This window comes from Paenibacillus tundrae (assembly GCF_030812775.1).
Taxonomy (GTDB): Bacteria; Bacillota; Bacilli; order Paenibacillales; family Paenibacillaceae; genus Paenibacillus; species Paenibacillus tundrae_A.
The window spans coordinates 115,344-346,029 of record NZ_JAUSTI010000007.1; the positions used below are offsets into that span (position 1 = coordinate 115,344).

A 230,686-nucleotide genomic window follows, 5' to 3' on the forward strand; every position below is an offset into this window, starting at 1 on the left:
CCAATCGTGTGTCCAGCAGGCCACCAAGCTTCGGCATATTTGTGTGCTGGATCGGTTGCGAGTACACGGCGGAATCCTTGCACATCTTCTTCATCTTTGGTGAAATAGACTTCCAGTTCATTCATTCGTTCGAAGTCGAACCGTACACTGCCGAGACTGCCGTTAATTTCAAAGGAATTAGTGCTGCGGTGACCAGCTGCAAAACGTGTGGCCTCGAAACTTCCCAGTGCTCCATCTGCGAACTTCGCCAAGAATAGTGTTGCGTCATCGACAGTGACTTCGCCTTTCGGTGCATCACTGGTTGTGTTACCTTTGGCACTTAATCCCGTCATTTCCGAAGCAAGTGGACGTTCTTTGATGAATGTCTCGCTCATACCGATAACTTCCTTGAACTCCCCTACCAGGAAGCGAGCTAAGTCAATCAGATGTGCGCCGAGATCGCCATGCGAGCCGGAGCCAGCGACTTCTTTTTGCAGTCGCCATACGAGCGGAAAGGACGGATCCATGATCCAGTCTTGCAGGAAAAATGCACGGAAGTGATAGATTTTACCCAAGCGTCCGCTCTGCACCAGATCTTTGGCTAACTGCACTGCTGGGGAGAAACGATAATTGAACCCTACCATGTGAGCGATGCCCGCATCCTCGGCAGCTTGGAGCATCTCACGGGAATCCGCGAGTGATAGTGCCAAGGGTTTCTCACAGAATAGGTGCTTACCCTGACGTGCAGCTTCAATTGCGATCTCTTTGTGTGCATCACTTGGCGCGTTAATGTCTATAAGATCGATATCATCTCGCTTTACCAGCTCACGCCAATCTGTTACACTCTCAGACCACCCGAACTGGTTAGCAGCCTCCTGAACACCTTGCTCGTTACGCCCGCAGATGACGGACATTTCAGGCTGCAAAGGTGCTGACGGGAAAAACATGGGTAGGCTTCGGTAAGCGTTACTGTGTGCTTTCCCCATAAATTTGTATCCGACCATTCCTACACGAAGATGTTTTGACATGATCATTTCCTCCTTGGGAATTCAAGTGATTATCTACCATTAACGGATCGATGAAGCACGAACAACTAGTTCGGTAGGTAATAGATGTCTGGTTGAGTCTGAAGATAAACGTGAAAGATTCGTAGGCGCCATTCCTACCTTCTCATCAATGAGTTTCCTAGCAGCAAGCTCCCCCATCTCGTAAAATGGAACCCGCACACTGGTCAACGGTGGAACTGCCATTTCGGCGGCATCGGAGTCATCATACCCTACAAAAGCAGGGAAATCCTGAACCGATATACCACGCTCGCGCAACCCATGCATTACCCCGATGGCCATCCGATCGTTTGCTGCAAATACAGCATCAATCTCATCTAGGCGATCAGCTATGCGCCCCGCAGCTTCCAGTCCACTTCGTCTACTGTAGTTACCTTCTAGTAAAAGGCTGGGATCTAGCTCCATTTGAGCTTCCTGCATCCCCATCTGAACACCCCGCAACCGTTCTTTACTGTTTGAATAGCTGTCTGGTCCGTTGAGAAAAGCAATCTTGCGGTAGCCCTGATCGGTGAGATGGCGAATCGCTTGCCGGCTACCCTCAATATGATCCGCATCCACTTCGACGAAGGATTGACCTGCAAAATGCTGGTTCATGACGCAAAACGGATGCCCTTCCTGATGAAGCTGCTGTAGTGCCGACAGTTCTCCCGGATCATCTCTTGCACCGAGAATGATACAAGCATCTATCTTCTGCCTACGAAACAGATCTGTGTAATTCATGACCTCATCCGGTGTTCGAAACATAACGAGCAGATCCATTCCACTTTCCCGCGCTTTGTTCCCAATACCACTTAACATTTCAGAGAAGAAATAGGCAGAAAACAAATGAGCTTTAGGAACATAAGGCATCACTACACCGAGGTTACCACTTTTGCTCCTGGCAAAACTGCGAGCGAGTGCACTCGGAACGTATCCAAGTTGCTCAGAAGCTTGAAGTACTTTGCGCTTGGTTTCCTCTTTGATCGGCCCAACTCCATTTAACACACGGGACACGGTAGCCTCAGAGACACCCGCAAGCTCTGCCACTTCTTTACGTGATGCCACGACATTCACCCCCTTTGACTGAACTGAATGAATAAAACATGATCGTTAATCATGTCAGGATTCACATATAAGTTTAAAATTTCATCATTTTATGTACGCGCGTACATTTTCTCATGGGTTGTAAACGTTGTCAATGCTTTTGACACAAAAAGATGAGGATCTGCGCAAGGCAGTATCCTCATCTTTTTTAGCTTCTAAATAGTACATTTAATAAAAGTTCATATTATTCTATAATCCTCTTAGTCTGGCGAGCGTTTCCTTCATCCGTGTTCTGCTGAAGTCATTAAACTATGGTCTACAGAGGATTGGCTAAACTCCGCCTGTTCCATTGTCTTCATATGACTCGGGATACGATCAGACGGTTCTGGAATGGACTGTAGCTGTCTTACTTTGTGCAACACTTCCTTGTTCGGCAAGAAATGCTGTGAACGAATGAAACGGATCGTTTTCGTTTTGGCGCGCATAACAATGGAGTCCGTCTCAGCCCGATCATCCGCTAAATAACGTACACCTCCCAGAATTTCACCTGGTGTTACACCTGTTGCAGCAAAAATAACATCCTCTGTCCCGATCATATCTTGCATCGTTAATACTTTATAGGGGTTATCAATTCCCATCTGCAAGCAGCGCTGGAACTCGTCGGCATTAGCCGGCATCAAGCGACCTTGAATTTCGCCACCTAAGCATGATAATGCAGCAGCAGCCAAGACACCTTCAGGTGCACCTCCCGATCCAACATACAGATCAATACCCGCTTCCGGGAAAGCTGGAGCCATCGCACCTGCAACGTCACCATCACTGAGGAATTTGATCCGTACCCCAACCTTACGTAGCGTTTTAATAGTACTTTCGTGACGGACACGATCCAGAATCATGACAGTCAAATCCGAAATGTTTTTGTTCAGCGCGGCCGCTGCCTTTTCCAAAGTGACTTCAACTGGATCCTCAATGCTGACCTTGCCTACCAGAGCAGGGCCAACAGCTAGCTTCTCCATATACATATCCGGTGCATGGAGCAGGTTTCCTTTCCCAGCCACCGCAATAACCGATAAAGCATTATTTAGACCTTTAGCTACGATTTCTGTACCTTCCAGAGGGTCTACAGCTACGTCTACCTCAGGTCCTTCCGCGTTGCCCACTTCCTCACCGATATACAGCATGGGCGCTTCGTCCATTTCACCTTCACCGATTACTACCGTGCCGCGAATAGACACGGAATCGAACATGGCGCGCATGGCCAAAGTAGCCGCTTCATCTGCGCTGTTCTTATCTCCTCTTCCCATCCATGGTGCTGAGGCTAAAGCAGCCAATTCTGTTACTCTGACAATTTCCAACGCCAGTTCGCGTTCCATTTTCCCACTTCCTTTCCAGTTTTCAAAAGCATACATTGAAAGCGCTGCTAAATCCATCGCAAATCCATATGGAAATGATCTAAAAACCGCGTAATAGCCCCATTTCTCATCTTTTCGCTTCATCATGCCATAAGCGGATCAGGACTGTATATCCTGCTTTTTAACGTCAGTTTCAAGTCAAATTTAACGGTGAGTCTCTCATGATTCCGTTATTTTAATTCCCTTTTTAACCATATAATTACATTATTAATTAAACTAACTTGTATATGGATTGATTTCTAAGCAGTTAGTTCGTTAAACATGGATTAAGTAAGACTTTTCTGCAGAATATAAGCTACCAATCCATTTCTATAGATCAACATCGAAAACGATTATAGAACTCGATCGATTGATTAATATAATCATTAATTCTAGAAAATTTAAGGTAATAAATGTCGTGCCCTGTTTTCGATTATTTAAGACTAAAAAACATCTCATTGAGCACCAAAAACCACCTATGGATTTCTAAAAGACTATAGATACAGCTTATGGCTGATATCGAAAATAATAAGTTTACATAATATTTATTACGTTATATATTTCGAGTTCGTTTACAATTTTCATGAACGGTTCAATTTCAGAGTGAGTAAATGAACATCATTAATTGTGTCATGAATGTCTTTTTTAGGAGCTAGGCGCTCTGATCTGAGTCCCGTTCATTCCTTTATAGTTATCTATAGTTTCACAACTTTTAAAAAAAGTTAGTCTACACTTGTACTTGGAGGGCAGTAATGAGTTATCTGGGTGGTTTTTTTGATAATCTCTATGAGAGAACTTTGATGAGATATGCCGCAGAATTGCTCATGGAGAGTTATTCACGATTGGTCATGCTCGTGCCCAAAAGGCTTGTTAACGTGCCGACGATTCGTTAGAATTTCCATCATGTAATTTTGCTGCAAATAAGGCCTACGGAGTTCGTTAGAGTTGGAGCATGATCGAGGGTCATGACTTAGTCACTTAAAATCTCACATTTATGTACGGCTGCTACCAGCTTGCTTGCTCTACGATGACAATGATGGTCAGGTCAGAGCACCATCCACTTGCTCCTCTCCCTTTGCTCTTGCTGCTATACTTATTGATCACCATGTCCCAACCTGTATGCAACGTTTACCGAATGGATGTAAGAAAAGACCGGATGCATTATGGAAAGATTCACTCCAGCACCGGTCTTCTTACCCCTTAGTTATGCCTACTCTTCTATGAATCCATTACACCATAATCCATTTGTTCCTTCCCCTTATTCTTAGTTAACGTATCCAGCGAGCACAGGCTCTCTCCTGCCCTCTTTACGGCACGAAGGATACCGCCATAACCAGTACAACGACACAAGTTGCCACAGAGACCAATTTCAATCTGTTCTTGCGTTGGCTGCGGATGCTGATCCAATAATGCTTTGGTAGATATCACCATTCCGGGCGTACAGTAACCACATTGAAATCCCCCTTCTTCAACAAAAGCTTGTTGAATGGGGTGCAAATTCCTTTCTTGATCTCCGCTCAGTCCTTCGATCGTTGTGATCTCGCGACCTTGGCATTGATAAGCCATCAATAAGCAGGAATTTACCGGGTTACCATCCATCAGGACCATGCATGCCCCGCAGCGACCTACCTCGCAAGATACTTTTGTACCTGTTAGATTCAAATGCGTCCTCAGAATATCAACAAGCCTAGTCGTTGGAGTGACCTGTAATTGCTGCTCTTCCCCATTAACAACGGCTGTCCAGTAGTTCCCTAGCGGTTTACTCATGAGGGTTGCACTCCTTCCTGTAACGGTACATCGACAGGCTTCATCAGTTGTTCACGCGGTACAGGCAAGCGGTTCACCCATACACCTGTCGCTTGCTGAATAGCAGCAGTTATTGCTGGAGCGAGTGCTACAGATCCAATTTCGCCAATCCCCCTTGGGCCAAACGGATCGCCATCAGGTAGATCTTCAATCGCTTCTACTTTCAAGTCAGTATGAATATCTCGAATAGTCGGGATTAAGTAGGTATCCAGGTTGGTTGTTACATAACGGCTATCCTGCATGAGTGCATCCTCAGTTAATGTAAACCCGAGTGCCATCACACTGCCGCCTTCAATCTGTCCAATGAAACCCATGGGATTGATAACAGGACCTGCGGCAACGACATGATGCGTATCCAGTAACTTGGCCTCACCAGTCAATGTGTTGACTTCAACCTCTGCGGCAACGGCTGCGTACGTGTATAGATAGTGTCCACCTACGACCTGATCTGGCGTTGTTGGGTAGGCGAATTGTGTATCGAAAATCCATTCTTCCTCTTCACCCTGCTGCATTAGATCCACATAGGATACCAGCATTCCCTTTGACTGTAGCTGACCTTTCTGCCATATCCCTCCAGGTCCGGTTACTAGTTCTTCTTCTGCAATCCCAACACTCGCCGCAGCGACTGATAACAGTTTCGAACGAAACGGTGTATGCAAACGTTGCAGCGCCATCCACGCCATCGTGGTTGAACGTGATGCCGTGCTAGAACCGCTGTGTGGTACCCGATCTGTATCCCCAATGATGATGCTAAGATCTGACGTGCTGCATTGAAACAAGTCACAGAGCATAATCTCCAATGTAGCAATAAGACCCTGACCAAACTCCTCGTAACTGAAAGCCACCTCTATCTTGCCATCCTTATTCAAGGATAAGCGCCCTCCAGCTGGATCAGGAATTCCATAGCCTAACCCCGCGCCATGCATAGCCAGAGCTGCACCTACCCCACGTTTGATCCATGGAGGCAATGACGAATTGGACGGTGGCTGTTGATATTTTTGCCACAGATCAGAGCGTTCCATCGCCTCCCACACCTGAGACAAGCCATCTGTAACGAGAATGCGCTGATTGAGTGGTCCGGGGTCTGATTTCCCCCTCATATTTCGTCTTCTGAACTCCCATGGATCCATTCTCATTATTTCTGCCAGACGATCCATCTGCCCTTCCATTGCAAAGATCGCCTGATTCCCACCAAACCCACGAAATTCACCAGATAAACCGTTATTGGTATACACAGAGACCCCTTCTACATCAACATGCGGAATAGAATAAGGACCAAGACAATGCTCTGTTGCAAAATTAAGCACGGGCGCTCCTAACGTGGCATATGCACCGGTATCTGCCGTAATTCGAACTCGATGAGCCTGAATAATACCTTCGCGACTAATGCCTGTTTGCATCTCAATTTTCATCGGATGCCGTTTCAGGCCAGCACGAACAGATTCTTTCCGCGAATTATGCATCTTCACAGGCCGTAAACAGCGAAGAGCTAAGAGTGCACCATAAGGCTGCACGTTCAATTCATCTTTTCCACCAAAAGAACCACCGATCGGCGAGGAGACGACCCGGATATCTTCCTCGGGGCAACCAATAATTCGTGCGAGCTGCATCCGGTCTTTATACCCGTGCTGTGTAGCTGCATACACATGAAGCCTACCTGACTCATCAGGGACAAAAAGCCCCCCCTCTGTTTCCATATATGCATGCATCTGGCGAGGGGTATAATACGTTTCACTCACTACATGCTCACAGGTTGCAAAAGCTTCCTCTATCTTGCCACGTTTAATTTCGGTGCGATGTAATACATTGCCCGGTCCATGCTCATGCAGTTCAGGTGCACCTGGAGCAAGTGCTTCATCCGTGCTGTCCAATGGAGGTAATTCTTCGTATTCAACACGAATGGCATCCAGAGCAAGTGCTGCGCGCTCAGGAGTGATGGCAGCCACCGCTGCTATCGCATCTCCTACATAACGAACAACATCCTCACAGAATACGGGTTGATCTGGCGTTGCAATCCCAAACCGATTCAGGCCAGGCACGTCCTTCGACGTAAGAACAGCTAGAACACCTTCTATCGCTTCAGCTTCAGACGTATCAATTGAAATAATCCGTGCATAAGGATAGACGCTTCGAAGCACTCTTCCATAAACCATATCCGGGTGTGTCATATCCGACAGATATTGGAGTTGTCCTGTCACTTTACCGATTCCATCTGGGCGCAAATGCCAGCGTTTTCCACTAACCTCTCGATTCAGCAACATCCTCTCTCCCCCTTCCCGATGTGTTACATTCTAATTAATTCATTGCTTCCCACAGACCAGCAGCAAGCAAATTCCCAGCAGTCTGTTTTCGATATCGTTCTGATGCGAATGCATCGCCATATGTTACGAATTCAGTCATAACCATCGATGCAAGAACCGCTGCTTGCCCTACCGATGCTACTTCATCAAGAAGCAGCTTTTCGCAGAGAGGCAATCGCATCGCCATACCCGATCCTCCACCTGCAGCGATCGCAATCCGTTTCCAACGACCATCCACGCCAATTTCACCATGCATTGCCACTGTCACCAGAGAGGCGCTAAAAGTTTCACGCCGTCCTAGTTTGCGATAGTAGCTTATCTCCTTCATGTATGGACTATGGTGATCCATATCAACTGCCAGCGAGTCCTTGTCTTGCATCGGTAGATGAATAGAGACCAGGACATCTTCCGGATTCCGACGTCCATCCTGTCCTCCGCTTAGCCATGAGGCCAAGCTACATATTTCTAGACCTCGATCTGTCATCCAACATAACTGCGCATCGTAAACTAATAAGGCTGGAATCGTGTCACCCACACCCGATACAATATTGCCACCTAACGTTGCTACATTTCGGATGGAAGGGGCAGCGATCACGCGAATAGCCTCTTGCAAGAGCGGAAAATATGCCATCAACGTATCTGCCTCACAACTGTTCAGATGAGTCAATGCACCAATCACCAGCTGCTGCTCTTCAGCATATATGTCACTTACACCCGGAAGCTTAGAAAGGCATATCAAATGTTCAGGAGAAGCAACTAAACCACCCTCCCACTGCGTTCGAAGTAACGTTCCACCAGCAGTATAACAATACCTACCCTGAAGCCTATTCCTCAGCTCGCTCAGTTCATGTAAATCCTGGGGCTGCCATACTGTTGGCATCGCGCCTGATCCGTACGCTGGCATGACCATCATCCCACTCCTTTCTCTCTCTTCCATTAACAGGAGGTTGGCTATGACCCATATGTCGTTGATACGTTTAATTCGTCCGATTATGCGTCATGTTTGGCATATGAATTGCCTATACGATCCGAATAATTGTTCAAATCATATTGGAGTACGGTTATAACGTCAATTATGTTTACATGCTTTTGGATAAATGTATAAAACAAAAGTCAGAATTGTGCTCAATGCATGATAGAACGATCTAACTATGACAGAGTAAAACACAAATAGACCAGCCCATTGGACTGGTAGCTCTATTAAAGGTAGGGTGAAGTCCGATAAGATGATGTTAGTTCCCCTCCCTATGCTTCGATTATATTAAGTGTGTATCTCATGATGGATGAAAATGCTCCATATAGTGCACGATCCGTGCTAACTCATCTTCCGTATCCGCATCCCAGAAGCTAGTAGCGGATAATGGGACGTAAGTGGCGGTGAATTGGAAGTTGCGCATGATTCTTCTTGCTCCCTCATCACCACGAAGAGCTAAGAGTTGAGTAAGCAGATGTGAGCGAAAAGCAACAGGAGGTTTAGCAGCTGAGCAATCTGTGGCTGCAACATAATCGGAATGTTTATTCGTTTCGAAGGTCGTTATGATCTCGTTAATCTGCTGAGTTTCTATAAGTGGCTGATCTGCCAGTATCACCATATACCCATCTGGCTCATATTGCTTTGCATATCGTATGCCACAATGTAACGAGTGAGCCATGCCCATGGCATAATCATCACAGACGGAGATCAGCAGCTTCACCTCAGGTTGATAAGCATAAGATGCTGAACACAGCCACCGTCTTGGTATCCACGATAAAGTATCCTCTGGTTTGACAACACATATAACCCGCTCTAACTTAGAGCTCAGTGCGGCCTCTAGAGACCACGCAGCCAAAGACCTTCCGTCCGGCATCACCACTGACAATTTATCCCGACCCAAGCGAGAGCTTTTACCTGCTGCGAGCAGAATACCCGTCAGTCCCATGTTTAACCTCCTTCTGAGCCTTTCGACGCGAGGCAGCCACGCTCCGTTTACTGGCAATAAGCTCTGCGGCAATACTTATAGCAATCTCATCAGGCCCTTCTGCTCCGATGCTTAATCCAACAGGAGAATGAACATGGGATAATGGTGGTAATCCGTTTAATAGACGCTCTGTTCTTGTCTTCGAGCCCATAATACCTAGATATGCATAGTCCACGCCTACCAGAAGCTCCAGCACTTCTCGTTCCCTTGGGAATTGATGACTCATCAAGAGAATGTGATCGTCTCTCTGGAACTGAAGAACTGACAGAATCTCGCGCGGAAATCCTAGACACAACGCCACGTCAGGAAAACGTTCAGCAGTACACAGCGACTCTCTCCAGTCAGCAACCACGATGCGAAAGCCTCCCAGTTGGGCAAGCTTCACTACAGGGAGCACATCATTACCTGCGCCAATAACAATTAAGCGAGGTTTAGCATAATAAGTGGAAGTAAATTGAGAGGGTAAATCCCACGGATTGGCTTCCACTGAGCCTGATTCAAGCTTACGCTCATTGCGCACAACTTCTATTTCATTCAGCATTGATATAGGCTGAGATTTAGCATGGTTAGATTCGTTCATTCGAATGTGCTCCATTAATGCAATCTGTTCCGATTCATCAATATGAACCTTGTCACCCTCTATGCGTATGAGACTCAGTCGATAATCCATCTTGGAGAACCCCTGTTGAAATATACGCGTAAATTCAACAGGAGTGCCCGTGTGCAAATATTCGTTCATCGCCACTAACATGGCGTGCAGCTTGCCTTGAACTGGCTCAAGCAGTACAATCACCATTCCGCCACAGCCAACCGTCTCTCCCCAAGACAGATCATCTTCGGGACGCATATCATATTCCACGATCTCCAGCTGTCCAGTATCTAGAATGCGCTCCACACGTGCCTGTAGATCACTTTCCAGGCATCCTGGGCTGATGCTACCATACATGCTGCCATCTTCGGTCAAAAGCATAGAGACACCTTGTTTACGATAAGCATGACCCTCTACCTTGATCGCTGTGGCAAGTACGTAGCGGTTGGTACATTTCGCTACAATTGCACTCAGATCATGCATCTCCATATTCGTCTCCACCTCTCTTGTAACCCGTTTATGCTCCAAGATGAATGTATGTTCACTACACTTTGAATTCGTTAGATCGATTAGATCCGCTTCATCAATCTGGCAATGCTCTTATTCGACTCACGCAGGACAATGCCTCGATCAATGGTTTGGATCTTACGATGGTTCAGCACAATAGCTCCATCTATAATGACGGTGTCTACACAGCTACGAGTCGCTGAGTAAACTACACGCGAATACACATCTGTCTCATATGAGGGATAGGTATGGAAATCATCCAAATCCAGCAGAACCATATCTGCCTTTTTGCCAACTTCAAGGCTTCCAATCTCCTTGGACATGCCAAGTACTTCTGCACCTCCCATGGTTGCCATGCGCAGCACAGTACGTGCATCCATAACGGTTGGTCCATGTGGTACCTTTTGAATTAGCGCAGTTAGGCGCATTTCCTGAAACATATCCAGGTTATTGTTACACGGAGCCCCATCCGCACCAATCCCTACTGCGATTTGTCGATTCAGCAGATCAGGAATATCCGCAATACCGGAAGATAGCTTCATATTTGAACCCGGACAATGGGTGACTTTGACACCACGTTTACGGATGATCTCCTTCTCTTCTTCACTGAGCCATACACAATGAGCCAGCACCAGCCTAGGATTAGCCAATCCGATATGGTCAAGGTAGACGATGTTACGCATTCCGCGCTCGTGTTCAACCAGCTCAATCTCTCCGCGATTCTCAGAAGCATGCGTATGCACCTTCACATGATATTGGTTCGATAGATCACGAACTTCGATTAGCAGTTCTTCAGTGCATGACACTACAAACCGTGGACAAAATGCATATTGAATCCGTCCACCGCCGAACCCGTTCCATTTCTCCAACAGATCCACACTTTGCTGTAAGGAAGTAGCGGTATTTTCACGCAAAGGTTCAGGAACTTCATCACCATGATCCATCATAACCTTACCTGAGATTACACGTATTCCACTCTCAGCCATGGCCTGAAACGCTGATTCGGTATGATGCACAGTCTCCATATCCAGAATGGTTGTGGTTCCACTTGAGATTAACTCGCCTAAGCCAAGCATAGCCGAATAATACACGGATTCCTCATCATGTGCTGCTTCAAGCGGCCAGATCCGTTGACGTAGCCAATCCATTAATTCTAGATCGTCCGCTCGTCCTCGAAATAAGGTTTGACACAGATGAATATGGGTCTGAATAAAACCAGGCAGGAGCACTTTGCCATGCGCATCTATGACTTGATCTGCTTCAACATTAATATTCACGGCGATTTTTTTGATTTTGTTATCTTCTATTAGTAGATCTCCAGTGAATACGTCCTCCGCTGCATTCATCGTGACTAACTGTGCGCCTTTTAGTAGAATTGTTCCCATCGTAATCTCCCCCATCATTTCGCAATCCGTCTCTATTTACGGCGTTGTTACTATTCATCATTTGATTGTTATTAGTATCATTAGGCACTATAAATGACATGTTACCAGCCGATAGCCATACCATCTCCTCTTGGGTCTGCGGCGCCACTGATCATTCCATCTGCACTGATCAAAATACCCTGCGACTGCCCCATAACGTCATCCCACGGTGCTCTAACTTCTACTTTATGCCCCCAGCTTGTAAGGGTCTCGCATATGTCATTGTGATATCGGTTCTCCACGCGCAGCTGATCACTTTTCTCTCCCCACGTCCGGCCGTACAACCAGCGAGGCAGATTAATCGCCTCTTGAATCGTCAATCCATAGTCAATCACACCGGAAATAATAGATATCTGGGTCTGAGGCTGCCCCTCTCCTCCTTGTGTGCCTAGAAGCATATACGGTTTCCCATGATGTGTGACGAGCCCAGGCATAAGTGTATGGAAGGTTCTTTTGCCAGGCTCTAGGACGTTCGCATCCAGCGAATTTAGTGAAAAAAAAGATCCACGATTCTGCATAATAACACCTGTATCTCCAGGCACATACGCTGAACCAAAATCGAAATATAGACTCTGGATAAACGACACTGCGTTCCCTTCCTGATCCACCACTGCAGCATAAGCAGTATCCTGACCAATCATTTTAGATAAAAAGGGTTGAGCCACAGGTGGGAATGTGTGAATCTCACTCCATAGCTCATCCCCATATTCTTTGGATAACAGACGATCTAACGGGATGTCTCTAAAGTCCGGATCTGTAAGATATCGATCCCTGTCTCGAAAAACCTTCTTCACCACTTCTGTCACAAGATGATAGAACTCTGGTGATGTCCGCGGAACTGAAGACAGATCAACATGTTCAAGCATATTTAGCATCATTAACAGGGAGAAGCCTTGGGAGTTGGGAGGCATCTGATGTACTTCATATCCACGATAATCTGTGCTGACTGGCTCCACCCACTCGCCTTTGTGACTAGCAAAATCAATAGGTGCGAGCATGCCACCATCTTCACGAATAGCTGATGTTAGACGATTCGCCAGTTCTCCGTTATAAAAGCTCTCTCGGCCATCCGCTTGAATCATACGCAGAGAAGAGGCTAGCTCCGGCTGAACCAGTAGCTCTCCTTCTTGCAAAAGTGTGCCCAATGGAGCGAATGACGCTCGAAGCGACGTCTGCTCCATGATCAACGCTTCATTACGTTCCAGCCATATACGGAGATCACGTGATACGGGACACCCTATCTCTGCATAACGAATGGCGGGTTCGAGCAACTGCGCCCAGGGCAGCCTTCCATAGCGTGACCAGACTTCCCACCAAGCATCGACCATGCCAGGCACCGTAATTGCACTCAGCACACCCCGCACGGGAATTGAGGTCATGCCCATCGATTTGAAAGTAGCTGCATTGATCCCTGCGGCAGCGCGACCACTTCCGTTATAACCCGTAATCTCTCCCGTAGCTCCATCATGCATAAGGAAGAAGGCATCTCCTCCTGGGCCTGTCATATGTGGATACACCACCCCGAGTGCCGCACTTACCGCGATTGCTGCATCATAAGCATTTCCACCCTGTCCAAGGATTGTGCTTCCCACTGCACTTGCCAGGTAATGAGGAGAAGTCACCATATTCCCTCTTGATATCGGCATTTGATTCTGCATACAGCTCCTCCTTTCCCGTTCTAAAAATGTAGCTCGGTCTCTCCGTCTATATGGATTTACCTAATGGTAAATGGTAAACGATAAAAAAATATGTCCTTCAATCCTCATAGCCATATTTATAGAGCAAGCGAACCAGTACCCGAAGCCCATTCATTAGATCCGTTTCAGTTGTAAATTCACGAGGGTTATGACTGATGCCCTGTTGACTTGGTACAAAAATCATCGCTGTTGGACAAGCCGACTGGAAAATCTGCGAATCATGTCCTGCCCCGCTGGGCATATGCAGATAAGAAATTTGCTCACGTTCACAGATTTCTTGGATATCTTGCTGGATCTTCTCATTCATAGGGGTTGGTGTAACCGAGAGGTGTTCTTCCCATTTGAAACGAAGCTGGTCTTCAGCAGCAATACGTCGGAAAGCCTGTAACATATCCTGCCAACAACGATCTAAGATCTCTTGTCTGACATGTCGAATATCAAGAGAGAATGTAGCTTTGGCCGCTACGACATTACCCACACCCGGCTCTGCCACAATGCGACCCACCGTAGCTACGAACGGCTCGCCTGTCTGCAGGGCAATCCTTCGAATCGCAACAATCATGTCTGCCGCACCCGCAAGTGCGTCTTTACGCCATAACATGGGTGTAGTACCTGCATGGTTCGCCTCACCTATAACGGTAATGTTATATCTTCTCTGGCCTACGATATCGGATACAATACCAATCGACCGGGAGTGCCGTTCCAATACTTGACCCTGCTCAATATGGAGCTCAATAAATGCACCATAGGTTTGAGCAGCTGGTTCCAAGCCACGATCTGGTCCAAAACCAGCCTCCAAGATCGCTTGAGAAAAGGATACTCCCTGTTGATCAAGCAGGTGCTGAACTTCCTCCAATGTTGTCACACCGGTTATGCTCCTTGATCCCCAATATGCAAAGGGAAATCGGCTGCCTTCTTCTTCGCAAAGTGACACGACCTTTAGTGTCCGCTTCGGTCTACCGAAGTGTTTGTGTAAGTATTCCAACGCTAGGATGCCGGCTACAATACCGTATGCTCCATCATATTTTCCGCCATGAACTACTGAATCGATATGAGAACCAGTAACAATGGGATAAGGAGCTTTTCTATCCTCATCGAAGGATGCTGATCCCTCACTGTTCAATGTTCCATATAAGTTGCCTGACTGATCGAACGTTGGAACCAAACCTTTGTCTGCCATCTGTTTGGCTAGAGCATGCTGTGCTTCAGACCAAGCGTTGTCATACAATAAACGAGTGACGCCGCCCTGTGCATCTGCTCCGTAGGTGGATAGCCAATCCAGCATTGCTTGTAATTCTACAAGCTCCAGTTCAGGTAAAGGAACATAGTCTTCAGGCGACCCCGGTTGTGGTTGAACGTCAAATTCTGTCATCATTCAACCTCCTCTGTAACACGTTTGAGAACCATTTATGGTTGAACAGCTGCCAGAAGCGGTTCAGTTAGCTTCCTCGGTATGTACTGTAGCCACCTGGAGCAATTAACAATGGAATATGATAATGACTTGTCGCATCCGATACCGTGAATCGAATCGGTACCACTCCCCATAACGTCTGCGCCATTTCACCCAAAGGTCGCTGCGCATAATAACTTTCGACATTAAACTGAATTTCATAAATGCCTATACTCAGTTCTCCGTTACCGATCAATGGAGTGTCTAATCTTCCGTCAAGGTTGGTCATGGATTCTGCAATCTTGGTTCTAATTTCCCCGTCTACATCCCTGGTTAGGGCATATAGCGCAATTGAAACCCCATCAGCAGGAATGCCACGGGATGTATCTAACACATGTGTTGTAATTCGTCCCGTAAATGCTGTAGTCATCATGCACCTTCTTCCTTGGAGTTGAGCGGATGACTCTCCAGATCGTCTCGTGTCATGGAGAAGCCCTGAAATCCATATGAAGGGTTAGGCTCTGTATATACAGCTCCCCTTGGAGAACTCTCGCTTTCCTGAATTACACTCACAATGTTCTCCCACGTTCGGCTATTGGATTCAAAGGACACCTCACACAATTGATCAAATCGACTTAGCAACCGGTGTCCAATCTGATACAGCAGATGTTCAATTGATGGCGATGTACTATCATGGAATACAGTAGCAGCTACATCTCTCACTTGCTCCGCAGGAACGTAACGACCCCGTTCATCATGTATCCCGTCTCTTGGATCTGCGTAACGCCAGTTCACACTTAGATAGAGAGCAAGCGGACGATTCATTGCTTTTGACGATGCTGTAAATGTTGCACGCCTGTGATCTGCTAGTTCATTACCTTCAACCTTGATAAGCCTAAGATCGGCAATCCCACTAAAGTGATTGTTCAGCTCTACGCGATCACCAACATGTTGTGCTTCAATCGCTGCCGTGGCTCGATCATTCTGCGAATAACGAAATACCAGGTCGCTTACTTGATAACCACCTTCTGTTTGAATCGGAGTATCCTCAAAGAGAATCTGATCTCCTGTCATCTGAATTTTAGTTATCTGCGGGTAGGTTACAAGAAATCGCTCACTTACATAGGCGAGAAACCCCTCCATGGTAGCGCCGGTGTATGCGGAAGCATGCTTTAAAATGAACTGATTCATAGCTTCGGTCGGAAGGAAATCGGAAAGATTCGATCCTGCAAAAAAAGGCAATAAATGCTCCCCCTGTATCGCGACTTTAACGTTCATACCGAACAAAATATTACTCCTTCCGCCAAAAGGAGATTCAGGGATTACCTGTATTCCAGTTAACGGCTTCGCATAGGAACGATAGACCCAGATGTCCCCTTTTCCGTAATACATCGTTCGTTGCTGCTTCTTTGCAGCTCGAACTACTAATTCCTGTTCATCTCCCATTTGATCTATCCATTGCTCCAGACGGATGGAAGCAATTTTGAAAACCTCTTGGAGTGCGGTTTGGAACTCTTCTTCAGGACTGCGGTGATTACGTTGCCGGATCGCTTCCAGAATTGAATCTGTTGTATGACCCTTCACTGCCAATATAAAAGGAAAACCGAATCGGCTTGTATATTCTTGATTTAATTCTCGGAGTTCGTTGTACTGTGCCTCGGTTAGATGATCAAGACCAGCACCGGACTGTTCGTTCACCGAATGATTACTCATGTGAATTCTAGCTCCAAGATCAGGGTGTTTACGCAACAGTTCTAGCTGTGCGTCCTCGTTCGAAACCATAACCATACTCGTCATGACTTTCATCATCTGTTCGAATGAATTGAATGGTCTTGTTGGCCAAGTAAGCTCTGCCACCCAAGGTGATTCCTCAAACAAACCGCCAAACGTATGCATAAACTGTGTGATAGACCAGTTGTTAACGAGTTTAATGAATTCGCTCATGTGATAACCTCCGGTCTACTGTGAATTGTTGTTCTTCATTTTACGTATCGCCTTATCACACAGCAATGACAATGACGTAATTTTGTCATATAACATAACATGAAGTTTGTAATTTGGTTATAATGCACGGAACACACCTCCTTCATAGTCGGAAAACACAAAAGAAACCGTAATCTCTCATGAGATTACGGTTGATAATGTGAAGAAATGTCCTTTTGGAACATTGCACAACCTTAATTCCAGTTCACTTCAAGGTCTAATCGTGGTCTTATCACGAATAAACTTACGGAAAGTGAATACCAGCTTTAATTTGAGCAGATCATTCGTCTTCTTAAAGTCCATCTGCAATAAGCTGCCAACCTTCTCCATCCGGTAGGTAACCGTATTACGATGTACATATAATTGCTTCGCTGCTTCATTAATTAACCCATCATTTTCAATGAAAGATTCCAATGTATTCATCAAGACCTGATTAGGATCCCCTTCTCGTACTAATAACGGTTCTAATACTTTGTTGCAGTAATTCTCCATAATGTTATCCGGTACATATTGAAACACATAGGCGAATTCCAACATTTCAAACTGAAGGGCTCGATCCTTCATCCCGAATCGACGCGCCAGTTGACGCGTATCCAGACACTCCTGGTAAGCTTCACGGAGCGACTTCGGCTCATGCTTCATTTTGGATATCCAGAAGCGTGGGGAGGGCTCCCCTTTGGCGTCTTGTGCTTTCAGCACGTCGGCGAATCGACTAAGCAGAAAACTAGATAGTTCCTCACCATAGTCCCGACCTGTTGGACAGGTATAAATGGACAGGATGGCATCTTCAATCTGGAAGTGCTGTGAAGCCGTAAATTGCATTAATGGGTTATATTGCAGCTCACGATGAATCTGCTTCAACAATTTTCCCTCTGCAAAAACGGAAGGCTCTAGCGTAATCAGCACACACTGATATGTGCCTTGAAAGAGATGAACACCCTTGTTCTCACTCATCTTTGTTAATTCCTCAACACTCAATTTATGCTCCAAGTACTGTGTAAGCAACGTACGCATCTCATCTTGTACTGTCGGATTAATATGTTCGCGATACGTCATATCCATATAAAAAGCAAGTACATCTGCTGCTTGTTGGAACAACTCTTCCTCCGCTCGCAGTGATAGGGCAGAATCTGTGAATACAAGCAAAAATCCGTATTGCTCATCGCTTTGCTTGATCGGTACACGATGACAGCTACCTTGGTTCCACTTTACACGATGCATAATAGATTTCCACGGCCAGCCTTGAGCGGTGGCATCGCCTGATATTCCATCACTGCCGTACAATACATGTCCTCGTGACCCAATGACAGTAATGGGGTAGTTTAATATGGTGGCAAGCTCTGCAAATACGTTCCGGTGCTGTTGCTGTTGCAGAGCAAAATGCATGAGCTTCTTCTGCTTCTGTACCACTTCATGCAGCAAACGATGCGTGCGCTCGTGCTCTACTTTGAATAAAGCATTCATCTGATCTGAGAATGTGAATTGAAACGGGAGTTCGAGAAGCGGCAGACGCAAGCGATCAGCTTCATCAATAATGCCCTGCGGAATACAATCCCAAAAACGACCAAGCTTAATACCAAGGCCTGCACAGCCACGATCATTCAACCTACGCATCAGATGCAACGCATCCGTCTCATTGTCTTTCATAATAAAAGCTGTCGTAAATAACAGCTCTCCCGATTTAATCCAATCCGCGATATCTGGAGCGTCCATGACATTGACGGATTTCATCATCCGTGAAGTTCCCTCTCCACCTGCGACCAATTTCGCCTCGGATAAAGGATATACCTGCAAAGCTTCTTTTACCGTAAGTTGCATGGACACGACCTCCCATATATGTGACAATTAAGGTTAAATAAATTGAGTGTGAAGTCCTGTTTTATACATCATAATGAAGTTTTCAACTTTCTGCAGATCATTTTCTCATTAATAAGCGTGCTTATTGTTAGGTATTATAACATCATTATATTGGAAATAGCTTACATCTCAAAAAAATAAAACCCATGACTCGATGGCAAGCATACGCTACACCATGTTCATGGGTTTAGAGATGTTGATATGAATTACGATACCTTGTAGGGTAATCTAAATCCCGAGCGTCTCATGGCTTAGCCATAATTTCATTCGAGAAATGACCTCTTTCATATTTAACGGTTTACTGATATAATCCGATGCTCCTGCAGCAAGACATTTATCACGATCCTCTTTCATTGCCTTCGCCGTTAACGCGATGATCGGTAGACTGGTTAGATTTAATCTATTCCGAATCTGGCGTGTCGTTTCGTAGCCGTCCAATTCTGGCATCATAATATCCATCATAATGATATCAGGCTTGGCCTCACCACTTTCCAGCATTTCGAGGCATTCGTATCCGTTCTGAGCAGTGATCACACGCATATCATACTGTTCAAGCGCGTTAGCTAGCGCATATACATTGCGAATATCATCGTCTACAACAAGCACCTGACGTCCGCGCAGCAGTGACTCTTCTAGAGGTGTCAACAACATCTCATTGGGTGATATGTCAGACGAGGTGTGTGGCACTCTTGAAAATGTATTGTCCGGAAGCTGAGGTATCGTTGAAGCCACCTCGTTCGTGAAGAGTCTGGAGTCATACACATCTTCTTGTTCATCGTGATGCAGCGGTAGGAACAAAGTAAATACACTGCCCTCCCCTTCCCGGCTCGTTGCCGAGATGGAACCTCCCAGCAAACTCGCTAGGGATTGGGAAATGGATAGTCCTAGACCTGTTCCGCCATACTTACGTGCCGTATCTCCATCCGCCTGCTTGAACGCATCAAAGATCTGTACCAGCTTAACTTCTGCAATACCGATTCCTGTATCACTAACCGAGAATGCAATAACTTCGTTCTCTTGCCCGTTCTTCGTTGCACTAGGTAGATTCACTCTGGAAATGGTAAGTGCAACTTCACCCTGCTTCGTAAACTTAAATGCGTTCGAGAGTAAGTTTCTAAGAATTTGATGCAAACGCATCTCATCAGAGATAATCGTTTCCGGGAGATTGCTGTGCAACTGGATGCGGAAATCAATTCCCTTTTGCTCAGCTATTTTTAAGAAATATTGATTCATCATCTCCGGCAAACTGTCCAGATAGACGTCACTGAAATCGACTTCCATCTCGCCAGCTTCGACTTTGGATAGATCGAGAATGTCATTGATCAGATTAAGTAAGTCTTTGCCAGATGCATGGATCACTGATGCGTATTTCTGCTCTTCTTTATTTAAGTGCTGGTTTTTGTTCTCTGCCAGAATTTCAGACAGAATTAACATACTGTTGAGCGGAGTGCGTAGTTCATGAGACATATTGGCCAGAAACTCGGATTTGTACCCTGAGCTTGAGCGTAATTGATCGGCGACTTCAGCTAGTTCGCTAGCTGAGGACTCAGCCACATTCTTTTGTTCCTCTAGACGTTCATTGAGCATGTGCAGCTCTTCGGTCTGCATCTGAAGCTCCTCCGTCTGTGATAACATTTCTTCCGTTTGCACCTGAAGCTTCTCAGACTGTGCCTGTAACTCTTCATTAAGCACCTGTGACTCATCATACAGCTGCTGCAGTTCCATACGCGTTACAGTCGAATGAAGCGATACACCAAATATATCAATCAGTTCATTGAGTAGCGCAATCTCGCTATCCTGTAATGGCTTCATCGAAGCAAGTTCAATTACAGCAATCGTTTTTCCTTCGAAGATGACAGGAATAACCGTAAGAGATGTTGCAGGTGCATGTCCGAGCCCAGACGAGATACGAATGTAATTTTGCGGCAGATCGTTTAAACGCAGCATTCGTTGCTCATTCGCACTTTGCCCTACAAGCCCCTCGCCAGGTGCCAGTGAAACTTTACCTAGTGACCGTTCTTTGTCACCATCAGCCGCATGTGCAGCAACACGTAACAGTCGATTATCTCTCCAGTAGTATAAGACGCTATACGGAATATCTAACAGCATGGCAATCTCATTCAGAAACCGCCGTGATAATCCCTCTAATGTCGTTGGATTCTGCATCAGCGTAGCAATTTCAGTAATACGATCTTTTGTACGATTCTGCTCTTGTACGGTGTCCAGCAGTTTGTTCGTCTCATCGCCCAGGTCGCCAACCTCGTCGTTGGTGCGTACATGGATACGTTGTGTGAGGTTTCCGCCTTTGTAAATCTCACTAATCGTTTGTTTGACATCGCGTAACGTTTGGATAATATTGCCTGAGATTACGATTGCCGCTAGAACGGACAGTATTGCAATTACTCCCCACAAGCTGTACATGACCGTCAGTAGTGTTGAGCTGCGGGCTGCCAGATCGGTAACCCTCGCTTCGGTCAGAGCAATTTCTGTGTTTCGGAAGTTCGTGAGCTGTGATCTTAATAGATCTATTTCGGTTTTACCAGGATCGGATTGAAAAAATGCAAGTACCTGCTCCTGATCTCCCAGTCTCTTCAGTTCAATAGAAGGTTCGCCAGCTACTTCAATCCAGCGGGTAATATGTGTCTTGATATTTTCAAGACTGAGCTGTTGCGACCGATTGTCATTCACTAATTCATAGAGTGCTTCATAATGAGAATTCCATTGGGCGAGACCTTGTATGTAAGGTTCTAAGTACGTCTCGTTTCCAGTAAGCATGAATCCCCGCTGTCCTGTCTCCATATTAAGAACAGCTTTTTCAATAGAATTGGTCAGATTGTGTACATCCAGGTCATGATGGCTGATAAAGTCATTTTCTTTCTGTAATGTGTTAATCAGAGCTGTCAGAACTAGCAAAACGGCTCCAAACAACATTACAACCACAAGATAACCTATTAATATTTTGGAGCGTATTGTGAATCTTCTCCTTTTTAGCACCACTTAACCTCCAATGATATAAACCAATCAATTCCTATAGGCTACTTTTTGAACACGTACTATATATACTTGCATATGTATTTTATATGCATGCGTATATTAATGACAAGCATTATCCTATATTATTCTTCACAAGAAAAAAACGACCTGTTCTCACAGGCCGCTTCTCATCGTTCTATTCATAAATATATGAATTCCTTAAGCTTTTGGCGCGATCATCTTCGCTGGGTCTACATACTGATTGAATTGCTCTTCGGTAAGTAACCCCGTTTGCAGTGCTGCTTCTTTCAGAGACAGCCCTTCCTTATGCGCAAGCTTCGCAATTTTGGCTGCATTCTCGTAACCGATATGCGGGTTGAGTGCAGTCACCAACATTAGCGAGTTGTTCAGGTTATGTTCAATCTGACCTAGATTAGGTTCAATGCCTACTGCACACTTATCATTAAAAGCGATGATGGAGTCTGCAAGCAATTGGACCGATTGAAGGAAATTATAGATAATCACAGGCTTGAATACGTTGAGTTCAAAATTACCTTGGCTCGCAGCGAATCCGATCGCTGCATCATTACCCATGACTTGTGTAACAACCATCGTTAACGCTTCACTTTGCGTAGGATTAACCTTGCCTGGCATGATGGAGCTACCTGGTTCGTTCTCTGGAATGCTAATTTCACCCAGACCACTACGTGGGCCACTAGCGAGCCAGCGTACATCGTTGGCAATTTTCATGAGATCAGCTGCAAGCGCTTTTACTGCACCGTGTGCGTAAACAACTTCATCATGGCTTGTGAGCGCATGGAATTTGTTCGGCGCCGATACAAAATCCTTACCTGTATGTTTGCCGATCTCTTTGGCAGTGAGATCACCAAAATCCGGATGTGCATTAATGCCCGTTCCTACCGCTGTACCACCAATCGCAAGTTCCTTCATGTATTGCACACTTTCGCGGATCATGCGTTCACTCTTCGCGAGCATCGCTTCCCATCCGCTAATTTCCTGACCCAATGTAATCGGAGTGGCATCTTGAAGGTGAGTACGTCCAATTTTAATGATATCTTTGAACGCTTCAGATTTATCCGCCAACGTTTTCTTCAATACAGCAATCGCTGGCAAAAGTTGATCTTCAACAGCAAGTACACCTGCGACATGCAGCGCTGTTGGGAACGTATCATTCGAGCTCTGGGACATGTTGACATCATCATTCGGATGAAGACGTTCTTCCTTCCCCTTTTGCTCTAACAATTGGTTACCGAGATTGGCGATAACTTCGTTCACGTTCATATTAGATTGTGTACCACTACCCGTCTGCCATACCACAAGCGGAAAATGATCGTCAATACGCCCTGCGATGATCTCATCGGCAGCGTATGCGATCGCATCGGATTTGGCAGCAGACAACTTACCTAATTTATGGTTACTCGCTGCAGCGCTTTTCTTCAAAATAGCGAGAGAGCGGATGATTTCCATTGGCATATGTTCGCGCCCGATCGGAAAATTCTCTTTACTACGTTGGGTTTGAGCTCCCCATAATCTGTCAGCAGGTACTTTCATTTCTCCAAGTGTATCTCTTTCAATGCGGTATTCCACTTGCTTTTCCTCCTCCAAAAAAATGGTCTGGGTTTTCTCAAAAGTGGGTGTATCTTGTCATAGTATACATGATTTGCGAGTAGATTTTCACCTTTTCGACAAAATTGTAAGCGTACCGCAAAAGGAGTGTGACATTATTTTTGAGCTGCGATTGGATATAAGCGACTTGTCTGCTCGAAGATTTCTCCGGTTTCAAGACCAATGAGTCCGATCTCTTCTGCAGAAGCCCCTTTCACATTCGGTGCATTCACAAGGTTCATCTGTGGTTCAGGACAGAAGAAGTTATCCTCCATATTGTTGTTCCAGATCATCCAGTGTTTGTAGGACGTGCCTACATCATAAACCAGCTTATGACCCGTACGATGATCCGTCAGTTCCATATAGTTACGTCCATTTTGTGGTACAGCCGTGTAATGGTTGTCCATCGCAGCAAAAAACGGACTCACACCTTCTGCCTTCAATTTCTCTTCATCCGGTGTAAGCGGTTGAAATTCACCTGTAGGCAAGGAGCGTTCATTCAACTCACGTCGCTGTCCAATCGTAATTTTAGCTGTATAATCCGAGCGTTGACTCGCTGCATCAAAAGGTACACTAATCGCTGTATGGAAAGCAAACAAATTAGGCATCCGCTTCGTTCCGTTATTTCTTACTTTTAATTGTTGTTGCAGTCCATCTTGACTCAATGAGTAGCGAAGTGTCACCGTAAACGTAAACGGCAGATACTTATGGAAAGGATGTCCCTCTTTCACTTCCTGACTCAACAGAACATAGCTCTCTAGCTCGTTAACGCCATATCCCTCTACGTTCCATTCCACATCATGTAGAAAACCATGTAGATGATTGCCTGTTGCTGGTTCATTTACCGGAAGTTGATAGATTTCGCCATCCCAAGGAAAACGTCCATCCTCATACCGATTGGGCGGAGATAGAATCGGAATACCGTACACCGCAGGTGCTGCTCGGAATTCATCCATATTGTTCAGGTCGGGCTCCCGCAAATAGCGATGCCCCTGCTCTGTATCCCGATAAGCTACAAGGTTCCCACCTACGCTTGGGATAACGGCCGCTTCAAATTGATTAAAGCGAAGCCATACAGCGGGGATACCGCCAAATTGTTCTTCAACCGCTTGATTCTGATGTGTCATTGTTATATGTACCTCCTGTGCATACTAAGGTTTATACTATACGGCTCGAATATATCATGACTGGGCACAAAATACCAATCTATGATATAGAACACATCCATCAATCAACGAACCGTAACATAGAAAAAGACAGCAAGCATCGCGTGCCGCTGTCTTACTCGGTTATATTTTTATTATCCTTATTGTCTGTATAGTTTAATCTACATATTTCCCATGATCCGGTACGGTCGTTTCTTCAAAATCAAGATCCAGCTTACGCAGTGATTCACTTAGCATCTCGCCAGTAAGACAATGCCCATGACCTGTAACGACAACGTTCGGTTCGAGCTGTCGAAGCTGTTGGACGGATCGATGAGCTGCCTGCCAATCGGTCGTAAAGTATGCCGGTGGTCCATGCAACTGTTTGTCCTGAAGCAGAACACTCCAGAGCGATTCTTGTTTTACAGAGATAATGGCATCTCCAGCAATAAGGATACGATCCTGATCCCGGAACAGTGAGATGTGCCCTGGTGTGTGTCCTGGCGTATGCACCCATTTCCATCCGGGAGCTCCTGGAACGGAATGATCATCCGGCAAACTGAAAATCCGATCATCCAGATTAATTGCTTCATATGGGTAAGCAAAGGACAATCGGGCCATAATCCCACCACCAACAGTAGGATCAGCAGGCGGATAGTCTTTCAGACCCGTCAAATAGGGAATTTCCTGCGGATGTGCATACACGGGTACGCCCCAAAACTGCTCAAGCTCAATGACGGTACCTACATGATCGAAATGCCCGTGGGTCAAAATGATGGCAGATGGCGGTCCGGTGAATCGCTCTGCTGCTACTTCAACAATATGATCAGTGAACTTCGCCATTCCCGTGTCCACAAGCACCCATTTTCTGCTTCCTGGTTCACCGATGAATATCACATTCACAAAGAGTGTTCGCATGCTGAGGATATCGTGTGCGACTTCTTCAAGCCCCGTCATTCCTGATGTAATCAGATTGTCAGATGCCATTCACGGTTACCTCCCATTCAGGCGGATTGTCCCTCTATACTCGATTCTTCTGTCGTAGACTTCCCTTTTCTGGCATTTCTATTCCATTATCCATAAAATAAAACGGTGTACACCCTTAAACAGGCATACACCGTCTAGTATAGTCAGTGCGATTCCATAATAGAACCATAACATGTAATCACATAAGTTATTGCATTTAGGCAGGATAAGCATCCAGTGCAGCATCAAGCAACTGACTGTAGAGATCATCATCATTCTCTAACAGCTCGTCCATCCGAAGCAATTCCTCTTCGTCCCCGGATAGCTCGGTGAAATGAAGACTGTAATCCCAATCCTTTCCGTTTTTGCTCATAAAGGTAATCTCATACTGTGACTGGGTTCCTTCTGCCTTAAAAACCGTATTTCCCACATACAATTTCTCATCTTCACGGCGCATTTCAGCGCGAATTACTTCAATATTCACTCTCGTTCTCTCCTTTAATCTCTCATCTAGAACGGTTCTCCACATTTTATGGTAAACCTGGTTTGGTAATTATTATTGGTTAATTGTACAATATATATCGTAGCAACGTATACCTTATTCAATGAAGGAGCTTTTATTATCCTTACATACACATGATGAGGGCTGTATAAGCCAACGAGGGCTACGACAATTTATGATTATTGGAGGAGAATATAGCATGAATAATTTTGAAACCAATCTACAGCAGTATGCGGAACTGGCCGTAAAAGTTGGGGTTAACGTACACCCTGGACAAACACTGGTTGTGAATGCACCCATCTCTGCAGCACATTTTGTTCGTCTCATCGTAAAAGCAGCATATAACACAGGTGCCAAACTGGTCAAAGTGAATTGGAGCGATGAGGTTGTCACTCGTCTTCACTATGATCTGGCTCCAGAAGAGTCTTTCTCAATCGAGCCTAAGTGGTTCGCAGGCGAAATGACTGAGCTTGTAGAAGAAGGTGCAGCAGTACTTCATGTTATCGCCGAGAATCCTGATCTCTTAAACGGTGTCGCACAGGAGCGAATCGTGACTAGCCAGAAAGTACGTGCTAAAGCGCTTGAAAAATACCGTGCATTGCAAATGGCTGATAAGTTTAGCTGGTCGATCGTTGCTGTTCCATCACCAGAATGGGCTGCTAAAGTATTCCCGGATGTTCCAGAAGCACAACAAATGGATAAATTATGGGATGTGATCTTCAAAACGGTTCGCATTGGTGAGCAAGACGCCGTCGCTGAATGGAAAACGCATCTGTCCAACCTTGATTCCCGTGCAGATCTGCTTAATCAGAAGAAATATAAAAAGCTTCACTACACAGCTCCAGGCACTGACTTGACGATCGAACTTCCAGAAGGACATCTGTGGGTATCTGGCGGCAGTGTCAACGAACAAGGCCATGTGTTCGTTGCTAATATGCCTACGGAAGAGGTATTTACCGCACCTCTGAAATCAGGGGTTAATGGTACTGTTCGTAGCACTAAACCACTCAGCTATGGTGGTAACCTGATCGATGGCTTCTCCCTTACATTTGAAAATGGCCGAGTGGTAGATTATACCGCTGAACAGGGATATGACGCTCTCAAAAACCTGGTCGAAATGGATGAAGGTGCACACTATCTGGGCGAGGTTGCTCTCGTTCCTCATCAATCACCGATCTCTGATACGAATATTTTGTTCTACAACACGCTGTTTGATGAGAATGCGTCTAACCACTTGGCAATCGGTAATGCCTATGCATTCTGTCTGGAAGGCGGAAAATCGATGTCCAAGCAAGAACTTATTGACGCTGGCTTGAACTCTAGCCTTACGCATGTGGACTTTATGATTGGATCAGGAGAAATGAATATTCACGGTGTAACTTCTGAAGGTACAGAAGAAGCTATCTTCCTGAACGGAAACTGGGCATTCTAAATCTCTGCGAATTTCATGAGAGAGGATAACATTCCTCTCTCTTCCTTTGTTTATATCGATAAAGTTAAGTTAGGAGACAATTAGATGTTAACATTTGAACAAAAGCTGGATCGTTACGCGGAGCTCGCCGTCAAAGTAGGAGCAAACGTACAACCAGGACAAATTTTTGTGATCAGTGCCATGATCGATACCGTTGAATTTGTACGTTTGTTGGTACGTAAGGGGTATGAAGCGGGTGCCAAGAAAGTCATCGTAAAATTCAGTGACGAAACGGTGAATCGACTACGTTTCGAGATGGCTCCGGAACAATCATTCCAAGACCCTCCGAAATGGCATGCTGCAGAGCTTGAAGAACTCGCGGCAAACAACGCGGCATTTTTAACTGTTCTGTCATCAAGCCCTGACTTGTTGAAGGGAATTGATCCGGAGCGTATTTCGACCCATCAACGAACGTATGGTCAGGCACTTGCTAAATACCGTCAGTATCAGCAGGCAGATAAAATGAGCTGGACAGGTGTAGCATGCCCTTCCCCTGACTGGGCTGCTAAAGTATTCCCAGACCTTCCTGCCTCTAAGCAGATGGAACAGCTATGGGAAGCCATCTTCGCTGCCGTACGGGCAGATTTAGAAGATCCTATCCAAGCTTGGGATCAGCATATCGAGCGCTTAGAACACAAGGCTGTTGCGCTTAATAACAAAAAGTATCGTGCACTGCACTTTATCTCACCTGGTACTGATCTAACCGTTGAGCTTCCAGAAGGACATATTTGGGCTCAGGCAGGAAGTGTGAATGAACAAGGTACTCCTTTTGTAGCTAATATCCCAACAGAAGAAGTGTTCACAGCTCCAGCAAAACACGGCGTTAATGGTACAGTATCCAGCACGAAACCATTAAGTTATGGCGGAAGCATTATTGATCGTTTCACGCTGACATTCGAACATGGGCGGATTGTTGATTTTCATGCGGAGGAAGGACATGATACGCTTGAACGTCTGATTAATATGGACGAAGGCTCACATTACTTGGGTGAAGTTGCTCTGGTACCCTACCACTCACCGATCTCTGAAAGCGGCATTTTATATTACACAACACTCTATGATGAGAATGCATCCTGTCATCTTGCAATCGGTAGTTCATACGCCTTTAATATCGATGGTGGCAAAAAGATGTCCCCAGAAGAGCTCGCCGCACGTGGTATGAACACGAGTATCACTCATGTAGATTTCATGATGGGTTCGCCCGAGACAGATATCTACGGCATTACAACAAGTGGTGAACGTGAAGCGATCTTCCTGAAAGGTGACTGGGCGTTCTAGTAGGACGCATGAATTCTAGCAACCACATTTATATTTGAAACTACAATAGAGACTGCCTAATTGACCATATTTATGGTTAGACTGGGCGGTCTTCTTTTTATTCTTTTTTCGCTCAGTATGTAAAACGATGATATTGTGAGACTTCCATATAATGCTGTAAAATGTAATGATACCAATGTTTGTGGATTATTCACCAGAAAGGAGAACATCATGGCTAATCGGCTCCAATTACTCTTAGCCTCAGATTTCCATAATTTGAGCCCTACACTTCAGGAAGAAGTGTATTATGAATATTATAATATGGTACATGGCCTCATCGTTTATATCATCAAAGAGCGAGCTGCTGCTGAAGACATCATTCAAGAAGCTTTTATCAAAATCATTAAAAATAAACCTCTTTTCGAGAGTGAAGTCAAACTGAGAGCATGGCTTAAAGTCGTAACACGAAATACAGCTATTAATTATTTGAGAAAAAATAAAAATAACCGTAACCAACTGGACACGGATAGTGTTTTTATAGATATGGAGACGATTAATCAGACTTCAGCTTCTGTCGAGACTACAGTTGAAACACAAATGATGCAAGAATCTATAGAGTTTTACCTTAGCGAGCTCAAACCGGAATATCGTGTTCTGATCGAGATGCGATGGAAAGACGGACTCTCTTATCGGGAGATGGCTGAGATTTTGGATACATCGGAAGAGATTGTTAAACAGCGGTTATTCCGTGCTCGGGGAAGCATTAAGAAGCAACTACATAAGGAATGGGGTGGAAGCATTGAGCAAAGGCAAATTAGATAAGCATGATCATGAGTCATATGCAGAGTTCGAAGATGACTTTTTTGATGATGCCTTCGAATTAGCTTTTGATGAAGCATTCCATCGGGCAGCTTCTGCCTCCCCTCCCCCGAGTCACGAACAAACCAAAAACATGCAGGAATCTTGGCTCAAGGTGCAAACCGAGATTAATAGAATAGGCAAACGTAGAAAACGTAAACAGGCCTTCTGGTTATCGGGTGTTGTGGCAGCATCCGTTGCCCTAGGTGCATTGCTGTTCAGTGTCCCTGCCGGCACTCAGGCCGTATCTCCTTTTGTGCAAACGATAAGAGAATGGGGTAATGGAATGAAATCCATCGTCATCCAAGATAGTACGGAACAGATCGTTGGGAAAGATCCTTCAACGGCCAGAACTCCTCCACCACCTGAACCGGGTATTGAGGATGCTAAATTAATTACCGGTGCTGACCTGCCTGTTGAATTCAACCGTTCATTTGGCCCTGTTGAAGTAACTGAAGAGCAGGCTCGTTCAGGTTTTCTTGGCGATTTTCTGTTATCCAACGCCATTCCTGAACAATTCACACATGTGAAGTTCGAGCTGCTCCTTGAAGATCTTGAGGAAGGTAGTGAGCAGTCGAACTCCGCTGACAGAGACTATGAAACAGATCACATGCGTGTACGTTATTCCACTTGGGTGAATGGTAAAGAAGAAGAAGTCATTCAATTTGATTATATGTGGATCCGACCTGGTCAAGTTGATACAGCACCTGTATTACGTGAGACAGATATGGTTCAATTAGATGATGGAACTGAAGCGCTAATGGCAATTGGCCCGCCCTATAACACGTTCCAATGGATGATGGGGTCAACCAATGTAAGCATGTTTGGTACGATTAATGAAGCGGAAATGCTAGCTATCGCCAATGATCTGCAGAAACAAAGGTTTCCTTCAACCAGTCGTTGATTACAAATACTCGTCTAGAACAATACGGAACCAGATATATGCGTTGTTTTCTCGGAGTTTGCTCCGTCCATTGCGGTATGCATACTGACTACACGATAATAATAACCGGACATCACTGTCCAATCAGAATTCGCCTTTAACACGTTGGTATTGCTTTTGGATAGAGTGTCTGAACGATACAAGAGCCAAGTCGATCCGTCCCAACGTTCGAGACGGTAATCCACTTTTAATGATTTCATCTGATTATATGTTGCCGTGTTGGTGTACACATGAACAGAAAGTCCACCTGCTGGAACGACCGCGCCATTTGCTTTATAAATATGTGTTAATTGCTCCAAGCTCTGAATGCTTTGCGTCTCTGGTGGCGGTGGGGTCAAAGCTCTTGGTTTGACAACAGACCTTTCTGAAGCAGCTTGAAGTTCTCCGTCAGTTATGGTTAAGAATACAGGTAAAGTCAATGATACTGCTAGTGCTACTTTAAGGATTGCATTCAAACGTTTATTTAACATCTGGCTCATCCTCCAATTCATCATATGAATAAATATGGATATCCATATTTGATGTTACGAAGTATACCGATCATTCGTTTCAAACTGAATATTGTGAATTTTACTTTCCTTCTCCGGCAAGGGGATATGTACTACCTGTTATACTAACTAAAGAAAAACCGTACAGTGAGTGAAAACACTGTACGGTTGTTACTTTTATATGGATAGACGATAAATGAGTAAGAATTCTACTTCTAGAGCTTATATCAAGCCCCTTCTTCTTCCACTAACATCTCTAACTTAATCACATTTACACGGGAAATTCGTTTGTGCTCTGTCTCCTGGATGACGAAGAGATGTCCACCATACTCTACCGATTGTCCCACCTCAGGCGGAATTGTTTCGACTCTGGAGTATAGCCATCCACCAATCGTATCATAATCCGATCGATCCATCTCTAATCCGAAACGCTCACTTACTTCTTCAATCAGCATAAGCCCGTCAATCGAGTATTCCATTTCATCCACTTGCTCAATCGCAGGACGTTCCTGATCGAATTCGTCCTGAATCTCACCAACGATCTCTTCCATAATATCCTCTAGCGTTACAAGTCCTGAGGTTCCTCCATACTCATCAATCAGAATCGCAATTTGTGTCTTACCGCGCTGCATGCGTTTGAGCAAGTCACTGATTGGTGTTGAATCGGGAACGGCAAGAATTGGACGAATGACGGAGATCGTATCGGTTAATTGAGATTTCATCAGATCTTTAATGTGAATAAAACCGATGATATGATCCTTGTCACCGTTATATACCGGATAACGGGTTCTCATGCTTTCACTGGCGATCTCCAGATTCTCCAGCATGGACTGATTGGCGTTCAGACAGATCATTTCCGTCCGCGGAATCATAATTTCACGGGCGGTCGTTGCCGTAAAATCAAATATATTATCAACAAGCGCCAATTCAGTATTATCAATTAAACCGCTCTTATTGCTTTCTTTCATCAGAATGCGTATTTCATCTTCGCTATGCGCTTCATCCAGTTCGGAGGCCGGTGCCATCCGGAACATACGCAAAAGGCTGTTCGCCATTCCATTTAAAGCCCATATAAAGGGATACATTAATTTGTAGAAAAACGTAAGCAGTGCCGCAGACCATAACGTAACCGTCTCCGATTTACGGATTGCTATCGTTTTGGGAGCAAGTTCCCCGAGTACAATATGCAAAATTGTAATAATAACAAAAGCAATGGCAATCGAAACGCCATGCACATAAACAGGACCTAACCCAAATGCCGTAAACATTGGCTCAAGCAAGTGAGCGATTGCCGGTTCTCCCAGCCACCCAAGTCCCAGTGAAGCTAGCGTTATCCCTAACTGACACGCAGATAGATAAGCATCTAGATTACGTACAATGTTGGAAGCATAAATTGCATTTTTGTTGCCTGATTCCACCAAAGCTTCGATGCGGCTACCGCGAACTTTGACCATCGCGAATTCTGCCGATACGAAGAAACCATTCATCAATACAAGTAAACCGATTAATACTAAGTTTAAAATACTCGGTAAGGGGTCACTCAAATGTTCATCCTATTCGCCGTTATTCTTCGGCAAATAGGTCCACCTCCTTCGAAAATGTAGGATATTAGCCATTCTGCCGCTCATATGCAATTTCAACTTCCCAATACTTCCACCTCCGTCTTTTTGTGTCGAATAACAAGGATATGCTTCTTTTATTATATAACTCTAAACTACACAGTCAATCCGTGTCCTATGACACTGAAATGACGTAAACTAGCTTTTTCTTTTACAAATAACATGAAAACGCCATTTCTTTAACATATTTGATTAGTGCGAACAGGCAGCCTCGTTTAATACACAAAGTTGTGAGATGGGTTGATGTTCGCATTCAACTTCAATTATTCTAATACGATTACACGCTTGGATGTATCATCCCAGCGCCAGCGCGGCTCTTTGCCTGCCTCGTTCCTTAACCCGCCGAACCAAGCTTCCTCTCTTCGAAGACTTGCCCAATCGACTTCGTCATTTAATACCTGAATTCCAAGAGGGGTTATAGAGAGAACGGCATTCCGAAACTCATCACTATGCTGCTTGAAATCAGGAAATCTCGTTGCAGCAGGTACCGAAAGTAAAGCATTTGGCTCAGATGACATTCTGCGTAGATGAGCCCAATACTCCAAATCACCCATCCCAAGCCAATGAAGCTGGTCACCAACATGCTTAAATAGTGGATAAGGACGGTCGATTCCCTCTCTGATCGCCTCTAGGGTAGTCTGTTCGATGATTCCCAATCCATTCTTGATCGAAGGCAGTCGGGACAGATGAGCCTGAAATGCAGTATGTGCAAAGGGATAAGCAGATGTGTCTTTGGTTAAGAACTCGATATGATCCTGGATGTTCGGTGAGGTGTATGCTTCCCAGAACAAACGACCTGCTTCCATTTCCTCCGCTCCTATAACATGCCATGTTCCCGATAAGCGACCAATTTGTTTGGGTGTGAGCTGTCCAAGCCCTCTGAAATGTTCAATCTCGGGATGAGAATCAATGCATAACAGATGCAAGGTCGTGTCAGCAAGCGTTTGTCCTTGAAAAAAGTGTAGCAGGTACGATAACATCGTTTGATCATACAAGTCATACTCAAACCACAATACAATCTCCTTTTCCTTATGCAAAGATTGAAGCTTCCGCTCCAGCTCGGCAATCTGTAAATATACGGACTGAGGGATACCTAGTTCACATTCTAGATAGGCTGCACGTCTACTTCTCTCCTTCTGCTCCGCCATGTCTCTAGAGACAGGCCCAAATGGGTATAGCTCTCTCCAGACAAGAACATCCCCCTGAATTCTACTCTGTCTGATACGATCTGCTGCATGGTCGCCATTCGTAATATGAAGCATGCCTTCTCCTCCTTCATAGAGATTGGTAAATACGGAAGTTATGTCTGCCACAGGGATGTGTCGTCTAAGTTTTTTACGGGCATCAAACAATCTTTTTTTCAACGCCGAGATCGATACATTCAAAAAATCTGAAATTTCGTTCAATGAGTACCCTTTGAAATAAAACATATCTACAACAAGCTGCATCGATGAGGGTAAACTCCCAATCAGATCATGCAACATGCGATTTTGTTCCTTCAGCAACATTAGCTGTTCGGGATCATTCGACTGATCTTCCTTGTGTATATGCGAGAGTTCTTCTACAGGAATGGTGGCATGCCGTTTCCGTCGCAACCAGCGGTAACATTGTCTTTCTACAATCACTTTGAACCAACCAGGAAACGCCTCAGGCTTGTCCAAACGATTCAGATTCGAGAACGCCTCGGTGAAAGCCTCCTGTACGACATCTTCAGCCCAAAATTCGTCCTTAAGTATATGGAATGCCACCGTATGAGCCATCCCTCGGAATTGCTTAACCAGATGCTCGTATGCATCAGGCTCACCGCGCACAGCGCCTTCAATCCATGATTTCACTGCTAATCAGTTCCTTCCTTATGTCGAACGTATTAAATCTTCTGTTTGTCATTCTCAAACATGATGCATCTTTTGTTCTAATGCTCATGTCTTATCTATAAGTGCCACAACTTGATCGTAAGGTTACTTCATTGAATTAAATTTTTCAAACTTGTAGTGAATTAGAAATTCGAGTTTGAAAATAACGCTGCACCCTCTTATCCGATTCTAAGTATAGAACAATACAACCGATGTGGAGATATGTCTGATTCCTAGGACGTTTCTTAGAACACGGAACAAGATTTAAGACATGTAGTCAATAAAAGGCTGCTTCTGAATGTAGAATTCACGCTACACTCAGAAGCAGCCTATGGAGAACTATGTTCTAGGTATGTTACTTATCGTCCTACACGTTAAGGACTAACGTCTGCTCGGTGCTTGCGGATAGTTACCAATAACACCTGGATATTGGTACAACAGCGGCTCATCAAATGTTGCGTAGTCGAAGTTAACCATCAGCAACATAATACGTCTGCCTGTTTTCGGATCACTAATGATAATATGGTCACGACCTGCTGCTTCAATAATACCTTGGAAGATCCGTGCATTCCATTCTTTGTTTCCTTCATACGTCATATAGAATGTACCGAATTTACCCAGATTCAGACGGAGGATATTTTCGATGTAGGATTGTTCAAACTGAGGAGCAGTTGTTGTTACAACAGTTCCTGTAGGTGTCATTGGGCTGCCACTGGATACGAGCGGCGGAACAGATGTAGAGCTTGGTGACACCATTCCAGGTGTTGGGGACATAGAAGGTGCTCCGTTACCGATTTTGTAAGCTGTTCCTTGTACTTGCGCATTCGCTTGTTGACCCATTACCTGTGTTGGTTGATATGGCTGATTAATCATTGATGATTCCTCCCAAAAATTAATTTCTTAACAGCAATAGCTTAAACAAATACGTACTAATAGACCTCTGGACAGTCATCCCCTGTAGGACTAAAGAAACAATGTGCTTTGAAACGGCCGGTATTTTGCTGGTTATACCACGTTGGCGGACAATCGCCTACAGGACGGAAAAACCATAGAGAATTGCTGGCTGGCCATATGCGCTCCCCGTTAATTACGCGCTGGGCTAGTCGAATCTCGGATTGTCTGGCACGCTGGTAAAAATATCCCTTCTGCGTAGACTCAAATCCACCGGGGTTCTGGAACACCATGCGATTGATATCCCGGATATCCCGAAAATCCAAGCAATCCACCAGAACTCGATTCACGCCAACGTTGCCGACTAACAACATGCCTTGTTCGCCGTCACCCTCAGCCTCTGCTCTCATCAGCCTCGCAAGCAGCCTAACATCTTCTGTGTTGGCTTTGATAACAGCCATGTTCTGCTTCCTCCTCTGCTTCAGCTCTTCATCACCGTATATCGTATTGTGCAGGAGCCTATTCGGTGACACGATGATATCGGATTTTCAAAAAAAAAGCCCGGAACCTCAGTTCGTGTGAGATTCCGGGAGATCGAATTTCCTATATAACTCGCCTATTTAAGGCTTGGCTTCCACCCAATAATCATAAGCATGTACAATATTACCTTGATAAGCTTGGAAGTTAGACAGAAGGTTAGGTAATAAAGCTAATTGACGTTCCATCTCTGACGCGCCTGCTTCATAAAAGGAGATATGCCTGCCTTCAAAATTCTCCTTTAGTTCGACAGAAATCATTAGCGGTTTACCTAATCGATCAGCGATCTCCATCTCCTGGCTAACAACTGCCGCAATGCCATTGGAGCCCTCAGCTGTATTACGGAATGCCATCAAAGAGACATGATCTAGTGTGTCAATCATAAACTCACTGACCGAGATATTCTTACCTGGCAATGGAAATGTATCAAGCCAGATGGCCAGATCTGCACTCGTTTCCAAATCGCCATGTCTTTTCGTTTCTTCATGGAAATATGCAATGTTGGCTGCCCACTCGCTTAACAGCGTATCTCGATCGGATTGCCATTCAGACAAGGTGTAAGGCTCAATGTCGAGATGAATCCCCTTAAACTGTTCATCAGCTTCTGCTTCAGCGTTATAATTCGTTACATACTCAATTAATCGTTGAATACGTGGGCGATTCTCGGCTTTCCCCCAGATCGGATGACCGCCCATAGCATGGATCTCGATCCCTTGTACCGCAGCACGCTTCACAAATGATCTGTAGCTAGAGTATGGCTGCTCCAGGTCAAGGCGGACATACAAGAAGTTAATATTTTTTTCTCTAGCAAATTCGAGAATATGATCCCCGCCATCGTTTGTTACCTGAGAAGCCTCCCAGATGTAAGTTCCACGAATGTCGGGTGGGCTATGTGGATTCTCTGGAGCAGGTTCCGGTGTGGGTTCATCTTCTGGAGATAACTGACTCCAATACACAATGTCATGTACTGCTGCTCCAGCATAAGACGTGTGGTCACGGAACGAAGCTGCTACTTCACTCAATACGTCTTCAAGCTCGGCTGTTCCTTTATCTGCAAATGTGGTGAACTCTTCACCAGGCATTGGTTTGGTGTTCACCCCAACTGTTACAGATACGCCTTGGACATCTGCTTCGTTCATATCCTTTTCAATCAAGCGAATAATACCGTTATTTCCCTGTGCAGTATCACGGTATACAAGCAACGTAATATGATCAAACCGCTCAATGAACCAGTGCGATAACGTTTCGTTATCCGCATCTTCGGTTGTCCTTTTCCCTGCTACCGTATAAGAATTGAGCCAAAAAGGCAAATCCACATTCACTTGAATGTTTCCATTCTGTTCTACCTGTTTCTGTAACACAGTCATATTATTCATCCAAGATTGCACTAATGCTGACGCATTCGTATTCCACGCTGGTAGAACATAAGGCTTAACATCCAGATGTAGCGCGTCAAACCTTGCTGCTGCTTCCACCGCAAGATTATACTCACTCACCCATGAAGCCAATTGAAGCATAGGACCTTCACGACCTTCAATCGCCCAAGACGGGTCACCTCCGAGTGCTTCCACGGTAATGCCTGCCTCAGTTGCCTTGGCAATGAATTCACGATATATCTCAGTTGAAAAGTTCATATTCACATTTACATAGAGTCTGTTAATCTTATGTTTAGCTGCATTCGCAAGCAGCTCATCTCCTCCGTCACGGATCGAATTCGCCTGCCACACCCAGGCAGCTCTAACGTCAGGGCTAGCCTCAGCAGTCGATTCAAAGCCATTCATTATGATCCCTCCAATCAGCAGTAAGAGCCAAATTACCTTCCGGGATGATTTCCCGAACATAAACTCCCTCCATTCATAGACTGTTGTAAAATCACATTCATTATAGCAACCGAGTTATCAAAATCAAATAAGCCCAAGTACTTAACTTGGGCTTAAATGCGCTATTTGTGTGAAGGGGACGTACCCGATTGAATAAATCCCGGTTTTAGTCCTCATATATCATTTTTCGAGTCATACCTCCGTCAATAATCAAGTTGGTCCCTGTGACAAAGGTATTGCTTGGATCCGACAAATATAAACATGCACGGGAGATATCTGAAGGGATACCCACACGTCCGGCTGGATGCTGCTCATGATCCTCTTTTTTCAATTCATCGACGTTTCCTGTTTCAATCCATCCCGGACTGATACAATTGACCCGAATATGATCTTTACCAAGTGAGACCGCCATAGCGTGGGTAAGTGCAACGATGGCTCCTTTGGATGCTGCATAAGCTTCCGTCTCAGGTTCAGACATGGATGCTCTTGTCGATGCCATATTGATGATGGCACCTCCGTGCTCATTTTTCTTCATATGTTTCGCTGCCTCACGGCTAGCAAGAAAGGTGCTTCTTACATTGGTATTAAGTACATCGTCCCATTCATCTACTGTAAGCTCGTATGGAGACTTCCATCTAGCAACGCCTGCATTGTTAATCAATATATTAATTTGGTCGTATTCCTCGAGCGTTGTGTTAATCAGGTTCGTAATTTCCTCCTCTTTCCGGACATCACACTGAACAAAGATGGCTTCACCGCCTTCATTTCGTATGGAAGCCGCTGCTGCTGCACCCTCTGCTTCCTGGTAGTCCGCTAATACTACTTTTGCGCCTGCAACGGCGTAAGCCTCAGCCACACTCCGACCAATCCCCTGAGCAGCTCCTGTCACAACGACGACTTGATCTGTGAATGACATAACTATTCCTCCTCTGAAATCTATGAATTAGGATGATCCTTATCTGACAAACATATGTCGAATGAAGGCATCAGCGATTTGGAAAAGAATCTCTCTTGTATCAATTTCACAACTCATTAAACCGAGTTTTATGTAACCAGATATAGACAAATTAAACCGTTTTGACTATATCTCGCCTTAATTGAAGCAGCTAAAGGTATTATGAAATTGATTCCTCTTATATATAAAAACACGTTTACCCTGTTAAGAAACGCTTGTCCACCAAAAAGTCATTAAAAAAGCTTACGCCGTGATGGCGCAAGCCAGTCGAATTATCCGTGCACACGCTCTGTATACCGTCGATTGTTGCGCTCAAAGCCTACATAGCGTGTGCCCTTGAAGGAAAGACGCCCTTCATCTCCCTCCGAGCATAGACCGTACTCTTCTCCCCTCACTTTGAACTCGAGACGATCCCCACTCTCGACTTCAAAGGTGACGTAGTATAATGTACGGGCTGAACTGCCAGATTCAGCGTGCGACTGACTAACCTGCATTCTCCTGCCTGTAATTCGTGAAGGGACTGTAAGTAAGGGTTCGGTATTATTACGTCCCCATCTCCACACTTCTTTGCCCACGGATAACAATACGATACCTATAATCAGTACAAACACAATTGGAAAGACCGTTCCAAACAAATCAAACATCCATGATGATTCAATGCCCATGTCTCTCCCTCCGTTCATATACATTGACCTAGGAAAGCCGAAGTCTTGACCTGTTTCAGTAATGTATATGCGGCCAGGCATAAAACTTGTTCATTGGATTAAATATTTGATCAACAAAACCGAAAGAACCGAAAAATGAACATAAGCGTTCATCTTTCGGTGGATCTAACCTATAACTGGAATATCAACCCTTGAAATACACATTTTCTTGTCACTTGACTGACCAAGTCTTGATATTCTACAATCGCTTGTGATTTCTGATTTAAAGGTCGAATTTGATACGTCACTTTCGCGATGAATGTATTGGTTTTCTTCGAGATATGTGTCATTTCAACTTCGCTGCCGAAATGCTTTAACAGATCGTAAGTATTGCTAAGCATTTCTTTCTGATCATCATTTCTTTACGGGGCCACCGAGATAGTCACTTTTGCCTTCCCAAAAATAAATTAAGTGCGTCCACCATTCGAGTGACACTGTTCCTAGATACGTCTCAAATGCTGCCAGGGTCAACTTCTCATCGCGTAGAATATGATTCTGAATATCCTCCAAAAGACCTACGGATGCTAACACTCTTACCTCATGGTTTCCTTCAGTATGTAGAAGTTCAATCGTTTCGAATAACTTATCAAATTCATCAGTTTGTTCTTTTTTATACAAAGCAACAATGTGTTCAGCCAGATCAGACATTTCTAGATAGAGCAGTCGTTCTTCACCTTCTTCGTAATTTTCTTTCATATATTTCTCTGATCGTTCTTTATATGAAGGGCAACTTTCAATTAACAGGTTCATAACCATATCTAGTACAATCATTTACTTCTCCTTCTCTGCTATTTCTGATCTACTCTTATCCATGCTCCTACCCAACGACCTAACGGACTCTACTTGGGCTTAACGACGATATACGAATTTTGGCAAAAAGGAAGCCAAGTTCTCCATAAGCCATCCAGCTCACGAATTGCAATTTTCCTATTATAATACACTTCGTTACAGTTAATCGTATGACTTAATGAATCTACTAAATAAAAATGCGTTTCATCATAACCTACAACTGGAACAAAATGCAGATATCGTTGCTTCGGGTTTACTCGGATGAACATAATTACAGGGTTACCTTGGAAACTTATAATAATACCAAATCACGACAAGTATAATGATGAGTCCAAGTGACATAGGTGAAGCTCCTTATAAGTACGATTTTATGCCCATCAAAATCTCCGGATATAGCGTACAAATGATGTTCTTTTTAATAGGATTCTCCGGTGTGTTCGTTCATCTCGCTACGAAACTCATCTTGTCATCTTCTTAAAGTCTTTTTTAATCAAAGCATAGATGACGTTATCTACAAATCGGTTCTTCCAGTAGTAATTATCCTTCAGTAAACCCTCTGCTTGGAAGCCTACATTCTCAGGTTCAACAAAGGCCTCAATTCGGTTTAATTCAAGCGTATCGAATCCATACTCCATGATCTTCCCTAAGACCTCTGTCATAACCCCTTGGCGCCAGAATTGTGGCGTGAGCTAATACCCGATTGCAGCCTTATGATGATTCTTCACCCAACCGTGAAACCCACATGTCCCCACGACTCGGTTGTCAGACTTCAGAGCGATCCCCCAGCGAATAGCCTGTTTGTTCTCGAACCTCTGATGCCAGGTTTGAATGAGTTGCTCTGCTTGTTCAATATTCGTAAAGCTCTTTTAACAGCTCTACTCGCGCTTCAATTAGCCATGGATGTATCAATTTTAGCTTCAAACGATTCTCCCATACCTGATTCAGATAGATCAGAATACCTTCATTTAATTTCATTTCATCCACTTTGTGTCTAGCATCAAGTAAGTATTGATGATCTCCTGGAAGTTGCCAAGAAATTTTATCTGAAATGAAGAGAACCTTGTCCATAAGAGATGCCTGCGCTTTCAACGTGGTATGACATTCAATTGCGTCTAATATCTCTGGATCGGTGATGTTGAAGATTTCCCTTGCCATTGCTTTGGACAGTTTCTGATGCACGATGCGACCATAGGTGTACTCTTCATCCATAATTTCGATAGATAGTTTCTTCGCTAAATCCAACATTTCAGTAACAGGAACAACATTGCTAATATCGTGAAGTAAAGCAGCCTGTTCCGCTTTTGCAGAATCAGCTCCGTATAGTGTAGCAACACGTTTGGCTTCCAAGGCCACCGAGAGTGTATGTGCCAGAGTTTTACCATCTTTATGCGCTACAAAAAAGGCTTCGATGTCTTTCTTGAGATCACCTGAAAATTGTATATCCTTTAGGTATGTTTGGAGAGCTTCATTCATATAGAGAACCCCTTTACTATAATCTTGGCTATTTCTCTTATCCTTTTATCATGTTCTTAAAAGGCTAGTAGTATCATCTTCTTTCAGATCAATAAAAATAGGTCTTTGTACAATATTAATGTCGTCTAGGACAATGTCTTCAATGCTCTTAAACATAAGCTGTAAGGATTCATTCTGTGTATCTCTATATGTGAGATTAATGCCATCCCCAATCCCCATAATCTGATCGTCTCTGTAAATATCCTTCCACGATCGTCTTGAATAATGGCTCCGCCTGTAACAATAATATTTCTACTCTTTGTTTCAGTCCTATTCATGGTTAGGATATGTGCAATACGTACTTCACTTGTGTTTTATTTTGTCCCTGGATCGTTTCAGTCTTTTCTGTAACTGGTATAAAGCCTCTCTTCTCATAAAAGGCTCTGCCTACCTGATTATCTTTGCCTACCCATGCAAATAATTGATGAATAGGCTTTAAGATTTGCTTGTATTCCTGTATAAAATCATTGCCGATACCCATTTTGTGAAAATCAGGTCTTACATAAATTCGTAACAACTCAAACTCCTCTTCATGCATTTGTCTGGTCTGAGCATATCCGACAGGTTTCTCATTGTATTCAGCGATTAAGAAACTTCGCTTCGTACTCTGACTGTCTCTCTCAATAGATAGTCGTAAATTTTCACTAGAATACGCTCTACTAATAAAATCACGAATGTACTCCTCAGTGTAGATCTCACCATAAGTATACGTCCATGTCTCATGCGCTATGGATTGAATGTAAGGGATGTCCTCATTTGCAGCAAACCTGATTTTAATCATAGGCTATCCTTCTCCCTAGATTATAGTTTTAGGAACACTCAAACACATGAAAAGAAGTGCCTTTGCCATAGCCATCCTTTACCTCATGCAGCTGAACATGTTGAAAACCGTTAGCCTTAACGAGCTGCTCAAACTCTTCAATGTCATAAAGTCGTACAGGAAAATCCATAATCTCTGTTTTCAGGGTGGTATGATCTTTAAGCAATTGGTATTTTAATCTCGTGACAAGCGTTGACTGCTTCTGGTCATAATGCACTTTTTTATATAAAACAATCGTTTCATCGTTCAATTGCTTTTGACTCTCTTCTCTCCAGTCTGCAATCTCCTCAATCTCGTTACCTTTTAACATAATTGTTAATAGGAGATGTCCATCTTCCTTTAGTGCGCCTCTCAAATTCGCTAAACTTGGTTGAATCAGTTCCGTTGGCAATAACGAGAAAGAACCAAATGGAATCATAATTAGATCGTACTGATCAGTTGCAACAAACTCTTCGATCTTATGAAAGTAAATCTGCGGTGCTAAGTTTAATGCTTTCCCCTTCTCCCTACAAACCATAAGCATATCCTCTGAAATATCAAATCCCTCAATGTTAATGCCTCGTTGCATAAAAGGAATCAGCATTCTCCCGTTTCCACACATGGGTTCAAGTACACGAATATCTTCTCGATCAGCAAAAGAAAGGTAGAAATCAAGCTCTTTTCCTTCTGCGATTGATTTATCCACTTCATACATTCTAGTGCACAATTCTCCGTAATAACTCATTCTCTAACTTGCTCCTTTGCATGAGGTATACATCTAGCATACCTATCTTTCATCGTTTTCTCGCTTTGATTACGAAGGTTACTGGAAACATCGTTGCTCTTTTTGTAAGATTATTCTCATCACCGTGCAGTTGAAGGATTTCTTGATCCGTTTCTTCGATCATTTGCTCAATGACAAACCCTGCTGTAGCCAGCGCATTGATGTATGTGGATAACATGCGATCAGATAAGGTTAACTCGCCCTGAACATCATCGGGATTGACCAAATACCAGGATTCATCATGATAGGGCTTGTTTAATACGAATCTATCATTTTCTTGAACTATACATCTATGTATAGGGTGAGACCAACTAAAAATGAAAACTCCGTCTTTTCTTAAATACGAAGCGATTCTCTTGAAGGTACCTTCAAGGTCGGTTGTCCAGCCTATTGCATAGATCGAATAAACGATGTCAAAATAGTTGATAGGTACGCCACATTCTTCTTCCATCGGAGAACAGATTAATGTTGCTGAAAGACCACATGCTGTTAGATGCTGCTCTGCCTTCTCAATTTGATACTTAGAAATATCCATTCCCCATAGCTCAGCCGCTTGGCGCTCTCCGTGGTACTGCAAAGATTGGCCATTGCCACAGCCTATTTCTAACAGCTTTTTGCCAGAGACATCTCCGAATAACTGATGTTTTTCTTCCGATACAAATGCTCCATATAACGGAAGTACGATTGCTTTTAAAAAGTCATTTGCTTGGGTATCCCAATATAAGGTGTTCGTTTGATGTATACTCTGCTTATTCAACCTATTTCCTCCCCGTTCTTCTAAAAAATGCTCTAATGGACAACTCTTCATAGTCCCAGTTCATAGGCTCTAATGCAGTTGCACCCGTATAACCTGTAGCTGCAATTCGATTCATAGTTGTAGATCAATCAATGGGTCCATCGAACGGCAGCCCATGTCATACTCTTTGCAGTCCACGATACACTGTAAGTAACTATTGGTAACGCTTTCGCCGTTCAGGTTATCAGTCCAAAGATCATGTTCATTATGGAATGGCGTTAACCAAACCAATCATAGATCGTTCCATACATCTCTTCCTCTTTTCAATTAAATTTGTTGCTGTCAGTTTTAATTAAAGTATAGGATCGTATATGCTACTAAAACTGTAAAGATATTCATTGTCGATTCGGATATAACCTAAAATACAATGATTAGCTCCTTCTTCCCTGTTTGACTTAGGATAGACCTTTTGCTGTCCTTACCCGTTAGCTGAGTAATTTTTTCATATCTATCCTGGTATAGGTCTTCTCGTAGCTAGTACCATCTTCGTTGAAATAAATAGCGTCTTTGGAGTACGGTGCTGAAATTGCATGATATCCGTGATGAGTAATAAGTTTAATCATTTTGGGATTTTCAATGGGATCAACACTCACGTACATTTCTGAACAACCTCGCTGCTTCGCAAGACATTCTCTATACGTTATCAACGCTGATCCTATGCCGTTCCCGCGATATGTCTCTTTAACATATAGATCACTTAATTTCGGAACCGATTCTCCGCTTAATTTTAGAACGCCGAATCCTAATATGAACTGATCTGTTGCAGCAACGACTAGTATTGCCTCTTGTTTCTCTTGCTGTGTAAAATATCTCGTGAAAAGCTCTCTATTATTCCGAATAGAGCAAAGTCCATCCATATCGTTCACAGTAGCATTCCTTACGATGTATTGCATGTAGGCACTCCTTACATTTCCATTCCTGCTCATTTATATTGACATCCTATGCGCAAAATGGGGTTATTTACAATTCCGAAACAACACCTATCCTAAGTTATTTAGCATGAATTCTTCCCATAGAAAAAAATTTAGAAGAAGTTATATAGACCGTCTTCAAAGTAGTCATACTCTTCATCCGTTAATCTCAGCTTGCCATATGCGTTATAAAATACTTCCTTATCTCTATCATCTTCGAAAGCATTATGCTTCGGTCTAATTGCTAATGCAACATCATATCTAGGATCGCCGTATGCAGCGCCTGACCAGTCAATTACACCGACAATATTACCATTATGAACTAACACATTGTCTATCGTAAAATCACCATGAATTAACGTATTTGTTATTGGTGTTGGCCTTATTTCTTGAATCCGTTTAAGAAGCGCTTCTGTACCGTCTACTGTAAAGTTAGTCAGATTATAATCGGCTTTCATTAACATGTTATCTAACCAATCTGTATCATTTTTCATCAAGGCCTCCGGACAGGAACTCTCATGAATCTTTTTGAGACAACGTGCAAAGCTAACTATTGCTTTTTCTTTATCATGAGGAACAGGTTCTTTAGATAGAAACTCTCTTAGCGTTATGCCCTCTATGTGATCCATCAAAAGCCATCTCGTTTGATTCTGTATATGTATTGAATACGCTTTCGGAATAGGCAAACCTAATAGACAGAGTTGTTGTAGCGCTTCATATTCTTCAGACAACCATTCATTGTAGAGTGGGCTCTCCGTTTTTTTGACGATGTATTTCTTATCTGGAGTATGCAAAATAGCTACGATCGAAGTATGACCTTGCTTGGTGGGAAAGGTCATGTCCCGAATCTCACCAACCTGCTGAATGATCTCTGTTGGAATATCTTGAATATTCATCCTTCCACCCTCTCGATAAGCTTTCTCTTGTTTGAACCCATTTAATATGTCATATTTCAGTACTCCCCGTTGTACTCAGCAAAGCTAGTTTGTTTGAAAAGCCTAATATGATACGGAGTGCATATTTCCTTGAATGTTGGACTTAAATCCTCAATGATGCAAAGTGCTTCATCTACATAATCCCCCGAAACGAACACTTCTTCATCTAGAAACCCACTTAATAGCGCTGAGTCCTTCCCTTTATGTTTCAAGCAAAGAAAACCGTACCCCGGATCAACGATGACCAAATTCATCATTTGATGCTCATTCTGTTCTTTATTTTTATCGTAGAATCGTACAGTAAAGTCATCACCTTTATGATAAATCTCTACATCACAGGAAAAATTCTTGTAGCTGAACCTCATGATTTCATCCACTCTCTTTCTTCAATCCTAGACTTCCTTAAATCTTCAATTAGTTCATAGAGTCATCTTGTACACTCCTGCTTCTCCCAGAAAATCTGATCTTGTCAGTCCGGCTTCTCCAAAAAGCATTCGATAATTAGTTATGGTTCCATCATGAGATATGATGATTACACCATATATGACAATTTAAACGTTCAGTATCTACATAATAACGCATACCGGTTTATTTGCGAAGTAAGCAGAAGGATAAAATAACCTTTTTCACCAAAAAAAAGAAACGCCCTCATAAGGAGCGTTTCCGGTTGAAATTTGTGATCTAGACTGAATGTTTGATTGTTATTTCAAGTTTACAGTTGATTAGGCGTACATCAGATCCATAAATCCTCGCGTTACATCTGTACCCTCAGCGGGTTCTGGCTGCTCTGCCTGTGCGTTATTTGCCATACAAGCTTTCACGGCTTCTTCGGTTGTGCAACGATTGGCATCATCACAAGTGTAGCATAAGTGAAGCATGTATCTGGTTAATTCGTCCGCCTGCGTGAATTGAGTTTGTTCGTTTGTTCTCATCTTCATCACTCCCATCTCTTCTTGAATTCAATATATCATCCTTTGAACATTTATTTTGTGATTTATTTCACAAAGTATCTAAAAAGAAAAGAAACCCGTAGGTTTCCTTCTCGCATTGTGCATTGTACCTGAAGATTATAGTACCTTCCAGTGGACGCCACCATCTTCCGTTTGCAACAATAAGGATCGTTTGGTATCTGTATTTTCCACCAGCACCCACCCCAGCTTCGTTGACACCATCTGGATCTTCACGATCTCCGGATAGTCTTCCTGAATCTGATCGAACACTTTACTTCTTGGAAGTGCGTCCCAGGTCTTCCCACCATCTTCTGTATGGTAGGTTATACCTTCATGTATCGTCCATCCATCGTTAGCGTTAAGAAACGTGGGTGCAAGGTTACGATTCAGACCTGTCTGCTTATTGAGCGAGAACGTAGACAAGCTCCAGCTCTTTCCACCGTCGTCTGTGAAAAATCCATTGAACTTGGTACGATCTCCCGTCGAACAGGACAATGGCATCCAAGCTCCTTTGGCTTCTCGTCCGAAAAATTGGGGTGAGTTGATGCCGAAGTTGCCACACCCACTGAATTTATCACGATCGAAGAATGAAGCACCCACCTTCCAATCCTCTCCACCATTCGTCGTAACGTATAACTTCGGTGTTCCAAAATCAAGGGCAGTCAAGAATCCATGATTCGCATCCGAAAACGTTAAACCTGTTGTATATCCACGTGTAGGAATCTCTCCTAATCCAGTCTGTTCGTCATTATCACTCTCAGACATCGGTTTCCAGGTAGTTCCGCCATCCTCGGTAACATACAGCTTTTTATCCTGTTTACCAATCGAGGTATCTACCGTAGTGAGAATCCATCCTTTTTCCGGAGAAACAAAAGAAATTGCCGTTACCTTATCAGTCTTAGATAACGAGGATAAGCTCCAGCTTGCCCCACCGTTGTTGGTACGAAGCACAATAGTATCCGTTCCACCCATACCTTCACGAACGATCCATCCGTGTGTACGGTCTACAAAATATATACTTTGGCCGTACTGTGGATTGGCTGGAAATTGCACATTCTCTGAAGGAGAAATATTCGTCCAGGTGACTCCTTCATCCTGCGTATAATACAATCGTAGTGCATTTCTTGTTACTCCCCATGCCAAACCACCGTTCGAATTCAGGAGCTGAAAATCGGTCAAGCGAGTCTGAATTTGATACTTGGCCATATCAGCCGCTTCTGTACTGTTAACTGGGGGAACAACGGTTAAGGTTTGTCCGGTATTTCCCGTCTCATCCATTTCCTGAGGTGGCTGTGCCACCGGTGCTACTTCTGAATCCGTGCAGGCGGCCAATATGGCAGCTATACCTACACACAGCAGAGCTGTCTGCGCGATTTTGATCCAATGCCAACGCAAGTGGTTCCACCTCTTTCCTCCCATAAGAAGGCGCGCATGCCTAGCTTATCGGGTTACTTTTACGAACATAACAATATACACTTCAATCATTCTACCACAAAACATGTCGAAAAGGCTCGTTGGCACGTACAGCTAGTACTATCAAGTCACTTCTGACGCCATTAGAGTTTGAAGGATCAAGATATAATTCGACGTAAATTTACCATAAGAGACATTCTATTGTGAAAAAGTTTATAGACATCCCTCGCTTTTCCGGAAGATATCCCTTAATATGGATGGAAGTACACCCAAAAAGGAGAGGATATAAACATGGCAAATAGTATGAACCTTAAACCGAGTCGTGTCGTTATTGTAGGCATGGGTGCGGTAGGAACAACAACGGGATACACGCTGATGTTAAGACAGCGCTCATCCGAGTTGGTATTTGTGGATGTGAATCATGACAAAGCTACAGGCGAAATGCTCGATATGAACCACGGTCTTCCTTTTACCGGGGGCGTAAAAGTATGGGCAGGCGATTATTCGGATTGCAAAGATGCTGACATTATTATCATAACAGCCGGCGCATCCCAGAAGCCTGGCGAGACACGTATCGATCTTCTGAAGAAAAATGCAAGCATTTTCAAAGAGATTATTGAGAAGATTACAGCCGTTAATTCCCATGGTATTTTGTTGATTGCTACTAATCCTGTAGATATCCTCTCCTACACTTCCTGGAAACAAAGTGGCTGGCCTGCCTCTCGTGTTATTGGATCAGGAACATTGCTGGATAGTGCACGGTTCCGTTACCTCATTGGTAAGAATAAAGGTATTGATCCGCGCAGCATCCACGCCCATATCATCGGCGAGCATGGAGATTCCGAAGTACCTGTATGGAGTCTTGCCAACGTTGCGGGAACGAATCTTGAGCTGGATGAAGAAACACAAGAGGATATCTTTGATCGCACCAAGAATGCAGCATATGAGATTATTAATGCCAAAGGTGCCACTTCTTATGCAATCGCGCTAGCGCTCGACCGTATCGTTGCAGCAATCCTCGGGAATGAAGGCTCTGTCCTGAATGTATCTACCTTGCTTGAAGATTACAATGGCGTATCTGATGTCTATCTTGGTGTTCCGTGTGTCGTAGATCGTCACGGCGTGCGCGAGATCCTCCCACTGCCATTGAATGAAAAAGAAAAAATCGCTTTCCAGGCTTCCGCAAACAAATTAAAAGAACAAATTGCAGGTTTGGAATAGTAGCCCAAGGCTTCATATCCCTTTTTTTATTAAGCTGTTAAATCATCATCATCATTATTTAATACAACCATCTGGATCTACTTTTCAGTAAGATCTGGATGGTTTTTTTACTGCTTTTATGAAGAGATAGAAATAGAAATAGAAATGTATAAATTAGATATTCTAATCTGATATTTATATATTTAACAGTTTAATGTATCTGTGGTATATTGAGTAATCCTCCGAAAGTTAGTTTACATAATATAAATTACGTAAATAAATTACTTTCTCTTATAATATTATAATTTCTAACTATACATATTCTAACCTTTCGACTAGAAAGTGATCTTCATTATAATTTTCATTTAACTACACAACTACCTACTCCCTTCCCCTCAAACAAGAAAAAAACCGCATCTCCTTCGATTTGCGGCTTCTTCGTTATTCATGAATCGGTTGAACATTAAAGGTAGGTATTTTTACATCAAGCAGCGCCATCGCTTCCTCTTTCTCCCGACTGGTGACATGCGTGTAAACGGTTGTCGTTTGGATAGATGAGTGACCAAGCAGCTCTTGAACGGTTCGTAAATCCGCCCCTCGGCGTAACATCATCGTAGCAAATGAGTGCCGCAGCTTGTGACTAGAATAGTTCTGTCGCTGCGTGGACGGCGATTGTTCCTGGAATCGTTCAAAGGTTTCGGTGGAGATGAGCTGAATACTGCGAATAGACAGTCGTTTACCCTTTTGCGAAACAAACAGCGCTTCTTCCTTCGATCGCCATGGAGCTAAACGTTCCTCTAAAGCTTGGGACAATAGATCCGCAACCATCTCAGGAACAGGCAATGTGCGCCACTTCCGGCCTTTCCCGAAGACATCTAACGTGCGCCTGTCAGCATTATAATCCTTGCAGTTAAGGGCGTGCACCTCTCCAACCCGTAGTCCCATATATCCCATCAGCAGGAAAATAGCCAAATTCCGTGTTCGATACTTCCCCTCAACCGATTGCAAAAAACGTTCCAACCCACTTTCATCCAAGAAAACGGGCGCACGATTCTTCTCGGTTTTGGACTTCTTGATTCCGAAGGCAGGATTCGCTGTTACTAACTCTAATTCAATGAGTGATTTGTAAAAACAATGAATTGCTGCATGTTTTCGATTTCTTGTAGCATCACTTACTCCTCGTTCCCGGGCTTGGGACAAGTAAGATAATACATGCAGTTTTTTGACCTGATCTACCGGTTTGCCTTTAATCGAAACGAGAAATTCAGCCACATCACCCGTATAGGATTTCACGGTATAACCTGTGTAGCCGGCATCCTTCATCCATATATGAAACGCCTCAAGCTCCTCTGCATATTGCTCTCTGATCTCTTCAGATATCATCTATGTTTGTCACCACAATTCTATTGGTAATGTCCGTCAGTCAACAATAACGATATTGATCAACGGTTCGACGTTCTCTGGCAGACCCTCGCTACGCGTAATTACAAATGACGGTAGTGGGTTCTCATGTAGCCCGTTTACAGACTCACAATTTTGCACAACCAATGCCATATGCAGTGTTTCTCCCGAACCAGCAACTTGAATTTGCGGCCACTCTTTCTTCGTGCAAGCCGGCCAGTTCGCAAGCTCATTGGCAGGAATAATGCTTAACTGTGTTGTTTCAGCAGCAATACGGTAAATTCCCGTGCATACAGGTTCTTCTCCCAGCTTGTCCACCGGTAACTTAGCCTGCGCAGTCGCATCGGGAGCTGCATAGATGGAATAACACCATGGCGAAACGCCCCATGCAGTAGCCATCAGACCTTCATTTAATAGCTGAGCGGACAGATCACCTTCATTAAAACGTTCAACTAAATTGTGATCCCCGGCTCCAAGCAACTCGTCTACACGCGCAACCATGCGTGGTAGATCTGCAAGTATAAAGCCCGCACTGCCATAGGAGTCAAATACATGATGGTCTCTCGTCCATACTGGTGCTGATGCAAGTTGCTCTTGCGTAGGTTGCGCTGGGAATAGTGCGATAACGACCGTCACCACCTGAGCATATCTGACCATGGCCATCTGTTCTGGCTCCAATGGAACTTCTGCAATCCGAGGTGTTTTCCTATGAATCGATATACGAAGCTCATACTCTCCTTCAGCAAAATCCGACCATCCGAAGTCTACACTATAGTCTATACCTTCAATAGCACCTATGGAAAGCTTCGTGTCGGGATTTAAGTTTACTGTATATTGTACGAAGCTCAGTTCTTGACCATATATAATAGAAGCGTCTTGTCTTACGATAGGAGCATCAAGTTGCTGAGCAATAAACGAGACTTTGCGCCCGTCCTTCAAGCAACGTTGTGGATCAATATCAAGTTCTATATGCTCAACTTCAGTTTTCTGTGCGATGATCAACTTCGCCTCTGCAAGTACAGCAGAATCTGTTAAAGCAAACCCGAAATTCGGATTCATATCCTGGTTCGTATGTAAATGTGTATTCATGATACATCCCCTCTCCTCTGTCTGATGGCATGTCACAACCCCAAATATATGTCATATTGGATGAACCCGCAACCCCAGTTCAACGATATGAGTCTACATGCGCCTTAATACATACCCGTTATACGGGTCTTAGGAACCGTTAATTTTACTAGATATATTAAAAACAAATGCAGATGATTGATTTAGAATTCCTCAACTCCAAAATCGAAATAAAAAACCCCCTGACTTTTTTCACACAAGCGAAAACTCAGGAGGTATGAACTATTTTGCTGCCATTTGATCTAAAGATGGCGTTTACTTTTCGAATGACTTCGAGTTCAAATGACTGTGATGGCGTCCGTATAAGAAATAAATCCCCAGACCAATTAGTAACCAGATGAAGAACGTAATCCAAGTGAGCATCGCAAGTCGAGTCATGAGATACACACAGCCGATTGCGCTGAGGATTGGAATCCACGGGACGAATGGGACACGGAAGCCACGTTTGAGATCAGGATTGTTTTTACGGAGCACAATAATACCCAGACTGACCACCGCAAAGGCAAACAACGTCCCGATATTGGTCAACTCTGCAAGATGTCCAAGCGAGATGAAGCCAGAAAATAACGCTACTACGATTCCCGCAACCCAACTACCCAGGGCAGGAGTCTGGCTTTTGCCACTAACTTTCGAGAATACCGGAGATAACAGCCCGTCCCTTGACATGGAGTACAATAATCGCGTCTGACCATACATCATTACCAGTAGTACGGTAGTAATCCCTGTAATGGCACCTAGTGCTACAATCCAAGACAAGCCATGCAAGTTAACAAATTCAAAGGCATAAGCTACTGGATCACTAACATTCAGCATATGGTACGGCACAATACCCGTAAGGATTAGCGAAACAACAATATATAATACGGTACAGATCGCGAGTGAACCGATAATACCAATCGGCAAATTGCGCTGAGGCATCTTCACTTCTTCCGCAGCGGTAGATACAGCATCGAATCCAATATACGCAAAGAATACCGTCGCCGCTCCAGCGGTAACACCCGAAATGCCAAAAGGCAGAAACGGCTGCCAGTGTTCAGGCTGAACATAGAACACACCTACACCGATAAAGATCAAGACAACGATTATTTTGAGCGCGACCATAATCCCATTAGCACGAGCCGCTTCTTTCACTCCTCGGGTTAACAAGAAGGTAATAATCAACGTAATGACCGCTGCCGTAATATCAAAATACGTGCCCTTCTCTGGACTAAAGGCACTCGTTAGCTCATGAGGTAAGTGCAATCCGAATCCAGATAATAGACTTTGAAAATAACCAGACCACCCACTAGCAACTGCTGCACTTGCAAAACCATACTCCAGGATCAGATCCCATCCAAGAATCCAAGCAATCACTTCCCCAAAGGCAGTATAGCTATAAGTATAGGCACTTCCCGAAGCGGGTACACTTGAAGCAAATTCCGAATAACACAGTGCAGCAAAAGCACAGATTAGCCCTGCTAGCAAAAAGGAAAGGACTAGACCAGGCCCAGCGTATTTAGCCGCAGCCACACCTGTAAGAACAAATATCCCTGTTCCGATAATCGCACCTACACCAAGGGTCATCAGATCCAGCGGCCCTAACACTCTTTTCAATGCACTACGTTCTTCCCCACTTACAGCAATGGGTTTCTTGCGAAACAATGAAGATTGTGACTCATTTTTGCTCATACATAATTTCCTCTCGTCCTGAAAGTATCACCTGTTCATCTGTTCTATAAAAAAAGTGGTTTGTTCTATCTTAACGACTACCTATAAAAAACTAGTCAATTCTACACGTTATCGCGTTGCTTGATTAAATTTTTATTTATAGAGATGTCGTATGTTGTGCTTTTTAACCGAAAATTATCACGATATCTTGCCCGTGAAAGATAATAAAAATCGATTTAAACGAAAACTGCGTATAATTTATATTATGCGCAGTTTTTATTTCACTTTTTCACACCGCAAAACTGTATAAATTCGTTGTTATGTGAATTATTACGAATAACAGCTTATTTCGTTTATTTACGCTGTCCATCTCTCACGAATCTTGTCTGATTAATGCTCGTTACGGGACAAAAAAAGACCGCATGATCCCATGCGGCTCTTGGTTTAAGCTTTATTTTTCTAATATCTCAAAATTATGAAAATACAATCCGATCTGCATCAGACATCTGATATTGCGTTAGAAGATAGCTGGTACTCTCCATTGCCTGACGACGAACCGCATCTAAATCCACATGCAACAGCTTACCTTCTCTCTTTACCGGTTGACCTGCCACAAATACAGTATCCACGTTTGATGGATTAGCGAATTGTACAATGGCTCCAATCGGATCATGAACAGGGAACAAATTCAGATCCGTTGTACGAATCATAATCAAGTCGGCCTCTTTGCCTGGTGCCAGTGTGCCAATCTTATGCCCTAGTCCCAGTGCTTGTGCGCCAGCAGATGTGGCGAATCTTAACACCTGACTCGACTGCAGGTTCAGTTCTCCAGGCATTTCTCCCTGCTGCAACAATTGTTCATTCACTCTCGACCGCTCTGCCTGCAAGGCAAACTTCATCTGAGAAAACATATCACCACCCGTGGATGTCACCACATCCACACCGAGTGTTGGCGTGCCTCCATTCTCCAGAAAATGTCCGGTCGCTGGATATCCATGCCCCATCATCATCTCTACCTCTGGGGTAACCGAAAGTGATGCACCTTGATCGGCAAGCATTTTGTACTCATCGATACCCATCGTATTACCATGAACTACATTTATTCGCGGACTCAGTAGACCTGCCTCATGTAACTTTGTCACTGACCGATCTACACTCCCCCAAGTCCCGAATCCTACATGCATGGAACAAATGGCATCTAGTTCCTCTGCAAGACGAATCTCCTTAACCGTTGTATCCCAATGACTGAACTCCGATCCTCGAATAGCAAGTCCGAACGTCAGCAATTGATCCCTTGATGAGAAGTATTGTTGCTTCACTCTGCATACATCGTTGGAGTATGTAAGAAGACTATCTCTATTCCAGTAATTCGTTTCACCAGGCACACCGTGAGCAAATACCGCTCGGATTCCCGCATCCTGAAGCCCATGAATCAATTGATCTGTGTGCTCTGGCGAATACGGCATACTCCAATCCAATACAGTTGTCACCCCTGCATTAAGCGCTTCCAAAGCTCCTAATAAATTCGCGATGTAGCTGTCTTGAGGACGAAGCTTGCTCCCCATGGCTCCATAATAGAGATTCTGCAAATACACAGGTAGTGACCAATTCGTACCTGTCGTTTTAACCAATGACTCCCACACATGACGATGGGTATCTACAAGTCCTGGGAGCACAATCATATCAGATGCATCGATAACTTCGGCTTCTACACACTCCAGATCAGGCTTAATAGCTATAATGATAGAATCCTCAATTAAGACATCGGCTCTTTTGTACTGACCAACCGAGGCATCCATGGAAACAACACAACCATTTTTCAGCAAATAACTTTTCCCCATTAGACACATCTCCAATCATAATGTTTTGGATATGGCTTGCATGATGGTATGATTCAGTGCTGATCGACAATGATTTATGACTTATTTTTATAAAGTATATATGTATTATATAGTTACATCTCTAGATTTGCAAATTTTGGAATTAAAAAAACCTTGTGTAGCAAGTTGCTATGCAAGGTTTGAATATTTTAGTCACTTTGCGTTTAGCACCGGGACATCCTTACTCGACTTCTCATCAACCCCATCCCAGAACACTTGTAAACTTCTACAATCACAACACTTCATAAACAGTTTTATTTCTTATAAAACCTATACTTTATAGTCTGTTTTATTGAATACTTTCAAACTACTCTTCCCACCAGATTAATCGAAGTATTGAATGGTCTCCTTCATGATATTTCACTTCGCGCTCTTCAGGAATCGCTGGATGTTCCTCAACAACAACGGGATAAGGTGAACCGATGAGGTTAATCCCTATTAATAATGCAAAGCTAATTATAATAATCCCAATCAAAGTAAAAATAACTCTTTTCAATTGACTCTCTCCTCATTCATGTATCTTACTTCCCCGCCAAAAATCTTGTCTGCAACGATATTTCCATCTTGATCAAAAGCTCTTATTGTCCAGTTCTCCTCGGTATATTCATCTAATACAAACAGTGCATACTGATCATCAACCTCTTCAAGTTGGTAGTCATCCGGGTTAGCTTTCACTTCTTCAAGGGAGAGCTCGTAAGATTGCGAAGACGAAACATCCTTCAGGTGGTTGCCCACCGCTATGTATTTGATGTTGGACTCTCTAGTTGTGACTACCCCAACTACAAAGCGATTAGGATCACCTAGACCAGTAGCCTCAAACGGCTTGCCTTCCTCGACCGTACGACCATATGAGCTTCCATCATAACGATGCAAGAAACCGAACTTCTTTTCAAGTTTGGCTATGCCAAAGCTATGGTCTTGATGATCTACAAACAATACCACTTGGCCGTAACCGTTAATTTCTTTGGATTTTACAATCTGACCATCATGAGGCAATGCGTTGATTTCATTCACATGTAACCCTTGCATCGCGCCAAATCCTAATATAACAAGCAAGCATAGACCAACTATAATTAAACCTTTTCGCAAAATATCCCTCCATACAATTAGATAATAATTAATGCATTTCAGATGAACGCTACATATTTAATGTTTCCCGAACGATAAATATTGCTCCCTTGATCCAATTCATTAGAAGTTACCTACGTATCATTGTAATATTAACATAATTATACATAAGATGTTTGAAGCCTTTTTTATGAGAAATCCTACGACATCCATAGAATCAGATAAGCAACCGTCTATGAAGACATATCATCACAACATCGTGTTGTTGTGATATATTTATCCTATTGTTTCCTATAATGAATGAAAGTGTAATTACGTAAAAGGCAATGTATGATGCTGCTGGCTTTCAACCAGGTTGATTAACGAGACCACGATAACTAGGAGGAACGAAATATGAGTGTATCTGCAATCGACATCCTATTAACACAAAAGGATAACACATGGGATCAATGTAATTGGATCGTACCTGTAGCCAAAGCACTGGAGGGACTTACTGCTGAACAGGCTGCCTGGGTTCCACCTTCAGGTGGACTAAGCATCTGGCAACTGGTAAACCATATGCATTATTACAACCATCGTATCTTGCAACGCATGCAGGGCATAACCTCCGGTTCAGCCGCAGAGAGCAATGTCGCGACATTTGGTGATCCGGGAGATGCATCAGACGAGCAAGGATGGAATGACTTAGTGAGGAGCACTACAGAACTTGCTGATCAGTTACGAACTCAGCTTGCAACCTTGCAACAATCTAATCTTGATGCACCATATATGGATACTGAGGATACTTGGGGGCATACCCTTAGCCAATGGATACTACATGATGCATATCATGCCGGTCAGATTGTTCTTCTTCGCAGACTGCAAGGAAGCTGGAATATCGTCTTCTGAAAAAAACACTTGAACTGCTAGCGCTTACAACATTAAGATGAAATCATTAATGTTACAACTTGTTCACACACTAACAATTGAATAGGATCTTCGGGGTAGGGTGCAATTCCCAACCGGCGGTGATGTTCCTCGGAACCAGCCCGCGACTCGCTGACTGATATTGTTATCAGCGACTGACTTGGTGAGACTCCAAGGCCGACGGTAAAGTCCGGATGAGAGAAGATCAACACATGTCATGCCGTTTTACGGGAGTCCTCTTCCCTGACGACATATGCATGGATGAGCCCCTGTTTATTTGGTGATTCACCAAAACGGGGGCTTTTGTCGATTTTGCCAACTGAAGATTCCGTGTTCTGACGAAGGAGTCCTGAATATGGAAAAGAATCAAACTGCCTCAACGGTCTATCGGAAAGAACGAAGTAACACAGGATTCTGGCTTGTTGTAATCGGCGCTGCGTTATGGGGCGTAGATCCGTTGTTCCGTATTATTTTGCTTCAGACGATGACCTCGACTCAAATTGTACTTATTGAGCACATTATTGTAAGTTTAGTCGCCATTCCTGTCTTATGGAAATTCCGTGCAGACTTGAAAAATCTACGTGCTAGACACTGGGTTGCTGTAATCTTCATTTCCTGGGGTGGATCAGCACTAGCAACGGTGTTATTCACCATGGCGCTAACCAATAACGATCCCAATACCGTTCTCTTGTTGCAAAAAATGCAACCCTTGTTCGCTATTGTACTCGCGAAGCTGCTTTTGAAAGAAACGTTACCACGTCGCTTCGGCGGACTTTTCTTCATTGCACTTGCAGGAACCTATCTGCTCACGTTTGGATTCACACTTCCTCTCGGAAACTGGAACACCTGGATTCATGCAGGTAGCCTGTTATCCTTGGGAGCAGCCGCTCTCTGGGGCGGATCTACGGTGATGGGACGATTGATGCTAGGTCAAGCAAGATATGAGACAGTCACTTCTCTGCGGTTTGTAGTTGCTCTGCCCCTGCTCTTCTTGATGACATGGCATGAAGGAGCAGCGTGGACATTCCCCTCCGGAACAGGTGAACAAGCGGCAGTAGTGCTTAATGTATTGGGTCAAGCTTTGTTGCCTGGACTATTGAGCTTGCTGTTATATTATAAAGGCTTATCCTCTACAAAAGCCTCTGTCGCTACGCTAGCGGAACTTAGTTTCCCGATGGCAGGTGTTCTGGTGAACTGGATCGCTTTCCGTACGTTGATTACATGGGAACAGCTCATTGGTTTTATCCTAATATGGATTGCACTCTTTGCGATTTCCAGACAGCAAGAGCGGTCGGCAAGTGTTGCTGATGCTGCCCCTAAGCTTCGTACAGAATAATTACCTACGCAGGATGCATCCCGAACATATATGTCCATTTCTCAAACGTTATATAAAGACGTTATATAAAGAACAAAGCACTGTTTATCCCACTGGATGAACAGTGCTTTTGTTTTTTCAGCAATCCGATGGTACGATGACATATGAAACACTAGATATCCATCATAGAAAGGGATGATGCTTAATGCCTTCATTTTCATATACATCTTACGATGCTATTGGTTTAGCAGAGCTTGTACGCTCCCGAGAAGTATCTCCAATTGAATTGCTCGAAGCAGCATATGCAAGACTCGAGGAAGTGAATCCACAGCTTAATGCGGTAATTCGTACATATGAAGTACAAGCTCGTCAGGAAGCAAGCATGATTCGCCCAGGAGAGCAATCCTTTGCTGGTGTCCCCCTGCTACTCAAGGACATCTCTCAATCCCTAGAGGGTCAGATCCTAACTTCAGGCTCTCGTCTTCTTCAAGATCATCGAGCGTTACGTAGTTCTAACTTTGTCTCTCGATTACGTGAAGCTGGTTTTATTATGATCGGACATACGAATACCCCAGAGTTCGGGCTAAAGAATATTACCGAGCCCCGTTTACACGGACCAACACGCAATCCATGGAATACGAATCACTCTCCTGGTGGCTCAAGCGGAGGTGCCGCTGCGGCAGTAGCATCCGGAATTGTACCTCTAGCCGGTGCCAGTGACGGAGGTGGTTCTATCCGCATCCCTGCTTCCTTCAGCGGGTTGTTTGGTCTGAAGCCAACACGTGGACGCACTCCAGTAGGACCAGGCGTTGGTCGTCAATGGCAAGGCGCTTCGATTGATTTTGCATTATCTCGAACTGTCCGGGACAGCGCTGCGCTGCTAGATACGTTGCAAGTTATTCAACCAGAAGCTGCATTTCATGCTCCCCTCTTTCCTGGAAGTTACTTGGCAGATCTGAATTATCCTCATCAACGCAAATTAAAAATCGCTTATACTACCGATTCTCCAGTAGGCACTCCTGTAAGTGAGGAAGCGAAACAAGCCGTGTATAAGGTCGTTCGTTGGTTGGAAGAGCAAGGCCATGAGGTTGAAGAAAAATTAAGCCCAGTCAATGGTGTACGGTTAATGGAAAACTACTATATGATGAACAGCGGTGAAATGGCTGCGATGATCGCTTCTATGGAGCACGCTATGGGTAGAGAGCTCACGGCAGACGATATGGAGATTGAGTCATGGGTTCTCGCTGAAGCGGGCAAAAAAGTATCTGCAGCTGAGTTTGTGCATAGTTTAGCGGAATGGGATGTTGCAGCGGCGCAAATGTCTAACCTATTCACCCGTTATGACTTCTATGTTACGCCAGTTAATGCTTATGCAGCACCTCAGATTGGAGAGCTCACGCCTCATGCGGAGCAGATTCAGCATCTGATGCGAGTAAGCGATCTGGACAAGCTAGAACAGCAGCAATTGATCTATGAAATGTTCGAACCAAGTCTTACGTACACTCCCTATACTCAGCTTGCGAATCTAACAGGTCAGCCTGCGATGAGTGTGCCTGTTCATATGACACCTGAAGGTTTACCGATGGGTGTTCAGGTAATGGCCACCAAAGGCCGCGAAGACTGGCTGTTGCATCTTGCTGGACAACTCGAAGCATCCGATCTCTGGACTGGCATGAAAGGTAACCCGCTGTTCCCTTCATAATCTCTGATTAGTGTTGACTTAATTGAAGTTATTAAGGTTATTGAAGTTACTGACTCACTATTAAATAAGCTGCTGCAATCGTGTTAAAGCGATTGTAGTAGCTTATTTAATATCTACAAATTATTCTTAGTTTGTCTGTAAGCTCATAGAGAAATGGAATGAGAATTCAAATGGGATTCGGTCAGTGACCTATCAATCGGATTATGAGTATGTTGGAACATTGAAATAGGCACGATGGAAAATTAAACTACTTTATTCTACCTATTTTACATTTTCACATAAAATCACATTATAGTATTTTTATGATACATAATAAAAATATTAATATTAGTTTACATAATAATTATGTTGTTAACAAATGGTGTTCTAAGTTTATTACTCTATCTTTATGCTTTTGACAGGTTAGATTTGTCCACGCGTTTATCCTCTCTCTTACATAGGATGTCTCATGGCATCTCCTATATCCAGGATGCGTGCCTACTATGTGAAGGAGGTATTCAATATGACTAGCAAAAATACTTCAATCTCTCAGATCATCTATCCCCGCTTAACCGTGTATAGTGAAGAGAATTTCAGGGGATTGAGAAGAGTCTACCGTGGCAACCTTGGGATTCGAGATATTGATTCAGTCCTGACAGGTATTGAGAGTTTGCGCTTCTTCTCTACCAATCCGAACGCTACGCTTGTCTTGTTCGATCGTTCTCGTTTCAGAGATAATTTCGTTGTACTGCGTGGCAACCGCAGCATTCGAGAATTGGATGACTTTCTGCGCAGAGGAGATGTTGAATCTCTAATCGCATCCAATGAGCGGCTGACACTGGCTCAGATTCGCAAAATTAGACGTACAGGCAACTTGCCCCCTGGCTACCGTCTGATCTAAGTTCAGAATCCTATTTTAATAGGTGCGGCCAACTCTCCTATAATTCCGAATATCACACTCGTTGATTTTAATGAAACTCTATCTAGCATCGCAATGAGTCTCATCACCAAACAAAAAGGCAGTTCGTTCCTTAAGAACGACTGCCTTTCCTCTATTAAACTAGTCACGGACTCCGATGAATCAGCCATTTGTTTAATCTGTTGCCAATCAGATCTCTCACGCCAGTTCAGAGATCAACGTCCAGATATGCATTGAATTCCGCTGTAAACGTAATTGTGGTACCTGGGGCGTCCTTCTGCTCGTCTTCGAGGCGTATTTCCCCGTTCATCAGCTCGATGATCCGTTTGCAGATCGCTAACCCAAGACCCGTTCCTTCTGTTCGTCGGGTAATGCTGTTATCCACTCGGGAAAAAGGTAGAAACAGCTGGCTTCGCTTGTCCTGGGGGATGCCAGTCCCCGTGTCCTGAATGGTGACTTGGATTTTAAGCTTGCTGTCATCGGTATTTAGAAGCACAACATCAATCGTGATGCTTCCTGTAGGTGTAAATTTCACGGCATTTCCTAATAAATTCAGCAACACCTGTCTGAATCGACCATCATCTCCAACAACGATCTGCGGAATACGAGTATCTATGGAAATATTCACTTGAAGATTTTTATCCGAGATAGCGGTATGAAGGATATCTAAGGTTTCCTTAACGGATTCACGAGGATTGAAAGGTTCAATCAATAATTGATCATAGCTAGATTCCAACTTATTAAAATCCAAAATGTCATTTACAATACGAAGTAGAGACTTTCCGCTGCTTTGTATCGTGGTGACATACTCTCTCTGTTCTGCATTCAGATCCGTAGCTGCTAACAATTCCGAGATGCCCAGCAATCCATTCATTGGTGTTCTAATCTCATGATTCATCGTTGTAATGAAATCACTTTTAACTTGGCTAGCCGTTTCAACGGCTTCTTTTTCGATCATCAGATGCTTTTGTTCATCCAACAACTGGCTTTGTACCGATAACGACGGAAAAATAACGTCATCCGAAGCTTTGTAATGATACAGAGGTGACTTCACGAACTCCAGATCTGTCATCATGTATTCATGTTCTCTCATCAATTTAGTTTGTACAGAAGAAGAGATCATTTCCGTATTGTACGCACAGACCGATAACATTCCATAGTCTTGAACAACGCATGTCGTTTGCCGTTCATAGGTGACTAAATTATCTAGAATCTGCTTTTCCGGATGATCTCCCCATGTCATCACATTTGCCCACGTTCGAATAGGTTTGTTTTGCTCCTGTATGTCGCCCATGATATCTTCAAAATGGGAAAGAATGTGTTGGAATTCGAAATTACCATGTTCTCCATAGTATTCTATATTGTTAGCATAATGAAGATATTGAAGCTGATCATGAGGTACACTTCCTTTAAGCTTATGCAGAATCTTATGGTATGTGGCAGTTTGCTCAATAAGTAATATATGATGGCCTTGATCGATCCCTGTCATGATGTAAGATACGGCATTATCAACATAACAATTGAAATCCTCAAAAAAATAAATAATATGTCCCCCGTTCGTGACCTCCGTCAACGAATTCAAAGGAATGGCTTGTTTGCTCATATAAGGACTCCTTAATGCTTGTCTTTACTATCTACTACTATAGAGGATAAAACAAGATGCGTCTAATTGATTTTCACTTCATTTAGGTGATATATCGCATTTCCGTACTAAAAAAAAGAAGATGATTCCTAATATTATAGGGATCATCCTCCAAATACTTAAAGCACTATTTTCTATTTTTTATTTGCATACATTTCTCATTCGTCTTCATCAGCTTGGTATTCCAATATATCACCCGGCTGACAATCTAGCGCCTTACAAATGGCTTCTAGAGTAGATAATCGAATCGCCTTTGCCTTACCATTTTTTAAAATAGACATATTAGCCAAGGTAATTTCAACCTTCTCAGAAAGTTCTGTTACGCTCATTTTCCTTTTTGCTAACATGACATCAATGTTGATTATAATGGCCATGCTATTTCACCTCAAATAATTAAGTCATTCTCTGATTTGATCTCGATCGCTTCTTTTAAAAGCATTTGCAGAACTGCAGCAAAAACGGCAATGACCATCGAAGCGAAGATCGGTACCATCCCCATAAGAATGAGTCCTGGAGCATCGTCTTTCTCTGCTACGAGAAAAACGAATGGCAATATGACGACGTACAATGCGGTAATTATAGTTGCACAGAATTTTATTTTCTTCAAAGCCAGCACAGAGTTGTTCGAGAACGCATTATTTTTATCAATATAAATCAGAAGGCGGAATGCATAATACAACGCTACAAAGAATGGAACCAATGTTACGAACAAGATGATTAAAATAGGATACAGTAACCCGGCATAGACTGGATTCACAGGGTGGTTAGCTAACCAAGGTATGCCTAGTACACATAGAGCAAGCGCCGGCATTCCAATAAAAAATACAGCGATCTTCAACAAAAAAGTAGAACCTCGTTTCATCTTAAGCACCTCACACAAAATTATATTCTAAATATAGCGGCTGATTTATCGTTTTGCAATAAATATTTATTATACATCATTATATTATTGTTGTTATTTTCTTATACTTCCGATTTAAACACAAGCACAAAAAGAGCATTTCTTATCATAAGAAATGCTCTTGATCTGCTTCAAGGTATTAAGATATTTATTTCTTCAGCACCCATACTCCATAAGGCTCTAGTGTAACCGTCCCCTGAAGCTGGCTGCCTTGAAGCAACTCTTCTGTTGGCACATGGAGTTTAATCTCGGCTTCTTCACTACTGTAATTCAGTAAGAATACGAGTTCTTCCTGATCATCTGCACGTATAGCGACCTCAACCGTATCAGGTAGCTCGCACCAGTTTTTGATCGGAGACACAATCTGAAGCTCACTTAACAGCTGGGCAGCTATGGACAGATCAAAGGCAGCTCCCCAATAATAAACCTTGCCCTCGCCAACCCGATTAACCGTTAGTGCTGGCTTACCTTTATAATAACTAGAAGCATACGTACCTAAGACTTCAACTGTATCTGCATGTATCCGCAGGATATCATTGAAGCTTGGAGCGTCAATCAGGTTCGTATGTTGGTTCAGCTCTACACTAACTGGACTAGCTGTGCCGTTAACCATTGTAAAATCCTCGACCTGTATGCCACTCAATTCTGCAACGGGACCTGGCAACGGCTGCATACGGCAATGACCAGACTCATTTTTATACCCTGTCCGGCAACCAAATACAACCGACCCACCATTCTCTACATATTTCTGAAGCATTGCGGCTGTATCCTCTCGTAAAATAGCAGGATGAGGGTAGATTAGTACTTGATATTTAGTAAGATCCTGCAGTTGTTCCGTTTCAGCTCCAGGACGAACGGTCACTACGTCTGTTGGGATATGTGCATATTGAAGCGCTTTAAACCAACTCAGCTCGCTTGGTCTAGTTAATGATCCGTGCCATTGATCCAGCTCTCCATCCCATTCGTTATCATAATCACGCAGCATAGCCACTTGCGCAACATAACGTTTGCCAACAATACGTTCTCCCACCTTTTGCAATTCCTTACCCACAAGCCCAGCTTCTGCAACCCGACGATTCGGCTGATTATGATAGTCATTAATTCCATGCCAATATATTTCGGTACCGATCGTAGCCGTTCTCCAGCGGAAGTACAATACCATGTCAGCACCATGAGCAATACTCTGATACGTCCAGAGGCGCATTTGCCCTGGATGTGGGGATGGCATTTGCATTCGGTTCACCCAGCCACCAGGGCCCGACTGCTGCTCCAGTACAGCAAAATTCGGTGATATATCTCTGACATTGCTCAGAGATAGGCTCCATTTACGATCAAGCAACGGCTGTTCTCCCGAATCAGGATAGATGGTGCTGAATTGCGGATAAGAATCATATGACATGAAATCCAAAATCTCATCGGACATTCGGTGGCTATCTAGATGCCCAAACAAGCCATTTGTTGTAACCCATTGGTTAGGTGCTTCTGCTCTTAGAATGTCACCTTGGAGTTTCGCGAAGGAAATCGTGTTATCCGAAATAAAGCGTTTCTCGTCCAATGCCTGATGTGGATTAGGTGAATCGGATACCGTTGGACGAATGAGGTGCACCTGATCCCAATGATCATACGTCTGATTCCAAAAGACTGTGCCCCAAGCTTGATTCAGGCTTTCCAAGGTGCCGTATTTTTGTTGCAGCCACCGCCGAAATGCAAGATGATCCGCTTCAGCATAAAATACGTTTGTCTCACAATTCAGTTCATTATCAATCTGCCATCCGATAATCGCAGAATGATCCTTGTAATGCTGAGCCATTTCTCTTGTAATCCGCGCGCAAAGCTCTAGATATATTGGGCTACTATAATTATAGTGTCTGCGCTGTCCATGATGATATGTAGTGCCTTCCATTGAGACGTTCAACACTTCAGGATACTTATGGGTAAGCCATGCTGGTGGCGTGGCAGTCGGCGTTCCCATAATCACTTTCATATCCAATGTAATCGCTTGCTCAAGAAAGCGGTCGAAGAATTCGAAACTGAACTGCCCTTCCTGTGGCTCAAAAATAGACCATGCAAACTCTCCGATCCGAATGAGATCAAAGCCCATTTCCTTCATTCTTCCTAGATCATCTGCCCATAACGATTCATCCCAATGCTCAGGATAGTAACAAGCTCCCATATAAAATCGTTTTAGATCCAATGCATTTCGCATAAAGTCAGTCTCCCCTAACCAGGTTGCTATATATTTAACCTTATTTAATATTAAGGCATTCTATCCAAATTTCAAGGCATTTGGTCACGAAATACTTCTGTATTCATCACTCCATTGTCATTCGGACTCCGTGCTAAGTAAGCGTTCCTTGTATTCCGTTGGACTAACACCCGTATATTCCTTGAATACTTTGGAGAAATAATGCTGATCGCTGAACGATAACAGCTCCGATAATTCTTTGAATTTCATGTCAGGTTGACTAGCCATCAATCTGCAAGCTTCCTTCATTCGAAGTTCGGTATAATATTGTACGAAAGTACGTTGTGTGACCTGTTTAATGATCCTACTGATATATGAAGGGCTGACATGGAATTTCATTGAAATATCGCTTATGGATAACGAGGCATAACGATTCGTTTTGACGTATTCATCAATCTGCTCGAACAGCAGCTCACCACTCTTTCGCCCCTGGGATTGCAGCATGTCGAAGCATTGAGCTGTCCATTCATGTAGCGCACGGCCAAAGTCCTCATACGTCTTCACTTCAAATAACTGTTTGGCCCTAAGCTCCAAAGCTAATCGCATGCCTGATCCTCGTTCCTCATAGAGATGTGCGAAGGTGTCCACCACAAGTGCTACAAAACGCTCAATCTCTGTCCAATGTGCATTCTCCTCAGCCCATCGATTCATCAGTTCAGACAGCTTGAGCGCAAATGCTTCCTTCCGACAGGCTTGTATCATATGAACAAAAGTAGATTCTAACATGGAGTCCATACAGCTTGTTTCTGATCTTGCCATCGAGACGGGATTTCCCGTATCCAGCACCAGCCCTTGCTTTAATCGCTGCTGGGTCGTTAATATTGAAGTGATCCGGTAATAGAGCTCGGGTAACTGATCCACATCAGCGGACATCAGCTGTCCCCCAATGATTCCATCCAGCCCCTCTTTATACAGGTGCCGCCGTAAAGATTCAAGACATTCATGCATGGAAGAATACCAATCCAGTGCTCCTCTATTAGCCAAAATAATATATTGGTGCGAAGTTTGTGTGCGTAGGACCCGGCATGGCTGAGCACGGAAAAACTCCGCTAAACTTCGCTCTAACGTCTCCGAAGTCCAACGATCCATTCCCAAACTGAAAGGTTGCTTGCGTAGAATGATCATCATATGGGAGTATAGCGGGAATTCCTCGCCAAACGTAAGTTCGGCATAACATTCTGGGTCAACGATCTCTTGCAACTCTTGCAAGCTCCTGGATATGAGCCGATCAAGCTGCTCCACGATCCTTCCCATCACTTCTTCCAATGCCCCCCGCTCTACAGGTTTTAATAAATAGTCGAACACCTGCAAGTTCAATGCTTTGCGTGTATACTCAAAATCGCTGTAGCCGCTGATCAACACCACCTTGAGGTAGGGGTTCGCAAGCTTGGCTTGCTCAATTAACGATAAGCCATCCATCTTAGGCATTCTAATATCCGTTAACAACAGATGAATCGGTTGCTGCAGAATGATCGCCAGTGCCTCCTCTCCGTTGGTTGCCGTAGCCGTCACTTGAAGCGGTAAGTTCAATGTGTCCAGATGTGTTCTGATATTGCGCAATATCGGTTTACTGTCCTCGACAATCATAACGTTATACATTGGTGTCTGCCCTCCTCATTCAGTAAAAGTCCTTGGTTAACGAGCCGATGATTTGAATCGTTGCTCCCTTTGCTCCCTGCCCTTGATTGTTGAAAATATTAAAAAATAGCCGGTTGCTATACATCAGTTTGAGTCGATTAACGCTATTAACCATACCCATATTGCCGAGTGTGGTCTCTTGGTTATTCACCATGTTGGTTCCCGAGTGAGATTGCTGAATATTCGCTAGAATCTCTTGAATCTTCTCAGGCGTGAAGCCATCTCCATTGTCTCTGATCTCTAGCGCCCATAATCCGTTATATTGCTTCACCGTAATTTGGATATGCCATGGCGGAGATGCATGGCAAAAGGCATGTTCAATGCAATTTTCTACAAAAGGCTGGATGACCAGGCGTGGTAAACGGACTTCTTTCGCTAACAGATCCGCATCGATATCCCACTCCAGGTCGTCTTCATATTTTTGCTGGACAAGGGATAGATAATGTCTTGTATGCTCAAGCTCTTCGGATAAGGTTACATGTGCATAAGGAGAAGATACGATATAACGCAGGCTCTCTGAGAGATGCTTACACATATCCGACACCACCTTTGTTTTGCCCTCTTGAGCAGCAATGCTGATCAAATAAAGAACGTTATGGATAAAGTGTGGCGCTATTTGAGCCTGAAGTGCTGAATTTCTTGCTTTTACCTCTTCATGCAACGCTGTTTTCTCACGGTCAATCGATTGTTGTAGCCGTTCCATTAGATCCTGGAATGCTTCATTCAACAACAGCAGATCATTGTTTTTGGGTCGATCATCGACCTTTAAATTGAGATTGCTGTAATTGATACGCCAAATTTGACTGCGAAGTTTACGGATTGGAAGCAACAGATTGCGAGTAGATAAGTAAATATAGACGAAAGAAATGAGCATTAATGCTGTAATCAGCATAATCGAAATGGTCTGAACCTTTTGAATCGAGCCAAATACCGACTTGCTAGGCGTAACAATATATGTAATCCAACCGGTGCTAGGAGATGTGGAGTACGTGATGTAATTGTTATGTTCATCCACTTCCAGTCCCTCCTCCAATTGTGGCTTTGTCCATTGCATCGCTTGGGTTCCAATCTCAATACCTGTCATCTGCTCCCCTTGCTGGTTCAAGATATAAACTTCACCGGTTGAGATGCCTTCGGTAAAACTCTGAATCACCCTTTGATCCATCTGGATACACAGATAACCGTAAACTTTACCATTCTGATCATTTACCGTCCGAACAAATGAGATCGTATCTCCTTGGCGGAGTAGAACAAAACCGCTTCCTGCCCACTCTCGTCCAACCTTACTATCTGCCAGCAACGTGTGAATAGATACTGGCGGTTGACCTGAACCTAAATATGACGTAAGAAGTATACCTTGCTTGACATATATGGACATGTCCTTAATATTCATACTCGGGCCGATTGCTTGAAAAAAAATATCTTTAAGTTTCCGAATTTGTTTCAGCCGCTCGTAATCACTATCTGCTGAAGAACTCTTGTCCATCGTGGCAAAGATGTCTTTGCTGGACAAGATTCGCTGCGAGAGCTGATTTTGTTGATCCATGTATAGATCTACTTGTTCTCTCACTTTAGTCGTGGTCACCAGTGTGTCCTGCACTGTTTTTTGTTTCAGTGGGCGAATGACAACGACATTGACATATACAAGAAAGCAACATAGAACAAACAATAGTAATGCCAAAAAAGTTAGAAAAACCTTGGTTTGTAAACTGAATTGCGTGAACCTATGTATGAATTTTGTCATTTTCATTGCGAGTCTCCTTCCACATCTAGATGTCCAATTCATTCGTTCACGCTTAACTTTATCATGGGATTATATGAAATGATAGCGATTTCAAGTTCAGGATATTACACATCAACCTTCAAGCACAGACATGTACCTGGGGAAAGGAAAAATTTATAATCGGGGATGTAAACGGATTCAATCATAAGTAATAGAGGGGGATTCACATTGAAGATACTTAAACGAAAAAAGGTAGCTACGATGATGCTGGCTAGTTTATTAACCATCTCTTTAACCGCTTGTGGAACTGGTGATTCCAGTACGGGAAGTTCGTCAGGTGGGGACAATAAAGCAAAGGTCACACTGGAATTAGCCATTTCCAAAAGCTCTCAGGATTCAGCTTTTATCCAACAAGATATCCTCGATGAGTTCGAGAAGCAGACGAATGTACGCGTTAATCTACAATTAATCCCTGCCGAGCAAACAACTACTGTGCTTCAAACGAAGCTTGCGGTAGACGAAACACCTGATATCATCCAATACAATCTAGCCAGTGCTGTGACCGATCTTAATCTTGAACGCAATTTCGAAATTCTCGATGATGAGCCTTGGGCGAGCCGTATTGTGAATAAGGATGTACTTTCGGCTGGTGGTCACATCTATAGCTTCCATGTCAGTCAAGATACGGGGATGCAAGGTGTCGTTTATAACAAACAAATTTTTGAAGAACTTGGTTTAACAATCCCAACCACCTATGAGCAGTTTCTCGCGGTCTGCGAAAAGATCAAAGCTAGCGGCATTACACCCGTATTCATGCCGTACAAGGATGCTTGGGCTGCCAACATCTGGCCTGCTGCCGCATTTGCTGATTTTGTAGCAAAGAATGAACCGACCTTTTTTGATGACCTGAATAGCAACAAGAAGAAGTGGTCTGACATTCCAGAATTCAAGACTTTCTTGGAACAGCAGTACGAAGTGTACACCAAGGGGTACACCAACACCGATGTGCTCAGCGACAGCTATGATATGGCCGTGGGTAAATTCCTGAATAAAGAAGTGGCTATGATGTTTATGGGCGATTGGTTGATTGAAGGAGTTGCGGAGCAGGATCCAAGTATGGAGCTGGGTGTATTCCCAATTCCATCGACTGAGGATGCAAGTCTAGGGGCAAGTCCACTAGGCGGACAGTTATTTATTCCGAAAAAATCCAAACATCTAGAAGAGGCTAAACAGTTCCTCGACTTTATCGCTTCCAAAGATGTAGCTCAACAAATCGTAGATTCCAAAGGCTATGTATCAAACTTCAATGATGTGACAACACCGGAGCTGCCGGCATACAAACAAGATATCGTAGACAACTATATTACCCCGAAGAAAACAGTTCTGACGACAGATGCATACATGCTAGTGGACCGCAGCGAACTGTACCGTTTGTTGCAGGATCAATTCGCAGGTGGCTTAACGCCAGAAGAAGTACTGCAATCATGGGATGAGAAATTCAGCCAATTGATGCAGGATAAAGGTGTAACTGGATTCTAAGAAATACACCATTGTTGAAATATAGGGCAGTATGACAGGGTCGTATGAAACCGATCAGAGGTTATGCTGCCTGGCTATAACGGAGCGTGAGATATGAAAAGAACCAAAAATTTATATTCGTACTACATGATATTTCCCGCACTGATCATTTACTCTATCTTTTTCGTTGTACCTGCCATTGCGGGCTTCTATTATTCATTCACGGACTGGCGGTTGGATCGATTAGAGCTGACTTTCATCGGCTGGGATAACTTCAAGAAAATTTTCTCTGACAAAACGCTTATCCTGGCCCTGCAAAATACGGCGATCTTCGCTATTGTTACAGTGGTCGGCAAAAACGTTATTGGTTTGTTGCTCGCAGTAGGTCTTAATATGCGACTGCGAACCAAAAACTTGCTTCGCGCCATCTTCTATTCGCCTTCTATACTCAGCATCCTTGTAATCAGCATTCTGTTTACCCCTATGCTTCGCACCGAAGGTACAATTAATCAGTTGCTAGAGGCTGTCGGGTTGCACTCCTTAAGCCAAGCATGGCTCACGAACCCATCCATTGTGATCTGGACCATTGCGATCGTGTCGATCTGGCAGAGCGCAGGATTCCAGATGGCCATCTATCTGGCCGGTCTTCAGTCTATTTCGCAGGAATACTACGAGGCAGCCAAGATTGATGGGGCTAGCTCATGGAGAAGTTTTTTCAAAATCACACTGCCTCTTCTCCTGCCAGCGATTAACATTAACCTGATGTTAACCTTGATTGGTGGTCTGAAAGTGTTCTCCGAGGTATACGTCATGACTGGCGGTGGACCAGGTAATGCGTCACAGGTTGTAGGTACGATCATTCTGCGTTCCTTTGGTGAAGGTAACTGGGGTCTGGGTACCGCAGTCAATACACTGTTATTCGTGGTTGTCACCATTATCGCTATACCGCTATTGATTTTCATGCGGCGTAAGGAGGTTACGGAATAAGATGGGCTATACACGCAAACTTGCCATCCGCAATTATATCGTGGAAGGGTTCCTCATTCTGGCCTCCCTGATCGTATTGTTGCCGCTTGTCATCCTGATCCTCGGATCATTCAAAACCAGCGCTGAAGTGCTCAGCTTCTCTCTGCATTTACCTGACACTTGGCAGTTCTCAAACTATGTTCGAGTCTTCCAAGAAGGCGGTCTATCCCGGGCATTTCTCAACAGTATCTGGATCACAGGTATATCGTCTATCATCAACATCGTGGCCTCTTCGGCAGCAGCATTCATCCTAGCACGTCGGGAAACGAAATTATCGGGTACGCTCTATATGTATTTCTTCATGGGTCTCATTGCTCCGATGTCGATCATTACAACGATTCGAGTGGTTCAGGGATTAGGTTTCTATGGCAGTATCACAAGCGTTATTCTGATCTATGCCGCGCTCAATACAGCCTTTAGTGTATTCTTGTATAGTGGCTTTATTAAAACAATTCCAAGAGCGCTGGACGAGGTAGCGTTTCTGGAAGGAGCAAGTGTGTTCGGTGTGTTCTTCCGCATCGTCACGCCGCTGATCTTACCGGTTAATGCTACAGTTGCTATTATGGTATTTATGTCGGTATGGAATGATATTACCATTCCTGTATACTTCCTGACAGACAGCTCAACGTGGACGATGCCGCTGTCGATCTATAACTTCTACGGCAAGTACAGCCGAGATTGGAATTTAATTTTTGCTAATCTTGTACTTACGTCACTGCCCGTATTCATCTTGTATCTGTTTGGCCAAAAATATATCGTCAGCGGATTAACGGCTGGTGCAGTTAAAGGTTGACCTCAACGTCATTATGAAATCGAGACTAATTTAATATTCAATCTTTAGTAGGTTATGGAGAGACCATGAATCATCTCATGGTCTCTATTAGTCTATATTCTCAATACCACATTCACCAACTTGATTCTTCGTGAAAAAGTACGTGATTCCAGTGTTGTCGACACGTCCATCCGGATCTTTCTGAGCGAATCGTACACCTACCCGAATCTGTTCGCGCTGATTGATGTTCACTTTCTCAAGGATATCTAGATCGTAAAACATAAATTCTCGCCCTTCTTCACTCTCACTTGTGTAGTAGAAATGATACTTATTGGTTGCTGCGGAGTCCTTATTCAGATTCTCCTTGAATTTCTCGGGGTTATTCTCCACTACGGCTTCAATATTCCCTGTAAATTTGGATATGATCTCATTGTCGAAGAAGCTTTGTTTGTACTGGTCAAAATCGATGAACACACCTCGCTTGAACTCATCAGCGGTAATGCCTTTAATCTCCTTGTGTGCTGGATCAATCAACTGCTCTGAATCGGAGATGGCATCCGTGGATGTCTTGATTGCATTCATCGGCTCCTCTTGAGTAGATGGTACCTGATTAGTATTCGGGCTCGATCCATTGATTGCTTCACCGATCGTCGTACGCTCAGGGTCATCTGTATGCCCACATGCTGACAGAAGTACAGCTCCACTTACACAGATAGATAAAATACCATGGGAAAGTTTCTTCATATAATGTCATTCTCCTTGCACGGTTGGGATAAGGATGCACGTAATATCACATCACTACAAGTATAAACGCAATCAATCACGGTATAGTTACACTTAACCACACCAACCGACATATTCATTCATCCCTTACAAGTTTAATCATTACGATCTGGCATACTGTAAGATCGCCTCCGCTGCACGAATACGTATGTTGATGTCCTCACTGTCTAAAGCTTGTCTCATCACATGTAGAGACGCTTCAATAGTAGCTTTATCTACCTTGTATGTCGTAGAGTTCTTTCCTTCTGCCTCTTCCGTTGGCTCATTCACCCCTGTAACATAACGATCCAACTGTGCTTGTGATACCGGATGTTCAAATTGTGTCAGCGTAGCAGTCTGATGAATTAGGGCTTGTACTTTATCGTTTAAATCCTCCAAAGGCATTCTCCCCAACCAGGTAACACCTCGCCGGTGGCATATAAAGTCTTCTTCTACTCCTAACGAATCATCATAGTAATAGTCACCGAGATCTCCTACATACGCCCACTCCTCATCCTTGATAATGACGTAGTCCCCATCCTGCATCGTATGTACAAACGCATGAAGATCCTTCATCACACCTGCTAGCTCTGTGTCTTCTAATTTGTAATGTCCCCTCAACCGCTCTTTCCATTCTTCTGGGGATGTCTCTTCCAGATCTCCAGTACCAGGCCATGTCATACCAATAAAGTTATTCTCTAAAAATGAAGCTACATAGCTCATTTCACGTATGGTTGATTGGATATAAAATAAGTTCATTTGATCTGCGCCTCCCATACTTAATTATGTTATCTTCATATTGAAAAACCTTCAAGAGCTATGTCTTGAAGGTTTAGCATTAGAATATTAGTACGTGTTCAAAAAGGTCGTTTTTCAGTACCGAGAAAATGGGATGAAGATAGAAATGGAGTAGCGGAGCGTAGGCAAAACTACGTGAGCAACGGACATTTCGGCTGAATCCCATTTTCGATGCTGAGATGCGGCTCGCGCATCTTTCGTAATCAAAAGCGGACTTTTTGAACAACCTCTATTAGAGCACTTTTTCCAAGAAGCTGATTGTACGTTCATTCTTAGGATTCCCAAACACTTCTTCAGGGCTTCCTTCTTCTACGATGTAACCACCGTCCATGAAGATCACCCGATCGGCTACTTCACGTGCAAATCCCATCTCATGCGTAACGATCATCATCGTCATACCTTCACGAGCGAGATCCTTCATTACACCAAGCACCTCACCAACCATCTCAGGGTCAAGTGCCGAAGTTGGTTCATCGAACAACATAACATCTGGCGTCATAGCAAGCGCACGAGCAATGGCCACACGTTGCTTCTGACCTCCAGAGAGCTGGCTCGGGAAGCTGTTCGCTTTATCTGATAACCCTACACGGTCTAATAATTTTAGCGCCGTATCACGTGCCTGAGTTTCATTTAACAGACCAAGTTCTCTTGGTGCAAACGTAATGTTTTTCAGTACATTAAAATGAGGGAACAAGTTAAAGTGCTGAAACACCATACCGATATTTTCACGCGCTTTATTAATGTTTGTTTTGGGATCATTGAGATCTTGATCATCCACAATCACTCGACCCTCAGTTATTTCTTCCAGCTGGTTAATGCAACGCAAGAACGTACTTTTGCCCGATCCAGAGGGTCCAATGACACATACCACTTCACCCTCATTGACGGACATATCAATTCCTTTCAGAACATGATTCGTTCCGAAGCTTTTCTTCAATCCTTCAACTTTAATTTTACCCACGGCGAACCCTCACCTCCAGATAGTCAGCAACTTTGGTCAATGTGATAATAACAATCAGATACATAACCGCAACCGTTAACCAGATGTCAAAAGAGGTAAACGTTCTAGCGATAACAATCTTACCCGATTGCGTCAGCTCTACAAGACCAATAACAGACAAGATCGACGTATCTTTCAATGTGATTACCATCTGATTGATAAATGAAGGAATCATCACTCGAATCGCTTGTGGAATAACAATCTTCATCATTGCCTTACGATAAGGCAGGCCTAGTGAACGAGCTGCTTCCAGCTGTCCTGGATCAATCGATTGAATTCCGCCTCGAATAATTTCGGTTACGTAAGCTCCTGCGTTCAAACTAAGTGTTAAGATGGCTGCCAAGAACAGTGGCATCGTAAAGCCGAATGCTTGTGGAATCCCGAAGTAAATAAAGAAAGCCAGTACAATCAATGGAATACCACGGAACACGTCAACAAAAACGGTCGCAATTCCACGAAGAACCTTATTCTGTCCTACTTTCATAAATCCAAAGATCAGACCAATGATAAAGGCAAAGAACAGAGATACAATCGTGTACAATAATGTATTCCCTAACCCCTTGAACAGAGCTGGCAGTGAATTCTGAACATTCTCCCACCGGCTTGTTTCTCCAGCAGTTGGAGCATTGTCACCAACATATTTCTCCAGAATTTGGTCATACTCACCACTTGCTTTGATGTTCACGAGTCCTGCATCAAACATCTGAAGCAATTCTTGATTTTTACCCTTACTTACCGCAAATCCGTAAGAGTCTCCTTCTTCTTTCTTGGTTACAATTTTCAATCCATTATTTTGTTTAACCCCATAAGCAAGAACAGGCTGATCCTCGAAACATGCAATAGAATTACCTGTTATTACGTCCAGATACATCTGTGCAGAGTCCTCAAAAGGTACGATGGTAAAGCCATACTCAGAGGCGATGGATTCAGCAAAATTATATCCAGCCGTTCCCGTTTTTACGGCAACCTTTTGTCCCCGAAGATCTTCATAACTTTTCACTGTACCGTTATTCGCGCTAATCCCCATAACAACACCTGATGGATAATAAGCTTCCGAGAAATCAAATACTTTCTTTCTCTCGTCCGTAATGCTCATCCCTGCGATGACGCCATCAACTTGATTCGACTCAAGCGCTTGAACGGCTGCATTAAATCCGAGAGCCTTGATCTCGTACTTGAAATTCTGATCCTTGGCAATGGCCGCCATTAGATCCATATCAATACCTACAAAATTACCATTCGCATCCTCAAATTCGAATGGGGCAAATGTAATGTCCGTACCGATGACATAAGTTTTGCCTGAATTCGCTTCTGTTGCGGATGCTCCCCCTGCCCATCCAGATAACCCTGTCACTAGGAGCAAAACCAGGGTAAGTACAAAAAATGAGACCTTTGTTGTTTTCATATGTCCTCCTCTTCTCGGTCTCCTCCGAATCAATCCTTATTATTCTTTGGAGTTGGTGTCAGTGTTACACTTTTTTTATTAGACGTATTGCCCATTATACATATTATTTTATATTGAGAAAATATAATTTTAAGTATTTGTTGTTTTCGAAAGCTTATCGTATGTTAACTACTGCATTTCTACATCATGGCTGACCAAATAGTTCAAGTAAAGTTAATCTGACCTATATGAAGGCTTCATATACAGGGAACAATATAAAGTATGAAGGCGTTTAAGTTCACCTTTTACATTCTCTGATCGCATCGTAAAATTTTGTTAATTTATTTCTTCTAAAGGAGCATAACCCATGCTAAATTTCTTTTCGAAATTGTATTCGGAATATTTAGTCATTCCACGAGCCATTCGTTTGGTGATCCTATGGGGATGGGTCATTTTGTTTATCGTAACAGGCATACAATTGGGGTGGTTCAGGATCGGTTAAAAATTGATTTCATCTTTGAACTCCACAATCTTTTCAAAATGAGGCCTCATCTCATTTAAAATGATCGATTTGAGCTGCTCCATACTTCTCTCATCCCCCCATTGTAATTGATGATCTGTACTTGTCTTGTATGATGCAAGTGTCTTATCCAATGCACGCAGTTCTTTCGCAATCGAAGCAAGTACCGTTTGGGTTTCCTGAGGAATTAACTTGGGCTTATCCTTCCAATAATGATGACTGATTCCATACATTAATCCATATAGACCACTGCCGTATGCGAGTTGATACACCTCCTTCTGTTTTGCTGATGTCATAACAGAGTGATCGTATTCGATCATATACCTAGGTTTAGATGTAGATATGTAATTATCACTGAACTCAATAAGTGTCGTTAGATATTGAGTCGCATCCTTCGCCTGCACTTTGGCTTGGTCAAGCAGCTTTTGAACCTTTGCTGGTGGTACCTGATTTGTCACCTGACTAAGATCTTCAAGCGTTTGTGCGAGTGGCTTGAAGGAGTGGCCTTCTTTGAGAAGTGTGATGTAACCACTATTATTTTTGGATTGGTATAGCTCCATTAGCACATCTTCGTTTGCTTTCGCTTCGTTTAATCGGTGCTCATAATAATAGAACACGATTACCAGTATGGCGATAAATATCCAGTACCGTTTCATCATTGCTTTATTCATCCTTCATCTGCCATTTCTATTCGTATTCATATCCCTTTACTGTGGATAATAATTGGCATATCTGAGAATTGTAGCATATGACCAAAGCAGCTAATACAGGAGATTATTACCATCCTTTTCTCCCTATTAAACAATATGAACAAAAAAGAACCTCGTTTTCGAGGCTCTTTCAGCGTATCTGGCTCAATTCATTATTATTTGGCATCCTCCAGCCACTGCGCAAGTGGTGTATCATTCGTGAGCTCACCTTGTAAAATGTGGCTAAACTTGCCTTCTCGATCAATCACCATCGTTGCGGGTAAACCGGTGATACGATACATGCTGGATATTTTGCCAGTCACATCAACAATTACAGGAAAATCAAATTGCTGTTCATTCATAAATTCTCGAATTGTACCCTTGGACTCTCCAACATTCACAAACAGTGTCTCAACATCTTCTTGGTGCACATCTGCCGTCTGATGCAGCAAAGGCATTTCTCTTACACAAGGTGTGCACCATGATGCCCAGAAGTTAATCATAACTACCTTACCTCGATAATCGGATAGAGAAACTTCATCGCCCACTGAATTGGGAGCCATGAAGTCAGGGGCAGTGGCACCAGCCTCAATTGACCCTACTCGTTGCGTCTGGGACGGTGAGAGTCCCTGAAATACAGCCCACACACCAGCCAGCACTGCAATGGTTCCGATCAATATGGTGATGGTGCGCCTGATATGACGTTTAAGTTTTCGCAACAGGTATCACCTTCACTTTATCCCTAGACTTTGATGAAATGCAGCATGAAGCGAACCAAACTGTTCGCGAAATTGATGTGTTGTACCACTTCCAACGTTCTGCCCATTGTTCATAAAAACAATATGATCAGCGAGATCATCCGCAATGTCTAACTGATGAGTGGAGAACACAACCATATGACCCTGCTGCTTAATTTCTTTGACAAGCTGTGCAAATTCATGCATCCAGAATGGGTCTAACCCATTCGTTGGTTCGTCCATAACGAGCAGTGGTGGCTTCGCCAGCAGTGCCTGTGCAAATAGTACACGCTGTCGCATGCCCTTAGAGAAGGTTGCGACACGTTTATTTTTTTTGTCCTCCAAGCCTACCATCTTCAGCACTTCCTGTACCCTCTCTTTGGAAACTCGCCGCAGTGCAGCCCAGAATAAGAGGATCTCTTCTGCCGTCAGACTCTGATTAAACTGATAATCATCTGGCATGTACCCAATCTGTTCCGAATACCGTTTACGGTCACTCTTCTGCCCTACTTGATTCACAACGATATCTCCTGATGTAGGACGAAGGATACCTGCTATCATACGTAGCACAGTGCTCTTGCCAGCACCATTACCTCCACATAAAGCGAGTACGTTACCTGAAGAGATGTGAAAAGAAATCCCCTCTACGATCGATTGTTTTTTTATCGTTTTACATAGTTCGTTGATGCTAGCCTCCACGTTATCCATGGGAACGTCCCCTTTCCCAGATCCCGTACACAACAAGTACAGAACATGTAATCCACAGCAGACAGATCGTTAAGAAAATCCAACTGCCACTCGGTTGCTGCACCCATGTCACCCATTGGTAATATTCCGGTCCGAGCACCGAGCCCCCGCCAAGTTTAATTACGACATATAAACGTACCAGCTCGGCTGGATTGAGGAAAGTTAGCACAACAAGCAATGGTTTGACCCACAAAAAAGGCACAATACCTAAGATCGCAAGCAAGAGCGTAGGCCATCCGATCACTGCAAAGAACCAAATGGATACCGAAATGGTTAACGCTTGCCACCGATTTTTGGATATGGAGCCGATGAACAGGGCAAGCGTTAGGAATAATAGGACTAATCCACAGGAGAATGCCAGAAACAATACATACGTTGTCACGTTTAACGCGCTACCGATCACTCCACTGATAAGACCCATCAAACCATATCCAAATGCTACAATGGTAATCAACACCACTGACAAGCCAAGATATTTTCCAACAATAAAGGACATCGTACCGATTGGATAGGTAGACAACAGTTGCCAGCTGCCCTCTTCCTTCTCCGAAGTTAGTGAGAAAGAACCTAGAAATAACGTCATTAATGGCAATAGATAGAGAATGAGATTTAACATCGAGCCGGTTGTACCGGAATATCCTTGAACAAAGTTCTGTGAATTAATGAGCAGTAAGCTTAAGCTAAATGTGCAAAAAAGGATTAGAAACGAATACGCCCAGGGATTGCGAAATCCCATCTTCACTTCTCGCTTGGCTACCAGTAACATGTCTACCATATTCGATCACCCTGATTACTCATCATCACTAGTGACCCGATTCTTCCTTCTTCTCGCCTTCCTCATGCATTCCTTCCTCGCTCATTCCCTCTTCCCCATGTCCGTGATCATGTCCATGATCTCCCATATCCATCATCTCCGTGCTCTGTTTCCAGTCATGGGATGCGAGATCTTCAGCAGTCATGATGGTTCCAACGCCTTGCTCCGTAACAAACGCTTCAGCAGATGCTTTATCCTTGAAATTAAGGACGCCATATGCCATCGGTGTGCGCAGAGAAGCATCATAAACATAGGTCGCTTTGCTGTATTCAATCCATTCCTTGTCATTATAATCACGTACAAAATCCATTCCGATGTTCTCAGTCCCATTTTCTTCTTTCCATTGGTTCATGCACCCGATGTCGTCAAACTTATAGTTCTTGCCATCCTTAGTTGTAAGCTGTGTTGCATAGGCATCATCCTTCACCTGCATCTTGCAAATGGCACAAATATCCACGTCTTCATTAATTGGTAATGCCGCATATTTGGTTGACCCGCAAGCCGTTAATACCAAAAACCCTATCATAAGCAGTAATGTCATTGTCCATCGTTTGTTCATTTACGTAATCCTCCCGAATAAATCATAATACAAGCTGAGATACATAATAAAAATACTCCGATAACCCATACCGGTATGGCGTCATTCGTTGTACCTGGTTGCTGTTGCGGCTCCATTGTCATCGTCATCAGAGGTGATTGATCTGTTGACCAATTCTCTTTGCCTTCTGTAAACAACTCACTCAAAAAGACCATCCCTGGGGATTGAAAGAAAAGCTGATAGGCTGAATTCCTACTAATTAATTGCTCATAGAATGGATTAATTCCATAAGCCATTTCACTAACTCCATCACCATTCAGATCAAGTCCCCGGAAGGTGTCCCAATAATTAGATGAAATCTCGTTACTTTGGCTATGTACTGCCGAAGCATCAATCACATTGGATATGAACTGGTTCTCATTGAGTCGGTTGCCTTCTGCAAGTACAAGCTGAAACCCGATGAAATTACGCAGAACCTCATTACCACGAATATCGTTATCTGTGGACTCCGCAATGTTCATTCCGACTCGATTGCCTTCCACAATATTGTTCGCTATGGAAGATTGATGAACGTCGTATAACAGGATGCCTTGTGAATGTACGTTTTCACTCTGTTTCCGAAATGAATTGCCCGATACCGTTGTATTCTTCACGCCCATAATCATGGCACCGGTGATGTTGTTCTCACCTACATTGTCCAAGACGTACGAGCTATCCATATACATGCAGTGGATACCATATCTTGTATGTAGCAACGTATTGCCTTTTACAGTAGCTTCATGGCTATTCTCCATATAGATCCCGTCGAGCATACCCCTAATTTCATTGCCTTCAATATGGTTGCGATGAGCGTTGTAGAGATCAATCCCGTTACCCTTCTGACTACTTGAAGCCGTCTCGGAACCCGTCCATGTAATGTCGTTTTCTCGGAATATTCCCTCATTAGCATCACGAGCAAGAATGCCAAAACCCTGTGTCTGAATATGTATATCCTTGATCTCTGCATGATTGGCTTCAACCTGAATAGCTGCTGTAGGTGTACTATGCTGATGTAAAATAGTAAAGCCCTGCAACTTTACGCCATCTGCACGAATGTTGATCGTGGATTCAGGAGAATTCGTAGATGCAGACTGAATTGAGCTTGTATCTGTGCTCACGATCATCACAGAGGAATCTCCCAGAAGGGATATGCTCTTGTCTATAGTCGCGGGGCCGATGTACATGCCTGGCTTGAGTGTAAGCTCTTCTCCAGGATCCATCGCGTTAATGATCCCTTGCAGCGGAATGAAGCTCTGTTCTTTTGAAGCGGCAGACGCATTCCCTGACAAGAATAGAAGCTGAATCAGCATCCATATAAACAGCCATAGAGTAAGGACGCTCCAAGAGGTGACTTTGCGATTGAAGTTGTTTGACATGTTGAGATGTATGCGAGCATTACGCATGAATTGCCCTGTAGCTAGGCGAACCTTCTAGGATAACATAGGTAGACATGCTGAGTTCATTGCATTTGAAAAAGAGTAAAGCTTTATATTCGGTCTTCAAATTCATTCCTCCATTCTTCAGTAGCCTTAACACAATACTGCTCATAGTGTACATAAAAACCTAATGTTTCCATATAGCCCAACATGGCTATAATACGTGATTGTTTGTGGCTAAATTGTGAGATACATGACAATGGTGTTGTCCCTTTTCACTTTTTCAATTCTTCTGAGAACAAGAAAAAAAAGCTTACTAGGAGTAATGAGTATCCGAAATAAGCCCTTGCTCCAATGCATAACGAGTAAGTTGAACTCGGTTTTGCACCTGTAACTTCTGCAGAATATTCTTCAGATGATTCTTAACCGTATATTCTGAAATGTTATATTTCTGCGCGATTTCTTTGTTCGTCCATCCTGCAGCTACTCCGTATAAAATGTCCTTTTCTCTAATAGTCAGAGGCACATCCGGCTCTTTTTTCTCCGTTAAGGTTACGTCCTTTAAGATCTGATAAGCTACCTCACGGCTCAAGGTCGCCTCTTCAGTAACGATGGAATGAAGATATTCTAGCCACATGGAAGGTTCAAGGTTTTTCAACAAATAACCCTGTGCCCCACACTTTAGTGCTTCCAGCAAATGAAATACATCGTCCGAGACGGTAATCATCACGATTTTCACATAAGGGAACATCAGCTTAATCCGCTTCGTCGCTTCCAATCCGTTCATTATTGGCATCTGAATGTCCATTAGAATGAGATCAGGAAGCCACTGCTCTGTAAAATCAATGGCCTGCTGGCCGTCAGTCACAACTCCAATCACTTCAAGAGACGCATCCATGGATAAAATATCACAGATCGCTTCTCTGGCATGCACATGATCATCAACAACAAGCACCCGAATATGACTCATACATGTTCACCATCTTGGCTAAATTGGACAACGGTGTACTCCCGTTCTCGATATAACTTCAAACTCCAGTTCATCGCTTTCAGCCTCTCTTTCATAATATGTAGTCCATATCTATCTTTCATTGCAAACGGATCTCCGGCAAAGCCTTTACCATTATCTTTAATCGTTATTAATCGATATCCATTATTATTCTCACCCGTGATCCAACCTTGGGATGCTCTGGCATGCTTCTGAATATTTACAACAGCCTCGCGCATACACGCGAGAAGCTCAATCTTCTCTTTGGCGTTAAAGACTTCATCCTCAATGTTCCATTCCAGATTAATGGGGATTGGAGTATCTCTAATTATTCTTCCAATTTGGTTACGAAGTGAGATCGAATCTAGCGTGGGTGGTGCTGTCTGGCTCTGAGAGTCATATCTGAGATTAGCTATCGATTGACGCACATATCGATTCACTTCATGAACGGTTTTCCGAATTGCATATACTTCGTCCAGGTGCTTCTCTTGTTTACGCTTAGATTCCAGACGTTCTACTTGTACAGAAAGTAAGAAGAGAGATTGTGCAATGCCATCGTGCAGCTCCTTCGCTAATTTCTCACGAGATTCCAGCACGGCCTTAGCCGCTCGTTCTAGCTCCAATTCCTTTTGGATACGTTCCATGTTACGAAATAGCTTCTTGACGAGCGTAACACTTACAACATAAACCATGACAGGCGTAAGCCAGTTGCCGAGATCCATAGAGATATAGGGTAAAAGAAATTGGTGACGTACGTACTCCCATACACCAACAGTTAAGGTTGGGATGAGCAAAATCATCCACTTGATCTGTTTATAAGACATGCTTTCCCTCCTGGGATTCCTAATCATACGATGAAGCGCATGAATTGATTGCATAGCTATACCTAACTCTAAACAGCATACGTTGTACACATGCAAAAGGCATGACCCCTTAGAGCCATACCATAGGTGATTTAACTTCTAATTGTAAACATTGTTTGAACGATCATGGAATTTACGTTCCGAAATAGACATCTAATTTACCAGTAGGAGGCGTTGTTGCCATCCACACCGCAGCAAGATTGTCCGGAGCAGATGTTTGTGCTGTGATATAATCTCCGATCAGTACTGTCGGTACTGGCGAGATTCCATTTGGATTAAACGAGGTTGTGGTCAGTCGGCGATTGGTGAAGGTAGCTCCTCCATCAAACGACTCTGCAACAAAAACATCCAGCAGAAATCCATCGATCCGGTTGGAGTAATAGATAACCCTAATCGTGCCAGCGAATGGTGAGACGGTAATAAACGGAAAGAAATTTTGCGTTCCTGGAGGTGCAGCCGTAATGCTGACTGGATCAAACCAGAGCAAGCCATCTGGTGAACGAGAAAGTAGCACATCGGTGTATCCATTACGTGCATCATTCCAAACGGCATATACCGTTCCGCTAAAGGGGCTAATAGAGATATCAGCTCCAAGGCATAAATTGGTCTGTACTCGAAATTGGTAGTTGGGCACAGGCAACGGTGAAGGTGCAGGTACAACAGAAGAAATAAATGTAGCCTGTCTCTCGACCGGCGGTTGATAGTTGATCCCGCCATCATAAGATATACGTAACAATGCAGAGGGGCTCGCTGGCCCGGTAATAATGTACCCTGCATACACCTCTCCAGAGAAGCCTACAGCTAATGCTGCCCGGTCATGTATTCCCCTCGGATTAGATTGTCGATCAGGGCCTTCCCACGTCAACCCTTGATCCAGCGATCGCTGAGTAAATATGGATGAAGACGTTGTTGCGAGCGGCGTATATCCAACATAGGCATTACCTCGATACGGACTGCCGGGTGAACGATCAACAGCAATGAACGGCTCATCATTATGAATCACTGTGCCATATCCTGCTTGAACGATAACCGGTGGTTGCCAGCTTAATCCATTATCAAATGAGGTATAACTGACAATCGTACCATCATTAATACCGTTAAATACGTGGACTGTCACAATAAAAGTGCTTGGAAATGTATAGTCAATGGTGGGTGCCTCTGCACCCGAATATCCCGGAGGGTTGGGGAATACCGTTGTTGACCAGGTGCTGCCGCCATCTATGGTGCGATATAATCCTGTCAATGTGGGGCCGGTGCTTGTATCTACAGCAACCACACACATAATATTGGGATTAAGCGTATTAACCGCAATCGAAGGTTCGAATTGATTCCCTGCCAATGCTCCAGTAATATTAACTACAACCATGCATATCACCTCATTTCTTCTAAGGAATATTGGTAAATCGGTCTATCAATGACATCTCCGATTGAAGAATTCGCTGGATAAGCTGACCCGTTGAATCGACGCCATACACATTAATCATCGTACTTGTGGCACTGAAATAATCACTTTGTACTTCGTAAAAGGATGCACTGATAAGTGGATATACAAAAGTTCTGCCTGCTTGGGGAGCCAGCTGAAATAAGTCATGACCCACCGGAATTCGTACGGTCTGTGTAGAATCCCATCTGAAGACCTCAAGCTCAACATTGACAGCAGCGTTAAGAGAGTCGTTAAGGCAAGTCACGATAACCTGGGTAGACTGCGTTGTTCCCGTAATGGGGTTATAGATAAGACCCGTGCTAAAAGGCACAAGTATTCACTCCCTTCTCCTGCAACGTTCTACTTAAGGGGATTTATCGTATAATATGTTGTCCTACTTTCAACGGAACGGCGTTCAACTAAAGATAAAAAAAGCCACCGATCTCTCTAAGATCAGCAGCTCTTTTGGAGGAGTAAAACGATACATGAAATCCATCATACAGTTATAACATTTTGGCTATCATCAGGCGATGAGTTGTATTTTCCCAGTCGTTATTTTTGGGACATTAGCGCTTACGAGTGTCATTCCAGTGCCTTTTTTTCATCGTTATGATGCCATCTTAATTATTCTTTTGATCGTGCAATATCTGATGTACCGCAGTGGTTTGGAAACGCTTGATGAAATCAAGGTCATCTGTGTATTTCACTTGATTGGTTTGCTACTTGAGATATATAAAGTATGGATGGGCTCATGGTCTTATCCTGAACCTGGATATACTAAACTATTGGGTGTTCCACTATACAGTGGGTTTATGTACGCAAGTGTAGCTAGCTTTATGTGCCAAGTGTGGCGCAGACTTCGGATGGACATGACGGGCTGGCCAGGCGGAGTGTCCTCCGTATTGCTGGGAGCGGCAATCTACCTTAACTTTTTCACACATCACTTTATTCCCGACTTTCGCTGGTGGCTCACAGCACTTGTGTTTGTTGTCTTCTGGAAAACATGGATTATCTACCGTGTACGTGCTACGACCTATCGGATGCCTCTATCTCTAGCTTTTATCATTGTTGGATTCTTCATCTGGACTGCTGAGAACATCGCCACGTTCTTCAATGGTTGGAAATATCCTGATCAGCATGAAGCATGGCAACTCGTGAGCTTCAGCAAGATCAGCTCATGGTTCCTCCTTGTTATTATTAGTGTCATCATCGTTGCACAGCTTAAATATGTGAAAGCCAATCGAACGCGAAACATTCTTTATTAAATTTAGGTATACGTTATTAAGATAATTGTAGACTAATGTAGCAACGTATACACAAAACTCCCCACTCTTAAGAAAGATTAGGCCGAGTGGGGAGTTTTAATTGAGCGTTGTTCACTTAATCATAGATAACGTTTCAGAGACTCGCTGGTTGTTGAACTAAGTCTTTCTGATAAGCCAACACTTGATCCCAGTCTCCGTGAAAAATAGGAATCCGATAATATCCCATTCGTTCATATAATGCAGCCGCTTCTGGTTGCAGCGGACCTGTCTGTAGCTTCAAATTACGATAGGCAAAATGTATAGCAAGACGTTCAGCCTCAGCTAAAATTGCTTGAGCAACGCCTTTACGCCTATAGTCAGAGCGTGTATACATGCGCTTCACTTCCACGGAATTTTCATCAAGGGGTCTAATGGCTCCACAGCCAACAGGATATCCGTCTAACCGAGCTACAATAAACGCTGATCGGGGAACCTCCACGTCAGAGAGTTGGAATCCTGCCGTTCCGTCACCTCCGTACAACAATCCGAGCTCCTCGCTCAGCTCCTTTATTAATTGTACTGAATCCTCACTTCTTACATCTTCGGCGGCAGCAAGCACGATTGTCGACGACATGCGAATCCCCCTTTATCTCATTGGATTTATTGGTATATTTTTATGATTAATCTAAATTATCATGAACAACCCTGAGCGTCAATTGCTTCATCTATAGAATTATTTGATAAGACATCTACATCTATGCTTAGATTCAAGGAATTATCGAGATTACGTAGCGGAATAGAGAGCTATTCATAGAACGTTGAACAAAAAAACCGCCAGGTTGGCGGTTCTCCAAGCTATTCGGTAATACGAGTACTCGTAGAATCCATATTATATTGTCCTTACTTATAGGAGTCTAACACCTGACCCAAAATTTGAATTCCTTTTACAATTTGCTCATCCGATGGTGTTGAGAAATTCAGCCTAATGGCATTACACGCTTCGCTCTCATCCACGAGGAAAGCTGTACCAGGGACAACCGCAACCCCTTGAGCAGCAGCAGTCTTGGCATATTCGAGCATCGGAACTTGATGGGGCAGATCACACCAGAGGAAAAGCCCTCCTTCGGGTTGAGTGAAGGTAATACGCTCACCCATGTGCTGCTTCAACTGTTCAATCATTAAAGCTGATTTTCTATGGTAAATTGTTCGAATGCTGTCAATATGACTGTCGTAGTCATACTCCGCCATGAACTTGTACGCCAAAATCTGTGGAAGCATAGCGGTATGTACATCCTCACCTTGCTTAGCCACAACCATCTTCTGAACAACCTCGTACGGTGCAAGCACGTAACCCACACGCAGACCCGCAGATAGAATTTTGGAGAAGGAACCTACATAAATGACAAGACCTTCAGCATCCATCGATTTAATGGTTGGAACATCTTGTCCCTTGAATCGAAGTTCACCGTATGGATTATCTTCAAGAATCATGACACCATACTTTTTCGCTAAATCATAGATTGCCTTACGCTTCTCTTCACTTGTTGTAATACCCGTTGGATTCTGGAAGCTTGGGATCACGTAAATCAGCTTCACGTTCTGCTCTGTTTGCAGAGCATGCTCTAGCTTCTCAATATCCATTCCGTCAGTCTCCATAGGCACACCAACTAACTTAGCCCCCGCTGCTCGAAACGTATTCAAGGAACCGATGAAGCTTGGGCTCTCACAGATTATCGTGTCACCCTCATTACAGAAAACTTTACAAGCAAGCTCAATGCCCTGTTGCGCACCAGATACGATGAACAATTCATCTGATTCTTGGCCTGTATTGAAGCCTGTTTTCAAATGTGTCGTTAGTGCTTCTCTTAGCGGGGCATATCCTTCTGTAATTCCGTATTGAAGAGCCGTCACCGGATCATGTTCCAGTATGGATTGTGTGAACGTACGTATCGCCTCAATCGGAAACGTCTCTGGTGCAGGATTACCTGCCGAGAACGGGATAACGTTCTGACCTGAAGTTGCTTTTAAAATTTCACGAATGATGGATGGCTGTAATGCAGCAATCCTGTTGGAAAATGAGTAGTCCATCGTAATAATGCCTCCTATTTGTCGGTACATCAATTGTTGTCTGTGTTGATATTTAACCTCTATTGTCTCGACTTGCTTGTACTTCTTACATTCGTAGATTGTATCATAAGTGAATTCATCCGTTCATCCATAAAATAAAAGAAACACGACTAACCGGCGAATGGTCAGTCGTGCTTAGCGAATTATGAATTACTGAAAGAACCGCTGCCTGACTTCACTGTCTGTACCTCATACATGTTAACAGTCGTACTGATTAGATATTCTGGCTTCTCTTGCGATTTTTTCTCACGGTGTCCTTTGATATGTACATCGCTTTTCTCCCAGTTTTTCCACGCTTCTTCTGATTCCCAGCGAATGATGACAAGAACTTCTTCTTGCTCTTTGTTGCGCTTGTTGACCATCACACTGAAATCAATAAGACCTGGCATATCCATAATTGGTGATGGACCACTCCATCGTTCTACGACCTGATCACTATACCCTTTTTGTATAATCATGCTTCGAGTTTGGATTAACATCATTACCTCCTACATCGGTATCAAATTTTGAACTAAATGAGGTGTAGCCATATTACTTTGCTCTGCTAGCTTAGCTATCCTCAACTTCTATTCTAATTCAATTGAAAATGATTATCAATGATAATCGATGTGAAGATGTGAAGCTTAAGCTGATTTCAGGTTACTCACTTCAAGTCTTTAATAAAAGCAACAATTCGATTCGCTTCTGTGAATCCAATCTTCGCATGAAATGCTTGGCTTGCATGGTTCGTAAGCTCCGTATCTGATGCGATCTGGGTACAACCTACAGACTTCGCCCATTTCTCTCCTGCTTCAACTAATCGTTTTGAGATACCTTGATTCCTGTACTCTTGCTCGACGTAAATGCCCTCAACATAGCCAACAGGCGAGGAATTAGATCCTTCAACATAATCAGTTCTTATCGATAAGTGAATAAATCCAACGTACCTCTGTTGAGCCTTTGCAAGATACAGCATATCTTTATCTGATTGTAATACATCTTCAAAGCCAGCTCTTAAGTGTTCCCACGTATTCTCGGGCCATAATTTTAAGGCTAATTGTGTCACTTCATCTAGGGTTGTCTCATCTGCCTGTACAATCTCCATCCCTGCACCTTCTTTTCTTATAATTAGTTTCCCATCATCAATGTAAGCCTTATTAAATATCATTTGCTCCTAGCTCGCAGTAATTGTTATGGCACAGGGTAAACTCGAATTCTTGATCGTTACCGTGTATTTCTTCATTTGCTTATCTGCACATTCATCCCATTTGTCTGAGAACAGATAGAACATATCTCCAAAGTTCATTCCTTCGGGTAAATTATCTTCGAATTTGATCTCCGCAATCTCCGAATCAGGTAATTCGTCTAACACCTTTACCTTAGCGTGAAAAACCATGCCCAAACTTCCGTTCAACTTATAAATACCGTAGGGAGTGAGTTCGAATTCTACCGCTCCTGTCTCCTCATACAGCTCTCGACTTGCAGTTTCTAACATCGTTTCCCCTGGTTCTCTATTGCCCCCTGGGATCTCCCAACCTCCTCGTTTGCTATTTTTAATAATTATGAACTTATCTTCAAAGGTTGTGAGCATAATTGCAAACTGTATTGCATCATGATTAATCTCATTAATATCATACCAATAGCTCATGCTATCCTTCTTCCTCATGTTTATTTATGTTTCTCAATAGTCGATATACTGAATAATTGATTTATAATTAAAGGCTTCTATTATTTTCTATTCTGCTTATAAATTCATCTACTTGTTTTCTAGTATTCAAAATAATGACTTGTTTATCTCCCTGCATATGTTCGAGCTTCTTCAGAACGTTCATTCCACTTCTTTTCTTATAATTCCAGACCCATTTCACGAATTCCCAATCCAACTTTTCATTACATCCTTCATTCATATCGGGTCTACTCTTGTTATGGTACATCAATCGCCGTTTGATAATTCGATAGCAGCATAAGAGCCTGGGCATATCCAAAAAGATAATGACATCCGCTCTCTCCATCCTCGTATTCATTGTTCTTGAATAGTTGCCGTCCATAATCCATTGATCTTGATTAGTAAACTTATTAATCATCTGATCCCACTCATCATTCGGTTTAGGAACCCAGTTTGGATTCCAGAAGTAAGCATCTAAATGAATCACAGGAAGATTAAGCATGTTACCTAACTTTTTGGAAAGCGTTGATTTACCAGAACCGCCTGATCCTATTATCAATATTCGATTCATTTCGTTCTCCTTATGTCATCAGAGTTCTGAAATTTTTACTTATTCGATTATCTTGCTTTTATTTATAGGCTTGTTCTTCAGGAAAAATAACGACCACCAAAAAAACAAAAATATTGTTCCTTCAACGACAAAAATAGCCCCAATAGAACCGCGCTGTAGTTGAATAATTAAATATTGCAATTCATCCAATCCATCGTTTCTTCGAATACTAAGGATAACAAAAGTTATTGGGATTAACATGGATAAAACAATGGACAGTATTGATAGATTCAATAGCTTTCTACGAAATACACTTACGATTGCACCCCCAAGGGTCAAGAGGAAGAACAACCAGAACAGTATTAACATCCATCCAGGAAGTGTTTCATACATATGTAGTCTCAGCCTTCCCCTGATAATCTCGGGATAAAAGATAATTCACAGCAAATTACTTACTCCAATCACTTGATAACATACTATAAGTCACAATGTTCTCATAATGATCGTAAAGCCACTGAGCTTCTCTTGAAATGCCTTCTTCTACAAAACCAATACGTTCTGGAATAGATCGACTTCTTAGATTGGTTTCTGCACATTGAATAATTACGCGATTTAACTTAAACTCAGCAAACAAATAATCTAATAATGCCTTGATCGATGTTGATATAATTCCGCGGCCTTCGAATGACTCTGATAAGAGATACCCAATACTTGTTTCTTTGTTCTTCCAATCAATGTAATGCAGTCCAATCATTCCAACCAACTTCTGGTTGTACCATATTCCTGCATCAAATCCGTTTCTCTCTTCAAGATTTTGAGCCCACATCGCTATAACAGAATCTAAGTCGGATGGGGATTGACGTTTATCAACCCACAGTAGCCATTTTCGGAGATGCGCTCTATTATTATCAATTAATGTGTACAATTCATCCCGATCTCTCGGTTGTATTATATTGATTGAAATTGATTCATTAACTTGAAAAGGAAACATGGTCATCCCCCTACTCCTCCTTAATCAAATTTTCCCACTCTTCAAATGATAGTTTATCTGTTATTGATTTGAACTTTTCAGGTACAGAAACAAAACACATCAACTCCAGACTATTCCCATCAGGATCGTTAAAGTATACGGAGGCATTCCCTTGGTTTGCACGTACAAAAGGTTCAACTGAACTTCTTCTCCCAAAAGGAACAGGTTCAACACCAATCGTTTTTAGCCAATCCATACTATGTTTCAGTTCCTCATAACTTACTCTAAATGCAATATGTCTGATCGAAGGATGATATGGAAGTCGATGTTCCTCTCCTTCCCAAAGACCTAGCCAGCTCTTCTCTTTCTCAATCCAGAAAAAAGCCGTGTCCTCATCTTCCCAGGCAAGCTCCAGTCCTAGTTTTGAATAAAAATCGATTGATCTATTTTTGTTACTTATCGGTAAATGAGCTTCATACAGTCCTAGAATCATTCATTTCAACTCCTTCAACGTTATAACTGCAAATCGCATCTATCAAATGCTTTATTCGCCTGAATCAGCGCAACTGCGTCAGTAATTGCATTCTTCTGAGACTCCGTTAATTTTCCTTCATCCCCCTCAAAATCAAATACGTTGATTTCACCATATTCAATCACTGCATTGCATTCTAGCAAACAATCAATTAACCATCGTAGTCAAAGTCAAGCTCACGAACATAGACTCCTGTTCCCGAGATGTACACGTCTATACGATCCTGCTCACGGGTTACATTTACCAACACTTGTCCATCTTTATCAACTTCTGTACCCTGTTCCACGATGAATTCTATGTTAGTTGCTTCTCGATCAAGATATGTCAAATAATAAGCTCCCATCACACCAGATGCAGTTCCTGTTATCGCATCTTCGATCGTACCTGAGTACGGTGAAGAAAAGTGTCTAGCATGCATCAATGCCTCTTGCTTAACTGTATCTAATCCAAAAGGATGCACAGAAGACCTTGGATTCTCGGCCAAGATCTCTGGGAACATATTATTATTAGACTTCATTCGACTGAAGCTCTCTAAGTTTCTAATAGGCACCAACAACGTCCATGTTCCTGTACTGCCATACACAATTGGCATAGATGGATCGATCTCTTCTTCCATTAAACCCATGCTCTCAGCCAGCTGCTTAACTGACCCTTGAAATGGAACAAACTGAGGATGATCCTGCTTCATCGTTACCATCAGATCGTTATTAATATAATTGAACCTTATAGGTAGGATGCCAACATTCGTTTCAATCGTAACAGCACTTTGGGATGCGCCTATGACACCGCGTGTCTTTAAACAATACATCGAAGCCATCGTTGCATGTCCACATAAGTTGATCTCATGTCCTGGTGTAAAATATCTTAGTCGATAATCCGCATGACTGGATTTTAGAACAAATACGGTCTCATTGAATCCAACAGAACGTGCAATGGATTGCATTGCCTTTTCAGACAAGTGATCCGCGTCCAAAACAACTCCCGCCGGGTTTCCCATATTAGGTTCTGAAGAGAATGCATCATAATGTAAAACTTGTATTGTAGGCATGTCTATTCCCACTTTCAAAGTTTCTTAGATATAGATATTGCTCATCCGATAGAATTACTACCTACATGATAACCCCGATAACACGAATTATGAAAAACCTTTTGAATTCCATAATTATACTTGAGCAGTGCTTTTTCTACCAAATATCATGAGCGCATTTTTCCCATTTGACTCACCAATCTTTCTCCAGCTTCCTGTATGATGGAATGCCTCTTTTAATTCTTGTCCAAGCATTCTATGGCTCCTTGCATAAGATGTGAATAGATAGAAAGCGAGGTGATAAACATGCCTATTCAATTTCTAGATTCACGATTGTCTCTTCATAACACCTTTAGCTCTGGTACTGAAATACTATCAACAACGCCTGTATTAGTAGGCGATATTGGTCTTCAAACGGTTGCAGCTATAGGAACTCCCAATCAAAGTGACGTACGCATTCAACTCTGGGGAACAGTTGGTGTTTCTAGATCTGTTTCAAACGTAGTCAATATTTATGTTGTCCGAGGAGGTACCGGAGCTTTCGGTTCAGGTATCATTATCTTCAATTCTACAATCGACTTATCCTCCGGTCCTGGCAGTAGATTATTTAGTTTTGCTGCTGGTGATTTCCCTCCGGCAATTAATGTTGCAACTGGTCAAATTCGATATACGATGTTTGTTGGAAGCACATCAGTAGATCCTGTAACTGTTATTGGCCCTGTATCCTTTAATGGCTCTGCTCAAGCAGGGACTTCATAAAAAATCTATAGAGAAAGGCGAGAATAGGAACGTCCCAGTCATATGCTGCGTGTTCGGCTGTTCGTTTCATTCTCGCTCTATGGATTGAGAAGAACAGACCAATTGGGGTCTTGATAACGTTTATCAACGACTTCTCTAATGAGAGTAAGCTGCTCAGGAATATGACTCAATCCCTTAATTTCAAAATGATATGGTTGCTTCATCCCACGATCTCCCATACTAATCAATCCTTCACGCCAATTGTCAGGCAAAGTATTCACTAAAAACGATACACCGCGGCGGTCTACTTCGTACTCATTACCTAATACATCGACTGCTTTCCATACATTGTTGTCAAATTCATTTTCTAACTCTGCATAGAAAGAAATGACCATTTCATTTGTGTCTTGTTCTATATCGGATTTCTCAAGAACTGTCCCGTTCAACTCAAAGTGATCATTCAATACTTGATATCCTTTTGGGTCTACTAATTCAGCGGGTTTAAACGCAATCTGGCTTCCATCCAGCTCTGCAACGGAGTAGGCATCTAAGACAAAACGGTAAGGTTCTTCTTCAGGTAAGTACTTAAATGTGTAACTCCAGTGCATTTTCCCATTACCAATGACCATATGATCAGATGTCATCAAACTATCCATAAAACCCTGTTTTCTCGGATTCACAGCATGAATCTCTTCCTTATCCATTGTCTCAAAATGGAAGCTCAGCATCTGGTTTTCCCATAAATCTCCCGGTGATCTAGCCATGGCTTCATCACTAAGCTCTGTCTCCAGTTCTAGACGCACACCCTGTACCATTCTCGTCAGCCGCTTCAACGTCACCGTCATTCCATGTGGTGTTGTATAACTTCCGGACAACTCTTCGATGGTAGTCTTGCTATTTGCCTCTTTCATATCCATATCGAAACTAAAGTTCCAATCCCCTTCAATGGGTGTTTCATTCCGCTGACCTAGTTTCTGAACATTTCCTTCAATGGTAATCCGGTCTGTCTGTAAAGGCTCCCTGAAAAAGGCGACTAAGTAATAAAAATCATTCGTGTATCCCATATCGTACATGGTGTCTACCTTATTTCCTTCACGATCCTTAATCGTAATTTGGTTCTCATTGCCAATGACCAATTTGTCACGATTATGCTTCCCTTTGGGATCAAATAGCTGTAGAGCAATCGTCACCCGTGTCGGATCGGCCACAGCTTCATTGATTACGAGCGTATAACCTTTGTCTTTTACTTTAATATGAGGATTATGAACCAACCCTAACTCTTGTGCTCGCAGTAATCCGATATCCGGGTTATCTTTAGCGAATAAAGATCGGAGCATCTCAGAAAATATCGGCACAGTCGAAACCGAAATCGCACTGAGAAGAACAAAGAAGACAACAGCCGCAGCTAACCATCTCCACCGGTTACTAGGAAATCTCTTCTTCCTCTTCTGTTTAGGTAAAGAAGATAATACATTTTCGACAGCATTCTGAACTGGATCAGGAATGGCTACGTCTTCTGCTTTGGACTTCAACAATGACTTGAGTTCGCGATCAAGTGCATCATGATGATTCATATTTGCCCTCTCCTTTCCCTAGTACAAGCTCAGATAGTTGCTGCCTTGCTCTATACAAACGTGATTTAACTGTCCCTTCGGAAACGTGAAGTAATTTCGCTATTTCCTTGACCGATATGTCCTCAATGTAAAATAACATCACGATAGTCTGAAGCTGTTCACCCAGTTGATCAATCACTTCAAACAATTCGATCTGTTCAAAATCCCCCGTATAGGATGTCTGTCTCGTATCGTATGGAACCGGGCTTACTCGCTGCTTTTTCTTAATAATCCGATTACATTCATTAATCAGAATACGTATAATCCATGTTTTAAAATACGTAGGCTCCTTCAGTGTATGTACATTAGAATACGCTTTGGCGATGGTCTCCTGCATGGCATCGGCACAGTCTTCGTTGTTTTTCACAATAGATCTGGCTATGGCAAATAAGCTTTGCTGAACAGCTCGTATTACATATACAAAAGCTTCCTGGTCTCCTTGCCTTGCAAGTGTCACTTTCTCAGATAAATCCACACATGGCTCCCCTTTCCCTTAGCTTCATCTATTCATTAGATCACCTAAGACTTTATTTGGTTCACGACTCGTGCAAAAAAACTAATATGCTTCTCTATCAGAATGAAAAAGTATACATTGGTAAAGCATTTGCGCATAATAAAATTGTACAACGAAATTCAACTTAAAATGAGGATCGGAGGAATTGTCATTGGAGAAACCAAATACAGCTCTAATTATAGTCGATGTTCAAAAGGCTTTTGATGATCCAAAGTGGGGTGAAAGGAACAATCTATCAGCAGAAGAAAATATCGGTAGAATACTTGGGACATGGAGAGACAAAGGGTGGCACATCATACATATCCAACATACGTCCGACAATCCTCATTCTCAATTTCATCCTACAAATGAAGGTTTCCGTATTAAAGAAGTTGTTACACCGAGCGAAGGGGAAATCGTTCTAACGAAGAAGGTGAATAGTAGTTTTATCAGCACACCTCTAGAAGAACATTTGAGACAAAATCATATCACACATGTTGTAATAACAGGGTTGACCACCCCTCATTGCGTGTCTACAACGACTCGAATGAGCGGTAATTTAGGATTTCATACAACTCTTATCTCAGATGCAGTAGCCGCATTTGGTTTATATGACCAACATGGCACCTATCATACTGCGGAGATCATTCACGAGATCTCGCTTGTAACGCTACATCACGAATTCGCCACGATTCTAACGACAGATGAGTTATTAGACAGCATAGGTCAATAATACACTTTAATCCATTCCGTTCAATGTAAGGATTATCGTATTTTCGCTATAAAACATAAAAGTCGCCTTGAAGGCGACTTTTATGACCACGTATCTGTTAAGTGGAACAGATCTCGTATTAGAATTTGATTTTACCGCCTGATCCACAGCGTTTATTCAAATCGATAGGTCCAGAACACTTCGGTTCCGAAGCGCTTCTGAATTTCCTTATCATTCAGTTCGCTTTTACCGACAAGCTCAGCCGCTTGGAACTGTGAACGGTGTGCGCGGATCGATGCCATTTTCTTCGCAAGTAACGCCTTTACATCCATGAGAACGTCTGGTTTCCCAATAGCCTGCTCATAGTTTTTGGCGAATGCGATACAATGTACAACCGGACGGTTCTGTGCTGGCATTCGGCTAATTGTGCGGATAACAGCAGCACCCGTCGCATCATGATCGGGATGCACACTATAACCTGGATAGAAAGTAATGACGAGCGACGGATTTAACTCATCAATCAGCTCCATAAGCCGGCCATCCAACAGATCCGGGTCTTCAAATTCAATCATTTTATCGTGGAAACCTAGCATTCTTAAGTCTTGGATACCAATCGCGTGGGCGGATTCAATCAATTCCTGCTTACGGATGGCTGGTAACGTTACTCGATTGGCAAATGGCGGGATTCCCATATTACGTCCCATTTCCCCAAGGGTTAGGCAAGCATACGTGACGTGAGCACCGTCTTCTATGTATTTAGCCAACGTTCCCGAAACTCCGAATGCCTCATCATCTGGATGAGGGAATACAACTAAAATGCGCTGATGTTTGTATTGTTCATTATTCATGCTTGCTCCTCCACTTCCATCAGAACATTTCTCTGCTGAGTTGTAACGCTACAACTAACTTTCCTTGAGTATCATGTCCAGCCAAAATTAAGCGATCCTTGTCCTGCTCATCAACATGTGTAAGGCCTTCAGCATAGATCCATCCCTGAGTTGTCTTTAAGCCAACTCGGTATGGACTCGTCGCGGAGATAGATCCCTGCGTATATCGAATGACCGCATTGGAAATAAATGCCGACGCCGGATGTCTTGTGCTGTCCAAGTGCTGAGCATACGCACCTGTCGTTAATTCAAGGTGTACGTATACATCTTGATCAGCAAGTTCGCTGATTCTATTTTGAATGTCTTGAGGCTGTATCGGCTCCATATTGGCCTCCTTATTTAATATAAATGATAGTACAAATTCCATTTTAACATATGTTGCGCGAGAATATACATAAAATGACGTAGAACCCTGATGTGACTCTGTCTGACGCATCATCAGTCTGTATGATTCGCTTCAATCAGATAAACTCTATCATTAGCGTCAGTTAACTCGGGCATCTCGCTAGCTATTGCTGGGAGTTCCGCTATAGGCTCACCTTTGATATACAACTCAAGCGCTTCTTTTGCCATATACAAAGCTTCATCTAGTGTATAACCACACGTCAAACATCCAGGCAGTTCAGGAAAGGTAACATTAATTCCATCAGCGGCAAAATTGAATATCGCATAAGCTCTGTATGCTCTCATTAAGGGTATACCAGCCTCTCGACCTCGACTGCATCATCCGCGCCCTCAACCCACATGTAGTTCCGTGTTCGATCTTTGTAGATCCTTACTTTAGGTGATAGCGAGTAAGATGGTATTGAATAAAATCTAGGTTCAACCTGTCTCCAATATTCACCATTACTCAAAGCATAAATATTACCTATTTTGTATCCATCAAAGTACTGCATCTCAGTTTCGATATAATCACTGACTTGAGTACGTAGATACTCTAGATATTTAGGCACAGTTTGACTAGTACCCTGAGCGCTTAATTGGTCATATGGTACGTTAACGTCAATGAATCCTTCAGTTTCTTCTGCCACAGTAGTCGGATGGAAACGGACGACAATCCCTTTATTGTAGTAATAAAATTCAGACACATAATATGACGGAATTTCATAAATACGCTTCTCCATAATCTGAACACCTTTATCATACTTCAACTGAAGACTCTGAGAAATGATCGACATCAGATTAGCTCTTTTGAATTCTGTATCAACAATATCGTTTAGGGTCATACGTTTACCTGTTGTAAGATCAAAATTGTACGTCGAGGATATGTAGGTTCCTACGTTATCATCTGTGTAATTTATCCCATCTGTATACACGATAGACAGTAATTTTTGGTTATTGTACATCGTTTTAACACTTGTTTTAGACCAGGCTGAGCTATTGTGCTGTTGCATTGCACGGTTTGTCTGAACTACTTTTACCGTATGGTCCTTTAAAACTGTATTGATCGACTTCGTGATTGCTAGGTTGCCACCGCTAATCTGAATATAAGGCTGACCTTTGTACATATGTACCGCTGTTTTAATTGTTGTAACAGACTTAGCCGCTTCTGTTAGAGCTGGTGGAGAAAATCCATAGATGACACAAATGCATAATAATACTACACTTATTCTTCTCACTTCACACCTCAACTTCGTTCGATATATCATGCAAGAATTCACGTTGCTATTTAGATCATTCGAGTCCAACATGCGGAATACTTACTCGGTGACAAAAACCTCTTTACGATCATAAGTAGAATCATTCGCTAGCTTCAGCATAAAGTCAGCCAAATTAGATCGTGACATTTTCAACTTACGTGACTTATCAGGTTGAATGTACACCTCATGCACATACTTCCCTGAATATGGCTCTACAGTTAGAATCGGCGGCTGTACCAGCACCCAGTTTAGACTACTTTGTTTGATTAGCGCGTCCTTCTCTCGATGGTCATGAAGCAAATTTCTCATCACATTAGGGACAATGAGCTTATACAACAAACCTAACTGACCAGCATCTGATCGCACACCAGCGAAGGAGATATGGATGAACTTGCCTACATCGTTCTGCTCGGATGCTCTGACCATATGATGCATGGCTTGAATGAGTAAGGGTTCACGTTTAAACATACCTTTGGAGCCTATCGCTGAATAAGCTACATCATAATGTCGGGCTTTAAGCAATCTGTCAATATCTTCCATATTCGTGATCTCTCCGGTATGGACATGAAGATTGGGATGAGTCATGTTAAGCTTAGACGGATTGCGGACAAACGCGGTAACCTGATGCCCATTCTTCAGTGCTCCTGCTACGATATCGCGGCCGGTTTTGCCAGTGGCTCCAAAAACAATAATGTTCATAACCTTACTCCTGTCGCTGCAAAATAACTACCTTCTATCCTCTTCAATCTCAACGTGGTCTCATTATCTTCTTAACTAATATGTTATTCAATCACTGCCCTATCCTTCAATAATATCAGCGCGCAGATCTGTTGCAATCTCAATCATCTTGGGAACGACAGCTTCATTGGAGATTGCCACATACAGGTCTCCCGAGAATAATCGAAATGGAATTTCGTTCCCCTCATGTGACCACATGAAAAAATCTCCGTCAATCGACATGATACTCTCAGGCCCTTTTACATGTAAAACGGCAGAGTACGCAAAGTCATCTTTGTTCGCGAAATACTGCTTACATTCCTCCAAAGTGATCTCTTGTTGCGCGTTATTCTCCTGCATGGTTCTTGTAATACGATATCGTTGATTCATCCGTAGACCTCCAATATATAGCTATCTTATCAGGGAGTTACCCCTAACCTTTTCTCACAACACAACATTTTCTCATTCTCTGAATCTAATGTCAAAAAAACGACTGCTTAAGCCAGAGTTCTGACCCATGCAGCCGTGTTTGCTAAGCGAGCTTATCATTTTCTTAGAAATACGTGTATTTAAAATCAATTTGGCTGATCTTCCAGCGATGATCCACATACTCCAACTCCATCGTCCGAGTGACCCAGGTGTGGAGCGCAAAGTAAGAGAGCTGAGTCATGACAGCTTCGGAATGGTAGATATTCGGATAGGTGACTGCACTTTGATGTTTAGAATCAAATTGGATTCGAAAAGGCAAACCTTTATTCCATAGGATCTTACCTAACAATTTATCCGTAAAATAAGGTTTAAGATGTACTTTAGCATATTTCACATCTGTAATCACAGCAGCCTCATTAGCTGCCTTGGACAGCATATCAATCTGTTTGTCAGTCAGATCGGGAATCCGTTTAATTTCCGTGTATATTAATATCGTTCGATCTTCCCATAGCACTTCCGCTACTTTGAAGGACGAATTCCAACTAACATTGGCTCCGAACACATCACTCAGAAATTTCAAAGGAACATAGGTAGCCCCGTTGTATACCTGAGCAGGCACTTCAAGCGTAAGCTTCTGATCATTCAAGCTCACTTCGTTAGAATTTATTTTCATGCGGATCGTAGTATCCTCGCCAAGTATAGTAACTATCTTCGCTTCTTGATCCCAATGTACCTGATACCCGAAATGGGTAGAAATCACCTTAATTGGAATTAACGTTCTGCCACTAATAATCTTGCCGTTATCTACGATGAAAGGCGTTTCTTTCAACTCAGATGCTGAAACGGCTGCTGAGAATCCAACGGTATGAATGAATAGAAAGATGATAAGTACTGAAAGAATTTTGTTCATAATGTCTGCTCTCCCAATGATGTAATATGTAGGTCTAGAATTATATATAGCCGCTGGTTTAAATACAATTTCTATATATTGGTACAATCTTCGTAGCTAAATATGGACAAATAAAAACCGCAGCACTGAATACCCCAGAACTGCGGTTTTGTTCCTTACATCACATTTAAGCGAGCAAGAATGGAGATTAAGTTTTAGTAATATACGTTTCATATATAACACTAAATATGAGTGTAGATATAAATGGCGATATAGCTAGTACAAATCTAGTTTCATAAAATGCACTATGCACAAGGTAAAACAAAACACTTACGATCCCGGCGATCATAACATCGTACACGATGACATTCGAAGTGTGTATTTTCTTAGGTAATCGTTCTCTGAACCAAACTAGCACTGTGGTGAGCAATACGAATACGATAAACACGGGTATGCTGATATAGGCCAGATAAAATAGGATGCTGGCTCGGTCACTCATATCCACGCCGGCTTGAGAATCTGTGAACATAAATCCACCATATATGCCAACAGCGATTAGCGTGATGATCACATTAGATAGTAGAAAACGTGAAAAAGATGGTGTGAACTCACTGGTTCGATTCAATACTTGTACCCACCTTTATTGCGCTCGGAGAGTTTATTTCAGAGCTGCCGGTAATTTGACGCCGAGTATCTTGCCTTCCGTCTGAATGATGAGCATCCCGTCCGTTTTTAACGTTTTATGATGAAGATCTCCCCCAGTCGCCACTCGGAACAGAGGCTTTGCTGACATCATATCGATGCCAAGTAAGGTACCATTGCGCTGTGCTCGATACATGCCTTTACCATAGACATCAATCTGGGAGATAGGTGCATCTCCTAACCATTTCACCTCTTGACCATTAGCCAGCTTAATGCCTGTCAGTTCCCCTGTCGTATAGTTCTTATAGATCAGGCGTTCTTGAACGATGCCGATCAACGCTAGATTCTCACCATGAGGCCGCTGTAGTGTTCGCAGGGGAGAACTTCCTTTTTTATAGGTGTTTAGCGAATACTCTGCTATCTTATCCCCTTGTTCAATATATAGTTTATCTTGGTTCGCAAATATACTGCCTCGACCACTGGCATACGGTGGTTCTCCAGCCATTTTCCATGAATACTCCTGACTGCCTTTCAACACACCCGTCTTCAGATTGTACACGTTAACCTTCAAGTTTCGATTAGGAGTTGAATCGTATTCTTCCAGCATTGGTGAATAATAGTCGATTGAAAATACAAGACCATTTTTAATTTGCAGAGCTTCCCCTTGACCAAATTCACCACATAGCTTCTTGCCTGTTTTCTTGTCATACGCATTAAGCTGAATCGATGAAAGTGCACCTTGTACATTGAAAGTTCGCAGTACAACCCCATCAGACTCCTCTAGATACGTAGTGCCGTTCCCTTCACCCAACGGTTCATTCGCCTTCCAGCGTAGCTTGCCTGTTTTCATATCAAACGCAAAAGTTGTACTTCCATTAATCACATAGAATGTATCCGTCTTAGGAATTAAGGCTTCGGTACGCAGCATTGCATCTATACTCGTGGTGGTGCCAGACTGCCACTTTACCTTACCGGTCTTAGCAGTCAGTGCGTAAGGTTTGTGATCGGCACTTAATCCGTAGAGAGTCCCATCCTTGTAGGTGATAAATGGTGTTAGCTTTTGGCCGTACGTCCACAGCTGTTTCCCCGTTTTGGCATCGAGTGCAGCCAACTTCGATCCCACAAATGTAAACACCTTACCCTCTTCAGCAATAGCACTACCTTCTAAGTAAGTTTCGTTCATCTTAAGGTAATTATCTACTTGGGCACTCCATGTTGCTTTAACCTCAGGTATGGAGTAGCTATTATAAGAATGCCAGTTGCGCACTGAAATATCAGAAGCTTCTGCATGGGCTTGAGTTGGTAGTGCGCCGAGTACACCATAAGCGGCAAACATAGCAGCCGTTACACCAGCAATGACTGGCTTAATTAATTTCGTTTGGCGAGTTGAATTCATGTGATGAGTTTGTTGGTTGGACATGATAGATATACCTCCTAGTCTACATACTTCCATATATGACCACATAAACATAACGAGATGATTAGTGATAAAGTTGCAATTTTTGTAATTAACAAATGAAAATCTAAAAAAAGCCACCATTAGGTGACTTCTTGAATTCATAAGTTGTTTATACGTTTTTCTTTGGACCCTCCGTAGTTCTCCGCTTATAAAAAATGCCTTGTAATGCTAATTGAACGAAAAGAAAAATCATTGCGCCAATAATTGAAATGGTACTGAAAAATAAGATGGATTCCACTCTACGAAAGAAGATTGAGGTGATTATTCCACTAACCACACCAAGCAATAGATAAGCGATCACGAACGTTAATAATCCTTTTACACCTTTAGAGTGAAATTTACTAAATATCATTGCATCGATCAATGGAGAGACCATCAAGCCTAATATGATAAACACAAAGAATAACGGAACGACTTGGATCGCAAATATTCCACCGAAGGAGTAATAGCCTATGTCAGAGATTCGATCAGATTCGGGTGTATAGGCTCTCCAAGATCCATATAAACTCAAGATCAGCGTTGAGACGAATACCGCTATCATCTTCATTCCAATATATCGGTAATTCTTCGCATACATATATCCCTCACCTCCACACTAGATCATCCTCAGTTATCTGTATAAATCCCCTACTCTTTCTCCGTACACAACATGCAAATATAGATGTTATGAATCCTGATACTGTCCTAGTGATTCTGTTAGTACTTCTTACTTACTCGATCTTACAGTTAATAAACTCAAAATCACGTATCCAAAAACTTGGATCGTAAATAGAATAGGAACAAATTCTATTAATATACCTCGTCCCGAGCTTATATCCGTCATGAGATCTCTCAGAATCTGGTCAGGTTGATATACTAGATCCCAACTGTACCATTGATTGAATCGCCCAATATATATGCCTACACTACTCCCTACAGCAAGATGACCTTTATAGCCGTACCAAAAGATGTTTTTACCATCACTATTTTTCTTCACTCCCCACTGAGGGGCAAGTGGCAATGCATCTCTTAACACAGGATAGGCTTCTGAAAGCATAAAACCACAATCTGGGCGGAACAAGATGTCGTTTTGAAGTCGCTTGATTAAATCTTTGATCGTAGGAATACGTTCCAGGACTCTAACGATGAGAGAATAGAACATCGCACGGTAGTTCACTTCAATCGGCGCACCCAAGTGAGAGATTTTACGCACCAACGTAAAATTGGAGTGATATCCACAGTAGAAAAAATCTCACGAAAACGATCTTTTTACTCCAATTGATACAGCTCTTGCAAGGTAAACAGGCTCTCGTGTCGAATATATGGCATAGGGAGTTCTCCTTTCTTCTTGGTGTTTTGGTCGTACTTAACACTTTCGAGATTTGGGGAGGTACTCCTTTTTCTATGCCTCAAGAAGCTAGTCGTGGCAAGGTATTATATTTATGATATTGATTCAATGTAAATGAACTCGAAAATTAAAGATCCTATACGATGCAGTCTCCCATTCACCAATAAAAGCCGGTTCATACCTTGATTAGGTACTAAACCAGTTACATGGGCTTCACGAAGAGGAGCAATACTGCTCTTGCATCTGCGGGTACATTGACCCCTACATCACCTGTAAACTCAATGTACATTTAAATCCCCAGAAGTAATATTTGGTTGAATCACAGTACACTAAATATATTTTACAGACTATACTTCAGGAAGGAGTGCTCTGTTTTTTTATATAATAAGCTTCCAGTGCTTCTGTAATGGTCTCCATTTTGATAGGTTTACTAATATAGTCATCCATACCTGCCTGCAAGTACCTCTCCTGATCTCCTCTTAGGGCATTTGCAGTCACCGCAATAATATAAGGACTTTTTTCAGGAGATAGGGATCGCTTGATTACTTTTGTCGCCTCAAGTCCATCCAGTCTTGGCATGTTCACATCCATAAAAACAATATCGTATGCATTTCGCATAACAGCTTCAACAGCTGCCTCACCGTCTATCACATGATCTATACAGTGTCCCTTCTTTTCAATCATTCTGCTGAGGACAAGCTGATTCATCTCATTGTCTTCAGCAACCAGAATATGAAGAGGTGTACTCTGAATCATTTGTAGAGGATGCTCAGCACATGTAGCATCTTCATTGTCATTATTGTTTAGTTTGAGAGAGGCAGTAAATATAAAGGTTGTGCCAGGTTCATTTGAGTCCTCAATCCATATGTCCCCATGCATAAGTTGTATCAGTTTTTTGCTGATCGCCAGCCCCAGTCCCGTTCCTTGTGGTTTACGAGTCATAAAGTTCTCCAACTGGTAAAAAGGCTCAAACAATTGCTGTCTTTTTTCTGCTGGAATCCCCACTCCCGTATCTTTAACTTTAAAGTGAAGAGACACGTCCTCCTCAAATTGATCTTTAACTCCGACACTGACATCAACGCTGCCTTCCGGAGTAAATTTCACTGCATTACCAATAATATTGATAAGGACTTGTTTTAAACGAGAAGCATCCCCATACACCAGAGTGGGAATCGCGTAATCCAAATGCAGGCGAATGTCCAGCTTCTTTTCACGAACTAATGGTTTTACAATCTGGAGAGTTTCTGTCACGATTTCTTTGAGATCGAAAGGATCGTTTTTAAGTTCAGTTTTTCCAGACTCGATCTTGGAAAAATCAAGGATATCATTAATAATAGCCAGCAGGGAGTCTCCACTTTTTTTAATAATATGGATATATTCCTCTTGTTCCGGGCTAAGCCCCGGAGTATCCAGAAGAAGATCTGTCATACCGATTACACCGTTCATAGGTGTACGAATCTCATGGCTCATCATCGCCAAGAACTCACTTTTCGCCTTATTCATCCTCTCGGCTGTTTCCTTAGCGATCAGCAAATTTTTCTGTTCCGTGATGTCCTTGGCAATTAGATAGAAACCGACATTGGTATTGTTAATAATAATTGGGGCAAGGGTTGTCAAGACTTCGGTATCATGGCCATCCCTGTGTCGAACAGTGTTCATTTTCTTCTCGGCCAATTCATAATGACTACGCAGAATCAGACCCAGGTTACTATCCCCAATAAATCTCCCTATGCTTGTACTAACCATTTCAGGTACTCGGTAGCCTGTCATCTTCACCGCTGCAGGATTGGCATTAATAATATTCCCTTCCATGTCAAACGAGATAATGGCGTCATGATTATATTTCTTAAGTGAAGTGTAGCGCTCAATAGACTCCTGAAGCTTGAATTCAATCCGTTTTTGTTCCGTAATATCCTGCAGTACACCGTGTAACTCAACGGGATGGTGTTGTTTGTCATAGGTGATTATCCCACGCAAGTGGATATATTTCACCTTATCTTCTGACTGTACATATTTAAATTCAAAAACAAGAGGCCGCCCTTGCTCTGTGCCTTGGATTTTTTCTTGCAAAGATGCTACATCTGCAGAACTCATTACCTTGTAAACATCCTTTGCCCTATAACGTTTGTGCATTCGTGCAAGCTCAAAAATTTCAAGTACCTGATCTGAAATAGTAATCTGATTATTTATGATATCCCATTTCCAACTACCAATCTTTGCAATACGTTCAGCCTCTGCGCTGATGACTTCATTTATTTTCCCTTCGGATATTTCTCGTCCAATTGCAATAATCTGTTGTTCGCGTCCGACTTGCTTAATCTTTTTGAGAGTCGTTTCAAACCATATATAATAGCCATTTTTATGGTGAATCCTGAGATTCATTTCATGACTTGAGTTCATCTCAATTTGGCGGAGAGACTCCAGATCCTGTGGGTGAACTAAAGATTTATGATGGCTAATGACCTCTTCTGGCGAATAGCCTAGTAAATGTTGAGCGGAAGGTGAGCAGTATTGACCTTCACCCTTTTCATTGGTAATGAAGATAACTTCTTGGGAATTTTCGAAAATCAGTTCAAGTATCTTCTCACTGCGCGAAAGTTTCCGCTCATACAATTTACGGTCAGTTATATCCATGATATGGAAAATGAAGTAAACAGGTTCAAACGTTATTTCGTCGCTAACTAAGGTTACATGAAATGAACACCATAAAACTTCACCATTCTTTTTTATATATCGCTTTTCATAAACGCACTCTTTTGATTTGCTTTCAAACATCCCTGCTTCATAGAGTAAATCCTTGGAGCAATCCTCCGGATGCATTAAATCCCGGTAGCTGAGTTTCATCAATTCTTCACCAGTAAAGCCGGTCATACGACAAAAAGCAGGATTCACTTTCATCCATTGCCCCGTCGGAGCTGCGAGCGCGATTCCAATCGGTGTGTAGTTGTATATTTGCTCGAATAGTTCATGATGATTAACCTTTTGAACCTGCATTGAAAGCTCTCCTTTACGCATATTTCTATTATGTCGCTTTCATTCTCCCAAAAACATTATACTTTGTAAACTATTTCAGTATGAGACAACTAATATCTGGAAATTTATTCAGTCTGATCCCTTCTGGCAATCGAACAAGTTCTCGTCCCTCTCTTTTCAGAGATTTTGCCTACAGAGAGCGATTTGTCTATTATCTCATCACATTAGTTCTGCCATTATATTATCTAGGTAACAATCTAATCCGCAATGATCCCATTGCTGCGTAGTAACGATTTCTTCCCTACCGTCTTTCTTGAAGACATAACTTGATCCCTCCTGCTGACTATATACCCACCCTTCTCGATCCATGAGTTACTTTAACAGTTCCTGCGGATCCCCCTTTTCTTTCCGTGAGATAGCAATCTCGACCGGGCATATCGCATCTATTCAAACAATAGATTTACCGGTTGATTCTAAACGATATATAGTTACCGGAAAATTCAAGCTTTTTAAGGGCTTCTTGGCGATACTGACGTTCGTACACAAATCCGTTAACTCGTGTAAGATGGAACGACCTGTTCTTCCTTGAGGATCTTGGCTTAATGCTTCAACATCATTGTCTTCAAAGCGTAGTCTCGATCCATGAAACAGAAGTACATTTGGAGACCTCACCGGTGCCCTATAAACAGGCTTGTCCTCTCTGCCACTCCGAAGAAGCGGTAAAGCGAGACGGCCGTAATAAGCCACGTAAGATTCGTCATGTCAGCATCTTTGGTAAAAAGTGTTTTCTGCACATTCCCTCCCTACGCTTGGCTTGTTCGCGGTGCAATATTGGTTTTGTTTGGTCGTATTCGTGTGTGGGCTCCAAGGAACAATAAGGTCGCGCTTTTCGCTCGCAGACTGTAAATCAGGCGCTGGGCTCCACAGCAGCACATTGTGCCAGAATACAAGAAGCTCCGTCGAGTACGGTTCAGCGCATGCATCAGGAAGCACTTCCTGCAGAGAGCGAGCGTTTGCTCCAGCAAGCGTGGATTCAAGCGAGTAACCAGACAGATCTGGTGCTCGGAATCGACGATTTTGCAATTAAAAAGGGACACACATACAACACCGGTATTCACGATCTTCGAGGGAAACCATGCTAGACCTGTTTTTAGGGAGAAGGCTGGATGCGCTACGCACGTATGCCGATCAGCATCCTGAGTTTCTAAACCTCAATCCCAAGGCTGTCGTCATGGATCTAGCTCAAGCGTATCACACCTGGATCAGCTTTCCGTTAAGAAAGGAGAAATCTATGGATTCCTGGGGTTGAACGGTGTAGGGAAAACAACCACCATCCGAGCTCTTCTCGGAATGAGTAAGCCTTCTTCCGGAAAAGTGTATCTGTTTGTCAGCGCTGGGGGATGGGAATCCAGATTTGTCATGACGAGTAGGTTATATGGTCAAAATTCCTTATGCCTACCCTACCTTAATGGCTTCTCGAATCGGCATTATTCACAAAGGCGTATTGTTTGAAGAACTGACAACAAAAGACTTTGAAACCATCCGCCGAAAGCAGATGATGATCGAAACGAAGGATGATCGGAAGGCTCAAGCTATTCTTTCAGACTCCGGGTATGCGTTACATTCGACTTCGAATAACGGCTTTTCGCTACCGGATGATCAGCATTCCGAACATATTGCGAGATTGCTTGCTCATTATGAAGTACCGCTCACCATACTTAAAATTGAAGTAGAGAACTTGGAACATTATTTTCTCAATGTAATAAAACCAGATTGAGACCATTGTTGAGATTAGTCTTCTTATTTTGAACGGACTGCGTTTTTGTATGCATCTGTGTTTGAGTGGCTGGGGTTTGGATTGGTAACGAGTTGGACATTTGGCCGCGAGTATTCCGATCTAACGCTCAAGGATATGCTCGTTTTGCCTGTTTTACGTGGTAAAATCGCGATTGCCAAATATGTCGCAATTATATTCTGGTGTTTTATAATGATGTTGATCAGCTTTGCTTATGCATTAACACTTGGTTTTTCAATCGGACTTCCTGGCTTTTCGTTTGCGATTGTACAACATTATTTGTTCTTAATACTTTATAATTGGTACTCTCCACGTATTATTAAGTGCACCTCGTGCCCTGTTTGTCTGTATATCGCGTGGTTATTTGGTGCCGATCAGCTTTGCATTTACAACTTTAATGTTGGCATCGGTGTTCGGCCCTACTGCCATAGGAGCTTATCTGTCTTGGCTTGTACCTGCTTTACATTTGCAGGAAAGCGGAATATTCTTTATTTCCCTTGTTGGGTACTAGTTATTTACTAGTTTGCTTAATCGGACTCCTAGGTATCATAAAGCAGCCAATCATCTTGATCAGCTGCTTCTTTGAAATATTGGGCTATCATTTCCCGTGAGTTGAATGATAGTCCTCAAGGAATCATTTGAATCGGTTACGTGAGCTGCACAATTCTTACATTCAATTATTGTGTTTGGTTCGATCCATGATAATTGAGATATGTTGCTGGATGCTAAACAATCCTAGTAAGGTGATGTAAGGAATGCGGTATAAGCAATGATGCATCATTGATTCACAAAAATACTACTTAACTATTGCCCCTTAGTTTAATGAATTGAAGGGCAAGATGCCGATTAGAACTATGTTTAATCGGCAATCGGTACAAGTTCCTGTCCCTCGATACCTGTGCTTACGCTGTTATTTTAAGAAAAGAAATGACCGCCCCTGGTAATATACCGAGGAACGGTCATTTTCCTTAAATTGTATGATCTAGTCTGTTGCTCTTTAATTATGGCGTAATCGATCTGGACCAAAAACAAGATTGGCTGATTGTTTGGCCTGTTCTACAACCTGCATTACCTTTTCACTATGCTCAAGCATTTGAGCCGCTGTATCCCAATCGAGTTCACGAATCATTCGATCGAATTCCACAAATTCATCATACATACGATGAGCATGGTCTTTATGATCCACACGGATCGGCTCTTGCCTATTAAGGACATAATTATAGCTGTCAACGATATTGGCAGAACTTTTCATATTAATATAACCGTTGTTACCTTGGATATTAACTGAATTAGGAGCCGTACTATCCTTAGATCCGATGCACACGCACTTGAAAGTACCGTAATCTAACAACAATATGCCTGAAGTATCAATACCACGTTCCATATTAGGCCAATATTCTACTCTCTCCGGACTGCCGAACAAGCCTACAACGAGATGAATATTGTACAAGTTAATATCCATTAATGCCCCACCAGACATCTCTGGATTGAATGCCGGCAACACCTCACCTGCTTGGAAAGCAACATACCGCGATGAGTATTGTGAATAATTACATTCGACAATTTTGATATCTCCCAATTGAGGGATGTGATCCTTCATGGACAGGTAGTTTTTTAAATATTGATTGGTAATCGCTTCGACCAGAATTAACTGTTTCTTCTCAGCTAACTCTTTCAGTTCCAGGAACTCGGACAGATTCGAGGTAAATGGTTTCTCGCAAATGACATGTTTACCATGTAACAACGCTTCTTTGGCATAATCGTAATGCAAATGATTCGGCAATCCGATATACACTGTATCCACGTCAGGATCGCTTAACATCTCACAATAGTTAGAATACACTTGCTCAATGCTATATTGTTGCTGCAGCAAACGTAACTTTTCCTCATGACTTGGTCTAGAGCTTATTGCTTGCAACGTTATAGTAGGAATGTCCTTAATAAAACTCAATAAATCCTGAACAATCATACCTGCTCCAACGATTCCTAGTTTCATCTTAGCTACATCCTTTCATGCCATTCTCTAAGATTTCCATAGCTAATATGGTTTCTTCGTCACGGATTACTTTGTCTCGGCCATGTACGATGGCTTGATAAATATCGTCATACACGCAAGCATAATCGCCTTTTTCGGAAATTACTTTTTCCTCATGGTACGTTCCATCATCATCCACATACGTAAGCACGCCATAGTGCTGAGGCAGATCAATCCCAAAATCATCATGCCCTTTAGGCAGATAAAATAATTTCAAATGCTCCTCTTGACGATCCTCTGTTTGCTTCACAAAAACACCCTTCTTACCATATACCACAAAGCTTGGTCTTGGCTTCAGACGGAAAAAGCTTGATTTCACAGATACTTTGAGTGAATTGTAATAAAAGTCCAGATCAAAATAATCATTCATTCTGCCGGGGCCTAACAACTGACGAACATCATAATGAACACGGTCTGGTTTACCGAAATAAGAGAGGACTTGATCAATGGTGTGCACACCATGTCCATATAGATAACTATTGTATTTGGAGAACTGGGAGACTGTGTTAGGTATTTCAGGTCGATAATAATCGTAATGCATTTCAACTTCCAGGAGATCCCCAAGCTTGCCGGATTCAATCACTTTCTTAGTTGTAAGGAAGTCGGAGTCATATCGTCTATTTTGATAACATTGAATGACCAGATTCTTTTCTTTTGCATATTGGAAAATAGACACGGCTTCTTCTTTGGTTAACATAAAAGGCTTCTCAACGAGTACATGTTTGCCATGATCCAGTGCCATTTTGGCATAATTGTAATGTGACTCTGTGTGGGTACAGATGACAATTAATTGAATGTCTTGGTCGTTCATCAGAGATGAAATGTTATCCGTATACTGAACACCTGGTACTCTCTCCCATTCCGCTTTCTCCGAGCTGCGTGCATAGATTGTTTTAACGTTCAGCTCATCCCGATTCAGTGAGAACGGAAGGTGATATCGATTGGTGCTTTTACCATTACCGATGTATCCAATGTTCAACATAAGGTTTCCTCCTCAGCGTCTTTTCATTTATTATAGAATAAGACGGTCTTGCGTAAAGGCTTTGACGCGATAACGGTACTTTCAATCATTATGTACAAGCTACACGGTTAGTTTTCTGAACAAAATGTTTATTTTCTATTCTCGTTTCACGTTAATTTACAGAAGCTGGAGTGATCCTCTTGAACATCCTAATGCAGTTGTCCGAAATGCAGAACTTTACACCGAATGAACAAAGCATCGCATCCTACATATTGAAGCACAAAGAGCATGTTCTCCAACTAAGTATTCAAGAGCTTGCCAAAGCAACATATACGTCTCATTCGGCTATCCATCGCCTAACACAGAAGCTCGGGCTTACGGGATTCAAAGAGTTCACCATTACGCTTGCCCGAGAATTCCAGCAGAGTACTCAGCCCATCTCCAATGTAAACCCTAACTATCCATTCGGCTCAGGTGAATCTTCACTGCAGGTGGCACAAGAGATTGCAGAGCTGATGAAGGAAACCATTAAAAAGAACGTTGCATATATGGACGACGAACTCCTATCACAGACAGCACATTTGCTGAATAATGCCAATCGTATCTTCATCTATGCACAGGGGGATTCACAAATCCGGGCAAAAAGTTTTCAAAATAAATGTTTTAAAATTAATAAGTATGTCGTCATTGCGACAGAGTTATCGGAATGGATTCATCACACCATCAATTTAACTTCGGAGGATTGTGCTATTTTCCTAACGTATCATGGGATCTCACCGAATTATGTTCAAGTGGCCCAGCACTTCAACCGCGAGAATATCCCGTTCATCACCATTACAGCAAGTAATCAGAGTGAGTTAGCTAAACTCAGTACGTATTGCATTCGAGTACCTAATGATGAGGAAAAGCTCGCTAAGATCGGTACATTCTCGTCACAGATTGCTTTTGAATACGTGTTGAACGTGCTCTACTCTTGTCTCTACAAGATTGAATACTTGAAGAATATGCATACAACAACGGAGTCACTTAAGAAGTTTCAAATCAACAACTTGATGAAGGATATTTAAATGATGATCTCACTAGACAACTGAGCACATATCTCTTCAAATAAAATAAGGCCATCCCGTTAATCGAGATAGCCTTGTTGGCATAGTCTTCATTACATTCCTGCAGCAGATTTAATCTGCTGTCCTTGCGTGACAATTAGTTCATTTAATCGCTGGGTTCCAAAGGCTCCTGCCGAGAAGGCATTCGCTTTTGGATAATACACCATACGCATAGACGTACCATCTCGAAGATGCACTCGTAGGAAGATACCATAGTCATGTTTTGCTTTTTTATACACTTCGTCGAAGCCGACATACGGTAAAGGTAATAACTCGTTTACAAATTCCGATGTTGCTTCCTCAGTGAAATCACCGATTATACTTCCATCATTCCCACTCTCCAAGCTGATTTTATCGACTTTCGAAGCGATGTCCATCAGATCGCCCATCGTTTCAACCTTAGGATTGTCACGCACCTGATACATTCTGTCATCGGCAACTACACGGAATTGCGGCCGATAACCATTTAATTCATATACAGACGTGCCGACTGAAAGGAATGCAGCGTCTCCATTTTGCACAACATGATCTATACAACCTTGTTCACTCAGTGTAAATTTAACTTCACCAACCTTATCCCCAATGAGCTCGGGTTCAATTGAAGTTGCATCTGACCTACTATCATTCAGCGAGTACATAACATCATTAATCATTAGGAAATCCGCCAAATTAATGTTTCCTGTTATACACGGCGATGAAGTGCTTGAACTGTCTGAAGCGCCTAATGACGACCTTTCCCCATCATTCTTGAAGCTACAGCTTGTTAACATTATGGATATAAGAAATACAAAAACTAATTTAGCCCCATATTTAAACGACCTCATTCTCTCACCTCAATTTATATGACGGAAGTTCCATTGCCAGAGTTACAAGAAATAAGAAAAATGTTATCTAGAAACATGTCATCTATCCCCTTACTTATTAAAGACTGCGGTAATGACTCATAAGATTCTCCATCTGTTGTACCATGATCTTTTTGAGCGAATTGGGTTTCACTGCGATGATAGAAGTTCCAAATCTCATAAAATAATTCGTAATAAAATTCTCTTCTCCAGGGTTATAGTATCCTCTAACTATCGTCTTCGCCCCATGCTCTATGCTCATGGATGGATAATTCTCTTTGTAAAACAGATCTTTAGCCTCTTCTGCAATCTCAACCTCATACTGAATGCTATTATCGGACTTGTATATGTCTAATGAACGATGAAGTAAATCATCAATAGAGTATTGTGTATTACAGCTCTCTTCTTGGAATGAAGTGATTCGATCACAGCGAAACACCTTCGTCTGATGAGTCTTTATGTCGATGCCACTAACATACCATTGCCCAAATTTTGCTGATATTTTGAAAAATTGAACATGATAGCTCGTTTCCTGCTGACCTTTCACATAATGAATCATACAAGTGCTCTCGTGAAGAATACTCTTCAGAATTCGATCTAAATATTGACTTACATGGTGATGCTTGCTCACTTCGAATTGCAGGACTTTTTTCATCAAGTGGATCTGCTGTAGTTGCTTCTGAGATAGACAGGCTTCGAACTTCTCGTTCAGCTGCTTAACACTTAGATGAAAGGGTGTGGATTGATAGGCGTCTAGCGTGAGCATCGCAAAATAAAGTGCATACACTTCATCCATTGTGAATAGGATTGGCGCTAACAACTGGTGTTGCAATATTCCGTAGCGTCCATATCTGCCATGCTCCGCATAGATCGGTACACCTAATTGCTCCAAGGAATCAATATCCCGTAGCGCTGTGCTTTTGGAAATATCATATTTCTCCATCAGATCGTGCAAATTAAAAAACTCACGATTGTTTAAGAATCTAAGCATGTCATTAAGCCGTTCTGATTTTTTCATCATTATCTCCCTATAAAGGTTTCATGTTTTGACACCTTGATCTAGCATAATGAGTTCAAGGGGATATATCAAATCGATTAGTTCATATCTACCTGAGTTTACTAATATATAAGGAGATGCATACGATGAGTGCAACATTAGAGGTAGCCATTTTTCTATCCATGAACGGGAAGGCACAGGAGGCCATTGACTTCTACAAAACACATTTTGGCGCAGATGAACGGTTTCGGGTAACGTATCAAGACATGGCGGAACGCGATCACGCGATACAACTTACGGATGACAACAGAAATTATATTTCTCATTCCGTCTTAATGATCGGTAGTACCAAAATCATGATTGCGGAAGATCCCATGAATATCAATGAGACATATCACGTAGGAAATAACACTTCATTATGTATTCAAAGTGCTGATTTAGAAGAAATCGAGCAATTTTATCATAGCCTTGTATCTGATCAGCGGGTGCAAATCATTGCCCCGTTATCCAGTAATGTATTTAGCCAGGCATATGGCGTTGTGGAAGATCCCTTCGGCATTCAGATTCAACTGATGTATGATGCTCGATTGAAAGCCTTGTAAACTAGTGACCTAGGAAACAAAATAGAATTAATTCAATCAGAAATTCATTCATTATCCCCTCTATCTTCCATATATTGTGTTATACTGGTAGTCTTGTAGAGTTGGCTAAGTCGATCCATTGAGTAAAAGACACAAGATAACACAGAAAGGTAGTACTTGTGCGGCTTGAGGAGAGCCGAATGTACTATTAGGTATCGTTGATGAAGAAAAAATTAACTACACTCGTCCTTTGCATTATTGCGGTTACCATAACCAAAGTATTGTATCACTTGTTCCTAGGTACACTGGATAACGTAAACTGGATTGAATTTTTAGTTTATATTTTGACGATAGTGGCTGTCTTCGCAGTAATGAGTATATTAGATCTAATCGATCGTAGAAGAAATCTCTAGATCAGACGAACCTCAATTAGACTTCAAAAATAGTAATAGCTATTAACTAAAATGCTAACAGCAGTGATTCATAGCTAATAAGAGAAAAATCGCCCATGCGGCGATTTTTTTTCGTCCTATAGACATGCAATTTAACTAGATTTACATTCGTCTATACTCACCGGTTCAACCCTTTCAAACAAAAACGAGGCACCCCTTAAGTACTCTCTAATATAGGCTTGAGCGTAAGGTTGCTCACCAATTAAGTTCACGATTTCAGATTCATTGGGCGCATGATGGCAGTAATTAGAGATTAGATTCATGATGAAGAAGCACTCCACATCTTGTAAATCGCCCTTTTTCAACGGTCTCACGTGCTCATAACCTTCAATAAATGAAATTCGCTGGGGTACATGAAGTCCTAGTAATGTGCTCGCAACATCATAAAGATAATGCCCATATCCACATCTGCCAAAATCAATCGGCTGAGGCTGATCATTGTGAATGATAATATTCCCGATATGCAAGTCGCCGTGAATCATACCATAATTTGCTCTACTTCGAGGCATTCTAACGAGGGTAGAAACGACCTTCTCCGCCGCATCTTGGTATCTCCTCCACGCCTCACTTGTAAGAAAACGAGGATAGTATGGCTCTAACGTGAGGAATTCCTCCTGAAACCGATCTGCACCCCAGCTCGGGCGGGTTAATTCAGCTGATGGCTTAAATTGAGCGAGTGCATGATGAAGTTTCCCCGTCATTACACCCATCTGATAAGCCATGCTCTCCGTAATGTCCTTATTTAGATGCTCACCTTCAACCCAACGCATTAATGTAACATAAGGATGCTGATAGCCTTCCTCGGTTTGAATCTGTTGAATAAACGAAGCATCAGAGCCTTTGACCCCTTCAGGGACATGTAAATCCTGTAGTTGATTGAGTGCTTGAAGCAACTCAAGTTCCGAAGCTATTTCTTCTCTACTCCAACGATTAGGATGTATACGAAGCAGAAACTTCTCTTCCGCTGAAGTCACAATCTTATACGTGATCGCATCAGACCATTGGATAAATTGAATCTGTTCCCATTCGAGCCCATACCGCTGTATTGCAGTTAAAGCAACATGTCTTGCTCGAACGAGAACGGAGTTCCTCGGTTCTCCTATGTCGTAACTGAAAAAATCCTTCATTGTATTCCTCCTGCAAAATTGATTAGATAACCTGATTTATGTATTGGATTATACGTATCATACGATCTCAGATATATATAACAGTTCATTCCAAGCTGTTCTTTACCTACAAACTAAAAAAATGCTACAACTCCCACACAAGCAAGCTTGTATAGGAGCCATAACATGTACCAATCCGTCCTCTACTGGCTGAACGATATGCAATTCATTTGGATATGAAAATAAATCTAATGCTCCGCAGTGGTTGCCACTGGTAGTGTAACAATGAAACTCGTTCCTTGATCAGGTACACTTTCAACTCGAATGTCACCTTGATGAAGCGATACAATCTGTTTGGTGATCGCGAGTCCCATACCACTACCTTCATATTTACGACTATGGGAGCGATCTGCTTTGAAGAAGCGTTCGAATATACGTTTTTGGTCTTCAAGAGAAATACCAATTCCCGCATCGGATATCCTCACAGTCACTTGATCGCTATCTTGTTGCATATGAACATGGATTGCACCGCCATCACTAGAGAATTTGATGCCATTACCAATGATATTAGTCCATACTTGATCTAATTGATCATGATCAGCCATGACTTGGACAGGCTCTAATTCGAGTTCAAAATGAATATTACGAGCTGACCACTGAGGTTGAAGCGCCACAATTACCCTGCGAATCTGTTCATCAAGACTAAGCGGACGAAGTCGCATATGCTGTGACTGTGATTCAAGCATACTCAGCTTAAGCAAGCTATCACTCATTTTGGACATCCGCTTCGCTTCCGAAATAATGATATTCAGGTACCGCGTGCGCTCGTGCTCTTCGAGTCTTACATTCTTAAGTGCTTGTGCGTAGCCAGAAATTGAAGTAAGCGGGGATTGAACCTCATGTGAGACGTTGGCGACAAACTCCCTCCGCATCTGTTCCAGCTGCTGGAGGTCATGCGTCATTTCTTCAAAACTACGCGCCAGTGTACCGAGTTCACCACTTTGCTTAATGTTCAGCTTGAGATTGAAATCTCCTGCTGCAATTCGTTTTGTTGCTTGGGTCAGCTTTTTTATTGGTCTAACTAGAAATACCGAAGCAATCAGTATCAACAAGCTGCCTGTTATTAAGGAAGTGGTCGCGAAGATTAATCCCCACGAAATGACAAAAGCAGCCGAAGGCGGTGCAAGTGTTTCAAAGAACAGCGCTTTGGTTCCCATATTCGTTTTCACTGGCAAACCGATGAGAGCCGTAGCAATTCCATTTCGTGTATCTTGCACAGTGCCTCCATTTAACACAGTCTGTAGTTGCTCCGACGTTATCTTAGCCGATTTATGTCGGTCAGAATGTCCATATGACGCAAACTCGCCTGTGGCTTCATATATCCGTATATAATAGGATTCAAGCTGCTTCATTTGACTAACGAATAAGTCAGCTTCAGATGACGGAAGCCTCTCATAGATCTGCACGACATCTTGACCAAAGTTACGCAAATTAATATTTGCATTCTCATTGAGTTGCTCCTGGAAGATCCATATGGATACAAAAAACGAGATAACTGTGCCTGCAATGACTGAGATAAGAAAGGTAAGAACTACACGTATGTACAAGGAACGAATCATTCGTTGACCTCAAGTCGGTATCCTAGCCCACGCACCGTTTCAATACGAAAATCGGTTGTCGTCGCGAATCGTTCACGCAATCGTTTAATATGTACATCTATCGTCCGATCATCTCCGACATAATCAATGCCCCAGATCTGATCAATTAACTGCTCTCGTGTGTAGACTTGTCCGGGTGTTCCCGCGAGCTTATATAACAATTCGAATTCCTTGAGTGGTAATGTTAGTGATTCTGTACCTCGTGTCACTTTATACGTCTGCCGGTCTAATATAACATTGCCAAACTGAATCATCTGTGTTGAGCCGATCTTGTAACGTTTCAGCAATGCTCTCACACGAACAGTGAGCTCCAGGGGGTCAAATGGTTTGGTCAGATAATCATCCGTTCCAAGTTCAAATCCCTTTACTTTCTCCCATGTCTCTCCTCTTGCAGTTAGCATTAATAACGGAAGATCCGGATTGGCTCTTCGAAGCTCCTTACACAATGTCCAGCCATCCATAATCGGCATCATAATATCAAGCACGACAAGATCTACTTGTGCTGAGCCGTACACCTTGAGGGCTTGTTGGCCATCTTCTGCTTCAAGTGTCGTGAAACCATCATTCCTTAAAAATAAACAGACAAGTTCGCGGATATTCGCATCATCATCCGCAACCAATATTGTAGGCATCGTTCTCTAGCTCCTTATGTAACATCTTATAATACAATTAAATATGATTATACTATACCTAACATTGTTGACCTCGACAAACCTCGACATTTACAAACCCAATCTTCTACCAATTCAAATTCATATTTGTATACTAAAAAGCCGCCATTCGGCGGCTCGCTCTGTTCCCTTAGCTATACAGTTATCCAATTAAATGCGCAAGTTTCGGAAATACACGCAGAGCATTGTTGTAGAATACATCTTCCCAATGAGCTTCAGGAATCAGATGCTTTACAAATTGTATATACGGTTCTATTTGAACCAGCGGCCAATCAGTACCAAATACTAGCCGGTCATATTTTTCGGCGAATACAATGGCACGCCGGAAATGATCTGTATAGGTCTGCTCCGTTAACAGTCGCTCAACCTTCGCCGCATCCCCTACGATCCATCCAGACAGATCCGTGTAGAGATTAGGGTTTTTCTCTAGCAATGCGGCTGTGTCCATCACCCAGGGATCACCTAAATGACATAACATAAACGTCAGGTCACGGTGCTTCAGAAACGTCTCTTCCATCGAGAGCGGGTGTGAATACTTCAAGAGCCCTCGATCTGAATATGTCAGTCCTCCGTGAATGACAATGGGCATCTGGTACGCTGAAGCCAGCGAATATATAGGATCATATATTTCGTCGCCAACATTAAAATGATAATAGCCCGCATATAGCTTGATGCCGACCACATGCTCTGTACGCAAAGATTGTTCAATTGCTTCAAGCTGACCCTCTAGATGCAGAGTTAACGGATTAATACCTATACAAGTGTAGAGATTGTCAGGAATCTCTTCACTTAGATCAAGCATCATTGGGTTGAGCGCATTCGCATCGGGAAAAGCGTCTGGAACAGTCTCGGTAACACCCATGCCAACCCCAGCAATGACACCAGCCTTATCGAATTCTTGCAGTAGCCCTTTTTCACTATAATCAATAGCAGCTAAAGTCTCCGCAGTCTCTCTGAAGGCTGCAATATTAGAATAATGAACATGTGCATCTATAATCTTCATGGTATTTTCCTTTCCGCTCTCATAGGATCAAAACGAATATTGCGTAAGTCCTGGTACGCTTCCTCAGGAGCGATCAGATCTGAAATGATATAGAATTGTGGCTTACTGAAGTGTTGCTCTCCATCACGTAGGTCAAGTTCTTCCACCACAACTGACGAAGCAATATGGTTATTTACCCGCAAGTAAACTCCATCCATTTCAGGGTGTGCCACAAAGCTAAGACGTTCTTTTCGTTCTTGGGAGCCATATTGAATTATTCCGCTTGTAACATCTATCCCGTATTGCACCCTTCCAGCCTTGTAGGTAATAGGTTCACCAGCATCATTTTTCACATATATTCTCATATCGGTAAGTTCATTGCTTGCCCGGTAGAAGGATTGTGTCGCATGAATGAACGGTTGCTGCGGCACACCCGTATTTTGCTCTATACGAGTGGTCGTTGCAAGCACTGGTACCCCTGGCAGTGTTACATAATAGTAATGAATCACTAATCCTCTTAATTTGGCATTCTCTTGAATCGCGATACTCATTCTAATGCCTGACCAGACATTGCCTAGGTTGTCCTCAAGCTCTATGAAGCTTGCCGCACGTGCTTCTCCAAGGAGGCTTGTAGCCGATAACCCTTGTATTTCGCTAGAGATGCCCCCGAGCCAAGGATTCCACCATGATTTTGGCCCAGGTTCAGGGTAAGAGGTATCCAGCCATTCCATACCATGATATTTCAGAGAAAATAAAGCTGGTGCAAAGGTGTTACTCGCTTGAAATTGAATGACACCATTACTAACCGTAAGAACGTCACTCTGCTCTCTCTGATCCAACTGATAATTAACGGGTTGGTTCGAACCGGGAAATACCAATCGAGAACGAGCCATCTCATACGTTTCCATATTCAAGTGCAGTGACATCAAGTCTGCTTCTTGCCCAGACTGCCAAGTCATAGGTGTCATGATGCGATTCATCTCTTGATCTATAGATACATGCTGTTTCTGCATTAACGCACTGCCTTTTTCAGTGGAGAGTGTAATCTCGCCTTCGAGAAATGCATTTTTTTGCTCTGAGATCTCGACCTCCAGCGTGTCATGTAAGAAGGGATTACCTTGATTCACCTTCGTCTGAAACTGAGGAACAGACTCCAACTCTTCCGTAGCTTCATGACTCTGTGCAAAAGCGCGGAAATCACGCCAATTTTTCCATGTCCCTAGAGCGATACGAATGGGTTTAGTCTCGATCCGGCCTCCGGCTGGGAGATCATGAAGCTCATGTTCAACCCCGAAGGATCTGCCATCCACAATAAGCTTCAAGTCTTTTGGCCATGTAATGCCCCGTGTGGATTCTCCAACATCTGTGAAAATCCAATTTTCGGTCACATTGTCCAGTTGCCAATAATCTGCATTCGAGGCATCTGGTCCTTGCCTTACATCGACGTATTGGTTCTCATAGGGAATAACACTTATTCCAAATCCTAAATGAAAGCTTTCTTTCAGAAATAAAGGTTCATTACGCGCGGTCTTCGACTTGTTCTCTATGATGTGATGACGACTTATCGTGCCGTTGCTATATAGTTGGATGACCTGAACAAGTATCACCGCACTGGAGGTAAGATCATACTCAGCTTCGAGTACCATCCCCTGCTCTTGGCGGTATGTTACCCGTGTTGCACGAGTCTTCTTAAATTCAGCAACATAAGGGAGACCCAATTGAGGAAAATTTAAATGATATGTGCTTTCCTTTCCCTCATAGATCGATATATTATTGTTTATTTTGTTAAGATGAACCGAATATCTCCCGTTTGCTATGACCCAATCCTGCTCTGTTTCGCCTCCAAAGGCGGATTGAATTCCAGTAAATATTAGACTCGTCTCTTGCGAAAGGATTAAGGAACGTTCCTCACCGGATGCATGATATACGTCAAAGTGATGATGCCAGATTCCATAACTCAACAATTCAGCAACAAGGGAAACGGTTCGCCGACTCTTCGCTGGAACTTGAATTTGAACATCGGGTTGGCTAAATGATAGGACATCATCACTTGGTAATTGAAATGCAAATACAGTATCCTCGTCATACTCATTTTCTATCGTGAAATCTAGCTCAATGGCCTCACCGATATATAATGATCGTTCCGGAGCATACGCCTTAACCTTTACAGGGAACTTCGGTTCAATCCCTAGCTTGAAGGTAGCTGCTCGTCCATTGATCAGCACTTCCGCTTCAACCACAGGGTGTGTCTGAAAAGCATCCTGTTCTTCTTGAATCGGATGAATCAGAAAGCTACCCTCAATTCGTTCTTCTGCATCTACAGATCGTGCGTCCTGAAGATCAAAGTCAATCTCTGAATTACTTATGCCCTTCACTTCAATCGAAAGGGGCTTTCCACTTTTATTTACAGCCTCATACCTAATATGATATATCGCACCAAACGGAAGTTTGTGTTCATGCAGAATCGTTGCTTGGATTAGATAGTCATTTGTTTCAATAAGTCTTAAGCCCCGTCCTGTGCGTTCATACTCCATTTTCAAACTCACATCTGCTTTACGCCATTCATATGTAAAATAATCAAAACCACGCTCTTGTCTTCCATCTGGCTCAACCAGAATCTCACGTACACTATCTACGTACCAATCGAGTTGTTCAAAATATGGCTTCACAGCATCGGTTTGCAAAACCGATGGAATTAGATTCATCAGATGTGTGGTGTCGTCTCTTTTCTCCCAGAAAAATCCACTCTTCTTATACGTAGGAACTGCTTTGATATTTCCCGGCCACGTATACAGATCCAGCCTTGGATATCCTAGCTTTAACGTCTGCTCAATGGCACGTAACACAAGTCTTTTACCAATTTTGTATCCATGATAATTCGGTCTAACATTTAATAGTGGAATATACAACGCACCTTGATCCTCTTTATAATGAGAGAAGCTGCAATACCCAACGACCTCCTCACCAACAAGTGCCAAAAAAACATGAAGATGCGTGCTATGGTGATGTTCTTGCAGTATGGTCTGTTCCGTTTGAAGAGAGTTATCTCCACCCCAACTCTCTGAACTAGCATTCCACATATCCGCGATAGAACGAGCATATCGTGGCTCATATTCTACGATGGTTATCGTCAACTCTTCTATTTTGCTCATCAGAATTCCCCTCCATGATCCACATGTCTGAAAAATTAGAATTATTAGCTATATCTTCCGTTGTATTCTATCATTTATGGTTTTCGTGTTCAATTTGCGAGATTCGCATAATGTCTTGAAGGGTTGTCTTGTATGAAAAAAGAGGCTGGCTCAGGCCACCCTCATGATCATGACTATTCTCTGTTCGTTGTATTCATATGCGGTAAACGTGTGGCTTGCACGATATAGGATGCCAAGCTAGGCATCATCTGCACAAGTTTAGGATAGTATACGTTAACTTTAGCAAAAGCTAGTTTTTGAATGGTTCTTGTTCGTTTAAGCAGTTGAGTGAATTCCTGATTTGCTGCCAAAATATACTCACTTGCCCACGCTTTATCATCCAACTCACCTCGGAGATAACGGTCTGTGTACTGCGCACATAACAATGAAGAACGAAGTGCGATAGACATGCCATCTCCACTTAGAGGTGGAATCATCATCATTGCATCACCGATATGAGGATATTGTGACCACGGCTCTGGTATGTTAGAGAGGTTCAGCGGTGCTATGGATACTTGCGTACCGGGAACAGCCTCTCCTTCAGCGAGCCGCTCTGCTAATCTGTTGTTGGTCAGCGATGCTGCATGTAATATATCAGGCACCGATGTCCCGCTTCCCTGCACCGTTTCCAGTGTCAACAATGCCGCCACATTGGCCTTCCCGTTTTCAATCGGAGAGATGCCAACATATCCACCTTCGCAAAAGTACAACTCCACTCTAGGTGGGATCGTGATGCCAGTAAAATGAGATTTTATTCCTACATAGACGGTTTCATCCCGAAGATCTTCTGCAGACGGAACAACTCCTCGTGGCTTCTTGGTTCCATGTGCCCCGATAACCGCTTTGGCACGATATTGAACAAGCTCTCCTGCTTGCTTGAACTGCACTTCGTAAAAGCCATCTTGCGGCTCTTGAATTTTCGTCACGATTGATTTGGTTAATATCGTCGCTCCTGCTTCCAATGCTGCTTGATGCAAAATACGATCTAGCTCATAACGACTAATGCCATAAGCGTTGCCTGGTAAAGGTGCTTCAATCTCTCCTCCGTCAGGCATAATAATCTGCGCATGATCCATCATTGTTGGCTGTAGCTTCTGTTCTAGAAGATGGATATCCAGGTATTCCAACATCTCCTTGGTCTCAGGAGACATGAATTCACCACATGTTTTGTGACGGGGAAATTCTTGACTATCCATCAAAATCACTTCATGTCCTTGCTTCGCAAGCTGCAATGCGCACGTGCTGCCAGCAATCCCTGCTCCAATAATGATGACGTCAACTTGTTTGGACACGATTACACCTGCCCTTCCTACTTAGAGATCCACTTCCTCTAATTTGATTAAAGACTGAAATGTAGAGAGTATTGTCCATGTAGCATCCATTCAAAAGGTTTAAAGAGAACACTTTTCAGACACATTTTTGTAGTCCACTTTGCATTTTAAATTTTAGCTTAGGATAGTGTCTTGACCGCATCATTCGGAATAACAACAGAATAACGAAACAGAGGTTTCCAGGTGTAACTCATCGTATGGTGGTTGAGCTTCTGCTTCAGATCCTTCCAATCTTTTCCTGTGAATCCTTTGGCAACAGATAACGGCCCATCATGTCGAATGTAGCGATTGCGTGAGATTAAGCGTGTTGTAATCCACACAGCCGTATAGGACACCGGATGGCGATGTATATCATTAATGACCACACCGTATGTGGAGATACGCAGCATCTGGGAGACAATATCAATCAATTGTTGGCCGTCGAAATGATGCACGAATTGAGATCCGGTTACGATGTCAGCGGAAGCATCAGGCAGATCCATGACATCTGCACGTTGCACACTGACTCTCGGTTCATTTTGAAATAGTCGCCTTGCCTCCACACATGCCTCTTCTGTCATATCGATGAGTGTAATGTGCAGTTTAACGCCTTTTTTGTCAGACCAACGGAGTAACTTTTCATTCACATCTCCTGAACCAGCGCCAACATCCATAATGTGAAGCTGATCGGGGCAACCGATCTCTTTCCATAGTTTCTCGACACCAGATAGGGTGGGGCCAGGAGCAGCGAATATTTTGTTCAGTCGCCTCAAGTGTTTGAGTGCTTCCCTTAAATCGTCACCACCCATAGAGAAATCATCCATAAGTTCATCCTCGCGTGCTCTGATGGACAATGTTCTAAAGAAGGGCATGATCCTTTTCCTCCTTAACGGCTGGAGAGAACGCAGGTACATAGGTGAACTTCATAAGCTCGGCGGTTAGTCCTGGCCCAAATGCCATTGCAACCCCCTCGGTAGAAGGTTTCTGCTCGGCAGCCATCTCTGCACGCATTGCTTTTAGCACAAACAGAATTGTGTTGGAAGACAGATTGCCGACCGTTCTAAGAATATCCCGGCTATACTTCGTTTGTTCATCTTCCAGATTCATCACATTCTGCACAGCGTCCACGATACCTCTTCCTCCGGGGTGAATAGCCCAGAGCTCAGGTAACTCTTCGCTCTGAAGTAACTGTCTAAGCTCTTCTTCCAGATGGACACCTAACAGTTTAGGGATTCGAGGGGACAAATACAGATCATATCCGTGGTTGCCTACCTCCCAAGTCATATCCTCTGTGGAGTCTGGCAGAAGAACAGAATATCCCGTCCCCAGATCAAGATAGTGTGTCTCCTCGGACTGTGGTGCACCTACGATACAGGCTGATGCCCCATCACCGAATAACGATGCCGAGAACAACGACTCTCTCTCTTTCACCGGCTGAAAATGTAATGTACATAATTCCACACAGACAATTAACACTTGTGATCTGGGTGCACCTTGCACAATATCCCTAGCCATTTGAATTGCTTTCAAACCAGCTGCACATCCATGAAAAATGAGAGGCATCCGATTAACACGAGGTGATAATCCCAATTGAGGAATCAGCATTACGTCCAATCCAGGTGAGTACTGCCCTGTACAACTGACTGTGATCAGATGTGTGATTTTATCTGGAGACATATTCGCATCCTGCAATGCTTTCTGAGCAGCTTCAATGCCTAACGGAAGAGCTTCCTGTTTATATGTATTCATTCGTTCTTTGGTTGTGGGAATTTCCGATTCATCGGTGGAGGGAAGATAGCGACAATGTTCAAGTGTGCCAAGATAGCTCGGTTCAACGGTGTAACGCATATCCACCCCGCAGGACTTAAATACCCGTTTTGCAAAACGAGCAAGATCCGGACGATCTTGAAGAGAAGCAGCAATAAGATCAGCAATATCCGTCTGTGACACAGAATGAACGGGCAATGCCGTTCCCATTCCCAGGATAGCTGCACTGGATAAGTTCATGGATTGATTCATGAGGAACCCCCTTCTATTGGAAGAAATACATCCTTTTATGAATACCTATTACCCAATCCCAAGGTGCCGTAATCTTGAACCTATATCAGCTACTTTATTCCTTTTTCTCATATTCCATTCCGTTTCTATAAGTAATCATCAGGAGTTATATAAATTGCACAATATATCGAAACGCATTGAATTGGAACTCTATGCAATTTTTGCTATACTACGGTAAACTAGATTTCTAGATTTTGTTAATGTACGAAGGGTGAATATCTGGACTAGTAGAGTTGGAGGTAAATAATCAATCATGATTTATAAAAAAATAATGAAAACCACGGCGGCAACCGTACTTGCTTTCTCATTACTTGGTACTCTTCCCAATCTATCAAACATTTCGGCTGCACCAGCAATCACCGTCAAACTAGATAACATCGCTCTGAAGTTTGATGCAGCACCCCGCATAGAAAAAGGCGTCACCTACGTTCCGTTCCGGACAGTCGGGGAATCGCTAGGTATTGGTATCGAGTGGAATAGTAAGACACAGACGGTCAAAGCCGTTGGCAAGGTAAAAGGACAGACAACCGAGGTATTGCTTCAGGTAGGAAGTTCCACGGCAACGGTTAATGGCAAAAAAGTTAAACTCGCTGCTGCACCCGTCCAAAGAGAAGGTCGTGTACTCATTCCGTTAAGCTCATTCAGCAGTCAATTCGGGGTTGGTGTAAAATGGGATCAATCTACTCGAACCGTATCCCTTGTATCGCCGCAGCGCGAGATGCATTTAAGAGCGTTCTATGCCGTGAGAGCTTTCCATGAAATAGATCTTGTTTCTACCATGAACTCCGTTGTGTTTGGCTGGAGTCGGATTGATCGTGAAGGACAATTCACCCTTCAGGGGGATGAGTACAACTTCCCTGCTGCAGCCGGTGACATTACACCACAATCCATTGTTGCAGATGCGGCAGATCAAGATATTAAACCTTATCTCATGGTTTATGCTCTAGATGGTAACGGTGAGTTAACGAAGGTATTAAGTGACAGTAATTTGCGCAAGAAGTCGATTGAAGGGATTAGTACGGCGGTAGTGGAGAATGGATTCGGCGGAGTTGTCCTTGACTTTGAAGGATTGGGCTTCAAATTAGATCCGGTGCAGCAGCAGAAGTTGCTGAATAATTATGTCAAAGAATTAAGAGCTTCCCTAGGAGCAGACATCTCCCTCTCGTTAGCGGTACCTCCATTAAATAGTGCATATAAGGGTTATGATTACAAAACACTCGCTGCCACAGCCGATGATCTGATCATCATGGCTTATCAGTTCAATCCTGTTGGTACCGACGCCCAAGTACCTGAACCTAACAGCCTTGTGCAGAAAGCAATTGAGTTAGCACTGCAAGCAGGTGTCCCGAAGGAAAAACTGCTGCTAGGTATCAGCTTAAATAGTGAAACCCCATCTTCTGTTGATTATAAGCTCGGACTCGCGAAACGTTATGACCTGAAAGGCGCAACCTTCTGGCGTCTAGGTTTGTTCCGTCTCTACAACGATCAGATGGAAGGTGCTGTAGGTGCTTCGGTAGTTAAAGAATAAGATCCTTGCGTAATATTAGATAAATAGTAATATTGAACATTGGTGGGCATCTCTTTTTTGCGAGGATGCTCTCTTTGTGTAGTATTATCTTAGTAGAGTTAGTGGATATCATAGAAGCATCTATCGACCTTAGACGCTCCTACCTATGGCTCTATCAGCTTCAATTTGAAGTTGTGTCGTTGCAGGTCCCATGTATTTCTGTGCAGTTGCTAGAATCGATCTATCGTTACCAAGTACTTCTAATGCCGTAATTGATAAAAGATTTATCAAATGAGCATCTCCACAAGTAGATACTCCTTCAAAATAGTCAAAAATTCGTTCAATCAGATCAATGTTATTTTCCTCTTTTAACAGTTTTAAAATCTTGGGCATGAAGATGTCCTCAATAATTATAGTTTCAAGTACCTCGCGGTATGTAGCAATTGATTTTCTATATGCAGCATCTGATGATGGTAAGAAATCTATCATTTTTCTAAAGAATTCTTCTGATTTCACATTCATAGTTACTAATTCCTTTACTAAAATAGTAGTATGACACTTAAGCATTTGCTGGGCGTTGATACAAGGGTAAAAGAACGTTTATCTTCTGGCTCGAGTTTTAGATTAATTCGGCACTGGATGGTGTATATTTGTTAATATAATTCTATTTTTAGCTTATAGTGATGAACAAAAAAGAAACAACAACACGGCGAATGGCTCGTATTGTGGATTTTATGGATTGTTTTGAAAGATAGTTATATGAACTTTTTTACTATAATCACCTATTCAAAACATCTTTATCTAACTCATCTAGATGACTATCACTAATATCCTCTGGTTCAAACAAACTAGACTCCGAAGATACAAATCGCGAACAAGTTAATCCCCCAATAATCAACAGTCCTTTATCATATTGTATTCTGCCCCCTCTTTCAAATAGCTTTATTATGGGTAAGTATAGCTCCTTGAACTGAACAGCAATTGGTACACCCTCCCCTATTAAATAAGCCCATTCTAAATAATGTCTACACACTTCTCTGACAAAAATTCCTTCTACATTTTGGAGTGATTCCATACATTTTTCTAAAACTTTTTCAGGTAATCGCATATCAATTAATTCCATAGCATTAAATACTATTGTTCTCATCGAATCTTTGTGAAGATAATCATAAAATAATGAGCTTCTTCTCAGGTGCTCAGATAATAACACATAATACGACGGTCTTTTAAACTCAATATGGCTCCAATCAATATTTTGAATAATACATTTAGCTTCTTCAAATACCTTATTCATCTTTTCCCTCCATTTGATCTAAAAACTATCCCTTATTCCCTGAAAAGTCACCTGGTTGAGTATATGTTAAATCATGGTCACCAGAAGGTTCTCCATATAATGATTTACTATTCTTAATTGACTCAATTTTACGAAGAAGTATTCCTTCTTGCATTAGCTTATTTTCTGTTAACTCATTACAATAATATCTTTCGGCTCCACCGCACTCATTTCTGCAGTAATCATAAATATCAATTGGTTATGCCATACATATCTGCAGCGTTGAAAATTGTCAATCTTGTTCTAGGTTCTCAAATTTATAAAATCATAAAATTGAGAAGATCTTCTTAAGAACCAAAATATTGTACTTAGATCCCTAAATTTCACTTAACACTTCCTTAATCCGGATAGAAAGATCAAACTTCTCGGATTCTGTTAATAGTTGACCTATTTCGTTCATATCAAATTGCTCTAATTCGATTTTCAAACTCAAAAATTCATTCTCTGGTTTAATGCTATGTCTAATAAGCAGTTCAGCGAGTGTTGTTTTTACAACAATTTTCTCGCTCCACGTACTCCTACATTCACGCTCAAACCTTTCCTCTATTTTCTCAATTATCTCACTTGCATCGTTCGTGTTAACAACAATTTCCATAAAGTAGTTCTTTACTTCCTTTTCCATTTCATTGTAATACCATCTTGGAAACAAACTATGATCAACAGGAATATTTTCTATCCCATCAAGCACAATATCTCTTCGTTCTAATATGTCTTGATACTCATCAGAGGTTGTTTCAAGTTGTAACTTTTCTAAATCTAAATCCTTCAGCAGATTAAGTATCCTCTCTTTTAAATTTTTAAAAATTTTTGCATGTGTTAAAATAAATCCTTCCTTCTGCAATGACAACTACGGCTTTATCCATTTCTCCTCTTTTTTGTACACCGAAGTATGCCTCAGATGTACAGACGAGTGCTTCAGCATTGCTTATTCCCTCACTCTTGAAATCAAAATATCTTTCATAAAACGCACCGAATAATGCCTCATAATTTCGTTTCATATTTGTGTCCCCTTTAAGGATTCTTTGGAATTACTAATTCATCGCCGTTATGAATTACATCAATATCAATATTGGGATAATCTTTATAAAACCTCTCAATAACTCTACTACAGCTTGCATACGTATCTATCTCTGTAAATAATTTTATTTTCCCACTAGCCTTTGAAGGGTCGGGTAATTCATCCAATCACCTTTCCCTGTCTCCATCTCTTTCCAGAAGTTCTGCTGTAGGCTATTTTGAGGCAAAGGCTTGGTAGATTTACTGAACGATACATGAGGTGAGCCATCCATGGCGAGCTTTGAACCGGGAAGGCGATTCTTCGCACGATTCAGCGTATCAGAAGCATAATCCGTGATGTTACCCGCTGTTTTATTTGGCCATGTTTAACCAAGATAGCAAAATTGACAAACATCAGCGCGACACCTAGATCATCCAGCATCTTCTGATCCATTCCAAGAACGTAGGATTGGTTTACGCGTTTCCGTTCTTCAGGTCATTAGTTTTGGACATTTAGGCAACTCTTCATTCCTAAAAGCACAACAACAGATCAATCACCTAACGATTGATCTGTTGAAAGTGAAATTTCGTATAGATATCACACCAAAAAATAAAAAAAGCGTTATTATTGAATCATTATTCATCATTTTTTAATTTAAATTACTGTTGGTAATAATGATTTGACAGCTTTCATTCGATATTGAGAATTAAATAAAGGAAGGCATTTCTTTTTTAGTAAGGCAACAATTTAGATTAAAATCGTTCCACTACTATAACTTACTTTAGAGTATTAGCTATCCAGAGCATTCAAACTTTCAATGCTTATATCATATTCTGGTCTTGTCATTGCATACACATACCAGTCAGAAAGCGGAACGCTTGTAGATCCAACAACAATATTGTTATCCACAAGATCGATTTCCCCGCCTCTTTCAAACAATTTTATAAGAGGCTCATATACATTATAATATTTTCGAGCTCTTAATACGCCCTGATCAACTAATGCTGACAATTCCAAGTATTGTATACAAATCGACTTGATTACTTCATTTTGAATGGATGAAACTGTTGGACTTATTTTTTCTATTTCTAAAATAGGTGAATATCCTAAAGCTTCTGCAACATTTACAAATGGACTTTCGAGACTCAAATCCAAGTATGAAAAACGTTCAAAATATGCTGATCTTTTTAAAAATTCATTTGCCAGGATTAAATGGGAGTTCTTTTCTGCTTCTTCAAACTTAAAGTTAATTAAATTAATCCTGTTTAGAGCATGTTCAAGGTAGTTTTCAATAACAATATTATCCTCATTACCCCACAATATCTCCATGTCTTGTTCAATATCTATCTGATCTAGCTTTTGATCACTTATATCAAGCGGTTCTATATTAGTTCGATCTACAATTTCGAAGGATTCACCAGCGACATTCACAAATCCTCCCCTTTTATAGAATGAACCTCCTCTTTCATATAGCTTAATTACTGGCTCAAATAAATCTTGATTTTCGAGAGCTATTTGATTTCCTTCATCAATTAATGCGTTCAACTCTAAATAACTATCTACTATTACTCTATGATAGCTGTTGTTGATTTTATCCAATACTTGAAATTTTTCAAAGTTCTCTTCAGACTTAGTTATTGAATTTGATATAACAATGAATGGATATATACAAGAACCTGGAAATTTTTTCAAGAAAATTGATGCTCTTCTTAAATATTCACTACACAGATGAACATGTGATCTGCTTTCTCTATTTCCGATACTATTCCAATTTATAGCAGATATACGTTCAATTGCCTGATTTAACCTTTTCATTTACTTTGTCGCTCCATCTGATCTAATTTTTTTTTGTTTTTTTCAATATACTCGTATGCCCCTGGGAGCTCGAATTTAGGTTGTGGAGAAGCTAAATCATGTGCACCTGGAGGTTTTGATTTAAAGATTTTTACATCAGGTGAATACGCATCCGGGTCTTTATACGGGTGTCCAAGTTTCATTAGTTCGTGTTCTGTCAATTCATGTTTAGCAATTTCCTGGAACCATTGTTTTTGTTTTGGACTCAGTTCATCTTTTTGTGCCACCTTCCATATGAATCCTATTTCCAAATCCGGAGTAAAATTTCCAAATCTATAACTTTGATTATCTAAAGGAATATTATGTGAATCAAAAAACATGTGCTGTTTCATAACCCTAATTTCATCCACTGATAGGCCGGTATTTTTTGAAACCTGTTCAATATCAGTCATACCAACACTTCTAATCTCATCGTAGTCCCTTAATCCAACTTTATATTCAAGTTCTTCATCCTTATCAAAGAACTTTGGCTTATAATCATCTACACGATTGTATCTGCTCCAATCAATATTAACTACAGGTTTTTCAATTCCCCCATCCAGTTTCCTCGCTAAATCTCCTTTACCTGCCTCCGTCTCTTTCCAGAAGTTCTGCTGTCGGCTATTTTGCGGCAAAGGCTTGGTAGGTTTGCTGAAGGACACATGAGGTGAGCCATCCATGGCGAGCTTTGAACCGGGAAGGCGATTCTTCGCCCGATTCAGAGCATCAGAAGCATAATCCGTGATGTTATCCGCTGTTTTATTCAAGTTCGTCTTAGCTTGCTGTTTCCACGCCGTCCAGTTACTATCTAGTGCCGACATGTTTTTACTATTAATCAACTTATCGGCGGCTTTATTCAACCCATGTTTGGCCAAGATCGCCAGATTGACGAACATCAGAGCGACACCCAGATCATCCAGCATCTTCTGATCCATTCCAAGAAACGTAGGATTGGTGTACGCGTTTCCGTTCTTCAGGTCATTCAGTTTCTGGACATTCACAACAATCATCGTTGCACCTATAGCTGCATCTGCAGCAGCTAGGACATACAGAGAGAGCCCGCCTGATGGGATCGCGGATATGATGGCCACCACGCCAAAAATAATATTGAATTGGGCAATCATCATCTGGGGATCTACTATCAACACTTGGAACGTGTATCTGGATAAGTATACCGTTTTTTGCGTTTGTTTGCTTAAATAATCCGGTTTTTGCGGAATGACATGTTCCAGCTCCATCTGATCGAGCCATGGACGGATAGATTTAAAGGCATCTCCAAGACCGGTGGACTCCATGAACTGCTCACCCAGACTCTTTTTCCCACTTGAAGATCCTTGCCCAGAAGAACGCTGTCCACTAAGTACCGGAGGTGCGGGTAGCATCGCTTGGATTTGCGCTTCCGTTTTCCCTGCCCTTTCTCCAGTTGCCCGAATCTCTTTCGATTGTTGCTGCCAATTGTAAATCTTCGTACGGTTCTGATTCATCTCCTTGTATTCCTGTTGCTGCTGCGCCAGTTCCACTTGTTTTTGCTCTTTGCTTTTCTTTTCGGGTTCAGCGGCAGGTTGATTCACGTACTTGTTCTGATAGACCGTTTTCTGTTCATCCGGCGTTTTACTGCTCATCCAGTCCTTCGCCTGATTCGCTAGTCCAGGATCACTCTGAGCTGTCTGTGCAACCTGACTGCGAATATCAGCGCGCTGTGCATCGGTTAACTGAACTGCCGTTTTCAAATTCATCGACAGATCGATTTCCTGCTTCATAATTTCGCCATCTGCCAGCATATCCAGATACAGCTCTTCCAGTTCTTCATCGGTCAGCAATTCCGCAAAATCGACTTCGATCTTCTGGAAATCCACCTTTTTGCTCTGAATGCCCACCCGGTTGCCACTAAGAACGACATATTGATCCACATTCGTCTGCAAGACAATCTGCTGCTCTGCTTGAATCTTGAATGATTCCAGCATGCCCTTGTCGCTACCTGAACCCGCCTCAATCTGACTACTTGCCACCACGAGCAGATCTTCCGTCGCGTTCAGGCTAATGTTTCCCGCATCCAGATGCAGACTGACGCTTCCTTTCTTGAACAATACACCATCGTCGCCAAGCTGCATACGCGCTTCGCCCGGCATCTCGAACACTTTGGTTGCTGGCTTATGGAATACAGTCCGGCTTTTCATATCCTCGCTACCACCGCGCACAGAATGAATAGCCATCGACTGTTTCTCTGTCCCACTGGGGAAATATACTTTGATGCGTGCACCTTCATCTGGCAGACAGTGAAAGATGTTGTTGCCTTCCCCCGAGTACGGAAACCACCAGTTGCCTTGCTCATCATGTTGGTCGTCGATGTCCAGATGCACTTTCACCATGTTATTCGCCCGTTTCACGACACGCCCTTCCAGCGATCTACCCTGAAGTTGCTCATTCCGTCGGGATTTGCGTCGTAGGCTTCGTCTTTGGACGAACAGGTATTCATATCTAACTCTGCCAGCGTTATAGCTAATGACGGATTCGGACACGACCCAGATCTGACCTTTGAAAGAGACATCATCGCCTACTTGGCAGAATTGTTCACTTGTCACGCGGTAACGGACAAAGTCAGACTCAGTTACCTTCTTCGCATCATCACCTTCCGCATGTGCCTTCATTTTCATACTGTGCTCGAACTTTCATTGGCTTTCTATAGCGCAATTCCTTTTCTAATTCCTGATTGATTTTCAATAATTCTAGTACCACTGTCTGTTCATATTTTGGACAAGCAATAAAAAAAGCTCATTCCTCCTCATCGTTCAAGTTGGAATAAGCTTATGAAAGCTTTTCAAGTTATTAGTTTAAAGGTTGTATTTAATTATTGTATTACACTAGATTATATAGTTGAATAATAAATCTCTACACATTCTTATAGACATACTAAAGATCACTTATGTCCATTGGTTCTTTATCAATAAACCTTTCAAACCATCCACTTAAAGGATAATAGGCTCTCTTTTCTATTTCTAGCTCATTATGCTTAAGATAAAAACAACCTCCTCGTTCTAAGACTCTAATCAAAAGCTCATATATATGTAGATACTGGCTCGCATCAGGGAAATCATCAGCATACTTTGCCAATTGTAAATAATAATCAATTGTTTTTCGTGTGTACAAACTTTTATTCAAAAACTCCACTGCATCCAAATTACAATAAGCTGAAACAGTTACTTCACCTTCAAAATCTCCAAGCAACCTTGCAATGTTTGCCATAGCTGGTGGCACAGGTTGTAACTGATTCTTTTTAAAAAATTGAGCCAATTCTCTCAAAAATTCATAGCCTAAATCTTCATATCCTTCATTAACAAGTGTCCCTACTAAATTCCATTTTATATCATTTATTCTAGAAACCGCTATTTCAATATGCATTTTGTTCACCTCGTGATTAGTAGTTATCTTTAGCATCAGAAAAGTATCTATCAAAATCTTTTTGATAGTCAAAATCTGGAATACTCTTAGGGTTAGGGTCAGTAATATTTGCTTTATCATGTGCATTTTTTTCAGGATCAGGATTAAATCTTTCGGTTTTGGGATTCCATGTAGAATGATCCATTAATGGCATCCCGTTTTCCATTAATTCTTTCTCCTTCAATTCATGATTAGCTAGTTTTCTAAACCATTCTTTTTCTACAGTGTTAAGTTCTCTAGTTTGAGCTACTTCCCAAATATGTGCAACATCTGGATCAGCTTTAAAGTAGAGTTCTTTATAAGTAGCACCTTCTATTGATAGCGGATGTGTGTCAAGAAATAAATGTTTTTTCACAGCACTTATTTCTGGCTCAGATAAACCAGAATTCTTTGCCACTACAGACACGTCCTCTAAACCTATTTTCCTTATTTTGATATACTTCCTTTCCAAAAATGCATCAAAGCCATCTTTCGGAGGTATGATATATGGCTTCATCTCTGCTGGATCAGTTATATAATGTGTTCCTTGAGAGTTACCCGTTCCCCCATCAAGTTTCCTCGCTAAATCTCCTTTACCTGCCTCCGTCTCTTTCCAGAAGTTCTGCTGTCGGCTATTTTGCGGCAAAGGCTTGGTAGGTTTGCTGAAGGACACATGAGGTGAGCCATCCATGGCGAGCTTTGAACCGGGAAGGCGATTCTTCGCCCGATTCAGAGCATCAGAAGCATAATCCGTGATGTTATCCGCTGTTTTATTCAAGTTCGTCTTCGCTTGTTGTTTCCACGCTGTCCAGTTACTATCTAGTGCCGACATGTTTTTACTATTAATCAACTTATCGGCCGCTTTATTCAACCCATGTTTGGCTAAGATCGCCAGATTGACGAACATCAGAGCGACACCGAGATCATCCAGCATCTTCTGATCCATTCCAAGAAACGTGGGATTGGTATATGCATTTCCGTTCTTCAGGTCATTCAGTTTCTGGACATTCACGACAATCATCGTTGCACCTATAGCTGCATCTGCAGCAGCTAGGATATACAGAGAGAGCCCGCCTGATGGGATCGCGGATATGATGGCCACCACGCCAAAAATAATATTGAATTGGGCAATCATCATCTGGGGATCTATAATCAACACTTGGAACGTATACCTGGATAAGTATACCGTTTTTTGCGTTTGTTTGCTTAAATAATCCGGTTTTTGCGGAATGACATGTTCCAACTCCATCTGATCGAGCCATGGACGGATAGATTTAAAGGCATCTCCAAGACCGGTGGACTCCATGAACTGCTCACCCAGACTCTTTTTCCCACTTGAAGATCCTTGCCCAGAAGAACGCTGTCCACTAAGTACCGGAGGTGCGGGTAGCATCGCTTGGATTTGGGCTTCCGTTTTCCCTGCCCGTTCTCCTGTTGCCCGAATCTCCTTCGATTGTTGCTGCCAATTGTAAATCTTCGTACGGTTTTGATTCATCTCCTTGTAGTCCTGTTGCTGCTGCGCCAGTTCCACTTGTTTTTGCTCTTTGCTTTTCTTTTCAGGTTCAGCGGCAGGTTGATTCACGTACTTGTTCTGATAGACCGTTTTCTGTTCATCCGGCGTTTTACTGCTCATCCAGTCCTTCGCCTGATTCGCTAGTCCAGGATCACTCTGAGCTGTCTGTGCAACCTGACTGCGAATATCAGCGCGCTGTGCATCGGTTAACTGTACTGCCGTTTTCAAATTCATCGACAGATCGATTTCCTGCTTCATAATTTCGCCATCTGCCAGCATATCTAGATACAGCTCTTCCAGTTCTTCATCGGTCAGCAATTCCGCAAAATCGACTTCGATCTTCTGGAAATCCACCTTTTTGCTCTGAATGCCCACCCGGTTGCCACTAAGGACGACATATTGATCCACATTCGTCTGCAAAACAATCTGCTGCTCTGCTTGAATTTTGAATGATTCCAGCATGCCCTTGTCGCTACCTGAACCCGCCTCAATCTGACTACTCGCCACCACGAGCAGTTCTTCCGTCGCGTTCAGGCTAATGTTTCCCGCATCCAGATGCAGACTGACGCTTCCTTTCTTGAACAATACGCCATCGTCGCCAAGCTGCATACGCGCTTCGCCTGGCATCTCGAACACTTTGGTTGCTGGCTTATGGAATACAGTCCGGCTTTTCATATCGTCGCTACCTTGCATCTTCAAGTTCTTGCTTTTCCCATGTTAGAACCGTTTCGTTTTACATCACAAGTTGCCTACAATCTGAGGTTTCACGCTCTCACTTGTCTATGAGCTGCAATGCTTGCTAGAGGGGCAGTCCGTCTTCCTTCTCCGTTACTGCATCCCAATGTTCAGCTTGTTTTAATGGCACCTCAATCTCTTCGCTAAGCTGAAAGCCTGTTTACCCGGACCGCTTCAATATGCCTACCTACTCTCGTAATTCCCTTGCTTGCTGACAGTCACTTCGAATTTTATCTTTAGGCTCCTCCTATTCTGCTTTTGCCTGTGCAATCAATCTTACCTGTTTTCCTTCTTGATCTCGTTTCGCCATATTATTCAGCTCTTACGTTTATTTTCAAACACAAAAAAGCTCAATCCTTCTCATAAAACAAGTCGGATAGAGCGTTTAGTGTTTGGTTTGTTGGTGATATTGTACGATCTTGTTATTCGAGTTGTAAACCGAACTCACACTTTTTTTAGATGAACTTGCTAAGGATTCATCATTCCACTTCTTCTCTTATAATTTAATAATGCCTATAATAAGCTCTTTTTCATTAAATATGAGCCTTTCAGTAATACTCTGATAATCTACCTCTTCAAACTTATCATTTAATTTCTGCTTTATTTTTTGTAAATTAGCCAACTCATTTATATATAAGTATAGATTATTAATTATTAAACTTTGAGCATCAATATGCATTTCAATTTTATTCAAATCACCTGAAAGCCGTTCAATATTCCTTACTTTACATATTTTTAATCCTTCTTGTTCATCCTCCTCAATTTTAACCAAGCCAAATAAACCAGCAAGTTCCTGATAATTCGGATTTCCTTCTCTGAAAATATTAATTAATTCCATTACTAATTCATCCAAAGAATCTTCCCTAAACTTTTTTCTGAGTAATGTTGGTGAATCATCAAAAAGCCAAGAACCTATATCGTTAAATTGATCATTTCCTGAATCCAAAACCCCTATAATAATAGGTTTACTATAAAGAAACTTCTTGTTCAATATTAATCACCGTCCTATTTTCGTTTATATTCCCCACCAATTCTTTCTGCTACCTTAGTATAAAACATGTCCCAAGCTTCATCCATTCTTCCCTCTTTATATAACTTATTGAAATTAACATTTGCTCTTAACTCCTCTTGTACTAATCGGTAAACCATTGGAACTGACTGGCCATCAACTTTCCATCCGTCAATCCCTCTTGCCATACTGAATGTCTTTCCATTGGGAGTTATCGCTCTTATCTCTAGCATATCAAAGTCTACAACTACCATCATATCTTCCAAACTAAAGGGGCCGTTAGTAGGATGATTATGAGTAAACACAGCATCCTTTCCTCTGTCCTTATAAGCACTAATATCTATTGCCTTCTCATTACCAATAACAGTGTCCCCAATTAAATTACCATCCTTGTCAAAAAACTGCCCGTGCTCTTTAGATTCATGTCTAATTCTGTTCTCTACCTCTTCAACCTTTTTATAATCGTACTTATCATAACCCGTTCCCCCATCCAGTTTCCTCGCTAAATCTCCTTTACCTGCCTCCGTCTCTTTCCAGAAGTTCTGCTGTCGGCTATTTTGCGGCAAAGGCTTGGTAGGTTTGCTGAAGGACACATGAGGTGAGCCATCCATGGCGAGCTTTGAACCGGGAAGGCGATTCTTCGCACGATTCAGCGCATCAGAAGCATAATCCGTGATGTTACCCGCTGTTTTATTCAAGTTCGTCTTCGCTTGCTGTTTCCACGCCGTCCAGTTACTATCTAGTGCCGACATGTTTTTACTATTAATCAGCTTATCCGCGGCTTTATTGAGCCCATGTTTGGCCAAGATCGCCAGATTGACGAACATCAGAGCAACACCGAGATCATCCAGCATCTTCTGATCCATTCCAAGAAACGTAGGATTGGTGTACGCGTTTCCGTTCTTCAGGTCATTCAGTTTCTAGACATTCAGGGAACTCTTCATTCCTAGAAAACACAACAACAGATCAATCATCTAACGATTGATCTGCTGAATGTTAAATTTCGTATAGTTATCAAAAAAAAGAGCGTGTTATTGAATCATTATTCATCATTTTTTAATTTAAATTACTGTTGGTAATAATGATTTGACAGCTTTCATTCGATATTGTAAGACTTTCTTCTTTCAATATCACTATATTATGGTAGTATTGCTCTAAATCATTTTTTACTTTTATTAAATCTAAACTGCCATTCACGTACAAGTATAAAAAATCTACCTTTAGAGTTTCAATGTCAATATCCATTTCTATTTTAATGATATCCTCAAACATACGGTCTACCGGTTCAACACTAACAATTATTTTGTTTCCATAATCCATACCAGCTTTACCTAATCCGTGTTGTGTTTCAAATTCTTCTTTCCTTGCCTTAGCTTCTTTTAATCCATAAACTGCGATTAAGCCCCCGTGGGTATAATCATAACTATCTCCGAACAAAGTAGCTAATCTAGAATAATTAGGAGAACCCATTTTAAAAATATGAATTAATTCACATATAAGCTCGCATAATGTACTTCTGTAAAATGTTTGTTTTAAACTTATAAACTCATCACTGATTGCATAAAAAGAATCAAAAGTCAACGGTTCATCATCTACAATCATACCTGCAAAATAACTTGGCTTGTATAAAAACTCTCTTTTAGATTTATCATTTATATGCATGAAATATTCCTCCCACTAAATCTGCTACTTCCTTCATCATTAACATATCTAATTCTGCTAACTTTCCTTGATTAAATAATGTTTGAAATTGATCTGATTTTTTTACATTTTGTGCAGCTTGAAAGAATATTTGTTGCATGTCCATAGTTGTCCAGTTCCAACCATTAGATCCACGTTGTATACTTAATGTTACTCCATTAGGTAAGGTGGCTCTAATTTCAGCCATATTATAACCTCTGGCAGTTTCTAAATCTTGCCAACTGAAAAGTCCACCGTTGGGATGATTGTGTGTGTATATTGTATCTTTGCTTATACTTTGATAAGGGGATATATCAATACTGTTTGGTTTATGATCTGTCATTAATGTACTTATCGGACTGCCATCTTTACTGAAAATAATGCCCCACTCATTTACTTCCGGAGTTCCATCTCTCATCAGTTTCAAATAATCTTCTGAATATTTTACTGCAGATGAAGAAGGATCGAAAATTGTATAATTACTATAATTACGCCCAATAATATTGCCTTCTTTTATTATACCACTTGGTATAATAGTATCCTCATTCGCTTGTTGTTTCCATGCCGTCCAGTTACTATCTAATGCCGACATGTTCTTGCTATTGATCAGCTTATCGGCGGCTTTATTCAACCCATGTTTGGCCAAGATCGCCAGATTGACGAACATCAGAGCAACACCGAGATCATCCAGCATCTTCTGATCCATCCCAAGAAACGTGGGATTGGTGTACGCGTTTCCGTTCTTCAGGTCATTCAGTTTCTGGACATTCACAACAATCATCGTTGCACCTATAGCTGCATCTGCAGCAGCTAGGACATACAGAGAGAGCCCGCCTGATGGGATCGCGGATATGATGGCCACCACGCCAAAAATAATATTGAATTGGGCAATCATCATCTGGGGATCTACTATCAACACTTGGAACGTATACCTGGATAAGTATACCGTTTTTTGCGTTTGTTTGCTTAAATAATCCGGTTTTTGCGGAATGACATGGTCCAGCTCCATCTGATCGAGCCATGGACGGATAGATTTAAAGGCATCTCCAAGACCGGTGGACTCCATGAACTGCTCACCCAGACTCTTTTTCCCACTTGAAGATCCTTGCCCAGAAGAGCGATGTCCACTAAGTACCGGAGGTGCGGGTAGCATCGCTTGGATTTGGGCTTCCGTTTTCCCTGCCCGTTCTCCTGTTGCCCGAATCTCCTTCGATTGTTGCTGCCAATTGTAAATCTTCGTACGGTTCTGATTCATCTCCTTGTATTCCTGTTGCTGCTGCGCCAGTTCCACTTGTTTTTGCTCTTTGCTTTTCTTTTCGGGTTCAGCGGCAGGTTGATTCACATACTTCTTCTGATAGACCGTTTTCTGTTCATCCGGCGTTTTACTGCTCATCCAGTCCTTCGCCTGATTCGCTAGTCCAGGATCACTCTGAGCTGTCTGTGCAACCTGGCTGCGAATATCAGCGCGCTGTGCATCGGTTAACTGAACTGCCGTTTTCAAATTCATCGACAGATCTATTTCCTGCTTCATAATTTCGCCATCTGCCAGCATATCCAGATACAGCTCTTCCAGTTCTTGATCGGTCAGCATTTCCGCGAAATCGACTTCGATCTTCTGGAAATCCACCTTTTTGCTCTGAATGCCCACCCGGTTGCCACTAAGGACGACATATTGATCCACATTCGTCTGCAAGACAATCTGCTGCTCTGCTTGAATTTTGAATGATTCCAGCATGCCCTTGTCGTTACCTGAACCCGCCTCAATCTGACTACTCGCCACCACGAGCAGATCTTCCGTCGCGTTCAGGCTAATGTTTCCCGCATCCAGATGCAGACTGACGCTTCCTTTCTTGAACAATACGCCATCGTCGCCAAGCTGCATACGCGCTTCGCCTGGCATCTCGAACACTTTGGTTGCTGGCTTATGGAATACAGTCCGGCTTTTCATATCGTCGCTACCACCGCGAACAGAATGAATAGCCATAGACTGTTTCTCTGTCCCACTGGGGAAATATACTTTGATGCGTGCACCTTCATCTGGCAAACAGTGAAAGATGTTGTTGCCTTCCCCCGAGTACGGAAACCACCAGTTGCCTTGCTCATCATGTTGGTCGTCGATGTCCAAATGAACTTTCACCATGTTATTCGCCCGTTTCACGACACGCCCTTCCAGCGATCTACCCTGAAGTTGCTCATTCCGTCGGGATTTGCGTCGTAGGCTTCGTCTTTGGACGAACAGGTATTCATATCTAATTCTGCCTGCGTTATAGCTAATGACGGATTCGGACACGACCCAGATCTGCCCTTTGAAAGAGACATCATCGCCTACTTGGCAGAATTGTTCACTTGTCACACGGTAACGGACAAAGTCAGACTCAGTTACCTTCTTCGCATCGTCACCTTCCGCATGTGCCTTTAGTTGCTCATACTGTGCTCGATCTTTCATCGCCGTGTACCGAATAGCCTTGATCTCCTGCCCCCACGATAAGTCCGGGACTCCGAAGAATATACGAGGGGCATCCATCGTAACATCCGGCAAGATGACGGTACCCACACGGGCTGCGAGTCGCTTCATGAATTGCCAGTCCGTCTCCTCATATTGCACAAGCAAGGCTCCGATTGATGCCTGATCACTGGTCGCCATGTTCTGGGCATCTCCTCCATGGTACTTTCCAGCCAACTGGCGCACAGCATCAGTATATGTCAGACGTTTGTTCTGATAGGAACGGCTTTGGGGTGTCATATCCATCACGTAGCTACGCGAGAGTGCATGTACCTCTACAAGCGGGATGCCATCCTCCATCTGGATGTCTACCTTGATAATCCCCCCAGCAAACCAGCTTTCCGGTCTTGCATCCGTAATCTTTTGTATAATTAAACTATCCTCAAAGCTGCTATGTATCAAGCATTGCTCTGCTTCCTCTTCGCTCATGCGAGCTATAAATACACATTTGGCATGCGTGTTAAATGCTCTCTCAATTCGAAAACTACGCAGCTCCCTGATGTTATATGGCCATGTTAACTCATAGCCATCTCCTTGATAAGTTACTTCCATATCTCATCTCCCCCTTTAGAAGCTACCTGGCTGAAAATTGAGGGGGAGCTGGATCCATGCCATTGGTAAGTAAGCTGATTTTCCCACCGCATTTGCAATACAAGCAAGACTTGCTCGTTAACGCGGGTACCCCTTGAATAGATACATTGGAACTCCCATTTGTCCACTTTGTCGTTGCTCCAGTCAATGCATCCAATAATGAATTAGACATGGGTAGTGAGACCATAGCGCTAAGTTGGGCTGTAGCTTGAGCGGTAAACGGGGCTTGTGCTGGTGCAGATGCTGAAGCTGTAGGCATCAAATCTGGCGCACATGGAAATACAGCCTTACCGAATGTTGGTTCTAATGGATCTGGATCAATGATATGTGGAAGGGCAGCGTAGTCTCCAATTAGCTTTTCCGCTGTCTTCATAGGATGCAGCTCACTTCTACAGTATCCGAACGAATACAGATTCCCATCAATGTTTTCTCCCATCTTGGTACAAGGCACGCCGTGCATAACTCTTGGCTCCGATGTGGACGTCACGCAGTCGTCCACTGTTATCATTGGACTCCCATTGATATACACACCATTAGGCTCCAGCTTGTTAAGCACATCCTCATGTGTTCCTAATGTACAATACATATAAGCTCCTGCGGTTACGTAGGTATCCTCACTTCTCCAAGGTGAGCTTAGCAACTCACCTAGCGTACCTTTATCTAGTACCGTATCTATAATCCCCATCTCGTTCTCCTCCTGTTATCTGATTCGGTCTCACGATTAACCCATATATTCCTGCTTTTAATAACTTCTCGGCTACTTCAAGTCCTACGATCGTCAGATATGAGCGGTAATACGGGACGCACCATATGGAGCTCTCGCTCAACCCTTGATGTCCAAGATCTATACCGTTAACTTGTCCGGCTTGAACCTGAACTGCCTCGGGTGCCATCCAGCTCACTTGAGGTAACTCGATCCATTCATAGAACGTCTGGTTCTGCTGCTCCAGATTCATGACCACTATGCGTTTGTGATGAAGATCTGATTCCATTTTGAGCATGATGCGAGATAGCTCTTCCACATACAGTTGTATAGGATAGTGGTTAACGATACATGGGGATGTAAACACTTCACCTTGTTTTACATACACCATTTCTTCATCTGCTGTCTGTTCATACCCCCGAAGCATCCGTTCCGGCCATTGAATAGCCCCTTGCTGCGGGAGACGGCGGTCATATTCGATGATATAGTACTCCATACGCTAGCCTCCTAAGCCTCAACCCATTCTACGGAAGCTCGTTGCTCAGAGGTCAGTTCAACCCGGAACCGATCCTGTGCAAGCATCCGGCTACCCGATAGATCTGCTCCTGTGAAATTCACCTGCTCTAGTTCTGCGCCCGTAAAATCACCAGCGATCCTAGCGTACCTAAATGTGGCATGGCTTAGATTCGCTCCCTGAAACCGAAGTCCATGAATACCATAGATCAGTCCATGCGTCTCTATGAATGTATCCCGTTCACTCCATGCACCATCGAAGCTGGCACCTGTGAGGTTACAATCTCGAAAGTCTGTATCAAGAAGTAGTGTTTGCCCGTAGTTGGACTGTGTACATTGACAACGTTCAAATCGTGTGCCTAGTAGACTTGCACCTTCAAAGCTGCTTCCACTCAAATCCACTTCCTCGAATCTCGCATGATTGAAATCTAGTTCTGCATAATTTCCGTTACAAAGATTAACACCAGCGATATGTTCATAGATATATTCATTCGGTAGCCTGCTTTCCAGCCAACCTTTGCACGCAATAGAGCTTCTCTGTAATCCGTTGAAACGATATACAGATTCCGTTACTTCGTGGTCCTGATACTCTCCCACACGAACTTCGAACTGTACCTCTTTTCTGATCGCTTCAAAAGAATCCATTGTACGGATCGTATCCATAGCATGACGAACAGCAAGAACCATATAAACGTGAAAAGGATAGAGCTGACCTGCTTGCCATGCCGCTAATGCAGCCTGATCAATCCGATTCATATACCGTTTGCGACCATCTTCGCATTCCTCAATCCATTGATCCATAAAGCTATAGATCCAGCTCGCATCATATAAGAATCCACTGACAGGCACTTCACGTTCTTGACGTCTGTCACTCGCGTGCAGCATGTAGGCAGGATCACCTTGAATGAGCCTTGTCCGCATCAACGATACGTGTATGGTGCTGCACGACTGAAACTCTCCACGCTCTTGCTGCAATAAGATTTGTTCGCACAGCGCCCCGAATAACGGAACGAACCCTTGCACGATCTCTGATCTATTCGCAATGTAATATTCATGAAGCTTATGTATTTTGGCGTTTCGCAGCGGCAATGCCTCTTGTTCCAGAAACTGCTGCCATAGTTCCATCTGATGCATGGGTTCATCCTCCGCATTTTTACTGATTCATTAATATTTCGATTCCTTTGATCACGACCTGTCCTTGATCGATGGTTAAACCGCCATTACCGTCTTTGGTAGACATATCAATCTGATTCGCCTGAAGGGTCACCGTCTCTGCTACTAATTCCACTTGTTTACTGGCCTGTAGCGTGATCTTGTTCTCGCAATTTAGAATAATCGTTCCAGCACTGGTCAAAGTCAGCGTTGCCCCTCCGGTCGAGCCGGTAATCGTGATGCGATCCTCTTCAAAAGTAATCTTCTGACCCGTCGGTGTTAGAAGGAACTTCGTATTGGGATTCGCCATCAGATCTTCTTTCAGATCCTTATCAAAATTCACAACTGGCTGCAGCCGTTGCTGCTGTAAAACCGTTGTCGTTCCCCCACCTGCCCCACTGCTATTTCCACTTCCGCTCCCACCTGTATGGGAGGATGCCCCCGATCCAGAGGAAACCGCACTTGCCGGACTTTCTTCTGCAGGTAGTTTTTGACGAACAGAACTGAGCGCAATGCCCTCAGTTTCTCTAGCATTGGGAAAATAGAGCCTTATACTGTCACCTTTTTCAGGCATGCAATACCAACCAGTCTGATCATCCGATGCATACATCGTGGAGTATGGGAACAGATAGGCTGTCGCCAGGCTCCACTCCTGATCACTATCAAGATGAACCTGAACCTCGTCTCTCACCACACCCATGATTTTTCCGGAGATGGATGCACCCACCAAACGGGAGTTGTAACGCTTGCGGCGATATGCAGATGCTTTGTGGCCAAGCACATAATGATGTAAAAGCAACCCCTTTTTCATCTCAGTCCTAATTTCGAACACATATAGTGACTGTCCTTTGAACTGCACTTGATCCCCAAGCTGGAGCACCCGATCACGTACCTGTACTTCATAACGGATGTAATCCTTCTCATTGATATCACTCGTCCCCAGCTTAGCTTCTTTCTGATAAGCGAGCATATCTTTATACATTCGGTAGTGAGTCGCTTCCAGCTTCCCTGCATCCCGTTGTTCAGGCAGCCCAAGATAGATACGAATGCGTTCCTCCGTTGATACGGGAACAAGAACCGTATGATAATGTGACGCAAGTCGCTTCAAGAACTCCCAATCCGTTTCTTGATATTGCAGTGTATACGCACCCAGCTTTTTTTTCTCTATGAAGGTGTTGAAGACTTGTCCATCTGGATAGTGCCCACTAATTTTCTGCATAACGTCAGGAATTAACATACCTACATTCTGATAGGAGCGTGTTTTGCGCCGAAGATCCATAGCATGTGAATGGGACACAGCCTCCGCTTCAAGCCAGTACACCTTGTTCTCTACCTTCACATGTAGCTTCAATATAATTCCGTGAAATAAACGTTGCTTTTGACCCTGTTCGTCCGTATAGAACAATTCAACTGGTGTACTCTCGTCCGCCATTCGTACGTACTGTTCTTCCTTCTCTTCTGGAATCACTCCAGTGAAAGTAAGCTTGCCATGATCATGAACTTTCATGAGTAATGTTACTTCATGGATTCGGATATCAAATGGTTGAATCTGTAATTGTTCATAACTAATTGTTACTAGAGACATATCCCTCACTCACCACCTATTTTCTTAGATGTATTAATTTTCTATTTATCGACTTTATAAGTAAAATATTTAATGGATTTTGTTAATTTTCATCAAAAAGGATAAAAATAAGACTTTATATACATATGATGTATTCGTATCCGCGCACAAAAATGAAGCAGTATCACTACTGCCCCTTCTTCTTGTCCATTTAATTATTTTCGTCTTTAACCAGCTTACTTAGCACTTTTATCCCAGTCTTTCCACCCATTAATTCATAGGAGATGAGCATCTGTTATACTATGGTTAATGAGTTTTAGCTTGAACCTAATATATGATGCCTATAAAGGAGATCTACTTTTGCATGAACAATATCATTGAATACTGCCTTACGAAGAAGGGAGCGGTGAAGGACTTTCCTTTTGGGCCAGACATCCTTGTGATCAAGGTTGCTGGGAAAATGTTTGCACTCATTTTTGAAAGCAGACATACGATAAACCTCAAATGTGATCCGGTTATTGCGGAAAATTTGAGAGAACAGCATGAGAATGTGCAGCCTGGATATCATATGAACAAAAAACACTGGAACACCGTTCTGATCAATGAATCTATGGATGAGTCCGATGTATTTCCTATGATTGATCATTCTTATGATCTGGTCTTCGGTAAACTTACCAAAAGTACCCGAGAAGCGATCTTGATGAGAATCTAGTACTTTCTTTTGCTTTCTTCTGAGTCTTATTGAATTCCACTCATCGCCCTACAACTTATATATTCTATATGAATTACTTACGGTGAACTGCGAAGTTCATTTCATGAACTTGTCTACCTTCCCGAACAAAAGTTTGATCCACTGCGTCGGGCCAGGCAGATTAGGTAGAAACAACAAAGTTAGAGCAAGCATCGCTGACAGTAGTGTAATGCCTCCTGCGACGATTCTTGCTTTTTTTTGTGCTCTACTGCGCCACTCCCCATACACCATAGCTGCTGTCAGTAAACAGATTCCTACGACAGATACGAATTTCATTTGTTCCATCCCTCCCTACACTTCTTATGAAAATAAAAGATCACCCGAGAATAATCATCCGAGGTTACTCTGTGCCCTGCTCTGGTATGCCTTGAGGACCTATGGACTTCCCTGTACGTGTCACAAGCGCCTCCACTTTCACCTGAACATCCATGGTAGAAAAAAGTTCGTCCCAGTTCTTTTGCTGCGCGTTCCATTGCTTGGGGTAATGTCTGCGGAATTCAGTAGCAAACTGGAAAAAATCCGTCTTTAGCTGTTTCTGTGCCATGACTAAAGCTTTCTCCGCTAGCTCTTTCAAATGCTCTGACCATGCTTGATCCAATTCATTCAATATGGACGGATCGGTTAAATTACCATCGGTCGTGTTAAGTACAACTTCTCCTTTAGACTTCACATCTACCTGCATACGCCATTCATTGTTAATGATCTTAGGGGTTAAGACGGTATGCATTTCAATTGGTCTTATGGAGAAGGAGCCCTCCATATTTTTCACCTGAACCGGCATGATAATATTTTCCAGCTCGTTCGCAAGCAACAGAATGCCCACACTCATCGGTTCTGTTACTGTTTTAACATAGTGATCATTTTTATATAGGCTTAAACCTTTAATATATGGAGTAGAATCGTATCGATCTTTCCCCGGATCTGGTGGTAACATTAACATTCGTGACAGTGTAGCGGAACGGCTTGGTCCTTCAACGGACTGGGCGAGTTCAAGTACCGTCACCCGTGTACCCAGTTTCATATTGGCCATTTCACGCAAGGATTCTGCTGAGCTTCTTTCGAGGGGATCAAGCAAAGCTAGGATATCCTTAGCAGAATCGCTAGTGGAAAAGACGTAGGCATGTTCGCGGAATTGAGGATATCGAAGTAGAAAATCGATGTATTGGCGTAAGCCCTGTTTGCCAGCATGTTCACTAATAACAATGACCTCGCAATGTCCCCAGAACATATTACGAGGTACTTTTCTTTGCAAGCGATTCAGAGCTTCGGCTACAGTACTCCCTTCAGCTGTTCGAGTCATCGTCACGCCGCTGGGGCTTGCCTCACTGCCTCCCGATGATCCCCCGCCCGCCTTTCGTGGAATAAAAATCTGAGAAGTCAATTGATATCGCTCATCCTCATAGTCGATGCCTGTCGCGAGCACAATCGCCAAATCGTTAACTTCAAGCCGATCCCAGCATCCGGACAGCACGATGCTGCTAAGAAATATAGCGAATATAGATATCACTTTCCGCATTCTGTTCCCTCCGAACTAGCCTTAGCTCCATCTCCGCGATTGCGTTTCCACATCGTTTTGAGCAAGGCTATACCATACAAGATCGCCGGAAAAGCGAGCAACAGCACCAAAGTATATACATTTGCTGAAGAGCTGATAAGATTGGCAGCACTTGCTGTATCGGATACAATCCAATAGGCAAAAACCATACATAAAAATGCGAGTGGTACTACAACAGGTCTATAGTCATTCAACCCAAACCACTCTGCGGTGGATGTCGCAAAAATATAGAGAAATACAGAAATTTTGACGAAAATCCCAAAGATCCATATCGCAATAATAATGGACTCAATATGCTGGAGAAAGTCAGCAATCGTAATATATCGTGCAGCAATCATAACAGGATAAGCAAAACTATCGGTTAAGTCTCCGATCAGAAATAAACAGATGAGATTGGTTACCGTCATAGCAACCGTTGTAAATAGAAGCGAGAACAGCATCGTTCTGGTTAAACCCTTTTTACGATTCACGTAAGGTAACATAAACGCCAATACAATATATTCACTGAACCAAGCCGCAGGCGCAACAGCCCCTTTTAGACTTGGCACTATTCCTCTTTCCATAAAAGGCAGCATTTCTGCCGGCTTGAGTTCCTTCGTAAGCAAGACAAAGATCAGGCATAGAAGCACAACCACCAACGTGACAAACACCTGAGAGGTACGCCCCACCACTTCGATACCCAATCTAACATTGATCATACAGACCACAACCATCGTACCCATAATCACGAACAAGGGTGTCTTAGGCAGAGCGTTACTTGCAATAAACTCACCATATCCACGAATAATTAAGCCTGTTAAATGTGGCAGGAAACCAAGATACAACAGCCCCAATAATTTGCCTGGGAACCATCCTATAATGAGCGTAGAAGACTGCATAATCGTTTTGCCTGGATATAGCCGTTCAAGTCCAAGCGATATCCCTATGGTCGCAAGGCCAACGAGTGATCCCCAGATGGGCGAGATCCACATGTCATGTCCTGCATAATGCATCGTTATACCAGGGACGGATAAGATGGATGTGGCCAGAATGGCGGGAAAGATCATGAACGCTAATTGAGTGACAGATATTTTCCCCTTCTCGGTCAACATAGCACGTCGCCTCCCCCTGTTGTGTAATCCATTCCAGTCTAACGGGATTTGTTCTCTTGCGTTGGTCGCCACCATACATCCTTGAGCTTCTGGGCTGACGTTGGTGTTGCAGGGGATAGATACGGTGCACCAAAGGAGCGTAAACTGCTTAAGTGAATCACAATCAGGATCACCCCGAGCATTACACCGATTAAGCCAAGTGTGCCAGCCATCAGCATAATTGGAAAGCGTAATAGACGTGCCGCAATGCTGGCAGCATATCTTGGGATCATAAACGACGCAATTCCTGTAATCGCCACGATAATGATCATTGGAGCCGAGACAATTCCCGCAGTTGTTGCAGCTTGGCCGATAATTAATGCGCCTACAATGCTCACAGCCGCACCCACCTGTTTAGGTAGCCGAATGCCAGCCTCTCGTAATGCTTCAAAGGAAATTTCCATAATGAGCGCTTCAACAAGTGCTGGAAAAGGAATCTCTTCCCGTGCTTTTGCAATACTAAGCAGCAGAACGGTTGGAACCATTTCCTGATGAAATGTGGTTATTGCTACATAAGCCGAAGGAAGCAGCAGAGACAATGCATAGAAGATGTAGCGTAGCCAGCGAACAAATACACTCATGAACATATTTTGATAATAATCCTCAGGGGACTGCAGCATGGAAAACAAAGTGACCGGGGCTATTAAACTAAATGGAGTGCCATCGATCAGCAGTGCAAACTTTCCTTCTAACAGATTAGCAGTGACCACATCCGGGCGCTCCGTTGCAATCATCTGTGGAAAGGGCGAGAAGCGCTGATCGATAATTCCCTCCTCTATGTATTGGCTTTCTAACACGTCTTGTACTTTCAACTGTGCCAAACGAGCTTCTATTTCTTGTAACAATTTAGGATCTATGATGCCTTCCAGATAAGCAAGTGTAACCTGCGTGCCTGTATACTCCCCCATGGTTCGCATCTGTAGCTTAAGCGCTGGTGTTTTGATTCTCATTCGAAGTAAAGATAGATTCGTACTTAATGATTCGGTAAAACCATCCCGTGAACCTCGAACTGTAGACTCAGCTGCTGGCTCCTCCGGCGTTCGGCTGGGAACTTGGTACAAGGGATAAAGTGTGCCCGGTACTTCGCCATCGATCAGGATAAGCGCTTGTCCTTCCATCACCGCCTGAACTGCTTGGCTTAGAGCAAGAATGGTCTTAGATGAAGCCATCGGAACCTGCGTAGGCTCTGTATTTCTTTTCATGCCCATAAGCGGCTCTAACACATGACGTTCAAGCCGATCCGTATCACAGAGCCCGACACAGTACACACATAGCGCAGTAGTCTGACAGGCCGTATGGAACGAATGAAATATAACATCGGAACATCCGGCAAATGTGGTGCGCAGAGTAGCTTCATCTTCTATTAATTTTCCGGTCAGTAATGTTTTCTCTGACGTGCTCATGGTGTGTCCTCCAGATGCGTGACGTGATTCAAATATTCATAGTTAACGACAGCATGTCCTTCTGAAAACACATTTATACGCTTCTATTTCTCCTCACTGCGCTCTCTTTGTTCGAGTGAGATGTTGAGTAATTGCTATACGTTCTTCCAAATCGCATAACAGAAAAAAGCCGCCCTATGGCGGCAGTTCAATCTATAAAACACAACTAACCTAAGAAGGCTTCTTCCTTTGAAACACGAACCATTTCTTCTGGGAAAACAGTCTTGAAATACTTCTCCACATTCCGGTGGATGTTCGGACGATACCATTTCTCCAGATCGTGTTCTTTAAAAAGTTCAGGCATACCGAGCGATTTGGAACGTCTACCACTTGCACCATCGCCAATGTTCAACGTATCAATCCAGATATGATCAACGATACCTAGTAGCTTCTTAGGGAAATCTGGCGTGAACGGTAATACCGGCGAGATGGAAGCCTGCGTAGGTATCCCTGCTTGATGCATCTCCTGCAAAGCCTTCATTCGTAGTCGAATCCCGGGTGCATAGGGTGCAAATATTTGTTTTACATCCTCTCGGTCAGTCTCCACGGTCATCGAAACGATAACATGGCTTCGCTTCGTTAGTTCCTTAATCAGATCAATATCACGTGTAACCAATGGACTGCGTGTCTGAATCTGAAGGTGATCCGGGGGACATTCCATCATCGCTTCCAACACACCACGTGTAATCTGGGCTTGGCGTTCAATCGGCTGGTAAGGATCTGTTGCTGAAGACATAAACAAATGAATTGGTTTGTTTTTCGCACGAAGCTTCTTCCATTCTTTTGCATAGTTCTCAGCTGCATTTATTTTCACATCGACCCATTCACCCCAAGGAATGTCCTTAAACCTCTGAATGGGCATCTCTCGAACATAACAATATTGACATGAGAAGGCACAACCACTATATGGATTAAGTGAATGCGTGAATCCCACGTTTAAGTAGCCTTTTGCTTCCGTCAATATCTGTTTAGCTAAGATTTCCGTAGTTTTCACGTATCTGTTACCCCCTTATTGGGCTTGGAATACCCACATGTACTGTTCAGTCTTGTAGAAAGCTACGATACATGCTCTCAGACATATGCCATTACTCATCTTGAACAAAATATTCGTTAATTCACAGGTTCACATCCATAGATTCCCCACAGACAGGAGATTTAGGCACAAGGTTTGTTGGTATCTTACAATTAACCGTCTGCTCTACCATCTTCTTTACCAGTTCTTCATTATCATACAGTGTATCATGGCATCCCTTTTCGCATTGCAAATACCCATAATTACCCTGAATCTCAAATATGGAGCTGGAAGCAACCCCTACCTTCTCGAATTGACTCTCAACATTAGTCGAAATCACAAAATGCTTATTATTCTTCACTAGCTCATACAAATCCAGATAGAGTTGTGTTGTGCCTGTGTCGTAACGATTCAGTTGGATATATCGCGCCCAGTAAGCCAACTAGCACACACCATTTATAGTTTTATATAAAACAAATATATTAAAAATAGTTCAACCCATTAAAATTCAATCTTCTGAAGTAAGCTCATCACGGTCTTCTTTTCATCTAATGAGAACTTCTCATATATCTTCTCAATAAGACGATGGGATATCTCCTCAAACTCTTCCCGTAGATCATGCCCTTTCGCTGTAAGAGATTAACGATAGATCCGCGTATCTTTCAGATCTTTCTCTTTGTGAATGTATCCTATCTTCACCAGTTTATCGACCAAAACTGTTACGATTGACTTGTCTCGATCAATTAACTTGGACAACTCTTGCATCGTAAGGCTATCGCTTTGATTAATCCATAGTAACATCATAATTAACGTTCAAGGAGAATCTATGAAATGAAGAAAAGTAACCTTGCATATGTCATCCTGCTCGCCCTTGTATTCGGAGGAATTATATGGAAATTGATGAATGATAACAGGACTATTGTCACAACCCTAGACAGTTATTTCTGAACCAAATCGGCAATACGTCGATCACCTCCATCGAAGTAACGCATTACGTCCTAGATCAATCATCCAAAGTCACTGTGACAAATCAAAACCAGATCAATACCCTACTTCACGAGTTCAAGGATAAGAGAGTAGAAGAACCTAGCACACCTGTTGCACCTAACACGGAAGATTATTTCCGCATTCATATAAAAAGTGATACGAATAGCCTCATAAATGTTGTATTATGTCCGAATGATGTGATTCAGGTATTCAATGAGATGTCGCACAATAAGTCGGATGAAGTTACGGGCACTCACCATATGGTAAACCAGATCAACACTCAACTCTTCGTCGATTATTCCATTCATGATATCAAAAATAACCTCGGATTGATGATTGCTCATCTTCAGAGGTTATTGGGTTGGGATCTTTGACGTATAGCGTTACTGTAGTGTAACGAATGAGAGCTTGTTTCATCGAGCTTTAAAGCCGTTGTAGAACGTATCCACCACGAGCGCTGCAGCCGATTTTCTAGCGATATGTCCATCAGCAACTTGCTGCCAGGTAAGAAAAAGAATCGAATACAAAACATCAATAATCCAATTACGATTCACATCCTGACGGAAATATCCGCTTTGTTGCAGCATACTAACCGCTTCCAAGACAGGCTCTCTTAGCTTCTGATCCGCACTTTCAATGTCCGGATTATAGTTTACAGAAGAATCATGTCCCAGGAAATAAATCTTATCTCCAAGTGGAATAAGGGCTTCAATTAAGTTCGGGAAATACTCCTCACAGTTCTCTTCAGTCAGCGGGAATTCCCGAATCTTCTCACTAACAACTTCAATGGCACGGAACCCCAGATGAATCATGAGCTGTTCTCTGCTCTCCACATACCGGTGCAATGTTGCAATTCCGATGCCGGCTGCATTAGCAATATCATTCATCGAGGCGTTAGGCTTCTCGATAAGCAGCTTGGTTGCTTCATCAAGTATGGCGTTCAGCCGTGTTTGTTTCATGGATGACATTTCTTTTTTCATGTTCGTACACCTCAGGGGAATATGGATATTTAATGTGTCCGCATCTCATTGCCCAGTATACCATAATCTAGAGCTATGCTTTATTTCAGCTTTTTCACCATTCTGTATAAGGATATCGCGGGTTTATTCACTTCGGATGTGACCTCATAACCGAGTCTGGCATAAAGTTTGGCCGCTAGATGATTTTCTTTTTTCACAGTGAGCGAACATAGGCTGAATCCCTGCTTGATTGCTTGTGTTTCCGCATGATGAATAAGCTGTGATCCGATCCCCATCCCTCTGCTCTCCGGCATAGCAGCAAGTGTGGCAATATGGAACTCTCCTGCAAATCCTTCCTTCAAGGTAATTGTAGATAATAACGCTCTTGGGTGTAACAAGCTATAACCAATTAGAGCTAGTTTTCGATGAGAAAACAGTTGTTTTACCGTAGAACTGACCAGCTTATCCAGAACCGTTATTGGTAAACAGGTAATCATGCCGAGTGTTGAATCACCCATTTTCGCTTCATAAGCATATTGATGACTAAATCGATTATTTCTAGACTTCCATAACTTACGGAAGGTAGCATCAACGACGCTCTGCCTGCTCGACCCCGCTATGGTATGGGCAATCTCCCCCACAGCCATTAAATTAAGCTTAGCTCCTGCAAGTGAGTGCGGGTTGGCTTGTACGATGGAAATGTTGGTCATATGAATCACTCCTATGATCATTAATGATAAGGATATCATTCGGTTGCGAATGCTCGCGCCGCTATGCTATGTGCTATTCACCATCTATTTAGTACCAAGATCTATACCTTCAATTTGGATATGGATTGTACTAATCGGTAATCCTGTGAAATTCTCTACGGCTGCTCTCACATTCTCCTGCAGATCTCTGCACACTTCCTGCATTCGGATCCCATACCGCACAATCACACTTAATTGAATATCTAATCCTGTGTCCTGTTCTCTTAGTTCGATGCCGTTATATATACGGTTGCCAGTCAATTTTTGTGCAAGTGACTCCACAATCCCGGTACGTTTTGAATCAACATCGTCTCCATCCCCTTTATAAAACTTTTCGTACTACATGCATTTTAGAGATGATGCTTGAACTTCCCTTTATATAAATGATAGTTATTACTATCATTTGATAAAATGATATTTCATTTATGTATATGAAGTCAACCAACTTAGTCAATCATTACAACAACATAACCAAAACAGAAAAAACAGACGTGAATTAGCTCACGTCTGTTTTTTTGAATCAATATATTATGGCATATTTGGATCGACATTTGAAAATGCATCTTTCAGCTTATCACACATCAGATACCAAGCATCTTCTGCGATAGCTATATCTCCATGATGTGTGAATCCATGTGGCACGTCTTCATACTGTTTGAAATGTACCTTCACACCTTGTTGCTTAAGTCTATCTGCATAGTTTCTTGCTTCGGCAGCGAGTGAATCCTTGCTCGCAGTAATAATTAGAGCCTCCGGCAAGCCCTCAAGAGACTCTGCGAACACAGGTGAAGCCAAAGGATTCTGAGCATCGACTGCATTATCCAAATACATTGCGTTAAACATTCTAGCCACTTCCGCAGGAATCGCTTCGGGGAAGCTTGGCTTCAGTGCAGGATCCGTGTGCAAATCAAGTGGCGGATAATCCAGTATCTGCAATACAAATGGCAGTTGATTCCCACGCTGCTTGTTCAACAAACACACAGCTGCTGCTAGGTTCCCTCCTGCACTATGTCCTCCGATGGCCAGTTTCGCTGAATGAATCCCGAAGTCTTCTGGGTGCTCATGCACCCACACAGCTACGTCATAACATTCATGAACTGCTGTAGGAAACTTATGCTCAGGAGCCAAACGGTAATCAATGTTGATGACTACACAACGAGCTTCATGTGCAATGAGTGGGCACCAAGGATCATCTCCTTCAGCATTCCCTGCAATAAAACCACCCCCATGCATATTAATAAATACAGGTAAGGGTGCGCCTGGATCGGGCTGAGGAGTATAAATCAAGACACGAGTTTCACCAACAGAGGTAGGAATGAATACTTCTTGACGTTGTACAGAGAAACTGGAGCTTGGTTTCAGCCCTGAATCAGTATCAATCGAATTCTCACGTATTTGAGTTATCATTTCTTGCTGTTCTTCATTCATAGTCTTCACTCCATTCATTATTCATGGGGTTAATCACTTTGAATCAGTCTGCACTTCGATTTCCTTAATAATCCGAGCCGGATTGCCGCCAACGACTACGTTATCGGGGACATCCTTCGTCACAACCGCACCTGAAGCGATAACGACATTATGACCAATGTTTACGCCAGGGTTGATAATAGCTCTACCCCCAATCCAGACATTGTTGCCGAGGGTAACGGGTTTACCATACTCCGGTCCGGCTGCACGTTGAATAGGATCCAGTGGGTGTGTTGCCGTATAGATATGTACATCTGGTCCCATTAAGCAATGATCTCCGATTCGCACTTCACAGACATCGAGAATGGTGCAGTTAAAATTGGTATAGAAGTGGTTGCCAACATGGATGTTATAGCCATAATCAAAATGAATATTTGGCTCCATGTATAGATGGTCCCCCGTTGACCCCAGCATTTCTTTTAACATCATAACACGAATTTCTCCATCAGACTCTGTCGTTTGATTGTACAACCGCGTCATTCTCCGGATCTGCTCTCTTTCTTGGCTCAGCTGAGGATCTGCAGCATTGTATAGCTCGCCAGCGAGCATTTTCTGTTTTTCTGTCTTAGAGATGGATTCCATAGTTATAATAGCTCCTTCACTTGCGTAAATTTTAATATTTATAATACTTTTTAAATGTATTTTAATTATAGGCTGAATATGTAATAAATCAAGTCTTCCATCCCTGAAATAGAAAAGGCCGCCATGTTGGCGACCTTTTCATGCGATATAATATATTGATTCTCATGTTGAAAATTTATATAGCACCTACGACGGCATGTGGTACATATGGTTCTTCCAAGAATGAAATTTCTTCAGAGGTCAGTTTCACTGACAATGCCCCAACGGCATTATCTAGATGCGAAGTTTTAGTCGCACCGATAATCGGAGCCGCAACTGGTTGTTTCTGTAGTAACCATGCGAGCGCAATCTGTGCCCGAGGGACTTCATATCTGTTTGCAAGTTCTGCAACACGTCCCACAATAACACGATCCGTTTCAATGGTTGCGTCATATTTGGATTTCTGAATGTGATCTGACTCGGATCGTTCAGTTGTTGTCTCAGGATCTCTAGTCAGTCTCCCAGATGCAAGTGGGCTGTAAGGAATAACACCAATCTTCTCCTCCCTACATAAAGGAAGCATCTCTCTTTCTTCTTCGCGATATAGAAGGTTGAGATGGTTTTGCATGGAAACAAAACGAGTCCATCCGTGTACTTCGGCCACATGCAATGCTTTCAAGAACTGCCACGCGTACATTGCGGAAGCACCAATATATCTGACTTTTCCAGCTTTCACCACATCATGCAATGCCTCCATCGTTTCTTCAATGGGAGTATTGTAGTCCCAGCGATGAATTTGGTACAGGTCGATGTAATCCGTGCCTAATCGTTTAAGACTTTTATCTAATTCACTAATAATGGCCTTACGAGATAGCCCACCACCGTTAGGTCCTTCATGCATACGTCCATGGACTTTCGTAGCAATAACGATCTCATCTCGATTAGCAAAATCTTGGAGTGCTCGTCCAAGAATCTCTTCGCTCGCCCCAATGGAATATATATTGGCTGTGTCAAAAAAGTTAATCCCCATCTCGACTGCCTTCTGAATGATTGGACGGCTATTGGCTTCATCAAGCACCCAGGAATGTATCCATTTGTTCGCATCCCCAAATCCCATACAACCAAGGCACAGTCTCGAAACATCCATTCCCGTATTCCCAAGTTTCACGTATTCCATTGATCATTCACTCCTTCAAATGGATGTATTACCCGTTCATGTCTTTTATTATGTACCAAAAGTGAAGTTGGACGTTATCTCATTTATATCAAATGATTGCCTAATCCTCTTAAAAGAATTAATTACAATAACAAAACACCTTCAAGATGATTCCCTTATCTTATGACAAGGATTCATTCTCCTGAAGGTGTTATGTGTTCTCGCGCTATAGTTAAAGGTTAGTACCCTGGTTCGGGTATAACTCTTGTATCATATTTTGACAATGGTATTGCTCTCAATCACCAGACTTCCTAAGGTTTAGTCCAAGTTTACAGTTACATTCACATTGCCTTTGATGGCTTTGGAATATGGACAGTAGTCATGGGCAAGTTTTACGAATTTTTGTGCTTGCTCCTCATCCAATCCGTCAATTCTCACTTCAAGCTCAACTTCCAGCTTAACCCCGTTATCTGAAGGATCGGTCTGAAGCATTACAGTTGCAGTTACTGTGCTTTTTTCAATGCTTACATTGTGTTTCTTCAGTTGATATTCCAATGCTGAATTGAAGCATGCACTATACCCAGCAGCAAACAATTGCTCAGGATTCGTAGCTGTAGTCACTTTACCGCCAAGCTCAGGTGGTGCAGCCACATCAAGCATAAACACAGTATCTGGAGATTGAACGACACCTTGACGTCCACCGGTATTAATCACTGAAGTTTCATATAAAGTTTTCATTGTAATAAGCTCCTCTGCAAATGTTTTAGTTTTTAATTATTCGTTATTTATTTGCTTACAATTGAATTGTACACAATTTAATCGTTGTTGTAAAGCTTTTATTTTCTTTATTTTTCGATTCGTACTTTTAGCTCAACTCAAATCGCCTATGGTGTAGGCTTCTCTTGACACAAATAAAAAGAAGACACCTCATAAGAGATATCCTCCAAACACCATACTATTAAAATTGTCGAGCACTGATCGACATATCAATTTTATGTCCTGTTGAACTGTAGGTATAAACTTTGACGCTTGTTGTGCCTATAACACCGATTCTTATTATATTTTGTTTCCCTTTCTCGAAAGGAACGACAAGTGGTGAAAGACTACCCACAGTAACCTTTGCATAAATAGTATCCGAGCTAGTGTTATGAATCCATAGATCAGCATCTTCTCCGTTCTCAGGATTCAATGTAAATGATCTCTCGTATGCATTGAAACTACTATACGTATCTGGTTTAATAATTTGTAACTCCATTGAATTAATCTCCGGATCGTCAAGGCTCTCTACAGTGATTGATGGATTGGTATACGTCTCTTCTACACGATCTTCTAATGGATCAGCAGTAACTGAATTGGCAGATAGTATTACAGCTAACGCTACACCAACAGCTAACATTCTATTGAATAACAAAAAGTAATTCCTCCTCTAAGGTAGTATGTATTGGTGCTCAAATTACTTATACAATACTATTACCAAAACATGGAATCGTATATAGGACAAAAGTACAAATGTTAATTAATAACATTAATACTAAGTATATAAAATAGTTCAAGTCTTAAGGCCTGTTCTGGAGGGTACTCGATATATAAAAACAAGGCAACCAACAGTGGCTACCTTGTTCTGTAAATGTTATTTAGATAAGTGATGATACACATAAACGATTGCTTATTCGCTTTATCTATGTGAAACTGGTCGGCTCCATCCAACTGAATATCGGGATATTACGAAGGATTCCAAATGAGATGGTTAGACCTAACATGCTATACAACAGCCCATTTTTCAGGTTGACCCAATCCTTCTTCACAGCCACCATATACAACAGATATAGCGGAGCTAATATAAAAATGAGCATATTGTATCGAAAGGCTTCGTGAATATCGAGTCTTAATATAGCCCCGAGTGAACGAGTAATACCACACCCTGGGCAGTAAAGCCCCGTAACTTCATGGAATACACATGGAATGCCAATTCCTGTTAGAGGCAGCCATACTTTTAAATACAGATATCCGGCTCCACCGATCAATATCGTCCCAATCACCTTTTTACGAACAGAAGGATTAGTAGTGATGAGGCGCATGCGCATATTTGTTAATCTCAGATTGAGCCAAAGCATAAGTAATAATGCCCATACCAAAAAGCATCAGAACCAGGTACAGAACCGAGTGATCCTGACTGTATTGTTTCCGTTGGTAATGAACAACTTCTAAATGTTTACCTAATTGATAAGCCCATATGTAACTCCAGATTCCACAAGTCACGAGTGTTAATAACAGATGTTTCAATCCAACGAAATCTCGATCTCCACTAAGTTTGCTCACATCTTCTGTTATCGTATAGAACCAATAAATCCCATACAACCCGCACGTGATAATCGTAAATACAATGGATAAAGCTATACTTCTATTCGTAATCACTCTATTAATCCTCCCCATGTTGTGTAATGAAACATATACTTAATTTATTCTTCACATGGTGGACTATGATTGACACAGGTAAAGACGTACACAATTTCACCTCCTCATAGGGTAATACCTCTCTAGCTTCATTCATACTTTAACTCTACAACCCATAGGAATCATTATGGATATATTCCAGTATATTCATATTGGATCTAGCTGTACACTATTTGTCGAAAAAAACAAAAAAAGCAAACAAAGACTTCCGGAAGAGATCTGATTCCACTTTCTTCAGAACACATCCAAGAGTCTTTGCTTGCTTTAGCAGGTATTCACCTATATATTAGATTGTTTCTTCTTCATTGCCTCATATAATTCCTCATTGGTCAGGTGATTCTCAAAATTCGTGATCAATATGACCTTTTTGTCCTCAGGCGCATATAACACTTCTCGCTGCCACATGAAAAAATGTGGACCGTCACCAATGTTTCTCACTACACCCATAAGTATGCCTAACCAATAGGCCGTTTGCTTCACATCCGTTAGGCAGTCATTCTGATAGAATCCTTGCCACTTGCCATGTTCTCGGTCGATCATGCTCTGATGTGCAGATTCATAAGCTTCCTTGGCTCTACCTAGTTGATAAAATGCATTCATGTAATCTTGTTGCTCATAGTGAGTGTAAGCTTCGCAGCACGCAAGCCCACCCTCAGCAAAGTCAGCATACATCTGGTACTGCAAACCGATGCTGTCATCTAGCAGAACTTTTGCAGTAATTCCGTTTCTGACATCGGCAGTCTTACGCAACATACGCCGATAGCTCTCAAGCGCTTCTCTACATTTTCCCGCATACCACTGAATTTGCTTCGCAAAGTTGCCCTCATCACACGCCCAATTCATGCCTTGCACGGGAGATAAGGTATCCGCCTTTAACCATTGTGAAACGAACTGGCGTGTGCTGTAATTGTAAAACTGATCTCCACAACCCTCATCCGCATGTTTCCCATACCTTGGGGCACAATTAGCATACTTGCGATATAGTTCTGCGATTCCATGATGCTCTCCCTCATAATAGGCACTTACATAACGCTCTGGATAGGTGGAATGATCTAAGTCTCCGTTAGACCATATCTCAGCGATCGCTTGCAAGACATATACATGTGGCTTAATGTTGGAACAATTCACGATCAGGAAGTCATTGACACCTCGTTCTCGTGCATGAACAAGCTCATCCCTAACCATTGTTAATGAATTCGGTAACATCGTCATATGACTTGCTGCCTGTAGATCATAGAATGAGGCATGATAATACACACCATGAGAATCATGCTTCTTATCTTCTGCGGGAAGTGCCTCCGTGCGTGAGTCAACTCCATGTTGTCTTCTGGCAACCATTTTACCGTATCCATTGTCTCCCCATATTTTGATGGTATCCTCAGGGATGGTTAGGTAGCCCTTCTGATATAAATCAACCATTTCGCCATATAAATTCGTACAAAACACAGGATTATCCACCGATTTCCTCACTATAGTGCGCTGTTCTTCCATGATCGAAGCAATCAATCGTCCTCTGCTCTCATCCGTCTCGTAACGTTCATCATCTAGCCAAAATGGTCGATCTCCCTGCCCCCGGAAACCAATGTTCCATATCACCTTCTTATCAGCCTGCTTCTGTACCCCTTGCTCCCACAGCGCTCGGAACAGATCCGGGTGTTCATCAAATGAAGGATTCAGTTCCGGGTAAGCTCTCAGAAACATATCTGCACCAAGGGGTTCTGCGTGATGATGTGTAATCCATAGTCCCATATCTGTGGCCAGTTCACTGTATTTCTTCGAATTATGATCCGTACCCGGAATAACCATGTTACCACCCAGGCGTAATAAGGCTTCCATGACCATGACCCACGGTTCCTCTGTGCTTCCATTCAGCGTCCAATGATTAATCAACACTTCATCGTTAACAAACCACCCACGGTAACGATAAGCAGCTGGGGTCGATTCAATGGTGGACGTCTCGATCTCTATGTAAGGCACCTGTTGCAACACTTGATCATTCCAGAACCAGAACGGCTGAATTCCGAGGAATGTATAGCTCAATTCATTCAGTGCATAAATGCAGCCTAAGCTATCAGAGGCTTGAATGGTGAGCGTCTCGTGATCAATATCAATTATATAAGCTTCCTCTTGTACGTTGCTGTTCTGCTTCAAATAGATGTCACCCGTCGTAATGTCTATATCCCGCGTTGTACTTAATGTAAGTTCAAGATCACGATAGAACCTCTGAATTGCAAGCTGAATCGGTTTCGTATTTAACTCTGAATGAATCTTGGTATCCGACGATAAAATAAACATAAGTACCCTCCAGTATAGAATGAATAACATTTCGTAATAACGCTTTCATTTCTCTGGTTCATAAATCTGATTCATACATCTGCTTCACATCTCATACTATCGTTTCCCCATCAAACCATCAACTAGGACATATCTTAAATTTCAATTAGAAGTTCTTAGAACATGCTCACTATTAATAAAAAAAAGTCGCCATAAGGCGACTCGATAACTACCTGTTAAGGATGATAATCCGTTTCATAAAAGCTTAGGTGAAGCCTTAACCTTACTATCCATTTGCTTCTTTTGAATAATGATATTCCGTACTCTCTTTGCAAGTGTCTTCTAGTCCCGGCTCAACATGAACATGAACAGTGTACACATCGTATTCCCTAAACATTTCATCCTCTACATTCGTTGAGATATCATGCGCTGTCTGAATATCCATGTCCGCACGAACAACGATAACCACATCCACCACCGCGTTGTTTCCATAGTTACGTGCGCGTAAATCTCTAACTTCGTCTACACCATCTACATTCGAAATCGTATCTCGATAAGCAATAATCAATGCTTCGTCGAATCCATCTGTCAGATGATGTGTGGCTTCACGGAAGATTCCCCATGCTGTTTTGCAGATAAGCAGACCTACAAGCACAGCCGTCAATGGATCAAGCCATGGCAAGCCAAATTGAGAACCAACAATACCGATCACCGTTCCAACACTGACCCAAGCATCCGAGATATTATCCTTCGCTGCCGCCATGACAGCCTGACTCTTGATTTTCAAGGCTAGTCTCTTATTGTACCTGTAGACAAAATACATCACCGCAGCACATATGATGCCTGTCCAAGCGGCAATGAGATCAGGAGATTCGCTTTTGCCTTCGAATATGGAGGATGCTGCTTCGTACAACACCTGAAGACCTACGACCATCATGATAAATGAGGCCACTAGCGACGCTACGGTCTCAGCTTTCCAGTGACCATACGTATGATCATGATCTGCCGGCCGCTGAGCCAGTCTCAATCCGACCAGTACGGCTATAGAGGCAACAATATCTGTGGCATTATTTAAACCATCGGCTTTTAGAGCCTCAGAGTTAGATGTATATCCAATAACCATCTTGATTGCAGTCAGACATATGTAAGCAATAATACTGATGATTGCGCCCTTTTCTCCCAATTTTAAATTGTCATACTTCACCTGATCCATCTTTTTTGAATCCTCCTGTTTCCGCATCTTCTTGTTCGCTGTATGATCTTATCACTCGTATATTGTGTGGGTCTAGAGAAACGTTTTGAATCGAGCGAAACTTAATCTGACTGCCGAAAAATTGTGATAGAGGTCAAAATAAATTGGACGAGGTCAACTTTTGAAGGATCGTTGATACGGGATATTCAACTTCTTTAGTAAATATAAAAAAGCAGTGGTGACCACGTCTGTGGTTTGCCACTGCTTGATAAGACTATCTTTCATACATAAGATGGTGAGATAAATTAATAAAATAGAACATTCTCTTTACAAAAACCTAATTAAGACAGCTCAGTCATAGATTCTCTTGTGAAAGGAATTAGATCATCTAAACGACCTTCTTGGATTTTCTTAGCCCATGCAGGATCGACCAGAAGCGCACGACCAATAGCTACCAAGTCGAACTCATTGTTCTGAAGGCGTTGAACCAAACCGTCGATACCAACGTTGCCAGCTCCTTTACCTTCTGTGAACAAACTTGTGAAATCTCCATCAAGACCAATCGATCCCACGGTAATGGTTGGTTTACCAGTGAGCTTTTTCGTCCATCCAGCAAAATTCAGCTCAGAACCTTCGAATTCCGGCTCCCAGAAACGACGTGTAGAGCAGTGGAAAATATCAACACCAGCTTGAACTAGCGGTGCTAGAAGCTGTTCCAGCAATGCAGGTGTCTCAGCAAGCTTCGCTTGATAATCATCTGTCTTCCACTGAGATAAACGAAGCACGATCGGGAATTCTGGTCCTACAGCTTCACGACAAGCTTCAATAACTTCAACCGCAAAGCGTGTGCGTGCCATCATATCTCCACCGTAACGGTCTGTGCGTGAATTAGTTTTCTCATATAAGAATTGGTCAATCAGGTAGCCATGTGCTCCATGAAGCTCGATGCCATCAAATCCAAGACGTTTGGCTTCAGTAGCAGCCTGTGCGAATTCATGAACAATTGAAGCAATGTCTGCTTCAGTATAGTCATTCACATGACCTTTGGCTCCCATATGCCAGATCTGAGGAATAATTCGACCACCCGCATCATGTACTTCAGATACAACCTGAGCCCAACCTTTCAATGCATCTTCCCCATAAAAATGAGGTACATTCGCCTGATTGGATGCATCCGGATGATTAATAATCGTTCCTTCGGTCACGATCAACCCTACTGCATTCTCTGCTCTACGGCGGTAATATCCTGCAACGTTCTCACCTGGAATTCCATCTGGGGAAAATTGGCGAGTCATCGGTGCCATTACAATTCGATTGGACAACTTCAACGTTCCGATCTCAATAGGTTGGAACAGCGCTTCTGCGGTTTGAGAATGATTCATGATTACCTCCATATATTCGTTTTTATTTTGACTACACAGTCAAGAATGAAGCAAAAAAAAGATCAAGAAACGATCATGCCAAATGACGTCCGCAGAACCGTCTCGATCTCTTCACGGGATGAACCCGATTTCCCCATAACCCTTACGCCAGCTATGGTGTTGTTAAGGTAAGCAGCAATCTCACTACTGGTGAAACGATTGGATATTAAGTGCTGCTCTTGACCCTTTAGGATGATCTTCTCTAGAACCATTCGACTCTCTTCGAACATAAGCTCAATCTGTTGTGCAACCTGTTCATCCTCTACTCCGAATTCGAGTGAAGCATTCATCATCAGGCAGCCTTGGCAGCTCGCTTCACTCTCTACTAAAGAATGACGAATCGCATCTAGCTGGTCAAGAGGAGACGAGTGCATAGACTCGATCTCTTTCAACTTGGCAATAGCCTGTTCACGGTATAGCGCGAGCGCCTTCAGGAACAACGAACGCTTGTCACTAAACACACAGTACAAGCTTTGTTTCTTGACGCCTGTTGTGCGTGTGAGATCCTCATAAGAGGTTGCTCTGTAGCCTTGACGCCAAAAAACTTCCATAGACTGCTGCAATACCACATCAGCATCAAATTCTCTTGGTCTACTCATGTGTCTAATGTATCAGTTCTTGACTACGCAGTCAACAACATAATAATCACTGAATAATCATACCTAATAAACCAACAAAGGTTGAAGCCTGATAAGGCGAGATTACACACCCTTTCAGATTTTCGATGTCCACACCGATTACATCAAAATCACAGGTACTTAGGTTAACACCGTTCAACTTGGTACCATGCATTAAGGCTTGATCCATTTTACAATGTCTAAACTGAAGCTGCTCTGAGACCAGATAACTAAGGTCTGTACTGATGAGCGAGCACTCTTCCCATGCAACGTGTTTCATGTTGGAAAATCGGAAATTCGCATAATCTATTAGACTATTGGAGAAGCTAACATTTTTCAATCGACTATCCGAGAAATCGGTTCCGATGAGTTTACAGTTTTTCCAATGTGCACGGTGGATGAAGGCATTCGCGAGATTAACATTAGAGAAATCACAATTTTCAAAAATCACATCTGTAAATTCACAATGCTCTAAACTGGATTCCGATAAAATGACGTTTTTGAACCATACCTTCTCAAAGGAAACTTTGGTCGCCTCCTGATTAGCAAGTGTCATATGTTCAAACCGTTTGTGGTCATATTCCGATTTGGATGTCAGAAAGTGAATTGTTTCGTCGTCAAGCAAATGCTCTTGAATATGGGGAACTTCGATTGTCATCATTACCTCCCTGACTAGTGAACTCATACTACTCTTTTCAATACTTTCACCCAACTTTCCTTCTTCGACAAAATAATGACCTAGACATTAGTATGCCGAACAAAGGTTAGTAAAGGTATCTTGTTCCTCTTAAATCATTGCCTAATCCTATCAACACTACTGTTATGGTAGTCCATTATCACATATAATAAAGCCTGACAAAAGTGCAAGGAGGATTCCAATGCCCGAAAGAAATCTTGAGCAGCAACACATAGAACTGACCGAGATGATTAAACGTCACACCCTTCTGAAGGGCTCCATTAAAACGATCATTCCTTCGCTGTTCTTCTTTCGCTACTCCAAACTGACGGAGCCTCAATACCGCATATACAATCCGTCGTTCTGCATCATCGCCCAGGGAAAGAAGGAAATTTTGCTCGCACAGGAAAGATTTGAATACAGTCCTTCTAATTATCTCTTAGCTTCCATGAATCTACCCGTCGTGGGTCAAGTGATCAAAGCATCACCTGAAATGCCTTACCTCAGTCTCAAACTTGAATTTACACCGAATCAGATTCTTGAAGTCCTGAACGAATGTGATCTGAAAGTAAAAGCAACAGAAAACGCGAGACGAGCCTTGTTTGTAGGTCAGATGGAATCGTCCATTCATGATGCCGTTATTCGTCTCGTTCGTCTGCTGGATACGCCGGAAGAAATCCCGTTTCTCGCTCCGTTATATACGAAAGAGATATTGTATCGGCTTCTGCGGGGTTCGTATGGAAACGAATTGGCGCAGATTGCCGTTAAAGACAGTAGTACTTATCGAATCAGAGAGTCTATTGAATATATGATCCGCCATTGGGAGCAATCTTTTCGAATCGAAGACCTTGCAGAGAAAGCCCGCATGAGCGTTTCTTCTTTCCATCGCCACTTCAAAGAAATTACAGCGATGAGTCCAATTCAGTTCCAGAAACAAATGCGATTACAGGAAGCACGCCGAATCCTATTAGCTGAATCGGCGGATGCTGCTGATGTGGCCTACAGAGTTGGTTACGAGAGTGCTTCACAGTTTAGTCGCGAATACTCACGGATGTTTGGTTCACCACCGAGAACAGACATCAAAAAGCTAAGAGAAAAATACGATCTAATTGGGAACAATGTGTAGGGATCAAACTTAGACTATATTAGGTCTATATTCGGACTATTGTTAGATCTATAGCTCGTCTATAACTGGTTCTATAACTAGATCTAATCTTTAGCTGGTTCTATATTGGATTTATAGCTAAAAAGTTCTTAGTTCGTGTCCTATTGTTAAAACTTTAGACAAGAAAAAACCGCGCATTATGCGCGGTGTGGTCATTTGATCACATGATTATTTATGCATATATTCACACATTCATATCAACTCAGATTATTTTACTCATACCATTTGTACTCAAGCTCAACCTTATGAATGGCTATATTGCACTTGGTGTAACCGACTGTAAATGCCTCCGGCTGCAACAAGCTCCTGATGACTCCCCTGCTCAGCGATCCCGTCTTCGTTCACAACGATGATGCGATCCGCATTTTGAATCGTGGTCAATCGATGTGCAATAACAAGGGTTGTTCTGCCTACTGACAGCTCAGCTAAAGATTTCTGGATCAACGCTTCCGTCTCCGTATCTAGTGCAGAAGTTGCTTCGTCCAAAATAAGAATCGGTGGATTCTTCAAGAACATACGCGCGATAGACAGACGTTGTTTCTGTCCTCCCGACAGCTTGACTCCTCGCTCACCAATGACGGTGTCCATACCATCCGGAAGACTTCGAATGAGTTCTTCCAAGGAAGCGCGACGCGCTGCATCCCAGATCTGATCATCTGTTGCAGATAGATCACCGTACGCAATATTTTCCTTAATGGTACCTGAGAAAAGGAATACATCTTGCTGTACAATCCCGATCTGTCTGCGTAACGATTCCAACTTCACCTCTCGGATATCGATCCCATCTACGGTGATTCGTCCTTCCTGTACTTCATAGAAACGTGGAAGCAAGCTACAGATGGTTGTTTTCCCCGCACCGGAAGGCCCAACGAATGCAACGGTCTCTCCTGGTTTGACTGTAAGGCTAATGTCGTTAAGTATTCGGCGGCTGTCCTCATAACCAAACGAAACATGCTCGAAGCGAATATCACCACGGACATTGGTAAGTTCGACCGCATTTTTGGCATCTGCAATCTCGGGTTCAGTGTCGATAATCTCCAAGTAACGTTTGAATCCTGCTATGCCCTTCGGATAACTTTCAATGACAGCATTAATCTTCTCAATTGGACGGAAGAATATATTCGACAGCAACAAGAATGCCATGAATTCACCCATATCAATTTTGCCTTCAATGAAGAACCAAGCACCGCATACCATGACAAACACTGTAACCAGCCGCATCAGCATATAACTCACTGAAATGCTTTTTGCCATCGTTTTGTACGCCAGCAGCTTGGTCTTACGGAAGTTCTCGTTATCTACCGAAAAGAGTTTCTTCTCATGCTCTTCATTGGCAAAGGATTGTACAACACGAATTCCACCAACGTTATCTTCAATACGAGCATTAAAATTACCTACATCACCGAATAGGCGTCGATAGGTCTTCGTCATACGTCCACCAAATACAATAATAATCCATCCCATGAACGGGATAATAATAAACGTTAATAGCGCAAGTTCCAGATTAATATACGCCATAAGTGAGAATGAGCCGATTAACGTCATAATTGCGATAAATACATCTTCGGGGCCATGGTGAGCAACCTCCCCAATATCATTCAGATCGTTCGTGAGATGACCAATGAGATGACCTGTCTTGCGATTATCGAAGAAACGGAAGGAAAGCTTCTGTAAATGAGCAAACATTTTGGCTCGCATGTTGGTCTCAATATTAATTCCTAACATATGTCCCCAATAGGTAACAACATAGTTCAGGACGGTATTTAATGCGTAAATCGCAAGTAATGCGACTGATGCAAGTAAGATCAAAGGCCAATCCTGTCCTGGCAACAGATCATTAATAAATTTGCTCACGGCTAGCGGAAAAGCTAGCTCGAGTAGACCCGCAACGACCGCACAACCAAAGTCGATCATAAACAATTTCTTATACGGGCGGTAATACGAGAAAAAACGACGAATCATTCTTAGTCACTCTCCAAATCCTTAGTGTTACTAGCCTGTTCTTCTTCGAGTTCGAAGAGATGAATATACTCATCAATCACCTGATCCATAGCCTTCAGCTCGCCGCTGATTACAGGACGAATATGCTCGAACTCTTCTTGTGTCAGTTGTCTAGCCAGTGTAGTCCGATGATTCTGCATTTGCTCAAGAAACAGCAAGACTCTACCTCTGCGAAACGTTTGGGCACCACCGCCACCTCGACCACCAAATGGCTTACCATGTCCTCCACCACGTCCAGACCGTTCACCATGACGTTCTCCTTCGCCCCTGCCACGGCCAGAACGCTCATTCAAGATCCCTTCTCTACCTCGTTCATCGTTGCGTCGATCTTTCATCTCACAACACTCCTCTAGGTATGTATATAATCGCATGCGTTAATGTATACAATCGTATACAAACAGGAAGGGACTGTCAACCCATCTATTCCATATATTTCAATCCTGATTTGACTTTAATCTAATAACATACATCACATGCTCTTTCAATATTCCGTTGACTACGATGGATTGAACCCCCGTTTGTCTGAAGCCTGCTTTCTCAAGAACCTTGATCGAGCCTATATTGTCTGGTAATGCACCTGCTTCCAGGCGCTCAATGCCTACTTCGTGCAAAGCAAAATCAAATAACTGCTGCAATGCTTCGCTCATGTAGCCATGACCGTTATGATGTTGGTCTAGAACATAACCCACAATCCATTTTTTGGCCATGTTCAGCTCTATTTCGAACATGGAAACTTCTCCAATGAGCTCGTCCGTGGAACGAAGGAAAATACCAAAGGAATATCTTGTTCCATCCTCCCTAGCCTGAACCCACTTCTCCAATAGCGCTACTTGACCTTCCAACGTATAGAAAGCCTCTGTTCGTTCACTAGCCGTTATCTTTTTAAAGACTTCCCGGTTTTTTATCTGTAAATTCAACATATCTCGCGCATCTTCCACACTTAATAATCGAATGTAGATTCGCTGCCCATCATACCTCTTCATATCCAGTCACCTCTTCATCATTGAAGTCAGCATATTACAAGAAAAAGTCGCCTGATGGCGACTTTCCCAGTCTTACAAATTAATCACCCAGCAACGTTAATTCCTCGTCCAGCTCCGACAAACGTTTACGAATAACTTCAACCACTGTCTGTTGCTGAGCAATATCATCTATTAGCTGGATTTCCACTTCTTTGTGCGCCTCTCGATCCTGTGATGTTGAGGAGCGATGCTGCTCGAGTTGTTGCTTTTTCACCTCGATAACTTCTTCGGCTTCCTTCAGATGCTCCTCCGTCTGACCAATCTGGTATTCCAAATAAGTTATATCCGACGAAGCAGCGGTGTGAGTGGCTCGCTGTGAATACGTCATAGTTCACCTCATTTCACAGTTCATGACGATTGAAAAGTCTCATCTTATGATGAAATAGACTCCACTGCATGTTCAAGCCTATAAGGCTCAATATCGATGTCCAGCTCCATATCCAGTGCTAATTTGGCTAATTGATTGCCGATGAATGGCCCCATAGTTAGTCCCGATGCGCCAAGCCCATTGGCTGCGATCATGCCCGACCATCCAGGGACTTCACCAAGCACGGGAAGGAATCCCGGCGTGAATGGTCTGAAGCCTACACGCACTTCATCAAAGGTGCTATCTGCTAGCCCAGGTGCCAGTTCTAGCCCTTTGTGTAAAATTTCCTGCATCCCACCTGGTGTTACTCTTGTATCGTATCCTACAATTTCGTTCTCATGTGTAGCACCAATAACAACTTTCTGATGGTCAAATGTAAGCAAATATTGATCCGTAGGCGGCATGACAACAGGCCATTTGCCCGCATCATGATGATCCGCAACCTGTAGATGCATAATCTGCGCCTTCTGGAAGCTAACTTTAAATTCCATGCCCAATGGTCTTAATATCGATTGCGCCCATGCGCCTGCACAGACAACGACCGTATCGGCTTTTAGATTTTGTCCGTTTACATGTACGCCGCTTACACGTGTTTCCTCATATAAGAGAGATGCATCTCCTTCAATTAGAACTGCGCCGTGTCTCTGTGCAGATCGAATCAATGCATCACGCAGTGCACGTCCATCAATTCGAGCAGCTCCGCTAATATATAGAGAATGATAGCCTTGTTCGAGCAGCGGAAAGTTCGCAAGAGTCTCTGCCTCATCCATTCGAATGATATCTCCAATCTCTGGTGCGTCTACCTTCCGCTGCTGTGCCCGTTCTTCCATCTTGTAAATTTTCTCTATATCCCGATGGATGCTGAGAGCGCCAACTCTCGCATAGCCCGTTTCTGTTTCCCCTTCACGTTCTAAATCTTCAATTAACCCTGGATAAAAACGAGCTCCAGCCTTGGCAAGCTGGTACCAAGCTTGATTACGCCGTTGGGATAACCAAGGACAGATGATACCCGCAGCGGCATCCGTTGCTTGGCCTGCATCCTTTCGATCAACGATATGTACGTCTGCTCCTAATTTAGCCAATTGATAAGCAGTCGCTGCGCCAAGTATGCCTGAACCTACTACGATAACTTTCTTCATTATTACATTCCCTTCCTAGATCACTTCACTCATTATAACTATATTAAATCCTTGTAGCTATGCGATCGAATTAGCGAGAATTGCTTCGCTAGAAAATGCGGCGAATACGGCATATCTGAACGAAGCCACGCAACAATTGTACCAATCAACGCAGATGACCCATACCAAATGGCAATTTCCTTATGGATGCCTACATTAAAAAGCGGGCTATGGCTTTCCATTTTTTCGATTTTGGCTGTAACCAGTTTGCTTAACAATTTCAATAACCCTTCGGTAAAGATCGGTGTTCGCTTGGAAGCAAGCACCACTTTATAAAATTTCGAATTCTCGGCAAAATGCTCAAGCAATTTGACGAGCACCGGCCAAGGCTCATCCTCATTTGCTTCATTCTCAAATAAAGCACCGTGATCTTGAACGATTCCTTCAATCTGTTCAATCATCTCGTCAGCCATCTTCTCCATCATATCTGTGATATCACGATAATGAAGATAAAAGGTTACCCGGTTAATGGTTGCTCGTTCCGCTATGCGGTTAACAGATAACTTCTCAATATCCATCTCTTGCAGCAAATCAACAAAGGCCTCGCGAATGAGCTGTCTCGTTCTCAGAATACGAGGATCTGTAGGTGTAGACGACTTTTTGTCTTGTCTCATCATCATCTTCATCTCCTTCAATTTTTTAACATTACAATTTAAAATAATGAGTCGTTTATGTTCGGAATACACAACAGATATACGCGTTATGTAAAATAAGCAACGGTTATGACCCAATTCGTAAATTGTAATCTGTGTGAATATGTATATAATTCAATAAATACAATGTAAACTATACAACACATTGTAAATTTAGTCGATGTGCTGATTGAAAGGATTGAATAGTTTGAGTCAGATTAGAGAAAAAGATAGCGTGCGAAAGGGACCTATACTGTTCGTAATGATTTTGGGTGCATTTCTCGCTACCTTGAATCAGACAGTCATGAGTGTAGCTGTACCTGAGCTGATGGGTGATTTTAATATCACTGCTGCTACAGCTCAATGGTTAACAACAGGTTATATGTTGGTGAATGGCGTACTCATCCCAATTACAGCCTATTTTATGCAACGCTTTTCCACAAGGCAGTTATTTCAAGCCTCCATGTTCATTTTCCTGTTAGGTACCATAGTATCAGCTATTGCGACGAACTTTGGTACATTGTTAACTGGACGAATGATACAAGCTGCTGGTGCCGGTATTATTATGCCACTATTAATGAATGTCATCTTGACGTTATTCCCTCCTGATAAACGAGGCGCGGCGATGGGAATGGTCGGATTCGCTATCATATTTGCTCCCGCAATCGGCCCTACGCTCGCTGGTTATATTCTAGAGAACTACACCTGGGAAACGATGTTCTACGGCATGATCCCATTGACTTTAATTGTAATTGTCTGTGGATTTATATACCTCAAGAATGTATCAGAGCGAGTCGAGACCAAGCTCGATATGCTCAGCGTTATTTTATCCACTGTTGGATTCGGCGCATTGCTGTATGGGTTCAGCCGTGCAGGAAGTGCAGGCTGGTCCAGCGTGGAAGTTATAACTTTTCTAATCATAGGCATTATTGCACTTGGTCTCTTCACATGGAGACAGCTAAGCTCGGCAGCTCCACTGCTTGATCTTCGTGCATTTAAGTATAATATGTTCTCTTTAACCACGATCATTAGTATTGCAATTACGATGGTCATGTACGCGGACATGATGCTGCTTCCGCTCTATCTGCAAAATGCCCGTGGGTACACGGCACTGGAGTCAGGGTTGTTGTTACTTCCCGGAGCGCTTGTCATGGGTTTCCTCATGCCAGTAACGGGTAGATTGTTCGACCGATTCGGTGCCAAATGGCTGGCAATCATCGGAATGATCATAACGATCGTAACTACGATTGGATTTATTGATTTGTCAGATTCAACAAGCTACACCTACTTGTTATTGATGTCCACTGGACGTCGGATTGGGATGGCGCTACTCCTCATGCCGATTCAAACTGCTGGTTTGAATCAACTACCTGCTAAACTGGGCGCACACGGTACGGCGATCTCCAACACAGTAAGACAGGTAGCTGGTGCTGTGGGTACATCCGTGCTCGTAAGTGTCATGACAACCCGCACTGCAACTCATCTGCAAGATACGTTGGCTACAGGTACAGCGCAGGGTGTTACTCAGCAACAGTTAATGACACAATCCATGATTCAAGGGATCAATGACGCATATGTTGTCATTATTGGTATCTCTGTCATCGGACTATTGTTATCCTTCTTCATCAAACGAACCAAACCCGCTACAGAAGAAGAACCTCAACGTGCTGTTGGGAAGAAAGTTTCCGTGAATCCGAACTAATGGATAGTTAGATTATTGATTCATATGTATGCATTTATGACAACCACACTATTAAATAGTAGTGTATAGGAAAAGCGACGGGGCAGAATGTCATATGCATTCACTCCGTCGCTTCTTTTGTTGATATATCATCTTATCTTCATGACAGGAGTCCTCAACGCTAGGGTGTAAACTTATTTTTAATGAGTGGAATAGGGAAGCTGCTGCCGAAGCTGGAGGCATATATAACCATCCCCTATCCGAAACCGTTGTTTTATGGCGAAGGAAGCGACGAATACCCGGTACCATTTCTTGGATATGCCTACGTGCCAGGAGATTTCCCAATCGGTTTGACGGAAGAACGCCGGGCTTTATCGGCAGAGACGCTGGCGAAATTTTTGCGGAGATTGCATGAGTTTCCGGTGCAGGCGGCGCTGAAGTGCGGAGTTCAACAAGATCATCGAAACTTGACGGACATAGCATCGCGCAAATTGAAATTGGAGGGCTATCTATCGAAGCTGGTTGAACACTTGTCGCCGGAGGAGTCCGGTGTGATCGAAGCGTATATTGGCAGGCTGCAGAAGGAGCGTATCGAGGGAGTCTATGCAGTTCTACATGGCGATCTTCATTTCAAAAATATGCTTGTGAATGAGAACGGGATCGTTTCCGGCATCATTGATTGGGGCGATCTGAGCATAGGTCATCCGGCTTGCGATTTGAGCGTTGCTTATAGCTTTTTACCACCTTACGCTCGCGGAGTGTTTTTCGAAACGTACGGAGGAGCGGACGAGGAAACGAAGCTGCTGGCGCGGCTGATCGCGGTATACATCCCCATACTGATCTTAATGCAAGCGGTTGATGATGGGAATGAGGCGATTGCGGCAGAGGCGAAATCCAATATCATGCGGGCACTTTCGGATTAGGCTCCTTATTTCGTTTCGGCTATGGCGCTATGGCTATCGGCACCACTTTGTCGTTTACATACCGACAATTTAATACAATGCTTATTTTCTAATAACAAACAGCACAAAAAAAGAGCCGCGATTCCGTGGCTCTTAACATACCAATCTCCGGATAACGATGAAAATTCCTCCGCCAATCTATCAAACGAGGCTGAAGTTCTTGTGCAAGTTGATATAAATCGGTATGTTGCATTATTGCTCATTCCCTTCTTGTTGTTCCGGTGAAACCAGCCGAGAGTAAATAGCATCTGCAGAGAAAGCGATATGCTTTTTCAACGTATCGCGTGATCTAGCAGGATCATGAGCCTTCAAAGCCTCCAAAATCTCTCTATGTACACCCTGATTAAGAGATCGAACATGTTCGTTATAAGGCATGAGATCCAGTGCTGGATTGATCTTGGTTCGAATCTGTCTTACCGCTGACTCCACATAAGGATTCCCCGATGCTTTTGCGATGGTCAGATGGAACTTAACATCAAGCGCCCGGAACCATTCCCGCGAGCAATCTGGCTGTACACTCTGCTCAATATAGCGTTCAAGCAACTCCAGCTCGCCTGCGGTGATCCGCTCAGCAGCCAGAAAAGCACCTTCTGGCTCAACAATCGTACGATATTCGAACACATGTAACATTTGATCCCAGTCCCGCATAATCTCTTCCTTGGTTCGCTTATATGCATTGGCTGTGATCGGAAGGATAAACGTGCCTCCCTTGGCTCCCACACGCTTCTCGATTAAGCCTTTGGCTTCCAGGACAGACAGTGCTTCACGCACTGTAATTCGGCTGGCATTGAAAATTTCAGCTAACTCTCTTTCGGAAGGGAGCTGATCCTCACTCAACATTTCCTTGAGTATTATGGCTTCCTCCAACTGCTCCCTAATAAATTCACTAACCTTTATTGCGGAAACTTTCTCAAATTGGAAAGTCTGTTGGTTAAGCATATGCACCCTCCGATTGATCTATTGTCTAAACCTTATACCATTAAACATATACTCTTAATATAATTCCGAGTAAACTGATATGCAATCGTTTTTTTCAAAATTTATCTAGACGATAAATACATCTCAATAAAAGTCTCCGGCACTTCTTTAGGCGATATTCCTTATCGTGACATTCAACCGTAATTCTTTCATGGAATATATACACTTAAACACAAAAGAAAAAGCCCCTCTCCCTTCTTATTAAGAAAGGATTGGGGCAATTCATTGCGTTTACACGTTAAACTCCAATCGTATTATGTGGTCGGTTCAGCATCAATTTCGACATCTGTGGGCGAGTCCACGTCCTCTGCTGCTGGTGTGTCAGGAATTTCGGATGGTGATTCGACAGCGTTAGGTGCTGAAACGTACAAACGTCCAGCTGCTTCAATCTCAGTTTCATTTCCTGCAGCATCACGAACTTTGATCACGATAACTCCACCATCTAGAACCAAGGATTCAGGTGTCGTATACGTTCCTGTATAATGCCCCGGAGAGCTTTCCGTCAATGGAATTCCTGCTCTTGCTTGCAGATCGAGCGGCAATTCAATTCGGAACGAAGCCTGCAAATTCGGTGCACTCTCAAACGAAACAGTGACACTCTCGCCAGAGGTAATGCGAACATCTTCAGCCGGCGTTATATTCGTTATTTCTGGCAACACAGTCTCCACTTGTACGATTCGAGTAATCGTGGTTATATTTCCGGCAAGGTCTTTGGCTGTAATGGTAATCGTATTCTTGCCTTCATTCACAAGTACCCGGTGACTGAAGCTTCGATCTTGGCCAATGACAACCTTCTGTCCATTCACGGTTACCGTATCCAGGAATGCTTCCACCACATTGCCTGTAACATGAACGACTTCAGCGTTTGTGCGACTTCCCTCTTCAGGTGTAAGGATGTTTAATACTGGTGCTGTCTTGTCCAAGATAACGACAACTGGAAGAGAGCGATCAGTTGCTTTGCCGTTCACGATCACCTCTGCCGTGAGTGCATTCACTCCTGGCTGAAGGTTCACTTCCAGCGTGAATTTACCATTCACCACCTGAGCCTTACCTGCAGCTTTTCCGCCATTGTAGATACGAGCCTCTGCTCCAGAAGCTGGGGAAGTGCCGTTAACAGTAATTTTCGTTTTATTCGTATACGTTCCTTTCACTGAAGTCGTGATGACAGGAGCATTGACTGGATATTTAACAATTGCACGAATCATATAATTACCTTCTTCGGCAGGTGCTGTAGTCCAGTTTCCATTCACTCGCTGCCAACTGCGACCAGCATTAGTCCCCGTTTCGTCAGTCGCCAGTCCAGGCGCTTGTGTGCCTTCGGTTGTCTGAACATACACGATATAGAAGTCGCCTTCTACGACCACTGATTCAGGGAATTCTACGGTTGTCCACTGATCATTGCGCAGTGCTGTTCCATCGAAAGGCCCTGCAAGCAATCGTCCAGGTGCACCAGCCGCACCGCTCGCATCGTACACAGCGTACTGGAATGCTGTCCCACCTGGTAGCGGCCATTCTGTATTCCAGAATCGGAAGGAAGCACCCGTAAGCTGAGCCGCAGCTAAGTCTGGTGTCATGCGCACAGCCCAGGCGTTATTCGCTGCCACAAAAGCTCTCGCATTTTCAGCTGTTCCATCATCATAAGCAATTTCTCCAGGGAATCCGATAAAAGGTTTCAGCGTAACATTGGATTGCACTGACCCATTGCCAGGCACGGTTACGTTCACCTTTTTACTGTAATAATCCGTTGCAACTACGGACAACGTATAGGTTCCCTCTAGGACTTCAAGCACAAAGCTACCGTCCGTACCGGTACGAATTGCCCCGACCTGAGCGTCTTCGAGAACAAGAACCGTTGCTCCAGCAATCGGTTTACCTGAGCGTTCATCTGTTACAACACCTTGAATTTCTCCATGAGGTATCGCCTCCAGATTGAAGTTAGCTTTCGCACCTCCACCATCTGTAATCGTAACTCTTTCAGTGCGTGGATAATATCCATACGCCTCTGCTTTCAAGGTGTATTCACCTGCGACATGGGTGAAGCTGTATCTGCCAGTCGCCGAATCTGTTTTCACAGAACGTCCCGTCTCCAGTACGGTAACCGTAGCACTCGCAGGCAAGCTTAGTGGTGAAACGGAACCATCTTGCGGCTGTTCTTGTTTAGGCGCTTCTTGCTTTGTTTTATTAAATTCATATTTGTCTGTACGTGTGACCTTGTACCATGGATTGTCGTAAACGGGTTTTGGCTTGTCACCACTGAGCACAACAGCATGGTCATCCGTTACCGTAGCAGTTGCAACACCCAGAATGCGAAAATCATCAATGTACCAGCCTTGCTTCACAACACTATTGTCCGAGGTTAAACGGAATCGGATTTGAGCTTCATGGCCGGTGAAGGCATGCAGATCATAAAATACCGGTGTCCATTGCTTGCCAATTGTATTGTGTGAAAATTTCCCGAGCTCAGACCATGTTGCACCACCATCCGTTGTTGCTTCAACGTAACCATAATCGTAACCACCCTCAATCTCATACCAGTGGTTAAATGTCAGCGTAGCTTCAGGAAGCTCTGTCAGGTCAACAACTGGAGATACGAGAGCGTAGTTCGAACCGTTCTCATACGTACTATCCAGATCGGTTGCCCACACATTCGGTGCAGATACAGCACTTGCAGGGCCATTAACCGGGACTCCACGTTCCCACTCATCCTTGGTTCCTGCATGTGTCCATCCGTTATCCGAATCACCATCAAACGAATCGCTGTAGATATCTTCCGGCACTTCGACAGTCACGGATGCTTCATTGGATTTATCACTTTCATTCCCACTGTAATCTAGCGCCGCAACGGTGTAATAATACGTTGTATCTGTTACGGTCGCGGTGTCTATAAATGTTGTTGCCGTTGTATCGCCGATTGCCTCGTAATCTTCACCAGAGCTAGATGAACGATAGACTACATAAGACTTCAGATCTTCATCCTCTGGCCCCGTCCAAGACAAGGTTACATTGCCTAACATGTCTTTCGTTGCAGACAAAGCACTTGGTGCTGCAGGAGCAATATCATCTGGTGCTTGGACGGAGAAGTCATCGATGTACCAGCCTGCTTTTTGAATCGAATTATCACTTGTCAGATTAAACTTGATAAATACCTGTTGCCCTGCATATTCTCTTAGATCCACAAATTGCGTTTTCCAATCTCCCCCAGCTCCTGTGAAACTGAGTATCTCTTCAAAAGCAAAATCACGATCTTCTGTTGCGATGTATACCTTACCAAAATCAATGTTATTCTCTAGATCGAACCAATGCTTGAAGGATAGAATAGCCCCTTCTGGGCTTTCGGTCAGATCAATGGGCGGTGCGAGCAAATAAGCATTACTATTCGCTGCATAAGTACCTTCCAAATTAGATGCGATCAGCTTATCACCCGAGTATGCCTGTTTGGGACCGCTGATTGGTGATCCCCATGCCCACGTATTTCCAGGCCCTCCGGAAGTGAATCCGAGATCATTTTCCTCAAAATCTTGAATGTATCCTGGTTGAACGCCATTCGACACAGCAACATCATACACTTTACTGTCAAAGCCGTTATTGCCATAATCGTTAACTCGAATATAATATTCTAGCCCAGGTGACTCCACTAAAAATGAAGGTATCGTTGCGGAATATGTGCCGTCCTTACTATCTCCAGTAATTCGTTGCATCGGCAAATACACATAGGTGTCCGTTCCTTTCGTTCTAGCGAAAGCCTCAACCGACAGCACAGCCACATTATCTGTAACATGAGCGGTGAGTGGAACGTCGATTCCTGAGAAAGCTGAGTTGACAGGTGTATGCTCCAATACAGGCTCCTCCAGATCATCTCCAGCGGTAACGACTCGGCCAGAGACTGTACCGATGCCTTCAACAACAGATCCTACCGCATCCAAAGCATTAATAATTCCGTGTCCATACCCGTTATTAGGTGAGGTCGGGTATCGTTGATCTGTTGCGGGTGTCGCCGTATCCATAATAATCTGCTCAAGCTGATCTACATTCAGAGAATGATTGGCTTGGAGCAACAGCGCTGCAAGTGCTGTCGTATGTGGTCCAGCCATGGACGTACCGTCCCAGCCTCCCTCATATCCCCCGCCAGGAATGGCGGAACGAATGTTAACACCAGGAGCAGCAACATCCGGTTTAATCTCATCATATGGAGAGGGACCTAGAAGGGAGAACGAGCCCAGATTACCGTTGATATCTGTCGCCCCTGTTGCAAAGCTCTCTGGATAGTTGGCTGGGTTCGCAACCGAACCAGGACCACCCGGATTCGTTAAGTTAACGTTACCTGCAGAGAACTCAGGGAAAATCTGAGCGTCACGCCAAGCTTGTACCATTGGACGGAACCACTCGTCTAGTCCTGGGCCGCCGCCCCATGAATTGTTCACTACGTCCGGTGCAAGCTCCGGATGAAGATTCCCTTCAGCATCGACTGGTGCAAGCAACCACTGTCCGCCGTCTAAGATGATGGCATCCGTAGTGCTTGGATTGAAAATACGAACCCCGATCCATTTTGCACCGGGAGCAACACCGATCTGATTGGAACCATCTGCTTCCGCACCAACCATCGTACCCATCGTGTGCGTTCCATGACCGTCACCATCGGCTGGAAGAGATGCACGGCTGTGCGGGTCATACCAGCTAAGCTCAGGATTCACAATATTGCCTGAAGCATCGATACCTCTCCATTGGTTACGAAGCGCTGGATGGGTGTAATCAACGCCACTATCCAAGTTCGCAACAACTATACCTGTCCCGTCGATCCCCTTTTCCCAGACTGCTGGTGCATTGATATAATCGATATTCCATTCTACATTTTCAGTTGTTGCTGCTGTGGATTTGGCGTCTTCTTTGGCTTTCTCCGCTTCATTCGCCTGTTCTTTGTTGATTTCTACTTTCTGGAGGAAACGCTCCTCATTCGGAAGAATCTTATCCACTTCTGAATGAAGGGCAATCTGCTCCATGACGTCCTTGGTACTCGTGACTACAAGAGAATTTACGATAAAATAGCTCTTGTATTCTTTTACTTTGCCTAGCTCAAGCTCTTCTTCTAGTAAACGTTCCAGATTATATTGTGTGCGTGAAGCAGTCTCCCGCAAAGAACCCACTACAGAAGTTCGAACCGATAGCTTTGTTGCCGAAGCGGTCATCTTCTGAATAGTAGCCTGCTCCATCGCCTGTTGAGAGACCTTCGTCGTATCAACTTGCTCTTTCATTTTGACTAAATAAGTAACATAATCCTTGTTCTCAAACTGTGTGCTCAACTTCGCATTAACTTTGGACGTCGTAACCTTAGCTGCGCCAGACTTCATGTCAATCTTCTGGGATGAGGTATTGTCAGCCGAAACCGGTTGAACGATCGTTAGTGCAAGAAGAAGCGATAACCCTAATGAGAGGGGCTTACGTAACCGTTTTGCTTTTATCAAACTTTTCCACTCCCTTTACCCGGTTTTTGGAATCTAGCGAAGCACGTAGCTCATCGCCGTGTCATAAAACGGTACAACAGTTTGAAAAAAACTCCACATATGAAATATTACGAAGTTTATTGGACTACGCTAAGCCTCACCTCCCTAACAGGAAACTTCTATAGTGATCAGAATGGATTGGTTTACATCGGATCGATATAAATAGATTGAATGAGGTAGGAACTCTGTTGGGATAGCCATAGCAATAGATCGATCATGAGTGAGTTAACATTGGAAGTGGGATAACGTAGATCATCGATGTGAGCGAACCTTTGTATGTTCTATGTCGGAGGGTGACTACAAGCGTTAGTAGAAGTATGTATCGTATCTGAGGCGTTGAATGTATATCGTCAACATGCTGTATGAAACCTAGTAGAAAAACATCTTGAATTTCATATAAATTACAATTTATATTTATATTGGATTTTTATGATTTAGTATAGAGTCGTATTATAAGATAATCAAGCATATTTATTGAAAAATTTAGAAATTAAGCCTTTATAAGTATTTATGATGTCTATCCATGCTGAAATGCTCTACATTATTTCGTGATTATGAAAGTTCGATTAATTAGATAGTTCAATCGATGCTAACTCACAATGTCAATTCGCGCAAAATGCGCTTATCCTTGTTTGTATGACATATTCCAACAGCGCTGAATGGACTAAACACATCAAAAAACCAATGCGATTCAATCGCACTGGTCTCTGAGTCTCTCTATTCTTTCACATCATGCATGTAACGATATCGTGATCTGGCTATCAATCCACTTCAATCTGAAAGACCACAGGCAATTCGCTTTGTACATTGGTCGTAGTAATCGTTAAAGCGTCTCCCGTTCTTACCCACTCAGGTTGTTGATCAAATCCAAGAATTTTAATTTCCTTGATGATTCCTTCAAAATAAGGTGATTTTTCCTTCAAAGATTGAATATGAACTACACCATTTTCCGGATAAACCAGAACGCATGCATAGAGATAATGATCTCTCACCGTAAATCGGATATCTTCACTGGTAAACAGTTTGGTCTGCCCATCCGTAAATTGTCCTTCCTTTATTTCCGTTGGCCCTTCCCCAAACTTGCGCCAGTACGTGGTATCATAGATCGCTTCACCGTTCACTTCCAGCCATTTACCGATCGTTAGCAGTAGATTTCGATCTTCATCTGGTATAGTACCATCGGCACGAGGACCCACATTCAGCAGAAGACTTCCATTCTTACTCACGATATCGACAAAATCTCTTATAATCTCTCCTGCCGTTTTATACACATTACTTTCCGTGTAACACCAGGAATTTTTGGCGACAGCTGTATCTGTTTGCCAGAAGTAAGGTTTAAGCTCAGCAAATTGCCCCCTCTCCACGTCTGGAACTGCAGAGCCAAACATCAAGGCATCATGCTTATAATTAATTGCAACAGGTGTACCCCACTCTTCCCCTTTGTTGTAATAGTAGGCACAGAATTTTTTCAAATAAGGCTTGAACGCGGCGTTCTGAATCCACCAGTCAAAATAAAATACACGTGGCTGATATTGATCAACCAATTCACAGCATCGGATCAACCAGTCCTCTAGAAATGCTTGACTCGGCGGACAATCATATAGATCGAAATGATCCTTGGGTTCAGGCATAGCAGGCCAGTAGAAGTCTCCCTGCTCTAATGGCTCATGCACATCCGATTCGAATTCTTTGCCATGGGACATGAAGAACCAATGCTCCGCGCGATGTGATGACACACACAATGCGAGACCTTGCTTCTCATACGCTGCTTTCATCTCTGCCAGCAGATCACGTTTGGGTCCCATTTCATATGTGTTATAGTGAGAGATAGAGCTTCGATACATTTGAAAACCATCATGATGCTCCGCTACAGGCATAACGTATCTTGCGCCAGATTGTTTGAACAGTGTAGCCCATTCGTCGGCATCGAACTTCTCTGCCTGAAACATAGGGATGAAGTCTTTGTACCCAAAATCCTTATGAGGGCCATATACCTCTAGATGATGATCATAGGCTTTGGAGCCTTGAATATACATATTTCGCGAATACCATTCGCTATCATACGCAGGTACGGAGTATAGACCCCAGTGAATGAATATGCCAAACTTCGCGTTCTGGTACCAATCGGGTACCTCGAATTGACGAAGCGAGCTCCAGTTATCCTGGTACTTTCCATTCGCAATCGTTGTATCAATGTGTTTCAAATATTCGTTTTTGTCTAATTTCATGTCGCCCTCATCCCTTCTACTCATGGGTTGCACTTGTATTGTAGTGGCTTCTGACGGGAATAGACATGTAGATCACTAACCTATAGATGGACAATACTAACATGGTCGGGAGATGAAGGTATGAACCAACATACATTGCTTACCCACTACTTATCCAACCTTGAAGTTGAGTTATACATGGGCGATTACAATCGCTGCGGATCGGATTGGCGGGATTTGGACTACACGCCTGATTACAGCAAATTTTATTGGATCTGTGAGGGAGAAGGCTGGCTCAAAATTGGTGAACAGGAATACTCCCCTGTGCCAGGTCAGCTTGTTTTGATGCCTGAGGGAGTAACACAGTCCTACTCTTCTATAAGTGATCAACCTTTTCTCAAATACTGGTGTCATTTCAGCGCGAAGGTGGGCGGTATCAACCTATTCCAGATTGTGAAGTTCCCTCACTTCTGTACGATCGATCAGCGTGAACAGATCAATACTATCTTCCGCGATATTCTAATGTATCTGAAATCAGGTGAAGTCTATGGGCATATGATGGCCAAAAGTAAACTGATGGAGCTCATATCACAATATGTGATGCGAATGGATATGGAACAGATTGCTTATCTGAATGTGCCTGCCATTGAGAAAATCACGGCTGTATTAGCTTACATTGATTCGCATATTGAAGAAAACATTTCAGTTCAGGAGCTGGCACAACTCACCTATATGCATCCTAATTACTTTATTCGATTCTTCAAACAGCAGATAGGTGTCCCGCCCATCCACTATATTACCAGCAAGAAAATCGATAAGGCGAAGGAGCTCTTAAGCTGCACACCAAGTACCGTCACCATCATTGCTGAACACCTTGGCTTCAGTGATCTGTATTATTTCTCTAGACAGTTCAAAAAGCACACCGGACTTACCCCAACCGAGTACCGTAAATTAAAGACGGGCGTTGTCTTGTAAGCGCTGAATTTAATAAAATTGGAAGTGTTTTGTATCCAATGCTACCTCGTGTTTATATTCCTTCTTTGAAGGAGTGCTACAGTTTGGCCCAAACTAATTAAGTTTCGACAACATAAATATAGCTCAGTACGCTGTTACTAGCGACTGAGCTATTCCTTATCCATTAGGCTTACTAGTCAACCTTGGCTCCAAATGAACGCATAAACAGAACGGCCTGCTCCCGATCCATTCGTGCACCTTTCACATCCAGTGATTTCAGATCAATTCCATCTAAGATAGCACCACGAAGATCGGTCCCTGTTAGCTTTGTTCGGGTCAACGTTGCTCTGGACATATCACAATCTCTCAGATCAGCCTTGCCCAGATCCGTATCGGAGAAATCGACTTCATGGAAACGAATGCCTCTTAAGTCCTGCTTCCCTAGCTTGATATGACGCAAATTGGTATAAGACCAATCACCACCAATCATGGATATGCCATCCATCTGTGCCCCGGAGAAGTCAGAGCCTGTCATCTTGCAAGAAGTGAATTTGGAGACAAATAGATTTGCTCCGCTAAACGTACAATTTTCAAAGGCAGATTCCGTATGAGACGAAGCATTCAGCGTCGCACCTCTAAAGTCACACTCAATAAAGCGACAGTTGCTTGTCTCAATTTCATCCATCTCTGTATTCATAAACGTACATCTTGTGAAAACACAGCTTATAAGCTCTCCATAACGTAAATCACGTCCATCAAACTGCACTGTATCATATTCCTGATCCTTGTATTGGTACACAATATCCTCCTGCAATGTATGGTATTCAGTATGAATCAAACTTTCCTCACTATACCATACCCCTGTCAAGTACCTGCTTAAATGGCACTAAAAGTCAAGATTCTTTTTTGTTCTACTTCCACTCTCTCTTGCGAAGATAGGATTCGAATACAAAAGTTCCAAAAGGCAAAAATCCAGCAAGTACACCCATGAACCAGCGCACGGGCTTCCATTTATATACTACCGCAATATGCACTAGCGCAATAAGATAGAGTGGGAAGAGAATTCCATGAATCATGCCCACGATAGCCACAGCTGAGGATATATCTGCAAAATACTTTAATGGCATTGCAACGAGAAGCAATAATAAGAAGGAAATCCCCTCCCAAATACCCGCAATTCTAAATCGGCCGGTTACGGTCTTCATAACATTCATTCTCACCTTTCATCCATTCATAGTTTGTGAAATATGTAACTTGTAACATCACATGCTTATATGAGTATCACTGTTCACCCGTCCCTATACAGTTGAAACTCCTGTTCAGTATAACGCATGTCTTCAATCATGAATTACTTCAAATTTGAATAATTAAAGAACAAAAAAAGAACACCTGATTGAAATGTCAGGCGTCCTAATGATTCATGTGGTCTCGCGTGCAACCAATTGATATGTGAGTGGCTCAGGCTCCACGTGCTGTCTACCGAGTACTGCCCATAATTGATGGAATGCCTGTGTCGCTTGTTCAGCAATCGGATTATGTATCGTAGTGATTCCGAGTACACGAGCCAGTTCTACATCATCAAACCCAACAATCGCAAGTTGCTCCGGTACACTAATATGTAGTTTGCGCGCTTCACTTAAAATGCCGATCGCTGCATAGTCATTGGAGCACAATACAGCTTGGGGAAGTTCGGGCGCCTTTGCCATTTTGCGCATCGCTTCTTCTCCATCGGATGAAGTAAATACCCAGTATTGGTAGTCCTCTTTCAACACAGGTAACCCTCTACTTGCCATGAATGTCTCATACGCCACTCTGCGACTTTGCGTATTTATGCTATCTGCCCGACCGAAAACGTTGGCGATTCGCGTGTATCCTTTGGATACCAGATGCTCCAGTGCAAGAATATATCCTTCAGCCTGATCCATAGCAACCGACGGGATCTCGTTATTCCCCATGCGCTGCCATGAAACAATCGGGCCATACTCCAGATAAGTCTTCAGTTTCTCAGGATCGTTCACACATGCGATGATCGCTAACCCATCCACACGTTTACTCCGCAGATCTTCAAAAGCCTGTAATTCTATATCTTTATCTCCACGAGTCGTATAAATCAGCGTTTGGAATCCAAAATCCATCGCTGTATCAATAAATTGATTCATAAAAGATAGAATAATGGCATTTGAAGTGGATGTGACGATGCCAATTTGCTTCGTTTGCCCTGTTGATAGCGAAATGGCATTTCGATTAGGAATATAATTTAATTGCTTCATAATCTCAGTTATTTTCTGCCTCGCTTCGTCACTAACGTGACGTGAGTTGTTGATTACTCGTGAAACGGTTGCCTTTGAATAACCAGATCGCTTCATGATTTCATCGAACTTGGACATCTGAACTCCTTTTCTTCCCGCTCATCATATTACAGAATGTTCGCCTAAGGAATTGGGATTAATAATATCACTAATGCTATATATAGTATGCCTCAAAAAAAGGTCAAAAGTAAAACTTGACGTGTAACCCGTTACAACGTTTAAGCTTTTTTTATCAGCCTGTTGCTCGATTCCAATTCAAGTGCTTCAGGCAATAATCACTTTTTATTCGTTTAACCAATTTGACTACTGGAGTGATACAGAATGAGTAATGCTCAATTTAACTTCCCAGAAAACTTCTTGTGGGGTGGCGCAATCGCCGCGAACCAAGCTGAAGGTGCATACAATGAAGGTGGTAAAGGCTTGTCCACGCAGGACGTAGCTCCTAGAGGTATCATGGGGCCAATCACAGAAGAACCAACAGAAGATAATATGAAACTGATCGGCATCGATCTATATCATCGCTATAAAGAAGATGTGAAGCTTTTTGCCGAAATGGGCTTCAAAGTATTCCGTACCTCTATTGCATGGTCACGCATTTTCCCAAAAGGCGATGAATTGGAGCCTAATGAAGAAGGTCTGCAATTCTACGACGATCTCTTCGACGAGTGTCTTAAATATGGAATTGAACCACTGGTAACTCTGTCCCACTATGAAACACCACTGCATCTCTCCAAAGAGTATGATGGCTGGGTTAACCGTAAAATGGTTGGATTCTATGAGCGTTATGCTACGACAGTATTTAAACGTTACAAAAACAAAGTTAAGTACTGGCTGACATTCAATGAAATCAATTCTATTCTTGAAGCTCCATTCATGAGTGGCGGTATCTACACACCAAAAGAAAAATTGAGCAAGCAAGACTTGTTCCAAGCGATCCATCACGAGTTGGTGGCGAGTGCGTCTGCAGTGAAGCTCTGTCATGAGATCATTCCAAGTGCACAGATTGGCTGTATGATCCTCAGCATGCCTACGTACCCATTAACACCAAACCCGGATGATATGATTAAAGTGATGGAATTCGAGCATAGCAACTATTTCTTCGGGGATGTACATGTAAGAGGTCGTTACCCAGGATACATGAAACGTTATTTCCGTGAAAAAGGCATTGAGATTAAAATGGAAGCTGGCGACGAGGAAATGTTGCTCAACACGGTTGATTTCATTTCCTTCAGTTATTATATGAGTATCTGTCAAACCGCCGATCCGGAGAAACAAAAAGCAGGTGAAGGGAACTTGCTCGGAGGTGTTCCGAACCCTTATCTCGCAGCAAGCGAATGGGGATGGCAGATTGATCCGCAGGGACTTCGCTATGTACTGAACATGTTCTATGATCGTTACCAAAAACCATTGTTCATCGTAGAAAATGGACTTGGTGCTGTGGACGAGCTTATTACTGGCGCGGATGGTGAGAAAACGGTTGAAGATGATTACCGTATCCAGTACCTGAACGATCACCTTGTACAGGTTGCTGAGGCAATCGAAGATGGCGTTGAAGTTATGGGTTACACCTCATGGGGATGTATCGATGTCGTGAGTGCTTCTAGCGCTCAACTGAAAAAACGTTATGGTTACATTTATGTTGACCGTCATGATGATGGATCAGGCACGCTGGAACGTTATCGTAAGAAATCATTCCACTGGTACAAAGATATCATCAGCACGAACGGAAAAAGCTTGAAACGTTAAGGAATAGGTACTAAATCTCTGGACGGTTGTTGATACAAGCGTATAGGAGTGCAAGAATTTTTAATAAAATGTATTAAAGCGCAAGCTTCGCGGTGAAATGAACCCCGTTGCTTGCGCTTTTCTTTATCTGCAAATCTTACGTTTACTGTCATTGAACTACAATTACCAAACATATTGAATACACTGAAGCTGGTCTATCGCTCCTCACATCAATCAGTTGTCATTGCGCTAGTTTGTAAGGTTTGGATCAGGATTAGGATTAGGATAGGCTAAGCAACTCCGCCTCTAACGCATCCCAGTTCGGTGTGGACACATCCGATAAAGTTCTCCAACCTGCAAATGAGTGATTCAATGCCTTGAGCTCTACTACTGTTCCATCAATCAATCGACTAACCGGAAGCGTTAAGAAAAGCTTTAGCGCCCAGCGGATGAAGTGAGGATGCTTGGTAATCCATGATGCTTGCCCCGCAGGAATTAGCGGATATCCTAATGAATCTAGTACACGGAAGCCCTCCCCCATCGCCGCCACCATCTGACGCATGCGCTTGTCGTCACGCACAACCTCTTTCATCCGAAAGGCATGGAATAGAATGACCATGTTCATAGGTACAATCAACACCATGTGATTTTTCAGCCAGGCATCGATCTGGTCATGAAAATCAAGCTTGTATTTGGTTCGCATGAATGCCTGCTCCAACAGAGCGCGAAATGGAATGGCTCCGTCCAATCCGCCGATGACCATCTGCCCATGGCCGCCACGGATACAAATGACTTTCCCATCAGCACGTGTACCAGCGGTAGTCTGGAAGCCAAAAGCGACCTGCTTGGGTGATCTCTTAGATTTGCTTAAATAGTCCTGCATCGCGTATGTATCCATATTGTTACCGACTAGCACGATATGGCGGCTATCGTTATCCGAGAGGAGCGGCAGCACCGCCTCGAAGTCGGAATATTTCATCATGACGAAAATTAAGTCATACACATCTTCCGGTTCTAATGTACGAATCACCTGAACGGAATCAACCGTTGTCTTACGCTGAAGGTAATGTCGGATGACGACTCCCTCGTTTTCCAATTCCTCCGCTCGCTTGCCTCTTGCTAACACAGTCACGTCATGCCCCCCTTGAACGAGGACATGCGCCAGATAGCTTCCCTGCACACCCGCACCGTACACGAGTATCTTCAATAGAGTTCCCCCCTCACATAATTAACAGTTGTTGTATATCTAACACCTGTGTACTACAATCAAGGTATCATTGAGAACGATGCACACGCAATGGCTAATCACATTCGCTTTTGTTGAAAATTGAACATTGAACACGGGATGTGTTCAAGAAAGAAGGAAAAAACCATGGATCGACGCGTTATGCGATCAAGACAAATGATTATGCAAGCTTTTATTGAGCTGTTAGGAGAGCATGATTTTGAGAAAGTTACCATACAGGGGATTGCGGATCGAGCCAATGTCAACCGGGGAACAGTCTATTTGCATTTTACGGATAAATATGACCTATTAGAGCAGAGCGTGGATACATATCTGATGATGTTAGCTGACAGTTGTATACCGGAGGAAGGAACAACCACCGAACTGTCCCGAGATCTGCTCATTCGTGCGTTCACGTATCTGAAGGAGCATGCAGCGATCTATAGTGTACTGATTACGAACAAAGGTATTCCCACGTTCAGACACCGTATGACACAGATGATTAAGGGGAATGTCACTATGGTGGTGAACCATATGAAACTAGAAAGCGATATTCATAGGGATGTACTCGCCCAATTTTTATCCGTTTCCATTACAGGATTGATTGAGTGGTGGGTCGTCGAATCCATGCCGTATACACCAGAAGAGATGGTCGAACAGATGAATAAAATTCTTGAAGCAAGGCTGCAGCTATGGTGAAGATTTTTTAGTCTACACATTCATTTGATCACGATCTATCCATTCCACTTAGAATCGCAATACCAATGATACTCCGGAACTGGTTGTCCCGGAGTTCACTCCTTTTAACGATTCGAGCGAAAATGGCTATCAATCACGTTGTACTACCTTGAACATGAATGCTTCAGCATAATTCCAAGTGAATTCTCGCTCCCTGGTGGTTAGGTTCCAACTGTAACGCTTCATTAAAACGTTTTTTGGCATCAGCTTTTTTACCGAGACCCAGTAATCCAAGACCCAGCATGAACAGGCAGTGGGTTTGATTACGCTTGTTCAGATCATCTTCAAATACCAGAAAATCAGGTAACGATACGGCAAAATAATCCATTTTAACATCATCAAACAGATGTCTTTCTGCATAATCAATCAGCTTGTTGAAGCGACGCTTTGCTTCTTTTGAATTGTTCAGTTGATCCCACGCTAGTCCTTGATAGAATATCATCTCTGGCGGCTGATCATTATAATACATCGCACTAGCAGGTTCTTCTAATCCCTCTGAGGCAAGTTTCCAATGAACAATGGCCTCTTCTTGCTTTCCAAGTCCCTGATAGGCGAGACCCAGTTCATAGTGCACATTGTTTTCTTGTGCGCCCTCTAGCTTACCTTCGCCCAGATTCTCAGGATAATGGAACGCTCGTTGTAACAACGAAACAGCCTCGTGATACGATTTGCGTTTGTTCTCCTGCTTGGCAAGCTCAACTAGCGCAAGCGTATATTGCCCTGTCGTTTTCCCTTCTCCCCCTTCCCAGGGATGGAAACGTCGACCTAACAACAATGACAAGGCTTTATTATGTTCGCCCAAAGTATTCAGCAAGGTAATATATTCGAGGTAAAGGTCGTCACGATGTTCGACAAGATGCATATGTTTTTGAAGCTTCGTCAACCGTTCTTTTGCAGAAACGCCAGTCTTTTTATATAACTGATCTAGCTCATAAAAAACGCGGGCATCTTGTTGATCACATTCAAATGCTTGGTTAAGCGATTTCAATGAAGCGTCTGCATCACTTTGTTTATTGTAATAAGCCAAGGCAAGATTGCGGTGAGCTGTTGCGAAAGTACTGTCAAGACGAATAGAAATTTCCCAATGATGAATGGCATCTTCTGCTCGTTTTTTATCATAATAAAGGTTTGCTAGATAATAATGCGCTTTACTATCTGATGGACTTTGATTAACTGTATGCAGCAATACGCTCAGATCGAACAGGCTATTCGGGAAACAATAATCCGGAGCAGCCTTCTCTCCAAGGTTACGTTTTTGTCCTGCTTTATCGCTCTGTCCCAACTTGTCATAGACATAGGCTAGTGTGTAATGAACCATCGGATATGTCGATCCACCCTGTAACGAGCTTATTTCTTCCAACACATGAGCCGCTTCTTCGAGAAAGCCACTTCCTGCATAATCCCAAGCCAGATTCAAGAAGTTATGTGCATCATCTCGCATGAACCGGTACAACTCAGTTTGTACGGCATGAGCCTCCTCGCTTTTAGCTTTTGCTTTTAAATTCATGAATTTTTCGAATCTTGCACCGAAATCTGCAATATCCATCGTTAACGTTTCATCGGCAAAAGCAATGGCCTCTTCGTGACGGCTTAATTTGCGAAGCAGCGCCGTTTTAACCAATCTTGATTTGTAGTTTCTAGCATTACGAACCAGTGAACGTTCTACCAGATCCAGCGCTTCCAGATAGGCTCCCCGCTCGGATGCAATCTGACTTAATGCATAGTAACCACTGTCCTGATAAGCTGAAGACCATACTGCCTTATAAAATGCCTTGAAAGCTTCTTCATTCCGTTCTTGAAGTCGAAGCGTTAAGCCAAGTTGGTAGTAAGCTTCACTATCGTATGGATTCGGGTTGCGCCAGGTCAATGATTGGATGGCCGTACGGAAATGTGTTTCCGCCTTTTCCAGTTCGCCTCTTCGAAGCAATAGTGTGCCATAAGCGACATTCAGACGGATGTCAGTACGATCTCTTCTTAATCCTTCCTGATAGTAGTCTTCCGGTTCGAAGGTTGCATGTCGGTATTGCTCCAGATGAAGTCCGGCAAGATACAATTGTTCTGTGCTTATCAGCTCTTCTGGAAGAGGAAGCGGCTTCGCGGCATCTGGAATCTGTTCAATGGATGGCTTGGCTGGTCTATAGCTGATAAGTAAGTTCTGTTCAGAATCCCGTACCGTTAAAGTTAAGTCATGCGGTTGATCTCCTTCATCCAACGTAATCACCGATTTATAAGTCGACGTTGGAGAAAGGGTTACACTCTCTGTTACATACGTACGCTTATGCCCTTTTAATTCGACTGTCGCGCCTTCAAATACAGATGTAGCGTAGGCCATGACTGTCGCAACTCGAAGCGCTTCATCCACTTCCAAATTCACTGCAGCATCGATGGAAGCATTCTTAACGACTCCAATATTTTTGTAGGGCATGAAATGCTGGGTAAACGATTTCTCTTCATATGGCTGGAGCCATGTAAAATCAGGTTGGTTGTCGGTGAATACACCAGTCATCAACTCAATATAAGGTCCATCTTCATCCGTTAAACTGCGATCCCAAGCTTGGCCGAATTCGCCATTCCCCCATGTCCACTGCTTCTTACCTGGAGAAACATGATGATTGGCTACATGGAGCAGTCCTGCCTGGACGCTATGGTCATATCCTCCCACAAAATTATAGTCAGACTTGTACGCCATGTATGAAGTGGGAACCGGTATATTTTTGTATCTTGAGATATCGACACCTTCAGAGTAATCCATTTTGTAATACGTACCTGTAGCAATAGGGAATTTCGACACATCTCGTTTTCCGTGATCAAATACAGCTGTCACATCTGGAGGAAATACCGTTTGAGTATGATCATTCACCGCTACCGCAGGATTTGCCCACCATAAGAACGTTTGCGGTTCAGACGTACGATTGTACATCTGTGCAGTAATTTCGATATAGGCTTTGCCTGGATGCAATGTGAAACCTGTCGTCACTTTAGTACCGTACATTCGATCGATCTCACTAACCCACACCGTAGCGCTACCATCTTGGTTCTCCGTAACCGTGTGTTGTACAGCTCCAAATGTATTAGGTCGGTGATGCTGGGGCCAGTTAAACTCGATGCCTCCTGAAATCCATGGCCCAGCAAGTCCAACAAGTGCCGGTTTAATGACACGATTATAGTAAACGAAATCATAATTGTTCGTTTTATCTAATGCACGGTAGATTCGACCGCCAATTTCCGGCATGATCTCGATTCGAATATATTCATTTTCGAGAATAGCCATTGAATAGGTTTGAGATACTTTTTCATCCAAGATCTTATCAATAACCGGAAGTGGGTATACTCGTCCAGAGCTCCCTTGGTATACTCGCTTCTCCAAGAACATGGGATTCTTGTCAGGTTTACCCGTTCCATAGGTAGGGATTTCAACTTTCTCCTCCCAAACCCGAACCTGATTAGATACAGCCGATGATGAATCATTTGCACTCATGTGTGATCCTCCTTTCTATTTATAGCTTTAATGTAATGTTTTATTAGCCTATAAACAATTAACGAAAGTCGGTAGTTAATGGACTATATTCTTGTTTACAATGAACCTCCCGCCTTCAAGAACATTTGACTGAACGGAACATCAGCATAAAACAAAGGAACAACCATCCGTAACGAGATGTGTTGTCCCTTTTGACATTTGATTTTGCTTTGTACCATAACGTCTGCTTTGTACCATAACGTTTGCTGTACAACGCTGCAAGGCTATGCCTATATTGCTTATTAGGCTACAGCCTGAACGCTATGCTCTTTGCGAGTGATCGCATATATTGCTGTAACAAGTCCAAGAAGAATTAGAATTGATCCAACCCAGCCTGTGTGTTGAATGGCTGAATGATCAATGACCATGCCACCAATGTAAGTTCCTAGCGCAATACCCGCATGGGCAATACCGGAATTCGTACTGATCAACGTATCTGCTGTCTCGGGCGAAGTTTTGATGATTAGACTATTCTGCACAGGTGTAACCGTCCAGCTCAGAGCACTCCATACACTCAACAGTAGTAAGAAAGCGATTAGAGGCAAGCCCACACTGACTGGAATCAGTGCCATAGTAATCATAAACGGAATTAATACAATAATGATTGCTTTGGCTGGATGTAGCCGATCGGATAACAAACCTCCAATACCTCCTCCAGCAACTGCGGCAATACCAAACATGACATAGATGAATGTCACCATGGTAGAACTAGCTCCAATCGTCGCCTGAAGGAAGGGTGTGAAATACGCATACAGCGTTAAGTGACCCGCAAGCACTAATAAGGTCGTTGCATGAATTGCCAACATTCGCGGATTCCATAGTGCAGACAGTTGCTTCTTGAGCGGTACAACAGGAATCGGCTGCACACGATCCATCGCAATACTAATGGCAACAATCACTAGAGCTGTCAAAATAGCAATAAAGATAAACACTTCTCGCCATCCAGCCATATTACCTACAAAAATGCCAAGCGGCACACCCAGAATGAGTGATGCACTGCCCCCCATCGTAATGATGCCAACGGCTCGCCCTTTATACTGCGGTTCCACAATACGAGCAGCGAGAGTCAGAGAAAGCACAAAGATTAATGAACCCGTTGCAGCACCGAGTGCCCTGCCCGCCATCAGCATGTAAAAGTTCACACTGAATGCGGAGATTAGATTACTTATTAGAAACACAACTAACGTGCACAAATACACCTTTTTACGTTCGAATCGGGCTGTTACATTCAACAGAATAGGTGCAGATATTGCGTAAACTAATGAAAATATAGAGATCAAATATCCCGCTTTTGCGTAGCTCAGGTGTAAATCTGTTGCAATCAAATCCAGAATTCCACCCAAAATAAGTTCAACGGTTCCGACAACAAAGGCCGCAATCGCTAAAACATATACTTTTTTATTCATGTTCCGAATCCTCCTCAAAAGTTACAACTACGATAGTAATCCATGAGAGAAAAGATTTCAATAAAAAAAACTATTCTGCAATAGAATAGTTTTGAGATGACATCTGACGCCTTGATTTTTAATAAATCAGTCGGGCAAGCAACTTGGAAATCTCTTGATCCTGTAAGAGCTGATCACCATACTTTTTCGTAATTTGCGTGAGCGCAATATCATGATAGAAATAATCTGTTAGCGCTTTAACGATCGGTTTGGACGTCGTCTTAATCGCTTTCCATGCCTCATTCTCAATCCCTGCGAACAGCAAATACGCATGATCCACAATTAGCAACTGAGAAGGTTCGAGATGGTTTCCCTCTGGAAATAAGGAGTATCGTCGAGAAAGCGCCGTCTCCAACCCACCAACTGCGAGCACCTCTACGTAAACTCCCTGCTGCTCTTTTTGCTCCAACAACGGACGGTATTTCTCCATCTGTTCACTCCAGGCAAGCAATAAAATAGAAGATTCAGCCTCTTCAATCAGCTGTTCCATATTGGAGGCTATAGAGGTTTCGTCCTTTAACGTCCAGATGTGTTCATCCGAATACGTTCGCTTAATTTTATAACTCTTCAACTCTTCGATGTCCTTCTCAAAATCTGCTCTGATCTTGAGAATGATGGACTGGAGATCCACAGCCAAATACAACTTTTTTTTGCCGTTCATAGTTGTGAGGACTGCCCCTTTATCAATCAGTCGATTCAACACCTCATATATTTTCGCTTTAGGTACATTCGAGTGGCTAACAATGGAGGTCGCATCAAGGGGTTCATTTTGAGCAAATATTGCCTCGTAGACTTGGCTTTCGTATTGGGTAAATCCGAATTTTTGTAACATGGACCGATCTCTCGCATCCTTTCTCTTCCGACAAAGTACAGCATGAATGGTAGCACTTTCTCAAGTTTAGTCTTACTTTCAGTTTAGTCGCCTAACCTTCCTCTGTCCAGTTCCTGCCAAGGGTTTTGTACCAGTAGAATCCTCATATTATGCAGGCTCATTGGTTATATTAAACACCAGGTTGCACATTTCCCTTATACCTAAGGAGCTGATCTCATTCATGGAAAGCACGAAGGAATTTGTTAAAAAAGTGAACGATAATGCCGAAAAAGCGCGTCACAACAAAAACAATGGTAAAGGTACACCGGGTGACAAGCTGCCTAATAAGCAACACAGTACGAATAAATAAACAGGTTCGATCTACTGCACATGAAGATTCAATCCGTATTTCCAAATTAGAAAAAAACAAAAAAAGGATCTCTGTCTAGAGATCCTTTTCTAACGCATTATTATTGATTCGCTTTAATAATTTCATTGACTTCCTGTGTGATTTGGTCACCACCAAGCTTTTTCCAATTGGCAACAAAATTTTCAAATTCATCAATGGGTAGGTTACCATAAATAATCTTCAAAAACGTTTCTGCTCTTAATTTATCCAAGGTTGCCTGTTTCGTGTTCATTGTTCTTGTCGGTGCGTAGATGAACTCGTTCATAACAATCAGATCGTTGTCGCGATAATGTTTAATGACTGCCTGGGAGCTCTCTGGACCAAAAATTCGTTCCATATGCCATTTATCCAGATTACCGTTACGGTAATCCATAATATCATCATAGAAAAGTTTAGCTTCCAGCTCTAATCCGGATGTATCGCCTGATTTTAGCGCTTGCTCTACTTCATCTTGAGCTTTTACATTTTTGTTCGCCGGAAGATTAGATACTGTTGCATTATGGAAACCAAGTCCTGTTAGACCATTCAGGTATTTTTCACGCTCGGTCTTGGCAGACTCGCCGAACATCTTCTCTGTTTGAAAATTCAACAGTTTAATGACTGCTTCAGGATGCTCGTATCCTTTGCGGACAGCAAAGATTCCACCCAGACTCAGGTGATTCTGTGTCTTTGCAGGTTCTGCATCAATGGATTGAACTGGATATGGCAGCCAATCGACGTTCTTATCCTTCTTGATCATACTGCTGACCTGAAACGGAGCCCATTGAGGCAAGAAGAACATGCCTGACTTGCCTGCGTTCACATCCTCCATCATCTTCGCAAAATCCTTAACCCCGAATTCAGGATCAATGACACCCTTCTGATACAGGTTTTGCAGTTCTCGCAATCCTTCTTTCACTTCAGGTTGAATGGTTCCATTCACAACTTGACCTGAACCATCCTTAATCCACGTTTCCAGATATCCGTGATACCCCAGCAAGAACGCGTTAATCGGTAAATCCTTGTTCAATGCGATACCGAAAGTATCATCCTTTCCATTGCCATCCGGATCTTCAAACGTAAATGCCTCTGCGATCTTAATAACATCTTGCATCGATTTTGGGGCTTCCAACCCTACGTTTTTGAGCCAGTCTTGACGAATCCAGATCATGTCAGAAGAATCAAGTGACCCCGGAAAACTGACCATGGCGTATATTTTGCCATCTTTAGTTACCGGCTTTAATCCCGCTCCATCCTCAGCGGACATAAATTCTTTTACTAGATCTGATGCATATTTATCATACACCTCTGTAAGATCCTCAATCATACCTGCTTCATACAATTGCTCGAATTGCACAGCACTAACTTTCAACACATCAGGTAAATCACCACTAGCGAGCGTAACGTTCATTTTATCATTGTAGTTAGCATCAGGAACAATCCATTCGTATGATACGTCAATGCCTAGTTCATCCATGTAACCTCTCGTCCAGATGTTCTTGGCATGTGTATCTCCAGAAGCTAATGATTCTTTGCCTGTCTCATTCATGGTAGAGGTGAGCTTAATCGGTGGATCATATTTGGTAAGTGGTCCTCCAGCATCTTGCTGGGTACTCGGCTTAGTCTCCTCCTCTCCACTACCTGCGCCTGATGAGCACGCCGCGAGTGTTGCCGCCAAAACCATGGATAAAGTAAGTAATGAGAATCTTTTGAATGACACTTTCATGCGAATCCCCCTTTTTCTCCTCCGTGAGGTATATGTTCATTTTATTAAGAAAGCGCTATCAATTCGAGTGGACGCCGTTTACATCTGGTATCTTTAATTGACCACTTGATAGGGATACACTAATTTTTTTGGTCTCGAAACTCCTGAGGCGTACAACCCGTTGCTTTTTTGAAGAACCGGTAGAAATAATGCTGATCACTGAAGCCCACTTTGGCGGATATTTCATGCATTTTACACGCAGAACCTAGCAGCAGTTCCTTACTAAGCTCAATTCGCCGTTCATGGATATAGTCCGATATCCCCTTACCTGTAACCCGTTTGTACCACCGTGATAGATACGAAGGATTTAATGAAACTTCTTGAGCGATTCGAGTCAGGGAGAGATCGTCTGCTAGATGATGCTTGATATATAGATGAATGGTCGTTAGAATCTGAGACTGATCATGTAGACGTGTATTGCTCCTTTTGGAAATAATCCATTCGAATGCTGATCGATAGAAGATAACTAATTCGTGCCACGGCGTTTGGATATCAAAATGCAACATTTGAGTCAGCTCCATATCCTCCATCGCGGATTCATACAGTCCCATCTCTTGCAGCACTTCGATCAATGCATTCGCTGCCCCGATATATATCTTCATGCGGAAGAACGGATCTTGTAGTCCCTCGATGGATACCTCCGTCCACTTATCAAATGAATCCATCCATTCCTGCTCTCCTGCTACAATGCGAGCTTTGATCTGATCCATATGCAATACTGCAACTGCCTGACGGTTTACCACATTGGGGGTGTAATTAAGTGCATGCTGCACCTGTACTCGTAACAATTTTTCCATCCCAAGTCCAGGGCCTGCATGCACCGACAAGCGCAACTGAGCGATCGCCGTATTCAGATCCATCCAGTCCACCACCTGCTCACTGACCATAATAGATACCGACAGATTCAAGCAATCCGCACAAGATTGTTGCACAGATTCCAGGGTTCCATATACGAAACGAAGTGTCTGCTCTCGTTTCTCTTGCTGGTTGGTCGCAAAGGGAACATCCTGAGCGGATGGCTGAATGATGCAGGCAATTACTTGTAGATCGAGATCAACGGACTTCACAATCGTTTTATCCTGGAGCAACTCCTCTGCGACGTTAGCCACTGCATAACGAATCAGACTCCGATCCGCATGAGATTGATAAGTGTTCCACTCTTCAACACGTATAATGATAGGAATAACAGGCTCTTCAGATCGGAAAGGAAGCTGCACGGCATCCAATTCTTCTTGAAGCGAAGCCAGTTCGTACCTTTCCGTTCGTTTCATAACATCAAGTAACAGTTGGCGTTGCAATTGAGGTAAAGCTCTTGGCAACTTACTGCGGAACCAAGCATTCTGGTAGCGAAAATCATTTTCTTCTGCTATTTGCTGCAAAGCCCGGTCTACAGCAGCTCGAATATGACTCATACCTTCTGTTTTCAGTAGGTAATCTACCACACAAGGATTACGAATGGCTTGGTGCGCATAATCAAACTCATTGTGACCTGTAAGCAGTAGCACCTTGCATCTCGGCCAGCGATCTACAATTTTATCGATAAGCTCCATCCCATCCATGCCAGGCATGCAAATGTCACTCAGCACAAGATCAATCTTGACCGAATTCAACCATTCGATTGCTTCATAAGCTGAATAGGCCTTAATGATCTCCATATCATGAATATTTGCTTTCTGAAAAAATGCATATAATCCATCCAAAATAACAGGTTCATCATCCACAATAAGCATCCGGTGCATATATTCATTCACCTTTCCACGGCAGATTTATAATGATGCATAGACCACCCAAACGACTGCGCTCGGCAGCGAGGCCATAGTCTGCACCAAACTTAATTTGTAATCGTTGATGCACATTAATCAGACCCGTAATCTCTTCATGTTCATGACGTAGAACGGATTCTTGAAAGTTGCTCTCAAAGGAATGTTTCAGATGTTGCAGATCGTCATCGGTCAACTGATCCCCATCGTCTTCAATTCGGATAGCAAGCCTGTCCTGCTCGGAATAATATGATAATTTCAGTAATCCCCCACGGCTGCGCTTGGACAGCGCATATTCAAAAGCATTCTCTACAATCGGCTGAATAATCACCCGCGGAATTGCAATCGCATTGTAAGCTTCATTCATAGGCTCCACCTCCAACTGTATCCTTGAACCGAATCGGATCTGTTGAATAGATGCATAGATCATCGCGTGTTCAATCTCAGCACCAAGAGAAACCTCGGATTGCGAATCTCGTGTCATATATCTGAAATACTGGCCTAGATAGTCGGTGAATTCCTGAATTAATTCAACATGTTCAACCTCTGCCATCTGTTTAATACTAAACAGGCTGTTGTACAGAAAGTGGGGCTGAATCTGTGATTGAAGATGCTTCAGCTCAGCCTCACTGGTTCGAATTCGAGCAACATAATTCTCTTCAATAAGTACATGTAAGCGTTCTATCATGTGATTGAAGCGAGAGTACAAATAACCAAATTCATCCCCTCTTGAATGCGGAATCCGCGTTAGGGTATGCCCCTGCTCTGTCATTCGAAACCCTTTGACTAGAGCAGATAACGGCTTGTGTATTGATCGATATATGGAAAATGAGAAGATCATAATGATGACAATGGATATTAGTGTTGAGATCCACAACCATAACTTATATTGTTCAAGTGGTGCTTCCAGCACATCTTCAGCAATGCTGGACGTTAGGGTGAACGAATGATCTGCATCATAAAGAGCATAATGCAAGAAGTCGTCTGAATGATATCTCGTAACCTGCGCTGATTCAGAGGAATGTTCTGTTTGCGATGGTCGTTTCTGGACAGATGCCGCTTGGTCTGAAGAGGAAATCACAACCTGCTGTTTATCTCCAAAACTCAGCGTGATATCACTGCCACCTGTCTCAGATAGTTGTTGCAATCTCTGCTTCAATTCTCCAGACGATAAACGAATGCCTAGTATGAAATTGGGAGCTTCCTCATAATTCATGTTATATGGATTGCTTTTGAGAAAAAAGAGATCGCTGCCCGAATAGGACAACTCCCCATTCAGGTTACCCATGGTTGTCAGCAGGTTCTGCCATTCCTGATCCTCTACATTTCGAATACCATCAACCGCGCTTACACGCTTGTGTAAGGTGGGCACGTAATAGACAACATCGCTTATGTATGGGCTTGTCACCATAATCTGACTGAGCTTCTGATGGATGTCGTTCAAACTGGACGTTACTTCATACCTACTCATAATGGCTGATCGTGTGCTTAGTGTAGACATCAATTCATCAAATGAAAATTCATTGACTAAGCCACTCATGCGTTCTAACTCAAACTGTAAATGATTGTGGTAAAAATGTAGCTTGGATTCGTGCGCACGTTCCACTTCAGATTGCATCTGAGTAGAGCTGTAATGAGTAATCATAATGCTCATTCCGTATAGCGGAAGAATCACAAGTACAAATGCCACGATAAGTTTGACAATGATGGATTGATTCTTCCATCTACCACTGAAGATTCGCATGTTTCTTCTCTCCTTTCTTCCAAGGAAAAAAAGGAGCCGACAATCGGCTCCTCCACATCAATGTTCCTCTTCACAAATCTTATCCCTTCACACTTCCAACAACAAGCCCATGAACAAAATATCTCTGGAGAAAAGGGTACACAAGCAAAATGGGAATGACAGACAAGAAGATCTGTGATGCTTGTGTTGTTCTATCCGATACTTGACTGAGCAAGGTTGCATCTTCCAAAGTCATCATCTCACTCTGAATCATGGTCACTTGCTGCAGCATGGATTGTAGATAGGTAGCTAATGGGTAATGTTCCGGGCTCTTCATATAGATCATGCCATCAAACCATGCATTCCAGTGTCCAACCATCGCGAACAATGTAATGGTTGCAATGCTTGGCAGTGAAATGGGAAGATAGATACTCCATAGCGTTCGTGCATGTCCCGCCCCATCCATCCATGAAGCTTCTTCCAATTCCTTCGGCAAACCTCTGAAGAAATTCAGCATTAGCAGTACATTAAAGATCGGAACTGCTCCTGGCAAAATTAAGGCCCAGATGGAATCGAGCAACCCGGCTTCCTTCACAACGAGATATCCTGGAATAAGTCCCCCACTGAATAACATCGTGAAGACAAAAATCCACGCATATGCAGTTCTTGCTCTGAATTTGGTAGCTTCCTTGGAGAGCGGATAAGCTACCAGAATCGTAAAGACTAGGTTGATAAAAACGCCCAGTACGACGCGAAGTAGACTTGTACCGAAGGAATTAAGAAATTGTTGATTTTCCAAAATGTATTTGTACGATGATAAAGTGAAGTCCACTGGCCAGAAGGTTACACTGCCTGCTTTTACCGCATCGCTAGAGCTAAACGAAATAGCCAATATATTCACGATCGGAAATAGACATAGCAAGGCAAGAATCGTAAGAATGACGTAATTGAATCCCAGAAACCAGCGATAAGCTCTCGATGCATGATGCATGTTCTTGCCTCCTTTCTAGAAAATCCGATAATTAGCTAAGCGGTAAGCCAAGAAATAGCCAAGCCCGATAAAAATGAATGATACGACCGATTTAATGAGTCCTAGTGCGGTGGAGACTGAGTATTGCGCATCCTGTAAGCCAATTCGATAGATCATCGTATCTAGGATATCCCCTGATTCATAAACTAGTGGATTGTACAGGTTGAACACTTGGTCGAAACCACCATTAAGCACGTTGCCAAGACTAAGAGTGACCATCAAGATCACGATTGGACGAATCCCAGGCAGCGTGATATGCCATGTCTGTTTCCAGCGTCCTGCGCCATCCATAACAGAAGCCTCATAGAGCGACTTATCTATATTGGTGAGTGCTGCTAAATAGATGATTGTACCAAACCCGAATTCTTTCCACTGATCCGTGATGACGAGTATGTAGGGAAACCATTCGTTGCTGGCCAAGAATTGGATCGGTTCTACACCGATCGCTCGCAGTAACATGTTAACGATACCACTGCTTGGTGACAGCACATCAACAATGATCCCCGCTAAAATAACCCACGAAAAAAAGTGAGGCATGTAGATCACCGTTTGAATGGTTCGTTTGAAGCCCGTTTTCCGTACTTCATTCAGTAATAAAGCAACTAGGACGGGAATAACAAGACCAGACACAATCTTCATCACTGAAATAAATACCGTATTCCATACCACTTGACTGAAACCTGGCAGATCAAATAAATATCTGAAATTGTCCAGTCCAACCCAACTCGTGTTTTTGAAGCCACCGATCGGCGAAAAGTTTTGAAATGCAATGGACAGGCCTGCCATTGGAATGTAACCGAATACAATAATAATGATCAGACCCGGTAGAATCATAAGATGAAGCGGAATGTTTCGTATAAATTGTCTGTAGTTGGAACGCATATGCTGTCTCCTCCTTCAGCTTAATTATAGGAGTAGGCAGAATCGAACCATAGTGTAGGCTATTGACTTTAGGTATCTTTTGTTGACTCATCACTTACAAATAAAAAAACACCCCCATCTGTAGAAAAAAACCTATTTTCTACACGATGGAGGTATGATTCACCGTTGAATCGCCTTATTTTATAGCTGTTTATACGAGTTTCATAACGAATACGTTCACTGAATTCGCCGGTAAGCGAAGTATAGTTGTCTCTCCCTCTAGGTTCACCTTCTGTTCAACTGGAATGACCTTCTCATCATTCTTTTGGTTAACATTCGGGATGTGAACTAAACTCTCGTCTCCACTGACTGTAATCCATGTTGCTTCGGATGCTACTTGCAGGTGTTCGAGCTGAAGCTGCATTGCTTTCTCTACAGGATCAGCATTAACCATTTTCACATACACGTGTTTATCATCTCTCGTAACAGAGTGGAACACCTCGTGATTGTACGCCTCTAACTTGTAGTCGAGCGTTTTACTTGATGTATGTCCATCCGTATAGGAGCAGAGGAGTCGATCTCCAGTCTCACCACCATAGTTGACTGTGATCGAATACAACGTATCATCCGTTAGTGGTTCATAGTTCGCTGCTCTGAGATTGCCTGCTGCCGAGCTGGAAGAATAATCGCCCAGTGTGTAACCTTCGATACCTTGTTTGTACACTTTAACTCCAGTTGCATGCCCGTCATATGCAATCGCATACTCTGTGACATCTTTGTTCTCAGGTGTGATATCGGTTAGACCTACACCAACATAGAAACCATCCTCACCCGATACCTGCTGAGCCTGCACCTGCACTTGATAATTGGTCCATTCCTCATTGAGCAAATAAATTCCGTTTAGTCCACTTTCCTGCGCTTCTAATCGTAATCCGTTACCCGGTTCCAGCGTATATCCTACCGATCCAGGAATAAGTGACCATATTTCGCTAAGCTCGCTCTGTTCTCTAAAGTCCTCTTCAAGCAGAACGCTGTCATCTTGGTTGGAAGTGACCTTAATGCTCTTAACTACGATATCAGCATGACCCGTCGCAATCTCAATTCCTCCACGCGGGATCAGCTCTAGCTGTTTGCCTTTGTTGTACGTCCTGAATGAAGTACCCAGCACTTCTTTCCCTACATGCTTCGCAAAGAGCTGCTGCACATAATAATTGGGTGTGAACCATACCGTCTCGTCATCAAACCAAATGCAGTCCGGTGTCCAGCGATAGGTTCCATCGGTTAGCACTTTATTAAATAACGGCGCATAGGCTGCCAAGCGCACGACATCCGCATTATTTTCGAATCCGGTCATCACTGCTGCTTCAGCAACAGCGCCAGCAAGTGTATTTTTATCAGTCGATGCATATTCACCTACAAACACCTTGGAGGTCTGTTTCCAGTCGATACTACCATCCGCATGGTAGGCTCGGTCATAGTAATTATAGCGATCCGCATTGTTCAGCAAATATTCATTCGAACGGTAGTAATGCTCATCTGCAATCGTATCCATGTAATCCTGCTGATGCTCATACCAATTCACTGTCTCTGTAATTACTTCCGAACCATCTGCAAATGCAACCTGTGCCGACCCCGTAAGATTACCACTTAGGAATTTCCATCCCTCCTGGTATGCATCATCATCTGCCTGAGCACCAACCGTTGAAATAATATGCAGCTCGTGTTCCGGATAGTGAAGCTTCATGTACGCATCAATGGATGTTTTGAACACTTCAAAGTTAGCAAAAAACTCGGTTCCCCAGTTCTCATTCCCTACCCCCAGGTAACGAAGATCGAAGGGCTCAGGATGTCCCATCTGCGCACGCAGTGCAGCCCATTCATTATTATCTACATCAACACTTAGCGCAAAATCAATGAGATCCGTAAAGTTCTTGATATAATATTCCCGTAGTGCACCACCGGCTGGATGAGCATAATCCGAACGCGCCTGACAAAGGACACCACACGCCATCACTGGCACTGGCAAAGCATTCAAGTCCTCTGCTAGTTGGAAATACTCCATATAACCGAGACCCATAGTCATCATATATCCCCAGACATTGTAGTTCTCTTTGCGAAGCTCAACCTCACCTACGGAGTCCTTCCAATCATAGACATTCTCCCAGATAAATGAACCTTCTGAGATACAACCTCCCGGGAAACGTAGAAATGTCGGATGTAAATCCACAAGTGCCTGAATGAGGTCTTTCCGAAGTCGGTAATTTGGATTCCCCTTGTAATTTGCATGTGCAGAACTGGAATCACCTTGTTCGTTCGGTGCTGCTCCCCATACATCCTGCGGCATTAATGACACCATATCGATGGAGATTTCACCTGCAAAACTCAGTACCAATTGTCCCATTGCAGTTGCCGTTCCGGTTAAGACCAGGTTGGCTGAAGCCTGTTGCGTACTTACACCATACTTCTTCCAAGTGCCTCCCCCATCTACATGCAAAACGACAGGTTCACTGATGGAATGTTGACTCGCATCCTGCAACTGCACCGTTATCGTACCTGGGGCATTCGCCTTGGCCCATATTGTGAAGTTATAGTGCTCCCCTTGTTGGATCGACATTGCACAGTGCTGATTCGAGTCTGAGAAGCCACGGTTACGAATGATTCCACCATCCTGCACAGTCACATAGTAAGCATTCGTCTCCGGATCATCTACGTCAAAGTGCTCGTTCAATCCACCCGTCTGCTGTACAATCATGCAATCTGTGTCCCCAGACCAAGCAAACAAAGGCTCACGATTCCGCCCCGTCGAACAACCACACTCTCCTGATGCATGTGAATATGTATCAAAGGCAAACGATTCAAACGAACGATTCTGCACCAGTTCTGCGTAAATGCCTCCATCTGCCGCATTGTTGATGTCTTCATAGAACAACCCATACATCACTTCACTGATATCAGCGATCTTCTGATTCCCATGAATGGTGATGGAATATGGAGGTAAATGTTCAGGCAATACGGAAACATCATAGTGCTTGCTGATTGTACTGCTGCCCTTCGTTAACAAAGCGCTTAAACGGACTTCTTGCGGTGTCGTAACCGTCTGGATTTTTCCATCATTCGATAGAATCTCAGGCTGATTAGACTCCCATTGTACATCCACCTTGCCACCCAATAGGTTCAAGGGCAATGAAATATCCTTCGTAATAATTTTGGTCGGGAACGAAAGATATTTATCCCCTGCGAGCTTGATAATTTCCTCATCTGTCAGTGACTCACACATCACCTCAATCACTTCATCCATGGTTAAGCCTGCGCGGTAAATGCGCAGATCGGAGAGCGAGCCAGCAAAATCAACATCTGCCGCATATTGTGAACGTCCGATATAGTTCTGGCTGTAGTTGGAAACATCGCTGAAGGTATCAAACCATTTACGCAGCTTCGCATAATTCCCACTAGAGGTTTGGCTAATGGAGCCATCCGCAACTTTCTCTCCATTCACATAAACGATGGGTCCTGCACTACTCAGCGTGCCATTCTCTGTTCCTGAGATGGACAAAGCAATATGCATCCATTCTCCACTAGCAAAGCCACGACCTGGATCGGCCACGAGGTCGTCAGCCGCATACAGAGAGCTTCGTAACTGACGGGTTAGAAATACATATGGGCCTTGCTCGCCTTTACCAAAATCAAAGATTCGCTCCCACACATTGGCACCCTTGCCGAAGTTGACCCATGTGGAAACCGTTAACCCAGTGTTATCGCTTACATCTTGGAGTAGATTGGAAGGCAGCTGAAGATAAGATGATCCGTTGGCTCCACCTGCAAACGTAGCAGCAGTTCTGCCTTGTACGTTAGAAATGTTAGGCTTCTGATCTCCTAAAGCTACTCCATCATGACCATTTCCCGAGGAGTCCTGACCTATGTTCGTCGGTTCATTAAACGTGTAATGTGCGATCATCTGATTCTTAAATGTACTCATTGGTAATCCTCCTATGTAACCGAAATTTAATTCATATAAATATAAAATAGTTGATAAACATTTAAACAATACACATACACGTTATACTACCTAGTTGTAACCCATTTTTCAATCATAAAATGAAAATATATCACATTCAGCGAAGGATTGAATGATTAACGGGATATCATTCTCGACGGACATTTAATCGATATGTCACAAACATTATAGTTTACAAATATATGAATTGATTGATACTATAACAAATGAAAGCGGTTAATTGTAAATTTTATCAAGGAGGTGTGTGCTGAAGTATTCGGCAATTAGGTAAATCAATTTCATAATACCTTTGGTTGCTTCAATCACCATAAAACTCGTTTTAATGAGTTATGAAATTGATTCAGGTAATGAACAAATAAACTATCATTGGGTGTTTGATGAAAGGGGAATTTTATGAAGCGTTATATGGCTATCGCACTTAGTGCTGCTCTACTCACTTCACCAAGTTTATTGCCAGGCTCAGCTATGGCGAACAGTTCTACCTCAGACGTGATTCAACCACATTTGACTACTCAATCTACGCTTAACTCGATACCTGGATTTACGGATGTTTCTGTTCATGATCCTTCTGTCATTAAGGTTGGCGATACCTTTTACGTATTCGGTTCACACTTACAAGTCGCTAAATCCAAAGATCTTATGAACTGGGAGGCCGTAGCATCAGGAGTTACGGATAACAATCCAGTCGTTCCTAATGTGACGAAGGAGTTTGGAGAAGCTCTAGCATGGGCGCAGACGGATACACTATGGGCGGCCGATGTTATTCAATTGGCTGACGGCAAATTTTATATGTACTACAATGCGTGCAAAGGCGACTCTCCTCGTTCCGCACTAGGCGTTGCTGTCGCCGATAACATTGAAGGACCGTATAAGGATCAGGGGATTGTGCTGAAATCGGGTATGTGGGACCAGATTAGCGAGGATGGTACCATATATGATGCAACGAAGCATCCCAACGTTGTTGACCCCGATGTGTTTTTTGATAAAGACGGCAAGTTATGGATGGTATATGGCTCATATTCCGGAGGAATTTTCATTCTAGAGATGGACGAAACGACGGGTAAACCTCTACCGAATCAAGGTTATGGCAAAAAACTGACGGGTGGCAATCACAGCCGCATTGAAGCCCCTTATATGCAATATAGCCCTGAGACGGACTATTATTATCTATTCCTCTCCTATGGTGGACTTGACGCTGTGGGAGGATACAACATTCGGGTAGCTCGCTCAAAGACACCAGACGGTCCATTTTACGATGCTGCGGGGAACGATATGATTCAAGTCAAGGCAGACAAGGACAAACCTCTCTTCGATGACGCATCCATTGAGCCATTCGGCGTGAAGCTGATGGGTAATTACCTGTTCCAGAGACAGATCGGTGATCCGGGTACAGGTCAGGGAATTGGTTACGTATCACCTGGTCACAACTCTGCCTATGTTGATCCTGAGAGTGGCAAGCACTTCTTGATCTTCCATTCTCGCTTCCCAGGACGCGGGGAACAACATGAAGTCCGTGTACATGAAATGCACATGAATGCTGATGGATGGCCAACGGTTTCTCCGTATCGTTATGCGGGATTGGATGAGGCCTCTAATGCCATTCCTAGTACTGCGGTAGCCGGTCAGTATAAGTGGATTAATCACGGAAAAGATATCTCATCTGCTATCAAAACATCTCAAAATGTTGTCTTTTCTCCTAATGGTCAGATCAGTGGTGCAGTCACGGGTACGTGGAGTCTTGCAGATGGTAATCAGAATCAGATTACCCTTACCGCAGATGGTGTAACGTACAAAGGCGTTCTGACCTATGAGTGGGAACCCAATCTACAGCGTGAAGTATTGACCTTCAGTGCCCTTTCCTCTTCAGGCGTTGCGATCTGGGGGAGCCAAGAAGCTGGCCTGACGGATCAGGCTGTTGTGGATGCGGTTAAGAAGGATTTGAATATCGGTGATACCCATAATATATTCTTTAATATGTCCCTGCCTACCTCAGGAGCGCGGGATAGTAAGATTACCTGGAGTTCGTCTAATGCAGCTTTTCTCTCCAATACCGGAGTTGTCAATCGTCCTCGAGCAGGCAAAGGCGATGCCAAAATAACATTAACGGCGAACATCACAAAAGGTGTAGCAACGACTACGCAGAAGTATATGGTTACCGTACCTGAGCAGGCCAAAGGACCTGTACTAGGTGAATATCAATTTGATGGCAGCAAGCTCGCCAAAATTGCACAGGATTCCAGCAAAAACGGATATCATGGGCAGGCCTTTCATGTGGAGAGTTCAGTCGTAGGTAAAAAGAAAAACCTCGTTGCTGCTTTTAACGGTCAAGACAGCTCGGTTGAACTACCTGGACTTATCACAGATACGACAGATTTCACATTTAGCGGTTGGGTCAACTGGGATGGTGGTGACGCATGGCAACGTGTTTTCGACTTTGGTAATGGTTTGACCCGACACATGTTCCTTACGCCAGCTCAACATAACGGTGCTCTTCAATTTACGATTCATAATGAGGGTAAGGATCAAAGTCTGATCGCTTCGCAAGCATTGCCGACAAATCAATGGGTTCATGTTGCTGTTACGCTTAAGGGTGACACAGGAATCTTATATGTAGACGGACAACCTGTAGCGAGTAGTAACGAAATCACTTTCAACCCTAAAGATTTACATGTTACTGAGGCTTACTTAGGTAAGAGCCGTTATGCTGCTGATCCGTACTTCAAAGGCAAGATGGATCAGGTGAGTGTTTATAACAAAGCACTAACTGCTAAAGAGATTCAACGTTCGGCTGAAAAGCGGCCAGAGTAAATGAGCCGAAGGAATTAAGAAATATATAGAGACCACATTCAGTTGTTCCGTGCATGAATGTGGTCTCTTCTATTGTCCTGAATAGAGAACAACTGTAGCCTATTGAATGTAAGAGCTACAGTTGTTCTTGTTCCTGCTTTTGTTGTTATCGCATGAATGTTGAGCAATCATGCGTCAGTCTTTCTTTTCTAACCGTAAGATCAGTTGTTACACAACCGTAGCATAGGTATTACGAGCAAGTCGCGTTGCCTCAACCATGTTTTGCAGCGATGCAACCGTTTCGTCATAACCACGTGTTTTAAGTCCGCAATCTGGATTAATCCAGAACAATTGTGCCGGTAACACACGCAAAGCCCGCTGAATCATATCCGTCATTTCTTTCACACTAGGTACACGTGGACTATGAATATCATATACGCCGAGTCCAATGCCAAGCTTGTATGTGTTCAGCTCAAAGCTATGAATTAATTCACCATGACTCCGTGAGGTTTCAATCGAAATGACATCTGCATCCATGGCTTCAATCGAGCCAATCATGTCATGGAATTCGCAATAACACATATGCGTGTGAATTTGTGTCGTTTCCTGTACCGTGCAAGTCGTAATTTTGAATGCCTTCACGGCCCAAGCAAGATATGCCTCCTGCTCATTTACCTTAAGTGGGAGCCCTTCACGAACAGCCGGTTCATCCACCTGAATCATGCCGATTCCTGCTTGTTCCAGCGCCTCGACTTCTTGTCTGAGGGCATAAGCCAGCTGATATGCAATATGTTCTCGCGGGATATCGTCACGGACAAAAGACCAGTTCATAATGGTAATCGGGCCAGTCAACATGCCTTTCACCGGCTTCTTCGTCTGAGATTGAGCATATACCGTCTCTTCCACCGTCATGTTTCCGTCAAATGCCACATCTCCGAAGATGACAGGTGGCTTCACACAGCGTGATCCATATGATTGCACCCAACCATTCTGCGTGAAGGCGAACCCAGCCAGCTTCTCACCGAAAAATTCAACCATATCCGTGCGCTCGAATTCCCCATGCACTAACACGTCTAAACCAATCTCTTCCTGAAGCCCGATCCAAGTATCGATATGTTGATGAATAAAATCCGTGTAACGTTCTTGATTCCATTCCCCTTTGCGCCAGCTCTGACGCGCTTTCCGAACCTCAGCAGATTGAGGAAAACTTCCAATCGTTGTGGTGGGTAGGAGTGGTAGCTGCCACTTATCCTGTTGTGCGAGATGTCTCTGAGCAAATGGCACAGAACGTACCGGCTCTTGTACCCGAAGTTTCTCCACCGCTTGCTGAACATCACTACGATTGCGCTCATTGGACTGATGAAGAGCCAGAATTGCTCGGGCACTCGTATACAGTTGTGTAGCAATGGCGCCAATGCCTGACGTTAGTGCTTGGGTTAAGAGAACCAGTTCATCTAGCTTTTCATCCGCGAATGCCAAGGCATTTTTCAGTTCAGACGTAAGCTTCGTTTCACGATCCGTTGTTACCGGAACATGCAGTAGGCTACATGAGGATTGGATGATGAGGCGATCTGGTGATACGATGGCAGACAGTTCATTCAGAAGATCCAGCTTTTCTTGCAGAGAAGATCTCCAGATTCCACGACCATCGATAATACCGGCTCCCAGTACCTTGTCCTGTGGAAAAGCAAACGATTGGAGCGATTGTTGGTTCCCGGGCCGTCCATGTACAAAATCAAGTCCAATGCCTTGCACAGGCAACGCCACAATATCTTGATAACGCTCTACAGCTTCAAAATACGTCTGTAACATAATATTGATTGTAGGTGCAGATGCATGTAATGTTTCGTAGATGGTTCTCAGGTGTTGCAGATCTTCATCGCTCAATTGCGTAACAAGGATCGGTTCATCAATCTGTACCCACTGCACACCTTCCTGCTGCAATTCTTGAACAATTTGTACATATAGAGGTAGGAGTCGATTAATCCACGTCCCCGTCTCAGAGGCACTATACCCTTTTGATAACTTCACAAACGTAAGTGGACCAACTAGAACGGGTTTCCCCTCAATTCCTAATTTCTCCTTCGCCTCTTGGTACGCCACCAGAGGTTTATTCTCCGTAAGTACGGGTGTGAGGCCCGACAATTCCGGTACGATGTAATGATAATTCGTGTTGAACCATTTCGTCATCTCGCTGGCAGCGGCATCCCTCGTTCCACGCGCAATCCCATAATACACAGACAATGGTACTTTACCGCCCTCATATGCAAAGCGCTCAGGAATCAAACCAAACATCGTAGCTGTATCCAATATATGATCATAATAGCTGAAGTCGTTGACTGGAATGTAATCAATGCCCTTTGCTTGCTGTTTACGCAGATGATTCAAACGAATCTCTTGGAGCTGGCTTTCAAAAGCTTCGTTGTCAATTTTGCCTGCCCAATATGCTTCCAATGCTTTCTTCCATTCACGATCTGCTCCAATCCGCGGATATCCAAGAACACTACTTTTCACCATATGATATTTCCCCTCTGCACTTCGATTTGTTATATCAAAAGTTATCACAGAAAGGCTTGTGCCATGTAATTCCATAAAATTATACCCAGCTATAGCTTAAGGCTATAGCAAAGAGTATTTTTCAATATAGATTAATTACGCCAATATTGAGGATGTCCCGGAAAGGGAAACATGAATTAAGCTAGAATTAAGACTGTGTTTTTATATACATAAGCTCGGGCAGTTATACTGAGGAAAATACAGCGAGAGAGTATGTGATGACATGAAAAAATGGAGAAAACGACTACGAATTACAGCCATTGCGGGACTTGCGTTGATTCTGGTTCTTCTGGGATCAGGCGTGGTTTATCAGCAGGTAGAGACAAGAAAAGATTTGAACAATTTCACACCCCCAGGCAAGCTCTACAAAGTACATGGAGAAAATATGCACCTCTATACAGGTGGTCAAGGTGATGTTACAGTGGTCATGGCATCCGGTTGGGGTACGGCTAACCCCTATGTAGATTATTATCCTTTATATGAACAATTATCTCCCTACACCAAGTTCGCGGTGTATGACCGATTCGGTTATGGTTATAGTGAGGTAACCGACAAAAAGCGAGACGTGGATAGCATTGCGGAGGAATTACATGAGTTATTAACGACATCTGGACAACAACCACCTTACATACTCGTCGGGCACTCCCTTGGGTCGCTTGAAACGCTGCGATATGCTCAGAAGTACCCGAATGAAGTAAAAGGCATTATGATGATAGATGGGGGTAGCCCGGAGTATTATGCAAAAGACGAAGATAATTTAGCCGATGTCATTGGTGGCTTTATGAATCAATTCCGTATTCAAACGGGGCTGTTCCGATTGTCTCTACAATCCGAACCTGTCTTGGAAGCAACCCGTGCTAATCGTAACAACCTGAAATTTGTACCTGATGAGTTAAAACAAGTCGATACAACGGCTCTGCTGCTTAACTATGGGAATGCCAACACCGTGGATGAATTACGTGAGATGAATGCCAATGCAACAGTCGTAATGAATCATACGAAACCTCTATCTGTACCACTAACGATTCTAACTGCAGATTATTTGGGATCTAGTGAAGCGATCTGGGATCAAACTCAAACTGAATTCACATCCTGGTCAACACAACCCAAACACGTGACGGTGAAAGATTCTGAGCATTATGTTCATCAGTATCATCCAGAGCAAGTAGCTGATGAAATATTAGAATTAGCAGCCAAATAAGTAACGCTTCATATCAATGACATTCATATCAGAATAATGACTTAATGTTATTAGTTTCACTCCCCTCAACGATAAGTAAATCGTTGGGGGTTTTATATCTTTTGCCGATTATCCAATCAGGGATAAACCATTTCTATGAGATAGAAATTGGTCTAGCGCCTCCCGCATATCCTTAGACGTAAGTCCATGTCGGTTGAAGTAGTTGTGAATATGCTCGAACCCACTCCAATCCTGATTGCAAATCTGCTGTATTTTGCGATTGAACTTCTCTTCAGCAGCTTCTCGCCTAGAACCTATAGGTTCACATAACCAGAAATCAGTTCTCTTCACGTCACCGCACTTTGTCCATAATAAGTTCTCATACTGGATGACATCCCAATCCTGAAAACCTGCTCTAATCTGTTGGATTTCTGTTGTGAGGATATCATTCATTAATTGAGGTGGAATGTGTCCATACGTATCTCGATACTGTCTCAGATTAAGCGCGTCAACCCACTGACTAAGGACATACTTTCCTGAAGAATATGCGTACAGTTTAGGCACGAATGCACAGTTTTGCATTGTTGATATGGCCTCACACTCGATCTCTCCATCTATTTTTCCACGTGTACTATACACTTTAAGGCTATAGTCTTTAATTCTATACACAACAGAACGCTGACCGATTAAGGAAGCTTGCATCGTTAGATGTCCATTGGCATCATAGTGAGCAAGTAACTCTTTCATATTTGAAGGTATAGGATTCACAATGTTCATAATCAGATCTCCTTGTTGTTCTATTCAGACTAAAACGTTTTCAAATAAACAAGATTACCTTTGTACATACTATTTTATCTTTAATAATTGGTATGAACATATACAATATGGTCAAAACATGAAGTATTTGCTCTGAAAATTTCGAAGCCATCCAACTTACGTCGTTTATAATTTCACTTTAAAGGTTGGAACCCGTTTCACGTCAAGACACAAAAAAACGGCACCTCCCTGCATAAACAGGAAGTGTACCGTCTTTTTAACGTTTAATATCTAATCTTTATTAATGCATAGGACCTTGCTGACCCTGTTGGTTACCTACTTTAACACGTTTAATGAAGAAGGAAATGACCAGTCCGATTAGCGCAAGCACTAGTGCAAAAACAAAGGCATTTTGTACACCAGATGTGAAACCTGCCAATTGATTCTCAGGACTTTCAGGGTTCGCCACTCCGCTTAAGAAGCGAGTCTGACCAGCACTCAGAATACTTACAGCTACAGCCGTACCAATCGCACCCGATACTTGTTGGAGTGTATTCATGATTGCTGTACCATGAGGATAATATGCTGGTGGCAATTGGTTCAAACCGTTTGTTTGAGCAGGCATCATGATCATCGAGATTCCGACCATCATAAATACATGTAATGTAATGATTGTACCCAATGCTGTGGTTGCTGTAATCGTTGAATACATAAATAGAACAACCGCAACAACTGCAAGCCCAATTCTAACGAGCCATTTCGGGCCGAATTTATCGAAGAGACGTCCCATGACCGGAGACAAGAATCCATTGAGCAAGCTACCCGGCAATAATACAAGTCCCGCAGTCAATGCTGTAACTGCCATCCCTTGTTGCAAGAACATTGGGAGAATCAGCATGGAGGACAACATCATCATCATACAGATGAAGATCAAGATCAGACCGATTGTGAACATCGGATATTTGAAAGCTCGCAGATCCATCATAGGTTGCTTCATTTTCAATTGGCGGATGCTGAAGATTAACAAGGACAGCACACCAATAACGAGCGTAATCACTACGACTGGACTTGTCCATCCACCGCCGGTATCTCCATGACCACCTGCACTACTGAATCCATATACAATACCGCCGAATCCAAGTGTAGATAGAACGATGGAAAGCACATCGATTTTTGGCTTCGTTAACGTCGAAATATTCGGCAAGAACAGCAAGCCACAAATTAAGGAAATTACGAAGAATGGCAACGAAATCCAGAAGATCCAGTGCCAGCTCAGATTAGCCAAGATCAGACCCGAGATACTCGGACCACTAGCAGGTGCGAACATAATAACGAGACCGATCAGACCCATAGCTGCACCGCGTTTTTCAATCGGGAAAATAACCAAAATGGTGTTGAACATAAGCGGAAGAAGTAATGCTGTACCGACCGCTTGTAATACCCTAGCCACCAATAAAATTTCGAAGCTGGGTGCAAGAGCAGCTACAAATGTTCCTGCTATGGAGAATATCAGAGAAGTTGTGAACAACTGTCTCGTTGTAAACCATTGTAACAACATACCGGATACCGGCACCAGAATACCTAGAACGAGCAAGTATCCTGTAGTCAACCATTGGATCGTCGTTGGACCAACTTCCAGCAATCCCATCAGTGGTGTTAATGCCACATTCAATGCTGTCTCGCCAAACAATCCGATAAATCCACTTAATAACATTGCAAATAAGATTGGAAACACCTTATATTGCTTTGTTTCTTCCTGGTTCTGTACAGAACCGCCTTTCATGGAAGCCTCCACGATCCCATCCTCCTCAAACGTTTCAAACTATTTCTCTCTTTGTCTATATAAATGAACTAATGTTCAGTTTATATAGCTTTACTTATATGGCGTTTTTCGCCGCTACCGATAAGTAATCAGCAGCCGTCAGCAGAGGCTGTTTGTCCTGATTTGTCAGGCTGATAATCAGTGCTCCCTCCATCATGGAGATGATCAGAAGTGCTGTATCACGTGCTTTATCTTCACCCATGCCATCCAATAACAAATGTTTTTTGATGATCTGCTGCCAATCGGCAAAAACGCCCTGACACGCAATTCGCAATTGTTGACTGATACAGGAAGTCTCTACGGCTGCCCAAAAACTAAATGGCAAGAAACCCGTAAATCCCGCGGCTTCCGTCTCATCAGCCAAGTCGTGTATAAATTGCTGAATGGCGTCTCCAGTATTGTCATGTGCAGCAAACGTCTCTTCAAACACCTGTAGGATATGCTGATTGGCTTTCTCAATGCATACGTGTGCCAGCTCTTCCTTGCCGCTTGGGAAATAATGATACAACGATCCCTTCGGCGTACCGCTCTCCTTGATGATCTGATTCAGACCTGTCGCATGATATCCTTGTGAAAAAAACAGTCTCGCTGCTGTGCTGACAATAAGCTCTCTAGCATTGGACTTTTCACTCATGGAGCCACTTCCTTCAAAAAATTATAACAATCGGTCTATATAATTAAAACCGCATTTGAATGCATTGTCAATCATTTGTTTTAATTTTTAACTTCCTTATTTTGAATAGTGAATTACCATACTCATTTTCGTCGTAACCGCTCCAGAATGTTGGTATGCATGCGGTCTATTCGCTCGGAAACGAATGGATTCCCCCGCTCGAATCCTGTACTCCTCTTCCTCTATGCGAATGACAACTTCTCCTTCGAAGACCGTAATAAATTCCTCACTTCCTTCAATATGAGGCTCTGCTTGTAGATCAGCTTCCAGATCCATTTCCATCATATACATCTCAAAGTGACGTCCATCCTCAAATGGAAAATGGGGATAGATTCGTATTTTTCCATTGTTCTCAATCCATGGCTGGACATCCGATCGTGTCACAAGAAGAGTATCTGAAGCCGGTTCATGAATTAATGATGTAAAAGAGGTCTTCAATCCGTTAGCAATCTTCCATACGGTTGCAATGGTTGGATTAGATACACCACGCTCAATCTGCCCTAACATTGTCTTACTAATCCCCGTTAATTCAGCTACCTTATCTAGACTTAACTTTCGTTCTTCCCGGATTGACTTCAAATTTTGCGCCAGGATCGTATTAACCTGGTTCTTCACCATGCCTCACTCTCCATTCTTTTTCTTCTGTACTCTATTATAAACCTATTGTGCGTTATAAAGCACATATTGTACAATAAAATAAATTCGTGCATTATAAAGCACAAAAATACTTTATATGGCACATAAAAAAGGATATGGAGACTATATGTTTATTATTCCGTTACTGATCTATGCTATCGTATCTTCCTTCAGCCCAGGACCTAATAACATTATCGCAATGACAAGCGGACGAGATCATGGGTTCAGCAAAACACTTCCTTTTATAGGAGGAGTCGCATTAAGTTGTATGATCATTATGATACTCTCCAGCTATTTCAGCCTAATGCTTCATCAATTCATTCCGACCGTCCGTCCTATACTTAATCTATTGGGATGTATGTACATGCTCTATTTAGCTGTAAAAGTCATGTTAAGTCATTCCAAAAAGAACAACGCTTTACGCACTTCTCCCTATAGCTTCAGGTTTGGTTGCGTGCTGCAATTCATCAACCCGAAGGTCATCATATATGGTCTGACTGCTATCTCCATGTTTGTCATTCCACTAGGACATTCACACCACCATCTAATCTTATTCTCGTTACTACTAACATTGATTGGGATTAGTGCCAATATGACATGGGCACTCTGTGGTTCGTTATTCCAGAACTTATTGTTGAGACATGAAAGGATTTTCAATATGTTGATGGGAGTCATGCTTATCTTCAGTGCCGTATCCATCTTAGTTTCTAAGTAGAACACAAGCAAGCGTTCATCCCCCACAGCGGAGTTGAACGCTCATATACTTATATAATAGTCATATTTCGTTTGAATCATTTCATGCATGTTAACTATTTCATTATCTGTACTTCCCTGTTTTTAAACTCGTCACTCAATACCTTGTTTATTCCAAGCCTCCATAGCTAATTCACTATTGATACTCACTGCCGAAAGTGCCCCTAAGGATGCAGCCGCAATCGCTTGATGATATTCGGATGCAGCATCGCCGGCGCTGAATACACCTGGAATAGAGGTTCTCGCTCGTTCATCCACAACGACTGTACCCAACTCATTTATCTCACATCCTAAGGATTGGGGCAGTTCTGATCCGATAGACAGCTTCGGTGAGAAGAAAATACCTCTGCACTCAATCTGGTTGCCATCTTGCAGAACTACGCGCTGCACTATCCCATCCTGCGATTCAATACGTTGAACTGGTGATTCATAGACAGGAACGCCGTGTTGCTGCAATTCCTGACGTTGTTCATCTGTCATTTCATCTGGACCATTCGTACAGATCGTATATTTACTCGTCCAGCCTGTGATAATCTGGGCTAAGTGTAAGGCTCTTGCTCCATTTACGATTAATACGAGAGGTTGATCTCTTAACTCCCATCCATCACAATAAGGACATACAAATGCGGTCTTGCCGTATACTTCAGACAATCCATTAAGATCAAGCGGAAGATCCTTCTTACCAACTGCAAACAGAAGCTTTTTACCTCGAAGCACTAAACCATCCGAAGTCGTCACTTGAAATGAACCATCGCTTCCTTCCACAGAAGCTGCCGTATCTTCTACAAATTGCACTGAAGGAAAAGCACTAATCTGTTCTTTGGCAATCCGTCGAAATTCGCTAGGGCTAACTCCCTCCCTCGTCAGAAAATTGTGAGCTTTTTGCGTAACCCGATTTCTTGCCTGCCCAGCATCAATTACAGCAACACTTCTTCTTGCCCGACCTAATACCAAAGCTGCATTCAGACCCGCAGGTCCTCCACCAATAATTATCGCATCCAAAATTTCTTTCATATCAATGCACCCTTTCCAGATATATTATGTCTCTAATTCAATCAAAAAAATAACTGCCTAAGCAGATGTTAATCTACTCAATAAAAAGTAGTGATACAACAATCGTTATTTCTTAATTCCTTCCATGTAGACCGAACTTTAGAAAGCTGTGCAGGTAACCGTATGTACAGCGATAGATACAATCGCGACATCGATGAACTTATTTTATGGTACAGGATCGATAGTGAACACCTACTTTAACCGAACTATTAAAGACCCCTTATATCCATAATATACATTCAATTGATCTTTGGCAAGTTAAATTTTGTAGCACCATCTTAAGATTCCCTCAGTAACACATAAATTAATTTTTCACAATTAAAAAAGCTCTTGTTTTTAAATTGTTCACAATCAATTGACAGTATTTTTAATACTAAAAAGTTGCTTATTTCACATAGTAAACGGAATGCTATAATAAGTTCACAAGATATATAAGTATAGATATAGGACGTGAGTACTTGAAAACATTGAATAAAGGGTCTCAACCCAGAATCGAACTAGAGTATAGCTCTATTCCCAAAGTCTTCTTTGATACCATTAAAGTTGGAATTATCAAGTCCAACCTGATCGCCATGTTTGCAGGTTTAAGCTTGGCTCTGTATGTATTCGATGCTTCATTCTTAGCTAATATTGTACCGATCATTCTTTCGGTCATCGGCTCTTCTCTCATTATAGGAGCTGCCGGCGTATTCAACAATTTGTACGATCGTGACATTGACGCCATCATGGAGCGCACCAGAACACGTCCAACTGTAACTGGACAAGTCAACACTAAGTCTGGACTAATTCTAGGTATTACCATCACCATTATCGGCGGAATACTTCTCTACATTGCTTCCCCGTCGGCTGCTGTCTTTGGTATCCTAGGTCTACTGCTCTACGTGTTCCCATACACAATGTGGACAAAACGCACAACGATTTATAACACTGAAGTCGGAAGCTTGTCTGGAGCTGTACCTCCGCTGATCGGTTGGGCAGCCATCTCCCCAGAACTTGGTCACTTTGAAATCTGGGCGTTAGTGGTTACGATGTTGTTGTGGCAAATGCCTCACTTCTACGGTATTGCGATTCGCAGATTTGATGAATACAAAGCAGCAAATGTTCCAATGCTTCCTGTTGTAAAAGGTATCAGACGTACCTACATCCAGACAAATGTGTATCTGGTATTACTGATGGCTTCCAGCTTCTTATTCTGGTCCTTAAGTCCATTGGTTGCGATCGTTGCCTTCCTTGTAAGCTTGGCATGGTTCATTTTGAGCGTAGCTACTTTTGACAGAAACGAAATGAAGAAATGGTCACACAAAATGTTCATCTTCTCTATTAATCACATTACGATCGTTTTCCTTGTTATCATTGCTTATTCTCTAATTGCTCAATTAATTAAATAAGAATAGATAGATAAGCAAAGAGCCATATCGACCAACTCCAAACGAGTGATCGATATGGCTTTTATGTGACGATAAGCTAGTCATATTAAATCACTTACTTTAACAAGCCTTCACCTATTGCATTTCAAATTCTGCTTTTCCTTCTACCTTATCCAACCTTAGCAGGTGTTTGTTCACCTTGCCAGAGCAGCTGCATCTCTTCACTTGTTTCAAGTAAATGACTCAAACTGCCTTCTGCTTCAATGCGTCCATCCTTCATAACAATGATATGATCGGCTCTAGATAAAGCAGCTCTACGATGGGATACCGCAATACACGTTACCTCTCGCTCACTAGCTAATCCTTCCCAAACCAATTGTTCTGTTTCCACATCTAGCGCACTGGATAAGTCATCGAAGATAAACAGGTCTGCCTCGGTCATCAGCATACGCGCGGTAGACGCCCGTTGAATCTGCCCGCCTGACAACATAACGCCCCGAGGACCCACAGATGTCTCAAGTCCTTCATCGAGATTGTCAATATCCTTCTTCATTACGGCTAATCGAATCGCTTTTTCCAGCGATTCATCTACCGATTCTCGTTTACCTTGAACAATATTCTCACGTAACGTATCGCTGAATAAGCGGGGAACCTGCGGTGTATATGCTGCTCTTGGGGGCATCAGAAATGTAGCTGGATCTACTTCTTTTCCATTCCAGCGGATCCTCCCCTCCTGTTTCGGCAGGAGACCCAGAAGTGTGCGTACCAAAGTTGATTTCCCTGATCCAATACGCCCTGTAATAACTAGGAATTGCCCTCTCTGTAAGCGAAACTCAACATTCTGTATCCCGTTCGTGGAATCTGGGTACTGGTAACTCAGATTACTCACTTCTAACTCTTGCAGTTCATCTCCTGGACTTCGCTCGATGTCAGTCAGCTCGGGAGGATCTTGATCCAGATAGATTTCCCGATAATCCATAATTCGGTTTTCTTCACCAGGGCGAAATAATTTCCGCATCCGATCAAAGGACACCTTTAGCCGTTTATGTTGGAATACCATATACCCAAACAAGGAAATACTAAAGCCGATGTTGGCAAGATAGGACGTGAAGAGTGCAAAATCACCCACCGTAAACTGCCCTGCTCTCATCTCCGCAGCACACATCAGCAGAATTAAGCCAGTACAGATACTAAGAACGTGTTGATTCAGTGATCTCATCCACTGCTTGAACAGATTATCCCGTAATGCTGCTTGGCGACGTTGTTCATTCAAGGTATTGAAGCGGGATGAGACATGCTCTTCTGCTTGCCCGAGCTTCAGCGCCTGCACAGCTCCAAATGTCTCAGCAATAAAACTGGTGATCCGACCGGTCGATTCACGATTGACCTGAGCATACTTACGAGCCCGATTGCCTGACAGATTATTAAGCACTGTAACGATAACAAGTGGAAGTACAGCAACCAACGTAATCTTCCAATTGATATTAGCCATAATGATGATTGAAACGATGGCAAATACCAGCCTACCCCAAAAGTCGACCCAGGACTCTACATACTCAACCACTTCATCGACATCATCACGAAACCGACTCATCGCCTCACCCGGTGAAGCCGGAAGATTCCGACCAGGCCAGCGCATAATACCTGCAAGCATATTCGTTCGTAATATCGCTTGAATGTGATATACATAGGTAATCCAAGCATAAAAAGCAGTAAAGAATGTGCCGATTCTGGCCACTCTAACCAGTGCAAGAAAGATTAATGGAACAGCAAGCCACATGTAATCGGTAGATCCGATGGTCACACGGTCAAAAAACCATTGCATACCGATCCCGATGGCAAGCGGAAGGGAATGAAATATACACCATAACAACCCATTGATTATAAATAATACTGATTTGAATCGAAATAAACGACCTATAAATCCTGCGACATTCAAGCCAATTCCTCCTCTCTGCCCGTCATGCGCAATCTTGCATAATGTGAATCAGGATTATTCGCGAGCTCTTCTCTCGCTCCAAATTCGATAATCTCACCATCACTAAGCACCATAATCTGATCTACTTGATCCAGCGTAGCTAATCGATGTGCGATAATAATGCCTGTGCATTGTTTCATTAGTTCATCAACCGCCTGCTGCAGCAACATCTCTGTGGCAGCATCCAGACGTGAAGAGGGTTCATCTAGGATAACTAGACTTGGTTCGGTCAGAAATACACGTGTTAATGCAAATAGCTGCGCTTCTCCAGCCGAAAGCGAAGAACCGCCTGCTTTCAAGTGAGTGTCTAGTCCTTCCGGTTGTGTATCAATCCATTGACGCAGCCCCAGTCGCTCTGTCGTTTCCATAATCTTGTTTTCTGAAACTTCCGAGTTAAATAACGTCAAGTTATCCCGTAGCGTACCGTCAAACAACTGCACATCCTGCGTAACCATTCCAACCCGGCGGTATAATGCAGGTAGTGCTAGCTCCGTGATATCCTGGCCTCCGACCCGGATTACACCCTGATTCAGATTATACAACCGAAGAAGAACACGACTCAGACTGGATTTCCCACTACCCGTGCGTCCGATAATACCAAGACGTTCGCCAGGCTTAATTTTAAAATTAATATCCCGCAATACAGGCTTATCCTCGTTATAGCTAAAATGCACATGTTCGAACTCCAGACCCAGTGCACCTGCAGGAAGTGTATCTCGGTTTCCGTCTTTGATCTCACTGCTCAAGGAGAGCAGTTCTCGTGAGCGAAGCATGCCGGATTTGGCTTTCTGAAATTCTTGCACCTGATCTCCTAGCATCTCAATTGGATCATTCAACATCTGTGTGTATTGATAAATGAGGAACAACGTTCCTAGACTAATCGCCCCTTGCATGTAATTGTGAACACCGAGCATGAGTACCGCAGTTACAGCTATGGCAAACAAAATCACCGTTGTATTCCACGGAATAACGCGAAGCATCCAAGCTCTGCGCCCTTTCAGAAACACGATTCGCATCAATCGATAGAAGCGATTCATCACATAAGGCACATGACCATTTGCTTGCACATCCTCAATCCCAGCAATACGCTCCTCAATCATGCCGAACAAGGACGCACTTGCTTCTCGCTCGTTCTTGGATGACTGAACACCCATATTTCGAATGAAGACCATAAACAAAATCGATACTAGTGTGAACACCGTCATGACCAGTGCAATCGGTGTATTAATCGTAAACATGAAACCAAGGATTCCAGCAAGAAGTACAAAGCTACCAATAACCTGCACGATAAACATCGCAAAGAAATTAGAAATGCTCGTGACATCGCCATCCACCCGTTCGATCATCTCTCCAGGCGTTTTCATATTATGGAACCGCATATCAAGTCCAAGGCAATGCTTAAGCAGATCACCCCTTAGTTGATTCGTTGCCCGCCATGCGACATCATTACCTAAATAACTTACTGCTACGGTTAATAGTTGATTGAAGATTGCAATAATCAGAAATAATCCTGCAAGCTGAATGAGACTAGAAACTACGCCGCCACTCGCAGCTGTATCAATAAACCGCTTGATGATCTGCGGATTCAGAAGCTGCAATCCTGTCGACGTCAGCAAAATAATTAACAGCAGCACCAGTCTCAATCGGACTGGCTTTAGATACCGCAATAGCCATGACATCGATTTTTTCTCTTGTTTGGGCATCTTGCCCCACCTCCAACGTACGAATCACTTGGTTAGATAACATCAAATTCATCTTCTTAAACTCTGCTTAACTAAGCCGAATCATAAATAATTTCGCTGAACCATACATGAATTCTATGATTGTATTGATGTTGTACCATTTCACATTCTCCTACCTATCATTTATTTTTGTTTCTGAACGATTACGACAATTCCAAAACCTAATCAACGCTAAAACTTGACTCTGCATCTCTTCACGAGCCAACACGAACAAACGTATACCTAATTCACATCCTTGATCGCCCCCTTTCTGATGAAACGTTTGCTTGCAGTGCACGACAAAAAGCCATAGATGAACTAAGTTCATCTATGGCTTCTATAACAAGAAGAATACCATTAGATTATGTAACGTTACTGGCCTTCTCCTTGACATTCGCACTACGGATGAGCGTCCATGACAGGATGCATAAACAGGACTGCCAGACGCTATCTTTAAGAGGTCATTCAAAAAGTCGATTTTTTTCTAGTTTCATCCCATCTTCTCGGCATGGAAACCCCGTCTTCTTGAACATGTACTCTAACGCAAATGGTTGTGTCATCATGCTCATGCGTATTCAGTTATCGATTAGATATCATTGGCATGAACATCATCACTACACCCACCCGTCTCACATATTTGTTGTTTATTGTATTCGCTAATAGGTCAGTACGTCAAGAACATATTTACTGAATTGTTATTTAATTCATATGATTAATAATGTGAACGTATGCTACGTACGCTTAATAGCCTAAGTATGGAATATTTCTAAGGTAGACTTTTATCTTATGCACCTTCCATATTCCTCTGCTGTATAATAGCTCAACATTTCGATCATATACATAATGGGAGTCACCGGTTAATGTATTTCCAAGAACATAAGATTGAGACAATGTTGCAGTAGTTCTGCTCGTATAATGAATGCCCGTTTCTGCAGCACCAAATTGCACTCCTTCACCCTGCAACTGCTGTCCATCAAGAATAGATTGAATCAATTGCTCCGTAAAATAAGGCTTAAAATACGCCCTTATCTGTTTAATATCTGGCATATTGGACGTTTCATCTAATTTGGTTAACAGTTCATTCAATCGGGCTTGAGTCAGTTTCTCTGCATCAGGAATTTGAACGGAATCTGGTTGCACGCTAACCATGATATGGTGATTATCAAGACTAACAGTTGCCTGCTTGGCTTCCTTGTTCCATTGTAGCTCGGCTCCTAACGTTTGGCTGACAAATCGGAGCGGAACATATGCTGTTGCATGGATCAACTCAACGGGTGAATCCATAGATTCAACGTAATCATTAACAATGGCATTTTTGAAATTAACGGCCAGAGCAATTTTTTTATCATTTTTGGTCAAAAGAATGCTCTTCGAATATGTATCCCATTGTACCTTTGCACCCAGATGCTGTGATACCGCCCGAAGTGGAATGAGAACCCGATTATTCACAATGACCCCAGTATGAATCTCCGCTCGGTTCGTTTCCGCTAATCCAGGTACTGCCATTATGCCGAAGAGCACGGATGCAACGCATACGGATACGACCTTCTTAAACATATTCAACCTCCTAGGTATAGATGATCGTTTTTCACTTTTCTCTATCCTAAGTAACGCTTCATGCCGCATAGAAGTTACTGTAAACACATTTAAAAAAGTTCAGATCACTGTAAACAAACCACACATACATTCGTGATGAAATACATTAGTTTAAGCATTCTGCTGTACGGCGTGAGCCTCCCGCTCCCTTATGATCAGTCGCTTATGGGCAATCCATAAAAAAGGAAGTCCAATCGCCGTGATCAACGCAAGCGGAAGAAATACAGCTATTCCATGTCCTCCGAATTGGCTTAGTAATAAACCACCCATAATCGGCGCCATAACA

The 230,686-nt window shown here is 42.9% G+C and carries 207 protein-coding genes, 6 pseudogenes and 1 riboswitch (2 of these 214 only partly in view); of the genes and pseudogenes, 38 read left to right on the forward strand and 175 right to left on the reverse strand.

Going from position 1 to position 230,686, the window contains the following annotated elements:
- The 3 genes from J2T19_RS14150 to glpX form a co-directional block, all read right to left on the reverse strand.
- A protein-coding gene (locus J2T19_RS14150) for a Gfo/Idh/MocA family protein (protein ID WP_307216732.1) crosses the window boundary here: on the reverse strand, positions 1–1,007 show its 5' portion. It extends 166 nt beyond the left edge of the window; the window shows 1,007 of its 1,173 coding nt (coding positions 1–1,007); its start codon is at positions 1,005–1,007; its stop codon lies beyond the left edge, outside the window.
- A gap of 39 nt (positions 1,008–1,046) precedes the next feature.
- Positions 1,047–2,096: a LacI family DNA-binding transcriptional regulator gene (locus J2T19_RS14155; RefSeq protein ID WP_307216734.1), complete on the reverse strand. Its 1,050-nt coding sequence runs from the start codon at positions 2,094–2,096 to the stop codon at positions 1,047–1,049.
- A 251-nt stretch (positions 2,097–2,347) separates the two neighbouring features.
- A complete protein-coding gene (glpX, locus tag J2T19_RS14160; protein ID WP_307217119.1) occupies positions 2,348–3,439 on the reverse strand; it encodes a class II fructose-bisphosphatase in 1,092 nt (363 codons plus the stop codon).
- A 770-nt stretch (positions 3,440–4,209) separates the two neighbouring features.
- Between glpX and J2T19_RS14165 the strand changes: the two genes are divergently transcribed.
- On the forward strand, positions 4,210–4,350 hold the full coding sequence (locus tag J2T19_RS14165) for a hypothetical protein (protein ID WP_307216736.1): 141 nt from the start codon (positions 4,210–4,212) through the stop codon (positions 4,348–4,350).
- A 325-nt stretch (positions 4,351–4,675) separates the two neighbouring features.
- Here J2T19_RS14165 and J2T19_RS14170 read toward each other — a convergent pair whose 3' ends face one another.
- The 16 genes from J2T19_RS14170 to J2T19_RS14245 form a co-directional block, all read right to left on the reverse strand.
- Positions 4,676–5,224: a (2Fe-2S)-binding protein gene (locus J2T19_RS14170; RefSeq protein WP_307216738.1), complete on the reverse strand. Its 549-nt coding sequence runs from the start codon at positions 5,222–5,224 to the stop codon at positions 4,676–4,678.
- The gene (pucD, locus tag J2T19_RS14175; protein ID WP_307216740.1) at positions 5,221–7,524 is read right to left on the reverse strand and encodes a xanthine dehydrogenase subunit D; all 2,304 of its coding nucleotides are present in this window, start codon (positions 7,522–7,524) and stop codon (positions 5,221–5,223) included. Before pucD ends, J2T19_RS14170 begins: the two co-directional genes overlap by 4 nt.
- Positions 7,525–7,558: 34 nt before the next feature.
- Positions 7,559–8,500: an FAD binding domain-containing protein gene (locus J2T19_RS14180; protein WP_307216742.1), complete on the reverse strand. Its 942-nt coding sequence runs from the start codon at positions 8,498–8,500 to the stop codon at positions 7,559–7,561.
- Between the two features lie 337 nt (positions 8,501–8,837).
- Positions 8,838–9,482 (reverse strand): nucleotidyltransferase family protein, encoded by a 645-nt coding sequence (locus tag J2T19_RS14185; RefSeq protein WP_307216744.1) that lies wholly within the window; start codon positions 9,480–9,482, stop codon positions 8,838–8,840.
- Entirely contained in the window at positions 9,448–10,599 is a 1,152-nt protein-coding gene (locus J2T19_RS14190) for an XdhC family protein (RefSeq protein WP_307216746.1), read from the reverse strand. The genes J2T19_RS14185 and J2T19_RS14190 overlap by 35 nt, the downstream gene beginning before the upstream one ends.
- A gap of 80 nt (positions 10,600–10,679) precedes the next feature.
- The gene (locus J2T19_RS14195) at positions 10,680–12,002 is read right to left on the reverse strand and encodes a 5'-deoxyadenosine deaminase (RefSeq protein ID WP_307216748.1); all 1,323 of its coding nucleotides are present in this window, start codon (positions 12,000–12,002) and stop codon (positions 10,680–10,682) included.
- Between the two features lie 101 nt (positions 12,003–12,103).
- On the reverse strand, positions 12,104–13,699 hold the full coding sequence (ggt, locus tag J2T19_RS14200) for a gamma-glutamyltransferase (protein ID WP_307216750.1): 1,596 nt from the start codon (positions 13,697–13,699) through the stop codon (positions 12,104–12,106).
- 97 nt (positions 13,700–13,796) lie between these two features.
- Positions 13,797–15,110 carry a Zn-dependent hydrolase gene (locus J2T19_RS14205; RefSeq protein ID WP_307216752.1) on the reverse strand — a complete coding sequence of 438 codons (1,314 nt, stop codon included), beginning with the start codon at positions 15,108–15,110 and terminating at the stop codon, positions 13,797–13,799.
- Between the two features lie 67 nt (positions 15,111–15,177).
- A complete protein-coding gene (uraH, locus tag J2T19_RS14210) occupies positions 15,178–15,561 on the reverse strand; it encodes a hydroxyisourate hydrolase (protein WP_307216754.1) in 384 nt (127 codons plus the stop codon).
- Positions 15,558–17,072 carry a factor-independent urate hydroxylase gene (gene pucL, locus J2T19_RS14215; RefSeq protein WP_307216756.1) on the reverse strand — a complete coding sequence of 505 codons (1,515 nt, stop codon included), beginning with the start codon at positions 17,070–17,072 and terminating at the stop codon, positions 15,558–15,560. The genes uraH and pucL overlap by 4 nt, the downstream gene beginning before the upstream one ends.
- A gap of 249 nt (positions 17,073–17,321) precedes the next feature.
- Positions 17,322–18,929 carry a PucR family transcriptional regulator gene (locus J2T19_RS14220; protein ID WP_307216758.1) on the reverse strand — a complete coding sequence of 536 codons (1,608 nt, stop codon included), beginning with the start codon at positions 18,927–18,929 and terminating at the stop codon, positions 17,322–17,324.
- Between the two features lie 267 nt (positions 18,930–19,196).
- Positions 19,197–21,962 carry a CHASE3 domain-containing protein gene (locus J2T19_RS14225; RefSeq protein WP_307216760.1) on the reverse strand — a complete coding sequence of 922 codons (2,766 nt, stop codon included), beginning with the start codon at positions 21,960–21,962 and terminating at the stop codon, positions 19,197–19,199.
- A gap of 198 nt (positions 21,963–22,160) precedes the next feature.
- Positions 22,161–23,549 carry a class II fumarate hydratase gene (gene fumC / locus J2T19_RS14230; protein WP_307216762.1) on the reverse strand — a complete coding sequence of 463 codons (1,389 nt, stop codon included), beginning with the start codon at positions 23,547–23,549 and terminating at the stop codon, positions 22,161–22,163.
- A gap of 134 nt (positions 23,550–23,683) precedes the next feature.
- Positions 23,684–24,694 (reverse strand): aldose 1-epimerase, encoded by a 1,011-nt coding sequence (locus J2T19_RS14235; RefSeq protein WP_307216764.1) that lies wholly within the window; start codon positions 24,692–24,694, stop codon positions 23,684–23,686.
- A 195-nt stretch (positions 24,695–24,889) separates the two neighbouring features.
- Positions 24,890–25,699: an MBL fold metallo-hydrolase gene (locus tag J2T19_RS14240; protein WP_307216766.1), complete on the reverse strand. Its 810-nt coding sequence runs from the start codon at positions 25,697–25,699 to the stop codon at positions 24,890–24,892.
- 196 nt (positions 25,700–25,895) lie between these two features.
- The gene (locus tag J2T19_RS14245) at positions 25,896–26,162 is read right to left on the reverse strand and encodes a hypothetical protein (RefSeq protein ID WP_307216768.1); all 267 of its coding nucleotides are present in this window, start codon (positions 26,160–26,162) and stop codon (positions 25,896–25,898) included.
- Positions 26,163–26,379: 217 nt separating this feature from the next.
- Between J2T19_RS14245 and J2T19_RS14250 the strand changes: the two genes are divergently transcribed.
- The 4 genes from J2T19_RS14250 (at position 26,380) to J2T19_RS14265 (ending at position 30,670) form a co-directional block, all read left to right on the forward strand.
- Positions 26,380–27,612, forward strand: a complete 1,233-nt coding sequence (locus J2T19_RS14250) for an aminopeptidase (RefSeq protein WP_307216770.1) — start codon at positions 26,380–26,382, stop codon at positions 27,610–27,612.
- An 84-nt stretch (positions 27,613–27,696) separates the two neighbouring features.
- Positions 27,697–28,929 carry an aminopeptidase gene (locus J2T19_RS14255; protein ID WP_145047685.1) on the forward strand — a complete coding sequence of 411 codons (1,233 nt, stop codon included), beginning with the start codon at positions 27,697–27,699 and terminating at the stop codon, positions 28,927–28,929.
- Between the two features lie 210 nt (positions 28,930–29,139).
- Complete coding sequence (locus J2T19_RS14260) at positions 29,140–29,730, forward strand: RNA polymerase sigma factor (RefSeq protein ID WP_307216773.1); 591 nt, start codon at positions 29,140–29,142, stop codon at positions 29,728–29,730.
- Positions 29,699–30,670 (forward strand): hypothetical protein, encoded by a 972-nt coding sequence (locus tag J2T19_RS14265; RefSeq protein WP_307216775.1) that lies wholly within the window; start codon positions 29,699–29,701, stop codon positions 30,668–30,670. The genes J2T19_RS14260 and J2T19_RS14265 overlap by 32 nt, the downstream gene beginning before the upstream one ends.
- Positions 30,671–30,684: 14 nt before the next feature.
- On the opposite strand, the gene J2T19_RS14270 is transcribed toward J2T19_RS14265, so the two are convergent.
- From J2T19_RS14270 to J2T19_RS14365, 20 genes and pseudogenes are all read right to left on the reverse strand, one after another.
- Positions 30,685–31,179, reverse strand: a complete 495-nt coding sequence (locus J2T19_RS14270) for a hypothetical protein (protein WP_307216777.1) — start codon at positions 31,177–31,179, stop codon at positions 30,685–30,687.
- Between the two features lie 245 nt (positions 31,180–31,424).
- Entirely contained in the window at positions 31,425–32,741 is a 1,317-nt protein-coding gene (locus J2T19_RS14275) for a hemolysin family protein (RefSeq protein WP_145047681.1), read from the reverse strand.
- Positions 32,742–33,079: 338 nt separating this feature from the next.
- Entirely contained in the window at positions 33,080–34,651 is a 1,572-nt protein-coding gene (locus tag J2T19_RS14280) for a sigma-70 family RNA polymerase sigma factor (RefSeq protein ID WP_307216780.1), read from the reverse strand.
- Positions 34,652–35,050: 399 nt separating this feature from the next.
- Positions 35,051–35,542, reverse strand: a complete 492-nt coding sequence (gene gerQ, locus J2T19_RS14285; RefSeq protein WP_370874881.1) for a spore coat protein GerQ — start codon at positions 35,540–35,542, stop codon at positions 35,051–35,053.
- A gap of 56 nt (positions 35,543–35,598) precedes the next feature.
- Positions 35,599–36,021 (reverse strand): cell wall hydrolase, encoded by a 423-nt coding sequence (locus J2T19_RS14290; protein WP_307216782.1) that lies wholly within the window; start codon positions 36,019–36,021, stop codon positions 35,599–35,601.
- 159 nt (positions 36,022–36,180) lie between these two features.
- On the reverse strand, positions 36,181–37,878 hold the full coding sequence (locus J2T19_RS14295) for a hypothetical protein (RefSeq protein WP_307216784.1): 1,698 nt from the start codon (positions 37,876–37,878) through the stop codon (positions 36,181–36,183).
- Between the two features lie 205 nt (positions 37,879–38,083).
- Complete coding sequence (locus J2T19_RS14300) at positions 38,084–38,833, reverse strand: SDR family NAD(P)-dependent oxidoreductase (protein ID WP_307216786.1); 750 nt, start codon at positions 38,831–38,833, stop codon at positions 38,084–38,086.
- Positions 38,834–39,144: 311 nt separating this feature from the next.
- Positions 39,145–39,537, reverse strand: a complete 393-nt coding sequence (locus J2T19_RS14305; RefSeq protein WP_145047675.1) for a DUF2500 domain-containing protein — start codon at positions 39,535–39,537, stop codon at positions 39,145–39,147.
- A 393-nt stretch (positions 39,538–39,930) separates the two neighbouring features.
- Positions 39,931–40,347 carry a DUF7674 family protein gene (locus tag J2T19_RS14310; RefSeq protein WP_307216789.1) on the reverse strand — a complete coding sequence of 139 codons (417 nt, stop codon included), beginning with the start codon at positions 40,345–40,347 and terminating at the stop codon, positions 39,931–39,933.
- A gap of 476 nt (positions 40,348–40,823) precedes the next feature.
- A pseudogene (locus J2T19_RS28160) lies at positions 40,824–41,216 on the reverse strand (GNAT family N-acetyltransferase).
- A complete protein-coding gene (yqeK, locus tag J2T19_RS14320; protein ID WP_307216791.1) occupies positions 41,212–41,838 on the reverse strand; it encodes a bis(5'-nucleosyl)-tetraphosphatase (symmetrical) YqeK in 627 nt (208 codons plus the stop codon). The pseudogene J2T19_RS28160 and the gene yqeK overlap by 5 nt, the downstream one beginning before the upstream one ends.
- A gap of 319 nt (positions 41,839–42,157) precedes the next feature.
- The gene (locus tag J2T19_RS14325; RefSeq protein WP_307216793.1) at positions 42,158–42,658 is read right to left on the reverse strand and encodes a GNAT family N-acetyltransferase; all 501 of its coding nucleotides are present in this window, start codon (positions 42,656–42,658) and stop codon (positions 42,158–42,160) included.
- A 28-nt stretch (positions 42,659–42,686) separates the two neighbouring features.
- Positions 42,687–43,421 (reverse strand): class I SAM-dependent methyltransferase, encoded by a 735-nt coding sequence (locus J2T19_RS14330; protein ID WP_307216795.1) that lies wholly within the window; start codon positions 43,419–43,421, stop codon positions 42,687–42,689.
- A gap of 49 nt (positions 43,422–43,470) precedes the next feature.
- Positions 43,471–44,217: a class I SAM-dependent methyltransferase gene (locus J2T19_RS14335; protein WP_307216796.1), complete on the reverse strand. Its 747-nt coding sequence runs from the start codon at positions 44,215–44,217 to the stop codon at positions 43,471–43,473.
- Positions 44,218–44,681: 464 nt separating this feature from the next.
- Positions 44,682–45,182 carry a GNAT family N-acetyltransferase gene (locus J2T19_RS14340; protein WP_307216798.1) on the reverse strand — a complete coding sequence of 167 codons (501 nt, stop codon included), beginning with the start codon at positions 45,180–45,182 and terminating at the stop codon, positions 44,682–44,684.
- A 98-nt stretch (positions 45,183–45,280) separates the two neighbouring features.
- Positions 45,281–46,063 (reverse strand): phosphotransferase family protein, encoded by a 783-nt coding sequence (locus tag J2T19_RS14345; protein WP_307216800.1) that lies wholly within the window; start codon positions 46,061–46,063, stop codon positions 45,281–45,283.
- A gap of 56 nt (positions 46,064–46,119) precedes the next feature.
- The gene (locus tag J2T19_RS14350; protein ID WP_307216802.1) at positions 46,120–46,479 is read right to left on the reverse strand and encodes a hypothetical protein; all 360 of its coding nucleotides are present in this window, start codon (positions 46,477–46,479) and stop codon (positions 46,120–46,122) included.
- Between the two features lie 42 nt (positions 46,480–46,521).
- A pseudogene (locus J2T19_RS14355) lies at positions 46,522–46,638 on the reverse strand (histidine phosphatase family protein); the annotation flags it as partial.
- 186 nt (positions 46,639–46,824) lie between these two features.
- Positions 46,825–47,034 (reverse strand): hypothetical protein, encoded by a 210-nt coding sequence (locus tag J2T19_RS14360; RefSeq protein ID WP_307216804.1) that lies wholly within the window; start codon positions 47,032–47,034, stop codon positions 46,825–46,827.
- 135 nt (positions 47,035–47,169) lie between these two features.
- Entirely contained in the window at positions 47,170–48,447 is a 1,278-nt protein-coding gene (locus J2T19_RS14365) for a WD40/YVTN/BNR-like repeat-containing protein (protein WP_307216807.1), read from the reverse strand.
- Between the two features lie 321 nt (positions 48,448–48,768).
- Here J2T19_RS14365 and J2T19_RS14370 point away from each other — a divergent pair, with 321 nt between their 5' ends.
- On the forward strand, positions 48,769–49,686 hold the full coding sequence (locus J2T19_RS14370) for an L-lactate dehydrogenase (RefSeq protein WP_307217121.1): 918 nt from the start codon (positions 48,769–48,771) through the stop codon (positions 49,684–49,686).
- 420 nt (positions 49,687–50,106) lie between these two features.
- Here the strand turns inward: J2T19_RS14370 and J2T19_RS14375 are convergent, their stop codons facing one another.
- From J2T19_RS14375 to J2T19_RS14400, 6 genes are all read right to left on the reverse strand, one after another.
- Positions 50,107–51,048, reverse strand: coding sequence for a tyrosine-type recombinase/integrase (locus J2T19_RS14375; RefSeq protein WP_307216808.1), 942 nt, complete (start codon positions 51,046–51,048; stop codon positions 50,107–50,109).
- Positions 51,049–51,084: 36 nt separating this feature from the next.
- Positions 51,085–52,155, reverse strand: coding sequence for a hypothetical protein (locus J2T19_RS14380; protein WP_307216810.1), 1,071 nt, complete (start codon positions 52,153–52,155; stop codon positions 51,085–51,087).
- Positions 52,156–52,449: 294 nt separating this feature from the next.
- Positions 52,450–53,862 (reverse strand): branched-chain amino acid transporter BcaP, encoded by a 1,413-nt coding sequence (gene bcaP, locus J2T19_RS14385; protein WP_307216812.1) that lies wholly within the window; start codon positions 53,860–53,862, stop codon positions 52,450–52,452.
- Positions 53,863–54,314: 452 nt separating this feature from the next.
- Positions 54,315–55,682 carry an amidohydrolase family protein gene (locus tag J2T19_RS14390; protein ID WP_307216814.1) on the reverse strand — a complete coding sequence of 456 codons (1,368 nt, stop codon included), beginning with the start codon at positions 55,680–55,682 and terminating at the stop codon, positions 54,315–54,317.
- Positions 55,683–56,028: 346 nt separating this feature from the next.
- On the reverse strand, positions 56,029–56,217 hold the full coding sequence (locus tag J2T19_RS14395) for a hypothetical protein (protein WP_307216816.1): 189 nt from the start codon (positions 56,215–56,217) through the stop codon (positions 56,029–56,031).
- Positions 56,214–56,810, reverse strand: coding sequence for a hypothetical protein (locus J2T19_RS14400; protein WP_307216818.1), 597 nt, complete (start codon positions 56,808–56,810; stop codon positions 56,214–56,216). Before J2T19_RS14400 ends, J2T19_RS14395 begins: the two co-directional genes overlap by 4 nt.
- Positions 56,811–57,182: 372 nt before the next feature.
- Between J2T19_RS14400 and J2T19_RS14405 the strand changes: the two genes are divergently transcribed.
- The 4 genes from J2T19_RS14405 to J2T19_RS14420 all read left to right on the forward strand — a co-directional run bounded on the left by J2T19_RS14405 (position 57,183) and on the right by J2T19_RS14420 (position 61,592).
- A complete protein-coding gene (locus J2T19_RS14405) occupies positions 57,183–57,677 on the forward strand; it encodes a DinB family protein (protein ID WP_307216820.1) in 495 nt (164 codons plus the stop codon).
- 82 nt (positions 57,678–57,759) lie between these two features.
- Positions 57,760–57,905: riboswitch (FMN riboswitch) on the forward strand.
- 145 nt (positions 57,906–58,050) lie between these two features.
- Positions 58,051–59,031: a DMT family transporter gene (locus tag J2T19_RS14410; RefSeq protein WP_307216822.1), complete on the forward strand. Its 981-nt coding sequence runs from the start codon at positions 58,051–58,053 to the stop codon at positions 59,029–59,031.
- Between the two features lie 184 nt (positions 59,032–59,215).
- Positions 59,216–60,712, forward strand: a complete 1,497-nt coding sequence (locus J2T19_RS14415) for an amidase (protein WP_307216824.1) — start codon at positions 59,216–59,218, stop codon at positions 60,710–60,712.
- 502 nt (positions 60,713–61,214) lie between these two features.
- Entirely contained in the window at positions 61,215–61,592 is a 378-nt protein-coding gene (locus tag J2T19_RS14420) for a hypothetical protein (RefSeq protein ID WP_307216826.1), read from the forward strand.
- Positions 61,593–61,818: 226 nt separating this feature from the next.
- Here the strand turns inward: J2T19_RS14420 and J2T19_RS14425 are convergent, their stop codons facing one another.
- The 6 genes from J2T19_RS14425 to J2T19_RS14450 form a co-directional block, all read right to left on the reverse strand.
- Positions 61,819–63,213 (reverse strand): ATP-binding protein, encoded by a 1,395-nt coding sequence (locus J2T19_RS14425; RefSeq protein ID WP_307216829.1) that lies wholly within the window; start codon positions 63,211–63,213, stop codon positions 61,819–61,821.
- A gap of 197 nt (positions 63,214–63,410) precedes the next feature.
- Positions 63,411–63,626 carry a helix-turn-helix domain-containing protein gene (locus tag J2T19_RS14430; protein ID WP_239288715.1) on the reverse strand — a complete coding sequence of 72 codons (216 nt, stop codon included), beginning with the start codon at positions 63,624–63,626 and terminating at the stop codon, positions 63,411–63,413.
- 11 nt (positions 63,627–63,637) lie between these two features.
- A complete protein-coding gene (locus J2T19_RS14435; protein WP_307216832.1) occupies positions 63,638–64,114 on the reverse strand; it encodes a DUF2975 domain-containing protein in 477 nt (158 codons plus the stop codon).
- Positions 64,115–64,301: 187 nt separating this feature from the next.
- Positions 64,302–66,359, reverse strand: a complete 2,058-nt coding sequence (locus J2T19_RS14440; RefSeq protein WP_307216835.1) for a beta-galactosidase — start codon at positions 66,357–66,359, stop codon at positions 64,302–64,304.
- A gap of 117 nt (positions 66,360–66,476) precedes the next feature.
- Positions 66,477–67,997: a response regulator gene (locus J2T19_RS14445; RefSeq protein WP_307216836.1), complete on the reverse strand. Its 1,521-nt coding sequence runs from the start codon at positions 67,995–67,997 to the stop codon at positions 66,477–66,479.
- A gap of 19 nt (positions 67,998–68,016) precedes the next feature.
- The gene (locus tag J2T19_RS14450; protein WP_307216838.1) at positions 68,017–69,717 is read right to left on the reverse strand and encodes a sensor histidine kinase; all 1,701 of its coding nucleotides are present in this window, start codon (positions 69,715–69,717) and stop codon (positions 68,017–68,019) included.
- A 303-nt stretch (positions 69,718–70,020) separates the two neighbouring features.
- On the opposite strand from J2T19_RS14450, the gene J2T19_RS14455 reads away from it, so the two are divergent.
- The 3 genes from J2T19_RS14455 to J2T19_RS14465 all read left to right on the forward strand — a co-directional run bounded on the left by J2T19_RS14455 (position 70,021) and on the right by J2T19_RS14465 (position 73,096).
- Entirely contained in the window at positions 70,021–71,298 is a 1,278-nt protein-coding gene (locus J2T19_RS14455; RefSeq protein ID WP_370874887.1) for an ABC transporter substrate-binding protein, read from the forward strand.
- Positions 71,299–71,391: 93 nt separating this feature from the next.
- Positions 71,392–72,264, forward strand: coding sequence for a carbohydrate ABC transporter permease (locus tag J2T19_RS14460; RefSeq protein ID WP_056691622.1), 873 nt, complete (start codon positions 71,392–71,394; stop codon positions 72,262–72,264).
- A 1-nt stretch (position 72,265) separates the two neighbouring features.
- Complete coding sequence (locus J2T19_RS14465) at positions 72,266–73,096, forward strand: carbohydrate ABC transporter permease (RefSeq protein ID WP_056691626.1); 831 nt, start codon at positions 72,266–72,268, stop codon at positions 73,094–73,096.
- A gap of 87 nt (positions 73,097–73,183) precedes the next feature.
- On the opposite strand, the gene J2T19_RS14470 is transcribed toward J2T19_RS14465, so the two are convergent.
- From J2T19_RS14470 to J2T19_RS14485, 4 genes are all read right to left on the reverse strand, one after another.
- Complete coding sequence (locus J2T19_RS14470) at positions 73,184–73,819, reverse strand: type 2 periplasmic-binding domain-containing protein (protein ID WP_307216844.1); 636 nt, start codon at positions 73,817–73,819, stop codon at positions 73,184–73,186.
- A 141-nt stretch (positions 73,820–73,960) separates the two neighbouring features.
- Positions 73,961–74,596, reverse strand: a complete 636-nt coding sequence (locus J2T19_RS14475) for a DUF8426 domain-containing protein (RefSeq protein ID WP_307216845.1) — start codon at positions 74,594–74,596, stop codon at positions 73,961–73,963.
- A 271-nt stretch (positions 74,597–74,867) separates the two neighbouring features.
- Positions 74,868–75,596 (reverse strand): amino acid ABC transporter ATP-binding protein, encoded by a 729-nt coding sequence (locus tag J2T19_RS14480; protein ID WP_307216847.1) that lies wholly within the window; start codon positions 75,594–75,596, stop codon positions 74,868–74,870.
- Complete coding sequence (locus J2T19_RS14485; RefSeq protein ID WP_307216849.1) at positions 75,589–77,040, reverse strand: amino acid ABC transporter substrate-binding protein/permease; 1,452 nt, start codon at positions 77,038–77,040, stop codon at positions 75,589–75,591. The genes J2T19_RS14480 and J2T19_RS14485 overlap by 8 nt, the downstream gene beginning before the upstream one ends.
- A 346-nt stretch (positions 77,041–77,386) precedes the next feature.
- On the opposite strand from J2T19_RS14485, the gene J2T19_RS14490 reads away from it, so the two are divergent.
- Positions 77,387–77,521: a hypothetical protein gene (locus J2T19_RS14490; protein ID WP_307216851.1), complete on the forward strand. Its 135-nt coding sequence runs from the start codon at positions 77,387–77,389 to the stop codon at positions 77,519–77,521.
- On the opposite strand, the gene J2T19_RS14495 is transcribed toward J2T19_RS14490, so the two are convergent.
- The 10 genes from J2T19_RS14495 to J2T19_RS14540 all read right to left on the reverse strand — a co-directional run bounded on the left by J2T19_RS14495 (position 77,518) and on the right by J2T19_RS14540 (position 86,084).
- A complete protein-coding gene (locus J2T19_RS14495) occupies positions 77,518–78,210 on the reverse strand; it encodes a hypothetical protein (protein WP_307216853.1) in 693 nt (230 codons plus the stop codon). The two genes, J2T19_RS14490 and J2T19_RS14495, sit on opposite strands and share 4 nt — an antisense overlap.
- 194 nt (positions 78,211–78,404) lie before the next feature.
- On the reverse strand, positions 78,405–78,947 hold the full coding sequence (locus J2T19_RS14500; protein ID WP_307216855.1) for a TlpA family protein disulfide reductase: 543 nt from the start codon (positions 78,945–78,947) through the stop codon (positions 78,405–78,407).
- A 12-nt stretch (positions 78,948–78,959) separates the two neighbouring features.
- A complete protein-coding gene (gene ccmA / locus J2T19_RS14505; RefSeq protein ID WP_307216856.1) occupies positions 78,960–79,673 on the reverse strand; it encodes a heme ABC exporter ATP-binding protein CcmA in 714 nt (237 codons plus the stop codon).
- Positions 79,666–80,487, reverse strand: coding sequence for an ABC transporter permease (locus J2T19_RS14510; RefSeq protein ID WP_307216858.1), 822 nt, complete (start codon positions 80,485–80,487; stop codon positions 79,666–79,668). The genes ccmA and J2T19_RS14510 overlap by 8 nt, the downstream gene beginning before the upstream one ends.
- 28 nt (positions 80,488–80,515) lie before the next feature.
- Positions 80,516–81,085: a nitrous oxide reductase accessory protein NosL gene (locus tag J2T19_RS14515; protein ID WP_307216860.1), complete on the reverse strand. Its 570-nt coding sequence runs from the start codon at positions 81,083–81,085 to the stop codon at positions 80,516–80,518.
- Entirely contained in the window at positions 81,082–82,506 is a 1,425-nt protein-coding gene (locus J2T19_RS14520; RefSeq protein WP_307216862.1) for a right-handed parallel beta-helix repeat-containing protein, read from the reverse strand. The genes J2T19_RS14515 and J2T19_RS14520 overlap by 4 nt, the downstream gene beginning before the upstream one ends.
- Positions 82,507–82,795: 289 nt before the next feature.
- On the reverse strand, positions 82,796–83,449 hold the full coding sequence (locus J2T19_RS14525; protein ID WP_307216864.1) for a response regulator: 654 nt from the start codon (positions 83,447–83,449) through the stop codon (positions 82,796–82,798).
- A complete protein-coding gene (locus J2T19_RS14530; protein WP_307216866.1) occupies positions 83,446–84,291 on the reverse strand; it encodes a sensor histidine kinase in 846 nt (281 codons plus the stop codon). The genes J2T19_RS14525 and J2T19_RS14530 overlap by 4 nt, the downstream gene beginning before the upstream one ends.
- A gap of 172 nt (positions 84,292–84,463) precedes the next feature.
- A complete protein-coding gene (locus J2T19_RS14535; RefSeq protein WP_307216868.1) occupies positions 84,464–85,696 on the reverse strand; it encodes a sialidase family protein in 1,233 nt (410 codons plus the stop codon).
- 19 nt (positions 85,697–85,715) lie between these two features.
- Positions 85,716–86,084, reverse strand: coding sequence for a hypothetical protein (locus tag J2T19_RS14540; RefSeq protein ID WP_239288768.1), 369 nt, complete (start codon positions 86,082–86,084; stop codon positions 85,716–85,718).
- 178 nt (positions 86,085–86,262) lie between these two features.
- Between J2T19_RS14540 and J2T19_RS14545 the strand changes: the two are divergent.
- Positions 86,263–87,018: pseudogene (locus J2T19_RS14545) on the forward strand (DUF817 domain-containing protein); the annotation flags it as partial.
- Between the two features lie 133 nt (positions 87,019–87,151).
- Here J2T19_RS14545 and J2T19_RS14550 read toward each other — a convergent pair.
- The 10 genes from J2T19_RS14550 to J2T19_RS14595 all read right to left on the reverse strand — a co-directional run bounded on the left by J2T19_RS14550 (position 87,152) and on the right by J2T19_RS14595 (position 93,869).
- Positions 87,152–87,631, reverse strand: coding sequence for a GNAT family N-acetyltransferase (locus tag J2T19_RS14550; RefSeq protein ID WP_307216871.1), 480 nt, complete (start codon positions 87,629–87,631; stop codon positions 87,152–87,154).
- Between the two features lie 266 nt (positions 87,632–87,897).
- A complete protein-coding gene (locus tag J2T19_RS14555; RefSeq protein ID WP_307216873.1) occupies positions 87,898–89,085 on the reverse strand; it encodes an aminotransferase-like domain-containing protein in 1,188 nt (395 codons plus the stop codon).
- 182 nt (positions 89,086–89,267) lie between these two features.
- Complete coding sequence (locus J2T19_RS14560; protein ID WP_307216875.1) at positions 89,268–89,603, reverse strand: antibiotic biosynthesis monooxygenase; 336 nt, start codon at positions 89,601–89,603, stop codon at positions 89,268–89,270.
- Between the two features lie 164 nt (positions 89,604–89,767).
- Complete coding sequence (aac(6'), locus tag J2T19_RS14565; RefSeq protein ID WP_307216876.1) at positions 89,768–90,208, reverse strand: aminoglycoside 6'-N-acetyltransferase; 441 nt, start codon at positions 90,206–90,208, stop codon at positions 89,768–89,770.
- 69 nt (positions 90,209–90,277) lie between these two features.
- Complete coding sequence (locus J2T19_RS14570; RefSeq protein ID WP_307216878.1) at positions 90,278–90,751, reverse strand: NUDIX hydrolase; 474 nt, start codon at positions 90,749–90,751, stop codon at positions 90,278–90,280.
- Positions 90,752–90,818: 67 nt separating this feature from the next.
- Positions 90,819–91,340, reverse strand: coding sequence for a DNA topology modulation protein (locus J2T19_RS14575; protein WP_307216880.1), 522 nt, complete (start codon positions 91,338–91,340; stop codon positions 90,819–90,821).
- Between the two features lie 427 nt (positions 91,341–91,767).
- Positions 91,768–92,316 (reverse strand): GNAT family N-acetyltransferase, encoded by a 549-nt coding sequence (locus tag J2T19_RS14580; RefSeq protein WP_307216882.1) that lies wholly within the window; start codon positions 92,314–92,316, stop codon positions 91,768–91,770.
- Positions 92,317–92,320: 4 nt separating this feature from the next.
- Complete coding sequence (locus tag J2T19_RS14585) at positions 92,321–92,782, reverse strand: VOC family protein (RefSeq protein ID WP_307216884.1); 462 nt, start codon at positions 92,780–92,782, stop codon at positions 92,321–92,323.
- Positions 92,783–92,802: 20 nt separating this feature from the next.
- Positions 92,803–92,946 carry a hypothetical protein gene (locus J2T19_RS14590; RefSeq protein ID WP_307216886.1) on the reverse strand — a complete coding sequence of 48 codons (144 nt, stop codon included), beginning with the start codon at positions 92,944–92,946 and terminating at the stop codon, positions 92,803–92,805.
- Positions 92,947–92,972: 26 nt separating this feature from the next.
- Complete coding sequence (locus J2T19_RS14595; protein WP_307216887.1) at positions 92,973–93,869, reverse strand: PhzF family phenazine biosynthesis isomerase; 897 nt, start codon at positions 93,867–93,869, stop codon at positions 92,973–92,975.
- 285 nt (positions 93,870–94,154) lie between these two features.
- On the opposite strand from J2T19_RS14595, the gene J2T19_RS14600 reads away from it, so the two are divergent.
- The gene (locus J2T19_RS14600; RefSeq protein ID WP_307216890.1) at positions 94,155–94,607 is read left to right on the forward strand and encodes a hypothetical protein; all 453 of its coding nucleotides are present in this window, start codon (positions 94,155–94,157) and stop codon (positions 94,605–94,607) included.
- Positions 94,608–94,684: 77 nt separating this feature from the next.
- On the opposite strand, the gene J2T19_RS14605 is transcribed toward J2T19_RS14600, so the two are convergent.
- On the reverse strand, positions 94,685–96,160 hold the full coding sequence (locus J2T19_RS14605; RefSeq protein WP_307216892.1) for a DUF4179 domain-containing protein: 1,476 nt from the start codon (positions 96,158–96,160) through the stop codon (positions 94,685–94,687).
- Entirely contained in the window at positions 96,147–96,674 is a 528-nt protein-coding gene (locus J2T19_RS14610; protein WP_307216894.1) for an RNA polymerase sigma factor, read from the reverse strand. Before J2T19_RS14610 ends, J2T19_RS14605 begins: the two co-directional genes overlap by 14 nt.
- Positions 96,675–96,864: 190 nt before the next feature.
- Between J2T19_RS14610 and J2T19_RS14615 the strand changes: the two genes are divergently transcribed.
- On the forward strand, positions 96,865–97,425 hold the full coding sequence (locus J2T19_RS14615; protein WP_307216896.1) for a cysteine hydrolase family protein: 561 nt from the start codon (positions 96,865–96,867) through the stop codon (positions 97,423–97,425).
- A gap of 152 nt (positions 97,426–97,577) precedes the next feature.
- Here the strand turns inward: J2T19_RS14615 and bshB2 are convergent, their stop codons facing one another.
- The 14 genes and pseudogenes from bshB2 to J2T19_RS14685 form a co-directional block, all read right to left on the reverse strand.
- Positions 97,578–98,252 carry a bacillithiol biosynthesis deacetylase BshB2 gene (gene bshB2 / locus J2T19_RS14620; protein ID WP_307216897.1) on the reverse strand — a complete coding sequence of 225 codons (675 nt, stop codon included), beginning with the start codon at positions 98,250–98,252 and terminating at the stop codon, positions 97,578–97,580.
- A 19-nt stretch (positions 98,253–98,271) separates the two neighbouring features.
- Positions 98,272–98,616, reverse strand: coding sequence for a YojF family protein (locus J2T19_RS14625; protein WP_056691728.1), 345 nt, complete (start codon positions 98,614–98,616; stop codon positions 98,272–98,274).
- 113 nt (positions 98,617–98,729) lie between these two features.
- Positions 98,730–98,981, reverse strand: coding sequence for a type II toxin-antitoxin system HicB family antitoxin (locus J2T19_RS14630; RefSeq protein WP_307216900.1), 252 nt, complete (start codon positions 98,979–98,981; stop codon positions 98,730–98,732).
- On the reverse strand, positions 98,981–99,940 hold the full coding sequence (locus tag J2T19_RS14635; protein ID WP_307216901.1) for a hypothetical protein: 960 nt from the start codon (positions 99,938–99,940) through the stop codon (positions 98,981–98,983). The genes J2T19_RS14630 and J2T19_RS14635 overlap by 1 nt, the downstream gene beginning before the upstream one ends.
- Before the next feature lie 51 nt (positions 99,941–99,991).
- Entirely contained in the window at positions 99,992–100,630 is a 639-nt protein-coding gene (locus J2T19_RS14640) for an NAD(P)-dependent oxidoreductase (protein WP_307216902.1), read from the reverse strand.
- Between the two features lie 99 nt (positions 100,631–100,729).
- Positions 100,730–101,038 (reverse strand): hypothetical protein, encoded by a 309-nt coding sequence (locus J2T19_RS14645; RefSeq protein ID WP_307216903.1) that lies wholly within the window; start codon positions 101,036–101,038, stop codon positions 100,730–100,732.
- Positions 101,039–101,201: 163 nt separating this feature from the next.
- Entirely contained in the window at positions 101,202–101,987 is a 786-nt protein-coding gene (locus tag J2T19_RS14650) for a copper amine oxidase N-terminal domain-containing protein (RefSeq protein WP_307216904.1), read from the reverse strand.
- Between the two features lie 187 nt (positions 101,988–102,174).
- Positions 102,175–102,591 (reverse strand): hypothetical protein, encoded by a 417-nt coding sequence (locus J2T19_RS14655; protein ID WP_307216905.1) that lies wholly within the window; start codon positions 102,589–102,591, stop codon positions 102,175–102,177.
- Positions 102,592–102,624: 33 nt separating this feature from the next.
- Positions 102,625–104,028 (reverse strand): outer membrane protein assembly factor BamB family protein, encoded by a 1,404-nt coding sequence (locus tag J2T19_RS14660; protein WP_307216906.1) that lies wholly within the window; start codon positions 104,026–104,028, stop codon positions 102,625–102,627.
- A 148-nt stretch (positions 104,029–104,176) separates the two neighbouring features.
- Positions 104,177–104,644: a hypothetical protein gene (locus J2T19_RS14665; RefSeq protein WP_307216907.1), complete on the reverse strand. Its 468-nt coding sequence runs from the start codon at positions 104,642–104,644 to the stop codon at positions 104,177–104,179.
- Between the two features lie 129 nt (positions 104,645–104,773).
- Positions 104,774–105,103 carry a DUF1361 domain-containing protein gene (locus J2T19_RS28240; protein ID WP_503128757.1) on the reverse strand — a complete coding sequence of 110 codons (330 nt, stop codon included), beginning with the start codon at positions 105,101–105,103 and terminating at the stop codon, positions 104,774–104,776.
- Positions 105,083–105,375 (reverse strand): annotated as a pseudogene (locus J2T19_RS14675) (transposase); the annotation flags it as partial. The pseudogene J2T19_RS14675 and the gene J2T19_RS28240, both read right to left, overlap by 21 nt.
- 373 nt (positions 105,376–105,748) lie before the next feature.
- Positions 105,749–108,409 carry a PAS domain S-box protein gene (locus J2T19_RS14680; RefSeq protein ID WP_307216909.1) on the reverse strand — a complete coding sequence of 887 codons (2,661 nt, stop codon included), beginning with the start codon at positions 108,407–108,409 and terminating at the stop codon, positions 105,749–105,751.
- A 177-nt stretch (positions 108,410–108,586) separates the two neighbouring features.
- Positions 108,587–108,736 carry a hypothetical protein gene (locus tag J2T19_RS14685; protein ID WP_307216911.1) on the reverse strand — a complete coding sequence of 50 codons (150 nt, stop codon included), beginning with the start codon at positions 108,734–108,736 and terminating at the stop codon, positions 108,587–108,589.
- Positions 108,737–108,969: 233 nt separating this feature from the next.
- On the opposite strand from J2T19_RS14685, the pseudogene J2T19_RS28215 reads away from it, so the two are divergent.
- From J2T19_RS28215 to J2T19_RS14710, 4 genes and pseudogenes are all read left to right on the forward strand, one after another.
- Positions 108,970–109,634, forward strand: a pseudogene (locus tag J2T19_RS28215) (transposase); the annotation flags it as partial.
- A 38-nt stretch (positions 109,635–109,672) separates the two neighbouring features.
- Positions 109,673–109,879: a hypothetical protein gene (locus tag J2T19_RS14700; protein WP_307216916.1), complete on the forward strand. Its 207-nt coding sequence runs from the start codon at positions 109,673–109,675 to the stop codon at positions 109,877–109,879.
- The gene (locus J2T19_RS14705) at positions 109,803–110,144 is read left to right on the forward strand and encodes a hypothetical protein (protein WP_307216917.1); all 342 of its coding nucleotides are present in this window, start codon (positions 109,803–109,805) and stop codon (positions 110,142–110,144) included. The genes J2T19_RS14700 and J2T19_RS14705 overlap by 77 nt, the downstream gene beginning before the upstream one ends.
- A 57-nt stretch (positions 110,145–110,201) precedes the next feature.
- Positions 110,202–110,684 (forward strand): ABC transporter permease, encoded by a 483-nt coding sequence (locus J2T19_RS14710; protein WP_307217125.1) that lies wholly within the window; start codon positions 110,202–110,204, stop codon positions 110,682–110,684.
- A 475-nt stretch (positions 110,685–111,159) separates the two neighbouring features.
- Here the strand turns inward: J2T19_RS14710 and J2T19_RS14715 are convergent, their stop codons facing one another.
- Entirely contained in the window at positions 111,160–112,158 is a 999-nt protein-coding gene (locus J2T19_RS14715; protein WP_307216919.1) for a Gfo/Idh/MocA family protein, read from the reverse strand.
- A gap of 1 nt (position 112,159) precedes the next feature.
- A complete protein-coding gene (locus J2T19_RS14720) occupies positions 112,160–113,179 on the reverse strand; it encodes a Gfo/Idh/MocA family oxidoreductase (RefSeq protein ID WP_307216921.1) in 1,020 nt (339 codons plus the stop codon).
- Positions 113,180–113,358: 179 nt separating this feature from the next.
- Between J2T19_RS14720 and J2T19_RS14725 the strand changes: the two genes are divergently transcribed.
- Positions 113,359–114,225, forward strand: coding sequence for a MurR/RpiR family transcriptional regulator (locus J2T19_RS14725; RefSeq protein WP_307216923.1), 867 nt, complete (start codon positions 113,359–113,361; stop codon positions 114,223–114,225).
- A 92-nt stretch (positions 114,226–114,317) separates the two neighbouring features.
- Here the strand turns inward: J2T19_RS14725 and J2T19_RS14730 are convergent, their stop codons facing one another.
- Entirely contained in the window at positions 114,318–114,917 is a 600-nt protein-coding gene (locus tag J2T19_RS14730; RefSeq protein ID WP_307216925.1) for a hypothetical protein, read from the reverse strand.
- A gap of 268 nt (positions 114,918–115,185) precedes the next feature.
- A complete protein-coding gene (locus tag J2T19_RS14735; RefSeq protein WP_307216927.1) occupies positions 115,186–116,124 on the reverse strand; it encodes a helix-turn-helix transcriptional regulator in 939 nt (312 codons plus the stop codon).
- Between the two features lie 125 nt (positions 116,125–116,249).
- Here J2T19_RS14735 and J2T19_RS14740 point away from each other — a divergent pair, with 125 nt between their 5' ends.
- Together J2T19_RS14740 and J2T19_RS14745 are read left to right on the forward strand one after the other, a co-directional pair.
- Entirely contained in the window at positions 116,250–116,705 is a 456-nt protein-coding gene (locus J2T19_RS14740; RefSeq protein ID WP_307216929.1) for a VOC family protein, read from the forward strand.
- Positions 116,706–116,905: 200 nt separating this feature from the next.
- Positions 116,906–117,097 carry a hypothetical protein gene (locus tag J2T19_RS14745; protein WP_307216931.1) on the forward strand — a complete coding sequence of 64 codons (192 nt, stop codon included), beginning with the start codon at positions 116,906–116,908 and terminating at the stop codon, positions 117,095–117,097.
- Positions 117,098–117,228: 131 nt separating this feature from the next.
- Here J2T19_RS14745 and J2T19_RS14750 read toward each other — a convergent pair whose 3' ends face one another.
- The 8 genes from J2T19_RS14750 to J2T19_RS14785 form a co-directional block, all read right to left on the reverse strand.
- Positions 117,229–118,263 carry a phosphotransferase enzyme family protein gene (locus J2T19_RS14750; protein WP_307216933.1) on the reverse strand — a complete coding sequence of 345 codons (1,035 nt, stop codon included), beginning with the start codon at positions 118,261–118,263 and terminating at the stop codon, positions 117,229–117,231.
- 227 nt (positions 118,264–118,490) lie between these two features.
- Positions 118,491–119,861, reverse strand: a complete 1,371-nt coding sequence (locus J2T19_RS14755; protein WP_307216935.1) for a sensor histidine kinase — start codon at positions 119,859–119,861, stop codon at positions 118,491–118,493.
- Positions 119,858–120,532, reverse strand: a complete 675-nt coding sequence (locus J2T19_RS14760; RefSeq protein ID WP_056691784.1) for a response regulator transcription factor — start codon at positions 120,530–120,532, stop codon at positions 119,858–119,860. The genes J2T19_RS14755 and J2T19_RS14760 overlap by 4 nt, the downstream gene beginning before the upstream one ends.
- 181 nt (positions 120,533–120,713) lie before the next feature.
- Entirely contained in the window at positions 120,714–121,574 is an 861-nt protein-coding gene (locus J2T19_RS14765) for an amidohydrolase family protein (RefSeq protein ID WP_307216937.1), read from the reverse strand.
- Positions 121,571–124,705, reverse strand: coding sequence for a GNAT family N-acetyltransferase (locus J2T19_RS14770; protein ID WP_307216939.1), 3,135 nt, complete (start codon positions 124,703–124,705; stop codon positions 121,571–121,573). The genes J2T19_RS14765 and J2T19_RS14770 overlap by 4 nt, the downstream gene beginning before the upstream one ends.
- A 173-nt stretch (positions 124,706–124,878) precedes the next feature.
- Positions 124,879–126,036 carry an NAD(P)/FAD-dependent oxidoreductase gene (locus tag J2T19_RS14775; RefSeq protein ID WP_307216941.1) on the reverse strand — a complete coding sequence of 386 codons (1,158 nt, stop codon included), beginning with the start codon at positions 126,034–126,036 and terminating at the stop codon, positions 124,879–124,881.
- A gap of 158 nt (positions 126,037–126,194) precedes the next feature.
- A complete protein-coding gene (locus tag J2T19_RS14780) occupies positions 126,195–126,926 on the reverse strand; it encodes a methyltransferase domain-containing protein (protein WP_307216943.1) in 732 nt (243 codons plus the stop codon).
- Positions 126,913–128,073 carry a type III polyketide synthase gene (locus J2T19_RS14785; RefSeq protein ID WP_307216944.1) on the reverse strand — a complete coding sequence of 387 codons (1,161 nt, stop codon included), beginning with the start codon at positions 128,071–128,073 and terminating at the stop codon, positions 126,913–126,915. Before J2T19_RS14785 ends, J2T19_RS14780 begins: the two co-directional genes overlap by 14 nt.
- A gap of 310 nt (positions 128,074–128,383) precedes the next feature.
- Here J2T19_RS14785 and J2T19_RS14790 point away from each other — a divergent pair, with 310 nt between their 5' ends.
- Entirely contained in the window at positions 128,384–129,640 is a 1,257-nt protein-coding gene (locus tag J2T19_RS14790; RefSeq protein WP_307216946.1) for a stalk domain-containing protein, read from the forward strand.
- Positions 129,641–129,769: 129 nt separating this feature from the next.
- On the opposite strand, the gene J2T19_RS14795 is transcribed toward J2T19_RS14790, so the two are convergent.
- The 17 genes from J2T19_RS14795 to J2T19_RS14875 form a co-directional block, all read right to left on the reverse strand.
- A complete protein-coding gene (locus J2T19_RS14795) occupies positions 129,770–130,141 on the reverse strand; it encodes a DUF7674 family protein (protein WP_307216948.1) in 372 nt (123 codons plus the stop codon).
- Positions 130,142–130,397: 256 nt separating this feature from the next.
- A complete protein-coding gene (locus tag J2T19_RS14800; RefSeq protein ID WP_307216950.1) occupies positions 130,398–130,913 on the reverse strand; it encodes a hypothetical protein in 516 nt (171 codons plus the stop codon).
- Positions 130,914–131,268: 355 nt separating this feature from the next.
- Positions 131,269–131,793, reverse strand: a complete 525-nt coding sequence (locus J2T19_RS14805; protein WP_307216952.1) for an Imm3 family immunity protein — start codon at positions 131,791–131,793, stop codon at positions 131,269–131,271.
- Positions 131,750–131,950 (reverse strand): Imm3 family immunity protein, encoded by a 201-nt coding sequence (locus J2T19_RS14810; protein WP_307216954.1) that lies wholly within the window; start codon positions 131,948–131,950, stop codon positions 131,750–131,752. The genes J2T19_RS14805 and J2T19_RS14810 overlap by 44 nt, the downstream gene beginning before the upstream one ends.
- A gap of 13 nt (positions 131,951–131,963) precedes the next feature.
- On the reverse strand, positions 131,964–132,137 hold the full coding sequence (locus J2T19_RS14815) for a deaminase domain-containing protein (protein ID WP_307216956.1): 174 nt from the start codon (positions 132,135–132,137) through the stop codon (positions 131,964–131,966).
- Positions 132,138–132,738: 601 nt separating this feature from the next.
- A complete protein-coding gene (locus tag J2T19_RS14820) occupies positions 132,739–133,764 on the reverse strand; it encodes a hypothetical protein (RefSeq protein ID WP_307216958.1) in 1,026 nt (341 codons plus the stop codon).
- Positions 133,761–136,436 (reverse strand): hypothetical protein, encoded by a 2,676-nt coding sequence (locus J2T19_RS14825; RefSeq protein ID WP_307216960.1) that lies wholly within the window; start codon positions 136,434–136,436, stop codon positions 133,761–133,763. The genes J2T19_RS14820 and J2T19_RS14825 overlap by 4 nt, the downstream gene beginning before the upstream one ends.
- A gap of 256 nt (positions 136,437–136,692) precedes the next feature.
- Positions 136,693–137,190 carry a hypothetical protein gene (locus tag J2T19_RS14830; RefSeq protein ID WP_307216962.1) on the reverse strand — a complete coding sequence of 166 codons (498 nt, stop codon included), beginning with the start codon at positions 137,188–137,190 and terminating at the stop codon, positions 136,693–136,695.
- A 7-nt stretch (positions 137,191–137,197) separates the two neighbouring features.
- Positions 137,198–139,387, reverse strand: coding sequence for a hypothetical protein (locus J2T19_RS14835; RefSeq protein WP_307216964.1), 2,190 nt, complete (start codon positions 139,385–139,387; stop codon positions 137,198–137,200).
- 556 nt (positions 139,388–139,943) lie between these two features.
- Positions 139,944–140,438 (reverse strand): hypothetical protein, encoded by a 495-nt coding sequence (locus J2T19_RS14840; RefSeq protein ID WP_056691829.1) that lies wholly within the window; start codon positions 140,436–140,438, stop codon positions 139,944–139,946.
- A 14-nt stretch (positions 140,439–140,452) separates the two neighbouring features.
- Positions 140,453–141,322, reverse strand: a complete 870-nt coding sequence (locus J2T19_RS14845) for a hypothetical protein (protein WP_307216966.1) — start codon at positions 141,320–141,322, stop codon at positions 140,453–140,455.
- A 190-nt stretch (positions 141,323–141,512) separates the two neighbouring features.
- A complete protein-coding gene (locus tag J2T19_RS14850) occupies positions 141,513–142,118 on the reverse strand; it encodes a hypothetical protein (protein WP_128102037.1) in 606 nt (201 codons plus the stop codon).
- Positions 142,105–145,191 carry a hypothetical protein gene (locus J2T19_RS14855; protein WP_307216970.1) on the reverse strand — a complete coding sequence of 1,029 codons (3,087 nt, stop codon included), beginning with the start codon at positions 145,189–145,191 and terminating at the stop codon, positions 142,105–142,107. Before J2T19_RS14855 ends, J2T19_RS14850 begins: the two co-directional genes overlap by 14 nt.
- A 22-nt stretch (positions 145,192–145,213) precedes the next feature.
- Positions 145,214–145,915, reverse strand: coding sequence for a PAAR-like protein (locus J2T19_RS14860; protein ID WP_307216972.1), 702 nt, complete (start codon positions 145,913–145,915; stop codon positions 145,214–145,216).
- Complete coding sequence (locus tag J2T19_RS14865; protein ID WP_307216974.1) at positions 145,887–146,429, reverse strand: hypothetical protein; 543 nt, start codon at positions 146,427–146,429, stop codon at positions 145,887–145,889. Before J2T19_RS14865 ends, J2T19_RS14860 begins: the two co-directional genes overlap by 29 nt.
- An 11-nt stretch (positions 146,430–146,440) precedes the next feature.
- On the reverse strand, positions 146,441–147,580 hold the full coding sequence (locus tag J2T19_RS14870; protein ID WP_307216975.1) for a pentapeptide repeat-containing protein: 1,140 nt from the start codon (positions 147,578–147,580) through the stop codon (positions 146,441–146,443).
- A 19-nt stretch (positions 147,581–147,599) separates the two neighbouring features.
- Positions 147,600–149,183, reverse strand: a complete 1,584-nt coding sequence (locus J2T19_RS14875) for a contractile injection system protein, VgrG/Pvc8 family (protein ID WP_307216978.1) — start codon at positions 149,181–149,183, stop codon at positions 147,600–147,602.
- Positions 149,184–149,526: 343 nt separating this feature from the next.
- On the opposite strand from J2T19_RS14875, the gene J2T19_RS14880 reads away from it, so the two are divergent.
- On the forward strand, positions 149,527–149,874 hold the full coding sequence (locus J2T19_RS14880) for an MmcQ/YjbR family DNA-binding protein (RefSeq protein ID WP_307216980.1): 348 nt from the start codon (positions 149,527–149,529) through the stop codon (positions 149,872–149,874).
- Positions 149,875–149,970: 96 nt separating this feature from the next.
- On the opposite strand, the gene J2T19_RS14885 is transcribed toward J2T19_RS14880, so the two are convergent.
- The 7 genes from J2T19_RS14885 to J2T19_RS14915 form a co-directional block, all read right to left on the reverse strand.
- Positions 149,971–150,189 (reverse strand): hypothetical protein, encoded by a 219-nt coding sequence (locus J2T19_RS14885; RefSeq protein ID WP_307216982.1) that lies wholly within the window; start codon positions 150,187–150,189, stop codon positions 149,971–149,973.
- 64 nt (positions 150,190–150,253) lie between these two features.
- Positions 150,254–151,429: a Ger(x)C family spore germination protein gene (locus J2T19_RS14890; RefSeq protein ID WP_307216984.1), complete on the reverse strand. Its 1,176-nt coding sequence runs from the start codon at positions 151,427–151,429 to the stop codon at positions 150,254–150,256.
- On the reverse strand, positions 151,417–152,559 hold the full coding sequence (locus J2T19_RS14895; RefSeq protein WP_307216986.1) for a GerAB/ArcD/ProY family transporter: 1,143 nt from the start codon (positions 152,557–152,559) through the stop codon (positions 151,417–151,419). The genes J2T19_RS14890 and J2T19_RS14895 overlap by 13 nt, the downstream gene beginning before the upstream one ends.
- 38 nt (positions 152,560–152,597) lie before the next feature.
- Positions 152,598–154,001 carry a spore germination protein gene (locus tag J2T19_RS14900; RefSeq protein ID WP_307216988.1) on the reverse strand — a complete coding sequence of 468 codons (1,404 nt, stop codon included), beginning with the start codon at positions 153,999–154,001 and terminating at the stop codon, positions 152,598–152,600.
- Between the two features lie 205 nt (positions 154,002–154,206).
- The gene (locus J2T19_RS14905; RefSeq protein WP_307216990.1) at positions 154,207–155,034 is read right to left on the reverse strand and encodes an SPL family radical SAM protein; all 828 of its coding nucleotides are present in this window, start codon (positions 155,032–155,034) and stop codon (positions 154,207–154,209) included.
- A 121-nt stretch (positions 155,035–155,155) separates the two neighbouring features.
- Positions 155,156–155,494 (reverse strand): SIR2 family NAD-dependent protein deacylase, encoded by a 339-nt coding sequence (locus tag J2T19_RS14910; RefSeq protein WP_307216992.1) that lies wholly within the window; start codon positions 155,492–155,494, stop codon positions 155,156–155,158.
- Between the two features lie 197 nt (positions 155,495–155,691).
- Positions 155,692–155,856: a MarR family transcriptional regulator gene (locus tag J2T19_RS14915; protein WP_307216994.1), complete on the reverse strand. Its 165-nt coding sequence runs from the start codon at positions 155,854–155,856 to the stop codon at positions 155,692–155,694.
- A gap of 173 nt (positions 155,857–156,029) precedes the next feature.
- Here J2T19_RS14915 and J2T19_RS28165 point away from each other — a divergent pair.
- Positions 156,030–156,197: pseudogene (locus J2T19_RS28165) on the forward strand (hypothetical protein); the annotation flags it as partial.
- Positions 156,198–156,221: 24 nt separating this feature from the next.
- Here the strand turns inward: J2T19_RS28165 and J2T19_RS14920 are convergent.
- The 16 genes from J2T19_RS14920 to J2T19_RS14995 all read right to left on the reverse strand — a co-directional run bounded on the left by J2T19_RS14920 (position 156,222) and on the right by J2T19_RS14995 (position 169,547).
- Entirely contained in the window at positions 156,222–156,383 is a 162-nt protein-coding gene (locus J2T19_RS14920) for a hypothetical protein (RefSeq protein ID WP_307216996.1), read from the reverse strand.
- 69 nt (positions 156,384–156,452) lie between these two features.
- Entirely contained in the window at positions 156,453–157,019 is a 567-nt protein-coding gene (locus J2T19_RS14925) for a TetR/AcrR family transcriptional regulator (RefSeq protein WP_307216998.1), read from the reverse strand.
- Positions 157,020–157,099: 80 nt separating this feature from the next.
- Positions 157,100–157,708, reverse strand: coding sequence for a GNAT family N-acetyltransferase (locus tag J2T19_RS14930; protein WP_307217001.1), 609 nt, complete (start codon positions 157,706–157,708; stop codon positions 157,100–157,102).
- Positions 157,709–157,792: 84 nt separating this feature from the next.
- A complete protein-coding gene (locus J2T19_RS14935; RefSeq protein WP_307217003.1) occupies positions 157,793–158,029 on the reverse strand; it encodes an Asp23/Gls24 family envelope stress response protein in 237 nt (78 codons plus the stop codon).
- 246 nt (positions 158,030–158,275) lie between these two features.
- A complete protein-coding gene (locus J2T19_RS14940) occupies positions 158,276–159,175 on the reverse strand; it encodes an alpha/beta hydrolase (protein ID WP_307217005.1) in 900 nt (299 codons plus the stop codon).
- A 33-nt stretch (positions 159,176–159,208) separates the two neighbouring features.
- Positions 159,209–159,796, reverse strand: a complete 588-nt coding sequence (locus J2T19_RS14945) for a sugar O-acetyltransferase (RefSeq protein ID WP_307217007.1) — start codon at positions 159,794–159,796, stop codon at positions 159,209–159,211.
- A gap of 175 nt (positions 159,797–159,971) precedes the next feature.
- Complete coding sequence (locus J2T19_RS14950) at positions 159,972–160,952, reverse strand: aldo/keto reductase (RefSeq protein ID WP_307217009.1); 981 nt, start codon at positions 160,950–160,952, stop codon at positions 159,972–159,974.
- A 297-nt stretch (positions 160,953–161,249) separates the two neighbouring features.
- On the reverse strand, positions 161,250–161,669 hold the full coding sequence (locus tag J2T19_RS14955; protein WP_056691897.1) for an organic hydroperoxide resistance protein: 420 nt from the start codon (positions 161,667–161,669) through the stop codon (positions 161,250–161,252).
- Positions 161,670–161,889: 220 nt separating this feature from the next.
- Positions 161,890–162,327 (reverse strand): hypothetical protein, encoded by a 438-nt coding sequence (locus tag J2T19_RS14960; protein WP_307217011.1) that lies wholly within the window; start codon positions 162,325–162,327, stop codon positions 161,890–161,892.
- Between the two features lie 283 nt (positions 162,328–162,610).
- Complete coding sequence (locus J2T19_RS14965; protein WP_307217013.1) at positions 162,611–163,015, reverse strand: DUF2752 domain-containing protein; 405 nt, start codon at positions 163,013–163,015, stop codon at positions 162,611–162,613.
- Positions 162,990–163,346 (reverse strand): DUF4234 domain-containing protein, encoded by a 357-nt coding sequence (locus J2T19_RS14970; protein ID WP_145047580.1) that lies wholly within the window; start codon positions 163,344–163,346, stop codon positions 162,990–162,992. The genes J2T19_RS14965 and J2T19_RS14970 overlap by 26 nt, the downstream gene beginning before the upstream one ends.
- A gap of 318 nt (positions 163,347–163,664) precedes the next feature.
- Complete coding sequence (locus J2T19_RS14975; protein ID WP_307217015.1) at positions 163,665–165,680, reverse strand: glycosyl hydrolase 115 family protein; 2,016 nt, start codon at positions 165,678–165,680, stop codon at positions 163,665–163,667.
- Positions 165,681–165,945: 265 nt separating this feature from the next.
- Entirely contained in the window at positions 165,946–166,872 is a 927-nt protein-coding gene (locus J2T19_RS14980) for a cation diffusion facilitator family transporter (RefSeq protein WP_307217017.1), read from the reverse strand.
- Positions 166,873–167,192: 320 nt separating this feature from the next.
- Entirely contained in the window at positions 167,193–168,233 is a 1,041-nt protein-coding gene (locus J2T19_RS14985) for an NADH:flavin oxidoreductase (RefSeq protein WP_307217019.1), read from the reverse strand.
- A 62-nt stretch (positions 168,234–168,295) separates the two neighbouring features.
- Complete coding sequence (locus tag J2T19_RS14990; protein WP_307217021.1) at positions 168,296–168,871, reverse strand: TetR/AcrR family transcriptional regulator; 576 nt, start codon at positions 168,869–168,871, stop codon at positions 168,296–168,298.
- A gap of 46 nt (positions 168,872–168,917) precedes the next feature.
- Positions 168,918–169,547 carry a pentapeptide repeat-containing protein gene (locus tag J2T19_RS14995; protein WP_307217023.1) on the reverse strand — a complete coding sequence of 210 codons (630 nt, stop codon included), beginning with the start codon at positions 169,545–169,547 and terminating at the stop codon, positions 168,918–168,920.
- A gap of 220 nt (positions 169,548–169,767) precedes the next feature.
- On the opposite strand from J2T19_RS14995, the gene J2T19_RS15000 reads away from it, so the two are divergent.
- The gene (locus tag J2T19_RS15000) at positions 169,768–170,691 is read left to right on the forward strand and encodes an AraC family transcriptional regulator (protein WP_307217025.1); all 924 of its coding nucleotides are present in this window, start codon (positions 169,768–169,770) and stop codon (positions 170,689–170,691) included.
- Between the two features lie 282 nt (positions 170,692–170,973).
- Here J2T19_RS15000 and J2T19_RS15005 read toward each other — a convergent pair whose 3' ends face one another.
- The 6 genes from J2T19_RS15005 to J2T19_RS15030 form a co-directional block, all read right to left on the reverse strand.
- Positions 170,974–172,692 carry an ABC transporter ATP-binding protein gene (locus tag J2T19_RS15005; protein ID WP_307217027.1) on the reverse strand — a complete coding sequence of 573 codons (1,719 nt, stop codon included), beginning with the start codon at positions 172,690–172,692 and terminating at the stop codon, positions 170,974–170,976.
- A gap of 2 nt (positions 172,693–172,694) precedes the next feature.
- The gene (locus J2T19_RS15010; protein ID WP_307217030.1) at positions 172,695–173,066 is read right to left on the reverse strand and encodes a hypothetical protein; all 372 of its coding nucleotides are present in this window, start codon (positions 173,064–173,066) and stop codon (positions 172,695–172,697) included.
- 99 nt (positions 173,067–173,165) lie between these two features.
- On the reverse strand, positions 173,166–173,714 hold the full coding sequence (locus J2T19_RS15015) for a GNAT family N-acetyltransferase (RefSeq protein ID WP_307217032.1): 549 nt from the start codon (positions 173,712–173,714) through the stop codon (positions 173,166–173,168).
- Positions 173,715–173,793: 79 nt separating this feature from the next.
- Positions 173,794–174,081 carry a hypothetical protein gene (locus J2T19_RS15020; RefSeq protein ID WP_307217034.1) on the reverse strand — a complete coding sequence of 96 codons (288 nt, stop codon included), beginning with the start codon at positions 174,079–174,081 and terminating at the stop codon, positions 173,794–173,796.
- Positions 174,082–174,125: 44 nt separating this feature from the next.
- Positions 174,126–175,259 carry an NAD(P)/FAD-dependent oxidoreductase gene (locus J2T19_RS15025; RefSeq protein ID WP_307217036.1) on the reverse strand — a complete coding sequence of 378 codons (1,134 nt, stop codon included), beginning with the start codon at positions 175,257–175,259 and terminating at the stop codon, positions 174,126–174,128.
- Positions 175,260–175,297: 38 nt separating this feature from the next.
- Positions 175,298–175,912 (reverse strand): TetR/AcrR family transcriptional regulator, encoded by a 615-nt coding sequence (locus J2T19_RS15030; RefSeq protein WP_307217127.1) that lies wholly within the window; start codon positions 175,910–175,912, stop codon positions 175,298–175,300.
- 280 nt (positions 175,913–176,192) lie between these two features.
- Here J2T19_RS15030 and J2T19_RS15035 point away from each other — a divergent pair, with 280 nt between their 5' ends.
- Positions 176,193–177,632 carry a DHA2 family efflux MFS transporter permease subunit gene (locus J2T19_RS15035; protein WP_307217130.1) on the forward strand — a complete coding sequence of 480 codons (1,440 nt, stop codon included), beginning with the start codon at positions 176,193–176,195 and terminating at the stop codon, positions 177,630–177,632.
- Positions 177,633–177,814: 182 nt separating this feature from the next.
- Entirely contained in the window at positions 177,815–178,534 is a 720-nt protein-coding gene (locus J2T19_RS15040; RefSeq protein ID WP_307217039.1) for a phosphotransferase, read from the forward strand.
- 231 nt (positions 178,535–178,765) lie between these two features.
- Here J2T19_RS15040 and J2T19_RS15045 read toward each other — a convergent pair whose 3' ends face one another.
- The 3 genes from J2T19_RS15045 to J2T19_RS15055 all read right to left on the reverse strand — a co-directional run bounded on the left by J2T19_RS15045 (position 178,766) and on the right by J2T19_RS15055 (position 187,277).
- On the reverse strand, positions 178,766–179,512 hold the full coding sequence (locus J2T19_RS15045) for a FadR/GntR family transcriptional regulator (RefSeq protein ID WP_307217041.1): 747 nt from the start codon (positions 179,510–179,512) through the stop codon (positions 178,766–178,768).
- Between the two features lie 293 nt (positions 179,513–179,805).
- Complete coding sequence (locus tag J2T19_RS15050) at positions 179,806–185,010, reverse strand: S8 family serine peptidase (protein ID WP_307217043.1); 5,205 nt, start codon at positions 185,008–185,010, stop codon at positions 179,806–179,808.
- 800 nt (positions 185,011–185,810) lie between these two features.
- Positions 185,811–187,277, reverse strand: coding sequence for an alpha-L-fucosidase (locus tag J2T19_RS15055; protein WP_307217045.1), 1,467 nt, complete (start codon positions 187,275–187,277; stop codon positions 185,811–185,813).
- 120 nt (positions 187,278–187,397) lie between these two features.
- Between J2T19_RS15055 and J2T19_RS15060 the strand changes: the two genes are divergently transcribed.
- Entirely contained in the window at positions 187,398–188,231 is an 834-nt protein-coding gene (locus J2T19_RS15060; protein WP_307217047.1) for an AraC family transcriptional regulator, read from the forward strand.
- A gap of 172 nt (positions 188,232–188,403) precedes the next feature.
- On the opposite strand, the gene J2T19_RS15065 is transcribed toward J2T19_RS15060, so the two are convergent.
- The 3 genes from J2T19_RS15065 to J2T19_RS15075 form a co-directional block, all read right to left on the reverse strand.
- Positions 188,404–189,009 (reverse strand): pentapeptide repeat-containing protein, encoded by a 606-nt coding sequence (locus J2T19_RS15065; protein ID WP_307217049.1) that lies wholly within the window; start codon positions 189,007–189,009, stop codon positions 188,404–188,406.
- A 112-nt stretch (positions 189,010–189,121) separates the two neighbouring features.
- On the reverse strand, positions 189,122–189,415 hold the full coding sequence (locus tag J2T19_RS15070) for a DUF3817 domain-containing protein (protein ID WP_307217050.1): 294 nt from the start codon (positions 189,413–189,415) through the stop codon (positions 189,122–189,124).
- A gap of 213 nt (positions 189,416–189,628) precedes the next feature.
- On the reverse strand, positions 189,629–190,597 hold the full coding sequence (locus tag J2T19_RS15075; protein WP_307217052.1) for a LacI family DNA-binding transcriptional regulator: 969 nt from the start codon (positions 190,595–190,597) through the stop codon (positions 189,629–189,631).
- Positions 190,598–190,840: 243 nt separating this feature from the next.
- On the opposite strand from J2T19_RS15075, the gene J2T19_RS15080 reads away from it, so the two are divergent.
- Entirely contained in the window at positions 190,841–192,265 is a 1,425-nt protein-coding gene (locus tag J2T19_RS15080) for a glycoside hydrolase family 1 protein (protein WP_145047552.1), read from the forward strand.
- A gap of 259 nt (positions 192,266–192,524) precedes the next feature.
- Here J2T19_RS15080 and J2T19_RS15085 read toward each other — a convergent pair whose 3' ends face one another.
- On the reverse strand, positions 192,525–193,451 hold the full coding sequence (locus J2T19_RS15085) for a ketopantoate reductase family protein (RefSeq protein WP_307217055.1): 927 nt from the start codon (positions 193,449–193,451) through the stop codon (positions 192,525–192,527).
- A gap of 195 nt (positions 193,452–193,646) precedes the next feature.
- On the opposite strand from J2T19_RS15085, the gene J2T19_RS15090 reads away from it, so the two are divergent.
- Positions 193,647–194,168 carry a TetR/AcrR family transcriptional regulator gene (locus tag J2T19_RS15090; protein ID WP_307217057.1) on the forward strand — a complete coding sequence of 174 codons (522 nt, stop codon included), beginning with the start codon at positions 193,647–193,649 and terminating at the stop codon, positions 194,166–194,168.
- A gap of 163 nt (positions 194,169–194,331) precedes the next feature.
- Here the strand turns inward: J2T19_RS15090 and J2T19_RS15095 are convergent, their stop codons facing one another.
- From J2T19_RS15095 to J2T19_RS15105, 3 genes are all read right to left on the reverse strand, one after another.
- The gene (locus J2T19_RS15095; protein ID WP_307217059.1) at positions 194,332–197,685 is read right to left on the reverse strand and encodes a DUF5107 domain-containing protein; all 3,354 of its coding nucleotides are present in this window, start codon (positions 197,683–197,685) and stop codon (positions 194,332–194,334) included.
- Between the two features lie 281 nt (positions 197,686–197,966).
- Positions 197,967–199,130, reverse strand: coding sequence for an MFS transporter (locus J2T19_RS15100; RefSeq protein ID WP_307217061.1), 1,164 nt, complete (start codon positions 199,128–199,130; stop codon positions 197,967–197,969).
- Positions 199,131–199,248: 118 nt separating this feature from the next.
- Positions 199,249–200,001, reverse strand: coding sequence for a TrmB family transcriptional regulator (locus J2T19_RS15105; protein ID WP_307217063.1), 753 nt, complete (start codon positions 199,999–200,001; stop codon positions 199,249–199,251).
- 220 nt (positions 200,002–200,221) lie between these two features.
- Between J2T19_RS15105 and J2T19_RS15110 the strand changes: the two genes are divergently transcribed.
- Complete coding sequence (locus tag J2T19_RS15110; protein WP_128102369.1) at positions 200,222–200,350, forward strand: DUF4023 family protein; 129 nt, start codon at positions 200,222–200,224, stop codon at positions 200,348–200,350.
- A 100-nt stretch (positions 200,351–200,450) separates the two neighbouring features.
- Here the strand turns inward: J2T19_RS15110 and J2T19_RS15115 are convergent, their stop codons facing one another.
- From J2T19_RS15115 to J2T19_RS15140, 6 genes are all read right to left on the reverse strand, one after another.
- Positions 200,451–202,094, reverse strand: a complete 1,644-nt coding sequence (locus tag J2T19_RS15115; protein ID WP_307217065.1) for an extracellular solute-binding protein — start codon at positions 202,092–202,094, stop codon at positions 200,451–200,453.
- A 119-nt stretch (positions 202,095–202,213) separates the two neighbouring features.
- On the reverse strand, positions 202,214–203,872 hold the full coding sequence (locus J2T19_RS15120; protein WP_307217067.1) for a response regulator transcription factor: 1,659 nt from the start codon (positions 203,870–203,872) through the stop codon (positions 202,214–202,216).
- Between the two features lie 4 nt (positions 203,873–203,876).
- On the reverse strand, positions 203,877–205,637 hold the full coding sequence (locus tag J2T19_RS15125) for a sensor histidine kinase (RefSeq protein WP_307217070.1): 1,761 nt from the start codon (positions 205,635–205,637) through the stop codon (positions 203,877–203,879).
- 79 nt (positions 205,638–205,716) lie between these two features.
- Positions 205,717–206,607 carry a carbohydrate ABC transporter permease gene (locus J2T19_RS15130; protein ID WP_307217072.1) on the reverse strand — a complete coding sequence of 297 codons (891 nt, stop codon included), beginning with the start codon at positions 206,605–206,607 and terminating at the stop codon, positions 205,717–205,719.
- Positions 206,608–206,622: 15 nt separating this feature from the next.
- Complete coding sequence (locus J2T19_RS15135) at positions 206,623–207,528, reverse strand: ABC transporter permease (RefSeq protein WP_056692019.1); 906 nt, start codon at positions 207,526–207,528, stop codon at positions 206,623–206,625.
- A gap of 190 nt (positions 207,529–207,718) precedes the next feature.
- Complete coding sequence (locus J2T19_RS15140) at positions 207,719–211,483, reverse strand: alpha-L-arabinofuranosidase family protein (protein ID WP_307217074.1); 3,765 nt, start codon at positions 211,481–211,483, stop codon at positions 207,719–207,721.
- A 432-nt stretch (positions 211,484–211,915) separates the two neighbouring features.
- Between J2T19_RS15140 and abnB the strand changes: the two genes are divergently transcribed.
- Positions 211,916–214,330, forward strand: a complete 2,415-nt coding sequence (gene abnB, locus J2T19_RS15145; RefSeq protein WP_307217076.1) for an arabinan endo-1,5-alpha-L-arabinosidase AbnB — start codon at positions 211,916–211,918, stop codon at positions 214,328–214,330.
- A 207-nt stretch (positions 214,331–214,537) separates the two neighbouring features.
- On the opposite strand, the gene metE is transcribed toward abnB, so the two are convergent.
- Positions 214,538–216,826: a 5-methyltetrahydropteroyltriglutamate--homocysteine S-methyltransferase gene (gene metE / locus J2T19_RS15150; RefSeq protein WP_307217078.1), complete on the reverse strand. Its 2,289-nt coding sequence runs from the start codon at positions 216,824–216,826 to the stop codon at positions 214,538–214,540.
- A gap of 262 nt (positions 216,827–217,088) precedes the next feature.
- Between metE and J2T19_RS15155 the strand changes: the two genes are divergently transcribed.
- Positions 217,089–218,066 carry an alpha/beta fold hydrolase gene (locus J2T19_RS15155; protein WP_307217080.1) on the forward strand — a complete coding sequence of 326 codons (978 nt, stop codon included), beginning with the start codon at positions 217,089–217,091 and terminating at the stop codon, positions 218,064–218,066.
- A gap of 108 nt (positions 218,067–218,174) precedes the next feature.
- On the opposite strand, the gene J2T19_RS15160 is transcribed toward J2T19_RS15155, so the two are convergent.
- From J2T19_RS15160 to J2T19_RS15175, 4 genes are all read right to left on the reverse strand, one after another.
- Complete coding sequence (locus J2T19_RS15160) at positions 218,175–218,822, reverse strand: hypothetical protein (RefSeq protein WP_307217082.1); 648 nt, start codon at positions 218,820–218,822, stop codon at positions 218,175–218,177.
- Positions 218,823–219,102: 280 nt separating this feature from the next.
- Positions 219,103–220,584, reverse strand: a complete 1,482-nt coding sequence (locus tag J2T19_RS15165) for a DHA2 family efflux MFS transporter permease subunit (RefSeq protein ID WP_307217132.1) — start codon at positions 220,582–220,584, stop codon at positions 219,103–219,105.
- A gap of 94 nt (positions 220,585–220,678) precedes the next feature.
- Positions 220,679–221,257 (reverse strand): TetR/AcrR family transcriptional regulator, encoded by a 579-nt coding sequence (locus tag J2T19_RS15170; protein WP_128102373.1) that lies wholly within the window; start codon positions 221,255–221,257, stop codon positions 220,679–220,681.
- A 96-nt stretch (positions 221,258–221,353) separates the two neighbouring features.
- Entirely contained in the window at positions 221,354–221,914 is a 561-nt protein-coding gene (locus tag J2T19_RS15175) for a helix-turn-helix domain-containing protein (protein ID WP_239289010.1), read from the reverse strand.
- Positions 221,915–222,029: 115 nt separating this feature from the next.
- On the opposite strand from J2T19_RS15175, the gene J2T19_RS15180 reads away from it, so the two are divergent.
- Positions 222,030–222,647, forward strand: a complete 618-nt coding sequence (locus tag J2T19_RS15180) for a LysE family transporter (RefSeq protein ID WP_307217088.1) — start codon at positions 222,030–222,032, stop codon at positions 222,645–222,647.
- A gap of 131 nt (positions 222,648–222,778) precedes the next feature.
- Here the strand turns inward: J2T19_RS15180 and J2T19_RS15185 are convergent, their stop codons facing one another.
- Entirely contained in the window at positions 222,779–223,699 is a 921-nt protein-coding gene (locus tag J2T19_RS15185; RefSeq protein ID WP_307217089.1) for an NAD(P)/FAD-dependent oxidoreductase, read from the reverse strand.
- Positions 223,700–224,196: 497 nt separating this feature from the next.
- Here J2T19_RS15185 and cyoE point away from each other — a divergent pair, with 497 nt between their 5' ends.
- Positions 224,197–225,126: a heme o synthase gene (cyoE, locus tag J2T19_RS15190; protein ID WP_370874883.1), complete on the forward strand. Its 930-nt coding sequence runs from the start codon at positions 224,197–224,199 to the stop codon at positions 225,124–225,126.
- Between the two features lie 148 nt (positions 225,127–225,274).
- On the opposite strand, the gene J2T19_RS15195 is transcribed toward cyoE, so the two are convergent.
- From J2T19_RS15195 to J2T19_RS15210, 4 genes are all read right to left on the reverse strand, one after another.
- Positions 225,275–227,044: an ABC transporter ATP-binding protein gene (locus tag J2T19_RS15195; RefSeq protein WP_307217091.1), complete on the reverse strand. Its 1,770-nt coding sequence runs from the start codon at positions 227,042–227,044 to the stop codon at positions 225,275–225,277.
- On the reverse strand, positions 227,041–228,786 hold the full coding sequence (locus J2T19_RS15200) for an ABC transporter ATP-binding protein (protein WP_307217093.1): 1,746 nt from the start codon (positions 228,784–228,786) through the stop codon (positions 227,041–227,043). The genes J2T19_RS15195 and J2T19_RS15200 overlap by 4 nt, the downstream gene beginning before the upstream one ends.
- A gap of 759 nt (positions 228,787–229,545) precedes the next feature.
- Positions 229,546–230,361: a copper amine oxidase N-terminal domain-containing protein gene (locus J2T19_RS15205; protein WP_307217095.1), complete on the reverse strand. Its 816-nt coding sequence runs from the start codon at positions 230,359–230,361 to the stop codon at positions 229,546–229,548.
- Positions 230,362–230,511: 150 nt separating this feature from the next.
- Positions 230,512–230,686: the 3' portion of an MDR family MFS transporter gene (locus tag J2T19_RS15210; protein WP_307217097.1), read on the reverse strand. The gene runs 1,058 nt beyond the window's last position; only the last 175 of its 1,233 coding nucleotides appear in the window; its start codon lies off the right edge, out of view — the gene reads right to left on this strand; its stop codon occupies positions 230,512–230,514.

Excerpts from the sequence above, each read along its gene's own strand:
- glpX (WP_307217119.1), bottom strand. The coding sequence starts at position 3,439 with ATGGAACGCGAACTGGCGTTGGAAATTGTCAGAGTAACAGAATTGGCT.
- J2T19_RS14165 (WP_307216736.1), top strand. The coding sequence starts at position 4,210 with ATGAGTTATCTGGGTGGTTTTTTTGATAATCTCTATGAGAGAACTTTG.
- J2T19_RS14170 (WP_307216738.1), bottom strand. The coding sequence starts at position 5,224 with ATGAGTAAACCGCTAGGGAACTACTGGACAGCCGTTGTTAATGGGGAA.
- pucD (WP_307216740.1), bottom strand. The coding sequence starts at position 7,524 with ATGTTGCTGAATCGAGAGGTTAGTGGAAAACGCTGGCATTTGCGCCCA.
- J2T19_RS14180 (WP_307216742.1), bottom strand. The coding sequence starts at position 8,500 with ATGGAAGAGAGAGAAAGGAGTGGGATGATGGTCATGCCAGCGTACGGA.
- J2T19_RS14185 (WP_307216744.1), bottom strand. The coding sequence starts at position 9,482 with ATGGGACTGACGGGTATTCTGCTCGCAGCAGGTAAAAGCTCTCGCTTG.
- J2T19_RS14190 (WP_307216746.1), bottom strand. The coding sequence starts at position 10,599 with ATGGAGATGCATGATCTGAGTGCAATTGTAGCGAAATGTACCAACCGC.
- J2T19_RS14195 (WP_307216748.1), bottom strand. The coding sequence starts at position 12,002 with ATGGGAACAATTCTACTAAAAGGCGCACAGTTAGTCACGATGAATGCA.
- ggt (WP_307216750.1), bottom strand. The coding sequence starts at position 13,699 with ATGCAGAATCAAATGCCGATATCAAGAGGGAATATGGTGACTTCTCCT.
- J2T19_RS14205 (WP_307216752.1), bottom strand. The coding sequence starts at position 15,110 with ATGACAGAATTTGACGTTCAACCACAACCGGGGTCGCCTGAAGACTAT.
- uraH (WP_307216754.1), bottom strand. The coding sequence starts at position 15,561 with ATGATGACTACAGCATTTACGGGACGAATTACAACACATGTGTTAGAT.
- pucL (WP_307216756.1), bottom strand. The coding sequence starts at position 17,072 with ATGAGCGAATTCATTAAACTCGTTAACAACTGGTCTATCACACAGTTT.
- J2T19_RS14220 (WP_307216758.1), bottom strand. The coding sequence starts at position 18,929 with ATGCAACTTACGGTAAAAGAAGCTTTGCAGGTATATCCTTTATCCGAG.
- J2T19_RS14235 (WP_307216764.1), bottom strand. The coding sequence starts at position 24,694 with ATGACACATCAGAATCAAGCGGTTGAAGAACAATTTGGCGGTATCCCC.
- J2T19_RS14240 (WP_307216766.1), bottom strand. The coding sequence starts at position 25,699 with ATGGCATCTGACAATCTGATTACATCAGGAATGACGGGGCTTGAAGAA.
- J2T19_RS14250 (WP_307216770.1), top strand. The coding sequence starts at position 26,380 with ATGAATAATTTTGAAACCAATCTACAGCAGTATGCGGAACTGGCCGTA.
- J2T19_RS14255 (WP_145047685.1), top strand. The coding sequence starts at position 27,697 with ATGTTAACATTTGAACAAAAGCTGGATCGTTACGCGGAGCTCGCCGTC.
- J2T19_RS14260 (WP_307216773.1), top strand. The coding sequence starts at position 29,140 with ATGGCTAATCGGCTCCAATTACTCTTAGCCTCAGATTTCCATAATTTG.
- J2T19_RS14270 (WP_307216777.1), bottom strand. The coding sequence starts at position 31,179 with ATGTTAAATAAACGTTTGAATGCAATCCTTAAAGTAGCACTAGCAGTA.
- gerQ (WP_370874881.1), bottom strand. The coding sequence starts at position 35,542 with ATGATTAATCAGCCATATCAACCAACACAGGTAATGGGTCAACAAGCG.
- J2T19_RS14290 (WP_307216782.1), bottom strand. The coding sequence starts at position 36,021 with ATGGCTGTTATCAAAGCCAACACAGAAGATGTTAGGCTGCTTGCGAGG.
- J2T19_RS14295 (WP_307216784.1), bottom strand. The coding sequence starts at position 37,878 with ATGAATGGCTTTGAATCGACTGCTGAGGCTAGCCCTGACGTTAGAGCT.
- J2T19_RS14300 (WP_307216786.1), bottom strand. The coding sequence starts at position 38,833 with ATGTCATTCACAGATCAAGTCGTCGTTGTGACAGGAGCTGCTCAGGGG.
- J2T19_RS14305 (WP_145047675.1), bottom strand. The coding sequence starts at position 39,537 with ATGGGCATTGAATCATCATGGATGTTTGATTTGTTTGGAACGGTCTTT.
- J2T19_RS14310 (WP_307216789.1), bottom strand. The coding sequence starts at position 40,347 with ATGATTGTACTAGATATGGTTATGAACCTGTTAATTGAAAGTTGCCCT.
- yqeK (WP_307216791.1), bottom strand. The coding sequence starts at position 41,838 with ATGAATGAAGCTCTCCAAACATACCTAAAGGATATACAATTTTCAGGT.
- J2T19_RS14325 (WP_307216793.1), bottom strand. The coding sequence starts at position 42,658 with ATGATTAAAATCAGGTTTGCTGCAAATGAGGACATCCCTTACATTCAA.
- J2T19_RS14330 (WP_307216795.1), bottom strand. The coding sequence starts at position 43,421 with ATGAGTTATTACGGAGAATTGTGCACTAGAATGTATGAAGTGGATAAA.
- J2T19_RS14340 (WP_307216798.1), bottom strand. The coding sequence starts at position 45,182 with ATGAGCAGGAATGGAAATGTAAGGAGTGCCTACATGCAATACATCGTA.
- J2T19_RS14345 (WP_307216800.1), bottom strand. The coding sequence starts at position 46,063 with ATGAATATTCAAGATATTCCAACAGAGATCATTCAGCAGGTTGGTGAG.
- J2T19_RS14360 (WP_307216804.1), bottom strand. The coding sequence starts at position 47,034 with ATGAGAACAAACGAACAAACTCAATTCACGCAGGCGGACGAATTAACC.
- J2T19_RS14370 (WP_307217121.1), top strand. The coding sequence starts at position 48,769 with ATGAACCTTAAACCGAGTCGTGTCGTTATTGTAGGCATGGGTGCGGTA.
- J2T19_RS14375 (WP_307216808.1), bottom strand. The coding sequence starts at position 51,048 with ATGATATCTGAAGAGATCAGAGAGCAATATGCAGAGGAGCTTGAGGCG.
- J2T19_RS14380 (WP_307216810.1), bottom strand. The coding sequence starts at position 52,155 with ATGAATACACATTTACATACGAACCAGGATATGAATCCGAATTTCGGG.
- bcaP (WP_307216812.1), bottom strand. The coding sequence starts at position 53,862 with ATGAGCAAAAATGAGTCACAATCTTCATTGTTTCGCAAGAAACCCATT.
- J2T19_RS14390 (WP_307216814.1), bottom strand. The coding sequence starts at position 55,682 with ATGGGGAAAAGTTATTTGCTGAAAAATGGTTGTGTTGTTTCCATGGAT.
- J2T19_RS14405 (WP_307216820.1), top strand. The coding sequence starts at position 57,183 with ATGAGTGTATCTGCAATCGACATCCTATTAACACAAAAGGATAACACA.
- J2T19_RS14410 (WP_307216822.1), top strand. The coding sequence starts at position 58,051 with ATGGAAAAGAATCAAACTGCCTCAACGGTCTATCGGAAAGAACGAAGT.
- J2T19_RS14415 (WP_307216824.1), top strand. The coding sequence starts at position 59,216 with ATGCCTTCATTTTCATATACATCTTACGATGCTATTGGTTTAGCAGAG.
- J2T19_RS14420 (WP_307216826.1), top strand. The coding sequence starts at position 61,215 with ATGACTAGCAAAAATACTTCAATCTCTCAGATCATCTATCCCCGCTTA.
- J2T19_RS14425 (WP_307216829.1), bottom strand. The coding sequence starts at position 63,213 with ATGAGCAAACAAGCCATTCCTTTGAATTCGTTGACGGAGGTCACGAAC.
- J2T19_RS14430 (WP_239288715.1), bottom strand. The coding sequence starts at position 63,626 with ATGGCCATTATAATCAACATTGATGTCATGTTAGCAAAAAGGAAAATG.
- J2T19_RS14435 (WP_307216832.1), bottom strand. The coding sequence starts at position 64,114 with ATGAAACGAGGTTCTACTTTTTTGTTGAAGATCGCTGTATTTTTTATT.
- J2T19_RS14440 (WP_307216835.1), bottom strand. The coding sequence starts at position 66,359 with ATGCGAAATGCATTGGATCTAAAACGATTTTATATGGGAGCTTGTTAC.
- J2T19_RS14445 (WP_307216836.1), bottom strand. The coding sequence starts at position 67,997 with ATGTATAACGTTATGATTGTCGAGGACAGTAAACCGATATTGCGCAAT.
- J2T19_RS14455 (WP_370874887.1), top strand. The coding sequence starts at position 70,021 with ATGATGCTGGCTAGTTTATTAACCATCTCTTTAACCGCTTGTGGAACT.
- J2T19_RS14460 (WP_056691622.1), top strand. The coding sequence starts at position 71,392 with ATGAAAAGAACCAAAAATTTATATTCGTACTACATGATATTTCCCGCA.
- J2T19_RS14465 (WP_056691626.1), top strand. The coding sequence starts at position 72,266 with ATGGGCTATACACGCAAACTTGCCATCCGCAATTATATCGTGGAAGGG.
- J2T19_RS14470 (WP_307216844.1), bottom strand. The coding sequence starts at position 73,819 with ATGAAGAAACTTTCCCATGGTATTTTATCTATCTGTGTAAGTGGAGCT.
- J2T19_RS14475 (WP_307216845.1), bottom strand. The coding sequence starts at position 74,596 with ATGAACTTATTTTATATCCAATCAACCATACGTGAAATGAGCTATGTA.
- J2T19_RS14485 (WP_307216849.1), bottom strand. The coding sequence starts at position 77,040 with ATGAAAACAACAAAGGTCTCATTTTTTGTACTTACCCTGGTTTTGCTC.
- J2T19_RS14490 (WP_307216851.1), top strand. The coding sequence starts at position 77,387 with ATGCTAAATTTCTTTTCGAAATTGTATTCGGAATATTTAGTCATTCCA.
- J2T19_RS14495 (WP_307216853.1), bottom strand. The coding sequence starts at position 78,210 with ATGAATAAAGCAATGATGAAACGGTACTGGATATTTATCGCCATACTG.
- ccmA (WP_307216856.1), bottom strand. The coding sequence starts at position 79,673 with ATGGATAACGTGGAGGCTAGCATCAACGAACTATGTAAAACGATAAAA.
- J2T19_RS14510 (WP_307216858.1), bottom strand. The coding sequence starts at position 80,487 with ATGGTAGACATGTTACTGGTAGCCAAGCGAGAAGTGAAGATGGGATTT.
- J2T19_RS14515 (WP_307216860.1), bottom strand. The coding sequence starts at position 81,085 with ATGAACAAACGATGGACAATGACATTACTGCTTATGATAGGGTTTTTG.
- J2T19_RS14520 (WP_307216862.1), bottom strand. The coding sequence starts at position 82,506 with ATGCGTAATGCTCGCATACATCTCAACATGTCAAACAACTTCAATCGC.
- J2T19_RS14525 (WP_307216864.1), bottom strand. The coding sequence starts at position 83,449 with ATGAGTCATATTCGGGTGCTTGTTGTTGATGATCATGTGCATGCCAGA.
- J2T19_RS14530 (WP_307216866.1), bottom strand. The coding sequence starts at position 84,291 with ATGTCTTATAAACAGATCAAGTGGATGATTTTGCTCATCCCAACCTTA.
- J2T19_RS14535 (WP_307216868.1), bottom strand. The coding sequence starts at position 85,696 with ATGGTTGTAGTTAATATTACTGGAGCATTGGCAGGGAATCAATTCGAA.
- J2T19_RS14550 (WP_307216871.1), bottom strand. The coding sequence starts at position 87,631 with ATGTCGTCGACAATCGTGCTTGCTGCCGCCGAAGATGTAAGAAGTGAG.
- J2T19_RS14555 (WP_307216873.1), bottom strand. The coding sequence starts at position 89,085 with ATGGACTACTCATTTTCCAACAGGATTGCTGCATTACAGCCATCCATC.
- J2T19_RS14560 (WP_307216875.1), bottom strand. The coding sequence starts at position 89,603 with ATGTTAATCCAAACTCGAAGCATGATTATACAAAAAGGGTATAGTGAT.
- J2T19_RS14570 (WP_307216878.1), bottom strand. The coding sequence starts at position 90,751 with ATGAGCTATTGGTATGATATTAATGAGATTAATCATGATGCAATACAG.
- J2T19_RS14575 (WP_307216880.1), bottom strand. The coding sequence starts at position 91,340 with ATGAATCGAATATTGATAATAGGATCAGGCGGTTCTGGTAAATCAACG.
- J2T19_RS14580 (WP_307216882.1), bottom strand. The coding sequence starts at position 92,316 with ATGACCATGTTTCCTTTTCAAGTTAATGAATCAATTTCAATCAATATA.
- J2T19_RS14585 (WP_307216884.1), bottom strand. The coding sequence starts at position 92,782 with ATGATTCTAGGACTGTATGAAGCTCATTTACCGATAAGTAACAAAAAT.
- J2T19_RS14595 (WP_307216887.1), bottom strand. The coding sequence starts at position 93,869 with ATGCCTACAATACAAGTTTTACATTATGATGCATTCTCTTCAGAACCT.
- J2T19_RS14600 (WP_307216890.1), top strand. The coding sequence starts at position 94,155 with ATGCCTATTCAATTTCTAGATTCACGATTGTCTCTTCATAACACCTTT.
- J2T19_RS14605 (WP_307216892.1), bottom strand. The coding sequence starts at position 96,160 with ATGAATCATCATGATGCACTTGATCGCGAACTCAAGTCATTGTTGAAG.
- bshB2 (WP_307216897.1), bottom strand. The coding sequence starts at position 98,252 with ATGAATAATGAACAATACAAACATCAGCGCATTTTAGTTGTATTCCCT.
- J2T19_RS14625 (WP_056691728.1), bottom strand. The coding sequence starts at position 98,616 with ATGGAGCCGATACAGCCTCAAGACATTCAAAATAGAATCAGCGAACTT.
- J2T19_RS14630 (WP_307216900.1), bottom strand. The coding sequence starts at position 98,981 with ATGAGAGCATACAGAGCTTATGCGATATTCAATTTTGCCGCTGATGGA.
- J2T19_RS14635 (WP_307216901.1), bottom strand. The coding sequence starts at position 99,940 with ATGATATATCGAACGAAGTTGAGGTGTGAAGTGAGAAGAATAAGTGTA.
- J2T19_RS14640 (WP_307216902.1), bottom strand. The coding sequence starts at position 100,630 with ATGAACATTATTGTTTTTGGAGCCACTGGCAAAACCGGCCGCGATATC.
- J2T19_RS14645 (WP_307216903.1), bottom strand. The coding sequence starts at position 101,038 with ATGAATCAACGATATCGTATTACAAGAACCATGCAGGAGAATAACGCG.
- J2T19_RS14650 (WP_307216904.1), bottom strand. The coding sequence starts at position 101,987 with ATGAACAAAATTCTTTCAGTACTTATCATCTTTCTATTCATTCATACC.
- J2T19_RS14660 (WP_307216906.1), bottom strand. The coding sequence starts at position 104,028 with ATGTCCAACCAACAAACTCATCACATGAATTCAACTCGCCAAACGAAA.
- J2T19_RS14665 (WP_307216907.1), bottom strand. The coding sequence starts at position 104,644 with ATGTATGCGAAGAATTACCGATATATTGGAATGAAGATGATAGCGGTA.
- J2T19_RS28240 (WP_503128757.1), bottom strand. The coding sequence starts at position 105,103 with ATGCTTTCAGAAGCCTATCCTGTGTTAAGAGATGCATTGCCACTTGCC.
- J2T19_RS14680 (WP_307216909.1), bottom strand. The coding sequence starts at position 108,409 with ATGCGTAAAGGAGAGCTTTCAATGCAGGTTCAAAAGGTTAATCATCAT.
- J2T19_RS14685 (WP_307216911.1), bottom strand. The coding sequence starts at position 108,736 with ATGGATCGAGAAGGGTGGGTATATAGTCAGCAGGAGGGATCAAGTTAT.
- J2T19_RS14705 (WP_307216917.1), top strand. The coding sequence starts at position 109,803 with ATGGTCAAAATTCCTTATGCCTACCCTACCTTAATGGCTTCTCGAATC.
- J2T19_RS14715 (WP_307216919.1), bottom strand. The coding sequence starts at position 112,158 with ATGAAACTAGGAATCGTTGGAGCAGGTATGATTGTTCAGGATTTATTG.
- J2T19_RS14720 (WP_307216921.1), bottom strand. The coding sequence starts at position 113,179 with ATGTTGAACATTGGATACATCGGTAATGGTAAAAGCACCAATCGATAT.
- J2T19_RS14730 (WP_307216925.1), bottom strand. The coding sequence starts at position 114,917 with ATGATTAATGATGTTATGTACTCGCTGAATGATAGTAGGTCAGATGCA.
- J2T19_RS14735 (WP_307216927.1), bottom strand. The coding sequence starts at position 116,124 with ATGAAAAAATCAGAACGGCTTAATGACATGCTTAGATTCTTAAACAAT.
- J2T19_RS14740 (WP_307216929.1), top strand. The coding sequence starts at position 116,250 with ATGAGTGCAACATTAGAGGTAGCCATTTTTCTATCCATGAACGGGAAG.
- J2T19_RS14745 (WP_307216931.1), top strand. The coding sequence starts at position 116,906 with ATGAAGAAAAAATTAACTACACTCGTCCTTTGCATTATTGCGGTTACC.
- J2T19_RS14750 (WP_307216933.1), bottom strand. The coding sequence starts at position 118,263 with ATGAAGGATTTTTTCAGTTACGACATAGGAGAACCGAGGAACTCCGTT.
- J2T19_RS14755 (WP_307216935.1), bottom strand. The coding sequence starts at position 119,861 with ATGATTCGTTCCTTGTACATACGTGTAGTTCTTACCTTTCTTATCTCA.
- J2T19_RS14760 (WP_056691784.1), bottom strand. The coding sequence starts at position 120,532 with ATGCCTACAATATTGGTTGCGGATGATGATGCGAATATCCGCGAACTT.
- J2T19_RS14765 (WP_307216937.1), bottom strand. The coding sequence starts at position 121,574 with ATGAAGATTATAGATGCACATGTTCATTATTCTAATATTGCAGCCTTC.
- J2T19_RS14770 (WP_307216939.1), bottom strand. The coding sequence starts at position 124,705 with ATGAGCAAAATAGAAGAGTTGACGATAACCATCGTAGAATATGAGCCA.
- J2T19_RS14780 (WP_307216943.1), bottom strand. The coding sequence starts at position 126,926 with ATGCCCTTCTTTAGAACATTGTCCATCAGAGCACGCGAGGATGAACTT.
- J2T19_RS14785 (WP_307216944.1), bottom strand. The coding sequence starts at position 128,073 with ATGAATCAATCCATGAACTTATCCAGTGCAGCTATCCTGGGAATGGGA.
- J2T19_RS14790 (WP_307216946.1), top strand. The coding sequence starts at position 128,384 with ATGAAAACCACGGCGGCAACCGTACTTGCTTTCTCATTACTTGGTACT.
- J2T19_RS14795 (WP_307216948.1), bottom strand. The coding sequence starts at position 130,141 with ATGAATGTGAAATCAGAAGAATTCTTTAGAAAAATGATAGATTTCTTA.
- J2T19_RS14800 (WP_307216950.1), bottom strand. The coding sequence starts at position 130,913 with ATGAATAAGGTATTTGAAGAAGCTAAATGTATTATTCAAAATATTGAT.
- J2T19_RS14810 (WP_307216954.1), bottom strand. The coding sequence starts at position 131,950 with ATGAAACGAAATTATGAGGCATTATTCGGTGCGTTTTATGAAAGATAT.
- J2T19_RS14820 (WP_307216958.1), bottom strand. The coding sequence starts at position 133,764 with ATGAAAAGGTTAAATCAGGCAATTGAACGTATATCTGCTATAAATTGG.
- J2T19_RS14825 (WP_307216960.1), bottom strand. The coding sequence starts at position 136,436 with ATGAAAATGAAGGCACATGCGGAAGGTGATGATGCGAAGAAGGTAACT.
- J2T19_RS14835 (WP_307216964.1), bottom strand. The coding sequence starts at position 139,387 with ATGAAAAGCCGGACTGTATTCCATAAGCCAGCAACCAAAGTGTTCGAG.
- J2T19_RS14845 (WP_307216966.1), bottom strand. The coding sequence starts at position 141,322 with ATGGATCAGAAGATGCTGGATGATCTCGGTGTTGCTCTGATGTTCGTC.
- J2T19_RS14850 (WP_128102037.1), bottom strand. The coding sequence starts at position 142,118 with ATGCATATAAATGATAAATCTAAAAGAGAGTTTTTATACAAGCCAAGT.
- J2T19_RS14855 (WP_307216970.1), bottom strand. The coding sequence starts at position 145,191 with ATGGAAGTAACTTATCAAGGAGATGGCTATGAGTTAACATGGCCATAT.
- J2T19_RS14860 (WP_307216972.1), bottom strand. The coding sequence starts at position 145,915 with ATGGGGATTATAGATACGGTACTAGATAAAGGTACGCTAGGTGAGTTG.
- J2T19_RS14865 (WP_307216974.1), bottom strand. The coding sequence starts at position 146,429 with ATGGAGTACTATATCATCGAATATGACCGCCGTCTCCCGCAGCAAGGG.
- J2T19_RS14870 (WP_307216975.1), bottom strand. The coding sequence starts at position 147,580 with ATGCATCAGATGGAACTATGGCAGCAGTTTCTGGAACAAGAGGCATTG.
- J2T19_RS14875 (WP_307216978.1), bottom strand. The coding sequence starts at position 149,183 with ATGTCTCTAGTAACAATTAGTTATGAACAATTACAGATTCAACCATTT.
- J2T19_RS14880 (WP_307216980.1), top strand. The coding sequence starts at position 149,527 with ATGAACAATATCATTGAATACTGCCTTACGAAGAAGGGAGCGGTGAAG.
- J2T19_RS14885 (WP_307216982.1), bottom strand. The coding sequence starts at position 150,189 with ATGAAATTCGTATCTGTCGTAGGAATCTGTTTACTGACAGCAGCTATG.
- J2T19_RS14890 (WP_307216984.1), bottom strand. The coding sequence starts at position 151,429 with ATGCGGAAAGTGATATCTATATTCGCTATATTTCTTAGCAGCATCGTG.
- J2T19_RS14895 (WP_307216986.1), bottom strand. The coding sequence starts at position 152,559 with ATGTTGACCGAGAAGGGGAAAATATCTGTCACTCAATTAGCGTTCATG.
- J2T19_RS14900 (WP_307216988.1), bottom strand. The coding sequence starts at position 154,001 with ATGAGCACGTCAGAGAAAACATTACTGACCGGAAAATTAATAGAAGAT.
- J2T19_RS14915 (WP_307216994.1), bottom strand. The coding sequence starts at position 155,856 with ATGATGTTACTATGGATTAATCAAAGCGATAGCCTTACGATGCAAGAG.
- J2T19_RS14920 (WP_307216996.1), bottom strand. The coding sequence starts at position 156,383 with ATGAGCAATCATCAATCCGAGGTTATTTTTGATATCATGAATGGAATA.
- J2T19_RS14925 (WP_307216998.1), bottom strand. The coding sequence starts at position 157,019 with ATGAAAAAAGAAATGTCATCCATGAAACAAACACGGCTGAACGCCATA.
- J2T19_RS14930 (WP_307217001.1), bottom strand. The coding sequence starts at position 157,708 with ATGACCAACATTTCCATCGTACAAGCCAACCCGCACTCACTTGCAGGA.
- J2T19_RS14940 (WP_307217005.1), bottom strand. The coding sequence starts at position 159,175 with ATGAATGAAGAACAGCAAGAAATGATAACTCAAATACGTGAGAATTCG.
- J2T19_RS14945 (WP_307217007.1), bottom strand. The coding sequence starts at position 159,796 with ATGGAATCCATCTCTAAGACAGAAAAACAGAAAATGCTCGCTGGCGAG.
- J2T19_RS14950 (WP_307217009.1), bottom strand. The coding sequence starts at position 160,952 with ATGGAATACGTGAAACTTGGGAATACGGGAATGGATGTTTCGAGACTG.
- J2T19_RS14955 (WP_056691897.1), bottom strand. The coding sequence starts at position 161,669 with ATGAAAACTTTATATGAAACTTCAGTGATTAATACCGGTGGACGTCAA.
- J2T19_RS14960 (WP_307217011.1), bottom strand. The coding sequence starts at position 162,327 with ATGTTAGCTGTTGGTGTAGCGTTAGCTGTAATACTATCTGCCAATTCA.
- J2T19_RS14965 (WP_307217013.1), bottom strand. The coding sequence starts at position 163,015 with ATGCGCATGCGCCTCATCACTACTAATCCTTCTGTTCGTAAAAAGGTG.
- J2T19_RS14975 (WP_307217015.1), bottom strand. The coding sequence starts at position 165,680 with ATGTTTATTTTATCGTCGGATACCAAGATTCATTCAGAGTTAAATACG.
- J2T19_RS14980 (WP_307217017.1), bottom strand. The coding sequence starts at position 166,872 with ATGGATCAGGTGAAGTATGACAATTTAAAATTGGGAGAAAAGGGCGCA.
- J2T19_RS14985 (WP_307217019.1), bottom strand. The coding sequence starts at position 168,233 with ATGAATCATTCTCAAACCGCAGAAGCGCTGTTCCAACCTATTGAGATC.
- J2T19_RS14990 (WP_307217021.1), bottom strand. The coding sequence starts at position 168,871 with ATGAGTAGACCAAGAGAATTTGATGCTGATGTGGTATTGCAGCAGTCT.
- J2T19_RS14995 (WP_307217023.1), bottom strand. The coding sequence starts at position 169,547 with ATGACAATCGAAGTTCCCCATATTCAAGAGCATTTGCTTGACGACGAA.
- J2T19_RS15000 (WP_307217025.1), top strand. The coding sequence starts at position 169,768 with ATGCCCGAAAGAAATCTTGAGCAGCAACACATAGAACTGACCGAGATG.
- J2T19_RS15005 (WP_307217027.1), bottom strand. The coding sequence starts at position 172,692 with ATGATTCGTCGTTTTTTCTCGTATTACCGCCCGTATAAGAAATTGTTT.
- J2T19_RS15010 (WP_307217030.1), bottom strand. The coding sequence starts at position 173,066 with ATGAAAGATCGACGCAACGATGAACGAGGTAGAGAAGGGATCTTGAAT.
- J2T19_RS15015 (WP_307217032.1), bottom strand. The coding sequence starts at position 173,714 with ATGAAGAGGTATGATGGGCAGCGAATCTACATTCGATTATTAAGTGTG.
- J2T19_RS15020 (WP_307217034.1), bottom strand. The coding sequence starts at position 174,081 with ATGACGTATTCACAGCGAGCCACTCACACCGCTGCTTCGTCGGATATA.
- J2T19_RS15025 (WP_307217036.1), bottom strand. The coding sequence starts at position 175,259 with ATGAAGAAAGTTATCGTAGTAGGTTCAGGCATACTTGGCGCAGCGACT.
- J2T19_RS15030 (WP_307217127.1), bottom strand. The coding sequence starts at position 175,912 with ATGAGACAAGACAAAAAGTCGTCTACACCTACAGATCCTCGTATTCTG.
- J2T19_RS15035 (WP_307217130.1), top strand. The coding sequence starts at position 176,193 with ATGATTTTGGGTGCATTTCTCGCTACCTTGAATCAGACAGTCATGAGT.
- J2T19_RS15040 (WP_307217039.1), top strand. The coding sequence starts at position 177,815 with ATGAGTGGAATAGGGAAGCTGCTGCCGAAGCTGGAGGCATATATAACC.
- J2T19_RS15045 (WP_307217041.1), bottom strand. The coding sequence starts at position 179,512 with ATGCTTAACCAACAGACTTTCCAATTTGAGAAAGTTTCCGCAATAAAG.
- J2T19_RS15055 (WP_307217045.1), bottom strand. The coding sequence starts at position 187,277 with ATGAAATTAGACAAAAACGAATATTTGAAACACATTGATACAACGATT.
- J2T19_RS15060 (WP_307217047.1), top strand. The coding sequence starts at position 187,398 with ATGAACCAACATACATTGCTTACCCACTACTTATCCAACCTTGAAGTT.
- J2T19_RS15070 (WP_307217050.1), bottom strand. The coding sequence starts at position 189,415 with ATGAAGACCGTAACCGGCCGATTTAGAATTGCGGGTATTTGGGAGGGG.
- J2T19_RS15075 (WP_307217052.1), bottom strand. The coding sequence starts at position 190,597 with ATGTCCAAGTTCGATGAAATCATGAAGCGATCTGGTTATTCAAAGGCA.
- J2T19_RS15080 (WP_145047552.1), top strand. The coding sequence starts at position 190,841 with ATGAGTAATGCTCAATTTAACTTCCCAGAAAACTTCTTGTGGGGTGGC.
- J2T19_RS15090 (WP_307217057.1), top strand. The coding sequence starts at position 193,647 with ATGATTATGCAAGCTTTTATTGAGCTGTTAGGAGAGCATGATTTTGAG.
- J2T19_RS15095 (WP_307217059.1), bottom strand. The coding sequence starts at position 197,685 with ATGAGTGCAAATGATTCATCATCGGCTGTATCTAATCAGGTTCGGGTT.
- J2T19_RS15100 (WP_307217061.1), bottom strand. The coding sequence starts at position 199,130 with ATGAATAAAAAAGTATATGTTTTAGCGATTGCGGCCTTTGTTGTCGGA.
- J2T19_RS15105 (WP_307217063.1), bottom strand. The coding sequence starts at position 200,001 with ATGTTACAAAAATTCGGATTTACCCAATACGAAAGCCAAGTCTACGAG.
- J2T19_RS15110 (WP_128102369.1), top strand. The coding sequence starts at position 200,222 with ATGGAAAGCACGAAGGAATTTGTTAAAAAAGTGAACGATAATGCCGAA.
- J2T19_RS15115 (WP_307217065.1), bottom strand. The coding sequence starts at position 202,094 with ATGAAAGTGTCATTCAAAAGATTCTCATTACTTACTTTATCCATGGTT.
- J2T19_RS15120 (WP_307217067.1), bottom strand. The coding sequence starts at position 203,872 with ATGCACCGGATGCTTATTGTGGATGATGAACCTGTTATTTTGGATGGA.
- J2T19_RS15125 (WP_307217070.1), bottom strand. The coding sequence starts at position 205,637 with ATGCGAATCTTCAGTGGTAGATGGAAGAATCAATCCATCATTGTCAAA.
- J2T19_RS15130 (WP_307217072.1), bottom strand. The coding sequence starts at position 206,607 with ATGCATCATGCATCGAGAGCTTATCGCTGGTTTCTGGGATTCAATTAC.
- J2T19_RS15135 (WP_056692019.1), bottom strand. The coding sequence starts at position 207,528 with ATGCGTTCCAACTACAGACAATTTATACGAAACATTCCGCTTCATCTT.
- J2T19_RS15140 (WP_307217074.1), bottom strand. The coding sequence starts at position 211,483 with ATGAGTACATTTAAGAATCAGATGATCGCACATTACACGTTTAATGAA.
- abnB (WP_307217076.1), top strand. The coding sequence starts at position 211,916 with ATGAAGCGTTATATGGCTATCGCACTTAGTGCTGCTCTACTCACTTCA.
- metE (WP_307217078.1), bottom strand. The coding sequence starts at position 216,826 with ATGGTGAAAAGTAGTGTTCTTGGATATCCGCGGATTGGAGCAGATCGT.
- J2T19_RS15155 (WP_307217080.1), top strand. The coding sequence starts at position 217,089 with ATGAAAAAATGGAGAAAACGACTACGAATTACAGCCATTGCGGGACTT.
- J2T19_RS15160 (WP_307217082.1), bottom strand. The coding sequence starts at position 218,822 with ATGAACATTGTGAATCCTATACCTTCAAATATGAAAGAGTTACTTGCT.
- J2T19_RS15165 (WP_307217132.1), bottom strand. The coding sequence starts at position 220,584 with ATGAAAGGCGGTTCTGTACAGAACCAGGAAGAAACAAAGCAATATAAG.
- J2T19_RS15170 (WP_128102373.1), bottom strand. The coding sequence starts at position 221,257 with ATGAGTGAAAAGTCCAATGCTAGAGAGCTTATTGTCAGCACAGCAGCG.
- J2T19_RS15175 (WP_239289010.1), bottom strand. The coding sequence starts at position 221,914 with ATGGTGAAGAACCAGGTTAATACGATCCTGGCGCAAAATTTGAAGTCA.
- J2T19_RS15180 (WP_307217088.1), top strand. The coding sequence starts at position 222,030 with ATGGCACATAAAAAAGGATATGGAGACTATATGTTTATTATTCCGTTA.
- J2T19_RS15185 (WP_307217089.1), bottom strand. The coding sequence starts at position 223,699 with ATGAAAGAAATTTTGGATGCGATAATTATTGGTGGAGGACCTGCGGGT.
- J2T19_RS15200 (WP_307217093.1), bottom strand. The coding sequence starts at position 228,786 with ATGCCCAAACAAGAGAAAAAATCGATGTCATGGCTATTGCGGTATCTA.
- J2T19_RS15205 (WP_307217095.1), bottom strand. The coding sequence starts at position 230,361 with ATGTTTAAGAAGGTCGTATCCGTATGCGTTGCATCCGTGCTCTTCGGC.